The sequence below is a fragment of the Winslowiella arboricola genome (assembly GCF_025527015.1).
In the GTDB taxonomy this organism is placed as follows: Bacteria; Pseudomonadota; Gammaproteobacteria; order Enterobacterales; family Enterobacteriaceae; genus Erwinia; species Erwinia arboricola.
This window is the reverse complement of sequence record NZ_JAODIM010000043.1, coordinates 56063-286748: the sequence shown is the minus strand read 5'-3', so window position 1 is coordinate 286748 and position 230686 is coordinate 56063. Positions and strand designations below refer to the sequence as shown.

Genomic DNA, 230686 nt, shown 5'->3' with positions numbered 1-230686 from the left:
CAAAACCGCGTCCCTGTTCACCGGCGCGAGCGGCTTCCACCGCGGCGTTCAGCGCCAGAATATTGGTCTGGAAAGCGATACTGTTAATCACGTTGGTGATTTCAGCAATTTTCTGTGAACTGCCGGAAATACCCTGCATGGTTGTGACAACGTCACTTACCAGTTTTCCACCTTTGCTGGCGGTTACCGAAGCGCTGTCCGCCAGTACGCTGGCCTGACGTGCATTATCGGCGTTAAATTTCACCGTCGCTGTCAGCTGCTCCATGCTGGCAGCAGTCTCTTCCAGTGCTGCCGCCTGCTGCTCAGTACGGGAAGAGAGATCGTTGTTACCAGAGGAGATTTCAGTCGCGCCGCGCCAGATATTCTCGGTACCACCACGAATCGCGCCAACCGCATCGCGCAGGCTGCCCTGCATGGCATTAAGCAACGGCACCAGTTTACCCACACAGTTACGGCCGATATCGTGCACCGGCTGGCTGAGGTCACCCTCTGCAATGATGCGAAAGTGCTCACGAAGAATGCCAATTGGCCGCACCAGCATGGTCACCAGGTAACGATCGGTAAACAGCAGAATTAACAGACCGGCTATCACTGCCGCGATAATAATCACTTTCGTCATCTGGGTCAGATGGTCAACGGTGACCCGGGTAGCATCCAGCATATCCGAAGCCGCCAGATTAAACTTCTCCGCGCTGGCGCCAAATGCCCGGCTTAGTGGCGGCGTGACGTTACGGGACTGCTGACGATAGGCATCAAGCGTGGCCTGCTGCGCGCTCTGCATCTGCGGCACCACCCCCTGATCGAGCAATTTCTGCCAGTTTTCGGTGACATTATTCACCACTTCGGCACCCAGCGGACCCGGGGAGAGCTGCTTAAACTCGCTTAACAGCTTGCTCATATTATCCAGCGACTTTTGCGCCGCGGCCATTTCAGCCGGATCGGCGGCTGCGCCGCCCTGGCGTGCTTCGACAATCCGCGACAGGCGGGTGACAAAGCGGAAATATTGATCGTTACCCTTACTCAGCACAGTCATCTGATTAACGATATGACGATCGACCTCATTACCTTTTCCCAGGGCATCTAAAGAATAAACGCTGTAAAGACCGACACACAGCCATAACAAACAGAACAGGCCGAGGATCCATAACATCACCGCGCGTATGGTGAAATTTTTTAAAATGTTCATAACTGCTCCAAATCGGTTGATCACCGGTTATATCGCCATGGCTGTGCCAGGGTTCTTTACCGTTATCGGCAGTCAGACTGAAAGAATACAAATAATTAACACGATATTTTTTTTAGTTTAAAAACCGCACTTTATATATGGACGTTAACTAACCCTCTGCCAGGCCGACAGTTTTTGCTGATTTGGCGTACAGGAAAACATCATGCTGATTTATCAATTCAGCACGAAAGTAATAAAATATCGCGCCGGTCACAGCGCGCTTAAAGGAAAACCCGCGGATTCAGGTTAATTAAGCCGCACCAGAGTGCGCATCAGCAGCCTGAACACCTGCATTCTGCGCTTCATAAAGCGCTTTTCCACCCCAATCTGCGCCATTCCCTGATCACCGAAACGCATTGTGTAGTCAGCGCGAGGATGCCATGCGGGCCACGGCACTTCGCCATCGATTGTATCCGAGGATCCAGTAACGTCGCGGGCAAAATTCAGCCAGTACTCGCTGACACGCCAGGCAAACTGACGATCGTTATCCGTAAAGGGGCGATCCGTCAGATTCATATTGCTTAGCGTATCGAGCACATAGGGGACTTCATTACCGTGCCAGGTGCCGCTGGTATAAAGATCGCGGGCATTTTCCGACACATAATCGAAATAGTAACGCCAGCCGGGCGCCCCGGCCCGATGCTGCGCCATTACCGCAACATAGCCCATGGTGGTAAAGGCGATATCGCGCGCGACCTGTCGGCCCAGCACCGCATCGTCACGGGCGTCGTACAGCCATTTAATCAACCGCCAGGCAAATTTATGCTGCTGGCGGATGCGCGCGATGGTCGCGGCAGCATCAATGGCGAAGTACTCCAGCACGCTGGCTTCATCGCTGTTACTGCCAATCATCAGCGGATATTTATGCTGTCGCGCAGCGTTAAACACGCTGACTGACGACTGCGGCAACACCCGGTCGCCGGCAATCGCCACCGGGCCGTTGACCAGCGGAGAAGTGAGTGACCAGAAGCTGTCTGCGGGCAGCGCACGCAGCTGCTCTGCAGTAGCGTCTGGCAGGTTGAAATGGCGCGCCACCGCTTTACCGGTTTCCAGCGCTTTTTTGCGCGGTGTATCCGGTAACGAGTACGCACTCTGCACAATACCTTTGTGAAACAACCCCTCCGCCAGCGGCGAAGCAAATAGCGAAAGTACGCTGCGGCCGCCAGAGGATTCGCCCATGATGGTGACATTACGGCGGTCGCCGCCAAATACATGGATATTGCGCTGCACCCACTGCAGTGCGGCAATCTGGTCAAGCAGCGCAAAATTATTGATCTCCTCGCCATGCGTATACTCTGCGTCCAGCGCCGGATGAGCGAAAAAACCCAGGTGTCCCAGACGATAGTTCAGCGTCACCATCACCACGCCACGTGCAGCCAGCGGCGCACCGAGATACGGCGCCAGTCCCCCAGCGCCGATGGTATAGCCACCACCGTGGATCCACACCATAACCGGTAACGGATGGGAAGGCTGAATATCCGGCGTCCAGACATTCAGATAGAGACAATCCTCACTAAATTCTCCCGGTTCACCGCCGCCTATTGCCAGACATTCAGCGCGGTTTTGCCAGCTGGAACCTCCCCAGCTGACGGCATCACGCACCCGCTGCCAGGGCTGAACCGGTTGTGGCGCTTTCCAGCGTAACGGTCCGGTTGGCGGTGCAGCATAGGGGATCCCTTTAAAGACAAAAAGCTCGCCCTCCATGGTACCGCGCAGCTCTCCTTCAGCTGTCTTAATCCTTAACCGTTGCTCATTTTTCATTATTTTTTCCGTGACATCTTCAGCGCCCATTATTTGCAGGCCACGCTATATTGTCCACTCTCACCACGATTTTGCGGAGAAAACCGGTGGTTCGCGGAATTTACTGAACGATATAGTCAACTAAATTGAATTTGATAATGGTCATAAATTGGCTACATTCTGTGAAACCCTTCCGGGAACAGGAATAAAAAATGTTTAGTGCGATCAATAATGGATTTTCACGCATGGCGGATCATCCCGACTTTGGCAAACTGTTGCTGCGTCTGACCTTTGGCATTCTGCTGCTGTTCCATGGCGAAGCTAAAGTGCATAACGGCGTAGGCTGGATTGCTAACATGCTGACTGCACACGGTTTCCCGGGGTTTATCGCTTACGGTGCTTACATTGGGGAAATTGTTGCGCCAGTGATGGTGATTATCGGTTTGCTAACGCGCCCTGCGGCGTTTGTTATCGCGATTAATCTGCTGGTGGCAACCTTGCTGGTGAAAACAGGCGCTATCTGGTCACGCACTGATGTCGGTGCATGGGCTCTGGAAACAGAAGCGCTCTATTTCTTCGGTGGCGTGATTATCATGCTGCTTGGAGCCGGGAAATATACATTAATTCGTAACCCGCGCCTGCAATAGTTATTACTATAATCGTATCAAAGGGCCAGTGATTTGCTGGCCCTTTTTATTGTCTATAACAGACCACAGCGCTGCCTGCTTGCCTGCTCACGCTGCGCGTAAAGCTCAATTTCATCACGCACCGCCGTCCCTAATGCCTGCTCAAACTGCTCGCGGCTGGCGTGTCCCTGCGACCGTGCGTGCGTTTCGCTACCGAGGTTTGACTGAAAAATCCCGGCGGCGCTAACCGGCAGAAAATCTTCATAAATAATGGGTTCCGCGGCAAGCACACCAGCAGCGATTAGCTGCTCAATATCACTGGCCGGGGTAATCAGATGGTCCTGACCCTGAGCGCTACGCCGGTACTCAAACCACGCCAGCTGCTGCTGACGCAGAGTGGCTTCATCATCCGGGAAGGCGCTGAATACTGTCGCCAGATGCTGCTGATGCTGCTGGTTATCGGCACCGCTTCCGGCCTGAGTCAGCAGGCGGTCATACAGCTCACGTCCTTTACGGGTTAATGCCACGCCGCGCTGTTCAATCTCACCAAAGCGCGCGGTATGCGTGCCCTGCTGACCATCGCGGAAACGCACCGCTTCATCCAGCGCTTTAAAGCTGGTCTGCCGCAGCAGGATCGGTACCTGGCGCTGCGGTGGCCCCTCGATAATCGCTTTCGGCGTTATCCCCTGTTGCGGCATCAGCGCCTGCACGCGGTCAATATCCAGCGTGCGCGGCGTCAGGTGATTGATATGGCAGCCCGGGAAGCAGACCACATCAGCAACCAGCCGATGCTGCTGGCTAAGCGCCTGCCAGGTGGCGCTGTCTACGGTCGTTTGCTGATGCCAGCGAAAGGTTTCCAGCGCTTCGCTGACAAACTCTTCGGCCTGCCCCGCGGTAAAACCGCCCTGCTGCTGCTGCAACTCAACCAGCTGGCGGCAGCGTGGGGTAAAAATATCACGGGCGGCGAGGATTTCGCTGGCCTGCTGGCGCAGCGCCACATCGTCAATCAGTTCCAGACGCAGCAAGGAGGTAAACAGACGAAACGGATTACGACGCAAAGCAGCATCGTCGACCGGGCGGAAAGCCGTGGAGTGTACCGGCACGCCTGCCTGCGACAAGTCGTAATAACCCACCGGATACATTCCCATAATCGCAAACAGCTGGCGCAACATATTCAGCTCAGCGGCAGTACCAACGCGGATCGCGCCATGCCGTTCCACGCTAATACGATCCAGTTCATCTGCCTGCGCCAGACGTTGCGCCAGTTGCGGATCCTGCGTCAGAACCTGCTGGTTAACCTCAGCCACCAGCCGTAGCAACGTGCCATACTGCGGCACTTCCTGCTGATACATCGCCGACATCGCTTGTGAAAAATCTTCGCGAATACTGTCTGTGCTGACCCAATGCGCATCCATAGCTATCCTCCGCAGAAAAAGAACCTGCTGAAAATGTAAAGGATTGGCGACAGGATGGGAAAAATTGTGCGGAATTTGTGATCGGCCACCAGAAAGCGACTTACGGTTTCTGTGGCCCAGACCTCAATATTTACAGTGGCCGCTGATAACCATAAGCCGATTTTGCCAGCAGCATTACCGAGGTAAGCAGCGCCGGGATCGCCAGCAGCAAAAACACCTGGCTGAAACTCCAGCCCAGCGACAGCATCTCGGCGCCGGCAAAAGCGCTAAGTATCGCGCCAATGCGTCCCACACCGTGCATCCAGCTGGAACCCGTCGCACGCGCATGGGTCGGATAGTAGCTGGCGGAAAGCGCATTCATGCCGGTATTGGCACCGTTAAGACAGAAGCCGCTGCAGAAAGCGATACCGCTCAGCACCAGCGCATCAGCCGGCGCCAGCCCTATCGCTACGGTGGCGATGCCGCCGCAGCCATAGATCAGCGCCAGCGCACGATTGGCGTTGATCTTATCCATCAGCCAGCCGGCAAACAGTGAGCCGACGGTGCCACCCGCCTGGTACATAGCGGTAATCAGCGCCGCTTGTGTCACCGTCATGCCGATATCTTTAATCAGCGACGGCAACCAGCTGCCAATCAGGTACACAAGAAACAGCCCCATAAAATAGCTGCCCCATAACATCAGGCTGCCGGTCAGGTAGTTGCGCGACAGTACGGTGCGCACCGCCCCTTCACTCTGCCGGGCGCTGACCAGCTGAAACTGCTTATCGGCTGCGGTGCTGCCCGGATGCATTTTTTCGATAATCGTGCGGATCCGCGCGGCCGGAGCGCCACGGGTAATCAGAAAACGCACCGACTCCGGCAGATAACGCAGCAGCAGCGGCATCACCAGCAGAGGTAACAGCCCGCCCATCAGCAGTACCGAATGCCAGCCAAAACGTGGGATCAACCATGAAGCGGCAAAACCACCGGCTGCCGCGCCAAAGGTAAAACCGCAAAATACAACGGTGATAATAAATGAGCGTTTGCGCTCGGGGGAAAATTCCGCCACCAGCGTGCCAACATTGGGCATCGCCGCGCCCAGCCCTAAGCCGGTAAGGAAACGGAATAGCATCATCTGTTCGGCGTTTTGCGACAGCGCGGTGGCCAGCGTCCACAGTCCGAAGAAAAACACGCTGGTGATGATAATCGCCCGCCGGCCAAAACGATCCGCCAGCGGACCGGCAAACAGCGCACCAAGCGCCAGGCCGATTAACGCACTACTGATCACCAGCCCGAGCTGATGATTAGTGACACCCCAGGAGACTTTCAGCGCCGGAGCGATAAATCCCATCAGGGCGATATCCATGCCATCCAGCGCGACTACGATAAAGCAGAGCAGGATAATGCATTTTTGATAACCGCTTAGTGCCGCTGAATTAATAAGCTGACGAACGTCAATCGCCTCACTACTGCTCAAAGGTATCGCTCCCGGAAAACCCGAAACCTCCCTGTTTGACGTTCGCCACATCATTCGTCAGGTTTCATAAAAAAAGTGAGCGCTATAATAGCGGATCACAACTCCGCTGACCTGAGAAAATGCAGTTTAGTGAGAATTATTGCGTCAACCCCTGCTCCAGCCAGCGCAGCGAACAATAGCCATCGGCAGCCGAAGCATGTAAGGGGGAAGTCACCATCTGCTCATTAAAGATCTCCAGTGACCACGGCCCCTGATAGCCATGGTGGTGTAACTGCCGGGCAAAGTGTTGCAGATCAAAATCACCCTGCCCGGGGAAGCAGCGGTAATGCCGGCTCCAGGTGAGCACATCAAGATTAAGCTGTGGCGCATCGGCAAACTGCACAAAAGTGATCTTTTCAGCTGGTACCTGATGCAATTCGTCCAGCGAGTCACCACGCGACAGAATATGAAAACTGTCCAGCACGATGCCCAGATTCGGATGGTTAACGTGTTTTACCCGCTGCCACGCCTGCTGCCAGCGATTAATATGGCGGCCCCACGCCAGCGCTTCATAGCCAATCTCAACCTGAAAACTGGCGGCCAGTTCAGCCAGTGCATGCAGATCGTCAATCTGATGCTGACTGTCACTGCTGCAGCTTTCACTGACATTGCTGCATAGCAGTAACTTTTTACAATTCAGTTCCTGCATCAGCTCAAATTGCTGACGCGCGCGGATCAATTGATCGCTGCTTTCGCCTTCGTAATTACGAAACGGTTGCAGTAAGGCAATCTTCAAACCACTGGCGTCGACCCGCTGGCGTAACTGTCTGGCCGCACCGGGAAAGCCTGTCAGGTCAGGTTCAAACAGCTCAATACTGTCGAAACCCGCAGCAGCGATCTCCTCAAGTTTCTGCTCCAGTGTGCCGCTGATGGAAATAGTGGCGATACAACGCTGCATGCTGTTTTCTCCCTGCTTTAACAATGTATTGCTGTCAGTTATTAACTCTGCAGGCACCGGCGTCAAATACAGTAACCTGATGTAACGACTTCATTAACGGCGATATTTTGTGCAATTGCGGTAGATGTTAAATAAAATTTGCAATAAGGTTAACAGAATCCACTCGTCGCGCTTGCTTCAAATCTTCAGTCCTCACTAACCTGTGATATGGATAAAAATTACGTTTTTAATCAGCGCATTCGCTTGCGCCATTTACATACTTTTGTCGCCGTTGCCCAGCAAGGTACGCTGGGCCGTGCGGCAGAGACACTCAGCCTGAGCCAGCCGGCGTTATCAAAAACGTTGAATGAGCTTGAGGAGCTGGCGGGTGCCCGTCTGTTTGAACGCGGCAGACTCGGCGCCCAGCTGACCACAATGGGCGAGCAGTTTCTGACTCATGCGGTGAAAGTGCTGGATGCGCTCAATCACGCCGGCCAGTCTTTCACCAGCAATATGAGCGATGAACCGGTGGTACTGCGCATTGGCGCGCTGACCACTGCCGCGATGGGCATGCTGCCGTCGATTCTCGATCGTTTTCATCAGTTGCAGCCACAGGCCACCGTACAGGTGGCCACGCTGCATAACAATGTCCTGATTGCCGGCCTGAAAGCCGGTGAGTTTGATATTGGCATTGGCCGGATGGCTGATGCCGATATGATGACAGGATTAAGCTACGAACTGCTGTTCCTCGAATCACTACGGTTAGTGGTGCGTCCTGGTCACCCGCTGTTAAGTGACAACGTCACGTTATCCAGAGCCCTGCAATGGCCGGTAGTGATTTCGCCGGAGGGCACCGCCCCGCGCCGCATTGCCCAGGCGATGATGGATGAACAGGGCTGCACCCTGCCCGCCAACTGTATTGAAACCTCATCAACCTCGCTGGCGCGTCAGCTGGCGCAACGTTATAACTATGTCTGGTTTGTGCCATCCGGGGCGATCAAAGAAGATTTACTGCATAACTCACTGGCAGCGTTGCCGGTGGCTTCACACGGCCCGGGTGAACCGGTCGGCATTATGACCCGCTCCGGCAGTCAGCACTGCCTGAGTGCTGAAATCCTGCTGGCCACCATCCGTAAGTGCCACTCTGGCTAACGCTTTTTAACGGCTATGTTTGGCGTGCCTTTCACGATTATCGCTGCGCGCCTGTTCGCTTTTGCGCAGGCCGACATACAGCGCGCCGCTTCCGCCATGATAAGGCTGAGCGATGCAAAAGGTTTGCACATCGTCAAACTGCTGGAGCCAGCGGAACAGATAGCTGCGCACAATATTGGCGTGAGAGCGATCATCACGTCCTTTTCCATGGATAATCAACAGATTACGCAAATTATTTTTGCGTGCCTGCGACATAAAACTGAACAGTGACTGGCGGCACTGGCCCACCGGCTGACGCAGCAGATTCAGGCTGGCATCCAGCGGGTACTTACCCTGGCGCAGTTTATCCAGCACCCCTTGCTGAATGCCTTCGGCTTTATACTCCAGCGGTTGCGCCAGCGGAATAGCGTCGATAAACCCCTCGATAAGAAAATTGTTCTCTGCGTCAGGCGGCTGCTGACGTGGTGTTTTAATTTGCGGGGTTTTTAACCAGTGAACAGTGGCGCACTCTTTCAATGGTGTGACATCTTCCATGGCGTGTTTAAACAGATCGTTTTCGTCAGGGTTCATCGTCACTCCTTAAGCCGCGATATATGCATGGGTTGCAGAGCGGCAAAAAGAAAAAATAGTCGTTTTGTCCGGCGTGGACAAGCCTTTATTCATACAAAAAAGGCGATAAAAAAAGCCACTGATAAGTGGCCTGATTATTGATGGCAATCATTAACGCCGGGGTGGCCGCGCATTGACTGAAGCGGACCAGTCAAAGTCGTTGACCTCACTGGCCTTAAGATTTTTTTGCCGCGGTTTGCGTACCACTTTCGCCGGGGTAGCCTTCTCTTTCGCCAGACGCGCTTTCATCACCTGCTTCTTCGCTTCTTTGGTAAATTCTTTAAGCTGTTTATCACCGGGCGTGGTGCCTGATTTAGCGATCAGGTTTTTAACCTGCTGGTCAATAAGGATTTTTTCATTATCGGTAAACGCATCTATCGATATTTCCTTGTCATTTTTCATCATTCGGCTCCGCCTGAGGTCTCTTTAAACAGGTATGGCGCGGGTCCATACGGTTAATGCCGATCGAAATCACGCCAGAAAAGGCGCAGACTGGCAAATCTTAGTACTGTCGCTAACATAACTCTGATGCTGTTTCGTTGCCATGACTTCCCGCGACATTTAATAATGCTGGCCGTAGCGGCAACGGGGTCTGTGTTGCCAGAAAGGGGCAACATAGTGTATTCAACACTCGCCTGGAATGGATAACCGTTCGAATATCATGATGACATTACTGGAAGACACCATCAGTACGCCGCTGGGTCAGCTGATTATCGTCAGCGACGAGCAACAAAATTTGCGTGCTGTCGAATGGGAGGAGTTTGGCGCCCGGATGAATCGTCTGCTGCATATTCACTACGGTCCGCAGGGCTTTCGCCTGCGACAGCTGGAGAATGCCGGCGGCCTGAGCGCACAGTTAAGGCGCTATTTCGAAGGTGATTTATCGGTGATTAAGCAGCTGTCTGTCGCCACCAACGGTACTGAATTTCAGCGCTCGGTATGGAATCTGCTGCGTGAGATCCCCTGCGGCAGCGTACTGCGCTACGGCGAGCTGGCGGCGATGTTAGGCCGGGCGGGCGCAGCGCGTGCCGTCGGCGCGGCCAACGGTTCCAATCCGATTAGCGTGGTGGTGCCATGCCATCGGGTGATTGGCGCCAACGGCACCCTTACCGGTTATGCCGGTGGTGTATCACGTAAACAGTGGCTGTTGCAGCACGAAGGTTATCTGCGGGTGTAATTTTATCCGGCTAACACGGCGCGCGCGCTGGCTTCATCGGTCACCAGCCCGCTAATCCAGCCCCCTTTCAGCACCGCCGCAATCGCGCGATGTTTCTCTTTGCCGCCGGAAAAGGCAATGATATTGCGCGCGGTGCGGGGGGCCAGAGTGACGCTGGTTAAGCGCTCATCAAGCTCACTGCTGACGCGTTCACCATCTTCACCGATAAAGTGCCCCAGCATCTCCCCCACCACATGCTGCGCCTGCAGGGTGGCCACCTGCTCGCGGGTAATAAAGCCATCGGCATTAAGCGGACATCCGATATCAACATGACCAATACCGAGAAACATCACATCGGCCTGCTCCGCTTTTTCGGTGACCGTGCGGTAAATACGATGGTTGCACCACAGCGTACGATCGTCCGCGCTGTCGGCATACAGCGGCGCAGGCAAAATAAAATAGCGGCCCTGGGTTTTTTCCGCCATCCACAGCGGTACATCGTAGCGGGTACAGGAGCCGTCACTGGCGATAGCACCAATCAGCGACACACAGCTATGCTGTGGCCGATCAAATTCCGGTAATTCATCAATTGTCGCGCGCAGCATACGCCCGGAACCGACGGCGATAATCTGCGGCTCGCTCTGCTTCAGGGTTTGCGCCATCACTTCCGCACCCGCCACCGCTACCATCTGATAAATACCGGCATTATCCACGCCGTCCGACGGCACCACCTGACAAATGCGCAGGCCAAAACGCGCTTTAAGCTGCTCTGCCAGCGACATGCATTGCGCCACCGGATGGCTGATATTGACGCTGACCAGCCCCTGCTCGGTCGCCAGCGCCACCAGTCTCTGCGCCACCTGACGCGATACGCCAAGTTTTTCGGCAATATCCTGCTGCGTCTCTCCGGCAACGTAGTACATCCAGGCAGCGCGCGCCGCCTGATCCAGCTTCTTATCGTGCTTGCTCATTGCGCTTTCGGCCCTCGTTCTTCATGTTTCCAGCATACTCTGAATTTTTGCCCTCACTGCGGGCAATTGTTAGTTTTTGTGATCTGCCACGCAGACAGGCAGACAGAATTTGCCCAGGCTAACGGCAACTTCAGGCATAAGCTCACATATAGGGCATTTGCTCATTTCTTTATGCAACAGGCAGGAGAGAAAGATGACTCACACAAGCGCAAATATCTGGATGCATATCGGTGCCGGTTCCTTCCATCGTGCCCATCAGGCATGGTATCTGCATCGTCTGTTACAACAGGGAGACGATCGCTGGCATATCGCCCTCGGCAATATTCGCGATGACGCTTCAGCCCTGCTCAGCAGTCTGAGCGCCCAGCAGGGAGAATATACGCTGGAAACCGTCACCCCGGAAGGTGAACGCCGCTACGAAAAGATCACCTCAATCAAAAAGATACTGCCATGGGATGCTGAACTGAGCGCCCTGATTGCGCAAGGCAGCGATGCGGCCACCAAAGTGATCGCCTTTACCGTTACCGAAGGCGGCTATTACCTCGATCCTGACCATCAGCTGGATCCGCGCCATCCTGATATTCAGGCCGATATTAATGGCGGCGCGCGAACGCTGTATGGTGCGCTGACCCGTATTCTGCAGGCGCGTCTGGAGGCCCATGGCAATCCGGTCACCCTGCTTAACTGCGATAACCTGCGTCATAACGGCGAACGTTTCCGCCACGGTTTTCTCACCTTCCTGCGCCTGCGTGGCGAAACCCGTCTGCTGGAGTGGGTCACTGAACAGACCACGTCACCTAATACCATGGTGGACCGGATTACACCGCGGCCAACCGCCGATATCGCGCCGCGTGTGCTGGCAGAGACCGGCTTTAACGATGCCGTGCCGGTAATGGGCGAGGCCTTTATCCAGTGGGTGATCGAGGATGATTTTATTGCCGGGCGTCCGGCGCTGGAAAACGTTGACGTTGAACTGGTGACATCAGTATTGCCGTGGGAAGAGGCAAAAATCCGTATTCTAAATGCCAGCCACAGCTGCATCGCCTGGGCAGGCACCTTAATCGGCCAGTCATTTATTCATCAGAGTACCCAGACGCAGGCGATTAAGGAGATGGCATGGGAATATGTCACCCAGGACGTTATTCCGTCGCTGACCCCCAGCCCGCTGGATTTAGAAGCCTATCGCGATGTGGTGCTGGCACGCTTTGCCAACCCCTATATTCAGGATACCAACCAGCGCGTCGCCGCTGACGGTCTGTCGAAAATCCCCGGCTTTATCACCCCGACGCTGGTTGAAAGTTATCAGCGCGGTGATGTGCCTCGCGCCACCGCCGTATTACCGGCGTTGTTCTATCTGTTCCTGCAACGCTGGCATGATGGCGATCTGCCATACAGCTACCAGGATGGCGCACTTGATGAAAGCGCGCTGCATAGCATGCTGGCTTCCGACCAGCCGTTAGCCGCCTTCGCCGCCGATGCGGCGCTGTTTGGCCCGCTGGCAACGAAAGCCGAGTTTGCCACCCTGCTGCAACAGACTGTCAGCCGGTTGCAGCAGTGGGCTGCCCAGCCACAGCCGGTTAGCGAGTAAGGAGAAGATTATGTATCTGGGAATTGATGCCGGTACTTCGGAAATCAAAGGGCTGGTGATCGACAGCAACGGCGATACGCTCGCCAGCGCCGGTGCACCACTGACGGTACAGCGTCCGCATCCGCACTGGTCGGAACAGGATCCGGCGCAGTGGTGGCAGGCAACGCAGCAGGTGATCAGCCAGCTACGGCAAAAAATCGGCGCCAGCTGGCCGGAGATCCGCGCCATCGGCCTTTCCGGTCAGATGCACGGCGCGGTGCTGCTGGGCCAGCAGGATGAAGTGCTGCGCCCCTGTATTTTGTGGAATGACACGCGCAGCGCCGACGAGTGCCAGCAGCTGACCGCCGCGGCGCCAGATTTACACGCCGTTGCCGGTAATCTGGCGATGCCTGGTTTCACCGCGCCAAAACTGTTATGGCTGGCGCGCCATGAACCGGCGGTTTTCAACCGTATCGCCACGGTGTTGCTGCCGAAAGACTATCTGCGCTGGATGATGAGCGGAGAAAAGATCAGTGATATGTCGGACGCCGCTGGCACCCTGTGGCTGGATGTGGCGCAGCGGCAGTGGTCGGACAGCCTGCTGGCAGCCTGTGGTCTGACGGCAGAGCAGATGCCGCGCCTGGTGGAAGGATCGCAACCGGCAGGCAAATTGAAAGCCGATATCGCCCGCCAGTGGGGACTCAGTGATGAGGTGATTATTGCCGGTGGCGGCGGCGATAACGCCGCCAGTGCGGTCGGCATCGGGGCGGTGAATCCTGGCGATGCGTTTATTTCCCTTGGCACGTCCGGCGTGCTGTTTGCGGTCAATGATGGCTTTCGCCCTAATCCACAGTCAGCGGTACATGCCTTCTGTCACGCCCTGCCGAATCGCTGGCATCAGATGAGTGTGATGTTATCAGCCGCCAGTGCGTTGCGCTGGTTATGTGAGCTGCTGGGATGCAGCGAAACCACGCTGCTGGCCGATGTCTCTTCGCTGAGCCGCGCCGAACAACTGCGCGCGCCGCTGTTTCTGCCTTACCTCTCCGGTGAACGTACGCCACATAACGATCCGCAAGCCAGCGGCGCTTTTCATGGCTTAACCCATGGCAGCCAGCGTGCATCACTGGCCTATGCGGTACTGGAAGGTGTCAGCTTTGGTATGGCGGATGGCTTAAAAGTACTGAACGACGCCGGAACTAAACTGACCAGTTGCTCACTGATTGGCGGTGGCGCGCGGAGTCCATGGTGGGCGCAGCTGATGGCCGATGTGCTGAACTTGCCGATTATTACCCATCGCGGCGGCGAGGCCGGTGGCGCGCTGGGCGCAGCGCGTCTTGGCTGGCTGGCGGTTGGCGGCGACGAACAGCAGGTCTGTCAGAAACCGCCGCAGCTGCAGCGTTATCTGCCTGATGCCACCCGCCACCAACAGCTACAGCTACGCCTGCAACAGTTTCGTCAGCTCTATCAACAACAGCGCACGCTGCGCCAGTAGTCACTCTCTGCCGATCGCCACGGCGATCGGCCCACTGCCAGTCAGAGGATAATATTATGCAAGCAGATAAAAGCCTTTTCGGGCTGCCGAAATCGCTGTTCTGGGGTTATGTCGCTATCGCGGTGTTTATGAGCGGCGACGGCTTCGAAATGGCCTTTCTTTCCAAACACATTACCGATTTAGGTTTCTCTCCGTCCCAGTCGGCGCTGGTATTTACCCTGTATGGCGCGGCGGCGGCGCTGGCGGCATGGAGTTCCGGAGTGGTGGCGGAAATTATCACCCCGCAACGCGCGATGCGCATCGGCTTTATTCTCTGGGTAGTCATGCATGTGCTGTTCCTGACGCTGGGACTGGGCATGCGCAACTATCCACTGATGCTGCTGTTTTACGGCATTCGTGGTCTGGCCTATCCGCTGTTTATCTATTCGTTTGTGATGCTGGTGGTGCAGACGGTGCCAAAACATCAGCTGTCGTCTGCGATGGGCTGGTTCTGGGCGATGTACTCGGTAGGTATTGGCTGTATTGGCAGCTATCTGCCCAGTTTTACCATTCCGTTTATCGGTGAAACCGGTACGCTGTGGTTTGCTATTGCCTGGGTAGTGGCCGGCGGTCTGATGGCGATGGTTCTGCTGCGCAATGTCGGCGGTGAAAGCGAGAAAGCGCATCTTTCCACCCGTGAGAAGATGACCGAGTTATCGCGCGCAGTAACGATATTATTTACTAACCGCAATATTTTCCTCGCCTGTCTGATTCGTATCATTAATACGCTGTCGCTGTTTGGTTTTGCGGTGGTGATGCCAATGCTGTTTGTCGGACGCCTCGGTTTTTCCATGTCCGAGTGGTTGCAGATTTGGGCAGTGTTCTTCTTTGTCACCATCTTCACCAACGTGATGTGGGGCATTCTCGGTGAATATATCGGCTGGATCCGTCAGGTTCGCTGGTTTGGCTGCCTGGGTTGCGCCATCTCCAGCCTGGCGTTTTACTATCTGCCAGTGACCTTTGGTCATAACTACTGGATAGCGATGATTCCGGCGGTGATGCTGGGAATTACCGTCGCCGCCTTTGTACCAATGACTGCGGTGTTCCCGGTACTGGAACCGAAACATAAAGGCGCGGCGATTTCGATTTATAACCTGTCAGCGGGTCTGAGCAACTTCCTGGCCCCGGCCATCGCCTCACTGGTCTTGCCGTTCTTTGATGTGGTCGGGGTTGTCTGGACCTATACCGCGCTCTATCTGGTCGCCGGTATTTTGACCCTGATTATAAAAGTGGAACAACCGGCGCGTATCGGTAAAAATGCCAAAAACAGCAGTTACTCCGCGCCAGTTGCCGCAGAGAATAAGTCATAAAAGTCATCACTGACTGGCTTGCCACGGGGATGTCCGCAGTCAGGACATCCCTGATCTTTATGTGCCTAAAACTGCTCAGATGAGTTTCTTTCTGTAACAGAAAAATGTTAAAATTGACCTCAGTCAATTATCGTCTGAGCGTATATTATGATTCCAGAAAAACGCGTTATTCGTCGTATTCAATCTGGCGGCTGTGCGATCCACTGTCAGGATTGCAGCATCAGCCAGCTCTGTATTCCGTTTACCTTAAACGAACATGAGCTGGATCAGTTAGACAACATTATTGAGCGCAAAAAACCGATTCAGAAAGGCCAGACGCTGTTCAAAGCCGGTGATGAACTCAAATCCCTCTATGCCATCCGCTCCGGCACCATCAAGAGTTATACCATTACTGAGCAAGGTGATGAACAGATTACCGGCTTCCATCTGGCGGGTGATTTGGTTGGTTTTGACGCTATCAGTAGCGCACACCATCCGAGCTTTGCGCAGGCGCTGGAAACGGCAATGGTATGTGAAATCCCTTTCGAAACCCTTGATGATCTTTCCGGGAAAATGCCGAGTCTGCGTCAGCAGATGATGCGTTTAATGAGCGGCGAAATCAAAGGCGACCAGGATATGATCCTGCTGCTGTCGAAGAAAAATGCCGAAGAACGTCTGGCCGCTTTTATCTGGAATCTTTCACGTCGTTTCGGCCAGCGTGGTTTCTCGCAACGCGAATTTCGTCTGACCATGACGCGCGGTGATATCGGTAATTATCTTGGTCTGACCGTAGAAACCATCAGCCGTCTGCTGGGACGTTTCCAGAAAAGCGGAATGCTGGCGGTGAAGGGAAAATATATTACGATCGAAAATCATGAAATCCTCGCCGATCTGGCAGGCCACAGTCACTGATTATCCATTCTGTTTGCCGGGTCATAATTTGTTATTTTATTGATCCGGCAACAACTTTTTCGCTTTTTACCTGAGCGCTATTGGGCTATCTTTAAACAGACACCTCGTCGTGTATGGAGAACCCAGTATGGTTAAGTATCAAAACATTCTTGTGGCGATCGATCCTCAACAGGATGACCAGCCTGCGCTACGTCGGGCGGTGTACCTTAATCAGCGCATCGGCGGCAAAATCAAAGCCTTCCTGCCTATTTATGATTTCTCCTACGAAATGACCACCCTGCTGTCGCCTGATGAACGCACCAATATGCGTAAAGGCGTAATCAGCCAGCGTACTGAGTGGATCCGCGAACAGGCCCATGCTTATTTAGCAGCTGGCGTCGAGATAGAGATTAAAGTGGTATGGCACAATCGTCCGTTTGAGGCGATTATCCAGGAAGTCCTGAGCGGTAATCACGATCTGGTGTTGAAAATGGCGCATCAGCACGATCGTCTGGAAGCGGTGATTTTCACCCCTACCGACTGGCATCTGTTACGTAAATGTCCGTGTCCGGTATGGATGGTAAAAGATCAGCCGTGGCCCGAAGGCGGTAAGGCGCTGGTGGCAGTCAATCTTGCCAGCGAAGAGCCGCATCATGATTTACTCAATCAGAAACTGATTAAAGAGACGGTGGAACTGGCCGATATGGTCAATCACACTGAAGTCCATCTGGTTGGTGCTTATCCGATTACGCCAATCAATATCGCCATTGAACTGCCTGACTTTGACCCCAGCATCTACAACGATGCGATTCGCGGCCAGCATCTGGTCGCGATGAAAGCGCTGCGTCAAAAATTTTCCATGGATGAGAAGTTTACCCACGTTGAAAAGGGCTTACCGGAAGAAGTTATCCCCGAACTGGCAGAGCATCTGGATGCCGGTATCGTGGTGCTCGGTACTATCGGGCGTACCGGAATTTCAGCTGCGTTTCTTGGCAATACGGCAGAACAGGTGATTGACCACCTGCGCTGTGACCTGTTGGTGATTAAACCGGACGGTTTTACCACTCAGGTCGAGCTGGATGATGACGAAGATGACTGAGTAATAAAGGGCGGCGATAACGCCGCCCCTGCAAATCATTTAACCGTAGGGGCGGCGTTATCGCCGCCCTAATCCATTACAACGCTTTCAGAATCGCTTCCACACTGGCTTTCGCATCGCCAAACAGCATCTGCGTATTCTCTTTGAAGAACAGCGGATTCTGCACGCCAGCATAGCCGGTATTCATTGAACGCTTAAATACCACCACGTTCTGCGCTTTCCACACTTCCAGCACCGGCATACCGGCGATGGGACTGCGTGGATCTTCCAGCGCCGCCGGGTTTACGGTGTCGTTGGCGCCAATCACCAGCACGGTATCGGTATCGGCGAAATCGTCATTGATCTCATCCATTTCCAGCACCACGTCATAAGGCACACGCGCTTCGGCCAGTAATACGTTCATATGGCCAGGCAGACGACCGGCTACCGGGTGAATACCAAAACGGACTTTGATGCCGCGCGCGCGCAGCTTCTCAGTAATTTCCGCCACCGGATACTGTGCCTGCGCCACCGCCATGCCATAGCCCGGGGTGATGATCACCGATGAAGAGGCTTTCAGCATTTCTGCCGTCTCTTCCGCGCTCAGTTCGCGATGTTCACCCACTTCATCAGTTTCACCGGTTGAGCTGCTGTCAGTGCCAAAACCCCCGGCAATCACGCTGATAAACGAGCGATTCATTGCCTTACACATAATGTAGGAGAGGATGGCGCCCGAAGAACCGACCAGCGCACCGGTAACGATCAGCAAATCGTTGCTCAGCATAAAGCCCGCTGCCGCTGCTGCCCAACCGGAATAGGAGTTCAGCATGGAGACAACCACCGGCATATCCGCACCGCCGATGGACGCCACCAGATGCCAGCCAAACGCCAGCGCAATCACCGTCATCACCAGCAGCGCAAATGTCTGCACGCCAACGCTGTCAGAACGCACAAATATCAGCAACAGCACGAACGAAACGACCAGCGCCAGCAGATTCAGCTTATGGCGATGCGGCAGCATCAGCGGGCGCGAAGAGATCTTGCCACACAGTTTGCCAAACGCCACGATTGAACCGGTAAAGGTCACCGCACCGATAAAGATGCCGAGGAACACTTCGGTCAGATGGATATTTTCCATCACCGGCAGCAGTCCCGGCGCGTGATCGAGGTAGCTGTTAAACCCAACCAGCACCGCCGCCAGACCGACAAAGCTGTGCAGCACGGCGACCAGCTCTGGCATCTCGGTCATTTCGACCTTTTTCGCCAGACGAATACCAATCGCGCCGCCAATCACCATCGCCAGCAGGATCCAGCCAATATTGCCGGTATCCGGTCCGAAGATGGTGGCAATCAGCGCAATCGCCATACCACTCATACCAAAAAGATTACCTCGCTTTGAAGTCTCATGTTTTGAGAGACCCGCAAGGCTACAAATAAACAGAATTGCGGCAACAATGTATGCTGCAGTCACTAATCCGCCAGACATATTGTTAGCCCTTAGTTCTTACGGAACATTTTCAGCATGCGCTGAGTGACGGTGAATCCACCGAAGATATTGATGCTGGCAATCAGCACCGCCACAAATGACAGGAAGGTCACCCAGCCGCCGTGACCGATCTGCAGTACCGCGCCAATCACAATAATCCCGGAAATGGCGTTGGTTACTGACATCAGCGGCGTATGCAGTGCATGGCTGACATTCCATACTACGTAATAACCGACCACGCAGGAGAGCGCAAAGACGGTGAAGTGCGACAGAAACTCGGCTGGCGCGACGTTAGCCAGGCAGGCAAACAGCACGATAGCCAGCGCGATTAGCAGATATTTACGCAGCGGCGAAGCGGGTTTCTCCGGCTCTTTTGCCAGCGGTTTAGTCTCCGGCTGTGCGGCTTTCGGTGCCGCAGAGACCTGAATCGGTGGCGCTGGCCAGGTGACTTCACCCTCACGAATCACCGTCACCCCGCGCACCACCACATCGTCAAAGTCGACAACGATTTCGCCGTTTTTCTCTTTGCACAACAGTTTCAGCAGATTAACCAGGTTGGTGCCGTACAGTTGCGAAGACTGGGTCGGCAGACGGCTTGGCAGATCGGTATAACCGATAATCTTCACGCCGTTGGCCGTTGTGATTACGCTATCCGCCACCGTCAGTTCGCAGTTGCCGCCGGTTTGCGCCGCCAGGTCGACAACCACACTGCCAGGCTTCATGGCGGCAACCATTTCGCTGGTGATCAGTTTCGGCGCCGGACGGCCCGGGATCAGCGCGGTGGTGACAATAATATCCACTTCTTTCGCCTGAGCAGCGAACAGTTCCATCTCCGCCTTAATAAAGGCTTCCGACATCACTTTGGCATAACCATCGCCGCTACCCGCTTCCTCTTCAAAATCCAGTTCGAGGAATTCGGCGCCCATACTTTGCACCTGCTCTTTAACTTCAGGGCGGGTATCGAATGCACGGACGATGGCGCCTAAGCTGCCAGCGGCGCCAATCGCTGCCAGACCGGCGACACCTGCGCCGATCACCATCACTTTCGCCGGCGGTACTTTACCGGCGGCGGTGATCTGCCCGGTAAAGAAGCGGCCAAACTGGTGGGCTGCTTCAACAATCGCGCGGTAACCGGCGATATTGGCCATTGAGCTGAGCGCATCGAGGGATTGCGCACGCGAAATACGTGGCACCGCATCCATTGACATCACCGTCACCTGGCGCGCCGCCAGCTTCTCCAGCAGCGCCGGATTCTGCGCAGGCCAGATAAAGCTGATTAACGTGCTGCCTGCGCGGGTCAGTTCAATCTCTTCATCACCGGGTGCATTGACCTTCAGGACAATATCGGCTTGCCAGACGTTAACCGCATCAGTAATGCTTGCGCCTGCCTCAACGAAAGCCGCGTCATCAAAACTGGCCAGCTTACCTGCGCCGCTTTCGACCGCCACAGTAAAGCCGAGTTTTAACAGCTGCTCGACGGTTTTTGGCGTCGCAGCGACTCGCGCTTCATTGGGCAACCGCTCTTTCGGTACTCCAATTAACATAGTATTCCCTTTCATCGGTTATCCCCTCGGTCAGCACTATCGCCAGTGCTGACCTCGGATTCGAGATGGATGGTTTGATTTAACTTGCTACAGTCCTGTTGAACGCAGCCTGGGTGTTACAAACTGTTTATAACCTACTGAAAATATGTCTCTCGATCCAGACGCAGCGCGTAATAGCCGCCAGTTTCACACAAAAATTCAGAGGCAAGGGGCAAAAGCATTATATTGGCACTGAATTTAGCGGCGAAATACGCATAATATGCTATGCAAAATCGCTTCATTAGCTATTTGCTACCGATAAAATTCATTATTTAACAAAGTGTTAACTAATTAACTAATATCAATAACCGCCATAAGTGGTAAAGTGCGCCGAATTCGTCCTGTTTTCCGCTTAATCTGCGATAAGCTGCCAGTGACGCAATCTGGCGCAGAGAAATGGCATAAAATGCCTGAGACAGCAGCCATTATTACATGCAATAATCGACGGCTAATCTGTTACACATCAAGAGTCCAGCACGTTTTCGTACTCATTTTTTGCGTAAGGCGAAGGATTATTTTTATGAAGCTGAAGAACACCATTCTGGCGACCGCCCTGTTGTCTCTTACAACATTAACCGCGCACGCGGCACAGGAGCTCTCTCCGGAAAAAGCGGCCTCGTTGAAGCCATTTGAGCGTATCAATGTTTCTGGCCGTTTTAACGCCATTGGCGATGCCAGCGAAGCCGTGTCAAAACGCGCTGACGCAATGGGCGCCGCCTCTTATTATATTCAGGCTATCAATGATACTAACGGTAATGGCGGCAACTGGCGCGTCACCGCCGATCTGTATAAAGCGGATGCACCGGCGGCAGATAACAGCACCCAGTATCGCGTATTTAACGGCGTAAAAGAGCTGCCAAAACCTGAAGCTTATCAGCTGGAACCCTTTGACACTGTCTCTGTCAGCGGTTTCTACCGCAGTCAGCCAGACGTCAATGACGCGATCTCCAAAGCGGCCAAAGAGAAAGGCGCAGCCTCCTTCTTTATTGTCCGTCAGGTTGATACCAACAGCGGCGGTAACCAGTATATTACCGCCTATGTGTATAAAGCCGATGCAGCGAAACGTAAGGTGCAGAGTCCAAACCTGATCCCGGCGAACTCTGAAGCCGGTAAAGCCGCGCTGGCCGCCGGTGGCGCTGCAGCGAAAAACGTCGAGATCCCGGGCGTGGCCTCTTCTGAAACGCCAAGCAACAAGGTCGGACGTTTCTTCGAAACCCAGACCACTACCGGTCAGCGTTATACCGTCAAACTGCCGAATGGCACCGAGATTCAGGAAGTGAATAACATCACTGCCGCGCAGATGCAGCCATTTGACTCGGTGACCTTTACCGGTCATTTCAGCACCCCGACTGAAGTTTCACACGAAGTCGCACGTCGTGCCGCTGATAAAGGCGCGAAGTTCTACCATGTGACCCGCCAGTGGCAGAACCAGAGTGGTGGTAACCTTACCGTTACCGCTGACCTGTTTAAATAAGCTTAAATCAGGGCAGCAGCATGCTGCCCTGCTTGTTTCTGAATAATCCGTATCTCTTTTTGCATACTCAGTCATTGCACTCCGCCTGTCCTCTCCGTAAAATCGGCCGCCAGTTTTAGCGGTTTCGCTCGACAAAACCCGCATCGCATTGGGTAAAATTCGTTCGTTATCCTGTTCATTAGTTATTTATGCTGTAGTCAGGACGTTTTCTTGGATAAAAAATTAGGTCTTACCGCCCTCACCGCGCTGGTGCTCAGCTCTATGCTGGGTGCCGGGGTGTTTAGCCTGCCACAGAATATGGCCGCGGTTGCCAGCCCTGCGGCGCTGCTGATTGGCTGGCTGATTACCGGCGTTGGCATTTTACTGTTATCACTGGCGATGCTGCTGCTGACGCGCCTGAAGCCTGAACTGGATGGCGGCATTTTTACCTATGCACGCGCCGGGTTTGGCGAACTGGTGGGCTTCTGCTCCGCCTGGGGCTACTGGCTGTGTGCAGTGATTGCCAATGTCTCCTACCTGGTGATTGTCTTCTCGGCGTTAAGTTTCTTTACTGACTCGCCGGAACAGATAGTCTTTGGCGACGGCAATACCTGGCAGGCGGTGCTTGGCGCCTCCGTGCTGCTGTGGCTGGTGCACTGGCTGGTGCTGCGCGGCGTGCAGACGGCGGCGAGCATCAATCTGGTGGCGACACTGGGTAAACTGCTGCCGCTGGGGCTGTTTGTGCTGCTGGCGATTGCGGCTTTTAATCTTGATCGCTTTACCTTTGACTTTAGCGGCGTGGCGCTGGGCAAACCGGTGTGGGAGCAGGTAAAGCAGACCATGCTGATCACCCTGTGGGTGTTTATTGGTGTGGAAGGCGCAGTGGTGGTTTCGTCACGCGCGCGCAATAAGCAGGATGTAGGCCGCGCCACGCTGCTGGCGGTGATTGCCGCACTGATTGTCTATCTGCTGGTAACGCTGTTATCGCTGGGAATTGTGCCGCGCGCCGAGCTGGCGGAGATGCGTAATCCGTCAATGGCAGGCCTGATGACGCACTTAATCGGTTCCTGGGGCGACGTGGTGATTGCCATCGGGCTGATTGTCTCGGTCTGTGGCGCCTATCTTAGCTGGACCATTATGGCGGCGGAAGTGCCCTTTATCGCCGCACAACAAGGTGCTTTTCCGCGCTCGCTGAGTCAGCAGAATCACCGTGGCTCCCCTGCCGCCTCATTGTGGCTGACGAATGGCAGTGTTCAGCTGTGCCTGGTTCTGATCTGGCTGACCCATGCCGATTACAACACTCTGCTGACCATCGCATCAGAGATGATTCTGCTGCCCTATTTACTGGTCGGCGCTTACCTGCTGCAACTGGCGCGCAAACTTAACCGACCATCGGTGACGCTGGTGGCACTGGGAGCCTGCGCCTACGGTTTATGGCTGCTGTATGCTTCTGGCCCACTGCATTTACTGCTGTCGGTGGTGCTGTATGCGCCGGGCCTGCTGCTGTTTCTGTTTGCCCGCCGCGGTGGACGTGCACAGCAAGGCCTGAGCCGTATCGAATCTGGCTCGATTGTGCTGCTGATGCTGGCAGCTTGTCCGGCATTGTGGGTATTAATCAGATAGGGTTTAGTGGGCGGCCGTCAGAAAATGAATGCTGAGACGGTCGTCATGCTGAGTCAGGTCCAGAGGCTTACGATACTCTTGTTGAATGGTATCAAGCTGCTGTGTCGACAGTGGATAAGGTAATAAAATATCCAGCTGATCGATCTGCTGCTGTTCGGCAAGCGTAATCAGACGCGCAATATTAATCTCATCACTGACCTGTGTTGAAATGATTTGCAACGCTAATTCTTTCAGATGGTCTGCCGGTGCATGCTGTGCATTGCCAGGCTTACGCGTCACCATGCCGAAGATCGGCAGGACACCGTAGATGGCATCCACGAAGCTCCAGCGCTTTTTGCAGGAAGCGGAGAGAAAATCCATATAGTTGAAGCAGATGCGGTCACTGTACCCGGCTGACGCCAGCTCTTTTTCAGACACCCTCAATCTCCTCCAATGGAAAAATAAATGGTTTATGTATGAAACAACCATGCGAATATAATGGCATATTTTGCGCTGCCTGTACTATACATCTTGAGTTATTTAGCGCGGGATCATAATCCCGTGATAGTTGTTCGACACCACAAAGGATATGCTGCTGTCACCACAGACAGACGCACAGCATTATGAGCAAAATTGTATTCGTTGAAGATGACCACGACGTAGGCGAGCTGATTGCCGCTTATCTCGGGCGTCACGGGATTGATGTTATTGTCGAAAGCCGCGGCGACCGGGCTGAACAGGTGATTGCCGAAGCCGCGCCGGAACTGGTGATGCTGGATATTATGTTACCCGGTAAAGATGGTATGACGCTGTGTCGCGACCTGCGCGCCAGCTGGTCCGGCCCGATAGTGCTGCTGACCTCGCTCGACAGTGATATGAACCATATTCTCGCACTGGAGATGGGCGCCAATGACTATATCCTGAAAACCACCCCGCCAGCGGTGCTGCTGGCGCGTCTGCGTCTGCATCTGCGCCAGGCGGGAAGTAGCAGCGGCCGGGAAGAGATTGCTCCGGCGCAGTCAGGCCATAAAGCGCTGCGTTTTGGCTCGCTGTTTATCGATCCGGTTAACCGCCAGGTCGCCCTCTTCGAAGAAAATATCACCCTGTCGACCGCCGACTTCGACCTGCTCTGGGAGCTGGCGACCCATGCCGGACAGACACTTAATCGCGATGCGCTGCTGAAAACGTTACGCGGCGTCAGTTATGACGGTCTGGATCGCAGTATTGACGTAGCGATTTCACGCCTGCGTAAAAAGCTGCACGACAGCGCTACCGAGCCTTACCGGATCAAAACCATCCGTAATAAAGGCTATCTGTTTGCACCACACGCCTGGGAAAGTCACAGCGCATGAGAAAGCTATTTATCCAGTTCTACCTGCTGCTGTTCGTCTGTTTTCTGGTGATGGCGATGCTGGTCGGGCTGGTCTACAAATACACCGCCGAGCGCGCCGGTCGTCAGTCAATGGACGACCTGATGAAAAGTTCGCTCTATCTGATGCGCAGTGAGTTACGCGAGATCCCGCTGCGTGACTGGAATAAAACCATTAATAAGCTCGACCTGAATCTCTCTTTTAAACTGCATATTGAGCCGCTGAGTAAAATTAAGCTCGATGCACCAGCGATGCATCGCCTGCGCGCCGGTGAGATTATCGCGCTCGACGATGAATACACCTTTATGCAGCATATTCCGCGCAGCCACTATGTGCTGGTGGTCGGACCGATTCCTTATCTGTTCTTCCTGCATCAGATGCGCATTCTCGATATTGTGCTGCTGGCATTTATCGGCCTGTCGCTGGCGCTGCCGGTGTTTATCTGGATGCGCCCGCACTGGAAAGATATGCTGAAACTGGAGACCGCCGCGCAGCGCTTTGGTCAGGGGCATCTGAATGAGCGCATCCATTTTGACAGCGCCTCCAGTCTGATACGTCTTGGCGTGGCCTTTAACCAGATGGCCGACAATATCAACACGCTGGTAGCCAGTAAGAAACAGCTGATTGACGGTATCGCCCATGAGCTGCGCACGCCGCTGGTGCGCCTGCGCTACCGGCTGGAGATGAGCGATAATCTGACGCCAGCCGAGTCCAGCGCGCTTAACCGTGATATCGGCCAGCTGGAAGCCCTGATCGAAGAGCTGCTGACTTACGCCCGCCTCGACCGCCCGAAAGTCGACCTGACGCTGCGCCAGTTTGATCTGGCTGAATGGCTGCAGGAACGTCTCGACGATATTCGCCCGCTGCATCCTGAACACCGGATCACTCTTGATACGCCACAACGTGAAAACGTCGGCATCGCCGATGCACGACTGATGGAACGGGTGCTGGATAATCTGGTCAATAACGCGCTGCGCTATGCCGATAAACAGCTGCGCGTCGGGCTGTGGTTTGACGGCAATACCGCCTGTCTGCAGGTTGAAGATGATGGTCCGGGGATCCCGCTGGCCGAACGTCAGCGGGTATTTGAGCCTTTTGTGCGTCTCGATCCCAGCCGCGACCGCGCCACCGGTGGTTGCGGCTTAGGTCTGGCGATTGTCCATTCGATTGCCCAGGCATTGGGCGGTTTTGTGATTATCGACAGCAGTGCGCTTGGTGGTGCCAGCGTTCGCTTTTGCTGGCCGGTTGATTTACCCTTGCGGAAAACAGAGCCGGCATAATTTATCTCAAGGAGAGTTAACGTGACATCTGCTTATCAGCATCTGAGCAAAACCTTCCAGCGCCTGTCGCGCTTCGGCCACCTGTCAGCCATTGCGGGCTGGGACATGCAAACCATGATGCCCGCAGGCGGCAGCCAGGCGCGCGGTGAAGCGCTGGCGGAACTGAGCGTGCTGCAACACGAAATTCTGACCGCAAAACAGGTCGGCAGCTGGCTGGATCAGGCGGAACAGGAGTCGCTGAATGATGTAGAGGCGTCTGACCTGGCGGAAATGCGCCGTGCATGGCAGCAGGCTGCCCTGCTGCCGGCAGCGCTGGTCGAAGCCAAATCGATTGCGGGTTCGCGTTGCGAACACGCCTGGCGTCAGCAGCGTCCGGCCAATGACTGGCAGGGTTTCTCCGCCAATCTGAAAGAAGTGGTAAAACTCAGCCGCGAAGAAGCAGAGATCCGCGCGCAGGCCAACGGTTGCTCGCGTTATGACGCCCTGCTGGATGTGTTTGAACCGGGAATGACCAGCGCTAAACTGGATAAAACCTTTGGTGATTTAAAACAGTGGCTGCCGGACTTGTTGCAACGCATTGTGGAAAAACAGGCGCAGGAACAGGTTGATCGCCCCGCTGGCCCCTTTGCCATTGAAGCGCAACGCCAGCTTGGTCTGAGCATTATGCAGCAGCTGGGCTTTGATTTTAACGCCGGTCGCCTCGACGTCAGCGCCCACCCATTCTGCGGCGGCGTGCCACAGGATGTGCGCATCACCACCCGCTATAAACAAGATGAGTTCCTCAGCGCCATGATGGGCGTGATTCATGAAACCGGCCATGCCCGTTACGAGCAGAACTTGCCGAAACAGTGGCTCGGCCAGCCGGTGGCACATGCCCGTTCCACCGCCATCCACGAATCGCAGAGCCTGTTTTTTGAGATGCAGCTGGCGCGCAGTGCTGATTTCCTGCAGCTGATTCTGCCGCAGGTGATTGCACAGATGGGTGCGCAACCGGCGTTAAATAGCGCCAACTTTGTACGCCTTAACCAGCGGGTAAAACCGGGCTTTATTCGCGTCGATGCTGATGAAGTGAGTTATCCGGCACATGTGATCCTGCGTTATGAGATTGAGCGCGCGCTGATTGGCGGCGAGATTGAGGTCGACGATATTCCGGCCGTCTGGCAGGAGAAGATGCAGGCATATCTGGGGATTGATACCCGGGGTAATTACCGTGACGGCTGTATGCAGGATATTCACTGGACCGATGGCGCGTTTGGCTACTTCCCGACTTACACCCTGGGCGCGATGTATGCCGCCCAGTTGTTCCAGGCCGTAAAACGTGCGCTGCCGCAGGTTGAGAGCCAGATTCGCAGCGGTGATCTGCAGCCGATTTTCGACTGGTTACAGCAAAATATCTGGCAGCACGGCAGCCGTTTCAGCACTCAGCAGCTGATTACCCATGCCACCGGCGAAGATCTGAATCCGGCATATTTCCGTCAGCATCTGGAAAACCGTTATCTGAATAACTAACTACATGGCGGCGTTAACGCCGCCACTACGTTTTCCTGCGCTTTAAATTCAATATCTTACCTTTCGTACATTCGGTTACACGCCGATACCAAACACTCACGGAAACTCTCGTCCGGTTTACATATAGTACTTTCACCGGCCCCGCAGTGGGCTAATAGATGAAAATACATTCGAGGGTTTTACAATGAAAAAATTAGTTTCTCTGGTTGTTGCCGCTGCTATGGGTCTGTCTTCAGTTGCTTTCGCTGCTGAGACCACACCAGCTCCGGCTGCTGCGCCAGCAGCAACCACCGCAGCGCCAGCTAAAGTTGCTGCACACAAAACTGTGCATCACAAAAAACATAAAAAAGCCGCGGTGCAGAAAGCCCAGGCCGCGAAAAAAGCGCATAAAAAAGCCGCTAAAAAGCCTGTAGAACAGAAAGCCCAGGCAGCGAAAAAAGTGCACCACAAAAAAGCCACTAAGCCGGTTGCACAGAAAGCGCAGGCCGCAAAAAAATTGCACAAAAAAACCGCTAAGAAACCTGTAGCGCAGAAAGCGCAGGCGGCGAAAAAAGTGCACCACAAAAAAGTGGCCAAAAAAGCTGCTGCCACTCCAGCCGCATAATCACCGCGCGCTGTAGCACGCAAGGCATGACCTGACTATGACAAACACCCGGACTCTCCGGGTGTTTCTTTCCCGGAGTAGCGGAAATGGTGCGGCGCTATCTGTTCGAAATCATCCTGGCTGCGATGATTATCTGCGGTATCATTACCGCCAGCTTCTGGCTTTAAATGCTGTAGTCTACTGATATTCCGAATTAAACTCCCTTTATTGCTGCTCACCGTCTATAGTTAACGCTTAACGCGTAATTACCGCTATTTACATAGTTTTCGCCCTTCCTGAGAGTGATATGCGCATAACGGCTGTGTTGTTGATGGGATTGCTGTCACTGGCATTTTATTCCCATGCTGATGATGATTCGCTGAGCGAAGATGATGCTCAGACTCTGTTTTTTGGCCATGACGATCGTAAGCCAGTGGCTGCGACGACCGGTGTGCCGTGGGAAGCGATCGGCCAGCTGGAGACCGAAAGCGGCAACCTGTGCAGCGCCACCTTAATTTCAGCGCATCTGGCGCTGACCGCTGGCCATTGCCTGCTGGCGCCGCCCGGCAAGCTGGATAAGCCGGTGGCATTGCGTTTTATTGCCAGCAACGGTGACTGGCGCTATGAGATCCACGATATTGAGGCGCGGGTTGACCCGGAATTAGGCAATAAGTTGCAGGCTGATGGCGACGGCTGGATCGTTCCCCCGGCGGCGGCGCCTTATGATTACGGCCTGATCGTGCTGCGCAATCCGCCATCGGGGATTACACCCGTGCCGCTGTTTGCCGGTTCACGTTCTGAACTGACGGAGGCGTTGAAAACCGTGGATCGACGCGTCACGCAGGCCGGATACCCGGAAGATCACCTCGATACCCTCTACTCACACAGTGATTGTCTGGTAACCGGCTGGGCACAGCGTTCGGTGCTATCGCATCAGTGCGATACGCTGCCGGGCGATAGCGGTTCACCGCTGATGTTGAAAACCGATGATGGCTGGCAGCTGATTGCGGTACAGAGTTCAGCGCCAGCAGCGAAAGATCGCTACCGCGCCGATAACCGGGCGATTTCGGTTACTGCGTTCCGCGATCAACTGGAAAAGTTAGCGCTGTAAAAGCAACAGGCCACCCGTGGTGTGGCCTGTTAATTTACACCGCAATCTGCTCCATTGCCTGCAAAATGCGTTTATCGGAGATCGGATATGGCGTCCCCAGCTGTTGCGCAAAGTAGCTGACGCGCAGTTCCTCAATCATCCAGCGAATATCCTGCACCTCTTCATCATCACGACGCGTCGGCGGCAGTTTATGCAGCCAGCTCTGCCACGCTTTCTGCACCTGCTCCACTTTCAGCATACGTGCACGATCGCTGTGCGGATCCACTGGCAGCTTCTCCAGCCGACGTTCAATCGCCTGCAGGTAACGCAGCGTATCCGGCAGATGCTTCCAGCCGTTTTGCGTCACAAAGCCAGGATAGACCAGCCCACTCATCTGCGCTTTAATATCGGACAGCGCCAGTGCCAGCGCCATATCCACCCGCCCCTTCAGCCGCTTATTGATGGTAAACACCGAGGTCAGAATCTGTTCGACTACTTTGGCGATCTCCACCACGGTTTCATTCAGCTCCGCACGCACTTTGTCATGCAGCCGGGTAAAGTCCGCTTCCAGCCAGCTCGGACCGCCAGATTCGGCAATCAGCTTATCGACGCCGCAGGCGATACAGTCATCAATCAGATCCAGCACTTTGCCGTACGGATTAAAATAGAGACCCAGTTTGGCTTTGTTGGGCAGTTTTTCATGCAGATAACGGGTTGGCGACGGAATATTCAGCAGCAGCAACCGGCGCTGACCGCGCCACATCATCTTCTGTTGCTCATGCTGACTGTCAAACAGACGGATCGCCACACTGTCCTTCTCATCAACCAGCGCAGGCCAGGCTTTTACGCTGTAGTTGCCACGTTTCTGCTCAAAATGGTCCGGCAAATCGCCAAAGCTCCACAGGTGCAGTCCGCGCTGTTCCAGTCCGTCATCGGCCACCTGCGACAGCGTCTCCTGCACTTTACCTTTCAGCTCAGCACGCAGCGCGGTCAAATCTTTGCCTTCCTTTAACGGGCGATTGTTCTCATCAACAATGCGGAAGGTCATTTTCAGATGATCGGGCACCTGATCCCACTGCCAGGCATCACGTTCAATAGTGACGCCGGACATGCGGCGGAACTCGCGTTCCAGTGCATCGGGCAGTGGCGTCTCCAGCGGCGTGGCACGGCCGAGGAAGGCTTCAGCATAGTTGGGCGCCGGAACAAAGTTACGGCGTAACGGTTTCGGCAGTGATTTAATCAGCGCAATAATCAGCTCGCGACGCACACCGGGGATCTGCCACTCAAATCCGGCCTCTTCCACCTGATTCAGCAGCGGCAGCGGAATATGCACCGTGACACCATCGGCATCGGTGCCCGGCTCGAACTGATAGCTGAGACGTAACTTAAGATTGCCCTGATGCCAGAAGTTCGGGTAATCCAGCTTGCTGACATTGCCAGCCCCCTGTTTAATCAGCATCTCTTTAGCGAAATTCAGCAGTTCCGGCTTCTCTTTGCCAGCCGTTTTCCACCAGCTGTCAAAATGACGCGCGGACACCACCTCATGGCCGATACGCTGGTCATAGAAGCTGAACAGCGTCTCATCATCCACCAGAATGTCGCGGCGGCGTGATTTATGCTCCAGCTCCTCAATTTCGCTACGCAACTTCAGGTTGGCTTTGAAAAACGCATGGCGCGTCTGCCAGTCGCCTTCCACCAGCGCATGGCGGATAAACAGTTCGCGTGACAGCACTGCATCAATCTGGCCGTAATTAACCTTACGCGCCGCAACAATCGGCAGACCATACAACGTCACCTTCTCGGTTGCCATCACCGCGCCCTGACCTTTCTCCCAGTGCGGTTCGCTGTAGCTGCGTTTCAGCAGATGCTGGGCAATCGGTTCAATCCACTCCGGCTCGATACGCGCCGCAATGCGCCCCCACAAACGGCTGGTTTCCACCAGTTCCGCCACCATGGTCCATTTGGGTGGCTTCTTAAATAGCCCGGAACCGGGGAAGATCATAAAGCGCGCATTGCGTGCACCGGTAAATTCCTGCTTATCGGCATCTTTTTGCCCGATATGCGACAGTAAACCACTGAGTAATGCGACATGAACTTCGCGGAACTCTGCCGGCTCACTGTTTACCGGCAGTCCCAGTTCACGCACCACCTGGCGCAACTGCGTGTAGATATCCTGCCACTCACGCACGCGCAGATAATTAAGGAAATCGCTTTTACACAGGCGGCGGAAATGGCTGGATGACAGCGCTTTCTGCTGCTCCTGCAGGTAATTCCACAGATTCACAAACGCCAGGAAATCGGAATCTTTATCAGCAAAGCGGCGATGCTTCTCATCAGACGCCTGCTGCTTCTCTGCCGGACGTTCGCGCGGATCCTGAATCGACAGCGCAGCGGTGATAATCATTACCTCACGCACGCAGCCATACTGCTGCGCCGCCAGCACCATCCGCGCCAGACGCGGATCGACCGGCAGCTGCGCCAGCTGACGACCCGAGGCGGTGAGTTTGTAGCGTTGCCCCTCTTCCTGAGTGATTGCGCCCAGCTCTTCCAGCAGACGCACGCCATCCTGAATATTGCGTTTATCCGGCGCTTCAACAAACGGGAAAGCGGCGATATCGCCGAGGCCCAGCGCGGTCATCTGCAGGATCACCGATGCGAGGTTGGTGCGCAAAATCTCCGGGTCGGTAAATTCCGGCCGGTTATTAAAGTCCTCTTCCGCATACAGGCGGATGCAGATCCCTTCCGATACGCGGCCGCAACGACCTTTTCGCTGATTCGCTGATGCCTGCGAAATCGGTTCGATCGGCAGGCGCTGGACTTTGGTGCGGAAGCTGTAACGGCTGATACGCGCGGTGCCGGGGTCAATCACATATTTAATGCCAGGCACCGTCAGCGAGGTTTCCGCCACGTTGGTCGCCAGCACAATGCGGCGTCCTGGATGCGACTGGAACACGCGGTTCTGCTCGGCATTGGAGAGGCGCGCATACAGCGGCAGCACTTCGGTGTGCGGCAAATCGCGCTTAATCAGCGCATCAGCGGTATCACGGATTTCGCGCTCGCCGCTCATAAAGATCAAAATATCGCCGCGGCTCTCGTGGCCCAACTCATCTACCGCATCAAAAATCGCCTGTAACTGATCGCGTTCGCTGTCATCAATATCTTCGGAGACCGGACGATAGCGCAGCTCCACCGGATAAGTACGGCCAGAAACTTCGATAATTGGCGCGTTATTGAAATGACGGGAAAAGCGTTCGGGGTCGATGGTCGCCGAGGTGATAATCACTTTCAGATCCGGGCGACGCGGCAACAGCTCACGCAGATAACCCAGCAAAAAGTCGATATTCAGACTGCGTTCATGAGCTTCATCGATAATGATGGTGTCGTACTGCATCAGCAGACGATCCTGCTGGATCTCCGCCAGCAGAATACCGTCAGTCATCAGTTTAACCTGAGTGGTGTCGCCCACCTGGTCGTTAAAGCGCACTTTGTAGCCGACGCAGCCGCCGAGGCTGGTTTCCAGCTCTTCCGCAATACGGTTGGCGACGGTGCGCGCCGCCAGACGGCGCGGCTGAGTATGACCAATCAGCCCTTTGATGCCGCGTCCCAGCTCCATACAGATTTTCGGCAACTGGGTGGTTTTACCGGAACCGGTCTCACCGGCGACAATCACCACCTGGTGGTCGCGAATCGCCGCTGCAATATCCTGTTTTTTCTGACTAACCGGCAGATTTTGCGGAAAGGTGATTTTCGGCGTCGCTGCCTGGCGCTGAACGATACGCCGCTCAGCCTCAGCAATCTCTCTGCTCAGCTCTTCGGCTATCCCCTGTTGCGTATCAGGATTTTTCACCTTAGCGGCACCCTGCAAACGACGTTGTAAACGTTGGCGATCGCGCAGCATCAGGGCTTCCAGACGCGGATAAAGCGCCGCCAGCGGCGAAGTATGTGTATTTTCAGACATGTTGGTTCAGTACCCGTTTAACGCAGCAGCGGTGAGTTATCAGAGTAAGTGCTGCCGCTTCGCGCCAGCGTCGCTGGCGATAAAAAATTTGTCATTTGTGGCGCGCAGTTTAGCACAGCGCAATAAATGTGAGCGCGCTCTCTCGCTATGCTTGTTCAATATTTTCGAACATAGCTCTCGAAATATTGCGCTATCACTTACAGATAAATGGCCCTAAAGTGTAAACCATTGAGCGGACAGACTTCCGCGTTAACAGACAGGAAAAGATCATGAGCAAAGTATTAGTTCTTAAGTCCAGTATTCTCGCCGGTTACTCACAATCAAGCCAGCTGGCTGACTTCTATGTTGAGCAGGTTAAAGCTGCCAGCGCCGGTAATGAAGTTACCGTACGTGATCTGGCTGCTAACCCCATTCCGGTTCTGGATGGCGAGCTGGTTGGCGCGCTGCGTCCTTCTGATGCACCACTGACGCCACGTCAGCAGGAAGCGCTGGCGCTGTCCGACGAGCTGATTGCTGAACTGCAGGCTCATGATACCGTGGTTATCGCGGCGCCAATGTACAACTTCAACATCCCAACGCAGCTGAAAAACTATTTCGACCTGATTGCCCGTGCTGGCGTGACTTTCCGTTATACCGAAGCAGGCCCGGAAGGTCTGGTTAAAGGTAAGCGTGCGGTGATCCTGTCAAGCCGTGGCGGTATTCACAAAGATACCCCAACTGACCTGCTGACCCCGTATGTGAAGCTGTTCCTTGGCTTTATCGGTATCAGCGATGTGAACTTTGTGTTTGCTGAAGGTATTGCTTACGGTCCGGAAGTGGCCACTAAAGCGACCACCGATGCGCAGGATGCGATCAAACAGATCGTTGCCGCATAATCACTACAAGGGCGGCGGTCACGCCGCCCTGTATCAATTTTTCTTCAGCCACTGCCCGTTAATACCCCGCACATACTCCCCGGCGGCCGCGCGCTGCACCAGTTTTTCACCGGCGATCCGCGCCACTTCTGCCGTTGTCAGATTGTTACGGCTGGCCAGCTGCTGATAATGTTCGGCACGTCCCTGATTAATGCGCGCCACCAGCGCAAGGGTCTCGCTGTCCTGCTTAATTGGCGCAATATAACCACTCAGGGTTTCCCCTACGCGCCCCTGTTGCCGTGCTTCATCCAGCGATAACGCCCATGCTGACGGCGAAATTAATACGCCCAACAGCATCAGCCAGAGTAATCTCTTCATCTCCCGCTCCCGTCAGAACAGATCGCTTTGATTTTTCAGCAAGGTTTCCACATCCTTATCCACCTTGATATGAATTTCATGTTCGATCTTCACATTCATATTAATGGTAATCGGCTCTTTCGGCGCGGCCAGTTCGATACGCGGCACACATCCCGCCAGCAGCCCACACACCGGTAACCACACCAGCGCTTTAATTGTCAGTGTCATGACTGTTCTTTTCCTTTTGCGACGGCAAGGTGGCATTTTGCTCCACCCAGGATTGCAAGTTATCGCCAAAGCGCAAGCTGCGCCAGAGCTGAAACAGATTTTCGCGATGCGTGTAGTTAAGCGCCACACGCTGATTCTTATCCCGGAAGCGGCTGTTGCCATCCACTTGCGCGTTCATGGTCAGCTCGCCGAGATTATCGAGATTAATCGTCGCCCAGGAGCGCGAGATCTCCATATAGCGCAGCCAGTCCAGCGCCGCACCGGCTGCCATATTATTGCTGGAGATGGCATCAGCCATCTGTTTATCGAGCCGCAGCGTCAGGCTGCCGCTGTTGGCAATCCAGCCCTCTTTGATCAGCCACTGCGGGTGATTCAGCCACAGCGGTAAAGCGCCGTTAATCCGCCCGGACATGGCAATCTGCTTCGGTTTAATCGCGGTGACCAGCTCACTCAGACTGATATCGCGCAACCTGACGGTTGCCGCCTGATGCTGCGGCAGCGCCAGCTCTTCCAGCGTCAGCTTACCTCCCAGCAGATCAACGCTGACATTACTGAGCCGTAGCGGCTGCTTCTCGCTGTAAGGATAGCTGCCCTGCAGGTCGGCACTGATATTGCCAAGCGCAAACTGATTTTTTACCTCTTTGATGCGCAATGAAACCGGGCCATGCGCGCCAAAAAACCACTGATGGGCTTTGAGCCGGAACGGCAGCGAAAAATCGACGCCATTGATTTCGTTGTCCGGCATCCAGACGCTGCCATTATTCACCGACCAGTGTCCACCCGCCTCCAGCCCCTGATCGGCCGCGGCGGAAAACGCCACCTGCGCGCGCAGCATGCCAGACTGAATTTTCATTTTCAGATCCTGACTTAACAGCGGCTGAAATACCGTCAGTGACTGCTGCGGCCACCATGCCTGTCCGCGCAGGCGTGCGCCATCCCAGCGTCCATTCACCCGTAGCGGGCCGATAGCTTCAGCCTGCAAAGCGCCGTTAAACAGGAAGTCTGCCGGATCGCGTCCCTTTACCTGGAAATTCAGCGTCGAAGAGGGTAAATAGCCGCCCGAGGTCAAGGTGGTTTCACGCGCTGTCATCTGTAATTCGCCGTTAAACGCCGGATTTTCGGCCGAACGCTGCCAGCGCAGCGGCGCATTAAGCGTTAAGCGCGGCGATTTTACATTCACCATGCCATAACTCAGACGGTCAAAACCGGTCGATAAAGTATTCAGCTCAATGGTACTGTCCAGCCAGTTGCCGGTGCCCGCTACATCCCACTTCGCCTTCAGCGGCGCCATATACCCTTTGCCCCAGTAGCGCCAGTTCCAGCGCCCTTTATCCGGCCAGAAGTTGCTGGCGCGACCATCAAGATGCACAGTAAAGCGGCCCATACTGGGATCGTGCGCGTTAAGAATCGCCTGCAAACGGCCATCAATCCCGGCAGATGAAACTTTCACCCCAGCCAGTGGCCAGCGCGCTTCATCCACTTCCAGCGTCGACAGCAGACGGCCACGCATCCGCAGCAGCGCCCCCGGCTGCAGGGTAACCTGTGGATCGAGCAACGCTCCCTGAATCACCCCTGGCATGGTGGTGTAAAACTGCAATGCCTGAAGTTTACTGGCGCCGGTAAGCTGGAAAGGCAGCTGGCTGTTAAGCATATCCAGATGACCCGGGCCGACGCTCAGCACCACATTCCCTTTGCCGCCACGCCCGGAAGTCAGCACATTAAGCCGTGCACGAATTTCGGTGGCGGCCAGCCCCTGCTGCCACTGACTCAGCGTCAGCGCGATGCCGCCGGAAACTGGCTGCATCGCGTAAGGCCAGCGCCATTCACCCTGCCGGATCTCAATCTGCTGCGGCGTGATGGTCCATGGCAGGCTGAGCAACGGCGTGGCATCATCGGTCTGCCTGACCACCAGCTTGCCCTGCTGCTGTTGCCAGTTAAGTTGCAACTGTAGCGGCTGCGGCATGCCCTGCAAGGAGAGATCGCCATGCAACTCCCCGGCCTGCGGTACGCCGTCGGGAATAATCGGTAAGGTTAACTGTCCGGCCAGCGTCACCGGCTGCGACAGCGCCGGGTGATTGATGCTGAGCTGCTGAATATTCAGCTGTTGTCCCTGAAGCTGCGCACTGAGTCGCAGATTGTCGCCCTGATAGTGCAGCTGTTGCTGCTTTTGATCCAGCGACAGCTGCAACTTACCGGCATACTGCTGATAAGGCGTGATCACCAGCTGATTAATGGTCACATCGGCATCCGGCAGCATCTGCTGCCATTCGGCCAGCGAACGCGGCGCGGCGCTGCTTTCTCCCGCAGGCAGTTTGCTCAGGCAGGGAGGATTAAGCGCGAGGTTATCGGCGCCAAGCTGCCAGCGCTGGTGATGTCTGCTGAGAGTAACATTGCTGACTGACGCCAGTTCACAGTCGCCCGCCTGGTAGCGTACGCCAGGCAGCAACAGGCCGCCGTTGCGCCAGCGTGGATTGCCCTCCAGTGCGATGGAGGTATCTGCCGGCAGCCAGATGCCCGCCAGGCGAGGCAGCCACTGAGTGACAGAGAGCATCAGCCCGAGAAATAGCAGGATCAACGCCAGCAGCGCAGCACAGAAAATGTAAAAGCCCCGACTCATGGCACTGAATATCCGTTGTGTCCGTATCGATCGTAGAATAAATGATGGCACGTAACGGCTGTGTGGTGAAGTTTTTATCTATAAATCAATCTGTACCCGGCAGTTCAGCCATCCGCATCGCCCTGTTGTTTACTTCGGATAAAGAATAATGACTAATATGAGTTATCTGCGGAATAAAAATCAGCCCAAAAGCTTAATGACAGGAGCGTAACGATGAAACTTGCGGTGTACAGCACCAAGCAATATGACCGGAAATATCTGGAAAACGTCAACGAAAGCTATGGCTTTGAGCTGGAGTTTTTTGACTTCCTGTTAAATGAGCGCACAGCGAAAACTGCCATCGGCTGCGAAGCGGTATGTATCTTCGTTAATGATGACGGCAGCCGGGCGGTGCTGGAGGAGCTGGCTGAACTGGGCGTGAAATTTATTGCCCTGCGCTGCGCCGGTTTTAATAACGTTGATCTCGATGCGGCAAAAGAGCTGGGGATCCGCGTGGTGCGCGTGCCGGCCTACTCACCTGAAGCGGTTGCCGAACATGCCGTTGGCATGATGATGACTTTAAACCGTCGCATCCACCGCGCTTATCAACGTACGCGCGATGCCAATTTCTCGCTGGAAGGATTGATTGGTTTCAATATGCATGGCCGCACGGCGGGAGTGATCGGTACCGGCAAGATTGGTATCGCCGCCATGCGTATTCTGAAAGGTTTTGGTATGCGCCTGCTGGCGTTTGACCCTTATCCGAGTCCGCAGGCGCTGGAACTGGGCGCAGAATATGTTGATATTAAAACCCTGTTCCGCCAGTCGGACGTCATCAGCCTGCACTGCCCGCTGACGCCGGAAAATCATCATCTGCTGAATGCCAGCGCCTTTGAACAGATGAAGGATGGCGTGATGATTATCAACACCAGTCGTGGCGGTCTGATTGATTCACAGGCGGCAATTGACGCATTAAAACAGCAGAAAATTGGTTCGCTGGGGATGGATGTCTATGAGAATGAACGCGATCTGTTCTTTGAAGATAAATCCAATGATGTGATCCAGGATGACGTGTTCCGCCGTCTTTCAGCCTGTCATAACGTGCTGTTTACCGGCCATCAGGCGTTTCTGACCGCCGAAGCGCTGACCAGTATCTCACAAACTACGCTGGAGAATTTACGTCAGCTGGAGAAAGGCGACACCTGCTCCAATGAACTGACGACCTGATCCTGCCGCAGGGTCATCGCTGGTGACCCTGTTTCACCCGGTCAGAAACGGGCGCAGCTGCCGCTCATCAATGCATTTTCACCACAGCGACGGCCATTGGCCAGCTGGCACATCCCCACTGACGAACCATCAAGCTGACGCGAGAACGCCAGCGTACCCCCGGCATTGGCGCAATTTGACTCGGCCAGATCAGACATCGACACTCTGGCAGGAACGTGGGCGGCGGTTGCCTGTTGCGGCGGTTCATTGTCGCTATTGCTGCTGCATGCTGATAGCAGCAACGCAACGCCAGCCAGCAGAAAGGTCACTGCTTTCATAGATTGGGCTCCGGGACGATGTCAGGGAAAAAGCTTTGCCAGCATAAGCTACGTTTAACTATAGGTCGATACTTGTAATGATTTTTTACTTAAAAAATTTTTCAAAATTACAATAGCCGACTTTCCGAAAGAGCATCACGCCGGCAGTTCAGCACGCAGAGTGCGTTTTGCTGCTCTTTTTACGCAACAACCTGAAGTTGCCCGCCAGCTGTGGCATGATGTCAGGGATGCTGGCACGGATAGCCGGTTAAGAGGAAAGAACAGAGTCACTACAGAGTGGGCGACATGCATGTCGCTGCGATAACAAAGAAAACAGGAGAGAATCAATGAGTAGTAAAAGCCTGATGATCGTCGCTAAATTTGTTGCCCAGCCGGGGAAAGCCGACGAACTAAAAAAAGTGCTTAACGCTTGTGTTGCCCCAAGCCGCGCGGAAGCCGGTTGCATTCACTACGATCTCTACCGTAGCGTTGAAGATGGCAATGTGTTCCTGTTTCATGAAACCTGGCAGGATGAAGCAGCAATTGCGTTACACAATGAGCAGCCTCATTTTAAAAAACTGCTTGCCGGTAGCGAAGGCTTAATCAAACAGCCACCAGAAGTGATTATCCACTAAAGGCAGTTACCGCCAAAGACGCTGTGCGCGTGCTTTGGCGGCCGTTCACTTATTTCAGCAGGCGTGCACGGCAGGTTTTGCCTTTGATTTTGCCCTGTTGCAGCTGTCTCATCGCCTGACGTGCCGCGTCATGACGAATCGCCACATAGGCATGCGTGGCGGTGATATCGATTTTCCCCACCAGTTCCCCTGAAAGTCCCGCATCACCGGTCAGCGCGCCAAGAATATCGCCCGGACGGATTTTCGCTTTACGACCACCATCAATGCACAGCGTGGCCATTTCGGCATCCAGCGGTCGCACATCGACTGACTTCAGCGGCGCGCCCTGCTGCCAGTTCAGTTTCATCTGCAGATAATCTTCCAGCGCATGCGCGCGAACCATCTCATCCGGCGCAACGAAACTGACCGCTTTGCCCTGCTGTCCGGCGCGCGCGGTACGGCCGATACGGTGGACATGCACTTCCGGGTCGAACGACAGCTGATAGTTCACCACCATCGACAGCTCTTTAATATCCAGGCCACGCGCCGCAACGTCCGTTGCCACCAGCACGCGACAGCTGCCGTTGGCAAAGCGAATTAACACCTGATCACGGTCACGCTGTTCTAAATCACCGTGCAACGCCATGGCGCTGATCTGGCTGCTGTCCAGCGCCTGAGCAATATCATCACACTCGCGTTTGGTATTACAAAATACCACGCAGGATTTCGGCTGCTGCTGACTGAGCAGACCAATCAGCATCGTCAGTTTTTCGCGGTTACCGGCTTCAAAGAAATGTTGTTCAATTGACGGTAATTCGGACACATCACCGGTTTCAACGGTTAACGGATCACGCTGAATACGACCGCTGATCTGCGCAATGCCCTGCGGCCAGGTGGCGGAGAACAGCAGAGTCTGACGTTCTGAGGTGGTGTAACGGATAATGGTATCGATATCTTCGCGGAAACCCATCTCCAGCATACGGTCGGCTTCATCCAGCACCAGCGTATTCAGATTATCCAGCTTCAGGGTTTCGCGTTTCAGGTGATCCATAATTCGCCCCGGCGTCCCGACCACGACATGCGGAGCATGCAGCAGTGAATCGCGCTGCGCCGCCAGCGGCTGCCCGCCGCAAAGCGTCAGAATTTTAATATTCTGGGTGAAGCGCGCCAGGCGACGCAGCTCTTTTGTTACCTGATCCGCCAGTTCGCGCGTCGGACAGAGTACCAGCGACTGGGTGCTGTACTGCGACGCATCGATACGCTGCAACACACCAAGACCAAACGCGGCGGTTTTACCACTACCGGTTTTCGCTTGTGCACGCACGTCACGGCCTTCGAGGATGGCAGGCAGCGCGGCGGCCTGAATTGGCGTCATCGCCAGATAACCCATCTCTTCAAGGTTAGCGAGCTGGCTGGCGGGTAGTTGCGTCAGGGTAGAAAAAGCGGTCACGGAGAACTCTCTGCAAAAATCGGGCGGGTTTAATGGCGCGTAGTCTAGCAGAAAAGTCGTCTTTTCCTGCATTATTCCCATTCTGGGGAAGAAATCCTGTGGGGGTGATGGGTTAGTATAAGCGGAGCCAACGGAATACTTTTATCCAAACAATTCACTGTGAGTACCCAGGTTAATAAAAGTCAGCAGATTTTGTTGCTTATCGATTCGGTATACCAGTAAGAAATCTCCACCGACATGGAGTTCCCTGGAGCCACCCCACTCTGCGCCCTGCAATTCGTGGTCTGAGTATTCTGGTGGTATTTCTTTTCCAGAGAAAATAATCGCCATCACTTCTGCCATATCGTTCATATCACGCCGCCCCGCCTTATTATAGCGTTCCCATGATTTGGCAAAGGTTTTGGTATACTCAACTCTGCGAGGAAGTTTACTTCTCTTGCTGCTCATCTGCATTCAATCCCTTGAACATTGAGTCGATCGAGTCATAACGATGTTGGGCGCTTTCCTCTATTTCGCGAGCTTCCTGCAGCGCGATTTGCATTTTTGCAGAGGGGCGTTTTACTTCAAATGGTAATCCCTGAGAACGAACAACTTGCTCCAGAAACAGGCGTATGGCGCTGCTCACCGTCATGCCACAATCACGTAAAACATCGGTAGCGTCGTTTTTAAGCTCTTCGGAAATCCGCATTTTAATACTGGTTTGCATAATCATCACCTCATCACTTGTACGCACATTGTACCCACAAATAACCACATGGTCAAAAATCAGCCTTCGGCTTATATTCATCCGACTGACGCTTCTTGCAAAGCTCAGTGACAGCATCAGTTTGTTGTACTCTCCCTGCCAAAACCTTTTATGACCTGAAACCAACACAATTCGTACTAGCTTTCAGCTTCGCAATCCGTACCATACTCAGAATATTCGAGTGAGCAGTATGAATGTCACCCAAGGGAGACTCTCCAGTGATCTCCCTGCGGTGACCTTTCCAGACGTGAGCAATAAATAAATGTCAGAAAATCAAGACACTACCAAGAAAGAGCAGTATAACCTGAATAAACTGCAGAAACGCCTGCGCCGCAACGTTGGCGCGGCGATCGCTGATTTCAATATGATTGAAGATGGCGACCGCATTATGGTCTGCCTCTCTGGCGGCAAAGACAGCTATACCATGCTGGAGCTGTTAAGCAATTTGCAGAAAAGTGCGCCGGTCTCTTTTTCACTGATCGCGGTCAACCTTGATCAGAAACAGCCGGGCTTCCCGGCGCATATTCTGCCGCAATATCTTGAAGCGCTTGGCGTGGAATATAAGATCGTTAACGAAGATACTTACTCCATCGTTAAAGATAAGATCCCGGAAGGGAAAACCACTTGTTCTCTCTGCTCCCGTCTGCGCCGCGGTATTCTGTATCGCACCGCCACGGAGCTGGGGGCGACCAAAATTGCCCTTGGTCATCATCGCGACGATATTCTGCAAACCCTGTTTCTCAATATGTTTTACGGCGGCAAAATGAAAGGGATGCCACCGAAGCTGATGAGCGACGATGGCAAACAGATTGTGATCCGCCCGCTGGCTTACTGTCGAGAGAAAGATATCGAACGCTTTGCCATTGCGCGCGAATACCCCATTATTCCGTGTAACCTGTGCGGCTCGCAGCCCAATCTGCAACGTCAGGTCATTGGCGATATGTTGCGCGACTGGGATAAACGCTATCCGGGACGGCTTGAAACGATGTTCAGCGCCATGCAGGACATCGTTCCTTCACATATGGCGGATAACACGCTGTTTGACTTTAAAGGGATTAAACACGGCGCAGAAGTGGTGGATGGTGGCGATCTGGCTTTCGATCGTGAGTCATTGCCCACCCAGCCCATTGGCTGGCAACCCGATGAAGATGATGAGCAGCCGCTACAGCGACTGGATGTGTTAGAGATTAAATAATCCTGCCATAACGGGCGGCGAAAACGCCGCCTTTACTTAGGGGCGGCATTCTCGCCGCCCGTGCCAATGACATGCACTTTTATACATGCGGCGGCGGGTCAATAATCGGATGCGGGTCCGGCTCATCAGGCGGCGGATCGGGCATGGGTTGTGGGCGTGGAATCGGTTCGGGGATCGGTACCGGATCGACAGGCACCGGATCGGAAGCGTAAGGTTGTTCTGCATAATCGGTTGCGAACATGCTTTCCTCCTTTGTCAGACATGAAAGTTAAGCTTAGGTGGGATAGAGCGCGCTGGCAAACGGGCAAAAAAAAGCCGGCGAGTAGCCGGCGTCGTACGAATCAAATTGTGCTATGCAGTAATTCAAATAAAGGAAGTAAGACAATATGGAGCGCAACGCCCATCGCTTGACGTTGCATTCACCTGCGGAAGAGATTTTGCCGTGATAGCGCCGGTGATTTATTGATATCGATCAGCTTTATTGACACTTCTGCCCTCTTTTTCGTTCCTTTTCTTACAGCTTCACAACCATTTACGTCGTTTTAACCACCAGGCAACACCCAGTACCAGCACCACTAACATCAGACAAAAGATACTGAAACCAAAACGATAGTCGCCCCCGGGAATACCTCCAAGATTGACGCCAAACAGGCCGGTGAGAAATGTGGTCGGCAGAAACACCATTGCCAGCAGCGACATGGTGTAGGTACGGCGGTTCATCGCATCCGCCATCACCGTCGTGATTTCATCGGCCAGCACAGCGGTACGCGCCACGCTGGCATCTAAATCATCCAGTCCGCGCCCGAGCCGGTCAGAAATTTCCTGCATTCGGCGGCGTTCATTATCATCCATCCAGCCGAGGCGTTCACTGGCCAGTCGCGCATAAACATCACGCTGCGGCGCCATATAGCGACGCATAACAATAATTTGCTTACGGATCAGCGCCAGCTCACCGCGTGCCGGTACCCGCTGTTCAAGCAGCGCGTCTTCCAGTTCTATAATCTTGTCATGCAGTTCTTCAATAAATTCACTGCTGTGATCGGTTAATGCATCACACACATCCACCAGCCAGCTGCCGCCATCTACCGGACCATTACCATTTTGCAGATCGGTCAGCACTTCATCAATGGCATACACTTTGCGGCGGCGCGTCGAAACAATAATTTTATCGTTAATAAATACCCGTATCGCCACCAGCTGATCGGGACGCGACTCACTGTTCAGATTGACGCTGCGCAAGGTGATCATAAAGCCGTCACCCAGACGGCTTACCCGCGGACGCATGCTGTCGCCGGAGAGCGCAGCGCGCACCGTATCGGGGATCAGCGGCGTTGATGCCAGCCACTCGGCACTTTCACGATGCGTATAATTCAGGTGCAACCAGCAAGGACGTTCGCAGTTAATCACTTCGCTATCATCGATAGGAATCAGCCCGCCTTTGCCATCCAGCTGACAGGAGATAATCGCATCGGAAACCTGTAGCGCTTTGCCTTCAATAACGTTCACGTCTTGCCTCAGTCTGAATATAATCAATACGATACAGTCTAGCGCGCCGCCTGGCAGATGCAATCATCCCGCTACGTATAAGGGTGACAAAGCATGTCATTCTTAGCGGAAAAATCAGATCCCGGTCACGAATTTAACTGATAACCCGCTAAATTACTTGCCTGTAAAGGAGTGGTGATGAAAACTCAGGCCAGTTAAACAGGATTGTTACTGATTATCAGGCAAAACCTAAACCACGTGTTTCCGCCCTTCTGGCGCAGAGATTCGTGGTTTAGGTTTTTTTTTGGCCTGAACTCGATAACGCAAAGATAAATATCATAACCTCTGGCTTACTCGGGAGCTGACAGCATGAAATACGGAGATTTAGCGGAATCCATTCTGCAAGGTGTAGGCGGCAGGGAAAACATCAAATCGGTAATGCACTGTGCGACGCGTCTGCGCTTTAAACTCAAAGATCACGGCAAAGCAGACAGCGAAGGTCTGAAAAACAATCCCGGCGTGATTATGGTGGTGGAAAGCGGTGGTCAGTATCAGGTAGTGATTGGCAACCATGTTTCCGACGTTTACCAGGCCGTGGTCAGCCAGAGCGGCCTGGGTGAACAGACTGAAGAGGTGCCGGACAACAGTAAAGAGTCACTGCTTACCCGTTTTATCGATATCGTTTCCGGCATATTTATGCCGTATATTGGGGTGATGGCCGCCTCCGGGATTATGAAAGGTTTACTGGCCGTCGCGCTGGCTACCGGCGTACTCAGCGACAGCAGCGGCGGCTATAAAGCGCTGACTGCGGCCAGTGATGCGCTGTTTTACTTTTTACCCATCGCCCTCGGCTACAGCGCGGGTAAAAAATTCGGCGGCAGTCCGTTTATCTGCATGACCATCGGCGCGGCGCTGGTGCATCCGGTAATGCTGCAGGCATTTCAGGCGGAGCAAAGCGGTAATCAGGCGCTCGACTTTTTTGGCATTCCGCTGTTGCTGATCAATTACAGTTCATCGGTTATCCCGATTATTTTTGCCAGCTGGCTCTCCTGCCTGATTGAGCGCAATATCCACAGCCGTCTGCCCGGCGCAATCCGCAACTTCACTACCCCGCTGATCTGCCTTGCGGTAGTGGTTCCCATGACATTCCTGCTGATTGGCCCTGTCGCTACCTGGTTAAGCCAGCTGCTGGCGGATGGCTACCTGTTTGTCTATAGCCTTAACTCCGCGATTGCCGGTGCGCTGGCTGGCGCCTTCTGGCAGGTATGTGTGCTTTTCGGCCTGCACTGGGGACTGGTGCCGATTATGATCAACAACCTCAGCATGCTCGGCCAGGACACGCTGTTACCGCTGCTGATGCCAGCTATTTTCGGTCAGGCAGGCGCCACCCTCGGCGTCTTACTGAAAACCCGTGACGCTAAGATGAAAGGGATTGCGGCTTCCGCTTTCAGCGCCAGCCTGTTTGGCATTACTGAACCTGCGGTATATGGCGTTACGCTGCCCAAACGGCGTCCATTTATCTTCGGTTGTGTTGGCGGCGCCATCGGTGCAGCCATCCTCGGTTTCTTTCATACCACCGCTTTCTCCTTTGGCTTCCCGGGTCTCTTCACTTTTGCGCAGGTAATACCCAAAACCGGCTACGACGCTTCGGTTACCGCCGCCTTTGTCGGTGGGATTATCGCCTTTGCTTTTGCGGCGATTGCCACCCGTTTATTTGCGCCAATGAATGAGCCGGAAATCGTGACGCCTACCGTTGCCGCCCCGCTCGCTACGACCAATCCGGATTTACTCAGCAAAATCACCATCAGCAGCCCGATGAAGGGTGAATCGCTGCCGCTGGAACAGGTTAATGATGCAACCTTCGCCAGTGGCTTACTCGGTAAAGGCATCGCCATCAGACCGTCCCAGGGACGGGTTGTCTCACCGGTTAATGGCACGGTCTCCTCGCTGTTCCGCACTAAACACGCTATTGGCCTGGAAGATGAGAGTGGCGCTGAAGTGCTGATTCATGTCGGCATTGATACGGTAAAACTGGATGGTCTGCACTTCACTGCCCATGTGCAACAGGATGACCGCGTGAAAGTTGGCGACCTGCTGCTTGAATTCGATATCCCTGCCATTACCGCGGCAGGTTATGACCTCACCACCCCGGTGATTATCAGTAACAGCGATGACTATATCGACGTTTTAGCCGCCAGCCAGCAAAGCCAGGTGGCAGAAAACACCTCGCTGCTGACCCTGATTAAATAAACAAGGAGAAATACCGATGACTGCACGTTTCCCGCAACATTTCCTCTGGGGTGGCGCTGTCGCCGCTAACCAGGTTGAAGGCGCCTGGCAGGAAGACGGCAAAGGATTGTCGACCTCCGATCTACAGCCGCAGGGTATCTTTGGCGAACGCATTGAACGCCAGCCCGGTGACTTTGGCATCAAAGACGAGGCGATCGATTTTTATCACCGTTACCCGGAAGATATTAAGTTATTTGCCGAGATGGGCTTTACGGTATTACGGACATCCATCGCCTGGACACGTATTTTCCCCAATGGTGATGAGACGCAGCCGAATGAAGCCGGACTGGCATTCTATGACCGGCTGTTTGATGAAATGGCCAAATACAATATCACTCCGCTGGTCACCCTCTCCCACTATGAGATGCCGTATGGCCTGGTGAAAAATTATGGTGGCTGGGGCAATCGTCAGACCATCGACTTCTTTGTTAATTATGCGCGCAGCGTGTTTAGCCGTTATAAAGATAAAGTGAAGCACTGGCTGACCTTTAATGAGATCAATATGTCGCTGCATGCACCATTTACCGGTGTTGGTCTGCCGGAGGATAGCGATAAGCAGGCGATCTATCAGGCAATCCACCATCAGCTGGTTGGCAGCGCCCGCGCGGTAAAAGCCTGCCATGAAATCGTACCGGACGGCAAAATCGGCAATATGTTGCTGGGTGGCATGCTCTATCCGCTGACCTGCCGTCCGGCGGACGTGATGGAAACCCTGCAGCAGAACCGCGACTGGCTGTTCTTCGGCGACGTACAGGTGCGCGGATACTACCCGGCCTATATGACGCGCTTCTTTAAGGATCAGGGCATTAGCCTGGAAATTGAAGAGCAGGATAAGCGCGATCTGCAAAGCACCGTCGACTTTATCTCCTTCAGCTACTATATGACCGGCTGTGTGACGACCGATGAAGAACAGAATCAGAAAGCACGCGCTAATATCCTGAATATGGTGCCTAACCCGCATCTGGCGAGTTCTGAGTGGGGCTGGCAGATCGATCCGGAAGGTCTGCGCTACCTGATGAATGAGCTGTATGACCGCTATCAGAAGCCGCTGTTTATCGTTGAAAATGGTCTTGGCGCACGCGACACAGTGGAAGCCGACGGATCAATTAACGACGATTACCGCATTGACTACCTAAACGATCATCTGGTGCAGGTGCGTGAGGCGATTGAAGATGGCGTCGAAGTCTGGGGTTATACCTGCTGGGGGCCGATTGACCTGGTCAGTGCTTCAAAAGCGGAGTTCACCAAACGCTATGGCTTTATCCATGTTGATCGCGATGACAGCGGCAATGGCACCCTCACCCGTACGCGCAAGAAAAGCTTCTGGTGGTATCAGGAAGTGATTAACAGCCACGGTGCATCACTGAAATAATCCTCGCGGGTCAGCGGTGCTGGCCCGAAAATCTTACCTCAGGCTTCGTCGTGACCTTCCTGAATCGCCAGCGTCTCTTTGCGCACCCGTTCGATATGAATGGTCAGAAACATCCGCTCTTCACTTCCCAGCGCATAGGCATACTTCGTCATCACATGGCGATCGATTTTTTGCACGCAGAGATAAGCCTGCGGATAACGGTCGCGCACCACATCATGCAGTGATTCATCATCACTATAGACGCCGCGTTTCCCCAGCATCCGCTGAGAGAAAAATTTCAGATGGGTAACAAAACGGTTATAGCTAAGCGAATCGGTCTGATAATCAAGGCTCAGCTGATATTTAACAATATGCAGGATCTCCTGCATAAAACGGGTGATATGCATCACCTCAGGCATTTCACTGTTCAGCTGCGCATTGACCAGATGCAGTGCGATAAAACCAGCCTCGTCCTCCGGCAGGCTGACCTGAAGCCGTTTGGCAATAATCGTCAGCGCCTCCAGCCCCAGCGCGTACTCGCGCGGGTAGAGGCTGCGAATCTCCCATTGCAGCACATTACGCATCGGCAAGTTCTGCCGCTGCCGCTCCAGCGCAAAGTGGATATGATCGGTCAATGCAATCGCCAGGCTTTCGTGCAGTTCAGTGTTCAGGCGCTGTTTTGCCAGCGTGATAATGCATTCGCTGGCGATCACCACTTGCAGCGGGATCTCTGAAAGCAGTTCGCTTAATCGGCCAGTAAGATCATGGCTTTTCAGGGAAAAGACCTTTTCAATTAGCGCCGCATCAAGCTCATCGCCGGAACACTTTTTAAAGGCGATTCCGCGCCCCATCACCACCTGTTCCTGGCCCTGTTCGTCATGTACCAGCACAACATTATTATTTAATATTTTTGCTATTTTCATTTCCCGGCCTGAAAACAAAAAACCTGACCGCCAGAAAGGGAGACTTCCGGCTGATCAGGTTTTGCCTGCTGTATCGCAGTAACAATCCAATGCCATCACCTTAATCAATTATATGCTGGTCTCAAGCGCCACAGGGTGGAAGTGTGATATGGCTCGCGAATTGTCGCTGGTTGTAGCGGATGTGCTGGTGCCGGATACCCTCTTCGCTGCTGAATATTTAATAACACCTGTAGCATTAACGGCTAAGTGCTCAACCCCGGTATTCCGGGGCTGTGATTCGCTATCGTCTTAGTGCTGCAAAATATACATCTCGCGGCTATACGCGACATCTTCCGGGTTAGCAATCGGATAACCTTTCACCCATGGCTTAATCAGGCGACCATTGGTGTACTGATAAATTGGCGCAATCGGCACCTGCCCGGCAATCAGTTGCTCGGCCTGGTTGTAATCATCATTGCGCGCCACCTCGTTGCTCTCGTTACTGGCCTTTTCCAGTACGCTATCGTAACTGGCATCTTTAAAGCGCGCGATATTACCGCTATGACTGGATGTCAGCAGGCTGAGGAAAGTTGAAGGTTCATTGTAGTCGCCAACCCAGGAAGCACGGATAACATCGAAATTACCAGTGTTACGGCTGTCGATATAGGTTTTCCACTCCTGGTTTTGCAGCTTAACGTTAACGCCAAGATTCTTCTTCCACATTGACGCGACGGCAATCGCAATCTTCTGGTTATTTTCAGAGATGTTATACAGCAGAGTAAGATTAAGCGGTTTCGACGGACCATAACCCGCAGCTGCCAGCAGCGCTTTCGCCTGCGCGTTCAGCTCTTCCTGCGAATGCTGTTGCAGGATGCTGGCTTTCGGCTTAAAGCCAGCAGTTACGTCCGGCGTAAAGTGCCATGCCGGTTTTTCACCAGTGCCCAGTACTTTTTCGGCGATAATCTGGCGATCAATACTCCAGGAGAGCGCTTTACGAACGCGCACATCAGCGGTCGGCCCTTTCTGCGTATTAAATGCGTAATAGTAGGTGCCCAGCTGATCCGGCGTATAGACTTCATGCGGGATCTGTTTTTTCAGCAGCTGATAGAGGTTCTTCGGGAATGACTCAGTAATATCAATATCACCGGCGCGATAGCGTTTGGTGGCGCTGGACTCTTCGTTAATTGGCACAAAGGTCACTTGATTCAATACCGTGTGCGGGTTATCCCAGTAGTGTTTATTACGCACCAGCACCAGCTTTTCATTCACCACCCGATCCTTAAGTGTGTAAGCACCGTTGCCTGTCAGATTTCCCGGTTTGGTCCAGTCATTACCCAGCTTTTCAACCACCTTTTGCGGGGTCGGATAAAAAGCAAAATTGGCGGTCAGACTGACAAAGTAAGGCACCGGTTTATCCAGCGTCACCTTCAGGCGATAATCATCCAGCGCCGTGACGCCAAGTTTATCCGCAGGCATTTCGCCTTTGGTAATCGCTTTGGCGTTTTCAATACCGGCCAGGTCAGCAAACCAGGCAAATGATGAGGTGTTTTTCGGGTCGACCAGCCGACGCCAGCTGTAAACAAAATCATGGGCGGTAACCGGCTCGCCATTCGACCAGCGCGCATCTTTGCGCAGCGTAAAGGTCCAGGTTTTATTGTCATTACTTTGCCAGCTCAGCGCCACGCCCGGCACAATTTTGCCCTGCGCATCCTGACTGGTTAATCCTTCGAAAAGATCGCGAATCACCTGGATTTCCGGCAGTCCTACCGCTTTCACCGGATCAAGTGAGGCAGGTTCATCTTTAATATGACGCACAATCTCCTGCTTTGCGGCCAGCTCAGTACCGGCAGGAACGGTGGCGGCTGTCGCCGTGGAACAGGCGCTGGCAATCAGCAGCGCGCTCAGAGTAAAGCGAAACGATTTGGTCATAACCTACCCTTAAGCTGTCGATATTAATGTGCAAAAAAATGATGCGCCGGGTCGGACGCTATATCTGGCACTTTAGCGCAAATTGTTGATCGATAAATAGCTATTTTATAAAACGCCAATTTACGTTAGCTTTATTGAGAACATCTTCACAGGAGCGACACCATGTCCTTATTACACCCGCGTCCGCAACGCGGCATGCTGGATGCCACCATGAAAACCTACGGCACTTCACAACTGGGCGCGCCGCTGTTGTGGTTTCCGGCGCCGAATGCCGATGACGATAGCGGGCTGATTCTGGCGGGTACACATGGTGATGAAACCGCGGCGGTGGTGACCCTTTCCTGTGCGATGCGCACCTTGCAGGAACCGCACCGACGCCATCATGTCGTGCTGGCGGTCAACCCGGATGGTTGTCAGCTCGGCCTGCGCGCCAATGCGCGCGGTGTCGATCTGAATCGTAATTTTCCGGCGGCTAACTGGCAATCTGGCGATACGGTCTATCGCTGGAACAGCGCAGCCGATGAGCGTGATGTGCTGCTTTCTACCGGCGATTACCCGGCATCAGAAAGCGAAACCCGGGCACTGTGCGACCTGATCCATCAGTTGCAGCCGCCGTGGATTGTTACCTTCCACGAACCTTTAGCCTGCATTGAAGATCCGCACAGCAGCCTGCTGGGGCACTGGCTGGCAAAAAAAATGGCGCTGCCGCTGGTCACCAGTGTCGGCTACGCCACGCCCGGTTCTTTCGGCAGCTGGTGCGCCGATCTCGGCCTGCCCTGCATCACCGCTGAGCTGCCGCCCATTGCCGCCGATGAGGCAACGGAGAAATACCTGCACGCGATGGTCGACCTGCTTAGCTGGCAACCGTAAGATCGATACTGCCGCTGGTGAAATGCAGACCTGGCTCGACGTCTACCGCCAGCCAGGTTGGCCCGTCCAGATCGACAAAGCGCGCGCCGGGAACCAGCGGTAACGCGGCGCTAATCGCCCTTGAGGTACAGAGCATGCAACCGAGCATAATAGTGAAGCCCGCCGCCTTCGCCTGCTGCGCCAGCGCCAGCGCTTCAGTCAGGCCGCCGGTTTTATCCAGCTTGATATTGACCATCTCATAGCGATTCGCCAGTGCACTCAGGCTGTCACGCGTATGGCAGCTCTCATCTGCGCAAATCGGCAGCGGATGGATAAAGTTCTCCAGCGCCGCATCATCCTGCGCCGGTAATGGCTGCTCCAGCATTAACACCCCAAGATCGGCCAGCAGCTGGCAGCGTGACGCCAGCCCTTCACTTTTCCAGGATTCGTTAGCATCGACAATCAGCATCGCCTGCGGCACCGCCGCACGGATCGCCATCAGTCGTTCGGTGATCAGATGGTCATCAAGTTTAATCTTCAGCAAACGCGCACCGTTTTGCCACAACGCCAGCGCACTGCTGGCCATCGCCTCAGGCGTATCGATACTGACGGTTTGCGCCATGCTGACGTGATCTGGCCTGGTGGTGGCGGTCAGTTGCCATAGATTGCTGCCACTCTGGCGCGCCTGCAGATCCCACAGTGCGCTGTCGATGGCATTACGCGCGGCGCCGGCGGGCAGCAAAGTTTGCAGCTCGTCGCGCGTGACACCTCGCTCCAGCTGCGGCAATATCGCCGCAATCTGCGCCAGCACCGAGGCTTCTGTTTCACCATAGCGTGGATAAGGCGTGCATTCGCCAACGCCTTTCACCCCTTCTTCTTCCAGTTCCACCACCACCACGCCAGCTTCAGTGCGCGCGCCGCGGGCAATCACGAACGGAGTGTGTAACGGCCAGGCTTCCGGATATACTTTTACAGCTCTCATCCACGCTTCCTTTTGATTTCTTTTGCTTAGTTTTAGCCCATCAGCCACCGCAACGCTATCAGGCCAGGCAAAATATTCACCATGTGCCACGCTTAATGGTTCACCGCATGTCACATACATGCCATATAATTCAGTTCTCTTTCTCGCGTCAGTTCACCTTGGCTGGCCGACGTGTCAAACACATGTAAAAGGAACCACTATGTCTCAGACAGTCCATTTTCAGGGTAACCCGGTCGCGGTTGCTGGTCAGATTCCGGTACCAGGCCAGGCAGCAAAGCCATTCAGCCTCGTGGCCAAAAATCTTTCTGATGTTTCACTCTCTGACTACGCAGGCAAGCGTAAAGTCCTGAATATTTTCCCCAGCATTGATACCGGCGTCTGCGCTGCATCAGTGCGTAAGTTTAACCAACTGGCGGGCGAGCTGGATAATACGGTAGTGTTATGTATCTCTGCCGATCTGCCCTTTGCCCAGTCGCGCTTTTGCGGTTCAGATGGTTTAACCAACGTCGTCACCCTCTCTACTTTGCGTGGCGCGGAGTTTAAAGAAGATTACGGTGTGGCGATTGTTGATGGCCCGCTACAGGGTCTGGCTGCCCGTGCGGTGGTGGTGCTGGATGAGAAAGATCAGGTGCTGTACAGCCAGCTGGTGCCGGAAATCACCACTGAGCCAGATTACGATGCAGCGCTGGCGGCGCTGAAGTAACAAATTGGGCGAGGAATTCTCCCTCGCCCTGCTATTAACTCTCTTTTTTCTGACTCAGCCCGTACTCACGCAGTTTATTAGCGATGGCGGTATGGGACACGCCAAGACGTTTCGCCAGTTTACGCGTGCTGGGATAGGACAGATACAGACGCATCAACACCGAACGCTCAAAGCGGCTGGTGATTTCATCCAGTGACCCTTCAATCGCTTCATCTCCCAGCGACATCTCCAGCGCAAACTCCGGCAGAATAATATCCTGCGGGCGCAGTTCATAACCTTCCAGCTGGGTTAATGCCCGGTAGAGTGCATTTTTTAACTGACGCACATTGCCCGGCCAGTTATAGCGGGTTAAGAATGCATTCAGTTGTGGCGACAGGCGCGGACGTGCCACTCCCTGTTCATCGGCAAAGCGGGCAACAAACATCTCGGTCAGCGGCAGGATATCCTGCGGGCGATCGCGCAACGGCGGCAGATTGATGGTTAATACGTTCAGGCGATAAAACAGATCTTCGCGGAATTCGCCGCGATGCACCATTTCAGTCAGATTCTTCTGCGTGGCACAAATCACCCGCACATCGACATGCACCTCATGCTCTTCGCCGACCCGACGGAAAGTGCCATCGTTAAGAAAGCGCAGCAGTTTGGTCTGCATGCGCGGTGACATTTCGCCAATCTCATCCAGCAGCACCGAGCCGCCATTCGCCTGCTCAAAAAAGCCTTTTTTGCCTTCCAGCGCGTTAGGATAAGCACCCGCCGCATGGCCGAACAGTTCACTCTCGGCCACGTCATCCGGCAGCGAGGCGCAGTTCAGCGCGAGGAACGGTTTTTTGCCACGTGTACTGCGCAGATGACAGGCGCGCGCCAGCATATCTTTGCCGGTGCCGGTATCACCGACAATCAGCAGTGGTGCATCGAGCATCGCCAGCTTGCGCGCCTGCTCCACCACCTGACGCATTTTCGGGTTAACCGCGACCAGATGATCGAACTCCGTCTCATCATTAACCGTCAGATTTTGCAGCTGTTGTCCCATCCGTGCCGTGGACTTCAGCATAATCACTGCGCCCACCAGGCTGCTCTGCATCTCATTATCGGCGGCTGTCAGGATTGGCCGCGCCTCCATCAGAAAATCACGGCCCTGAATTACCACATGCTGGGTCTGCGGTTCAACGCGCTCACTCTCCAGCCAGCGGGCAAAATTAAAGCCGCTGATCAACGATCCGACGGTGTGGTTGCGGATTTTCTGTTCGTCGAGATCAAACAGGGTTTGCGCCGCCGGATTAGCCAGTTCCACCTTACTTCTCAGATCAATAGAAAAGACCGGTTCCGGCAGTGCCACCAGCAGTGCGCTCAGGGCGCGGTGTTCGCGCTCAGAAGGCATAAAGGAGACGGTACGCACATCGGTAACGCCGGGAATGCGGCGAATTTCAGCCATCAGATTACTGAACTGCTCAAATGCGACGGAAGAGAAGTTAAGATAAATACGACCAATAGTGGCGATTTCAATACCGCGCAGATCGATACTGCGTTCGACCAGCAAATCCAGCAGTTCGCGCGTCAGACCAAGTCGGTCCTGGCAAAAGACTTCCAAACGCATTGGGTTGGCCTTGTTCAATAATGGAAAAATGATTACTAATGATAATACGCCAACATACGCCAGGGCTGAAGCGATCTGTCATGAAAAGTTGACAGGCTGTGATGCGGGGCACCGTCAGCCCTGAGTTTTACTGCTGCCCTGAACTGTATCTTTAAGTTGACCAATTAACTCGCGGCGGAAATCACCCAGGCGCGGTTTATCATCTTCCAGCCACGGCAACGGACGACATAGCGCCATCGCTTTGATGCCCAGACGTGCGGTAAGTAGGCCGACACCGATACCCTGTGCGGCACGGGCAGAAAGACGTGCGGCGATATCCTGTGATATCCAGTCCATACCGACTTCACGCACCAGCTCTGAAGCGCCGGCAAATGCGATATTCAGCAGAACCAGGCGGAACAGGCGAAGACGGCTGAAGTAGCCCAGTTCAATGCCATAGATCGCCGCAATACGATTGACCAGTCGCAGATTACGCCAGGCGATAAATGCCATATCCACCAATGCCAGCGGACTGACAGCGATCATCAGGGTCGATTCCGCCGCCGAGCGACTGATTTCACGTCGCGCCTGACGATCCTGCACCGGCTGGACCAGTTGAGCATAGAGAGCGACAATTTCGCGGTCATTATGGGTTTCATGTAGCGACGCCTGCCAGCGTTGTAGCGCCGGATGCCCCTGATCCAGACCAGCCTGTCGCGCCAGCTTCTCGCAAAACTCGCGGCCTTTGCCCATGCCATGGCTGTGCAGCAGCTCGCGGCCAATATCGCGCTCTTCCGCGCGCTCACGCAATTTGTACAGGCGACGCCATTCGGTGGCCAGTGAACCCACCCCCGCCACCACAATCAGGCCACCGGCCGCGCCACCCGCCAGTGCCGCCCAGTCCTGGGTCAGCCAGGCGTTATGCATCCACTGCACACCCTGAGCCACCACACTGACGCCAGACAATCCCAGACCGGCGGTAACCAGTTTACGCCACAGGCTGCGTTTAGGGCGTAAAGCGGCTTCCACCGCGCGCTCACCCGCCCCCTCTTCCAGCGGCTCCGCGTCATCCGTTTGCAGCGCGATAAATTGCGCGCTCTCCTGCTGCGCAAAGGCTACCGCCGGTTTGATCAACGGCGCCGGTTCCGCTTCGAGGGGTTTGGCAAAATCTATACGTGGTTTAAGCGGGGTATTCATCGCAGTTTATCTCCCAGTAAAAATTCCAGCGCCGCATCCATGCGAATATGTGGCAACGGTCGGTCGACATCAATATTTTGCGGCCGGAACTGTTCAAAGTGAAAACCCTGCTGCTGCCAGAACGCATTGCCAGGCAGACGCGGCGGCACTTCGCCGGGATAAAAGGTTAATGGCGCATTATCCTGCAAACGGTGACCACGCAGCGCCGGGATTTTTTCGCCCTGATGATCGACCAGCCCGCTCTGCGTCGCCTGCACAGACGCCAGACCGACACAATCCATGGTAATACCTTCAAATGCGGCGTTCTGCCAGGCATCCTGAACCAGCTGCTGCAACAGTGACACCAGATTAGCGTGTTGATCGGCGGTAACGTGATCCGATTTAGTGGCGGCAAACAGCAGTTTATCGATTACCGGCGAAAACAGACGGCGGAACAGCGTGCGCTGACCGTAGTGAAAACTCTGCATCAGCTGAGTTAACGCCAGCCGCATATCGTTAAACGCCTGTGGCCCGCTGTTCAGCGGTTGCAGACAGTCTACCAGCACAATCTGCCGGTCAAATTTCAGGAAATAATTCTTATAGAAATCTTTGACCACATGCTGACAGTAGTAGTTAAAGCGCGCGCGTAACGTGCCAATATTGCTGTGCTTATCCGCCTGCGCCAGCTTCGACTCCCCGTCGGCATCGACATCCGGCCACGGGAAAAATTGCAGCGCCGGTGCGCCTGCCATATCGCCCGGCAGCACAAAACGTCCCGGCTGAATAAAGTGCAACCCCTGCTGCTTGCAGCGCAGCAGATATTCGGTCCACGCCTGCGCAATTTCCGCCAGACGGTTTTCGTCAGCGGGCGCCAGCGGATCCAGCCCGGCGCAAAGGTTGCGCCAGGATTGCGCCCATTCGGCGCGGTCGCCCTGCAGCAAACCGGTCATCTGCCGCGACCAGCTGAGATAATCCTGCGCCAGCATCGGCAGGTCGAGCAGCCACTCGCCCGGATAGTCGACAATTTCCAGATAGAGCGTTGACGTCTCTTTAAAGTGGCGCAACAGTGAGTCACGCGAGCGATAGCGCAGCGCCAGACGCATTTCACTGACACCGCGCGTCGGCGTCGGCCAGTTTGGCGGCGTGGCATACAGCTGCGACAGCCCTTCATCGTAGGTAAAACGCTGAATACCCAAATCGCGCTGCGGCACGCGCTTTACCCCCAGCAATCGATCCTCACGCACTGCCGAAAACATCGGCAGGCGTGCACCGGCATGAACATTCAGCAGTTGATTAACCATCGAGGTAATAAAAGCAGTTTTGCCGCTGCGACTCAGGCCGGTGACGGCAAGACGCAAATGGCGATCCACGCCACGATTCACCAGCGACATCAATTCATTTTGCAGTCGTTTCATTTGTCTCCTTGACGAAGCGCGCCGATACTTTGCGCATCACCCGCGCCAGAATCGGTTCCAGCGCCAGCGTCAGCAGAATGCGCAACGGGCGGCGAGCGACAGATTTTACTGCCCAACCGGCGATACCGCCCGGTCCATAAGTGACTGCATTAATAATGATAAATTTACCTGCCGATTTCAACGCGGGCGCAGCGTTACGGCGCAAAGTGTTTTGCCAGTCGCGCATTATGGGTTCTCCCGAAAGATTAACGAAGGGCCTGGTAACAGGCCCGCGCGGAATGAAATCAGAGCTGACTAAAGCGGCTACGCACGCTGAAGGTTTCGGAGGTGACATAGCGTTCCACCTCACGTAAGCGTCCTTCACCGGCTTGTAACTCATTGCTGAGATCGTTCAGCAACTGATGTGCAGTGGGCGCCTGTTCCTCGCCTTCAGCGCCGTACGGCATCGGGTCGAGGATCCAGCTAAGGATAAAATAGGCCACGATGGTGAACATAAACAGGCCGAAAAACAGCGACAACACCACAATAATCCGCACCAGACGTACCGGAATATCCAGATACTGGGCGATACCGGCGCAGACGCCTTTAAATTTACCCTGCTGTGGAATGCGCCATAATTTTTTTCCTTTAATGGATAATCCTGTCATGGCTGCCTCCAGTGGGGATGTTCTGCATCCAGAATCTCTTCCAGCGCCTGAATGCGCTCACGCATGCGCCGGGCATCCTGGGTTAGCTGCTGCAAACGCTGCATATCGTTTTGCGATAACTCAGCGCCGCTGTTCTGACGATTGCTGTAGTGCAGCCATAACCAGATCGGTGCCACAAACAGCACAAAAATTGTCAGTGGTATGGCAAGAAATAACGCGCTCATTCACTCTCCTTGACCTTGTCTGCCCGTGTAACGGGACGGTGATGATTCAGCGGGCATCGCGGTCGATGCCCGGCGGCGAACTTATTCGCTACGATTATTCATTTTGGCTTTTAACGCGTTGAGCTGCTCACTGATCTCATCACTGGCTTTCAGTTCTGCAAATTCCTGATCGAGCGTTTTCTTTTTGCCGAAACTGACGCTTTCCGCTTCTGCTTCCATATGGTCAATACGGCGTTCAAAGGATTCGAAGCGCGCCATCGCATCATCGATTTTTCCGCTATCCAGCTGACGACGCACATCACGTGACGATGAGGCGGCCTGATGACGCAGCGTCAGTGCCTGCTGGCGGGCGCGGGTTTCAGTGAGTTTTTTCTCCAGCTCACCGATTTCACCTTTCATACGATCCAGAGTCTCTTCCACCTGGCTCACTTCCTGCTTCAGGCTGGCGATCAGGTCGGTCAGCTTCTGTTTTTCAATCAGTGCAGCGCGCGCCAGATCATCTTTATCTTTACGCAGTGCCAGCTCCGCTTTTTCCTGCCACTCATTCTGCTGCGTCTCAGCCTGATCGATACGGCGAATCAGATGTTTCTTTTCCGCCAGCGCACGGGCAGAGTTGGAACGAACTTCCACCAGGGTGTCTTCCATCTCCTGAATCATCAGGCGCACCAGCTTCTGTGGATCTTCCGCTTTTTCCAGCAATGAATTGATGTTGGCGTTCACGATGTCGGCAAAACGAGAAAAAATACCCATAACTAAAATCCTCATTAATATTGTCTGTGTTGCGCCAGGCGCTGAACCTTCTCTGTAAAAGCTAATTCAAGAAGCGTGCCAGTTTATATGTGATTGATTTTCAATAAGTCGCCTGCTTTACATTGCTACAGGCTGCGCGTAAGGTGGTTTCAGACACTAACACCTGGTGAAATTCATCATGAGCGAACAAACAGAGAATCTGCTGGGCGAATCGAATAACTTTCTTGAAGTGCTGGAGCAAGTTTCACGGCTGGCGCCGCTAAATAAACCGGTGCTGGTTATCGGCGAACGTGGTACCGGCAAAGAGCTGATTGCCAGCCGCCTGCACTATCTGTCCGAGCGCTGGCAGGGACCCTTTATTTCGCTGAACTGTGCAGCACTGAATGAGAACCTGCTCGACTCTGAACTGTTCGGTCATGAAGCGGGCGCATTTACCGGCGCACAAAAACGCCACCTTGGTCGCTTTGAGCGCGCCGATGGCGGCACTCTGTTCCTTGACGAACTGGCCACGGCACCCATGCTGGTGCAGGAAAAATTACTGCGTGTAATTGAGTATGGTCAGCTGGAGCGCGTCGGCGGCAGCCAGCCACTACAGGTCAGTGTACGCCTGGTGTGCGCCACCAATGACGATCTGCCCGCGCTGGCGCTGGCCGGAAAATTCCGCGCGGACCTGCTGGATCGTCTGGCATTTGATGTGGTGCAGCTGCCGCCGCTGCGGGAAAGACTCAGTGATATTCTGGTGATGGCCGAGCATTTTGCCATTCAGATGTGTCGTGAACTGGGATTACCGCTGTTCCCCGGTTTCTCGCGCCGGGCGCAACAGATGCTGCTGGAATATCACTGGCCGGGTAATGTACGTGAACTGAAAAATGTGGTGGAGCGTTCGGTCTATCGTCACAGCACCATCGATGAGCCGCTGGATACCATTATTATTAACCCGTTCAGCCGTTCTGCGGCTGTCGCCCCCCCGCCAGAGCGCGGCGCGCCCTTCCCCGATCTGCCGCTGGATCTGCGTCACTGGCAAAACCAGCAGGAAAAAGCGCTGCTGGAGAAGAGCCTGCAACAGGCGCGCTTTAACCAGCGCCGCGCCGCGGAACTGCTGAGCGTCACTTATCACCAGCTGCGCGCAATGCTGAAAAAGCATGGGGTACGAGTAAGCGATGAGGAGAATGAATAATCTGGCGCTGAAGCAAAAAAAAGCCCGCGCAAGGCGGGCTGAAAATACTGGAAGCAATGTGAGCAATGTCGTGCTCTTCTTCGGTAGAGCCACCGTCGAAGCGCAGATGAATAGTAATCATTCTCAATACCATCTGTAAAGCACTTTGTTGAGAATTTTTCTCATTACCATAATGAGATCAGGTCTATTATTAGCCAGCTATCGATAACCCGCGGCGCATCAGGGCAATGAAATCGCCTGGAAAAGAGGCAGTTACCCTGGCAAACTTTGGGACAACGCGGATAGTGCGATACACTCAACGTATTGCCCGTGAACCCAACATACCCGATGCCAAAATTACTCTCCACCCTGCTCCTCGGACTTAGCGTGCTAAGCGCCTCTGCCTGGTCGGCAACGCCCGGTGATATTCGCCAGAGCGGCTTTGTCTATTGCGTCAGCGGCGTGATGAATACTTTTAACCCGCAGCTGGCGAGTAGCGGGCTGGCAGTGGACACGCTGGCGGCGCAGCTTTACGACCGCCTGCTGGATGTCGATCCCTATACCTACCGTTTAATTCCCGAGCTGGCTTCCAGCTGGGAAGTGCTGGATAACGGCGCCACCTACCGGTTCCATTTACGCCACAACGTCCCTTTTCAGACCACCAGCTGGTTTAAACCGACGCGTGCAATGAATGCCGATGATGTGGTGTTCAGCTTCGCACGTATGTTTGATCGTAAACATCCCTGGCACAATGTCAGCGGTGGCAACTATCCCTACTTCGACAGCCTGCAGTTCTCCGATGCGGTACAGAGCGTAAAAAAACTGGACAGTGATACGGTGGAAATTCGCCTTAACAGCCCGGATGCCTCTTTTCTCTGGCATCTGGCCACCCACTATGCGCCGGTACTGTCGGCGGAATATGCCGCGCAGCTGGATAAGATTAATCGCCAGGAGCTGATGGATCGCCAGCCGGTCGGCACCGGGCCGTTTATGCTGAATGAGTACCGTGCCGGTCAGTATATTCGTCTGGCGCGTAATCCGGATTACTGGAAAGGCGTACCGCGCATGCCGCAGGTAGTGGTGGATATGGGTGCGGGCGGGATGGGACGCCTGTCAAAACTGTTAACCGGCGAGTGCGATGTACTGGCTTATCCGGCCGCCAGCCAGCTGTCGATTCTGCGCGACGATCCCCGTTTACGTCTGACGCTGCGCCCGGGAATGAATATCGCCTATATGGCGTTTAATACTCGTAAACCGCCGCTGGATCGCCCGGAGGTGCGCCAGGCGCTGGCGCTGGCAATTAACAATGAGCGGCTGATGGAGTCGATTTATTACGGCACCGCCGAAACTGCCGCCTCTGTCTTACCGCGCGCCTCCTGGGCCTATGATAATGACGCGCGCGTCACTGAATACAATCCTGATAAAGCGCGTGAGCAGCTGAAAAAACTCGGTGTTGAAGATCTGCATCTGAAACTCTGGGTGCCTTCAGCCTCACAATCGTGGAATCCCAGCCCGTTAAAAACCGCCGAGCTGATTCAGGCCGATATGGCACAGATTGGCGTGCAGATCACGATTGTGCAGGTTGACGGCCGCTTCCAGGAAGCGCGGCTGATGGAGATGAATCACGATCTGACGCTGACCGGCTGGGCGACCGACAGTAACGACCCGGACAGTTTCTTCCGCCCGTTACTGAGTTGCGCCGCCATCAACTCGCAGACTAACTTTGCCCACTGGTGCAACCCGGCATTTGATGAAGTGCTGCATAAAGCGTTGCTGTCACAGCAGCTGGCGTCGCGTATCGACCGCTATGATGAAGCGCAGCGCATCCTGGCGCAGGAACTGCCGGTACTGCCGCTGGCGTCATCACTGCGTCTGCAAGCTTATCGCCATGATATTCAGGGGCTGGTGCTAAGCCCGTTTGGCAACGCCTCTTTTGCTGGCGTGCATCGTGATAACAGCGAGGAGCCGAAGCAATGATTATCTATACGCTGCGCCGCCTGGTGCTGCTGATTACTACGCTGTTTATGCTGACATTGGTGGGCTTCAGCCTCAGTTACTATACGCCCAATGCGCCGTTACAAGGCGCATCGCTGCTCGATGCGTGGCTATTCTGGTTTAAAGGCATTCTGCATCTCGATTTTGGCGTATCCAGTATCAACGGCCAGTCGATTAACCTGCAACTGCGTGAAGTGTTTCCCGCCACCATGGAACTCTGTTTGATGGCGTTTAGCCTGGCGCTGATGGTGGGTATTCCGCTCGGCATTATTGCCGGTGTAATGCGCAACAAGTGGCAGGACAAACTGATTAGCGCGCTGGCGCTGCTGGGCTTCTCAATGCCGGTATTCTGGCTGGCGCTGCTGCTGACGCTGTTTTTCTCGCTTAATCTCGGCTGGCTGCCGGTTTCCGGCCGTTTTGATCTGCTGTATGAAGTGAAAAACGTCACCGGTTTCGCGCTAATCGATGCCTGGCTTAGCGACTCGCCGTGGCGTCATGAAATGCTGGTGAGCGCAATCACCCATATGATCCTGCCGGTCACCGCACTGGCGGTGGCGCCAACCACCGAAGTCATTCGTCTGTTGCGCATCAGCACCAGCGACGTAATCGATAAAAATTATATTAAGGCCGCCGCCACCCGTGGTTTATCGCGCTTTACGGTTATTCGCCGCCATGTGCTGCATAACGCCCTGCCACCGGTGATCCCGCGCCTCGGTTTGCAGTTCGCCACCATGATGACGCTGGCAATGATTACTGAAATGGTATTCAGCTGGCCGGGCCTTGGCCGCTGGTTAATCAACGCCATCCGCCAGCAGGATTATGCGGCTATTTCCGCTGGCGTCATGGTGGTGGGCGCGCTGGTGATCACGGTAAACGTGCTGTCCGATATTCTGGGCGCCATCACCAATCCGCTAAAGCATAAAGAGTGGTATGCCCTGCGATAGATCGCATTAATCCGGGGCCTTTTTCGGGCGGCGAGAACGCCGCCCCTACAGATGCCCGCCATCTTTTTTTTCACTGCTCTGAACACATATGCATAATAAGCCCAGCATAATTAACCCGACGCCCACCAGTGCCCTGAAGTGAAAGGGCTCAGCGAAAGCAGGCAACAGAATCGCCAGTAACCAGACCAGAATGTAACTCAGGCTGAGTAACGGATAGGCGTGGCTGAGCGGCAGCCGACGTAATGCGAACAGCCAGCACAGCACAGAAAGTGCGTAGCTGGTTAATCCCCCCAGCAATAGCAGTACCGGCTGCGGTGATACGCTCCGCCATGCAGTGATAGCATCGAGCGACGGAAGATCAGTCATTGCCCGGCGCAGCATCAGCTGTGCTGCGGTAACCAGCAAGACACTGCACAGCGCCAGAAAATAGCCCTTCACAGGCTGCTCCCGATCACTGCCACACCCGTCACAATTAATAGCGTCCCCAGCCACTGCAGGTGAGACATTTTTTCATCCCACAGCACTCTGGCCGCAACCGCCACAAAGATAAAATTGATGCTCAGCATCGGATACGCCATGCTGACCGGCAGGCGTTGCAACACCAGTAACCACGTCGCCATGCCGCAGCCGAGAAAGCCAATGCCAGCCAGCATCCAGCCAATCAGAGCACTGCGCTTCAGCTGATGCGCTGCCTGTTTCTGGCATAGCTGACCAGCACAGGTCAGCAGGCTGGTCAGCAGCACCAGCAACAGGCTAATTTTCATGGTGCGGCACGGTATTGCAGCAGCAGCATCCGATCCGCGCGAGTGACCAGATCGGCAGGCGGCAAAGAGGTTGGCATTGGCTCTCCCCTGTCCAGCAGCAGTACCAGTGAAACCATTCCCTGTTGCCGATGTGTCGCCAGCCAGCGGGGGAACGCCTCTCTGCTGATATAACGTGACTGTGCATCCGGATAACTCAGTCCGTACTTCAGTTCCCCTTTATTGTCGTAGAACAGCATGTCGCTACGCTGCAGTGTCCAGGCAATGGCTGAGGCAATGCCGGGGTTATCAGCCAGAATGTAGCGGCTTTCCGCCAGATTATTGCTGATATTGCCAATAAAAACCTGCGGCTGTTTAGTGTTCTGCACGCTTTGCGGAATGGCAGAGCCTACACACAGTGCAAGAGCCAGCGGACAAAGCGCCGCCATTTGCCAACGTGAACCCGGCGACTTCAGGCTGACTATCCCGGCTAAAGCCCAGCCAGCGAATGAAACCGCCGCTAACGCCAGCGGCAACATTTCATGCCGCTGATAGAGGGGACGGACTCCCCACGGCGCCAGCACCACCAGTACTATAATCACGCACAGGCCACCGGCCAGGATATTTATCCACGCATTGATCCTGAGAATATTGCTGGCCTGCCTGGCCAGCCGATGTCCCTGCCAGGCCATCAGAATCGCCAGTGGTGCAAAACAGGGCAGGATATAGGTGGGAAGTTTGCCTTTGGCTACGCTAAAGAACAGTAACGGCATTACCACCCAGCAGAGCAGATACAAGCCGCCGGGGGTGTCGGACCGCGCCTGCCAGCCCCGACGCAACGCGCCCGGAAGCAGTGCCAGCCAGGGAAGAGTTCCTGCCAGCAGCACCGGAAGGTAGTACCAGAATGGCGCTTTATGCTGAGCATCCGACTCAGCGAAGCGCTGAATATGCTCAACCCAGAAAAAGTAGTGCCAGAAATCCGGCTGTTGCTGATGAATCGCCAGCACCCATGGCGCACTGACCAGTGCAGCGCTTACTATCGCCAGCGGGCCATAGATCACCAGTTCGCGCAAACGATGATGCCAGATAGCCCAGGGCGCAATCGCCAGTACCGGCACTGCCAGCGCCAGAAACCCCTTGGTCATAAAACCCATGCCGCAGGTTAACCCCAGCAGCAAATAACCCAGCACCCGCTGCTTGCCGGTTACCGCCTGAGCCGCGTACCAGTAACTGCACATTGCGGCGACCAGCCATAATGACAGCATCGGATCCAGCACCGAATAAGTGCCTACGCAGTAAACCAGCAGCGACGTCAGAAATATGATAGTGGCGGTCAACGCAACCGGCCGATCTGCACAGATATTACGCCCCAGCCAACAGACCAGCAGCGCGCTCATCAGGGTTGAAAACACCGAACCAATACGCACCGCAAAATTATTGTGTCCAAATAACCACTGCCCGATGCTGTTAAACCAGTAACCGGCAACCGGCTTCTCGAAATAACGCAGATCAAAGAAATGCGGCGTTATCCAGTTGCCGTTTTGTAACATCTCGCGGCTTACTTCCGCATAGCGCATTTCATCAGGTTGCCACAGGTGACGGAACTCCAGAGGAACCAGGTAATAGAGAATCAATAACGCAAGCAAGAAAAATACTTTGTTAGTGGTGGTCATTCCGTTTCCCCGTTAAGTATTTCACAACCCAGCCATCCTTCACGGCCCGCAATATGCCCGCGTACCACTTTGCCTTTGGGGAGCTGATTCATATCCTCCGGCAGCAGATTCCCCAGCGGACAAAACTGCAGCCCCTGTTGTTTACAGCGCTGAAGTAAATCTTCGAAGGCACTGAGCTGGCTGATGCCTTCCACTTCCGCATGAATGGTATACACCGGCGTGCCCGCATCTTGCTGCATGCGCGTCAGGATAAAATCATTGTAATCACTGGCTTTTACCGTCTGCCCCACCACCTCGTCCCAGCTCGGCAGAGTGACCGGAACCTGAACGGTGCCGGGCTGACCATTATTCAGCAGTGGCCGAAATGGCGATACTCCCCGGCAGTCGCTGTTATAGCGGAAACCAAAAGCCTGTTTAGCCTCGATCACCCTGCCGTCAGCGCGCCAGCCTGCTACCGCAGAGCAGATGACCGGCCTTTCAGTAATCTTTTCCAGTGCAGCTAAACCACGACCGATTTGCTCACTCAGTTTTTCTTTGGGCCAGACCCCGGCCCAGGTTTGCCAGGCATAGTGATCCCAGGCATGCAGCCCTACTTCATGACGTTCGGCGGTGGCGCGGATTATTTCGGCCAGCCCTTCGCCGATCGCTTTACCCGGCCAGGCAGTTCCGGCCAGCAGAATATCCCAGCCATACAGCGAGGCTGCGCGCGAGCGCAGCATTTTCCATAAAAATCGCGGTTTTATCAGGCGCCATAAATGGCGCCCCATATTGTCCGGCCCGACGCTAAAGAAAAATGTCGCCTGGATATTATGTCTGTTGAACAGATCCAGCAGCGCGGGAACCCCCTGCTGCGTACCGCGCCAGGTATCGACATCGACCCGCAGCCCGATTTTCTTCATAAAGCCTCGTCCTGAAGCTCAACGGTGCGCAGGAAGAAATCAAGGGTGTTTTCAATGGTGGTGTCCATCTCCACCGACGGGGTCCATTCCAGCAGGCGGCGGGCATTGCGGATAGAGGGTTTACGGTATTCGACATCCTGATAGCCTTTACCGTAGTAACTGCTGCTTTCCACCTCACGGAAACCGGCAAAAGGAGGGAAGTTTTTCCGCAGTGGATGGCGCTCAAAGCTGGCAAGCAGCCGCTCCGCCAGTTCTTTAATACTGGCTTCATTTTCCGGGTTGCCGATATTGATGATCTGCCCGTCACAGTTTTGCTGTTTATTTTCAATGATGCGAAACAGCGCCTCGACACCATCGCTGATATCGGTAAAGCAGCGTTTTTGCCTGCCGCCATCAATCAGTTTGATCGGCGATCCTTCCACCAGATTGAGAATAAGCTGGGTGATAGCGCGCGAACTGCCAATGCGAGCGGCATTAAGATTATCAAGACGCGGCCCCATCCAGTTGAAAGGACGAAACAGGGTAAAACGCAGCCCTTCTTTCTCGCCGTATGCCCAGATAACCCGGTCGAGAAGCTGCTTGGACACCGAGTAGATCCAGCGCTGTTTATTGATCGGTCCGACCACCAGATTCGAGCAGTCTTCGTCAAAGCTGGCGTCAGTACACATGCCATACACTTCCGACGTTGACGGGAAGATGATGCGTTTACCGTATTTCACGCAGTCGCGAACGATTTCCAGATTTTCTTCAAAATCCAGCTCAAACACCCGCAGCGGATTACGGGTGTATTCAATCGGCGTGGCGATCGCCACCAGCGGCAGAATCACATCACATTTCTTGATGTGATATTCGATCCACTCGGAGTGAATACTGATATCGCCCTCAACAAACTGAAAGCGCGGGTGCCCGACAAAACGGCTGATGGCATCAGAGCTGATATCCAGGCCAAAAACCTCAAAGTTATCATCCTGAAGCAAGCGTTCGGTCAGGTGATTGCCGATAAAACCGTTTACGCCAAGGATTAGCACGCGCGTGCGGCGTTTCAGCGCCGTCACCGGCTGAGAATAGAGCAGTGCGCCAGTGACCATACCGAGACTTTGCGCCAGCTGGCTGCCATTCATATACACGCCGTTATCTGCCTGGCCGGTCAGCACTTCCAGCGCGCCCTCTTCACAGGCAATCACAAAAGGATCGGCAGACAGCACGGTGCCGGGTTTAGCCTGCGCCAGGTCAGCTAACACCCGGCTTTTCCAGATAATAAATTTTGCGGCGCCGGCATAAGCAAATGCGCCAGGCCAGGGATCGGTAACAGCACGCACCAGATTGTGAATTTCCCACGCAGACAACGCCCAGTTGATGCGTCCGTCTTCCGGCGTGCGGCGGCGCACCACTGTCGCTTCCGCTTCATTCTGAGCCACGCCATCCACGCGTCCCTGCTTTATCGCTGGCAGGCTGGCGCGCAGCAGCTCAGCAGCGCAATCCAGTAGTTTCTGATGAAGCGTCATCGCATTATCTTCATCGGCTATTTTCACCGACTGCTGCGCTAAAATATCGCCGGCATCCGCGCATTGAGTCATGCGGTGCAGCGTCATGCCGGTCTCACGCTCACCGTTCACCAGCGCCCAGTTCAGCGGCGCCCTCCCACGGTATTTTGGCAAAAGGGAGCCGTGCAGGTTAAACGCGCCCAGTTTTGCGCTGTTCAGAATGCTGTCGCTCAGCAGATTACGGTAATAAAACGAAAACAGGATGTCCGCATCCATGGCCCTGATGCGATCGACCCACAGCGGGTGATTAACATCGTCAGGGGCATACACCGCGATGCCCTGCTCTGCCGCAATACGCGCCACCGAGCCGAAAAAGTGATTTTCTGCTGCCGAATCGGCATGGGTAAAAATGGCGCTGATGGAAAAGCCCGCCTGCAGCAGTGCCTGGATGCCCACACATCCCATATCGTGGTAAGCGAAAACGATGGTTTTCATTGCGCGGTTTCCTTTACTGAAGAGTCTTTTTGAGGATGAATAACACGTTGAATAAAATAGCGTGGTCGTGCACGTACATCGGTGTAGATGCGGCCGATGTATTCCCCCAGCAGCCCCATGCCAATAAACTGCGCGCCGACGAAAATAAACAGCACCGCAAACAGCACAAACACCCCATCACCGGCCCAGGCCGCGCCAAAAAACAGACGCAGCAGCACCAATGCCACCGAGAAGGCAAATCCGGCCAGCGCAATCAGGCTGCCGATCACGCTGAGCATGCGCAGCGGCGTGGTGGTCAGGCAGGTCACAAGGTCGTACATCAGGTTGATCAGTCGCATAAAGCTGTATTTTGAATTGCCGAATTCACGTTCCGCATGCATTACCGGCAGTTCTGTCGCGCGGCGCGCAAAGGTATTCGCCAGGATGGGTATAAAAGTGCTGCGTTCATGGCAGTTCAGCATGGCGTCAATAATGTGGCGGCGGTAAGCGCGCAGCATACAGCCATAATCCCCCATCGCTTTCCCGGTTACGCGCTGAATCAGGCGGTTAATGGTGCGTGAGGCGCGGCGGCGGAACCAGCTGTCCTGACGGTTCTGGCGCACAGTGCCCACCACGTCGTAGCCTTGCCGGGCAGCCGCCAACAGCCGCGGGATCTCTTCTGGCGGATTCTGCAAATCAGCATCAAGGGTGATAATCAGATCGCCACTGACATGACTGAATCCCGCCATAATCGCCGAGTGCTGACCATAATTGCGGTTCAGCAGCACCGCCACAATATGGCTTCCTGGCACTTCAGCCGCTGCCGAGATCATATCGGCAGAATCATCCTTGCTCCCGTCATCGACCAGCAGAATCTCATATTGCAGATTAAGCGTGCTGCAGACGCTGTTGGTGCGTCGAATCAGTTCTGGCAGGCTCTCCTGTTCGTTGTAGACCGGGATAACCACCGAAACCATACAAATATCTTTATATTCAGTCATTTAAACTCCAGCAATTTTACGCAGTGCGGCAATAACACGCTCAACGTCACTGTCTGTCATGTCAGGAAAGAGCGGAATCGAACAGATACGTTCGCTGTTCCATTCAGTAGCGGGCAGCGACAGGCCGGGATAGTGTTGCCGGTAATATTGATGGGTATGTGCTGCGCGGAAATGCAGGCCGGTGCCGATATCTTGCTGTTTAAGCGTCTGCATCAGCGCATCGCGCGAGATGCCGCAAGTAGCTTGATCAACACGAATGATAAACAGATGCCAGGCATGCTGATGTTGCCAGCCAGGCGCACTGAGTGGTGCAAAAGGGGTGTCCAGCAAACCCTGAAGATAGCGTTGTGCAATGGCCGTTCTGCGGGCATTAATCTGCGGCAGTCTTGCGAGCTGCACCAGCGCAATCGCCGCGCTGATATCCGGCAGATTGTATTTAAAGCCTGGGGTGATCACTTCAGCCTGCGGCTGGCGGCCCATGGCCTGCCGATCAAAGGCATCCACGCCAAGGCCGTGAAACTTCAGCATGCGAATGCGCTCAGCCAGACTGGCATCATCAGTGACAACCAGGCCTCCTTCCGCGCATGACATATTTTTAATCGCATGAAAGGAGAAGATCGCCGTACCCCGATCGCCTGTATGACGGCCTTTATAATACGTGCCAGCCGCATGAGCGGCGTCTTCGATAACAGGAATTGTATGACGCTCGCCTACTGACCTTATACCATCCAGGTCAGCTGGCGCCCCGGCATAATGCACCGGGATAATCGCCCGGGTGCGGGGAGTAATGGCGGCTTCAATTGCCTCTGGCGTCACCATCAGTGTGTCGCGGTCAACATCGATCATGACCGGCTTAGCGCCAAGCAGGGTGATAATATTAATTGTAGAAACCCATGTCAGTGATGGGGTAATCACTTCCTCGCCGGGTTGCAGATCGAGGGCCATAAGGGTGACATGCATACCGGCGGTGGCCGAACTTACCGCAATAGCATGCTGATTGCCGGTAAGCTGGCAAAATGCATGTTCAAGTTCGACACACTTCGGACCGGTGGTAATCCAGCCGGACTCAAACACCTCTTTTACTGCTGCCAGCTCCATCTCACCAAACGAAGGCCGGGAAAAGGGAAGGAAAGCCATGTAGTAGATTCCTTAATATATCGGACTGTCTGACGTTAGCAAATACACACTTTACAGCCCATCCTGATAATGATTTTAAATATAATTAATTCAACAATAAGGTTTTTCGTTTATGTTAAAACTTAGCTTGATAATTAGTTAATGCATGGCAATGCATAAGCAATTTTTATTTGTGCTTACAATAAATGATATCATGCCAATCTTAAATAAAAATTAAGCAAAGAAATTGAAAGACATAGACTAACCGCACAATCATTAAAAATAAAAAACAGATTGGATTCATGATGTTACAAAATAAATAACGATATAATGCAAAGCGCGCGTTATCTTAATCGTCTAATAATTTTAACTTCTCACTTCTTTTAACGGATTCTACGATGCCATTAAATAATCCCATAAACCAGTTTAATCGCAACAATAAAAAATAACAAAATAACCTGTTTAACGGGACGAGAATAGATTTAGCTGACTACGCGACACCTGTAAATAATGGCACTCTGCGCGTAATCGCCAGTGTTCTACGATCGAATTAAACTTATCTTTAATTCAAGCTGATATAATAAGGATCTTTAAGCTGGAAAATTATTATTAACTATTTTTTAGCCAACCGGCCAGCGAGTATGCCGTAGTGCTTACAGCGGCATGCGGCTGAGCTCTGCGCACCACCCTGCCTGCGTGGCCGTAACCTTCTGTAAACCATGCGTGAAATTGCTGCCGGCGTTTCCTTGCTTGTCACCGTGATATAGAAGGATAATCGCCTATGCTGAGTTATACGGGCTTATCATTCCAACGGTAACGGAAAAAAACCTGTTGTCGTCAGTAATCGAAATTCCGATGTTTAGTCCGTGGAAATCAGAACCGATCTCATTTTGACAAGCGACTTACACCAGACCAGCATTAAGTATGACAAAGAGCAGCATTGACGTAAGGCATTGATATGAATAAAATATTTACATTAAAATCAACCGTCCAGACTGGGTATCAAGTGATAACCTATGCCCGCAGATAACATCTACGCCGAAAAAAGGCTGCCCAGCCCGTTTCGCCACACCTGGCGTCTGTTTTATCGCGATACCACCGCGATGATCGGCTTTTACGGTTTTATCGCCCTTCTGCTGCTGTGCATCTTCGGCGGTCTGCTGGCACCTTACGGCCTCGATCAACAGTTTCTCGGCTATCAGTTACTGCCGCCATCGTGGTCACGCTATGGCGACGTTTCGTTCTTTCTCGGCACCGATGATTTAGGCCGTGATGTGTTAAGCCGTTTACTGCGCGGCGCGGCGCCTACTGTCGGCTCCGCTATTCTGGTGACGCTGTTTGCCGCCCTCTGCGCCATGGTGCTGGGCGTGCTGGCGGGACTAACTCATGGTCTGCGCTCGGCGGTAATGAATCACGTGCTCGACACGCTGCTATCGATCCCGTCACTGCTACTGGCAATTGTAGTGGTGGCATTTCTCGGCCCTCGCCTTGAACATGCCCTGCTGGCTGTATGGCTGGCGGTCTTGCCGCGGCTGGTGCGCGCCATTTACAGCGCGGTGCATGATGAGCTGGAGAAAGATTATGTGATCGCCGCCCGGCTTGATGGCGCCAGTAGTTTTAATATTCTCTGGCATACCATTCTGCCGAATATTTTATCGATCCTGGTGACAGAGTTTACCCGCGCATTGTCGATGGCGATCCTTGATGTGGCGGCGCTGGGCTTTCTTGATCTCGGTGCGCAGCTGCCCTCGCCGGAATGGGGCGCAATGCTGGGCGATGCGCTGGAGCTGATTTATGTTGCCCCCTGGACAGTGATGCTGCCCGGTGCGGCGATTATGATCAGCGTATTGATCGTTAACCTGCTGGGCGACGGCGTCCGCCGTGCCATTGAAGCGGGAGTGGAATAATGCCGTTACTCGATATTCGCAACCTGACGATTGAATTTATGACCGCCGACGGCCCGGTAAAAGCGGTCGATCGTGTCAGTATCACCCTTAGCGAAGGCGAAGTGCGCGGTCTGGTGGGCGAATCAGGCTCCGGTAAGAGCCTGATCGCCAAAGCGATTTGCGGCGTAACCAAAGATAACTGGCGCGTTACCGCTGACCGAATGCGCTTCGATGATATCGATCTGCTGCATCTTACGCCGCGCGAGCGTCGCCGGATTATTGGTCACAACGTTTCGATGATTTTTCAGGAGCCGCAATCCTGCCTTGATCCTTCGGAAAGTATTGGCCGCCAGATTATGCAGGCGATCCCCGGCTGGACTTACAAGGGCCGCTGGTATCAGCGCTTCCACTGGCGTCACCGCCGCGCGATTGAACTGCTGCACCGCGTCGGCATTAAAGATCATCGCGATATTATGCGCAGCTTCCCTTATGAGCTGACCGACGGCGAATGCCAGAAAGCGATGATTGCGATTGCGCTGGCCAACCAGCCGCGTCTGCTGATTGCCGATGAGCCGACCAATGCCATGGAACCGACCACCCAGGCGCAAATTTTCCGTCTGCTGTCGCGCCTGAATCAGAACAATAACACCACCATTTTGCTGATCAGCCACGACCTGCAGATGATGAGCCACTGGGCGGACCGGATTAACGTGATGTACTGTGGCCAGACGGTAGAAACCGCGCAGAGTGAAGATCTGATCTCCGCGCCGCACCACCCTTATACCCAGGCGCTGATCCGCGCGATGCCCGATTTTGGCCGCGCCCTGCCGCATAAAAGCCGCCTGAATACACTGCCGGGGGCGATTCCGTCGCTGGAACATCTGCCGATTGGCTGCCGCCTTGGCCCGCGTTGCCCCTATGCACAGAAGACCTGCATTGATACGCCACGGCTGACCGGTAATCGTTCGCATCTTTATGCCTGTCACTTCCCACTTAATATGGAGGGACAGTAATGGTTGAAACCCTGCTTGAAGTCCGCAATCTCAGCAAAACATATCGCTACCGTACCGGTCTGTTTCGTCGTCAGCATGTGGAGGCGGTTAAACATGTCAGTTTTACCCTGCGCGAAAAGCAGACGCTGGCGATTATTGGCGAGAACGGTTCGGGCAAATCGACACTGGCGAAGATGCTTAGCGGCATGATCGCGCCAAGTGAAGGCGAAATGCTGATTGACGATCATCCGCTGGAATACGGTGATTATGGCTATCGCAGCCAGCGTATTCGTATGATTTTTCAGGATCCGTCGACGTCACTTAACCCGCGCCAGCGCATCAGCCAGATTCTGGAATTGCCACTGCGGCTGAATACTGAACTGGATGCTGTGGAGCGTGAAAAGCGCATTATCGCCACCCTTCGCCAGGTCGGTCTGCTGCGCGACCATGCGGCTTACTATCCGCATATGCTGGCGCCGGGACAGAAACAGCGTATCGGTCTGGCACGCGCGCTGATCCTGCAACCCAAAGTGATTATCGCCGATGAAGCGCTGGCATCACTGGATATGTCGATGCGCTCACAGCTGATTAATCTGATGCTTGAATTGCAGGAAAAACACGGTATCTCTTATATTTATGTCACCCAGCATCTCGGTATGATGAAACATATCAGCGATATGGTGATGGTGATGCATCAGGGCGAAGTGGTGGAGCGCGGCAGTACCGCCGATGTGCTTGCCTGCCCGCTGAATGAGTTAACCAGACGCCTGATTACCAGCCATTTTGGCGAGGCATTAACCGCTGACGCCTGGCGGCGCGACCGTTAAACCGGCGGTGAGAACAGCGCCCCTGGGCTAGTGCAAAGACTCGTGCTAGAATGCCGGGTCGATTAACGTCGGTCGCTTATTTATTGTCCAAAAGCGGCCGCCAACAACAAATGACCATAAGGATTACAGCTATGGGTTTTCTTTCCGGTAAGCGCATTCTGGTTACTGGCGTTGCCAGTAAACTCTCTATCGCATACGGTATTGCGCACGCGATGCACAAACAGGGCGCTGAACTGGCTTTCACCTACCAAAACGACAAACTGAAAGGTCGTGTGGAGGAGTTTGCTAAAGAACTGGGCTCTGACATCGTTCTGCCATGTGACGTTGCTGAAGATGAGAGCATTACAGCGCTGTTTACTGAGCTGGCAAAAACCTGGCCAAAATTTGATGGATTTGTACACTCCATCGGCTTCGCACCGGCTGACCAGCTGGATGGCGACTATGTTAACGCGGTGACCCGCGAAGGCTTTAAAATCGCTCACGATATCAGCGCTTACAGCTTTGTGGCGATGGCGAAAGAGTGTCGTGCGATGCTGAACCCGAACTCTGCACTGCTGACCCTCTCATACCTGGGTGCTGAGCGTGCGATCCCTAACTACAATGTTATGGGTCTGGCGAAAGCCTCTCTGGAAGCTAACGTACGCTACATGGCGAACGCGATGGGCCCGGACAGCGTGCGTGTTAACGCTATCTCCGCCGGTCCAATCCGTACGCTGGCGGCTTCAGGCATTAAAGATTTCCGTAAAATGCTGGCGCACTGCGAAGCGGTTACGCCGATTCGCCGTACCGTGACCACTGAAGATGTCGGCAACTCTGCGGCCTTCCTGTGTTCCGATCTCTCCGCTGGTGTTACCGGTGAAGTTCTGCACGTTGACGGCGGTTTCAGCATCGCTGCCATGAACGAGCTGGAACTGAAGTAAGTCTGACGGGCGAGGCTTGCCTCGCCCTTCTCTGCGCGTCAATCCTCCCGCTGCTTATTCTGTTATACCCTAAATAATTGGAATTGCAGGAAGGCGGCAAGGCCGTGAATCTCCAGGCGCATAGATGACTATGTGACGGGAGTGAGCGGGTACAGCCAACGCACCTGCAATTTGAAGTATGACGGGTATATACCTTCCTGCTATTAATTATCACTTTTCATTCTTTCATTCGCAGGCCCTGTTACGTCAGGATAGCTAAGCCTTCCAGGCCCGGCGTATCTGGTTTTCCCCTTTTTATCGTCGAACGTCCGGGTCAGTTAACGTGAAAAAGGAATGACCATGGAACAACGCCGTTATCCCGGCAATAATCACTGGTATCACGAAACACAATCCAGTGTTTGTGCTGAACAGGAGTCGCCGCTGGTTCCCGAAGCTGCAGAAATTGAAGACCGTTTTTTACTGGGTCTGATGCAACAAGCGACAGGAGCGTTGCTAAAGACATTACAATCTCAACGTCCCGCCCTGCAGGCTTCACGCGACCTCAGCAAAATTCTGTTGCCTGATACGCTGAATACTTCGCTGACCCATACCCTGACGCTGTACGATCGTCTGTGCACCGCCCTGACAGTGGCGCAGGTCACCGGCGTACAGAGTCTGTGCAATCACTATGCGGCGCGCCTCAACCCGCTGCCGGGGCCAGACTCCTCACGTGAGAGCAACAACCGTCTGACGCAAATTACCCAATATTCCCGCCAGCTGGCGAGTGAGCCAACGCTGATTGACAGCGCGGCGCTGCGACGGCTGGAAGAAGTGGGTCTTACCGACCCCGATATTATTACCTTTAGTCAATTAATCGGTTTTGTCAGTTATCAGGCGCGCGTGGTCGCGGGTATTCAGGCGCTGATGGCGCTGCCGGTGCGCTGGATCCCGGGCATCACCACGCCTGCGGATGCGGATGCGGCGCGTTTTTCTGCGCCGCCACAGTGGCAACCGCAACTGCCGCCAGTAGAGCTGCGCTATGCCAGTGCGGAACAGCTGGAAGTGCTGACATACTGCCAGACGCAGCAGTCACTGGAACACAGCGCCTGGCTGTTTGCTCATGATGCGCGGGCGCTGTATGGCTGGTCGCAACTGCTGGCCAGCCTGCAACAACAGCAAACTGAACAGGATCGGCTGGCCGCAGCGGTAACCGCGCGGATTAACGGCAGCGTCAGCTGTTTTTATGATTATCAGGGAGAGTGGCGCGACGTGTTGATTGAAGGTATTGATGAGGCGCTGGCGGCCAGCAAAAGCCAGCCACAGGCACATGCAATAATCCAGGCTGCGGCACAACTGACCCGCTCGCCTGAGCGTTTCAGCGCGGCGCATCTGCAACCGCTGGAGGAAGCGGGCTTATCGTCAGCGGCGCAGTTCAGGCTGATTCAGAACGTGGCGTTTGCCAGCTGGAACAACCGTCTGATGCAGACACTCGGCAGCTGAGCCAGCTTACGGCTGGCGCTGCGGCGCTTCAATTAACCAGCGGCGCACTTCATCGAAAAAGTGCTGGGCCAGCGGCGTTGCCCGCCCGGGCTCAGCAATGACCACCGCCGCATGACGCGACATCGGTTCAATCAGCAGCTTACGCCGCTGTAACTCTGGCGTCATCCCAGGCAGCAGATGTCCGACCGGTGCAATCAGACATCCCAACCCCACCTGTACCGCCTGCAGTAGCTGAAAAATCGAGGTGGTTTCCAGCACCACGCGCAGCGTCAGGTCGGCGGCGCGGAAATGGCTGTCGATATAACGGCGGAAATAGCGTGTCGGTTCCGCCAGACACAAAGGTTGTGACGCCGCGTGTTCCAGCGTCAGCGCAGCATTATCTTCCGCCAGCTGCGGGAAAAAATGCGGATGGAACAGCAATTCGACACCATTATCCTGCAACGGCTCGGCCTGGAAATGCAGTTCACGCAACGTCGCCAGTTCAAAGAAACCGATGCCCACATCCACCGTATGACTGTTTAACGCCTCCAGCAGCTGATCGGCACTCAGCACCGCCACGCGATAATCCAGCTGCGGATAGCGGTCGCTGATCGCCTTTAGCATCAGCGGCAGCGAGATACTGCACTGCGGCACCACGCCAATCCGCAGCGTGCCATTGACACCGTGCTTCAGCGATTCGACTTCCAGCTTTAGCCCCTGATACACCGAGACAATTTCCCGCGCCCATGCCAGTACGCGCTCGCCTTCGGCGGTAAAACCGGCGAAATTATTGCTGCGATTAATCAGCGACAGCCCGAGTTCGCGTTCCAGGTTTTTCAGACGCATTGACAGCGTCGGCTGGCTGACAAAGCTGGCTTCAGCGGCGCGACCAAAATGGCGCTCGCGCTCAAGATTACACAGGTAGATAAGTTGTTTTATATCCATTTTTTCAACATGTTATCGGCAAAGAGCAAAAACCCACCGGATGGTGGGCTTATTGTACTGGCAGTGCATACTTCGAAATTATCGCCAGCCGGTGCTGATAGTGTTCAGGATCACCCCACAACCACTGCTCATAGTGACCAATATCATCATCAGTGAGAATATCTATCAGTTCACAGCTTATCATATCGTAAGCATAGAGTTTTAAACCATAAGCCAGCGCGTCATACATCCTCGCCTGCCAGAATGAGATTCCGTCGAGGGTCTGATTCATATCTGAAACAATGACGTCATATTTCTCAAGCAGATAATTAAGGAAGATGGCGCCCGCCAGATCATGCAGCTCCTTACGGTGCTTCGGCTTTTGCGTGCGCCAGACCAGCACTTGAGTGACCGGACGACAGTTCAGAAAACAATCTGGCTGAACGACAACACGATTATAGTAAGCAACATCTTCAGAGACATCGTTGATTAACGCCACTTCAAAATGCGCAAGACTGATTTTGCCTTTAAGCCGCCCGTCCACCCGAACGATACGATAGCCCGGTGACAGCGCCATTCCGGCGATAATGATTTCCTCGCCGTCAGCCAGCGCGGAATAGAGGGTGCGGTTATCCGCGCTTTCGTTCAGATGAGCGAAAACAGCGTTAACTTTGATGGCATTCACCAATCTGGTTGACATCGATGTCCCCTCACAAACCGCGTCCGATGGTATTGAATATTTATCAGACTATTATCGCTGATATGCGGGTGAGGATCCAATAGCCTGCTTATGACAGCAGAAACCTCGCGCAATAATTGTGCAGTCTGTTCAGGCTATGGTTTTGCTTACTACCCCTGTCCCTGCTGCGCGTGCTGCTCACGCCACTCGTTAACCATCTCCTTTGTCACTTCATTTTTATAACAAATTGGCGCCGCGCCGCCTTGCCTGCTCCAGGCGCTACGCTTACCGCATGAACTGCCGTTGCGCGCCTGATTAAACGGACAGGCACAACTGCCCGAATAGCTGGCAATCGAATCTTCAATAATTTGCTGTCGAATTTGTGAGTCTGATAAAGCACTGCTTTTTGCCGCCGCGACATCTGCGGCAAACAGAGTGAATGCCGCCACCAGGCCAAACAGAAGGGATTTTTTGTTCACTTAATTAACTCAGTAAGTCATCGGAAACACCAACTTAATCGCTTTCGGCAAGCGAAGATTTGATTAAAAACAACTCTGTAAGCAACTCCCCCTCCCTGGCGGAAGGGGGAGCGTTAACCCTTACCCGCGATACTCAATAATCGACAGCCCGCCGTTATAGTCGGTGCTGTAGATAATTCCCTGCGCATCAACAAACACATCACAGGACTGGATTACTTGTGGTCTGCCGGGACGGGTATCCATCATTTTTTCCGGCGCCGCAGGCACCAGCGCGCCGGTTTCCACCGGGCGGTACGGGTTACTGATATCGTAAGCGCGCACACCCGCATTCTGGTAAGTGGCAAAAATCAGCGTTGAGCTGATAAAGCTGCCGGGACGATTTTCATGCAAGTTATGCGGACCAAAATGCGCGCCTTTCGCCACATAATCCGTTTCGCCGGGCTGCGGGAAAGTGGCGATGCTGACCGGACTGGATGGTTCACGAATATCAAACAGCCAGATAAGCTTTTCGCCATCTTGCTGATTGTCCAGCACCGCCTCATCCAGCACCACCAGCAGATCGCGATCCGGCAGCGGCAATGCCGTATGGGTGCCGCCGCCAAACGGTGGACTCCAGTTGCGATGGCTGATTAGCTTCGGCTGAGTGCGATCTTTCACATCAAGAATAGTCAGACCGCCATCGCGCCAGCTGCCATAAGCGGTATCACCGCTGATAATCGCATGATGCAGTGCGTAGCGCTTACCTTCCGGCCAGTCGGCGGTTTCTCCGTCAGCCTGATTCATCCCCGGCAACCACCAGCGCCCCGCCACTTCCGGCTTACGTGGATCGGCAAGGTCGATAGTCAGAAAGATATAGTCGCTAAAACCGTCGATCAGCGCCGAAACATAGGCCCAGCGTCCGCCCACATACCAGATACGATGAATGCCAATGCCATTCAGTGACAGAAAGCCAATTTCACGCGGTTTATCCGGCGTCGAAATATCAAATACACGCAGCCCTGCACTCCAGCCACGATCGCTGATATCGCTAACCGTTTCGCCTACTGAACGGGTGTAATAGACTTTTTCATCCGCGAAACGCGTATCAGCAAACAGATCACGCGCGTTAATCACCAGCAGCAGATCGTCATGAGCCTGCAGATGTACATTCCAGGTACCCGGCGGCGCGGCAACATATCCCACGGTTTTCGGCTGCTTCGCATCGCGCACATCGACAATCGAATAACCCTGCGACACCATATGGCCAATATAAGCAAAGCCGCGATGCACCATCAGCTGTACGCCGTCCGGCCGGCCGCCCTGATCGCTGTGGCCGATGAGCCGCATATTGCGGCTGTAATCGGGACGCGGTAGTTCACTGCTCATAACCGCTCCTTATTTATTTTTTGCCTGCAGGGTGGCAAACCATGGCTGGATAAAATCTTCCGTCTGGCCCCAGCCCGGAATGATTTTGCCGAGACCCGCCACATTCACCGCGCCCGGCTGGCTGACCAGCAGCGCCTGCGGGATCACCGCCGCTTTAAAGTCGTAAGTGGCAGGTGTTGGCTCGCCAGCAATCTTATTGGCGATCAGACGCACATTGGTAGCGCCAATCAGTTTCGGATCCACCGCCACGCTCACCTTCCACGGGCTGCCCGCTTCACGCATCAGCTGCAAATCCTGGTTAGAGACATCAATACTGTAGAGTTTGATCTCAGTACGGCCATTCTCCTGCAACGCTTTATACGCGCCCTGGCTGAAGGCATCCCAGGTGCCCCAGATGGCATCAACTTTTCCCTTCGGGTATTTCGCCAGCACCGCGCCGACTTTATTGGCGGTGTCGCCCTGCACATCGGAGGATACCGCACCGATGGACTCCAGCTCATGGATCCCCGGGTTCTGCTTCAGCAGCGCCTGATAAGCCGCCTGACGACGTTCCATTGGCGGGAAACCCGCGACCCACAGCTTGATAATATTGGCCTTGCCATTGAAATCTTTAATCAGCTGGCCGACCGACATATTGGTCAGCGAAGCGTCGTCCTGCTGGGTAACGGTAACGCCGGGGATCGTGCCATTGACCGCAGTATCAAATACCGACACCGCAATTCCCGCTTCGGTGATCCGTTTCACCAGCTGTGTTGAGTAAGGATCGCGACCCTGTGAAAGAATAATGCCGTCATATTTCTGACTAATCGCCTGGTTAACAAAATCCTGGAAACGGGCGTCGTCACCGTTGCTGAGAAAAGTGCTGACCTTAAAGCCGAGTTTTTTACCCTCCTGAATCGCACCGGCGACAAATTGGGTGGTGTTATCATCGGAGCCGAGATTGCGAATCACCGCAATGCGGACGGGGCCGTTATGCCCGGCAATCGCCTGCGGAACCGGAGCCGGTGTGGCAGCAAAACCCGGCAACGCGCTGAAAAGTCCCAAAGCCAGTAAAGAGATCGAAAGTGTTTTCATTATCATCATTTCCTGTTGGCGGTAATCACGTCCCCCTGTGGACGCTGCTGATATCAATAATGAATTGATTCCACACATATTTCATAATGGTGAACCACTGGCAATGACCGAAAAAGCATAAGATAAAACTAAAAGTTATTAGCCATCTGGATGTCCATATATAACATCGGGTTAGTGAATTTATCTGACGACGCGCATTTTATCACCCGCGACAGCGCCGTCCTGACACCACATATAACAAGGACTTAACATGAGTAATACCGATATTCGCGTGGTTCCCGGTCCGGCTAACTACTATTCACACCCCGGTGCCCTGGCGCGACTCAATGACTTATACAGTGACGAGACACTGTCACGTGCGGTCTGGGTGTATGGCGAACGCGCCATCGCGGCGGCAACCCCTTTCCTTCCTGCGGCTTTTAACGCGCCAGGCGCTAAGCATCTGCTGTTTAAAGGCCACTGCAGCGAAGGCGATGTCGCGCAGCTGGCGGCAGATGCGGGCGCGGATCGCTCGGTGGTGATTGGCGTTGGCGGTGGCGCGCTGCTCGACAGTGCGAAAGCGCTGGCACGCAAGCTGGGCCTGCCGGTGGTGGCGATCCCGACCATCGCCGCGACCTGTGCTGCGTGGACGCCGCTGTCGGTCTGGTATAACGATGCCGGTCAGGCGCTGGGCTATGAAATTTTCAATGACGCTAACCATCTGGTGCTGGTGGAGCCGCAAATCCTGCTGGAAGCCCCGGCGGTATATCTGCTGGCTGGTATCGGCGATACGCTGGCGAAATGGTATGAAGCAGTGGTGCTGGCGCCAGAGCCGCAGGCGCTGCCGCTTACGGTACGTCTCGGACTGGATGCGGCCCTGACGATTCGTGATGTTCTGCTGGAGCACAGCGAAGCCGCGCTGGCGGATCAGCAGCGTGGCGTGCTGAGTCAGGCGTTTCGTGATGTGGTGGATGCGATTATTGCCGGCGGCGGTATGGTGGGTGGCCTTGGCGAGCGCTTTACCCGTATTGCTGCCGCCCATGCGGTACATAACGGCCTGACGGTGCTACCGCAGACCGACAAGTTCCTGCATGGTACCAAAGTGGCGTACGGCATTCTGGTGCAAAGCGCGCTGCTTGGTCAGGATGAAGTGCTGGCTCAGCTGATTGCCGCTTATCAGCGCTTCCATCTGCCGACCTCGCTGGCGCAGCTGGAAGTCGATATCAATGACCGTGAAGCACTGGATCGGGTAATTGCCCATACCCTCCGCCCGGCAGAATCGATACACTACCTGCCGGTAACCCTGACGGCAGACACCTTGCGCGCCGCGTTTGCAAAAGTGGAAGCCGCAGGTCGTCAGGTCTGATTTACCGTTTTAAATCCTTTTCAGTTACAGGAGTAACAATGAACCAGACAGCTACATTAAAAGCAGCACCACTGTCATGGGGTCATGGACCCGCTGTGTTTGAAATTTTCCTTGAACCCACCTGCCCGTTCTCGGTGCGCGCCTTTAACAAGCTGGATGCACTGCTGGCATTAGTGGGTGAAGATAAGGTGACGGTGAAAATTCGTCTGCAATCGCAACCCTGGCATCTGTTCTCTGGCGTAATTGTGCGCTGCATTCTGGCGGCATCGACCCTGCCGGAGGGCAAAGTGGCGGCACGCGCGGTACTGAAAGCGGTAGCCGATCATCGCGAAGAGTTCGAATTTACCGACCATGCCAGCGGCCCGAATATGGATGCCACACCACAGGAAATTATCGAACGGATTGAAAAATACAGTGGCGTTAAGCTGGATAAGGCCTTTGCCCGCCCCGAACTGCAAAGCGAAATTAAGTGGCACTGTAAATATGCCCGCCAGAACGGGGTTCACGTATCACCAACCTTTATCGTTAAAGGTCTGGTGCAGCCCGATCTTGGCAGTGGCGATGATATCAGCGTCTGGGCCAAACGTATTCTGGCTTAGTCTGCCCATCCACCGCACTCAGGCCATGCCGGGTGCGGTTTTCACTCCATGTATGTTCCGGGTATCCTGCCGCTTTCCACCTGACAATCATGATGGCTTTGTGAAAAGCGCGACAGAAATTAAGTCGTTTTTTATAAAAATTACTCAAGGTTTTTATTTAATATTTCCTGAACGCTTAATCAGGAACACCACTATGCAAATCTTAAACTTCTCACGCGCAGTGCTCTTCAATAGCAGCCGCGCGGCATATAAATTAGTACTGGAAAATCCAGAATATAGCTCATACGCTACCTTGATAATCCAGGCTAAGAACCTCAAAACTCAATACGAACTTAACTTCACTCACCTGAGTGTTAAGAAAAGAGCCAGCTTAATCAATAAAATACCAGGCTATACAAAATATCTGAAAAACATAGAATTCCTTAATTTTCAACGTAACTAATATGCATCCCCTGCTGTAACCACCACCGCACTCAGGCCACCCCGAGTGCAGTTTTCACTTCATTGGCGATTTTTTCCACCTGCGGGCCATAGATCACCTGGATATCATGATCGTTCACCCGATTAACGCCATTGGCGCCGGTGGTCATTAATGTCTGATCCACCACCTGTTGCATATCTTTTACCCGCACACGTAAACGGGTAAAGCAGCAGTCGACATCTTCAATATTGCCCTCGCCGCCCAGCCCGCTGATGATCACGTTAGTGCGCTCATTCGCGGCGACCGCAGGCGCGGTTTCCACCTCTTCGGACTCACGCCCCGGCGTTTCTACATTCATGCGCCGGATAATAAAGCGGAAGCTGTAGTAATAGACCGGCACATAGATCAGTCCCAGCAGGATACTCCACCACCACTGGGTTTTGCTGCCGCCAAGAATGCCAAAGACCACCAGATCGATGGCGCCGCCCTGAACATTGCCAATCATCAGATGCATCACTGACATCAGCATAAATGACAGCCCGCTCAGCAGCGCATGCAGGATATACAGCAGCGGCGAAACAAAGATAAAGCAAAACTCCAGCGGCTCAGTAATCCCGGTGGTAAACGAGGTTAAGGCCCCCGCCAGCACCAGCGCCTTAACGCGCTGCTTATGTTCCGGTCGTGCGCTGTGGTAGATCGCCAGCGCCGCCGCAGGCAGACCAAACATCATCACCGGAATTTTGCCCTGTGCCAGAAAACGCGTGGCGTCACGGATAGTGTCATCAGGGATCAGGCCAGGATGGGTCAGCGCGGCATTAAAGATATTCAGCGCGCCGACGATACTCTGATTATCGACATTAGCGATGCCGCCAATTGGGGTAAAACGCACGGTCTCATTCAGAATATGGTGTAAACCGGTAGGGATCAGCAGGCGTTCAAAAGTACCATACAGAAACGCGCCATACTGTCCGCTTTTGCCAATCAGCTCGCCAACCCAGGCAATGCCCGCACCAATGGTTGGCCAGAGGGTTGCCAGCAGCACCCCGACCAGCGGCAGCACTACCACGGTAACAATCGGCACAAAGCGGCGGCCGCCAAAAAAACTGATCGCCGTCGGCAGTTGCTGGGTATAAAAGCGATTATGAATCGCCACGGTGATTAATCCGGCAATCACCCCGCCCAGCACGCTCATGTTGTAGGTAAAGATGCCGAGCATATCGATATATTCCGCCGAGGTCATCATCGCGGCGGTCTGGTCCATACCGGACTTTTGCAGCGCTTCGGCGGTGGTAGTCGCGGCGGTCAGCCCTTTAGCCCCCAGCGTTGCGCTGACGCCGACATGCATGGCAATAAAACCGATGACCGCCGCAAACGCGGCGGTCGGCTTCTCGGCTTTCGCCAGGCCGATGGCGCTGGCGACCGCAAAGAATACCGGCAGATTGGCAAACAACGCCCCGGCGACTTTACGGATAAAACCGATAATCAGCTGTGGGACATGCAGTTGCGCAAAAGCGTCACCGGTGATCGCCGGGTTTTGCAATGCGGCGGCGACGCCAAGGAAGATCCCGGCGGCGGCAATCACCGAGATCGGCATCATCAGCGCCTTGCCGAAGGCGTGAACTTTACTGCCAAAATCTTTCATAACCAGCCCCTGTCTCATCCTGTGAAAGACTAATTATTAGTCAACAAATTGATAAGGGCAGGTAAAAGGGCCGCTCTTCCCCGGTAAAGCTTGAACGGCGTCACAGTTTTGCCTGTATGGCGATAAACAGTAGCTATCGCACCATTCAGCCAATCAATTAGACAAAGCTGGCGTGCAGTCGCAGACTTTGCGCCGAAAGCAGTAATAATTCATTAACAACTAAGAAACATTAAACCTGCAACTATTATGAAATTTAAATCAAAAATTAAGCCTTACCAGGCCGCTGCGGGCGGCTGGGGTTCACTGGAAGCCACCACCCGTTTTGTCTTCGACAGCAAACAAGTGCTGAAAAACATGCGCAACCTGATGCGTATGAATAAAGCGAAAGGCTTTGACTGCCCGGGCTGCGCCTGGGGCGATGACAATAAAAGTACCTTCAGTTTTTGTGAAAATGGCGCCAAAGCGGTGACATGGGAAGCCACGCGTCGCTTTATAGATGCGGAATTCTTTGCCGCGCACAGCGTTTCCGCGCTGTATCAGCAGAGTGACTACTTCCTCGAATATCAGGGACGCCTCACCGAGCCGTTGCGCTACAACCGCGCCACCGATCACTATGAACCGATCAGCTGGGACGATGCCTTTGCACTGATCGCCCGTCACCTGCATGACATGGATCATGTCAATCAGCTGGAGCTTTATACCTCCGGCCGCGCCAGTAACGAAGCCTCGTGGCTGTATCAGCTGTTTGGCCGCATGTTCGGCACCAATAACTTCCCTGACTGCTCCAATATGTGTCATGAAGCCAGTGGTACCGGTCTGAAGCGCAGCATTGGCGTCGGCAAAGGTACTATTCGTCTGGATGATTTCGATCAGGCGAATGCGATTTTTGTGTTTGGTCAGAACCCCGGCACCAACCACCCGCGTATGCTGCACAGCCTGCGCCACGCGGCGGATCACGGTGCGAAAATCGTCACCTTTAACACCCTGCGTGAACGTGGACTGGAGCGCTTTGCCGATCCACAAAAACCGCTGGAAGTGGTCACCTCCAAAGCCGGCACCATCAGTTCGACCTATTACCAGCCAAACCTCGGTGGTGATATGGCGGCAATCCGCGGCATGGTGAAAGTGCTGCAGGAAACCCATAATGCGCGTATTGCTGCGGGCGAAAAAGGTCTGTTTGACGACGCCTTTATCCAGGCCAATACCGAAGGCGTCGAAGCCTACCTCGCACAGGTCGCCGCCACCGAATGGCCGCAAATCGAACAGCAATCTGGCCTGACGGAGCAGCAAATCCGTGAAGCCGCGGCGATCTACCAGAGCGCGGAGCGGGTAATCTGCACCTGGGCGATGGGGATTACCCAGCATAAACACTCGGTCGATACCGTACGTGAAATCGTGAACCTGCAACTGCTGTTTGGCCAGCTCGGCAAACCGGGCGCCGGTCTCTGTCCGGTACGTGGTCACAGTAACGTGCAGGGCAACCGCACCATGGGTATCGATGAGAAGCCTACCAAAGCGTTTCTCGACAGCATGGCCAACCATTTTGGTTTCGAACCGCCACGCAATATCGGTCATAACACGGTAGAAGCGCTGGAAGCGATGCTGCGCGATGAGATCAAAGTGCTGATCGCGCTGGGCGGTAACCTTGCTGCTGCTGCGCCGGACAGTCCGCGTACTGAAGAGGCCCTCACCCGCTGTCAGCTGACGGTACAGATCAGTACCAAACTGAACCGCAGCCATCTGGTGCCGGGCCATGATGCACTGATTCTGCCGACGATTGGCCGTACTGAGCAGGATATTCAGGCCAGCGGTCCGCAGTTTATTACCGTTGAAGACTCCTTTAGCATGGTGCACGCCTCTGAAGGGGTGGGTAAGCCGATTGCCGATACGCAGCGTTCAGAAACCTGGATTGTTGCCGGTATCGCCAACGCGGTGCTGGGCAGTGAGAAACTCGACTGGCTGGAACTGGCGGGCAATTACGATAAGATCCGCGACCATATCGCCGCCACCATTCCGGGCTTTAAAGATTTTAATCAGCAGTGCGAAGCGCCAGGTGGTTTCTATCTTGGTAACGCCGCTGCTGAGCTGCGCTTTAATACCCTGCATAATAAGGCTCAGTTCAGCGCCGCACCACTGCCGGATTCACTGTTCCCGCAGCTGGGCGAAGTGAAAGTGCCATTTACCCTGCAGACCCTGCGTTCTCACGATCAGTACAACACCACGATCTACGGTCTTGATGACCGCTACCGTGGCGTTTACGGTCAGCGTGAAGTGCTGTTTATCCACCCGGATGATATGGCCGAACTGGGCCTGGCTGCGGGCGAAAATGTGGATATCGAAACGCTGTGGAACGATGGTATTACGCGTCGGGTCAGTGGCTTTAAGCTGGTGCCTTATGCCATTCCGCGTGGCAATCTGGCTGCCTACTACCCGGAAACCAATCCGCTGGTGCCGCTCTCCAGCTTTGGTGACGGCAGTGGTACGCCTACTTCAAAATCGGTACCGGTAAAAATATCGTTATCGCCAGTGGTCGCCAGTCAGCGTATCGCCTGACCCGCATTGTTGTTGCTTCTGTCGCAGGTCTGGTCCGCCAGGCCTGCGCTGAAAACCGCAATTCACCCTTGCCCGCAGACGGTTAATCGCGTAAAACTGTCAGCCGCTCTTAGGCCACGAAAATAACTTATTATGTTCCAGGATAACCCGCTGCTCGCGCAGCTGAAACAGAAGCTCCACTCCCAGACCCCACGTGTTGAGGGTGTGGTAAAAGGCACTGAAAAAGGATTCGGCTTTTTAGAAGTCGATGCACAGAAAAGCTATTTCATCCCGCCACCACAGATGAAAAAAGTGATGCATGGCGATCGGGTGATTGCCGTGGTGCAGACGGATAAAGAGCGTGAAATTGCCGAGCCGGAAAAACTGGTTGAGCCTTTTCTGACGCGTTTTGTTGGACGTGTACAGAAGAAAGACGATCGCTTATCCATTGTTCCCGATCATCCGCTGTTAAAAGATGCCATTCAGTGCCGTCCGGATCGTAGCGTTGAGCACGATTTTCAGGCTGGTGACTGGGCAGTAGCGGAAATGAAGCGCCATCCGCTGAAAGGCGATCGCGGTTTTTACGCCGAATTAACCCATTTTATTACCACTGCGGATGACCATCTGGCGCCGTGGTGGGTCACGCTGTCACGCCATAATCTGGAACGCGAAGCGCCGGAAGTGGTTGCACCGACCGAGATGCTCGACGAGCAGCTTGAGCGCGAAGATCTGACCGCGCTGGAGTTTGTCACTATCGACAGCGCCAGCACCGAAGATATGGATGACGCGCTGTATGTCAAAGAGAACGCTGACGGCTCGCTGCTGCTGACCATCGCCATCGCTGATCCTACCGCTTATGTGCCGGCAGGTAGCGAGCTGGATAAAATTGCCGCCGAACGCGCTTTCACCAACTATCTGCCAGGCTTTAATATCCCGATGCTGCCACGTCAGCTGTCGGATGATACCTGCTCGCTGCGCCCAAATGTACGTCGCCCGGTTCTCGCCTGCCGTGTGACTGTGGCTGCAGACGGCACCCTGTCTGATGACGTTCACTTCTTCGCCGCCTGGATCGAATCAAAAGCCAAACTGGTTTATGACAATGTCTCAGACTGGCTGGAAAACAGCGGCGAATGGCAGCCGGAGTCTGAGGCGATTGCCAGCCAGATCCGTCTGCTGCACCGTCTGTGCCTGGCGCGTAGCGAATGGCGTCAGAACCATGCGCTGGTATTTAAAGACCGTCCTGATTACCGCTTCCTGCTGGGTGAAAAAGGCGAAGTGCTGGATATCATTGCCGAGCCACGTCGTATTGCCAATCGCATTGTCGAAGAAGCGATGATCACCGCCAATATCTGTGCGGCGATAGTGCTGCGCGAGAAACTGGGCTTTGGCGTGTATAACGTCCACCTTGGCTTTGACAGCACCAATGCCGAGCAGGCAACGGCGATTCTGGCTGCCAATGGCGTGACCGCCGATCCCACGGCGATTATCACGCTGGAAGGTTTCCGTGCGCTGCGTCGCGAGCTGGATGCCTGTCCGACTCAGTTCCTCGACAGCCGTATTCGTCGTTTCCAGTCCTTCGCGGAAATCAGCACTGAACCAGGCCCGCACTTTGGTCTGGGTCTGGAGGCTTACGCCACCTGGACTTCACCGATTCGTAAGTACGGCGATATGATTAACCACCGCCTGCTGAAAGCGATCATCAAAGGTGAGACTACCGATCGTCCGGTGGATGAGCTGACGGTGAAAATGAGTGAACGTCGTCGTCTCAACCGTATGGCTGAGCGCGATGTCGGTGACTGGCTCTACTCACGCTACCTGCAGAAATCTGCCGGGACTGATACCCGCTTTAGCGCCGAGATTATCGATATCTCACGCGGCGGTATGCGTGTACGCCTGCTGGATATCGGCGCAGTGGCCTTTATCCCGGCGCCATTCCTGCATGCGGTGCGTGACGAAATGGTCTGTAGCCAGGAAAGCGGCACCGTGCAGATTAAAGGCGAAGTGGCTTATCGCGTTACCGACGTGATTGATGTCACCATCGCTGAAGTGCGTATGGAAACCCGCAGTGTGGTTGCCCGCCCGGTGGCATAAGCATAAATATCGCGGGATAACGCCTGTTATCCCGCAGTTTTCCCGCCCTTCTCAATCCCTTATTTTCTCAACAACTTATGACCATACAATCCGCTAAGATCGGCACGCGCAGCGTAAGACAGCGGGTAGTAAAAGAATAATCACGTTATCGCTTCATCCAGCACCAGATGGTCAGCAGCCAACTGGCGGTATTGCGCTGCACTCACCTGCGTTCCCGCTGGCTGTATTGCCAGCGCCCGCCGGATAAACGGCGTTACCGGTTTTCTGCGTGCGGTGGGATCCGGCACCGGCACCGCAGAGAGCAGATGACGGGTATAGGGATGGCCTGCCATGGCAAATACCGCCTGCCGCGGACCGATCTCCACAATTTTCCCCTGATACATCACCGCAACGCGATGACTGATGCGCTCCACCACCGCCAGATCATGGGAGATAAACAGTATGCTGATCCCCTTCTCTTGCTGTAAGCGCATCAATAAATTAATAATTTCCGCGCGCACCGTGACATCCAGCGCGGAAACCGACTCGTCGGCGATCAGCACACTGGGATTAAGCGCCAGCGCGCGCGCAATCGAAATACGCTGGCGCTGACCGCCAGAGAACTGATGCGGATAGCGATCGGCCATCGCTGGCTCCAGTCCGACACTTTTCAGCAATCCGGCGACCGCCTCAGCCGCCTGTTCAGAAGTGATCAGCCCATGGGCGATCATCGGTTCGGCCAGCGCACTGCCGATACGTAAACGCGGATTCAGACTATCGCCGGGATCCTGAAAGATCAGCTGTATCTGGCGACGTAGCTGCCCGAGCTGCTGGCTATCCGCCGCCAGCATATCGGTCTGGTTCAGCCAGACTTCGCCTGAGGTGGGTTGCGTCAGACGCATAATCGCGCGCGCCAGCGTCGATTTACCGCAGCCGGATTCGCCCACCAGCGCCAGCGTCTCTCCCGGCTGGATATCGAAAGAGACCTGCTCCACCGCATGCACATGGCCTTTAATCCGGCGTAGTAACCCGCTGCGTTGCGGAAAACGCTGCACCAGATTGCGCACCGACAGCACCGGTTTTCCGCGCCGCACGGTATCCGCCAGCGGTGGCGCGGTTTCTGCCGTCGCCTCGCCGATGGAAAATAGCTGTGGCAACCGGCTATCCGCCATATCGCCGAGGCGCGGAACAGAGGCCAGCAGGCGCTGTGTATAAGGGTGTTGCGGGCGCTGAAACAGGCTGACGGTATCGGCCATTTCCACCGCCTGCCCCTGATACATCACCAAAGTGCGATCCGCCACTTCAGCGACGACGCCCATATCATGGGTGATAAACAGCGCCGCCATACCATCTTCCTGTTGCAACGTCTTAATCAGTTGCAAAATCTCCGCCTGCACCGTGACATCCAGCGCGGTGGTAGGTTCGTCGGCAATCAGCAGCGCAGGCTGGCAGGCCAGCGCAATCGCAATCACCACCCGCTGCCGCATACCGCCGGAAAAACTGTGCGGATACGCCTTCAGGCGTGAAGCAGCAGCAGGGATTTGTACCCGATCGAGCAAACGTATCGCCTCCGCCTGCGCTGCAGCCTGATCCATCGCGCGATGCTTTCGCAGCACCTCGGTAATTTGTGTGCCAATGGTCAGCACCGGGTTCAGGCTGGACATCGGCTCCTGAAATATCATGCCGATTTCCCTGCCACGCACCTGCTGCATCTGACGTGAGGTCAGTGACAGCAGCGCTGCGCCGCGAAAGTTTATCTCGCCGCTGATACGGCTTTGACCGCGCGGCAGCAGCTGCATAATCGAGTAAGCCGTCACGCTTTTGCCCGAACCGGACTCACCCACCAGCGCCAGTGTCTCGCCGGGCATAATCGCAAAAGAGAGATCGCGCACTACCGGCCGCCATACACCCGCCGAGAGAAATTCGCTTTCAAGATGGCGCACATCAAGCACTGGAGAAGTCACAGGATTACGATGCCTCATGAAGGGGATTGATAATATCGCGTAAGGCGTCGCCAGTCAGATTGATGGCAACGATAAGGGTCAGCAATATCAGGCCCGGAAATAAACAGATCCAGTAGTCACCGGATAGCAGGTAATCAAAGCCATTGGCGATTAACAGACCCAGTGAAGGCTGCGTCACCGGCAGACCAATGCCCAGAAAGGAGAGCGTCGCTTCCAGCATAATCGCGTAAGCAATGCGCATGGTAGCGACCACAATCAGTGGCGGCAGGCAGTTCGGCAGCACATGACGCAACATAATCCGCCGACGACTGAACGCCATTGCCCGCGCCGCATCAATATAATTACGCTGGATCTGACCCAGCGCAGTCCCTCTGACGGTACGCGCGTAGTACGCCCACTGGGTGATCACCAGCGCCAGAATAATTTTGTCGGCGCCCTGCCCGAACAGCGTCAGCAGAATCAGCGCAATCAGGATCGGCGGAAAACTTAGCTGAATATCGACAATTCTCATCATCAGCGCATCAGTCCGCCCGCCGCACCAGGCGCTGATCATGCCGACAACGGTTCCCGCCGCCAGCGCCAGCAGACTGCTGACAACGCCAACCCATAAGCTGATGCGCGTGCCATACAGAATGGCGCTAAACAGATCGCGTCCCTGATCGTCAGTGCCCAGCCAGTAAGTCATCCCCGCCGCACTGACGCTGCCCGGTGCAAGGCGGCCGTCCATAATATCCAGCTGGGTCAGGTCATACGGATTCTGTGGGGCAATCAGCGGCGCCAGTAGCGCCAGCAGTGTTAACAGCAGCAGCACCACCATTGCGCTGCACGCCAGCGGATTACGCAGCAGGCTTAACAGGGTGCGCAGCCAGCCCGCTCGCGCGGCGCGTGGAATAGAAGAGGATGTTTCCGTCAGCTTCACTTGCGCTCTCCATCACGTACTCGTGGGTCAGTCAGTACATACAGCACATCGACCAGCAGATTAATCAGGCTGAACATCAAAACCGTCATCAGCAGATAAGCGAGGATTACCGGGCGGTCTAATAAGCCAATCGCATCAATAATCAGTTTGCCCATTCCCGGCCAGGCATAGATAGTTTCAGTCACTACCGCAAAAGCGATAATCGAACCCAGCTCCAGACCAATTACGGTGATTAACGGGATCAGTGTGTTTTTCAGCACATGGACAAACAGAATCCGGCTTTCCGACAAGCCTTTCGCCCGTGCAAAGCGCACATAGTCCTGCTGCAGACACTCGAGGGTGCCAGCACGCGTCAGGCGGATAACCAGCGAAATTTTAAACAGCGCCAGATTGAGCGCCGGTAACAGCAGATGTTGCCAGCCATCAAGCGTAAACAAACTGAGCGGCATGCCGAATAGCGGCGTCACCGTGCCGCGCCCGGATGCCGGTAGCCAGCCGAGTTTGACGCTGAATAACATAATCATCATCATGCCAATCCAGAAGGTCGGCAGACTGAAACCCAGCAGCGAAACGCCCATCACCGATTTTGCTGCCCAGCTGCGTGGTCGCACACCGGCCAGCACCCCGAGCGGAATACCTGCCAGCAACGCCAGCAGAAATGCCAGCAGCGCCAGTTCAAGGGTGGCGGGCATGCGCTGCATAATCAGTTGCAGCGCGGGCGTGTTGTAGACCCACGAGACCCCAAGGTCGCCATGTAGCGCATGGCTGATAAAGGTCAGATACTGCTGCCACACCGACCGATCAAGGCCAAATGACTGGATCACCGCCTCACGTTCAGCAGGCGTGGCATTGCTGCCCAGCAGCATATCGACCGGGTTTCCCACCAGCCATACGCCGCCAAACACCAGCAACGACATCACAAACAGCGTCAGTACTGTCTGCCCGATACGATTTAACAGGAAGATCAGCATCACTGCTCCTTCTCTGAGGATGCTGCATGCCCGTAATACGCCAGGGTGCGTTGCAGCAGCGCCAGAAAACCGGCTTCATCAATGCTGCGCATCACCGTGGCATTGGCGGGCAAATCCAGCTTGTGATAGAAGTCCGCCCAGCAGTAGCCTGCGGTGGCGCCACTGCTGGCGATCCCGACGGTGACCGGCTGGCCGCTAAACAGATCGGGTTGCAGTAACCAGGCGATTACCGTGGCATCATGAACCGGCCCGCCCTCACGGGCAAAACGCTGCGGGTCACTGCGATCAAAGGCTGTAAACAGACGGGCAATCGCCCGGCCAGGCTCACCGGCGTGCTGAGCTAACTGGTTGAGTTGCTGCGCGGTAAGCAGCGCCTGAAAAGTCATATCCAGCGGCATCATCACCAGCGGAATCTGACTGCTAAACACGCGCTGCGCAGCCTGTGGATCGGCATAGAGATTGAATTCCGCCCATGGCGTACGGTGCCCCATCGCGCTAAATGCGCCGCCCATTAAGACAATACGTTCAATGCCACGCGCCACTGCCGGAGAGTGGATCAGCGCCAGCGCCAGATTAGTTAACGGCCCCAGTGCGCAGAGTGTCAGTGGTTGCTGCTTTTCGGCAGCGGCCAGCGCGCTGCGCACAATAAAATCGACCGCATGTTCCGCTTGTGGCGCCACCACTGCGCTGTCGAGCAGCTGCGGGGGGAATGCGCCAATATGGGCGTATTTACCATAACGTTGCGGCCCGACCAGTGGTTCTGCCGCCCCGGCGAACAGTGGCACATCAAGACGCCCCGACAGCGCCAGGATACGCCCGGCATTCTGGCACACATCGTTTAGCGGCACATTGCCGGCAACGGTGGTGATACCAACAATCTCCAGTTGCGGGGAGGCTAACGCCAGCCACAGGGCGACCGCATCATCAACGCCGGGGTCGGTATCGATAATAATTCGTTGTGTCATATTAAATCCTGCGCATAACGCCCGAAGAGTTGACAAAACAGCGCGAAAACCCCTTCCGCATCGACCCCTGTCGCAATATCGACATTGGCGGCTTCACCACTTTTGCCAAACCAGTCCGCGGTGGTTCTGCCCAACGCCTGCTGGCTCTCCAGCTCGACAAAAACCCGGGCGCGCTCGGTGGTAAACAGCGCGGGCTGTAACAGCCAGGCAATCACCAGTGGGTCATGCAGCGGCCCGCCACGCGATCCATAACGACGGATGTCATTACGATCCCAGCTGGCCATCAGCGCCTGTAACTGCGGCCGGATACGTCCGGCGTGCTTTGTTAAGGTTGCGACTTTTTCCGGGGTCAGCATCACTTGATGAGTAACATCCAGCGGCAGCATGGTGATCGCCAGCGAGGAGGAAAACAGGATATGGGCAGCATGCGGATCGGCCAGCATATTGTATTCGGCGTACAGACTGCTATTGCCGCTTTCGCGACAGGCTCCGCCCATCAGTACCACGCGCTCAATGCCCGCCACGATATCCGGCGCCAGCCGCAGCGCGGTGGCGATATTGGTCAGTGGCCCCAGAGCGCATAACGTCAGCGGCTCCCCCTGCAACGCAGCCTGACGGCAGCGGGCGATAAGAAAGGTCACCGCATGTTGTGGTGCCGCCTGTTGCACGGGCGGCGGCAGCTCACAGGCGCCAAGCCCCCCCTCGCCATGAAAACGTCCGTGCAGCGGCTCACGCACCATTGGCTGCCAGCAGCCGCCATACACCGGGACATCACTCTCAGCCAGCTCGGTGATCTGCAAAGCATTACGCAGCGTTACCGCTAAGGGCCGGTTGCCGTTGACCACCGTGATCCCGAGGAGGGTTAACGCTGGCGAATGCAGCGCCGCCAGTAAGGCAATGGCGTCGTCAATGCCCGGGTCGCAATCAATAATCACGGCTTTCGCGGTCACAGCGCGCCCACTTTACGCAGTACATCGGCGATTTCCTGACGTGCTTCTTCAGAGAGCGGCTGTTGCGGCGGCAGCGGATCGCCAACCGCAAAACCCTGCAGGTTAAGTGCGGCTTTGATACAGGCTGCGATGGAGTATTTGGCGAAAATTTCATTCACCTGCCACAGCGGACGCTGCAAGGCCATCACCTGTTGCCAGTCGCCCTGTTGCGCGGCCTGCCATAACGCCAGACTCTGCTGCGGAATAATGCAGGCCGGACCGGCCATCCAGCCGACGCCGCCAATCAGCATCACGCAGGCCGGAATATGGGCGGACGCGGCAAATACTTTCATCCGCCCCGCCGTGCGTTCAATAATCGACAACAGCCGTCCGGTATTGGTCGAGGCATCTTTGATATAACCAATATTGGCGACATGGCTCAGGCGCTCGATAACCGGCAGAGAGAGATCGGAGCGCTGAAACTGCGGATTGGTATACAGCACCACCGGGTGCGGATCGGCTGCCTGCGCAATAGCGCGAAAATAGCGCTCAACGCCCTGCTCACTGACCGGAAAGTAAGCCTCCAGGATCGCTAAAATCCCGTCAGCGCCAGCCGCGATATACGCTTCAGTCTGCTGCACCGCATCACGGATAGTGGTCGCCGCCACCCCGGCAATCACCGGAACCCGCTTATTCGCCACCTTCACCACCGTAGTGACCACTTCAAGGCGCTGCTGGTTATTCAGATAGGCAAATTCACCGGTACTTCCCAGCGGCGTCAGCCCCTGTACACCGGAGGCGATTAAATGTTCAACCAGACGCGTCAGCGCCGCCGTATTAATGCTGCCATCCGCATTGACCGGCGAGACCAGATAGGGATAAACGCCAAACAGTTCAGTCATATTAATACCCCTCTCAGTGCTGATGGATAAAGTAAGGCAAGGTGAAACCGTCGGAGCGGCCGGGATAGCTGTAGCTGTTTTTCATCGCCCAGGTGTTGGCAAGGAAAATCAGCGGGATCACCCCCTGCTGGCTAATCGCCAGCTCCGCCGCCTGCTGCAATAGCTGTTCACGCTGCCGAGTGTCCAGCGTGGATCGCGCCTGATTTAACAGCCGGTCAAAAGTGGCATTGGTATAACGCCCGCGATTGCCCTGTCCCGCGCCGGGTCCCCAGGTTTCCAGTAAAGGACCAAGAATGCCGGAGGCTTCGCCGGTTTCAATGGCGGCGCCACCCATCACCAGGCTGAAATCACGTTTTGCCGCACGGGAGAAATAGACGCTGCCGGGCATGGTTTCCACGCTGGTTTTGATGCCGACGCGGCTGAACATCTGTCCAAGCGCCTGCGCCACCCGGGCGTCGTTAGGATAGCGATCGTTTGATGCCTGGAAGGTCAGGGTAAAGCCCTGCGGATAACCGGCATCAGTCAGCAGTTTTTTCGCCTGCGCCGGGTCATACGCGGCGGCGGGGATTCGCGGTGAATAGCCAAAATAGCCTTCCGGCACCAGCTGTGACGCGCTGCTGCCCTGCCCCTCGTACAGACGATCAATAATCGCCTGACGGTTAATCGCCAGCGACATCGCCTGGCGCACCTGTACTTTTTTCAGTGGATTGCCGCCCTGTGGCGCGCTGACAAACGGCGATTGATCGCGGTCCTGATCCGGATGCAGATACAGCAAGCGGTTACCCGCGACTGACACCGATGTCAGCTGCGGCTGGCGGGAGATATTGCGCTGGTCAGCGGAAGGGACGCTTTCGATAATATCGGCATCCCCCGCTAACAGCGCGGCGACACGCGCGCTGTTATTTTTGTACACCTTAAGCGTGACGCGCTCCCAGTCAGCTTTGCCGCCCCAGTAGTTATCGTTGCGTTGCAACACCACCTGATCATCCGGCGTCCAGGAGACAAATTTAAACGGCCCGGTTCCCGTCACCTGCTTACCGCTGTTCAGCACGTCCCCTGCGGTTTTCTCCAGGCTGGCGGGCAGAATGGCAATGCGGCTGAGATTATTCAGCAGCAGCGCAGCGGGATAATGGGTTTTTATCTCAACGGTCAGCGGATCAATCGCGCGCACACTGGCTATATCGGCGATATACGGCAGATAAGAGCTTGGACTATTTTTGCCTGCCAGCGGAATGCGCTGAATACTGGCAACCACATCTTTTGCCGTAAAGTCGCTGCCATCATGAAACTTAACCCCCTGCCTTAAATGAAAGCGCCAGGTGTTGGCATCCGGGGTATCCCATGCGGTGGCCAGTCCCGGCACGATATGCTGTTTTTCATCCTGGTTTACCAGCCCGTCAAACAACGAACGGGACAGCGCACCGTTGGCGCCGCCGACATAAAACTGTGGATCCACTGACGTCGCCAGCGCGGCCACGCCGACGGTTAATCCTTCCGCTCTGGCCGCGGAGGCGAAAACGGTCAGCCAGACGGCTGCAACGGCAACAGAAACCAGACTTTTTTTCATCGTTATAACTCCACCCTGTTACGTTATGCGCAAAAAGCATAAAAACACCATTCTTATTCCATAAGTACGATATAAGATGTGTTTGCTGAAAAAAAATAGTATTTAATATGTTTCATATAAACGAATGTTATGGGAGTTAACATCTGTGGCGCGCATTAATCCCCGGCAACTGGAAGCCTTCCATAAAGTGATGATGACCGGCGGCATTACCGAAGCGGCTAATGTTATGAATGTCACGCAACCTGCGGTCAGTCGCCTGATTAAAGACTTCGAGTTTGCGCTTGATTTAAGACTGTTTGAACGTGATGGCCGCAGGCTGGAGCCACGTGAGGAAGCGGTCCAGCTTTATAAGGAGGTCGAGCGTATTTTTCTCGGTATGGAGCATGTGGTCGCCACTGCCGATGGCATCCGCCAGGCGCGAAACCGCGTGCTGCGCATCGGGATGGTGCCGGGTCTGGCGCAGCTCTGTGCCGAAAAAATCGTGCCGGAGATGCTCAGTAACCACCCGGGTTTATCGCTGGTAATGGATGTTGAGAGCACCGCTTCGATTACCAATATGGTTCTCAGTCACCAGTATGATATCGGCCTGATCAGCGGCGCGAGCGGCATTAAAGCCCTGCGGGCGGAAAAGCTGCATATCTCGTCAGCGGTAGCGGTGATGGCGCAGGATCATCCGCTGGCCAGTTATCCGCATATCTCACTTGAGCATCTCAGCGGCTATCGCGCGCTGCTGCCCGGCAGACAGACGGTTTTGCGCGAAGCCCTGCAGCAGCTGATCGCCAGCCACGGCACGCCGTTAACCGAGGTGCTGGAAACCTCAATGAAACAGTGCTGCGATATGGCGGCCATTGGCGTCGGCGTTGGCATTGTCGATGCCATCACCGCGCAATATGCCAGCGATAAGTTACTGATCAAACCCTTTCTGCCGCCGGTTGCGGTGGGCTATTTTGCGATATTCCCACCGAAATCAGGCAAAGATGCGTTATGCAATGAGCTAATGAATGCACTGCGCCGCGAGCTTAATTACTTTTGATATTGGCTTTCTTAATAATATCTTTGCTCACCGTGTAAGTGGCATTGATCAGCCCGTCGACCTGCGCTGGGGTTTTATATTCCGCGGATACGCCAATCGCTTCCAGTGACTTAATCGTTTGCGGGTCACTTAATACCTGATTAAACGTATCACGCAATTTTGCCACCACCGGCGCCGGAGTTTTAGCTGGCGCCAGCGCAATAAACGAACCGGAGAATGCCCACTGCGGCCAGGTTTCAGTAATTGATGGCACACCTTTCAGGTCAGGCGCTTTATCCACACCGAAATACGCCAGCGGACGCAATTTACCACTTTTCACAAAGCCATTGGCCAGCGGATCGGAAACCACATCAATATGCCCTGCCACCGCATCCGCCAGCGCCGGCGCACTGCCTTTATACGGGATATGCAGCAGATCGGTGCCGCTGAGCATCCTAAAATATTCCATTGATATATTGCCCGGCGTGCCGTTGCCGGAGGTGCCATAGGTCAGCTCACCAGGATGTTGCTTTGCATAGTCAATCAGCTCCGCGACGCTATGAATCGGTAGCTTTGGATTAACGGCGATAACCGATCGTGATCCGCCGATATGCGCCAGCGGGGTGAAATCTTTAAACGGATCAAAGCTGACCGGCAATAATTGCGGCGCAATCGCCACATTACCGATCGATGCATTAAACAGCGTGTAGCCATCTGGTTTTGCATGCGCCACATAGCCCGCGCCCACCGTACCGGCTGCGCCGCCGCGGTTTTCCACCACCACCGGCTGCCCCAGTCTCTTCTCCAGCGCCTGCGCGATAATACGTCCGGCGCTGTCATTGGTGCCGCCAGGCGGATAAGGCACCACATAGGTTATCGCATGATCGGGATAATCGGCCGCCTGTACGCCTGCAGCGATAGCTGTCATCGACAGTAATAAGCTCTGTGTCAAAACTCTGGTTGTTTTTAGCATGGTGATTCCCGGTTTTTTAAAAAAAAGCAATTGCGCAAAATGCATGTCTATATGCGGAACAGGTATTTATCTTTGCGCCTCATTATAAATTATCATGATATGAAAGATTTATAATATGCAAATTACTCATAACGATGAGCACCAGATTAATAATGCGGTCGTTATTTTTATTTCGTGAGCACCTGCCATTACCAGGAGATTATCTATGTCAGCCCCTGTCCGCCAAATGCACCTGGGCCTGTTTGTTCATGCTGCGGGTCACCACTCTGCTGGCTGGCGCCTGCCAGATGCGGAGTTTGGCAGCCTGAACTTTCCGCTGATCCGCAAGTTAACGCTGATGGCCGAGCAAGCCTGTTTCGATATGGTTTTCTTTGGCGACAAAATGAGTACTTCGCCGCAAGATCATCCGTCAATTATTGTGCGTTTCGAACCCACCGCCCTGCTCGGCGCGCTCAGCAGCTGTACCAGTCATATCGGCCTCGCAGCGACGGCATCAACCACTTACAGCGAGCCTTACCAGATAGCGCGCCAGTTCGCTTCACTGGATCACCTTTCGCAGGGCAGAGTCGGCTGGAATGTGGTGACCAGTGCTTACGATATCGCACATAACTTCACTCGCAGCAGCCATCCGCCCCATGCCGAACGTTACCAGACCGCCGGCGAATTTATCGAAGTGGTGCGCGGACTGTGGGACAGCTGGGAAGATGATGCCCTGATTGGCGATAAAGTCAGCGGGCAATTTATGGACGGCAGCAAACTGCATACGCTGAATCATCAGGGCGATAACTACCAGATCGCCGGGCCGCTTAATATTACGCGCGGGCCGCAGGGCCATCCGGTGCTGATTCAGGCCGGATCATCCGATGCCGGCATCGCGCTGGCGGCGAGGATTGGCGAAGTGATCTTTACCGCCCAGCAGACGCTGGAGGGCAGCCGTGAGTTTACACAGCGGGTCAAATCGCTGGCGCAACAGCAGGGCCGACCAGCGGAGCACTGCCTGGTCATGCCGGGGGTGATGCCGGTACTGGGAGAAACCGACGAAGAAGCCTGGCAACTGCTGGAAACGCTGCAAAAATTCAGCAATCAGCAGGAGGCCTTTAAGTTACTGTCTGAGCGGCTGGGGCATGATATTTCCGCTTATCCATTAGATGAGCCGCTACCGGCGCTGCCGGAGAATGAACAGATGAAAAGCCGCGCACGCTTGCTGCTGGATCTCAGCCATAAGCAGGGGCGTACCCTGCGCGACTTGCTGAATCTGGTTTCCGCCGCCCGCGGCCACTGGCTGCTGGTCGGCAGCGCGGAAACGGTCGCCAGTGAGCTGATCGCCTGGTTTGAAGCCGGTGCGGCCGATGGCTTTAATATTATGCCGCCGTGGTTCCCGGGTGGACTGGAACAATTTATCAGCCAGGTGCTGCCGCTACTGCGCGCCAGAGGCTATTTCCGTCATCACTATGTGGCGGATACTCTCCGCGGTCATCTTGGATTACCGGTTCCGGCCAATCGTTACAGCGGAGAGCAGCAAGATGCACCTTACCCGCAATAAACCGGACCTCGCCGCCAGCCTGCTGTATATCGTCATTGGTGCGGCTTTTGCACTGATCGCCCTGCTCCACTATCCCCTTGGCAACCGTTCACATATGGGGCCAGGCTTTTTTCCGTTCTGGCTCGGTGTGCTGCTGGCCGCGATGGGCCTGCTGATGCTGGTGCGTAGCGCGCTGAAGCCGGTGACAGTAGCGTTCGAACGCTGGAACGGGTCAGGACTGGCCTGGATTATCGCCGCCATTGCGCTGTTTATCGTGACGCTGCCTTATCTCGGGCTGTTTATTGCGGTGCTGCTGCTGATCACCGTCTCCAGCCGGGCAGAAAAAACCCACAGCATCCGCGCTGCTCTGCTGCTGGGCGTGGTAGCCAGCCTGTTCAGTATGCTGATCTTTGTTAAGGGTCTCGGCCTGCTTCTGCCCTTGTGGCCCATCTTTCTGAGCTAAATCATGGAACTATTATCACATCTTCAGCTGGGCTTTGAGACAGCATTCACCCTGAATAATCTGCTTTATGCGTTTATCGGCTGCGTGCTGGGCACGCTGATTGGCGTATTACCCGGCCTCGGTCCGGTCGCCACTATCGCCATGCTGCTGCCTGTCACCTATGGTATGGAGCCGACGCCAGCATTAATTATGCTTTCCAGTATCTATTACGGTGCGCAGTATGGTGGCTCAACTACCGCGATTCTGGTTAACCTGCCCGGTGAATCCTCGTCGGTGGTAACGGCGCTGGATGGCTATCAGATGGCGCAGCAGGGGCGCGCCGGAGTAGCACTGGCGACTGCGGGTATCGGCTCCTTTTTTGCTGGTACCGTCTCAACGCTGATTGTCGCGATGTTTGCTGTACCACTGACCGCGCTGGCGCTGGATTTTGGCGCTGCCGACTACTTTTCGCTGATGGTGTTTGGCCTGGTTGCCGCGGTGATTATGGCTGCAGGATCGCTGACCAAAGCGCTGGGCATGATCATTATCGGCTTGCTGCTCGGCACGATCGGCACCGATGTGAATTCCGGCGTGGCGCGCTATACCTTTGGTCAGTTAAGCCTGTTCGAGGGGCTGGATTTTGTCTGTATCGCGATGGGGATTTTCGGGGTGGCGGAGATCGTAAAAAATCTCGAAAGCGGCGACGCCCGGGCGCAGGGCACCGCGCCGGTCAACACTTTATGGCCGCAGCGTGAGGATTTCCGCCGCATGTGGCCCGCGATTCTGCGCGGCACCGGCCTCGGCAGTCTGCTCGGTATTCTTCCTGGCGCTGGCGCTACCCTCGCCTCTTTTTCGGCTTACAGCCTCGAGAAAAAACTCTCGCGCCATCCTGAACAGTTTGGTCAGGGCGCTATCGAAGGGGTGGCCGGGCCGGAATCCGCCAATAACGCCGCCGCGCAGACCTCATTTATTCCGCTGCTGACGCTGGGTATTCCCTCCAGCGCCACCATGGCGATGATGGTGGCGGCGATGATGATCCACAATATTCAGCCCGGCCCGCAGGTAATGAGCGCCAACCCGACGTTATTCTGGGGATTGATCGCCTCAATGTGGTTAGGCAACCTGATTCTGGTGATTTTAAATCTGCCGCTGGTCGGCCTCTGGGCGCGTCTGCTGCGTATCCCTTACCGTATTCTCTATCCACTGATTCTGGTGTTCTGCTGTATCGGCGTATTTTCGCTTAACAGTTCTGTGGATGATATCTGGCAGATGGTGGTATTTGGTTTAGTGGGCTATTTACTGGGTAAGCTGAAGCTGGAAGCCGCGCCACTGCTGCTGGGATTTGTGCTCGGCCCGCTGCTGGAGGAGAATCTGCGCCGCGCCCTGCTGCTGTCGCGCGGGGATTTCAGCGTGTTTGTCACCCGTCCAATCTCGGCGACCCTGATCGGTGCCGCAGCAGTGCTGTTACTGCTGATGTTGCTGCCCAAACTGAACCGCTCGCGTGAAGAGGTGTTCCAGGAATGAATCCGCCTTCGTTTACCCGCGCATGGGTACGTCAGTGCGCCACCATGACTGACACTATTCCGCAAGATGTGCTTACCATCGCCCGGCACTGCCTGCTCGACTGGTTAAGTGTCTTGCATGCGGGCTGGTCTCATCGCGCAATCAGCCTGCTGGCCGCCGCCGCGCAGGAGACGGCGGCCAAACCGGTTGCCACCCTGCTGGGCAGTGGCCAGCGTACCTCGCTGTATGAAGCGGCGGCAATTAATGGCGCGGCAGCGCATATGCTCGATTTTGATGATGCGCATTTAGTTTCGCGCATCCATCCGTCGGCGCCGCTGTGGCCCGCGATTCTGGCGCTGGCCGAGCAACAAAACAGCGACGGTCAGGCAATGCTGCGCGCTTTTGTCACCGGTGTTGAAGCACAGTCCCGGCTGGCGGCGGTAATGGGGGAATCCCATTATCAGCTGGGCTGGCATAACACCGCCACACTGGGCACCTTCGGCGCTACGCTGGCGGCGGCGCAACTGTTGAAACTGGATGAAGATCAGACGGTCACGGCGATGGCAATTGCCGCCAGCCTCGCCGCCGGAGTGCGCGGCGCTTTTGGCTCGGATGTTAAACCGTTACAGGTGGGCAATGCCGCCAGTAATGGCATCAGAGCCGCAAAGCTGGCCGCCAGCGGTTACCAGGCGACAGAAGATGCGTTATCAGCCAGCCATGGCTTTCTTAACGCCAGCAGCCAGCAGCAGCAGTGGGAAATCGATCGGCAGCGCTGGCATAGCCGCCAGATTGTCTTTAAATATCACGCCTCATGTTATGGCACGCAGGCGCCGATCGAGGCAGCGTTGCAGGTGCAGTATCAGGACGACCGCCTGCCGGTGATTGTCGAGGTGGAGACGCAATATCTCTCGGTCTGCAATATCCGTCATCCCGCCACCGTCGCGCAGGCCAAATTCAGCATCGCGCATATGGTGGCAATGGCGTTACTGCGCCGCGATACGCTGACGGAACGCAGCCTTAGCGCCAGCCTGAACGATAGCGCGATTGTTGCCCTGCGAGACCGGGTAGAGGTCAGCGGCAACGATGCGTTAGCCAGAGCCAATGCACGCTTAGGATATGGCGCAGAGTGGCGGCAAATCGATCTCAGCCAGCCAGCAACTGACCTGATATTGCAGCAGGAAAAATTGCTGCAGAAGTCCAGCCGGTTGCTACACCCGCTGATGCCAGTGACGCATTATCAGCGGTTGCAGCAGGTGGCTTGCAGGCTCGAAGGTAGCAATCAGTTACACACCGTATTGCCGCAGTTGATGGGATTAACATGCGAAACAGATGAAACTGCATTAAAATAACTTACAAAACAATAAGTTATATATTATCGTTACAGTTTCCCTCTTGTGTATATTTATCACATAATCCCAAACCCCATACCCTTGTTTTCACTACGGCCATGATTAAAACGCCTGAGAGTTCACAGTTTTCCTGCGGTTAACTTTCTTAAACAAACAATTACATTACTTTTAACTTGTTGCTCACCCTGAGCCTTCCCTCTGGACCAACAAGGAGTTCTGTGATGAAAAACGTCAAGACCGGAATTATCTGGTTAGCGGTGGCGTTAATCGGTGCCTTTGCCTTCGGCATGCTGGCGCTCAGTCGCGGCGAACACGTCAATGCCGTCTGGCTGGTGGTGGCTTCGGTCGCCTGTTACAGCATCGCTTACCGTTTCTACAGCCTGTTTATCGCCCGCAATATTTTTGAACTGGATGACCGCCGCCGTACCCCTGCCGAACGCCATAATGACGGGCTGGACTATGTGCCAACCAATAAATGGGTGCTGTTCGGTCACCACTTTGCCGCTATCGCTGGCGCCGGGCCGCTGGTCGGCCCGATCCTGGCTGCCCAGATGGGCTTTTTACCGGGCACCATCTGGATTCTGGTTGGCGTCATGCTGGCGGGCGCGGTACAGGATTTCCTGATTCTGTTTATCTCCACCCGCCGCGATGGTCGCTCACTCGGTGAGATGGCCAGGCAGGAGCTGGGCGCTTTTGCCGGCGTGGTCACCATGCTTGGCGCGCTGGGCGTAATGATTATTATCCTTTCCGCGCTGGCGCTGGTAGTGGTAAAAGCGCTGGCAGACAGTCCATGGGGGCTGTTTACCATAGCCGCCACCATCCCGATCGCGCTGTTTATGGGCGTCTATATGCGCTTCCTGCGTCCGGGGAAAATTGCTGAAGTGTCGATTATCGGCTTTGTACTGATGATGGCGGCAATTATCTATGGCGGCGATATCGCCCAGCATCCCTACTGGGGCCCTTTCTTTACCCTGAAAGGCACCTCGCTGACCTGGGTGCTGGTGATTTACGGTTTTGTCGCCTCGGTATTGCCGGTGTGGCTGCTGCTGGCGCCGCGTGACTACCTCTCCACCTTCCTGAAAATCGGCGTGATTATCGGCCTCGCCATCGGCATTGTGTTCGCCATGCCGGAGATGAAGATGCCTGCGGTATCGCGTTTTATCGATGGCAGCGGCCCGGTGTTCTCCGGCGCGCTGTTTCCTTTCCTGTTTATTACTATCGCCTGCGGCGCCATCTCCGGCTTCCATGCGCTGGTCTCCAGCGGTACCACACCGAAACTGGTGGAGCGTGAAAGCCATATCCGCTTTATTGGCTACGGCGCGATGCTGATGGAGTCATTTGTGGCGATTATGGCGCTGATCTGCGCCTCGGTGATCGAGCCGGGGATCTATTTCGCCATGAACTCACCGGCGGCGCTGATTGGCACTACCGTGGAAAGCGCCTCGCAGATGATCAACAGCTGGGGCTTTGTGGTCACCCCGGAAATGCTGGCCGCCGTCGCCCGCGATGTTGGCGAACAGTCGGTGCTGTCACGCGCTGGCGGCGCGCCAACCTTTGCGGTAGGCATGGCGCATATTATTACCGAGGTATTTAACAGCCGGGCGATGATGGCCTTCTGGTATCACTTCGCTATTCTGTTTGAAGCGCTGTTTATTCTGACCGCGGTGGATGCCGGTACCCGCGCCTGTCGTTTTATGGTGCAGGATCTGGTTGGTACCGTGGTGCCTTCACTGGCAAATAACCGCTCGTGGCTGGGGAATATGGCCGGAACCTCCGTCGCCGTCGCCGCCTGGGGATTCTTTGTCTACCAGGGGGTGATCGATCCGCTGGGCGGCATCAATACCCTGTGGCCGCTGTTTGGTATTGGCAACCAGATGCTGGCCTCAATGGCACTGATCCTCGGTACGGTAGTGCTGTTTAAGATGAAGAAACAGCGTTATGTCTGGGTGACGATCATCCCTACCATCTGGCTGTTTATCACCTCAATGACCGCTGGCTGGCAGAAAATTTTCCATGAAAAACCGGCAATTGGTTTCCTTGCGCAGGCGAACAAGTTTTCGAAAGGGATTAACGAAGGCGTGGTGATCGCGCCGGCGAAAAGCGTCGCCGATATGCAGACCATCGTGCTGAGTAACCAGATTAACGCCGCACTGTGCGCCTTCTTTATGCTGGTGGCGGTTACCATGCTGATTTCCGCCATTTTTGTCATCCGCCGCGCGCTGCGCAGTGATAAACCCACCACCCATGAAGCTGAAATTTCACTGCGTAAGGAGGCCAGCCATGTCTGACGCCATTCATGCACGCCGGCCACTGACCGGCGTACCACAGCTGCGGCGCTGCCACCCGCTATGGATAGCAGAAAAGCCAGCGGAGCCGCTTTCCCTTCGGCTGATTTGCAAACGACTGGCGCAAAGTTTTCGTTTGATGGTCGGCGTGCAGGATTACCAGAATTACCTGCGCCATATGCAGGCGCAGCATCCTTTGACCGCAGCGATGAGTGAACGCGAATTCCATCGCTACTGTCTGGAGGCACGCTATCCCTCCAAAGGCGGCAAACTGGGGAAATGTCCGTGTTAGCTATGGCTTAAAACACATCGGTTAAGCGCGGTGAGAGACGGCAATGCAGCTTATGCTCACCGCTCTTATCATCCCGATCGCCCTCTTTCTTTTCACCGCTTTTAACCCGGCTGCGCACCATTGCAGCCGGGTTAATTTGCAGCTTAAAAAAATATATCTCGTTTGCAGCTTGTGCTTCTGCATATTGCCGAATACTGTTGCTAAAATAAGAAGATACTGCCTGCAGAGCACCCCCCGGGAGGACGTTGTTAATGACCGATGAACAAGGGCAAACGTTGCTCTATACCTTTTTTGGTACCTCCAGCCCTCACTGGCATCTCTCTGCTGATAGTGATGCACTTAACTTTGCCGAAGATGAAAATGCTGAAATCAATCTTGCCGTTTCCCTGGTGCCATCACAGGTCAGCCTGATACGTTGCATGACGGTGATTACCTCCAGCGTTAATCTCACTGTTTCCCTGCGCGGAACGATGGTGGCAATGCATCTGGTGGGACGCAAGGTGAATCAGTCGACATGGGCGGGCACCGCATCGGCATGGGGCGATACCTCATCGGTGGCGCGCGATTTAACACTGGGACTCTCGTTTGCTGAACAGGTGGTATCCGAAGCGAATTCAGTGATTGTGATCCTTGACCAGCAAGGCAATATTCAGCGCTTTAACCGTTTAAGTGAGGAGTACACCGGGCTGAAAGAGCAGGAAGTGATTGGCCGCAATGTGTTTCAGCTGTTTATGACCAAACAGGAAGCCATCGCTTCACGTCGTAATATCAGCGGTTTTTTTCGCAATGGCAGCTCATATGAAGTTGAGCGCTGGATCAAGACCAAAAAAGGGCAGCGGCTGTTTCTGTTCCGCAATAAATTTGTCCATAGCGGCAGCGGCAAAAACGAAATTTTCCTGATCTGTTCCGGTACCGATATCACCGAAGAGCGGCGCGCTCAGGAGCGTCTGCGCATTCTCGCCAATACCGATACCATTACCGGCCTGCCAAACCGCAATGCCATTAACCAGCTGATCAGTCAGTCGCTGGAACAGCGCAATGACAGCCAGCTTGGCGTGGTCTATCTTGACCTCGATAATTTTAAAAAGGTAAATGACGCGTACGGCCATATGTTTGGCGACCAGCTGCTACAGGCGGTATCACTGGCGATTCTCAGTTGCCTGGATAAAGATCAAACCCTCGGCCGCCTCGGCGGCGATGAGTTTATCGTGCAGGCGCAGAATAGCAGCCAGCAGGGGCTGGAAGCGATGTCGACGCGCATTATTGAACGTCTGCGACAGCCGTTCCGGGTTGGCCTGATTGAGGTGTATACCGGCTGTTCAATCGGCATTGCCATCGCTCCGCAGCATGGCGAAGACCGCGAAAGTCTGCTGCGTAATGCTGATACCGCGATGTATACAGCAAAAGAGTCCGGGCGCGGTAAATTCTGTATTTTCTCTGCCGAAATGAATCAGCGGGTATTTGAATATCTGTGGCTGGATACCAATCTGCGCAAAGCACTGGAGCATCAGCAGCTGGTTGTTCACTATCAGCCGAAAATTGGTAAAGATGGCAAGGTCAGCAGCGTCGAAGCCCTGGTGCGCTGGCAATCACCGGAGCGCGGGCTGGTGCCACCGGGTGATTTTATCTCCTATGCCGAAGAGTCAGGCCTGATTGTGCCGCTGGGACGCTGGGTGATGCTGTCGGTAGTGGCGCAAATTGTCGCCTGGCGTAAACAGGGCATTGATTTACGCGTGGCGGTCAATGTTTCTGCACGTCAGCTTATGGATCAAAGTATCTACTGCGACCTGCGTCAGGCGCTGCTGGAGAATAAGCTAAACGGCTGTCCGATAGATATTGAACTGACCGAAAGCTGCCTGATTGAGAATGAGCAGCAGGCGCTTAATCTGATGCAGCAGTTTCAGGATCTCGGTGCAGAAGTGCATCTGGATGATTTTGGCACCGGTTACTCCTCACTGTCCCAGCTGGCGCGGGTGCCAATCAACGCCATCAAGCTCGACCAGAGTTTTGTCCGTGGCGTCAATAATCAGGCGGTTTCTCAGTCGCTGGTGCGCGCTATTGTGGCGGTGGCGAAAGCGCTGGATTTGCAGGTGATTGCGGAAGGTATCGAAACCGCGGCTGAAGAGCAGTTTGTTATCGCCAGTGGCGTCGACCAGCGCCAGGGTTACTACTATGCGAAACCAATGCCCGTAAGCGAATTCGAACACTGGTTTGCCCATTATAAGGTTAAAAAATAATTAACCCGCTTTGCGCAGTTGTGAGCTGTGCCGATTTTGCAACTGCACCAGCCGTTCCATATACGCCAGGTCTTTCGGCTCCAGTGTAAAAGCAAAGTCGACCCAGTCCTCAGTGATATCCATCAGTTCAGCACGCGTCAGTTGTAATACCCGCTGACGCGCTTTAAGCATCGCCCTGACGCCGTTGAGTTTGGGTTTCAGCGTATCAATCAGGGTGCGGGTGGCGCGATAGGCGTCCCCGGGCTGGAACAGACGATCGACCAGACCACGCTGTTCAAACCATTCGGCGGTATGCGACTCCCCTTCGCAAATTAACTCCTCCGCCAGTTTCATCCCCGAGCGGCGCGCCACCAGCGAATAGCCTCCCATTCCCGGAAATAAATTAAAGGCAATTTCCGGGAAACCCATCCGCGCGTTATTTTGCGCGAGGATAAAATGATGGGCCAGTGCGGCTTCAAAGCCGCCGCCAAGCGCGCTGCCTTCAATCATCGCGATGGTTACCGCGCCGGTATCAAAACCTTTGGCAGCAGCATGGATGCAATCTACGCAGGCACGGGCATAAGAACGCAACGCTTCGCGCCGTCCATTCTTTATCGTTTCAACAAAGAAGCTTAAATCGCCACCCGCATTAAACATCGATGGCACCAGTGAGCCGGTCACCCAAAAATCAATCGGCAGACCGGAGCGCTGAGCGGCGTAACTCAGATTCATAATTTCTTCAATTAGTGCATGGTTAAAGCACGGTCTTGGCTCCGCCCTTAACAGCATCCACATCGTGCGGCGTTCCTCCTCATAGTAGGCAGCAAGTTGAGTGGTATGTCCGGCTTCGGTAAAAAGTCTGCATGTTGCTTGGTTAATTACTGTCATGGTCTGAACCCCTGATTATTTGATGCGTTATAGGCATATTCAGCGTAATCCAGAGTCAGGCCGCATTAAATGAGAGACTGATTTTTAAGATAAAATCCATTTTTTCTGCCAAACCGGGTGATCTGAAAAAGTAAAAAATAGTATTCTGTTGCCGCCTGCTGGCTGACCGAAAGTTGAGCGCACTTATCCCGCCCCGACCCGGTCAGCCGCAACATTATTGTTCTGTAACCCTGAATATTTTGTTTCTCCTGACACCGGTTCCGACATAAGACAGGTTATGCCGGACTCATCGGTACAGTGAAATATGTGGTTCCCGGTGCGATCAGCTAAATAAGCCATCCGTTAAAGGCGGCGCGATAACACATAACAGCTTATTTTCCCCCTGCGTGATCACCAGCCCATGACGGGTATCGCGCAGGACGTTCAGCGTATTTAGCGCTATTTTTTGCCATGCCTCACCGCCGCCAATTGGCTGATTTCTGACACCAATCGCTGTCCCCCAGCTGGTCACCACCATAGAGTGGCGCATCAAGGGTTTGTCGTCAGCTGCCTCGGGCTTTTCCATAAATATCAGGCGTGAACCTGGCGGCGCATTTAATAATTCCTGTTTGCTGCGTACCAGCTGAGAACCGATGGCAAGATAAAGCGCAAAATGATCTTCGCGCGTCTCTTTTTGTAGTCGATTAAAATTTTCGCGGTTCAGCATCCCGGCTTGTAAATAGAGCATCAGGACTTCCTCCCATGAGGCGTTGATACCCATCATCGCGCCAGGTTGTGAAATATACTGCTCCGCCAGAGTAATCACTTTAACCGCATCTTTATGTAATTCAGGCGTCACGACGGGTTTTACCGGTGGTATTTGCGACGAAGTCTGTATATGCAGACTATAGAGATGATCATCGTAAGCGAGTACAAAACCATAAGTGACATCCCTGACCCAGTTCGCGGTTTCCAGCCAGACAATTTCCCAGCCTTTGCCGCCACCGATAAGCTGATTATTGGCGCCAATGGCCTGTCCATCTTCCAGCTGCATCAGGGCATGTGACATGGGCGGTTTTCCTGGCCCGGCAGTCTGGTCAAGAAGGATTAATCGCGCACCGGGTTGTATACGCTTAAGTTGCGCAGCATCTTCAATACGTAATGCCCCTTCGCCAATAAAATAGCCGTAATTATCGCTGCGCGTCTCTTCCCTTAACTGCTGCGCTGCAGCAAAGTTAATCAGCTCATGGGTCAGTTGCAGCTCAATCACCGGTAACCAGAATTTTTCTGTCTCATTACTTAATGACAGGCGTGCATTAGCCTGCGCGGGAAATAAAGCATACTGATAGGCCAGATCCACCGTTTTTCGCCACTCAGGTTTGTCCTGAATTAACAGAGGGGTTACCGGCAACGGCCTGTCACGTATTGATTGTATAATTTCCGCCAGCGTTTCGTTCTGGCTGGCCGGGCTGATGACCATGGCGATAGCATCAGCCGGGAAAGTCGCGGGTAACAGGTTGTCGCTAACGGTGCTGGTGGCGCCAAGCTTACGGAGATCAATCCCCAGCAGCATCGGTACGCGGGCGCCCGCGCTACTTTGATTCAGCCATCGTGTATTTTTCTCCAGTCGCTCAATACGTTTTTGCATCAGCGTATTATTGCCGTGCCGTTTTTGCCGCAGCAGCTGCTGATCAATCGCCGGATTATAAAGAATACTGCTGACAGAGTGCCGCACGGCTGCGGTGATATTGTCTGGCGACCAGCTTTGCAGCTGATTATTCAGCAGCACATCACGTGGCGCTGCATAATTGGTTATGGTCACATTGCCATTATTGTCACTACTCACGCCCATTAATTCAGTGGCAACCACCCTTAAATTACGGTCAGGGAACGGCGTCGCAACCTTGCTGATATTTCTTCGCACCAGCAGATCAAACTCCTCTGCCAGCAGATCCACCCCGGCGATCGAACTGGTCGTATAAAGATAACTGAGGTTCAGGCTTAAGCTATCCAGATTCAGGATCTTCACATCCTCAAGGGATTCATCAGTCTGCATGGCATAGATATCCTGCAATACATTTGACTGGCGACGGTCGAGATTTTTTAAGACATCAGCGGTGATCGCCCGATGATACCAGCCAGGGCGAACCTTCAGATAGCGTTTAAGCATTTTGATACTGCCGCCGCGGCCGCCAATAAATGCCTGATACCAGTTTTGCGCCTGCGTCATATCATCAAACCATTTTACACCGACGGCTTTATTTTGATAACGTGGCGCCCGGTGTAATGAATTCAGCCAGGTATCTTCATCGGTAATAACATGTTCAATCCGATCAGGTGTAGCGTGGGAATCCAGACAGATATTTTCGGTTTCGCTATAGACAGAACCGATTTCTGGATCCGCAGATATAATGCGGATAAAATTGTGCGCACTGGGTTTTGGGTCAAGGTAATTATCCCAGCTCAACAGGGTGCCTATTTCCGTCCGGCGCCCACGACTGGTAAAGAAAACACGCAGATGTTCCAGGATGTTATCCCGATGGCTAAACAGTGAAACCAGATCTTTTTTTTCTTTAATCTGCAGTCTTATATAGTCCGGGAACTTTTCAATCTCATCTTTGATCAGTTCCACCGGGGCTGGTGCTTTGCTGTCGATATAAGGCAGTTCGTACGCATCACCCAGCGCAGGCGTCATCTCCGAAAAATCCATTGTACGCATCAAAATGTTTTTGTATGCGGCGAAAAAGCGCTTCGCATAATCTTCAATTTTAAGCGTAAAACTGCCTGGCAACTGATGATAAGGGATCGAGACCGCTTTTTTCCCCTGATGTATCATGCCGATAATCATTCTGGCGCCATGCTGGTTTAGCAGGTAACTGACCCCTTCAGCAGCGATGCTCAGTAAAGCTTGCATCAGCGCTTTATGTTGTTCCTGCCGTCGGTCGGCTATCCGCCACTGAACCAGACGGGGAAAAATAGTACAGGCCGTATTTAAAATCGCGCTGCTGCGCCAGCTGGAGATTTGCGCCAGCATTTTCGACGCCGTGCCGACGCCACCACTGGCCGAGGTAATCGCCACCGGAACAGAGAAGAAGCTGATTAACATACCAATAGTGTCAAACGTTTCAATTAATGTATTGATGCGATGTTCAGTATCGGTTAAGACCAGAAAATTCATATCTTTATTTAATCCTGCGGCTAAATTCAGCAGCAAATCTTTCTCCACCCATGGAGTTTTCAGCAGTTGCAGCACGCATTGATCTTCACTGGCCTTTAACCATGTTTTTCTGATAAAAGCTTTGCCATGAAATTGCACCTGGTAACGACCGGATGTATTAATAATTATACTGTCATCGTAGATGCCGGATTTGTTATGCGCCTTTTCCCTGCCATCGATGGGCAGGCTTTTTTCCAGTAATGCGAGTAACTCGTGCGCTTTTTTCTTTTCATAAAACGAAATTGCAGATAATCGGTCTATTTTCACCGTAAATATGCGATCGTCCCATAATGAGAGAATAATGCCGTTATCACTCTCGTTTTTTTCAACAGCGATAAACACCAGGTTATGCAAGCGATGACCAAACCAGCTTAGCTGATAAAACTCCCCTTTTTTGATGGCGTCCCGCAGTGAAGCAGCGGTGAAAGGGATGTTATTCGCTCTGTGCTGCTGCCAGACACGCTCCAGCGCATGATTAAACAGTGTCTCATATAAACTCAGCATGCCCTTTCTGATGTTGTTATCGGCAAATGCCTGCTGCAGCTCCTGCATAAACATGGCCTGCAAATTGATATCCAGTATCTCTTTTTTCAGGGCGTCATTCACACTCGCCGGAAATTCAATCAGCATACTTTCGGGGCGCACCGGCCCCCGTTTATAAGCATCGGTAAATATATCCTGCAAGGTCCAGTCCCCCCCGTCCTCATTTAACAGGGGTTGCAATGTGCCGTCATAGGTCGCATTAACCGGCATATGTTGCCTGTTCAGTACTGATGGCATTCGCAGGTAAATTTTTACTTTAGTGTCGGCTTTCAGCAGGTTTGGATCGGCGCCATACAGGGTGACAATCGTGCTGATTTTATGGCGGATCCAGTTCTGTGCATCCCAGATTGGCAGTCTGATCTGCCGGGTGATCGCGCCCATATTCTCCAGGCTTAAGCGCCCCAGCCCGACGCCTAACTGCCACGCAGCCCATTGGTTCTGCGGTTCGTCCCATGCCATTGGCGCTGTATCATTATAAGCTGGCCAGACTTTGCCACTGAGATGATGATGAATATCATCAGCTAAATGTTTACTCCAGCCAGGATGAAAATTAAGTAACAGTTGCGGATTATTCAGTTCTGCTTCATCCAGCAACTGCAATGCCTGTGCCAGCGGCACTTCACTATCCAGCACCTCCCGGGTGGCGCGCTGACGGACTTGTGAAATAACCACATCAGGATAGCGTTCAAGCTGGTCGGGATACTTAAAGCACAGCGATTCCATCAAGTCATCAACGCTTGTCTCCCCCCTGCTGGCATTCGCGGCTTCAGCCAGCTGGAGGGTCGTCGTGGCGGTGGTGAATTCTGCTGCTGACAGACCGGGGAGTGGCCATGCCGATGGTCGGTCTGCTTTACCGGGCGTGAGCAGCCAGCTCGCCACTGCCGACAGTGTGGAACTGAGCTGATAACCCCATCCCGATGCCGCCGGTTGCAGGATGTTGCTGACCGCCTGCAATTTTCTCGTCACAAACCCGCTTTGCGTTAGCTGTTGCTGCCCTCCTTTGATGACCAATGCAGCCAGTTGATCGTCACCGGGGGCGGCGGCACTGACTGGCAGCAGGGTTATCCTGTCATCAGGCCCGGCTAATAACTGTAACGCCTGCGGACGCGTCTGCGCCGGGATGGTTACTCCTTGCAATAGCATCGGCGCTTCACCACTATCCAGTTGCAAACGCGTGTACATCTCTCCGCGTTCACCCAGCACCAGTGAACGCGTCAGTTGCGCACCCTGCCCGGTGCTGGTGTTCAGTGACGAATTGCCGGGCTGCGGTGCGCAACTGACAACGATATCAACTGGCCGCGTCTGGAGTTTAAGCAACTCATAGCAACTTTCGATCTGCAGCTGTAATGCATGGTTTTGCTGTGCCGCCATATTGATCGCGCTATTAACCTGCCACTGATGCGCGGCCACCACTGCCAGCGCCGCAGCAGGTTCAGGCTGCGGTGCAATGGATTCTGCTGTATCGCCGGTCAGCGACAGGTGCTTCTCCAGCCAGGTATTTACCATTCCCCACAGTTGTTTGTCGCTTAACGCGCTGCGCAACGAATCCGCTGCTGGCTGAGCACCGTCCAGCCGCATCAGCCAGTGATGAAGCTGCATTTTCAGTTCGCTGCCCAGTGCATTGAGCACACCCTGCTGCTGGATTTGCCATAACAATTGTGTGGCCCACAGCGCCACAGGCAGCAACGGATGCAGACGGCTGAGTGAATTGAGCACAGCGGGCAACCGTAATAATTGTGGTAACAGCATCGCGATAATGTCTGTCTGCCGGTTCGCTGCCGCCTGACTGATTTCATCGACTAACAGGTTATACAGCGCCGGTCGGTTGCGTTCGATCCATGCAAGATTCAGCTGAGGAAGATTGAGTGCATAACTTGCCAGCTGCCGCAGCTGCTCGCTACTCAGTGCCGGCTCGATTATCGCTGGCAACCAGTATGCCGGATGCTGGGCGTCAGGCTGCATTAAATGGCTGGCGCTGGCGTCGCCCAGCCGCTGACGCAACGACTGGACAAACTCTGCGGCTGTCTGACAGCGAGTAAACGAGAGTTCACATGCCTGCCGCCATGCCTGCGCCTGGTCGGGGATCGGCGCAGCAAAAAGCCGGGTGGCGATATTAACCACGCGTTTTAATAATCCGGGATGGGTGTTATTGCTGGCCGCTGCCAGCTGTGGCGCAGCCAGTAAAAAGGTGTGATCGGTAAGCTGCTGATTTATTTCGTTCAATTTCATCATCCTTGAAGATAATCGGTATCCTATATGCGCAAAGCTCCGTTGCGCCATAATAAAGATAGTCGGAAATGGCGGTTCTTCCAGCCACGCATTTTCTCAACTGAGTATTCCGGCAGGATGTTGCTTTCCCGACTCACGGGCCGGGAAAGCATTAAATATGATTACTTAATTGCGGCATGCTGGCTGGAAGAGGCTTTCGCGGCTTTAACCCGTTTCGAGTACATCGCCGTCAGAATCGGCACCAGCACAGAGGTGACGATGACTGAGGTCGCCACCAGTGCAGTAGCGGCTGGTGCTACCGGCTTAAACTGCGGCACCATTTCAGCAATCAATACTGGCGTAGCAACCGCAGCGCCGGCGGAGCTGGACGCCGCAATACCGGCAGTGCCATCGCCACCGCCAATCAGGCGATCTGCCAGAATCAACGGAATGCCGGTAACCACAATCACCGCGATACCCAGCGCCACACCCAGCAGCCCGGTCTGGGCGATAACCGCCAGATTGATAGTGTTACCCAGAGCAAAGGCAAAGAATGGAATCAGGGTATGCACGGCTTTACTAAAGAACTCGCGCAATTCCGGGTCAAGGTTGCCCAGCGCAAAGCCCACCAGGAATGGCAGCACCGCGCCGACAAATACGTGCGGCTCAAAAGAGGCAATACCGGCAGTACCGAGGATCACCATGGTCATCAGCGGGCCTGACTCTAATGACATCAGCACAAAGGCGCCCGCCTCTTCTTTAGTGCCATACTGCTGCATAATCGAAGCATAGAGACCGCCATTGGTCATATCCATGGCAGCCACCAGCGCCAGAGTCGACAGTCCGGCCAGCATCCCCACTTCAAAGCCGTTTTCCGGGATCAGGCGTGAAGCAACCGCTGCCACAATCCACGCTACCGCGATTTTCGTCACTACCAGCGTACCCGATTTACGTAATACGGTGCCGGTCGCGCTAAGTTTTATCGACGCCCCCATACAGAAAAACCACACCGCAAGGATCGGCACGGTGCCGGTCATCAATCCGTTGGTGAACGATCCAAAGTATTTCCCGGAGTCTGGAGCGAAAGTATGGCAGACAGCGCCAATAAACAGCGGAATCAGCATCATTCCGCCGGGAATTTTGTCTATAGCTCTTTTAATTTGCATGTTGTTTTTTCACCTGCAAGGAGAAGTAAAAAAGATTGTTTGCATCTGCCCAGTGGGCGGGTGACAGCAACATAGCGTGAATAAAAAGGCAGAAAAGTGATCTCGTCGATATTTTTAAAACGTTATTTCATTTTTAAAGGAAGAGAGTTTCACTTTATTGATCTGACAGGGGTAAAATGCAGCCTCTGTCGGGTTTACAGACATGAAAAAAGGCAGCCTGATGACTTAATGTCAGTCACTTAAGGTATAAGAATTTGATTGGATTAATCAGAATGGTTTAGGGGGGGAATTCGCTACGGTGCAGATCATCGGCACGGGCGGCGAGAACGCCGCCCCTACATAAACCCATCAATTTGCTGTAGGGGCGACGTTCTCACCGCCCGTAAAAATCACCAATGTCAGACCGTTATTTCTGCCCGTACCAGGCATTGGCACCGTGCTTGCGCAGGTAATGTTTATCCAGTAGCGCCTGCTGCATTGGCGGTAGTTCGGGAGTCAGTTGCAGACTGAAAATGCCCATATAGGCCACCTCTTCCAGCACTACCGCACTGTGTACCGCATCACTGGCGTTTTTGCCCCAGGCAAAAGGTCCATGGGAGTTAACCAGTACCGCCGGAACTTCCAGTGGTGAAAGCTGGCGTTCACGCAGCGTCTCAATAATCACCTGCCCGGTTTCCCATTCGTAACGATCGATGATTTCGCTGTCATGCATCTTACGTGTGCAGGGAATATCGCCGTAAAAATCATCAGCATGAGTCGTGCCCCATGCCGGAATATCCCGGCCTGCCTGCGCCCAGATGGTGGCATGCCGTGAGTGGGTATGAACAATGCCACCAATTTCCGGCCAGGCAAGATAGAGCGCGCGGTGGGTAGCGGTATCCGAAGAGGGACGTTTGCTGCCCTCCACCACTTCGCCGCTCTCCAGCGCCACCACCACCATATCTTCTGCTGTCATCGCCTCGTAGCTGACACCGGAAGGCTTGATCACCAGCAGACCGCTGCTGCGATCGATTGCGCTAACGTTTCCCCAGGTAAAAGTCACCAGCCCGTAACGTGGCAGCGCAAGATTGGCTTCCAGCACCTGTTGTTTCAGTTGTTCCAGCATCGTAAAACTCTCCATTAACCACGTTACCATTATTCTGGTGGTGCAGTGCGTCACTGGCTATGGAGTGGATAGCTGTATAGGAGGGAGAAAGTGGCTGTCAGCGCCATTTTCTGATGTGAATTGAGATTTTTTACCCTGTCAGAAGCGCCGCTTATGGCTAAACTATCAGTATGCAATAGCCCACAAGGTGATAGTTACCTTGCTATATATTTTTCAGGGCGCATTTGCCTGCTGTCGCTGCAAAATAAGACCGTCAGTTATTAAGCTTTTTACTCGTCTGGATAGTAATAACAGGGCGCTTCATCGTGCTAAATATGCAGCCAGCGGACCTGAATACAGAGATCGCCAACTATACTGAAAGGGTTGCCTCTGTGAGTAACAATTAAGGAGAAGTCATTATGTCAATTAACGCCAAACGCATCACTGCTGCTGTGCTGGCCGCTACTCTGGTACTCTCTTTGAGCGCCTGTTCTAACTGGTCAAAGCGTGATCGTAATACAGCAATTGGCGCCGGTGCCGGTGCTATCGGTGGTTCAATCCTGACTAACGGTAGCGGTTTAGGCACCATTGGTGGCGCTGCGGTGGGTGGTATTATCGGTCATCAGGTCGGTAAATAACCCAAACCAGATTCTCATCATAAGAAAAAGCTCTGGCTCTACGCAGCGCATCTGGCTGGATCAAGGCCGCGATATCGCGGCCTTTTCACGACTATCCCCCCGCCAGCTTAACCTTCATCCCTTTTGCTTCCAGCAGACTTTTCAGCAAGTCACGCTTATCGCCCTGAATTTCAATAATGCCCTCTTTGACGGCACCGCCACAGCTGCACTTTTTCTTCAGCTCTGCCGCCAGTTTAGTCAGGGCTTCATCGTCGAGGTCAATACCGCTAATCAGACACACGCCTTTTCCCTTGCGCCCGCTGGTCTGGCGCTGAATGCGCACAATGCCGTCGCCTTTTGGCCGGACAACTTTTTCCTGCGGCTGCTCGATGCGTCCGCTGTCGGTCGAATAGACTAAGCGGCTGTTGTTATCATTCATTATGCCTCCTGCAACTCAGCAAGAATGGTCTGTAGCTTATGTGCCGGGTCGTCAGACTGAGTCAACGGACGACCAATCACCATATAGTCGACTCCGGCCTGCTGCGCCTGCTGTGGCGTCATAATCCGGCGCTGGTCATCGGCTGCGCTGCCAGCCGGACGGATCCCCGGCGTGACCAGTTTGAAATCCGCGCCGAATGCGTTTTTAAACCTGACCGCTTCCTGCGCCGAGCACACCACACCATCGAGGCCACAATCGCGCGTCAGGCTCGCCAGACGTTCAGCATGGTCTGCCGGAGAGAGGTCGATACCGATATCGCGCAAATCATCCGCATCCATGCTGGTAAGCACGGTAACGGCAATCAGTAATGGTGCATCTTTACCAAATGGCAGTAATGCTTCGCGCGCGGCATTCATCATCCGCGCCCCGCCGCTGGCGTGAACGTTAACCATCCAGACACCAAGGTCGGCAGCGGCAGCGACAGCATGGGCGGTGGTATTGGGGATATCGTGGAATTTCAGGTCGAGGAAGATGTCAAAACCGCACTGCTGTAAATCGCGCACCAGTTGCGGACCAAACAGCGTAAACATCTCTTTGCCGACTTTCAGGCGGCAGGACGCCGGGTTAAGGCGGTCTACAAAGTCCATGGCACGCTGGCGATCGGCATAATCCAGCGCCACCACAATTGGCGACCCGGTAACAGTGTGAGATGGTGACATGAGTATTCCCTCTGACAGTGAACGGTGGAGCACCAGCACGGCGCGACGGGCAAACGGCAAGCATTCTACATGCGCTCTCCTTCAGGCACCAGCGCAAAGCCGATATTAATTTTAAGTGCTTTCGCCCCTGCGAGGCGGGTTGATAGCACCTTGCTTAAGTGGCCACCAGAAACGTGATTATCATAGTATGTTGTAACTAAAATGAGGGTAAAAAAACTCCCGTTGCCGGGAATCCTGGTTACTGGCCATCAAGACCACGAATCGGTTTCACTGAAGACCAGGCGCGGCAGGAGGGACAGTGCCAGTAAAGCGCATGGGCGGTAAAGCCGCATTTATGGCAGCGGTAGCGCGGCTTGGTGCGAATCTGCTCGCCAACCATATCGCGCAGCACCATCAGACTCTCTTTCGCCCTGCCGTCTTCTGCTTCATGCAGGTGGAAATCCATCAGACGGTGGAATACGCGCATGGTGGGATGACGCTGCAGCTGACGGTTGATATACATCTGCGCCACTTCCGCCCCCTCATGCTGTTCGAGAATATCGGACAGATAGAGTTCCGCCAGCGCACCGGTGTTCTCTTCCACGCAGCGTCGCAGATAATCAGCCCACGCCTGCGGCTGATTAAGGTGCTGAAAACAGGTTTCCAGCATCTCCAGGGTTTCACTGACCAGCTCTTTATCCTGCTCAATGACCCGTTGCAGATGGTTAACCGCTTTGGCGTCTTCACCCTGCGCCATCAGAATACGTCCCATCATAATCGACACGCGCGCACTCTGACGGTCAGCCGCTTCGGCTTTTTTCAGCAGGTTCATGGCGCGATCGAGATCGTCGCTGCCCATCGCCTGTAACGCCAGTTCGCAATAGAAATGAGCGATTTCCATTTGCTGGCGATCTTTGCCCAGTTTTACCAGGCGCTCGGCGACATCAATGGCTTTTTGCCAGTCACTGGTTGCCTGATGAATCAGCAACAGTTGCTGCAGCGCGCCAATACGGAAGTCGGTCTCGTCAATCAGCTGAGCAAACATATCTTCGGCGCGGTCATACATCCCGGCGGCCATATAGTCACGGCCAAGCTGCTGCACCGCCAGCAAGCGCTGATCATAAGTGAGCGAGGCGCTCTCCATTAATGACTGGTGAATACGGATAGCGCGGTCGACTTCACCCCGTGAGCGAAACAAGTTGCCGAGGGTCAGGTGTGCTTCCACTGTTCCGCTGTCCTCTTTCAGCATATCGAGGAACAGGTCAACCGCTTTATCCTGCTGATTGGACAGCAGAAAGTTAACGCCAGCCACATAGTCACGTGACAGACGGCTTGCTTCCTGTTGCTTATCCTGTTGCGCACTGCGGCGCCCCATATACCAGCCGTAAGCGGCAGCAACAGGCAATAACAGAAACAGCAGTTCCAACATAAAAGATTATTCCTTGACGACAGGAACGCGTGACGTTGTCACGGTTGCATCTGTCTCGCCCAGCTGCTGCTGAAGACGTTTAAGCTTGCGTTGTGAATTGGCGAGAGCAACGCGGACACGCAGCCAGAAAAGGCCGCAAATCGCCCAGCCCAGTAAAAAGCCAACGGCAAAAAGCGTGGCCAGCAGCGTCGAAATACGATATTCACCTGCAGCCAGCAGGAAATTAAAAGGAACCACCTGGTCGTTGTGCGCACCTAACGTCACCGAGATGACGAAAACCACCAAAACCAGTAAAAAAATCAGCAAATATTTCACATTTCATCCCGTAATTTGGTGTTAACCAAAGAATTATGCCAAAAATCTCGCCCGGATGCTGCATGTAAAATGGCTTTAGCACTCCTGACGGCGAGGATTGCGCCTTCAGCCCCCACTTCATTGAACTGTTATGGGGGCGTGAGAGTCCATTTGCAATTGCGGCTACTCATCCTCGCGCTGGCGTATCTCCTGCTGCTCCTGCGGTGGCACCGTGAGCGGGCCGCAAACCCGTTGCGCCAGCCAGGTTGCCAGCGTCACCAGCAACCAGCTAATCAGCGTGGCAACCACCAGATCACGCGGCCAGTGCATTCCTAATAGCATACGGCTGCCCATCACCCCGCTCGCCCACAGCAGTAACAGCACCACGGTTTTGATATGGCGCCGTGGCCACAACAAACCGACGCCCAGTAGCGCCCAGCTGGCGGCAAACAGGGTATGGCCGGAAGGAAAGGCAAAACCAGTTTCAAACGCCCAGTGCTGTTTCAGCCATGCCGGCAGCTGGTTGTCATCCTGCAACAGCTGGGTCACCATTTTGCCGCGCGCCTTACGTTTCAGCTCATAAAAGGCGCTCTCATCCACACCATGGCTCTTTTCCAGCCACACCACATAGGGACGTGGCTCCTGCACCCGTTCTTTAATAAATGATTTGGTGTACTGGCCGGCAAGGATGGCGGCGACCATAATCACTAACAGAAAGATGGCCGGTTTCAGGCGAAAGCGCAGACACCACAAAAACCAGCCACACAGAATCACACTGGTGACCACACCCCACGGACTGGTCACGGTTTCGGTCATCCAGAACAGCACCCGCAGGCCAAAGCCTGCTGAACCAGGTTGCCACTGCCAGCCGGAAATCCACACCCCCAGCGGCATAATTAATAACAACAGCGCACCGAAGGCCGTGCGCTTAGCAATATCTAACATGATGCATCCTTGTGAAGAAGACGGTTCCGGCATAACTTCTTGCTTAAAATTAATAAGCTAACTATCAGGTTGCTTATCGTGCCTTTGTGCATTTAAATTAGCGCAATTCTGAGAATGAGCGTGACAATTATGGCAAAATAGTCACGTTTTCATGAATCATTTTGCCAGGGCCCGAACGTGACAGACGGGTCCGATACGATGTTTGCGGAGAGTCACATGCAGCTTAAACGGGTGGCAGAAGCCAAACTGCCAACGCCATGGGGAGATTTCCTGATGGTTGGTTTTGAAGAATTGGCAACCGGGCATGATCATCTTGCTCTGGTTTATGGCGATATTGCTAATAACGATCCAGTACTGGCGCGCGTTCATTCTGAGTGTCTGACCGGCGACGCACTGTTCAGTTTACGCTGCGACTGCGGTTTTCAGCTCGAAGCTGCGTTAAATACCATTGCCGAAACCGGACGCGGTATCCTGCTTTACCATCGCCAGGAAGGTCGTAATATCGGCCTGCTGAATAAAATTCGCGCTTATGCATTGCAGGACAAAGGCTACGATACTGTAGAAGCCAACCACCAGCTGGGTTTTGCCGCTGATGAACGTGACTTTACCCTGTGCGCCGATATGTTCAAATTGCTGGGGGTGAATGAAGTGCGTCTGCTGACCAATAACCCACGTAAAGTGGAGATCCTGAGTGAAGCGGGGATTAATATTGTTGAGCGCGTGCCACTGATTGTCGGACGCAATCCAAAAAATGCCCATTATCTCGATACCAAAGCGGCCAAAATGGGCCACTTGTTACCGAAAGAATAAGCTGTTAAGCCGGGCATGCACTGCCCGGCTCTGTTGCTAATCGCGCAACATATTGCGTATGACATAGTGCAGAATACCGTCATTGCGGTAGTAGGTCAGTTCATTACCGGTATCAATACGACAGCGGGTATCAATGAGCTGCTGGCTACCATCCGCCCGCGTCAGCCTCACCGCCACTGTGCCCCCCGCCTGCAACAGCGTCAGATTTTCCACATCAATTTGCTCATCACCGCTCAGGTTCAGCGTTTTACGCGTCATGCCCGGCGGGAACTCCAGCGGCAAAATTCCCATGCCAATCAGGTTAGAACGGTGAATACGCTCGAAGGATTCGGCAATCACCACGCGCACGCCAAGCAGGCGCGGGCCTTTCGCCGCCCAGTCGCGACTGGAACCGGAGCCATACTCTTTACCGGCAATCACCGCCAGCGGTACCCCTTCCTGCTGATACTGCATCGCGGCATCGTAGATATCCAGCGGCTCATCGCCCGGCACATGCCGCGTTACGCCACCTTCCACCCCCGGCACCATTTCATTGCGAATACGGATATTGGCGAAGGTGCCGCGCATCATCACTTCGTGGTTACCGCGGCGCGAGCCGTAGGAGTTAAAATCGCCGCGCTCAACGCCATGTTTTAACAGGTAGCGCCCTGCCGGACTCTCCGCTTTAATACTCCCCGCTGGCGAAATATGATCCGTGGTCACCGAATCGCCGAGGATCGCCAGAATACGCGCGCCTTTAATATCTTTTACTGCTTCAGGGTGTTTGCCCATCTCGTCGAAGAACGGAGAGAGGCGTATATAAGTGGAGTCGCCATCCCAGTCATAGGTGGCGGCTTCGCTGACTTTGATCTGCTGCCACTCCGGGGTGCCCTCAAATACTTCTGCATACTCCTTGCGGAACATATCCGTTGATACCTGCTGCACCGCTTCAGCGATCTCTTCCGGTGATGGCCAGATATCTTGCAGATACACCGGCTTACCGGTGAGATCTTCACCCAGCGGTTCGCTCTGCAGATTAATATTCATATTGCCGGCCAGCGCATAGGCCACCACCAGCGGTGGCGAGGCCAGCCAGTTGGTTTTTACATAAGGGTGGATGCGTCCTTCAAAATTACGGTTGCCGGAAAGCACTGCCGCAACGGTCAGGTCGCCCTGCTTAATCGCACGTTCAATCGCATCCGGCAGCGGACCGGAGTTACCAATACAGGTGGTACAGCCGTAACCCACAAGGTTAAATCCGAGCTTATCGAGATAAGGCGTCAGACGCGCCACCGCAAGATAATCGGAAACCACTTTCGACCCCGGCGCCAGCGAGGCTTTAACCCAGGGTTTACGATTCAGTCCCCGTTCCAGCGCTTTTTTCGCCAGCAGACCTGCCGCCATTAGCACGCTGGGGTTAGACGTGTTGGTACAGGAAGTGATCGCAGCGATCACCACCGCGCCATCTTTCAGCTCATACTGCTGACCGTTATCACGGTAACTGACTGCGGTATGCGGTTTAAGCGCCTGATTCACTTCCAGCTGATTACTCTGCTGAAAGGCCTGCGGCACATCACCGAGCGAAACGCGATCCTGCGGACGTTTTGGTCCGGCGAGACTCGCCTCAACCGTCGCCATATCCAGCGCCAGTGAACTGGTGAATACCGGCTCATCACCATGATGACGCCACATACCCTGATGTTTAGCATAGGCTTCAACCAGCGCTACCTGTTCGGTGCTGCGTCCGGTGAGTTTCATATAGCTAAGAGTAATGTCATCAATCGGGAAGAAGCCGCAGGTGGCGCCATATTCCGGCGCCATATTAGCGATAGTCGCACGATCCGCCAGCGGCAAATCGTCGAGGCCATCGCCATAGAATTCGACAAATTTCCCCACCACACCATGTTTACGCAGCATCTGCGTCACGGTCAGCACCAGATCGGTGGCGGTAATGCCAGGCTGGAGTTTACCGGTAAGCTTAAAACCAACCACATCAGGGATCAGCATCGATACCGGTTGTCCGAGCATCGCGGCTTCCGCCTCAATCCCACCCACACCCCAGCCCAGTACGCCCAGCGCGTTGATCATCGTGGTATGGGAATCGGTACCCACCAGGGTGTCGGGATAAGCGACCTCTTTGCCATCAAGTTGTTCATGCCAGATAGCTTTCCCCAGATACTCAAGGTTTACCTGATGGCAAATGCCGGTACCCGGCGGCACCACGCTGAATTTATTAAATGCTTTTTGCCCCCAGCGCAGAAAAACGTAGCGTTCATGGTTGCGTTCCATCTCCAGCCGTACGTTCTCTTCGAAGGCATCATCATCACCAAAACGGTCGACGGTGACCGAGTGGTCAATCACCAGATCAACTGGCGACAGGGGATTCACTTTCGCCACATTGCCGCCAAGACGTTTTACCGCTTCACGCATCGCCGCCAGATCGACCACCGCCGGTACGCCGGTAAAATCCTGCATCAGTACGCGTGCCGGACGATAGGCAATTTCGCGATCGGCATGGGCGTTTTTCAGCCAGCCCACCAGCGCCTGAATATCTTCGGTAGTAACGGAATCGCCATCCTGCCAGCGCAGCAGGTTTTCCAGCAGCACTTTCATTGATTTGGGTAAGCGGGAGAGATCACCAAGCTGTTGCGCGGCGCGCGGGAGACTATAAAAATGGTAGCGCTGGCCATCGACGTCCAGTGTGTCCTGGCTGATTTCGCGTAGGGTTAACGACATAACTCCTCCTTATCATTATCTGGCAACAAAAACCCGAGTGATTACAGGGTTAGTATTAAAGATAGTATAAACAGGCGTTAACGTTTTGATAACAACACGAAATGACAACAGAAGTAAGAACCATAGAAACTAAAACGCCCCAGTGAAATTAATCACCGGGGCGCATCTTTAACATTTAATGCAATTTTATTGCATTATTACCCACGCGACGCTCGCCCAAATAGCCAGTGAAAACGCGAAAGTAGTAAGCCAGGATACAGGTGCAATATTCATTATTAACTCGCTAAGACCGGCGTCCGGTCAGTCGGGTGTACAACATAAATCAAATTGCGGTTGGCTAATTTGATTTCACCGTTTTAGTGCAAAGGGCTGTAAGCAGCCCGAGCCGAAAGTGAGGCTCTGAATTGGGTAAAGCTATTTGAATTATGATGTCAGCCACGAGGGGTGATGCTGATAATTGCTGTTATTTACTTTTTTTATCGTCGATCATGGATTCAATAAAGCTGCGTTGCAGGCTGCTAAGACTCCAGGAGTCCGGGATGCAGACGTCTTCATCGGTTTTATGATTGCTTTTGCAATAACCGGATTTCATATCACGTACTTGTTGAGGCTTGCGTATCAGTGCCTGTTCAAACATGATTTAACCCTCACTAGCTCCAAATCAACCATGCTACAACAACCCAAAACAGTGCTGAAGCGGCAAATACCGTCAACCATGCAAGACGGCGAGTATAACTACGACGTTCATGTTTGGTCGCTTTCTCCCGAATCACGGGCTGTACAGTTAATCTAGTAGCCATAGTTTTTGATAATCACTCTCATTAGAAACGATTGTTAACACCAATCAAGATTTAGGACGAATCCTAAACAGTTTGTTTCTCAAAATCCAGTTATTTTTACTGCGCCCATCGATTAACACTATTTATCAAAACAAAACCAGGTGATAAGCGAAATTAAAGTTACGCACGAAATTAAAATATAACTTTAACTCAAATATTTCCCGAATAATTCGAGATTAGTTCCATATTTTAATGGAGTCTTTAACTTACCTCCTTTCCTGATATGGCTCTGTATTCTCTCGATAACTGGAGTATGGGAATTATCCTGGCAGCACGCAAAGTTCGCCATTGAAAAGTGTGTACTGTTTCGCATTTAGAAGGAAACAATAGGAAAACATGTGATACATGTTTCATTTACAGAAAAATAGTAACTGCCGTTTATCTTACTGACAGTTAGTCGTACCAATGGTTATAAAAAAAGGCCGCTTAGCGGCCAATTCGACGGATTGAACAATCGCAGCGGCTATTTCGCCGGCAGCTTGATGTCCTTAAACATTGCTTCGATATCTTCATTGGAGCGCAGCGCAACCGCAGTATCCACCACGTCACGCGTCAGGTGCGGCGCAAAACGCTGAATAAAATCATACATATAGCTGCGTAAGAAGGTACTGCGGCGGAAGCCAATCTTGGTGGTGCTGTAGGTGAAAATATCGGTCGCTTCAATACGCACCAGGTCCGGATCGGAGACCGGATCAACCGCCATGCTGGCAATCACCCCTACTCCCAGCCCTAAACGAACATAGGTTTTAATCACGTCAGCATCTGTGGCCGTAAACACGATACGTGGCGTCAAACCCGCGCGGTTAAAGGCGGTGTCCAGCTCGGAGCGACCAGTGAAGCCGAAGGTGTAGGTGACTAATGGATATTCTGCAAGTTCTTCGATTGAAACTTTCGTTTTACCCGCTAATGGATGATCGGGTGTCACAACGATAGCGCGGTTCCAGTGATAGCACGGTAGCATAATTAAATCGTCGTATAAATGCAGCGCTTCAGTGGCGATGGCAAAGTCAGCATTGCCTTTCGATACCGCTTCCGCAATCTGCGTCGGCGATCCCTGATGCATATGCAGTGATACACGCGGGTAGCGCTCAATAAAACCTTTAATCACACCCGGCAATGCATAACGCGCCTGCGTATGGGTAGTGGCAACGTACAGTGAGCCTTTATCTGGCCAGGTATGCTCACCGGCGACCGCCTTAATCGCATCAACCTTGGACAGCACTTCACGCGCGATGCGGATAATCTCCTCACCGGCAGGCGTTACCTGCGTCAGATGTTTACCGCTGCGGGCAAAAATCTGAATACCCAGCTCGTCCTCCAGCATTCTGACCTGTTTACTGATACCAGGCTGAGAGGTATAGAGCCCTTCGGCGGTTGAAGAGACATTAAGGTTGTGGTTAACCACTTCAACGATATAACGCAGCTGCTGCAATTTCATTGTTCGATTCCATCCAGGGTTAAGCAACACGCCGAATACCTGCGAAGACCGCAGCAGTGTGTGTTTACGCGGTGGAGATCGCTGAGGTTGACGTTTAAATGCACTAAGAGTGGGGGTAAATCTGTTTCTATAACAACTATATCATTTTTTATAAATATGTATAGCGTTTCGATATAAGGCTGGGTTTATAGCAGGGGTGATGCCAGGAATAAAGGGTCTTGTAGGGGAGCCGTTATCGGCTCCCCTATCAATTACTTCTTCTTCGTCACCTGCCATTTGCCATCAACAAAGAACGCGGACCAGCCAGTGGCTTTGCCCTCTTTCTCTGAACTGACATACTGCTGCTTGGTTTTGCGACTGAAGCGCACCACGGTAGCGTTGCCTTCGTCATCGGCTTCCGGCGCATCGGCCAGATAGCTCAGTTTCTCCGGCAGACGATCTTTAAAGCGTTTCAGCTCAGAGACCAACGGCGCCCGCGTTTCACGTGATTTCGGGAAGGTATTCGCGGCAAGGAATACACCGGCGGCGCCATCACGCAATACAAAGTAAGCGTCGGATTTGTCACACTGCAGTTCAGGTAACGGCACCGGATCTTCTTTCGGTGGCGCAACATCACCATTACGCAGGATCTTACGGGTATTTTTGCAGTCGTCATTGGTGCAGGCCATGTATTTACCAAAACGCCCCATTTTCAGGTGCATTTCAGAACCACATTTCTCACACTCAACAATCGGGCCGTCATAGCCCTTGATGCGGAACTCACCCTGCTCGATTTCATAACCGTCGCAACCCGGGTTATTACCACATACGTGCAGCTTGCGCTGGTTATCAATCAGATAGCTGTCCATCGCGGTGCCACACTTCTGGCAACGATGACGGGCACGCAGGGCGTTAGTCTCCGCATCATCCCCTTCCAGAATATTAAGAACTTCATTTTCCGGAATCAGGTTGATGGTCTGCTTACAGCGCTCTTTCGGCGGCAAAGCGTAACCGGAACAGCCAAGGAATACACCGGTACTGGCGGTACGAATCCCCATCTGGCGGCTACAGGTCGGACAGTCGATGGTGGTCAGCACCATCTGGTTTGGCTGCATGCCGCCCTCTTCAGGATCTTTCTCTGCCTGTTCGAGCTGCTGGCTGAATTCACCAAAGAACTTATCCAGTACGCCTTTCCACTGCGCTTCATTGTTTGCCACTTCGTCGAGGCTGCTTTCCATATGCGCGGTGAAGTCGTAGTTCATCAGCTCACGGAAGTTAGACTCTAAACGGTCGGTAACAATCTCACCCATTTTTTCCGCGTAGAAACGACGGCTTTCAACGCGGACATAGCCACGATCCTGAATGGTGGAGATAATCGAAGCATAGGTCGATGGACGGCCAATACCGCGTTTTTCCAGCTCACGCACCAGCGAAGCTTCACTGAAACGCGCAGGCGGTTTGGTAAAGTGCTGGCTGGGTTTCAGCTGTTGCAGACTAAGCTCTTCGCCGACATTCACTGGCGGCAGGGTACGATCTTCATCGCCCTTACGCAGTGCTGGCATCACTTTGGTCCAGCCATCGAAACGCAGCGTACGGCCTTTCGCCTTCAGTTTGAAATCACCAGCGGTCACGGTCAGTGTGGTGGAATCATACTGCGCAGGCATCATCTGACAGGCGACAAACTGGCGCCAGATCAACTGATACAGTTTCTGCGCATCGGCTTCCATATCTTTCAGCTGTTCGGCCTGCACATTAACATCAGAAGGACGAATCGCTTCGTGCGCTTCCTGTGAATTGTCTTTGCTGGCGTAGGTGAGCGCATCTTTCGGCAAATATTTCGCGCCGAAACTCTCTTTCACATAATCACGCACCATCGCCACCGCATCCTGACTCAGGTTGGTGGAGTCGGTACGCATGTAAGTGATGTGACCCGCTTCATACAGGCGCTGCGCCATCATCATCGTCTTCTTAACGCCGAAGCCCAGACGGGTGCTCGCCGCCTGCTGCAGCGTCGAGGTTATATAAGGTGCGCCCGGCTTGCTGCTGGTTGGCTTGTCTTCGCGGTCAGAAACCACATAACGCGCTTTTTCCAGCAGGCTGACGGCGGCGTGGGTCTGCTCACCTTTTACCGGACGGAACGGCTTATCACCCTGATGGGTGACCTGCATGGGCAGATCGCTGCCTTTCGGCGTAGTCAGATCGGCATCCAGTTCCCAGTACTCTTCCGGAACAAAGGCTTTAATCTCGCGCTCACGCTCCACGACCAGACGTACCGCAACCGACTGTACGCGGCCAGCAGAGAGTCCACGGGCGATCTTTTTCCACAACAATGGCGAGACCATATAGCCCACCACGCGGTCCATAAAGCGGCGCGCCTGCTGGGCGTTAACACGATCGATATTCAGCTCGCCCGGTTTTTCGAACGCCTGTTGAATCGCATTTTTAGTAATTTCGTTAAATACCACGCGGCTGTAGCGTGATTCATCGCCACCGATCACTTCCCGCAGGTGCCAGGCAATGGCTTCCCCTTCGCGGTCAAGGTCCGTTGCGAGATAGATATGGTCAGCATTCTCAGCTAACGATTTCAGCTCGGCGACCACTTTCTCTTTGCCGGGCAAAATCTGATAATCGGCTTCCCAACCATGATAAGGGTCGACGCCCATACGGCTTACTAATGCCGCTTTTTCGTCCTTCTTAACCTTTTTCTTGGGGGCTTTACTGGTTGTAGAGTCAGCGCTCTTTTTAACTGTTGAACCACTGGTCGGCAAATCGCGTATATGACCGACGCTGGATTTAACCACGTAGTCATTACCGAGATATTTATTGATTGTTTTGGCCTTTGCCGGGGACTCAACTATTACGAGAGCTTTACCCATATTTACCTTTACCTAATGAAAACTTCCGAATGTAGTGGCGGCGCTTATCGGGACATTTGCAGCGCGATAATGATATTGCAGCGGTACCGGCTGATTTCAACCCTGTGATGCCAGACTGCATATTACCGTAAATGCGTCACTCCAACCTGCTGATTAACGACATCTTTTAACTTAACACTCGCATCTGCTGGTTCATCAATAAACCCTGTTTTACGCCCGGAACCAGAAACGCCCACACTGTACCTGATAAAATCTGATACGCAACTTAATTAGCATCTCAGGCAAGTTTATGCCAGTCAGTGGCCATTTTTCCGTCCGTCAAAATCGCTCACAGGGTTTGCCGATTTCGTTTGCAGGCAAGTAATATAGAAGGAAATCACGATTTGTAAAAAGGAGATTAAAATATGTACGCTGACACACAGCCAATTGATGCTGCGGCCCTGCTGGTAAAAGCCAATGCGCTGATTGTGGAACATGAGAACTATTTCGCTGGCATGGAAGCTACCGGCGTCGAACAGAGTGGCAATATTCTGGTATTCCGCGGTAACTATTTTCTCGATGAACAAGGCTTGCCGACCAGCAAAAGTACCACGGTATTTAACGTATTTAAATTTCTGGCGCTGCAACTCTCTGCGCAGTATCACCTGAAGGAAGAGTAAGGCCCGGCGAACCGGGCCTTAGTGATTACAGCAGTGGTTTCTCACCGCGCTGCCAGAACTTTAACAGCAGACGCTCAGCGCTGGCTGCAGCGCTGCTGGTAAAGCGATCCATCATGCGTTTACGTCGTACGTAACGTACGGCGATCACTTCAAATTTATCCATCTCGGCAATAATCAGATCATCGCTGGTGCCGATAGTGTCAATCAGGCCTTTTTCCAGCGCCTGGCTACCGAACCAGTGCTCTCCGGTTGCGACCTGATCGATATCCAGTGACGGACGCATATCATGGACAAACTGCTTAAACAGCAGATGAGTTTCATTCAGGTCTTCGCGAAATTTCTCACGTCCCTGATCGGTGTTTTCACCAAACAGCGTCAGTGTGCGTTTATATTCTCCGGCGGTGTGCAGTTCGACATCAATATCGTTGCGTTTTAGCAGACGATTAAAGTTTGGGATCTGCGCCACTACGCCAATCGAGCCAATAATTGAGAAAGGCGCCGCCACGATGCGATCGGCCACACAGGCCATCATATAGCCGCCGCTGGCCGCCACTTTATCCACCGCCACCGTCAGACGAATGCCCTGCTGACGCAAACGCTGCAGCTGCGATGACGCAAGACCATAACCGTGCACCACACCGCCCGGACTTTCCAGCCGTAGCAGCACTTCGTCACTGGCGCTGGCCACCGCCATCACCGCCGAAATCTCTTCACGCAGTGAAGCCACTTCACCGGCATCCATACTGCCTTTGAAATCCAGCACCCACAGCGTGGATTTGCCGCTGTCACTTTTCAGGCCCTGCTTCGCACGCTGTTTAGCGACCTTCGCTTCCTGTTTATCCTGTTTCTTACGCGACTTATGCCACAGCTTCTGATCGTGATGCTTCATCTTCGCCAGCATCATGTCATCTTTCATCTCGCGGTATTGATCGCCAAGATGAGTGACTTTTAACTGTCCACTTTGCGCGCGTTTACGCTGTGCCAGATTGACAAAAATGATCGCAATCGCCGCAATCGCCACCACCACCGTCACTGTTTTGGCTAAAAACAATCCATAATATGAGAGTAATTCCACTCAATCCGCCTTGATTTACATAGCATTAGGGGCCAGCCCTTAGTTTAGCTGACTGGATGCGCTTCGTCGCCTGATTCAGTGTGCAACAGCCCGAATTGCCCCCTGTCAGCATTGTACTCACTGCTTTTTTCAGGCATAAAACACTTTATTCAGGACGAGCCACTATTATTGCCAGAGCTATTTATGCCAGAGGAACATGCTGTGCACTATCAACCAAAAAGCGATCTGCTTAACCATCGAATTATTCTGGTCACCGGCGCCAGCGACGGCATTGGCCGCGAAGCAGCGCTGACCTACGCGCGCTACGGCGCTGAACTGGTGCTGCTGGGCCGTAATGCACAAAAACTGCAGCAAGTCAGTGACGAAGTGAATGCGCTGGGCAAAGGTTCGGCCCGCTGGTTTACGCTGGATATGGAGCAGGCGACGCCGGAGAGCTGCCAGCAGCTGGCAGAGGCGGTCAGCGAGCACTATCCGCGTCTGGACGGGGTGCTGCATAACGCCGGAGTGCTGGGCGATATTGTGCCGCTGGAACAGCTACAACCGGCGGTCTGGCAGCAGGTGATGCAGGTGAATGTCGATGCCACCTTCTTCCTGACCCAGGCGCTGTTGCCGCTACTGCTGAAATCCGACAGTGGTTCGCTGGTGTTTACCAGTTCCAGCGTTGGCCGTACTGGTCGTGCCGGCTGGGGAGCTTACGCGGTATCAAAATTCGCGACCGAGGGCATGATGCAGGTGCTGGCCGATGAGTATGACAGTCGCCATCTGCGCGTTAACTGCATTAATCCCGGCGGCACCCGTACCAAAATGCGCGCCAGCGCCTTCCCGCAGGAAGATGCCGCGAAGCTGAAAACGCCGGCGGATATTATGCCGCTCTACCTTTATTTAATGGGTGATGACAGCCGCCGTAAAACCGGCGTCAGTTATGATGCGCAGCCAGGCCGCAAAGTGGGAGCCGCAGAATAATGGCTGCTGAAGATCGTCATCAGCAGCGCCAGCAGCGTCTGAAAGAGCAGGTCGATGCGCGCGTTGCCACCGCCACCACGTCGCGCGGCATTCTGATGGTGTTTACCGGCAATGGCAAAGGTAAAACCACGGCGGCGTTTGGCACCGCTACGCGTGCAGTCGGCCACGGAAAGCGCGTTGGTGTGATCCAGTTTATTAAAGGCGAGTGGCCGAATGGCGAGCGTAATTTACTGGAACCTTTTGGTGTCGAATTTCAGGTGATGGCCACCGGCTTTACCTGGGATACGCAGAATCGGGAAACCGATACTGCTGCCTGTTTACAGGTCTGGCAGCATGGCAAGCGGATGTTGCAGGATGAAACGCTGGATTTAGTGATTTTTGATGAGCTGACTTATATGGTCAGTTTTGATTATCTGCCATTGGACGAGGTGCTGACCGCCCTGCAACAGCGACCTGCGCATCAAAGCGTGATCATCACCGGGCGTGGTTGTCATCGTGAGATTCTGGAACGGGCGGATACGGTTAGCGAAATGCGACCGGTTAAACATGCGTTTGATGCCGGCATTCAGGCACAGCAAGGGATTGACTGGTAGGTATCTGAAGCCTTGTAGGGGAGCCGTTTTCGGCTCCCGCCTCGACACGGGCGGCGAGAACGCCGCCCCTACAGGTTTTGTAGGGGAGCCGTTCTCGGCTCCCGTCGTAATACGGGCGGAAATTGCGATTAACCCTGACGGCGTCTGCCGGTGGGTTTGGCCGCTTTACCGGCTGAACGACGGTTACTGGTATTGCTCACCTGAGTATGACGTTTCACCGCACGACGAATCTGATTCGCTTTGGTGCGACGACGGTCTTTCTCTACCGCAACTTTGGTGACGGTTTCTGCTGGCAGACCCACCAGTTCACGTAAGTAGTTGGTCGGTTGCAGCTCCAGCTCGGTCCAGCCACCACGAGGCAGGCCTTTCGGCAGATTGATATCGCCGTAGCGCACACGGATCAGACGACTTACCTGCACGCCCACCGCTTCCCACAGACGACGCACTTCGCGGTTACGTCCTTCGGTCAGGGTGACGTTATACCACTGGTTAATCCCTTCACCGCCGCCAAACTTAATGGTTTTAAATGCCGCCGGGCCATCTTCCAGTTGCACGCCACGGCTCAGCAGACGAATTTTATCTTCATCAACTTCACCAAATACGCGTACAGCGTATTCGCGTTCAACTTCCTGGCTTGGATGCATCAGGCGGTTGGCGAGTTCACCATCAGTGGTGAACAGCAACAGACCACAGGTATTCACATCCAGACGACCGACCGCAATCCAGCGCGCTCCGCGCAGTTTAGGCAGACGGTCAAACACGGTTGGACGCCCTTCCGGGTCATTGCGGGTACAAAGTTCGCCTTCCGGCTTATAGTAAGCCAGTACACGACAAACTTCGGTGGCAGACTCATTAATTGAAACGATATGTCCGTCAATACGAATCTTCAGCGCTTTATCGAGTTCGACGCGGTCGCCAAGGGTCGCCAGCTTGCCTTCGACGCTGACGCGTCCGGCGGAGATCATGGTTTCGATTTCGCGACGTGAACCGTGTCCGGCACGTGCTAATACTTTTTGTAACTTTTCGCTCATAGAGCAGCCTCACTGTCGCCTTCACAGGCGTCATGGTATTCTTTAAAAACAATAAGTTAAGGTTAGAAAACCCTAACCACATAATTCTTCGCATATTTTTTTAACTGCAGCCGGCCATATCAGCCATCACACTGCATCATGCGGGGTCGCGTATATTACACTAATTTTAGCGTAAATGATTCTTCTGGTTTAATTCGAATTTAAGCAGGCGCTAAAGGTGTTCAACAGACCCATTCAGCGCGGCTATGTGGCGGGATGCTTAAACTTAAAAACTAATCATAAAGCCAGCGCCCTGCTCTGGCGGACTCAATCAACATGCCGATGGTGAAATCCGGCACTACAGATGCTTCGGGTTTAACGAAAGGATTAAGCATCTGGCTCAACGAAGGATCAGGGGAGTAGTATGTGGTGATTGCAAAGCCGCCTCTGTCGACAGTAAAGATGGCGAAGAAATCCTCCATTAACGCCAGTGCCTCGTCTTCATCCAGCCGCAAATCGGCGTCGATATCGGTTTCAGGCCGCAAAACGCTGTTGTTAAGCAGCCAGACACCATCATGCTGCGTAATTAATGCATAGATACGCTGTTCCAGGTCAGTTGCCATTAAGCTTATCCTCGTCGCTGGCTACTTTTAATCAAGCTTCACTTACCATAACTATGCACTGACTGCGCCACAGGGTGCGAACACCTGACGGGCCTGAGAGATGCGAAAAGCCGTAACACAAAATGGCAGCATCCATTGATAATCATTAACGATTATAGCAGCCGTTTAAGCGGTCGCAGGCCGCCGCGCGTCGCCGAAGCCTGATAGCAGAGCAGTTAATTAAGACCGCCGTCTTGCAAACGATTCGTATTTAACGTGTTAAAAAGATGAAAATCTAGTGTTGCAAACTGCATTTTCACGTAAAAGTGGTTGTTAGAGCTGGTTAAAATTGATATTTAATTATTTTATGCTGTTTTAATGGCAATAAACCAATGAATAAATATAGTTAACAGCCATTAGACAGAATAACCGGATCTCAGATTGGCTTAATTCATGGATATTATGATTATTTCAGCAGCCTTTTATATATTAGTTTTCCTGACATCAGAACTTGTGTAGAATTTAATCATGTTAATGCTTCAGGTAAAAACGAAAGCGTTAATAAAACTAATATTTAAATAAAAAAATAAGCAATACAGTAAAACGTAATTTTTTTGTAAGAGATTTACCCAAAACGTGTCAGGCATGTACCTGACATTAATAGCGCTGAATAAAACAGTGCAAAATTTGCATATCACGAGTCTTCACCAGGGATTTCCGATATGCACAAAAACGAAGTGAAACATCATGAAAATACTGACTATTATGCCAGCATTAGCCGCGCTATTGCTGACAGGATGCTCTGTAGGGAAATATGAGTATAGCAGCGAAGCACTGAAGCGCGTTGATATGAGTTTTACCGGCGTCCCTACCGTTCTTGGCCTCGGCACGCTCGGCACCAGTATCCCCATCACTCCTGAGTACAGTCTTACGGCCGCACACGTGGCGAAGTTTGCCGTGCAACGTGTTAAGGCTTACCATCCTTACTGTGACCTTGCGATTATTTATCATAAAAATGACATAAAAGAGTTGCCTAAATTCCGCAGCAGCGGCGTTGGCGACCCGGTAAAAATGTATGGCTTCAGTTTTATTTCCGCTATGCCAGTTGAATCGAAAGGCATTAACCTCGCCCGCACCGGCATTCGCAATGAATGGAATAAACGCCCCTGCGTCGCAATGGCATCAAATGCCGGCGTAGTTAAAGGGATGTCTGGCGGCGCCGTTTATAACAGCGATGACAGTATCGGCGGCGTTATTGTTGGCTTTACTTCTTCAATAAAAAATAAACGCAGTGGTAAAGAAATTCTCAAGGATGTGTCGTTATATATCCCTTATACCGACTTTAAGGATTGGCTGGCTAAATCAACGTCGTAAGGAAACGCAATAATTGGGGCCGCACGCAATATGCGGCCCGCGCAGTTTTTTTTCAGGCGTGGTTTTTACAGGAAAGGCGTGACATCGCCGACCCCTTCACGCATCACTTCCGGCACACTTTCGGTGAGATCGATAACCGTGGTTGGCTGCTGCCCCAAAAAGCCGCCATGAATAATTAAATCCACCACTTTGCCAATACTGTCCTGAATCTCTTCCGGATCCGACTCGGTGAAATCATTGCCTGGCAGCATCAGTGATGTCGACATCATCGGCTCATTCAGCGCTTCAAGCAGCGCCAGCGCAATCGGATTAGACGGCACACGCAGCCCAATCGTTTTACGCTTGTCGTTCATTAAACGACGCGGCACCTCTTTGGTCGCCTTCAGAATAAACGTGTAATTGCCCGGCGTATTATTTTTGATCAGGCGGAACGCGGTGTTATCAACGTGCGCATAGGTGGAGAGCTCAGAGAGATCGCGGCACATCAGCGTAAAATTATGCTGACCATCCAGCTGACGAATCCGGCAAATTCGCTCCAGCGCACTTTTGTCTTCGAGCTTACACCCCAGCGCGTAGCCGGAATCGGTCGGATAGACAATCACACTGCCTTTGTTCAGCATTTCAACCGCCTGCTTAATCAGGCGCGGTTGTGGGTTTTCCGGATGAATATAGAAAAATTGACTCATAACAGACCTCTTGTCGCCCCTGATGTCCGGGAATATTACTGCGCGATATCCGGGTAACGTGTCCAGATGGCCTCAACGCCACCGGGTAACCACAGTTTTTTTCCCAATTCGATCCACGGACAGGGCTGATGAAAATCGGAGCCTTGCGATGCTGCCAGCTGATAATCCCGCGCATACTGCGCCAGCTGACTACGTTCCTGAGGTGGTTGTTGACACTGCGCCACTTCCATCGCGTCGCCGCCAGATTCAGCAAAATGGGCCATCAACCGTTTTAGCCACTTGGCCGATAAGCCGTAGCGTCCCGGATGAGCCAGCACCGCACGACCACCAGAATGATGAATCGCATCAATAGCTTGTTCTATTGTACACCACTGAGGCGGCGCGTAACCGGTTTTGCCACGCGCCAGGTAATTTTTAAAAATCTGCGCCATATTGGCGCCCTTACCCTGCTCGATCAGGTATCGGGCGAAATGGCCGCGGGTAATCGCCCCCCCGTCGGCCAGACGCAGCGCGCCTTCCAGCGCACCGGGGATTTGGGCTTTTTCCAGTCGTTCCGCCATTAGCCGGGCGCGCGCCATGCGGCAATCGCTCTGCCCTTGCAAAAACGCCGTCAGTTGCGGATGGTGAATATCAATGCCAAGGCCGACAATATGAATTTCATGGTTCTCCCACAGCGTCGACACCTCGACCCCGGCAATAAGCTGTAGCGCCAGCTGATGCTGCGCAATGGCGGCACGCGCATCTTCTATACCGCCGACCGTATCGTGATCGGTGATCGCCAGCACGCCAACCCGCATCTCAGTTGCACGCAGTACCAGTGCCTCTGGGGTGAGAAGTCCATCAGAAGCGCGCGTGTGGCTGTGAAGATCGTAAAGGGGGAAGTTACTGAGGGGCGTTACGGCAGTCAAAAGTGCTCCGGTTACGTAAGAGAGTAAGACGACATGATAACGGGAATTTATCTGCGGGGGAAAAAGAGTATTGACATTTTTCCTCCGAACCAGTTAACTAGTACACAAGTTCACGCGCACAAAGGATCTGACATGAAGGGTTTAATCATAAAGAGTGTAATCATGAATATGCCTGGCTGGTGGCGCACTTCTTCCTGAAGGGCGACGTCGTCATGCACATTTTGAACCCGTGCAGATCCCGAGCCCGCTAAAAGCGGGCTTTTTTTTTGAGTGACAGATTAGAGAAAATATCATGCCATCTGCCAAACCTACCCTGAAGTTAATTACCGGCAATGCGCCTTACCGCGAAGATCCGGCCGCAGTGTTCCATCAGCTGTGCGGCGCACGCCCGGCGACCCTGCTGCTTGAATCCGCAGATATAGACAGTAAACGTAATCTGAAAAGCCTGCTGATCGTCGACAGCGCTCTGCGCATTACGGCGCTGGATAAAACCGTCACCATTCAGGCGCTGTCCGAAAATGGCCGTGCGCTGCTGCCGCTGCTGGATGCCGCCCTGCCTGCCAGTGTCGATAACCAGATTCGTCCCGACGGTCGCCTGCTGACTTTCGCAGAAGTCGATCAGTTGCAGGATGAGGACTCACGTCTGCAATCGCTGTCAGTGTTTGATGCGCTGCGCCTGCTCCCGACGCTGGTTAGCACCCCGGAAGAAGAGCGTGAAGCGATGCTGCTTGGCGGTCTGTTTGCTTATGACCTGGTGGCCGGTTTTGAACAGCTGCCCGCGCTGGATAATCAACAACGCTGTCCTGATTACTGTTTCTATCTGGCCGAGACGCTGCTGGTGATTGACCACCAGACCCAGACCTCACGTCTGCAGGCCAGCCTGTTTACCCCTTCGACTGCCGAATTCCAGCGTTTACAGAGCCGTATCGAACAGCTGCATGGCCAGATGCTGCAGCCAGCCCCGGCGCTGCCGGTGCAGTCAGTGGAAAATATGGCGCTGAGCTGCAACCAGAGCGATGAAGAGTACTGCGCAATAGTGCGCCAGATGCAGGAAGCGATTCGCGTTGGTGAGATTTTCCAGGTGGTGCCGTCACGTCGCTTCTCGCTGCCTTGTCCGTCGCCGCTGGCAGCCTATGACACGCTGAAAAACAGCAACCCAAGCCCGTATATGTTCTTTATGCAGGATCAGGATTTCGCGCTGTTTGGCGCCTCGCCGGAAAGCTCGCTGAAATATAACGCCAGCGATCGTCAGATTGAGATCTACCCGATTGCCGGCACCCGCCCACGCGGTCGTCACGCCGATGGTTCACTGGATCGCGATCTCGACAGCCGTATCGAACTGGAGATGCGCACCGACCATAAAGAACTGGCGGAGCATCTGATGCTGGTTGACCTGGCGCGTAATGACCTGGCGCGCATCTGCGAACCCGGCAGCCGCTATGTCGCTGACTTAACCAAAGTTGACCGCTACTCGTTTGTGATGCATCTGGTTTCACGTGTGGTAGGCAAACTGCGCGGCGACCTTGATGTGCTGCACGCCTATCGCGCCTGTATGAATATGGGCACCCTGAGCGGGGCGCCAAAAGTGCGCGCCATGCAGCTGATTGCTGGCGCCGAAGGCACCCGTCGCGGCAGCTACGGCGGCGCGGTGGGTTACTTCACCGCCAGCGGTGATCTGGATACCTGTATTGTGATTCGTTCAGCTTACGTGGAAGACGGCGTGGCAACGGTTCAGGCAGGCGCCGGCGTGGTGCTGGATTCCAATCCACAAGCCGAAGCCGATGAAAGCCGCAATAAAGCCCGCGCGGTACTGCGCGCGATCGCTACCGCTCATCATTGCACGGAGATTTTCTGATGGCCGATATCCTGCTGCTCGACAATATCGATTCCTTTACTTACAACCTCGTCGACCAGTTACGCGCCTTTGGCCATAACGTGGTGATTTACCGTAACAATATGCCAGCAGACATTCTGATTGAACGTCTGCAGGGCATGCAGAATCCAGTGCTGATGCTGTCACCTGGTCCTGGCACGCCAGCCGAAGCGGGCTGTATGCCGGAGCTGTTGCAGCGTCTGCGCGGCAAACTGCCAATAATCGGCATCTGCCTTGGTCATCAGGCGATTGTCGAAACCTGGGGCGGTCATGTCGGTCAGGCGGGTGAGATCCTGCACGGTAAAGCCTCGTCGATTAGCCATGACGGTGAAGCGATGTTTGCCGGGCTGAGCAATCCGTTGCCGGTCGCGCGCTATCACTCACTGGTTGGCAGCAACATCCCGGACGAATTAACGATTAACGCCACCTTTAACGGCATGGTAATGGCAGTGCGTCATGACGCCGATCGCGTCTGCGGCTTCCAGTTCCATCCGGAATCCATTCTTACCTCTCAGGGCGCACATCTGCTTGAGCAGACCCTGGCCTGGGCGCTGGCGTAATCTAAGGAGAATCAGATGCAAAATATTCTGGAAAAACTATATCAGGCGCATACCCTGAGCCAGGCCGAAAGCCACCAGCTGTTTTCCGCTATTATTACCGGCCAGCTTGAACCGACGCAGCTGGCAGCGGCGCTAATTGCAATGAAAGTACGCGGCGAACGCCCGGAAGAGATTGCCGGCGCCGCCAGCGCGCTGCTGGAAGATGCCAAACCCTTCCCTCGCCCGGATTATGCGTTTGCCGATATTGTCGGTACCGGCGGCGACGGCAGTAACAGCATTAATATCTCCACCACCAGCGCCTTTGTCGCCGCCAGTTGTGGGCTGAAAGTAGCGAAACATGGTAACCGCAGCGTCTCAAGCAAATCGGGATCCTCCGATCTGCTGGCCGCTTTCGGCATCAGCCTTGATTTGCCCGCCGATAAAGCGCGCCAGGCACTGGACGATCTCAATGTCTGTTTCCTGTTTGCGCCGCAGTATCACACCGGGTTTCGCCACGCGATGCCGGTGCGTCAGCAGCTGAAAACCCGCACGCTGTTTAATGTGCTGGGGCCGCTGATCAACCCGGCGCGTCCACCGCTGGCGGTGATTGGCGTGTACAGCGCGGAGCTGGTGCTGCCGATTGCGCAGACCCTGAAAGTGCTGGGCTATCAGCGCGCAGCAGTAGTTCACGGCGGTGGTATGGATGAAGTGGCGCTGCACAGCGCAACCCATATTGCTGAACTGCGTGATGGCGAAATCACCAGCTACCAGCTGACGCCGGAAGACTTTGGCTTAAGCTTCCATCCGAAAGAAGCGCTGGCCGGCGGTACACCGGAAGAAAATCGTGACATTCTGACGCGATTGCTCCAGGGTAATGGCGAGCGCGCCCATGAAGAGGCGGTTGCGGTTAACGTCGCGATGCTATTAAAAGTCTTCGGACATGAAGATTTACGTGAAAATGCCCAGCGCGCCCTGCAGGCCATACGCAGTGGCCAGGCCTGGGAACGCGTCGTCGCACTGGCAGCAAGAGGATAATCATGCAGGATACCGTACTTAAAAAAATTGTTCAGGACAAAGCGATCTGGCTGGAAGCGCGGAAAGCGCAGCAGCCTCTGGCCAGTTTCCAGAATGAGGTCACGCCGGCCAGCCGCAGCTTTTATCATGCACTGCAGGGAACCCGCACGGTGTTTATCCTTGAGTGTAAAAAAGCCTCGCCGTCGAAAGGGGTGATCCGTGAAGATTTCGACCCGGCGACCATTGCCGGTGTCTATAAACAGTATGCTTCAGCGGTGTCAGTACTGACCGATGAGAAATATTTCCATGGCAGTTTCGATTTTCTGCCAATTGTCAGCGCCGCCATCACGCAGCCAGTGTTGTGCAAAGACTTTATTATCGACCCGTATCAGATCTACCTGGCGCGTCACTACCAGGGCGATGCCATCTTGCTGATGCTCTCGGTACTGGATGATGAGCAGTATCGTCAGCTGGCGGCCGTCGCCCACAGCCTGAATATGGGTGTACTGACCGAAGTCAGTAATGAAGAAGAGCTCGAGCGCGCCATTGCGCTGGAAGCAAAAGTGGTAGGCATTAATAACCGCGATCTGCGCGATCTGTCGATTGACCTCAATCGCACCCGTCAGCTGGCTCCACGGCTGGCGCCGGGTGTGACGGTGATCAGCGAATCCGGTATCAGCACTTATGCACAGGTGCGTGAGTTAAGTCGCTTTGCCAATGGCTTCCTGATTGGCTCAGCGCTGATGTCGGAAGATAACCTCGACACAGCCGTGCGCCGGGTACTGCTGGGCGATAATAAAGTCTGTGGTTTAACCCGGCCAGAAGATGCGCAGGCGGCCAGTGAAGCTGGCGCGATATTTGGCGGGCTGATTTTCGCCGCCGGTTCTCCGCGCCAGATTGATATTACCCAGGCGCGCACCGTTATCGCCGCTGCGCCATTAAAGTATGTTGGCGTGTTCCGCAATACGGCCATCAGTGACGTTGTCACTACGGCACAAGCCCTGTCGCTGCATGCCGTACAGCTGCATGGCGATGAAGATCAGGCATTTGTCGATGCGCTGCGTCAGCAGCTTCCGGCCAGCGTGCAGATCTGGAAAGCCTTCAGCGTTAAACAGAGCCTGCCCGCACGCGACTGGCAAAACGTCGACCGCTATCTGCTGGATAACGGCAATGGCGGCAGCGGCCAGCGTTTCGACTGGTCATTGCTCGCCGGTGAGCAGTTGAATAATGTCCTGCTGGCCGGTGGTTTAGGCGCGGATAACTGTGTCGCCGCCGCGCAGCTGGGCTGTGCCGGTCTTGACTTTAACTCCGGCGTAGAGAGTGCGCCGGGAGTGAAAGACAGCGCAAAAATCGCCGCCGTTTTCCAGACGTTAAAAGCTTACTAATTGTCGGAGCCGGGTGCGCCCGGCGGCCCTCTCAACTGAGAAAAGAGACATCCTATGACGTTACTGAACCCCTACTTTGGCGAATTTGGCGGCATGTATGTGCCGCAGATTCTGATGCCAGCGCTACGCCAGCTGGAAGAAGCGTTTGTCAGCGCGCAGCGCGACCCGGAATTTCAGGCGCAGTTTACTGACCTGCTGAAAAACTATGCCGGTCGCCCGACGGCCCTGACGTTGTGCCAGAACCTGACCAAAGGCAGCAAAACCCGTCTGTATCTGAAGCGCGAAGATCTGCTGCACGGCGGCGCGCACAAAACCAATCAGGTATTGGGTCAGGCGCTGCTGGCTAAGCGCATGGGTAAAACCGAGATTATCGCCGAAACCGGCGCCGGTCAGCATGGCGTGGCGTCAGCGCTGGCCAGTGCCCTGCTTGGTCTGAAGTGCCGCATCTATATGGGCGCCAAAGATATCGAACGTCAGTCACCGAATGTGTTCCGTATGCGCTTAATGGGCGCGGAAGTGATTCCGGTGCACAGCGGTTCATCAACGCTGAAAGATGCCTGTAACGAAGCGTTGCGTGACTGGTCTGGCAGCTACGAAAACTCCCACTATATGCTGGGTACAGCGGCGGGCCCGCATCCGTACCCGACGATTGTGCGCGAATTCCAGCGCATGATCGGCGAAGAGACTAAAGCGCAGATTCTTGAGCGTGAAGGTCGCCTGCCGGATGCGGTAGTGGCATGTGTCGGCGGCGGCTCCAATGCCATCGGTATGTTTGCCGATTTTATTGATGATGCTTCGGTTGGCCTGATCGGTGTGGAACCGGCGGGTCACGGTATCGAAACTGGCGAGCACGGCGCGCCCCTGAAACATGGCCGTGTCGGTATCTACTTCGGTATGAAAGCGCCAATGATGCAGACCGAAGATGGTCAGATTGAAGAGTCCTACTCCATCTCTGCTGGCCTCGACTTCCCGTCAGTCGGCCCACAGCATGCGTATCTCAACAGCATTGGCCGCGCCGAATATGTCTCGATTACCGATGACGAAGCAATGGAAGCCTTTAAAGAGCTGTGCCGCGCCGAAGGCATTATCCCGGCGCTGGAGTCTTCTCATGCCCTCGCTTATGCGCTGAAAATGGTGCGTGATAACCCGGAAAAAGAGCAGCTGCTGGTGGTTAATCTTTCCGGTCGCGGCGATAAAGATATTTTCACCGTCCATGACATTCTGAAAGCGAAGGGAGAGATTTGATGGAACGTTATCAGCAGTTATTCACACGTCTGGACGCAGCCAGAGAAGGCGCTTTTGTGCCTTTTGTCACCCTCGGCGATCCGACGCCAGAACTGTCACTGAAAATTATCGATACCCTGGTGGACGCTGGCGCTGATGCGCTGGAGCTTGGCATCCCCTTTTCCGATCCGCTGGCCGATGGCCCAACCATTCAGGGTGCCAATCTGCGGGCATTTGCAGCGGGCGTCACCCCTGCCCAGTGTTTTGAACTGCTGGCGACCATTCGCCAGAAATACCCGACTTTGCCGATTGGTTTGCTGATGTACGCCAATCTGGTATTTTCCGGCGGTATTGATAACTTTTATGCGCGTTGCGCCGCAGCGGGCGTTGATTCGGTGCTGGTTGCCGACGTGCCGATTGAAGAGTCAGCGCCTTTCCGTCAGGCGGCATTGCGCCATAATATCGCGCCAATCTTTATCTGCCCGCCGAACGCCAGTGACGATCTGCTACGCGAAATCGCCTCCCACGGTCGCGGTTATACCTACCTGCTGTCGCGTGCCGGTGTCACCGGTGCCGAAAAGCGCGCCAGTTTGCCGCTGCAACATCTGGTCGACAAATTACGTGAATACCATGCCGCACCGCCGCTGCAGGGCTTTGGTATTTCGGAGCCATCGCAGGTTAAAGAAGCCATTGCTGCTGGCGCAGCTGGCGCGATTTCCGGTTCGGCGATTGTTAAAATCATCGAAAAAAACCAGGCAAATCCGGATGCGCTGCTGGCCGAATTACACAGTTTTGTCAGCAAACTGAAGGCTGCCAGCCGTTAATCTCTGCACAAAATGCCTTATTAATCTGATAAGGCATTATTTTTTATTTCTCCGGTATTCAATCCCCGTCAGGCTTATTAAACCGCCCCGCTTCAGTGCAAATCGCTAAATACCGCCACGCTTGTGATAAGCAAAAAAGCACCTACATTTATTAACATCATCCCCATAAAGAGAGTTGTTCTGAGGTATTATCATGATTAGCTCATGGTGTGAAACGATGATGCGCTGGATAAGTGTGTGCGTGCTGTTGTTTATTGCCACTGTTGCCTGGTCCGCAGATAATGCCCTGTTTTCCGCGCCGCAAAACAGGCTTGATCCGGACAATTATCGCTTTGCTGATCTGCCGTCAACCCAGTCTGTTACGATTATGCGCGCCCGGGCAGCCATTCTGGCGGACGATGCCCAGGATATAGCGCTGGAAGTTAAACCAGATGAAATATTAATTGCGCATAAAACAGCGTTTACACAGGACAGCGCTGGTCTGGCCATCTGGCAGGGTGCCATTAAGGCTTCGGTTAATCCCTCCCCCGATGACGCATTGATAAACCAGGTTATTCTGGTCAGGAACGGTGACAATATTACCGGCGCCATCCATTATAACGGCGAGCTGTATCAGATATTTCCGCTGGGCGAAGGTAACCACGCAATTATTAAAACCGACAGCGATCGTTTACCCTGGAGAGAAGATGATACCGTTGAAGCCTCAGCCAACAGCAGCATTCCTCCACCAGCCACATCATCCGATCAGGGAGAATTAATTAAGATCCGTGTTATGGTCGCCACCACTAATCAGGCTCGCGCCAGAGTCAATGATATTCCGGCGCTGGTAGCGCTGGCGATTAACGATGCAAATCAGGGCTATAAAAATAGCGATATCCATATTGAGCTTGAAAATGCCGGTATCCTCAATGTTGATTACGATGAGCAAGGGCTGAACAGCGATATGCTGACGCAGGTGCGTAATCCACAGGACGCGAAGTTAGGCGCTATCGTGCATGCTTTTCGCGAGCAGCATCTCGCCGATGTGGTGGTGCTACTTAGCAACGATTTTAAATCCAGTTGTGGTATCGCCTACGTCCATGCCATTAAACAGTCGGCGTTTGGCGTTGTGGCGTGGAGTTGCATTAGCGATCATATCTTCGCTCATGAGATAGGCCATAACCTGAGCGCCACCCATAATCCGGAACATGGCAATAATGCCCTTTTTGCTTACGGGCACGGTTACCGCCAAACTGCCCAGATGCCGCGATGGCGTACCATTATGTCCTATCCCTGCACCCCTGCATGCCCGTTAATCAATCTCTGGTCTACTCCCAATAAGCAGCACCTTAATCTGATTGCTGGTAGCGCAACCACCAACGATAACGCCAGACTGCTGAATGAACGCCGGCAAACGGTGGCTAATTTTTATCCGCCATTTACCCACTGGACCCAGGTGGGTGAATTACTGTCGCAGGCTGAATTGCCGGCACGGCAATTTTTTGAGGTTCAGCTGAAAGACACGTCAGGCAATCAGGTGTTGTCGGGCTTTGATTTCCCTGCCAGCAAAACCGGTCAGTGGGAATGGCCAATGTACCTTGCCGGAGATATTAACCGTCATTTTCCGGCGAATGTGGTGCGTGCTGGTGAAATGAACAGCAATGGTGATATTCAGATCGTAAACTGGTCGGGCTACAGAAATAAGCTGTGGTTGTATAATGCGCTGGTCAATAAACAGTATTTGCAGATAACACGTCGTACTCATGCGCTGATAAACGGTGAGAACTGGTTCTCCATCGGTCAGCTTTTCGGTGAAAACCCGGCGATACCCGGCACAATAAAACAGGCGGTGCTGCGCAATATCCTTAGCGGCGAGGAACTGGCGCGGGTTTCATTGCCCATTACCGCGCAGAATGAAGATAAATACAGCTGGCCATCACAGCTGGCGCAGGCGATCAATACCGCCACGCCAGGTAAAATGCAGGCAGGCGAAATGCGTAGCGACGGCTCTGTTCATCACGTTCCCTCCAGTTCTTACCGCAATCTTATCTGGGTTCCACTGGCGCAACGGCTGCAATTGGCCTTTAGTGTGGATACTATTACCCCCGAGCCAGAACCAGTAATACCAGTGCCGGAGCCTGAACCTGTGGTGCCGCCACCTGAACCCGAGGTTCCGCCATCGCCTGAACCTGTAACACCTCCACCTGAGCCAGTAAAGCCACCGCCAGAACCGGTGACGCCTCCACCGGCGCAATATGAATACCGTTATCCCGATCAGATGAACAAATATGCTGAAGGGACGCGGGTGCTGGGCAGCGACAACCATATTTACCGCTGCAAACCGTTCCCATACAGTGGCTGGTGCCGGATCTATTCGCCGTCGGCAAATCACTATCAGCCAGGGGTAGGCTCAAACTGGCGGGATGCCTGGACCCGGGTGGATTAATGGGCTGGTTCGGGAGTGGCTTATTAGCTGATAAGACACTCTTTCCTTTCTCTTTTTTACGCTTTGACATTGGTAAATCTGGCGGTTGTGGCCCACAATCATTAAGGCTTCCGTTATTGGTAACGGAAATATCCATTGATGGTGACAGGGAGATAAACAATGAAGTTATTTAAAGTCGTCAGCGGTGCGATTATCGCTGCGGTGGTTGCATTAGCTGTAAGCGCCTGTGCGCCAACATCAACTAAAGAAGGAACCGGCGGCTATCTTGATGACACCGTAGTTACAACCAAGGTGAAAGCTGAGCTACTGGGTGATAAATCGCTGAAATCGACCGAGATTAATGTCGAAACCTTTAAAGGTCGCGTACAACTAAGCGGCTTTGTCTCCTCACCACAGGCAGCCAATCGCGCCGTGCAGGTAACCCGCAGCGTGCCGGGCGTCAAATCTGTGGTTAACAATATGCAGATTAAATAGTACTAACTCTGAGATATCTGTGATGGCCGGGCAATGCCCGGCCATTTTTTTGCTGCAAATCACAGCTGGTTATAACACCCACTAATTTTCATTGACTCTCAACTCCACGGTGGGCACTATACCCACAAGTCAACGAAATGGAGGGTTGATGAGCAGTGCAGAGTTATTAAAACGACTAATTGCTGATGGATGGGTTAAACAGCGGCAGACAGGGAGTCATATTACGCTGAATAAACCGGGAGTAATCAAAGTCATTACCGTCCCCCACCCCAGAAAGGATTCTTCAAAAGGGGGTGTCCGACAAGCTCAGGAAATTTCTGGTCTTAGATTGTTATAACCGGTGCGACGGGAGCCGCACCTTCTCTGCAAGGGTCATCACCTGAACCTGATGAGGTATATATGATTTATCCGCTGTTTATTTTTAAAACTGATAGTGGCACCTGGGATGGCTACTTCCCCGATGTCGAGGGGTGTTTCTTTGCGGGTGATAGTTTCGAAGATGCCATATACGATGCTGAATCCGCCTTCGGCCAGCATATGGAAGTGTTAACGGAACAAGGGGGGCATGTACCTGCACCTCGTGATCCGGCGGATTATCTCGGTGATCCACGGCTGAGCGAAGATGCCGGTTTCTTAGCCCTGGTGGAGATTGATCCGACAAAATACGAAACTAAGGCCGTTAAATTCAATCTCACCATGCCAGGTAATCTGATTACGGCGATAGACCGTTTTATTGCGCAGAACGGGCATTACAAAAACCGCTCCGCCTTTCTTTCCACTCTCGCCCGCAGAGAGATAGCGCGCGGCTGACCAGCAGGGCCACCGTTAAAGGCGGCGGCCCTGCCTGAATACAACCTCAGAAACGATATCCCAGACCAAAGAAGAACACCCACGGGTCGATACGGGTATTAATGTTCTGCTGTTCCCCGTTGGCTTTAAATTTCACTTCGGTATCGATATCCATATACCAGACTGACATATTGATCAGCCAGTCATCATCAACTTTATAATCCAGCCCCACCTGTCCCGCCATGCCCCAGGAATCCTTAACGCTCAGATCGCTGAGACCCGCATCGCGTCCGGTCTGATTGAAATCGGCATCATAAAAAGTGGTGTAGTTAATACCGGCACCAAGATAGGGACGTACTTTGCTGCTGCTGTCGAAGAAATACCACTGCGCCATTAGCGTGGGCGGCAGTTGTTTGACCGTCGCCAGATTGCCGGTGGCGGCAAGGCCGACTTTATGGCGGAAAGGCGTCGCCGCCAGCAGCTCAACACCGATATTATCGGTTGCCATCCAGGTAAAGGTCAGGCCAAGCTGGGTATTGTTATCCACGCTAAATGAACCCATGCCCAGCACATTATCCGAACCTTCCGTTGGACGTACCGTTGCGGAACCGGCACGCATAAAGAAGTCTCCCGCCTGATGCGCACTTGCCACCACTGGCAGCACCGCTGCCAGAGCCAGAACTACCGTTGCCAACTTCATACCCACTCCTTTTTTATTAATTTGCGCGCCTGCCGGCTGTTTTGCGCCGGCTCGTTTCTGCTTCGTGAGACATATTTACACCGAATATCACAAAGATCATGCGAATCAATTCTTTTAAACTTCTTAAAAAACAATGGATTGATTTGGATCAAACTTTTGGGATCCCACGCACGGAAATAGCCATTGAACAAACTCCGACAAGCGGATATTTTGCTCACTTGTGCCAGTGGATTTTGGTTCGAAACCTCAGGAGGGGTGGGCGATCAAATGAGCGATACTCTTAATCCGTGCGTAACCTGTGGCGCCTGCTGCGCTTATTTCCGTGTCTCTTTTTACTGGGCCGAAGCCGATGATGGCGGCGGCCACGTTCCGGTCGCGCTCACCGAGCCGGTAACCCCTTTTTTGCGCGCCATGTCTGGCACCAACAGTAAATCCCCCCGTTGCAGCGCACTGCGGGGAGAGGTTGGCGGCTGTGTCACTTGCACCATTTATGAAAGCCGGCCAACCCCCTGCCGGGAGTTTCCGATGTCCGGTGAAAATGGCCAACCCAATGATGCCTGTGACCGTGCACGGGCAAAATACGGCCTGCCGCCACTTTTTCAGCCGTCATTACCAGCAATAACCGAAAGTTATGTAAGTCAGGGTGCCAGCTTACTGTCAGACCATGTACAATCGCCGGGTCTATAAATTTGGTTTACCCAAGGAGAGTACATGTCTATCACGGCGGGTTCGTTATACCGTGACACGGGAAATTTTTTACGCCATCAGCTGATTACCATTGTATTGATGGCGTTGCTGACCTCATTTATTACGGTAATGATCGGCCACGCGTTAACGCCAGGCGCCGATCAACTGTCAATACTGGGCGAAGGCGACAGCGGTAGCGCCACCACCCTGTTTGAGATGGTGCAGAGTATGACGCCAGAGCAACAGCAGGTGTTATTACGCGCCTCGGCTGCAGGTACTTTCGCCTCGCTGGTGGGCAATGTGTTGCTGTTAGGCGGCATGTTGTGTCTGATCCCGATGGTATCGTCCGGGCAACGTGTCAGCGCCCTGCGCGCCATTGGCGCCTCCGCCCCGCTGTTGCCACGCCTGCTGCTGCTGACCTTCCTGGTCACCCTGGTGGTTCAGCTTGGCTTTATGGTGGTGGTAGTGCCCGGGGTGATGCTGGCGATCCTGCTGGCGCTGGCGCCGATTATTATGGTGACCGATAAAAGCGGCGTGTTTGCCTCCATGCGCACCAGCGTGCGTCTGGTGTGGAGCCAGATGAAACTGGTCGCGCCGGCGGTGATCCTATGGTTGCTGGCGAAGGTGCTGCTGATGTTGCTGGCGGCGTCATTTACCATTCTGCCGGCCAATGTTGCATCAGTGGTATTTAATGCGATCAGCAATCTGGTTTCAGCCATATTGATTATTTATTTGTCGCGTTTATATATGCTGTTACGTTAATGATAAAGGCATGCCCTGCCCGGGCATGCCAGATCGGTGATTTGGAAACCTTTATGAAGCAGTTACTCGATTTTCTCCCGCTGGTTGTTTTCTTTGTCTTCTATAAGCTTTACGACATTTTTGTCGCATCGGGCGCGCTGATTGTCGCTACCGGCCTGGCGCTGGTGGTCAGCTGGGTGCTATATCGTAAGCTGGAGAAGATGACCATTTTCACCTTTGTGCTGGTCGCGGTGTTTGGCACCCTGACACTGGTGTTTCATAACGATGAGTTTATTAAGTGGAAAGTCACCGTTATCTACAGCCTGTTCGCGATTGCCCTGCTGTTCAGCCATTTCTGGATGCAGAAACCGTTGATCCAGAGCATGCTGGGTAAAGAGATTCAGTTGCCGGAGTTCGCCTGGCGCAAACTGAATATTGCCTGGGCGCTGTTTTTCCTGCTGTGTGGACTGGCAAATATTTATGTCGCTTTTTGGCTGTCGCAGGAGTTTTGGGTTAACTTTAAAGTATTCGGCCTTACCGGTTTAACGCTGCTGTTTACCCTGCTCAGCGGCGTTTATATTTACCGTCTGATGCCACAGGAACAAAAATAATCATTCTGTGCCCGGCTGTTCAGCCGGGTAATTTTGCGCCATCTGGCCATATTTTATAAGAAGCGAAGCAATGGACGACAAACCGAAATCCCCGCAGGGCGAAGTTGTGCTGCGTACGCTAGCTATGCCCGCGGATACCAATGCGAATGGCGATATCTTTGGCGGCTGGATCATGTCACAGATGGATATGGGTGGTGCCATTCTGGCGAAAGAGATTGCCGAAGGCCGCGTAGTTACCGTGCGCGTTGATGGTATGACCTTTCTTAAGCCGGTGGCGGTGGGTGATGTGGTGTGCTGTTATGCGCGCTGTATGCGTACCGGCACCAGCTCGATTACCATTAATGTTGAAGTGTGGGTGAAAAAGGTCTCTTCAGAACCGATTGGTCAGCGCTACCGCGCCACCGAAGCGGTATTTATCTATGTCGCGGTAGATCCTGAGGGCAAAGCGCGACCTTTGCCGCCGGGTAAAAGCAACTTTACCTGGGACAGCGAAGCATAAAAAAACAGGGCGGAAATATCCGCCCTGTTTTTTTAATGTCGCCCGAACTATTCAAGGCTGGCGCCGCCATCAATGCGGAAAACAATATTCATGGTGATATTGCTGCCCGGCTTACCACTTTCATAACGCCATTTCTTCATCGCCTGCTTCACCTCACGCTCGAACATATTGCGCGGCTCCGCCGAGAGAATGCGAATATTATCCACCTGACCGCTGCCGTCGACATCAAACTGCACGCGTACCTTGCCTTCGACACGCAGCGCAAAGGCTCGTGCCGGATAGGCCGGTTTGCCCACATTCAGGGCGCGAGGTCCGGTGGCAACCGCTTTAGAAGGGGCTTCTGACAGCTTCGGCGCGGTAGACGGTTTTGCCGCTTCCTTTGGCGCCTCTTTGTCAACCGGAGCGGCCTGACGCGGCTGCGTTTTCGGCTTCACCTCTTTCGGCTTCACCACCTCTTTTTTCACCGGTTTCGGCTTTGGCTTCGGTTCTGGTTTCGGCTTGGGAATCGGCACCGGCTCAGGTTTGGGTGGTTCCGGCTCAGGTTCTGGCTCAGGTTCTGGCTCAGCAACGGGTTGCGGCGCAGGCGTGGGTTCTGGTTGCACTTCAGGCGCAACCATCGTCACGCTAATCGGCTGGGACGCTTTGGGTACATCGATAACCTGGTGAAAAGAGGCATAAAGCAAACCCGCGATTACTGAGCCATGTAGCACCACAGAGAGCAGCAGCGGCAATGGCGAAGGTCGGGGTAAATTTGTCATTAGCGTCGTCATAGTTAATCAGCTATTTTGATGAAGCGACAATAGTAAATGCAAATAGCAATCAATTTCAATAAGCACGCCGGTTTAAGCCGGAGAAAAGTGTAAATTCGTCGCTCACTGATCAGAACGGTCACATATCTCTTCCTGTCGTGCATGTCATCATCGCCAGCAGAATCTACCGCGCTAAGCCATGAAAAGCCGATTGTTATAAATGCAGCCGGGCCACAGGACTATCTTTTAAACCCAGGTCGCTAAAAAGCAATTATGCGGCCTCCCCTGCCATTATCAGCAAGGAAACTCTATCTATGAGCAGCATAAAGACAAATTCATCGTCGGGTGAGCGCGTTTATGTATGAGTTCCGGGAAGTTTATTTGCCAGTTCAAAGCATTCCGGCTGATTCTGCCAGCTTACCCGGCATGACTCAGACCACTCAGGTTGCCGGGGCCATAAGCGAAGTCACGCAGTCAACGGCAACCCTCGCTTCGTTCAGATCCGGCAGAGACGCTTCGGACAGCGCCCCCCTGCCACCGGATCTTCAAGGCTGCAACCCCATGCAGGGTCTCGTTATGTCGCAGACAGAGCTCAATTTATTACTGGAAGAGCGGAGCAGCAGACATCAGTTGCTGCCCCACCAGCAACCGCCATTTATGCAGGCGGCTTCCACCGCAATTGTTGCCAATGTGGAAAGGGATGAGTGGTTTTTCGGCGACCCTGCTGCTGCAGACTCTGACGAGTCCAGCAGCGATATCTCCGGCATCAGGACAATCGCTGGCCCCGGCGGCGTCACCAGTCAGTCCGGAAGAAAGCGAACGGCGGATATACGGGATGACCCGACACAATATTATCAGCACTTTCGCTGGCGACATCCACAGCCGGCGGCAGCGACCAGCCTTCTCCCGCCTGATAACAATGCAAGCTCAGAACAGGTAGCAACAACCCCGAGCGGGTCAGCCACGCACGCCTTGCAGGCCGGCTATCCTGAATTGATGCTTAAGGACAGGTTCTTGCATTGGGTCCGCAAATTTAAGGAGTACTATATCGGAAATTCGGCCCTCGACTGCTGTATATCCCTGTTCAATCAGCCAGGCATGCCACGCGGTGCTTCTTGTGCATTAATGCAGGAGGTTATACGCAAGGTATTAGAAATCGAGGGTATCAGTTCATCCCCCAATTCCTCTACTATCAGAATTGCAGTAATGGCAACGCGGGAGGTTAATTATCTGCCTGAAACCGCAAGGGTGCTGGAGCAGCTGCGAGAAATGGCTCCGGGATATCAGGGCTACAATTTAGAATCGCTGATAGTGGCATTGCTGAACAAACTTGCCACCAAAAAACCTGTGGCTGGATGTGTGCTGTTTTCGATTTTATATGATTTTTACCGGCGCTATAACGCGGGTCTGAAGGGCTATGAGTTTATTAATACCCTCCTGAAGGGTAAAGCGCCGTCGATTGACACCGTCAGATTTGCTGTGAAAGTTCAGGGGATAACAGTCAGTCAGACACTCCTTGACTGGCTAAGGCCACACTTATTAACCGCGCCAGATTATAACCCCATCAAACTCACCGGGGACAAAATAAAAGCGATTTTTGCTCATAAAGATGCCCCCGGCGATCTGAATGAAAGAACATTTTATGAGGCGCAACGGCAGATTTTAAAGGGAAATGCACTCGGAAGCCGGTTCGTTTTTAATATATTAGTCCCGGATGCTCAGCATAAGCGGCCACCACCGTTATCTAAAACAGAACTAAGAAAACAAGCTGAAGCAGGTATCGGTCTCCATCCGCAGGCTGAAGCACTGATTGAGCAGGCTAACTGGTCAACGCTGCCCGGCACCAATGAGAAGAAGCTGATCTCCTTACTGCTGTTTTTGCAGGAACATAGTGTAAAACTGGAATCCAAACAACTGTATATAGCCTTGTGGTCTGAACTGGGTAATCAGACGCCAAGCTATAATTCCATAGCCAAGATCCATTCCCGTTTCAACGCGAAGGTGCCCGAACAGGTATTCAAATGGGTGAAGCACAACTTAACGTCATTGCAGGGTTTTGAGGCAAAAGAGATCGCCAGAAAGCTGTTTGAACGGGAACCAAAGCCTCATGGCGTGAGCGCTTCCAGCATTTACAAAGCCCTGCTTAAGCTGTTGCGCGACAAGGAACCGGGCTTCAGCCTTGACAGAATGCCGGGGATTGATTACGTCTATCAGTTAGATAAAGACTATCAACCGGCAAGAGCACGGACAGCAGCAGCCGACGTATTCAGGCGACTGCCGTCGCCTGCCTCTGGCAAAGATCCGCTGAACAACCCTTAACGCATATTTAGGTTTCAATTGCACTCTGCCTGACGATGACTTAACGTAAACGCCGAATCTCAATGACCCGACAGGAGTTCTGAACGTGCTCTATGTAATTTACGCTGAAGATAATGCTGACTCTCTGGAAAAACGTACCGCCGTGCGCCCTGCTCACCTGGCACGTCTGCAACTGCTTCGTGATGAAGGTCGCCTGATTGTTGCCGGTCCAATGCCAGCAGTAGACAGTAATGATCCTGGCGTTGCAGGATTCAGCGGGTCGACGGTAATCGCCGAATTTCCCTCACTGGAAGCTGCGCAATCCTGGGCAGAAGATGACCCCTATATTGCCGCGGGTGTATATAAGCAGGTAGCGGTTAAACCGTTTAAACGCGTGTTTTAAGCACGCAACCTGAGCGGGGCCAGCTGCTGGCCCCCATTGCCATTATCGTTATTGCGTAATAAATAGCAGAGAACGACGCTGCTGCTGGCTGACCTGATGTCGAAATGAGTGCATACGACCATAGCGACGGGACTGCCCTTCTAACCAGCGTGCTCTGCGACGCTGTGTCTGACGCAACATCCGCCACCGTGCGACTTCGTTTCTGCTTCGTCTCATCTCACCCTCATCGGTCAATAAAAACACGCGCAGTAGTATAGTCCTTTGTTGCGCCTGGCCTGCTCCGATGTGTTAAACGTTGAAAATGTCGCGACAGGGTTTCGCCCGCAGTCATCTGCACGTAAACTCCCTGAACCATGAGCGTGAACAGGACTTCCACTTAATGACCACTTTTTACACCTTAATCAGTTGGCTGCTGTTATTTGGCTACTGGTTACTGATTGCCGGTGTGACGCTGCGTATTCTGATGAAACGCCGGGCGGTGCCGTCGGCGATGGCCTGGCTGTTAGTCATCTTTATCCTGCCGCTAGTCGGTATTATTGCTTATCTCTCGTTTGGCGAGCTGCACCTGGGTAAGCGACGTGCGGAGCGTGCGCGGACGATGTGGCCATCTACGGCACGCTGGCTGAACGATCTGAAAGTCTGCAAACATATTTTTGCCACCGAAAACAGCGACGTTGCGCGCTCACTGTTTCAGCTGTGTGAGAACCGCCAGGGTATCGCCGGGGTGAAAGGCAATCAGCTCCAGCTGTTAACCACCTCTGAAGACACGATGAAAGCGCTAATCCGCGATATCCAGTTAGCGCGCCACAATATTGAGATGGTGTTCTATATCTGGCAACCCGGCGGTATGGCTGATGAAGTGGCGGAATCGCTGATGGCCGCCTCGCGTCGCGGCGTACACTGCCGTCTGATGCTGGATTCCGCAGGCAGCGTCGCATTCTTCCGCAGCCCGTGGGCGGCGATGATGCGCAATGCCGGTATTGATGTGGTTGAGGCGTTAAAAGTCAGCCTGTTACGTGTGTTCCTGCGCCGAATGGATCTGCGTCAGCATCGCAAAGTCGTGCTGATCGATAACTATATTGCCTATACCGGCAGTATGAATCTGGTGGATCCGCGTTACTTTAAGCAGGATGCCGGGGTTGGCCAGTGGGTCGACCTGATGGCGCGTATGGAAGGTCCGGTGTCGACGACCCTCGGTATTATCTACTCCTGCGACTGGGAAATTGAGACCGGTAAGCGTATTTTGCCGCCGCCGCCGGATGATAACATTATGCCTTTCGAGCAGGAGAGCGGTCATACCATCCAGGCTATCGCTTCCGGCCCGGGTTTCCCGGAAGATATGATCCACCAGGCGCTGTTAACAGCGGTCTATTCGGCGCGTTCGCAACTGATTATGACCACCCCTTACTTTGTGCCAAGCGACGATTTACTGCATGCCATCTGTACTGCGGCGCACCGCGGGGTGGACGTCAGCCTGATTGTGCCACGCCATAATGACTCGATGCTGGTTGGCTGGGCCAGCCGCGCCTTCTTTGCCGAGCTGCTGGAAGCCGGGGTGAAGATTTATCAGTTTGAAGGCGGCCTGCTGCATACCAAGAGTGTGCTGGTCGATGGGCAGCTGAGTCTGGTCGGCACCGTCAACCTTGATATGCGCAGTTTATGGCTGAATTTTGAAATTACGCTGGTGATTGACGACGACGGTTTTGGCAGTGATTTAGCCTGTGTTCAGGATGATTATATCGCGCGCTCACGTCTGGTCGACGCCAAACGTTGGTCGCGTCGTGCCTGGTGGCAACGTATCGTTGAACGACTGTTTTACTTCTTCAGTCCGTTGCTGTAAAACGTGCGAAACTGCAATGTGCCCGCAGGGCAAATGGGATCAATCATGGATTTAAATAACCGCCTTACCGAAGACGAAACCCTCGAACAGGCTTACGATATTTTTCTTGAGCTGGCTGGCGATAACCTCGATCCGGCCGATATTCTGATCTTCAATCTGCAGTTTGAAGAGCGCGGCGGCGCTGAGCTGCATGATCCGGCCGAAGACTGGGCGGAACATGTGGATTTCGATCTGAACCCGGACTTCTTCTCCGAAGTGGTGATTGGTTTAGGTGATGCAGATGGTGAGCCGATCAACGATATCTTTGCGCGCGTGCTGCTGTGTCGCGAAAAAGACCATAAGCTGTGTCATATCTTGTGGCGTGAATAATTTAAAAAAACTAACCATATGTTTTATAATAACTTTTATAGCCATGCACCCTAAAATGTTCCGGTCATGATTTTAAAAATTATTTAAAAAAAATTTTTAAGGCTGCCTTTAAAAGGCGGCCTTATGAGCTATTTTACTGAGCCACCATAGCACTGATATTGTTTTGTGATGCTTCCGTTCAATAATTGTCCAAACCCATTACGTTGTCCTTCAGTCCTCGCATGTGGGGTAAGTTCCTCTGCACTTTCATAACCCCACTTACTACAGACACGAGTAGCAATGCCCACTGCATCACTCCATCTTGCTTTACTACCATCATCCATTAAAGGCAGATTTTGTGAGTTAACGAATCCAACTGTCACCACTCCGCCAGCACGATCAGCATTAACAACTTCTACTGGTTTGCCTGTAGACGTGGCACAGCTAGCCAAAATCATTACTACCCCAAAAAGTGAGAACGCTTTTTTCATTTTTTTCAACCCATAGTTTTAACTGCTGCAGTAGATAAATGTCATTCAACTTTATTAAACTATGAATTTAAAAAATTAGGAACATTCTTAATGGTTTTTTTTTAGAACCGGCCTGCATCCCTTAATAAATTAAGTGTTAACGGCAGCGCGGCTTTAGTATAGCGTTCTTTTGCCATGCGCTGTGCCCGCTGCAATTCCCGCTGCCGCCTGTTTTTACGTCGAAACACCCAGTGCCCGGCTGACGCCGCAGTGCGCTACCACATTCGAGCTGAGCCATAGCGTCTCCATTTTCCTGCTGTGACTGGCGTAAAGCCAAGAAGCGCTCGAACCTGCACAGGCTGCCGCAGGTGCCGAAATTAATAAATTTCATGGCCTGCACCCGCCTAGCGACGAAATGGTTGTGGACGCTGCCAGGTAAAATCAGCAGCGGCCAGTGCATCAGCGGCGCGACGTTTGCTGGCACATGCGCGTGTTGTTTTACGTTGCACGGCACGGCGTGCGGCACTTTGGGTTGGATTATCGCATCCGGCTAAAGAGACTTCGTCTAACGTTCGGTCCGCTGCTCTTAGAGCATTTTTTAAAGCAGCTTCTGCATAGAGCATATGTTTCGCTGAAGTCATGGGGCGTTCTCCTGAAATTGGTTGCCGGTTTAGCGGCTTGCCGGCTGCCGTCGCGGAGCCCTGTTTCGCTGCAGGGGTACCGCTCTGTCTCCCTCGAGGGATTTTTCAAACGGCCCATAAGGACCGCTATTAATTGGCTGGTTATGCTGCAGCGCCGACTGTTACGGCATCCGTGGCCAATGCATGCCAGTCCTGCCACGTGACAGCACGCATGGCTACGCTGTTCGTCTGGAACATATTCACCAGCGTAGTGGCCCCGCTGCCGTCTAATGCGTTCTGAGTACCGGCATCTACCATTTGTACGGATGCCGACTTGCCGCTATCTGAGGTTGTGGTTGGCTCAGACAGAACCAGGCGACGAGCATTAATAGCCACCAGCTGACCATTGAGGTCGGCCGATGTGACGTGTAGCGCGACACCAAGACGTGCGAGGCTGCTACCGATATCGCTCAACTGCTCAAAAAACGTAGTTGCGGAAGTCGGATCCATAACCAGCACGGTGCCCCGCAGTGCGTTCTTTTCAGCGTGTGCGGCGAGAACACCTGCGACCGTGTTGGTTGCGGCTTGTGTAGCTCCCACCAGCAGCCCCTGCGGGCGAGCCTGCGTTGCTGTGCCGGTATCCAGCATGCTTTTGTCTAACTGGAGGGTGGTAGAATCAGCGAGGGTTTGCGCTAAAGCATCGTTGCTTGCAGCCGTTGTCAGACGTGCCGTCTCGTCACTTACAACAGCGATCGCGCTGATTTTCCGCGGTTGCAGACGGTCTGCGGCCTGATTATTCAGTCGGGTAACCGGCGTCTGCTGGCCCTCTGCGACCCACGATGCGCCAACGGCAGCGATGCCTGTTACCAGAGTGCCCACTGGCTGTACAGATGCACCCGCCGTGATTAATGCAGGTACCAAACTCTCTGCAACTAATGCGGCCGCGAGGTTCACTGCTACCGGATCAGCACCCTGTGGCGGTAAATCGCCGGTACTGGATGCGCCCACCAAAGCTTTTTGCACAAAAATCTGCACTGACTTATCGTGGGCCAGCGCGATATCGGCGTCTGAAACAGAGTTCTGAGCCAGGAATTTTAATCCGCGGATACCCGCTTGGGCGCGCATTGCTACATCAGCTTTCATAGTTTTATTGCCTCTTGTTCAGCAGCCGTCCGCGCGGTTTACACTGCTTAGGTTGTGGTGCTGGCGCGACGCACCAGCATTAAAAAATCAATCGTCCCAACTCACGCCGAGTTCTTTTAAAACCCGTCGAGCTTCTGCTTCTTCCGGATCGGATGTGTTCTGCGCGCCGCCGTCATCGTCAACGGTCAATCCACCGGTGGCCAGACGCTTGCCGCCAGCAATTACATGGTTCTTCAATCGAGCGGCCACAAACGGCAGCAGTACCTGTGCGGCGCGGAACTGCAGATCAGTGCACACCACGCTCCCGGCCATAACGGCGGCAATAAAGAGCGCCGGATTTTTTGGGAGTTCTTCGGCAACCGTAATAGCCGGCGTCACTTTCTCCCGGGTGGTGCGTGGCTTTTTTGTGCCTCCAGACTGCTTATCGATCTGATTTTTAGCCAACGTGGCTGTCTTTCCTGTCAATGCAGCTACCCGCGCGAGCACATCCGGATTTCTTGCCATCTGAGGCCCTTTTATCGCCGCGGTGGAAGTGCTGTACCCTGCTGCGATAGCTGCATCTACCGCTGACGCACCCTTTGCCAGCGCCTGGCATAACAGTTCACGTTTTTGATGAGCGGTAGCCATTTAAAACCTCGTTATTGCACTAAAAACACGGTGAAACTTTGGGCCAAGATTCGCGAAAATAACTCGCGCTGAGGGTGAGGGTGGTTTCTGGAGTTTGATCCGCTTGAGTTCACCACCACCCCCGGCCCCTCTGGGCATCAAGCCGAGGGGTATCCAGCCGCATCCATCAGACGCCGCAGCGCCTGCCACAGCACGTCTCGCGACGTCGTTGCAGGCAGTCTCATCAGCGCCGGCAGCAGTAGCCGATGTGCCTTAAGACTGGCCACACCATCACTACAGGCATCGCGCTGCATCACACGGTTGCGAAGCTCTAGTACCGCCAAGCGGCCTGTCAGCGCAAACTTGCCCTGAAATTCGGGCTGTTGAGACAACAGCGCTTCCTCGAAACGCTCAGCGCCCCATTCACGCGCCTGCACCCAACTGAAGCCTGCCGGTGTCTCAGCACGCTCCTGCAGCTCTTCGAGTGACGGCGACGCGGCCTTGATCACGACTGCTGCTCCAGTTTATCCAGCCGCTCTTCGATACGAGTGATGCGGCTACTCAGGTCGCCCAGCAATTCAAGCAGTTCGCCGTCGTCATCGATGCTCTTGGCACGTACCGCATCGGCCATGACCAAGACCAGGTCAACCATGTTGCCGTGACTCACCGGGTCGGCAGCATTACGCCCCATCGACGCCAGCAGTTGATCTCTATTGCCCATCGGTCGAACCCCTCTTGAGTACGTTAATCGCATGCCGTAATAGGAGGGCGTGCGCCTCATCCATCTCCATGCCGTGCATCCGGGATAGTGCCCAAGCATCACGGTCAGCGGCTTCTGTAAACTTATGAGCCATAATGATGGCCGTTTGGTCCGTCAGCGTAAGCGCTCGCTGGTGGGCCTGCGCCTCTGTTAACCCAGTAGCAACATAGAGCTGTTGGTAATTAGCAGTCTGCTTGCCCGCCCACAGCAGAGCTGCACGGCGAACACCACGTTCCAGCAATTCACGTTGCGCCATGTTACTCATGCCGCTGCATCCGGACGCAGGGCTGCACGCAGTGTGGCGTGTACCTGCTCGAGCGCTAACGGTGACAGAGCAGCCTGTGGCATTGAGGCATGCGCCTGTGCTTCGCCAATAAGCAATTCGTAACCGTCCGAACCATATGTCGCCTCACCAGTGGACAGACGCGCTTCCAGCACTTTTAACCCGAGATCGAAAACTTCGCGGCCAAGGGCGTGATGTGTCGGAGCAAAGCCACCAACCATGCACGCGATTTGCGCGCCAAGTTCGGACAGCTTTTCCTGCTGTGCGCGAGTGAGATTTAAATGTGGTTGTCGCATCGGTGCCTGCCTGCTTGGTGGTCAGAATCGGTTAATTCATGCGCTAACGATATGCCCGAAGGATCCTGCAGTCAATAAAAATAAGCTTGAAAATCAATAATATATAGGTCAACCCTATTATAGGTTTGACGCATTTTAGGTAGGGCTATAAATCGGAACGCCGAGGATTATCTGATTACGTAAACGCTTTGAATGAGGGATGCGCTAACGATCCACCAGCGCGAAAAGCTTGGGTCTGCCGTGGCTGGTGGCTGATTTAAATGGCCGATTACCTGTAATGCCGTTTACCAGCGACGGGAGGATACGTTGCGTACGCAGCTGTACGTTAAGTAACGCAACGTGACGCTAGAAATGGTCCAAATCCGTTCTGCATGGTCCAGTGGTTGCACGATCGCAAGGCCTTGCCGTTGCTGGATTTCTTTGATTTTGGGCCAAATCGTGCGAGATGGTCCAGCCATCCGAGCAAAAGAAAGCCCCAAGCCGCTGATTAATATATATATATTATAAAATATATATTTATAGAGGGGCCAGTTTTAGCACGACGTGGACGGCAGATCCCTATCCATGGGGGTGTCTACTGGCACGATCTGGACCATTTTCTATAAGTAGTTAATTTTAAATTAAAAAAATTCGTGCTAACTGTGGACCATTTGGCACGAAAGTGGACCATTTTATATTTCCAAATGTTTCAGCATTAACTGCGGGTAATCACCTCCATACGGATAATTGCAAAAAAAAAGCGCCACATGGGCGCTTTGGATTTTTAACGGTTGAGTCGGATAGTCTTTAGTCGGGCACCGTCCGTATCTCCGCCGATGACCCCAGCGACCACGAGTTGCCGAAGAACATCGTTGATCGCCGAAGTTGTCTGACGCGAACCGCCCGGACCTGCAGAACGAAAAGGCGATATGTTTCGCAGCCGGCGAACGGCTTCACTTGCTGGGAATGCAAAGCCAGGCTGCTTACCCAGGAAGGCCAGCACCGCGTCTTTCTCGGCGTTGTCGCCGCCCATAAGGCCCCTAGATAGTAAAAGGCGCTCTTTCACGTCCAGTAGCTTCCCCGAAAGCAGGATGCCCAGCTCGATATCATCCAGCCCGATATCAGTTGGCACATCGTCGCATGCCAGCAAGTGGCGTGCAGCATGCAGCACGGCGCTGATTTTTGTGGCCACCACTGGCGCATTTAGCGCGCTAAGCTGGATTTCCTCGCTCGAGAAGCGCTGCCCCGGCAATACCAGGGGTTCAAGTAAGTACGTAAAGTCGTCCAGCAGTTCGTTACCAGCGCCGCACACTTTCAGGGTGTGGAGACGCTTTAAACCACGTTCTGCCGGTAACCGAGCGAGAAGGCGATCCCCCATCTTTTCCCATGCTGCAGGATCGCAGTACCGGCTTTCTGCAGTTGGCCTTTTGCGGAATCCAACGTTGGTACTTTCCTCCAGCAGTTGCACCGTCCCTCTCACGGTAACGCCGGCATTGAGGACGGTATCAATGGCGCCTTCTTGCGCAAATACAGTCATGGCACCGTGGGCGTTCCCGGAGAATCCTTTGCGCGTAACGCGGCTGGAACAGACATAGCCGCCTTCAAAGCCTTGCGTCAGGAAGCTGGGCGGCTCGCCGGTTGAGCCTTCATGTTTACGGCGAAAGAGTGTGTCCAGCATCGTCTGCTCGTCTGTCTGAACGGCAAAGAACCCCTCAGTTGCTCGTAGCACGTGCTCTTCCACCGATTCGGCGGTCGCGTCGCTGACGAACGGACGGAATAACTTATCGCGCGCCGCATTAACCACTATGTCATCGTCGCTATTAATAATTTCTTCTTTCAGCGCGGCATTACGATTGATCAGTGCGCCGAATAGCGCTTCTGCGAACGCGCTGATTACCGCTGATTTCCTTGCGCCCGGAGGCTGCGCTGCGACAGCATAGAGCCCAGTGGGTAAAACGGATGCGCCTGGTCGCTTACAATTAAACGCCATCCCTGTGGCACTGGAAAGCATACTCAGTCCCACCAGCGTGGTGCTATCCAGGACAACCTGCCGGGATGACGCCACCTGCTGGATAAACGTGGCGATCGGGTGATCTTTGATGATTTCGAAGATGCTGCCGGGCTGGTGCTCAAGGGCGGCCAGCCAAATATCTTCCGCCCTTAACTCCTGCAGATACTTATTAGTATCTTTCTGTTCGGCGATTTTCTTTGCATTTTGGCGAAGTTTGATGCTTTTAACTGCGTCTGAAATGTCATGAACGTTGCAATCGGCGCGTTCATCTTTTAAACTATTCTGTAAAGCGTGAGGGTTTTTCATCGTTAAATACTCATGTTTTTTGTTCTGTGAAAGCTTCGCAATTGCGCCGCGAAGAATTAGAAAAGCCCCGACTGTTTGCCGCAGTTCGGGGCTTTCGCGTTTTTGATATCTCATCTGCTTGCCGCCGTCTGCGCCTGCAGCTCGGCGATCTTGGCCACCAGCTCATCCTCTCTGAATTTAATACGGCCGCCGACCTTAATAGGTGCGGGGAAGCATGCCGGCGAACTGTAGAACTGCCAGCGACTGCAGCTCAAAGCCCGGCAGGCTTCTGCCAGGCTTACTAACTTTGGTAGTGCCATATCCTGATACCTCTCTGTAGGAAACTGTCGTAACAAAATACACGACTACATAGCCAGGGATCAATATAAATTATTGATAAATATAAGGTTGACCTATATTTCCAGTTGTATGTGTAGACACTACTCTTGGATGAAAAAGTGATACCAATCAAACTTCATGCATCGATAAAAAATGCATATTGATCAGTTGATTGTAAAAGAGAATATTGAGTTACCTGCCGCATGTTGCGCCAGGATAAGGAGATACCTCATGGGATATTACGTAATCAAAAAAGGCCAACCGTCGCTGTTTGACCAGAAATATTACTTCGTTCTAAAAGCGGATAATCATGAAGTGATTGCAACCAGCGAGATGTATTCATCAAAACAAGCCGCTCAAAACGGCATTGCATCCGTACAAAAGAATGGTAGTTCCACAGTTATTCGAGATGAAACTTGATTAAAATTATCTAAGGGCTAATTTTAGCCCTTTTTAATCTATTGGTCAGGGCATTAAATGTCCTGCAAAGCAGCATATTTGTCAGGGCTGCGCGTTCTGGTAGAGATCCCAGCGATTACCGTAAATGTCCTCAAACACCACGACCATTCCGTATTCCTCCTCGCGCGGCTCCTGGCAGAAGTGGACGCCTTTTTCTTTCATGGCGTTGTAATCGCGCCAGAAGTCGTCGGTTTGCAGGAACAGAAATACCCGCCCGCCGCACTGATTCCCGACAAAGCCCTCCTGCCGCTCGTTTGAAGCGCGGGCCAGGAGAAGATTACAGTCGCTCTCCGGGTTCGGCGTCACCACAACCCAGCGCTTACCCGGCTGCGGCGTGTCCTCAACCAGAGTAAAGCCCAGCTTATCGGTGTAGTACTCAATCGCGCGGTCGTAGTCGTCGACCACGATCGCCACGTATCCCATGCATCGCTTTTGCGTTCTCATTTCTGCTCCGTCAGGTTTCAGGCACAACAGCCCGGACACTCTCTTTTAACATAGAAGAGCTTCCCTGCAATCTCCTGGCACTATTTTATAACTCAAGGTCATTTCTTCGGTGAGCTATACTATTGTTTTGATATACCACTCTTAGATGTTCTCTCGAATCTATACGGCATATTTTTGACTTGTGGAAAATCAACTTTTCAATATATTCCTGCCGCTACTCCGTGGCATTTTTAATGAACTGAGCAAGTTGATCTTCACGGAAGCGAATTGATTTTCCGAACTTCAGAGGTTTTGGAAAACCTGGGATATGACGCAGTGTTTTATAATAAACATCGCGTGTAACAGAAAGACGTGCAACGACGTCAGGTAAAGATAAAAGGGTTGGCGTTGACATAGTTATGTATTCCTCGGTATTGGATGGGGATACAATAACGAATGATAAAAATCATGTAAATGCATGTTTTTTATAGTAAATTAGGGTTGACCTATATTAATAAGTCAACCATATTTAAAAAATCAAATAATATCAGATGTTAATTTTACATTATTAGCAGATTGCAAAATTAAGCTTTAGCCATTAAAGATTAGTGTCAACCCAATTTTGCCATTCATCCCAACCCGTGCGCACTCTCTGTTTAAATGCTTCCGGCTGATAAATTGAGAATGATTTACTTGTACCGACAGGTGCATGCCCAATCATCAAATCAGCTATGAAGGGATCAACAGCCTGCCCTGCAAAATGTGCGAAACTTCTGCGTAAGTCATGACAAGTAAAGTTATTTTCTAGGACGGGTCTGTAACGTTCACAACGCTGTGAGACGGTGGCGGCACCCACAGACCCGAAAACAAGTTCACCTTCAATTTGCCGCCACCGATTCCTCTCAAGTATTTTTTTAAGTTGGGTCGTCAAAGGTATTGCACGTTCAACCTTTGTTTTAGTTCGTTCAGCCGGTAACGTCCAAACGCCGTCCTTTATTTCACTAAAACGGCATCCGATAGCCTCAGATTTCCTGGCCCCGGTAAGCATTGTCCAAGCAATAATCTGATCGACAGGATCCCAGCTGTCAGAGCAAATTCGCCATAATTCCTTAAACTGACTTTTTTCAAGAATATTAAAACGTTTTGGGCTGATTACGCTCTGCGCCTTCTTCCGACCGAAGATCACCCCCGCAGTCGGGAGGATAATTGGCTGAATACCATAATGAACATTCGCATAAGCCATCATTGCCTTCACTGTTTGCAAATACCGAACTGTACTCACAGTTATGCCCATTTGTTTAGCGTGGTGAACTACCATAGGTTGTTTGAGACTAGTGAGAGATGCTTTACCGATTGCAGAGTTTGATACATGAACACGCCAAATTGATTTCAACGTCTTTTTTGTGCTTTCCGCAACATCGTGTTGATTAACGAATTCAATGAACAGAGCGTCCATAGATTTCGGTAAATCAGGAGCATTGTCCGGCACGAATCCAGCGTTGATACGTTGCCACATCCCCGTAGCCCAGGATCTAGCATCTTCGAGAGAATAGCGAGGGAAAGTGCCTAGAGTTAAGTCGCTGCCGTTAGAAATGAAGCGCCAACTTTTCGATAGTGCACCGGAACTTGTGACTCTGCAGACAAGGTAAAGGCCCTTTAGACCTTGATTACTTACGCGGGATTTTTTGAACTTTTTACCATCATCTGGTTTGAATTTTAATGCATCAGTTTTGGAGTTTATCATGGCTTAACGTGTACCCTTTTACCCGATCCTGTACCCAAAGCAGGTACATACAGGTGCTTATTAAGATACGTAGATAAATACACGAAACCCAGGCGCGACGCCACCTAGTGGCTTTATACAATGCGAGTAAATACTAATCAATACGGAGAAAAATTGTTTGGCGTGAATAACCGTCACGGGCGGCGAGAACGCCGCCCCTACGTTTTTTTGTAGGGGAGCCGTTTTCGGCTCCCTTTTTATTACAGTGGATCCACCTTCAGACAGGAGACCGCATGGCGGAAACTGCCTTCCAGTAATGGCCGGGTTTTCGCGCACTCGGGTCCGGCAATCGGACAGCGGGTACGGAATACGCAACCGGATGGCGGATTAATCGGCGAAGGCAACTCCCCCTCCAGCAGCTGAATCACTTTCTGCTTTTCCAGATCGGGATCGGGAATCGGCACTGCCGACATCAGCGCTTTGGTATAAGGGTGCTGTGGATTGCTGTAGACATTGTCATAGGTGCCCAGTTCTACCGCATGACCCAGATACATCACCAGTACACGATCCGAGATATGCTTGACCACCGCCAGGTCGTGGGCGATAAAGATCAGTGACAGCCCCATTTCCCGCTGCAGTTTCTGCAACAGATTGACCACCTGCGCCTGAATCGACACATCCAGCGCGGAGACCGGTTCATCACAGATAATCAGCTTCGGCTCAAGGATCAGCGCACGTGCAATACCAATACGCTGACACTGACCGCCGGAGAACTCGTGCGGATAACGGTTAATCAGGTTCGGCAACAAACCGACCTTTAGCATCATCGCTTTAACTTTATCTTTGACTTCCTGACGCGCCATTTTCGGATGGTAGGTGCGCAGCGGCTCGGCAATAATTTCACCGATCGTCATACGTGGGTTCAGCGAGGCCAGTGGATCCTGGAAAATCATCTGGATATCGCTGCGCGCTTTGCGCCACTCTTCCGCGCTCTGCCCCAGCAAATCGCGGCCTAACCAGGCCACGCGCCCTTCAGTGGCTTTTACCAGGCCGATAATCGCGCGCGCCAGCGTCGACTTACCGCAGCCGGATTCACCTACCACGCCGAGGGTTTCCCCCTCATACAGTCGCAGGCTGACGCCATCAACCGCTTTCAGGGTTTTCGGCGGCTGCCAGAACCACTGCTTGCCATCTTTAATCTCGAAATGCACCTTAAGATCGGCGATCTCCAGCAGCACTTTTTTCTCAGCGACCACGCTCATACTAACTCCTCCACCGGCTTAAAGCAGGCACGTAACCGCCCCTGACCAAAGGCTTCCAGCGGCGGTGCGCTGGAACAGATATCCATTGCGTGCGGACAACGCGGCTGGAACGGACAGCCCTGTGGCAAACGCAGCAGGTTCGGAGGATTTCCCGGAATGGTGGTCAGCGTCTCGGTAGCAAGCGCATCCAGACGCGGCACCGCATTCAGCAGACCGATGGAGTACGGATGGGCCGGTTGATAGAACACATCGCGCGCCTGACCATACTCCATGGTACGACCAGCATACATCACCAGCACCTTATTACAGATACCGGCCACTACGCCAAGATCGTGGGTGATCATAATAATCGCGGTATTAAACTCGCGCTTCAGCTCATTCAGCAGGGTCATAATCTGTGCCTGAACCGTCACATCCAGCGCGGTCGTCGGTTCATCAGCAATCAGCAGTTTCGGACGGCACAATAGCGCCATGGCGATCATTACGCGCTGACGCATGCCACCGGAAAACTCATGGGGATACATCTTCATCCGTTTGCGCGCTTCCGGCATCTTCACCGCGTCAAGCATACGCACCGACTCTTCAAACGCCTGGCTGCTGCTCATCCCTTTATGCAGCTGCAATACTTCCATCAGTTGCTCGCCCACTTTCATATAGGGATTTAGCGAGGTCATCGGATCCTGAAAAATCATCGCAATCTGCTCGGCACGCAGTTTATTAAGCTGCTTCTCCGGCAGATTAAGGATCTCTTTACCATTAAACAGCGCCGAACCGCCAATGCGGCCATTGCTGGCCAGCAACCCCATCAGGGCAAAGGCAGTCTGCGATTTTCCGGAACCGGACTCGCCCACAATCCCCAGCGTTTCACCGGCGCTAAGGCTGAAGTTAAGATCGTTCACCGCTGTGACATCACCATCTGGCGTCCCAAAAGTGACGCGCAGATCTTTGACATCCAGTAGTGCTGCGCTTCCCGCAGTGGTCGCCATTGCTGGCTGTGTTTCAATAATACTCATCGGGAAACTCCTTAACGATCTTTCGGGTCGAGGGCGTCACGCAAACCATCGCCAATAAAGTTAAAACAGAACAACGTCACAACCAGAAAGCCCGCAGGAAACAGCAACAGCCAGGGTGACACTTCCATCGAGTTGGCGCCGTCGCTCAGCAACGCGCCCCAGCTGCTCAGAGGCTCCTGAGTGCCGAGACCGAGGAAGCTAAGAAAGGATTCAAACAGGATCATGCTGGGAACCAGCAGCGAGGCGTACACCACCACCACACCCAGAACATTGGGCACGATATGGCGTACCACGATATTAAAGGTAGAGACACCACCAACCTGTGCCGCTTCGATAAACTCTTTGCGCTTCAGGCTCAGGGTCTGGCCACGCACAATACGCGCCATATCCAGCCAGGAAACCATGCCGATAGCGACAAAGATCAGCAGGATATTCTGACCAAAAAAGGTCACCAGCAGAATCACAAAGAACATAAACGGGAAGGAGTTAAGGATTTCCAGCAGACGCATCATCACCGAGTCGGTTTTACCGCCAAGATAACCGGCCAGCGAGCCATAAAGCGTGCCGACCAGCACCGCCACCAGCGCGGCGGCGATACCGACCATCAGCGAGATACGTCCACCAATGGCGACGCGCACCAGCAGATCGCGGCCTGATGAGTCGGTACCAAAATAGTGACCTGAGGTCATATCCGGTGTCGCTGACATCATTGCCCAGTCGGTATCATCGTAGGTGAACGATGACAAGATCGGCGCCAGGATGACAAACAGCGCGATTAACAGCAACACAAACAGGCTGGTTAATGCGGCGCGGTTATGAATAAAACGACGGCGTGCATCCTGCCATAAACTGCGCCCTTCCACTTCCAGCTTTTCACTGAATGTATCAAGAGCTTCGCTATTTTTCTTACTTACAAACATGGCGAGCCCCGTAATCAATAACGAATTTTTGGATCGATAACGGCATACAGCACGTCAACGATCGCATTAAACAGAATGGTTAACGCACCGACCAGAATGGTCAGACTTAACACCAGCGAGTAGTCGCGGTTCAGCGCGCCGTTAACAAACAGCTGGCCAATACCCGGCAGACCATAAATCGTTTCGATCACCATTGAACCGGTAATAATGCCGACAAACGCCGGACCAAGATAAGAGAGAACCGGCAGCAGCGCGGGTTTCAGCGCATGGCGCAGCACGATGCGGTGCATCGGCAGTCCTTTGGCGCGCGCGGTGCGGATAAAGTTGGAGTGCAGCACTTCAATCATCGAACCACGGGTAATACGCGCGATACTGGCAATATAGGCCAGTGACAGCGCCACCATCGGCAGGATCATAAATTTCAATGCCCCGCCGTTCCAGCCACCGCCCGGCAGCCACTTCAGCATAATGGCGAACACCATCACCAGCAGCGGCGCGACGACAAAACTGGGGATCACCACTCCGGTCATGGCGATGCCCATCACCGTATAGTCCCATTTGGTATTCTGATTCAGCGCAGCGATGACCCCGGCGCTGACACCCAGCACCAGCGCAAAAATAAACGCAGCGGCACCAAGTTTGGCGGAAACCGGGAATGAACCGGCGACCAAATCGTTAACGGAATAGTCTTTGTATTTAAACGACGGACCGAAGTCACCATGCGCCAGTTGCTTCAGATAGCTGAAATATTGCGTCATGATTGGATCGTTTAAGTGATATTTGGCTTCAATATTGGCCATCACTTCTGGTGCCAGCGTGCGCTCACCGGTGAAAGGACTGCCCGGTGCTAAACGCATCATAAAGAAGGAAATCGTGATAAGAATAAATAACGTCGGAATCGCTTCCAGACAACGACGTAATATGAACTTTAACATTGCCCGTACCTACCTGGCTGTTACTACAGTATCAACGCAGTGACCGTAAAGTCCGGTCACTGTAAGCTATTCCACTGATAAATCAGGAAATATAATTAAATATGGGCGGACAAGCCGCCCCAAAAAAAATTAATGTTTAATGATGTACAGATTTTTGTCGTAGACGTTATCCTGCGGATCTTTGCCGGTATAACCGCCCACGTACTGTTTCACCAGACGGGCATTAACGTAGTAATAGACCGGTACAATCACCGAGTCTTTATCGAGGATCTTCTCAGCTTCGGCGTAGAGTTCACTGCGTTTCTCTTCGTCCGGCGCCTGCAATGCAGCGGCGATCGCTTTGTCGTAATCCGCGCTCTTATAGTGTGAGGTGTTGTTGCTGCTGTCAGACAGCATAGTGTTCAGGAAGGTGGTCGGTTCGTTATAGTCAGGTCGGTTCGTTATAGTCAGCACACCAGCCAGCACGTGCCACATCAAAGGTGCCCTGATGACGGGTATCGAGGAAGGTTTTCCATTCCTGGTTCTGCAACTTAACGTTCACCCCGAGGTTTTTCTTCCAGATAGAAGCCGCGGCGATCGCCAGTTTTTTATGCAGATCGGAAGTGTTATACAGCAGATCAAAGGTCAGCGGTTTGTCGGCGGTAAAGCCGGCTGCTGCCAGCAGTTTCTTCGCTTCTTCGTTACGTTTTTCCTGTGACCAGCTAAACCACTCTGGTGGCGTCAGCTTGATGCCATCGGTATACGGCGGGGTGTAGCTGTAGGCCGGCAGATCGCCCTGGTTTTTCACCTTGTTGACGATAATGTCACGATCGATACCCAGTTTCAGCGCCGCACGTACACGTGGATCGTTAAACGGTGGTTTCTGGTTGTTAATTTCGTAGTAGTAGGTGCAGAGATACGGGTCAACGTGTACCTCTTTCGGGATCTCTTTTTTCAGCTTCTGGAACAGTTCGATCGGCATATTGTTATAGGTCATATCGCTGCCGCCGCTGCGATAGCGGTTAACGTCGGTCACTTCAGAAGAGATTGGCAGGAAGGTCACTTTGTCCAGTTTGGTCGCAGCGTTATCCCAGTAATCAGGGTTACGCTCCAGCACGATACGTTCGTTAACCACCCACTCTTTCAGTTTAAATGCGCCGTTACCGACCCAGTTTTCCGGCTGCGTCCACTTCTCACCAAATTTATCAACCGCAGGTTTATACACTGGCGACATTGACGGGTGAATCAGCAGCTTGAAGAAGTAAGGCACTGGCTCAGACAGCGTCACTTCAAGGGTATTGGCATCAATCGCTTTCACACCCAGCTCGGTGGGTTTTTTCTTACCGGCGATAATGTCATCGATATTGGCCAGATGACCATACTGCAGATAGCTGGCATAAGGCGATGCGGTATTCGGATCGGCCAGACGCTGCCAGCTATAGACGAAATCTTGCGCGGTCACCGGCTCGCCGTTTGACCATTTGGCATTTTTACGCAGGTGGAATGTCCACACCTTGCTGTCTTTATTGTCCCAGCTTTCAGCCACGCCAGGGATTGGATGGCCCTGCTCATCACTGATAATCAAACCTTCAAGCAGATCGCGGCTGACGTTGGATTCCGGCACACCTTCAATTTTGTGCGGATCGAGTGATTGCAGTTCTGCGCCGTTGCCTTTAACCAGCTCTTGTTTAGCGGCTAATTCAACGCCTGCCGGCAAGGTTGCCGCCAGCGCGCCATTGGCGCTCAACGCTGCCATCACCCCAAGGGCGATCAGGCTTTTTTTCGTGATGTTGGTCATACTCTGAATACTCCAGTTATTATCATTGCTGATGCAGTGCGCTTTCAGCGATCCCCCGTTACCCGGGTAAACCACTAAGGAGCCTGGAACGGCAAACTCCTCAGCAGCGTTGTGTTGATTCCTGACGGGATCAACCATCGTTCGCTGCGCCCGGGCTGTATCGCCCGGTGCGCGGCAAATTAATGTTTCGTGATGTAGTAATACTGTAAGTCAGTCAGATCCTGCGGATCGCGACCGGTATAGCCGCCCACCCAGGGTTTCACCAGACGCACACTGACGCGGTAGTAAACCGGGATAATCGCCGAGTCACGATCCAGCTGGCTCTCAGCGCGCTGATACAGCGAGCTACGTGTCTTATCGTCAGGCGCGCTCAACGACTGCGCCATCAGGTCATCAAAGGATTTGCTTTTATAAAATGCGGTATTGGTCGATGAATCACTCAGCAGCATATTGAGGAAGGTTGACGGCTCGTTGTAGTCCGAGCACCAGGTGGCGCGCACCACGTCATACTGCGCGTTATGCCTGGTTGCCAGCAACGTTTTCCACTCCTGGTTTTGCAGGGTTACATCGGCGCCGAGATTCTTGTTCCACATCGAAGCCGCTGCAATCGCCTGCTTTTTATTCTGATCGGAAGTGTTATACAGCAGGGTAAATTTCAGCGGTTTGCTGGCGCTGTAGCCAGCCTGTTCCAGCAGCGTTTTCGCCTGGGCGTTACGCTGCGCCTGCGTCAGGGTAAACCACTCCGGCGGCGAGAAGCGCGCACCTGCGGTGAAAGGCGGCGTCAGGCCATAAGCCGGGATCTGTCCCTGCCCCATTATTTTGTCGGCGATAATTTCACGATCGAGCGTTAATTTCAGCGCGGTACGCACGCGCGCATCGGTGAAAGGTGCACGCTGGTTATTAATTTCGTAATAGAAGGTGCAGAGATAAGGACTGACGTGCAGCTGCTCACCCAGTTCTTTTTTCAGCATCGGATAGAGCTCTGGCGGAATCGCACTGTTGGTGATATCGATTTCCCCGCTGCGGAAGCGATTAACATCGCTGGTTTCCGAAGCAATCGGTAAAAAGGTGCCCTGCTCAATCACGGTCTGGCGGTTATTCCAGTAAGTGGGATTGCGCTTCAGCACAATCTTCTCATTCACTACCCAGCTGGCAAGGTTGTAAGCGCCGTTGCCGACAAAGTGCTCAGGACGGGTCCACCGATCGCCAAAGGTTTCTATCGCGTGGCGATTGACCGGTTTCATTGCGGTATGCGCCAGCATCGCCAGCAGATAAGGCACAGGCTGACTGAGCGTCACCTGCAAGCGGTGATCATCAAGCGCTTTGACGCCCAGCGCGGTGGCGGGTTTTTTACCACTGATAATCTCATCGACATTGGCGATATGCGCATACTGCACATAGCTGGCATAGGGTGAAGCGGTTTTCGGGTCAACCAGACGTTGCCAGCTATAAACAAAATCCTGCGCCGTGACCGGCTCTCCGTTGCTCCAGCGGGCATCTTTACGCAACCAGAAGGTCCAGACTTTGCCCTCGCTGTTTTCCCAGCGCGCGGCGACGCCCGGCACCAGCTGACCATAATTGTCACTGGATACCAGCCCTTCCAGCAAATTAAGTAACACATTGCTTTCCGGCACACCTTCCGTTTTATGCGGATCCAGTGATGCCACTTCGCTGCCATTATTAATCACAATCGCTTGTTCGGGCGCCAGCTCCGTCCCCGGAGGAACGGTGGCGCCGGTTGCGGAAGCTGTCAGACCCGATAACAGGATAAATAGCGGCGCGTTAGTCAATTTCATAAAACTGTTACTTATCCTTATTGGTGGATCTGCATGCCACTTGCGCTGCGTGCTAAGCAGTAGTGCAAACGTAATGAGAATGAATCCTGATTATCTGGCGCAAGCCTGAATCAGAAGGAAACTTACCGCATTAATAATTAGCTATTAAGTTATAAGCAAAATTCATTCTCATTTTGCAAACAGGGCCGTTTTTTTTCACATTGCGTCGGAAATTAGCAGAAGGCGGTATGATGCGCCAAAGCAAAATAGTGAAAATGTTAACTAATTCTCTTTTATCACGTTAACAATCAGCACAAAAGTGTTATTTATTAACCAAAAATAAGCCATAAAACATTATAGATCAGCACGTTACAACTGAAATCCGCTTTTTAAATGTTGATAAAATAATTTACTTGCGCACAAAATGCACAAACAATCAGAAATTATGACCAGTTCAGCACAATATGCTGGATTAAAGCGACAATTATTCGCAACAAAACCAGCAAATATCATTTCATCGCCAGACAATTGTGTGAGAAAAGTAACAGCCAGCAGGCTGTGTTCGGTAATCGGCTCAGATGGTAGAAATTAACCTTATCTCAGCTTTCATTGAATAAGAGAAATGAATAATTGCACTATGCTTGTGCATTATTTTCACAAGATGCACTGTTATGAGGCACAAACAGAGCGATGGATAAAAAATAAGCGCATATTGTGCGCTTATTTTTGCAGATAGCAGGGAGAAAAAGATTAGCTGACTAAGCCAGGGAACAGCGCTTTGATACCGGTAACAACAAATTCAATTCCCAGAGCCATCAGCAATAATCCCATAATACGGGTTATCACATTAATTCCGGTCTGGCCTAACAGACGCACCATTAATGGCGCGGCACGAAACAGCAGCCAGCAACAGGCAGCAAATAGCGCAATCGCCAGGCTGAAGCCAAGCAAATTTTGCCAGTTGTGATAGCGGGTGCTCCAGACGATGGTCGAACTGATCGCACCCGGCCCGGCCATAAGCGGCAGCGCCAGGGGTACCACGCCAATACTCTCGCGGATAGCGGTTTCCGATTTCTCCTGCTTGTTCTGCTTATCCTCACCCAGCTTGCCGCTGATCATCGACATCGCAATAGTCACCACCAGAATGCCACCGGCAATGCGGAACGAGTCAATGGAGATACCAAATATATGCAGGATGGCATCGCCGAGAAACAATGAGGTCCACAAAATAATCGCCACCGCCAGATTGGCAGTCAGATTGGTTTTATTACGTTCAGCTACCGGCTGATAGCTGGTCATGCTGATAAACACCGGAATAATCCCCACGGGATTGACCAGCGCAAACAGCCCGACAAAAAATTTAATATAGCCGGATAAATCAAGAATTGCGGGGTTCACTCAGCGCTCCAGACCTGAGCCAATTTCAGCCGCCTAATCTAATGGAAAAGTGTGGTGGATTCCAGCGAACAGCGCAGCATAACAGTCTCGATTTAAACCAAAAGCCAGCATAACGCACCAGTATTCAGCATTCTGAGCAGTTGCATGATTTGGCGGAAGGTTGAGCTGACTGGGAAAGATTAAATTCTTTGCGCCTGATCAAACTTTAATCAGTGCTGAATGGAGTCAGCTTGCATAAATCTTGATGCAGATCATGAAATCCTGCCCACCACAGGGGTAAGCTCAGTGACATTAAGAAAGTAAAGTAAGCAAGTGCCAGAAGCGTAACATCAGACAGCAGAAGCAGCAAAACTCTTTTAGTAAATGAACATGATTTACAAGGGTATTTTGGCAAACTGACTTCGTAATCCCACGACAGTTTGCCGCCCTCTGACTATACTCCGTAGTCGAAGTTTGTTTACTAAAAAAGTTTAACTTCCATCAGGAGATGCATTATGGCCGTTACCAATATCGCTGAACTTAACGCACTGGTAGAACGCGTTAAAAAAGCCCAGCGTGAATACGCCAACTTCACTCAAGAACAAGTAGACAAAATCTTCCGCGCTGCCGCTCTGGCGGCTGCCGATGCCCGAATCCCGCTGGCCAAAATGGCTGTCGCGGAATCCGGCATGGGTATTGTGGAAGATAAAGTAATCAAAAACCACTTCGCATCTGAATATATTTACAACGCTTATAAAGACGAAAAAACCTGTGGCATCCTCGAAACCGATGAAACCTACGGCACCATTACCATCGCCGAACCCACTGGTATTATCTGCGGGATTGTCCCGACCACCAACCCAACGTCAACCGCGATTTTTAAAGCTTTAATCAGCCTGAAAACCCGTAACGGCATTATTTTCTCGCCACATCCACGGGCGAAAGACGCTACCAATAAAGCCGCCGATATTGTATTGCAGGCGGCGATTGCCGCCGGTGCGCCAAAAGATATTATCGGCTGGATTGATGTCCCGTCAGTCGAACTCTCTAACCAGCTGATGCATCACCCGGATATCAACCTGATCCTTGCGACCGGTGGTCCGGGCATGGTTAAAGCCGCCTACAGTTCCGGCAAACCTGCAATTGGCGTTGGCGCCGGTAATACGCCGGTGGTTATTGATGAAACCGCCGATATCAAACGTGCCGTCGCTTCTATCCTGATGTCAAAAACCTTCGATAACGGCGTGATCTGCGCCTCTGAACAATCCGTTATCGTAGTGGATTCCGTCTATGAAGCAGTACGTGAGCGCTTTGCCAGCCACGGCGCCTATATGTTGCAGGGCAAAGAGCTGAAAGCAGTGCAGGATATCCTGCTGAAGAACGGTGCGCTGAATGCCGCCATCGTCGGTCAGGCAGCGGTGAAAATTGCCGAAATCGCCGGTATTACGGTACCGGCGCATACCAAAATTCTGATCGGTGAAGTGAAACTGGTTGATGAGTCCGAGCCTTTTGCGCACGAAAAACTCTCCCCTACCCTTGCCATGTACCGCGCCAAAGATTTTGCAGATGCCATCAGCAAGGCGGAAAAACTGGTCGCCATGGGCGGCATCGGTCACACCTCCTGTCTGTATACCGACCAGGATAACGAGCGTGAACGCGTCAACTTCTTTGGCGACAAGATGAAAACCGCACGTATCCTGATCAATACCCCGGCTTCACAGGGGGGTATCGGCGATCTGTATAACTTTAAACTGGCGCCGTCGCTGACGCTGGGTTGCGGCTCCTGGGGCGGTAACTCCATTTCTGAAAACGTCGGACCTAAACATCTGATCAACAAGAAAACCGTGGCCAAGCGAGCAGAGAATATGTTGTGGCATAAACTTCCGAAGTCTATTTACTTCCGTCGTGGTTCACTGCCTGTCGCCCTGCAGGAAGTGGCGACCGATGGGGCCAGACGCGCCTTTATCGTCACCGACCGTTACCTGTTTAACAACGGTTATGCCGACCAGATTATCAATGTGATGAAAGCACACGGTGTCGAAACTGAAGTGTTCTTTGAAGTGGAAGCGGATCCCACCCTCAGCGTGGTGCGTAAAGGCGCCGAGCAGATGCACTCATTTAAACCAGATGTGATTATCGCACTGGGCGGTGGCTCACCAATGGATGCGGCGAAAATCATGTGGGTGATGTATGAGCATCCGGAAACCGCCTTTGAAGAGCTGGCGCTGCGCTTTATGGATATCCGTAAACGCATCTATAAGTTCCCGAAAATGGGTGTGAAAGCGAAAATGATCGCGATTACCACCACCTCCGGTACCGGTTCTGAAGTCACCCCGTTTGCGGTGGTGACCGATGATGCCACAGGTCAGAAATATCCGCTGGCAGATTACGCGCTGACCCCGGATATGGCGATTGTCGATGCCAACCTCGTGATGAATATGCCGAAATCACTGTGCGCCTTCGGTGGTCTGGATGCGGTCACCCACTCACTGGAAGCCTACGTTTCCGTGCTGGCCAACGAGTACTCTGACGGCCAGGCGTTGCAGGCGCTGAAACTGTTGCAACACAACCTGCCAGCCAGTTACCGCGAAGGGGCGAAAAACCCGGTCGCCCGTGAACGTGTACATAATGCCGCCACCATTGCCGGTATCGCTTTTGCCAACGCCTTCCTCGGGGTCTGTCACTCCATGGCGCATAAACTGGGTTCCGAGTTCCACATTCCGCACGGCCTGGCGAACTCGCTGCTGATTTGTAACGTTATTCGCTATAACGCCAATGACAACCCGACCAAGCAGACCGCCTTCAGTCAGTATGACCGCCCACAGGCGCGCCGTCGTTATGCCGAGATCGCCGACCACTTAGGTTTAAGCGCTGCGGGTGACCGCACCGCGCAGAAAATTGAAAAGCTGCTGGCCTGGCTGGAAGAGATGAAAGCTGAACTGGGCATTCCAAAATCTATCCGCGAAGCCGGCGTGCAGGAAGCTGACTTCCTCGCAAAAGTCGACAAACTGGCTGACGATGCGTTTGATGACCAGTGTACCGGAGCAAACCCACGTTATCCGCTGATTGCTGAACTGAAACAGATTATGCTGGACAGTTTCTACGGTCGTGATTTTGTCGAACCTTTCGCGAATGTTGCAGAAGCTGTGAAAGCACAACCGGTGAAAAGTGAAAAGGTTGAGAAAAAAGTAAAAAGCTAAGCGCTGAATAAGCTGTAAAAAAACCCGCTCCGGCGGGTTTTTATCATGGATAATCACTAAGCAATTATTTCCACAGCTAAATGTGCAGGACAACCGTTTGCGCCGATTTAAGCTGGCGTGAGCAACAGTTTATTGAGCCGGGGTGCGGTCGCCATATATTGCGCTATGAGCACCGCTATACAACGCTTCTTTATAGTGCTTACGACAGACTGAGACGTAGCGTTCATTCCCGCCAATCACCACCTGCTCACCCTCTTTATATGGCGCGCCATGACTGTCGAGGCGTAATACCATACTGGCTTTGCGACCACAGTGGCAGATTGTTTTTAGTTCAACCAGCTTATCCGACCAGGCCAATAAATACTGACTGCCGCTAAACAATTCACCACGAAAATCTGTACGTAATCCATAACAGAGTACAGGTATATCGAGATTGTCGACCACATCAGAAAGTTCTTTAACCTGTTCTCGTGTAAGAAATTGGCTTTCATCCACCAGCACGCAATGCACGGTCTGCTGTTGATGTTCTGCGCTAATTTCCTGCAACAGTGAAGTGTGGTTATTATAAAGTTTTGCTGGAGATGAAAGACCAATACGCGAGCTGACTTTCGCCACGCCAAAGCGGTTGTCGATCTCAGCGGTATAGATCAGCGTGCGCATCCCTCTTTCATGATAATTATAAGAAGACTGTAACAGCGCAGTGGATTTGCCAGCGTTCATCGCCGAATAATAAAAATAAAGCTGAGCCATCAGGCCGAACTCCATGCTTGAAAGGTTACCCGTGTATGTCACGGATTGTATCACAGTATCACGCAATATTGCGGCACCGGCATCTCAGCGCCGCCTGATGACCCTCTGCGGCAGCTTAATTTTACCCCTGCTGTTTAAAGCAACAATCTTCCGTCATGGAAAGCGCATTTAACGGTAAAAAAGCAATATAGAAAGCGTTAATATCGCCGGACTTTTCTCTATTTTAGTTTGCTGTCAGCGGTTCTGTAAGGCCATTCTTAGCTTTTCACCCTCACTATTTGGCTTAACGACAGTAGCAAAACCCTACCTGGCGCACAGTTATGGTGCTTTATTTTTTATCAGATGGCATATTTCTGCATCAATGGGGTTTAAATTTTTGCTAATAGCGTTATGCTAATCCCACTTTAAATAGTTATTTTGAGTTTCTTACAAAATTAACTATTGCAGTTCCTATTTACGGCCTCTATTATTATCAGGCAGAACATTTCTCCCACCCAATATAATGTCGAGAGTTAGGACAATGAGCGAAGCACTTAAAATTCTGAACAACATCCGCACTCTGCGTGCCCAAGCCAGAGAATGCACCCTTGAGACTCTGGAAGAGATGCTGGAAAAACTGGAAGTCGTCGTTAACGAACGTCGCGATGAAGATTCTCAGGCTCAGGCCGAGATTGAAGAACGTACCAAAAAACTGCAGCAATATCGTGAGATGCTGATTGCTGACGGTATCGACCCTAATGAATTGCTGCAGACTATGGCTGCAACTAAAGCTGCGGGCAAAGCAAAACGCGCTGCGCGTCCGGCTAAATATTCATACATCGATGAGAATGGCGAATCCAAAACCTGGACTGGCCAGGGTCGTACTCCGGCCGTGATCAAAAAAGCTATCGAAGAGCAGGGAAAACAGCTGGATGATTTCCTGCTGTAATAGCTGTTCAGGGTGCTTCCCAAATAACCCCATTTGATAAAAATGGGGTTTTTTATTTTCGCCTTTATTGAACATTTGTGACGCCAGGTTGCACAAAAAACAAAGGAAGCCAATGGCTTCCTTTTTTGTTATCTGCAGTAACACCTGTGTTGTTACTGATTACACCTTGTAGAACGCCCTGTACCACGCTACAAAGCGTTTAATCCCCTCTTCCACACCAGTACGCGGCTTAAAGCCAATAACGTCGTACAGCGCTTGTGTGTCCGCACTGGTCTCCAGCACATCACCTGGCTGCATTGGCAGCATGTTTTTATTAGCGGTCATGCCCAGCGCATTTTCCAGCGCCTCAATGTAGGCCATCAGCGTAACAGGATTGCTGTTGCCGATATTATATACACGGTATGGCGCCGAGCTGGTGGCTGGCGAACCCGTTTCTACCGTCCAGTTTTCATCTTTTACCGGCACGATATCCTGCAGGCGAATAATCGACTCCGCAATATCGTCAATATAAGTAAAATCGCGACGCATTTCGCCATGGTTATAAACATCGATACTCTCGCCCGCAATAATAGCGCGGGTGAACTTGAACAATGCCATATCGGGGCGTCCCCAGGGACCATATACGGTAAAGAAGCGTAACCCGGTGGTAGGAATTCCGTACAGATGGGAATAGGTATGCGACATCAGCTCATTGGCTTTTTTGGTCGCTGCATAAAGTGAAACCGGATGATCAACCGAATCATCGGTCGAGAATGGCATTTTTCTGTTTAGTCCATACACCGAGCTGGAAGAGGCATATAACAAATGCTCAATGTTATGGTGACGACAACCTTCCAGCACATTTAAATGACCGACTAAATTGGCGTCAGCATAGGCATGGGGATTATCGATGGAATAACGTACGCCTGCCTGCGCCGCCAAATGAATCACGCGCTGGAAACCCTGTTCGGCGAATAATTGCGCCATGCCCTGACGATCGGCAAGATCGCAGGCGACAAATAAGAATTCAGGTTGAGATTTAAGCAGTTCGAGGCGGGCAATTTTGAGATTTACATCGTAGTAATCATTCAGGTTGTCGATTCCGACAACCTGGTGACCGGCTAACAACAACCGTTGGCTAACGTGAAAACCAATGAAGCCTGCTGCGCCGGTGACCAGATATTTCATACATTCCTCGTTAATTATGCAATTTCAATAGACGCTCCGCGGCCGATTGCATAATAAACAAAACCGCGCTTGCTGACTCTTTCTGGATCATACAGGTTACGACCATCAAAAATCACGGGTTCTTTTAAGGCATTTTTAATCACATCAAAGTCTGGCGCGCGGAAGTTTTTCCACTCTGTACAAATGACCAGACCATCAGCGCCCTGCAATGCTGCTTCTTTGGTGCCCATCAGCTTCAGATCGGCACGATGGCCGTAAATACGCTGAGCTTCGTCCATCGCTTCAGGATCGAAAGCCTGAACGGTGGCGCCCGCCTGCCATAATGTTTCCATCAGCACGCGCGCAGAAGCTTCACGCATATCATCGGTATTCGGCTTAAACGACAGCCCCCACAGAGCGAAGGTTTTGCCCTGCAGATTGTCACCAAAGTGGCGCTTAATAAAGGTCGGCAGTTTATTTTTCTGCGCGTCATTAACCTCTTCCACCGCCTGCAACAGACGTGGCGTGTAGCCAATTGACTCAGAAGTACGGATCAGCGCCTGCACATCTTTCGGGAAGCAGGAACCGCCGTAGCCGCAGCCAGGGTAGATAAAGTGATAGCCGATACGCGGATCGGAACCAATACCCTGACGCACTTTCTCAATATCCGCACCCAGAAGTTCCGCCAGGTTAGACATCTCATTCATAAAGCTGATTTTGGTTGCCAGCATACAGTTCGCGGCATACTTGGTCAGCTCGGCGCTGCGGATATCCATCAGGATCATACGATCGTGATTACGGTTAAACGGCTCGTAAAGTTCACGCAGCAGTTCCACCACATCCTCATTATCGGTACCGACAACGATACGCTCAGGACGCATACAGTCATTGACCGCTGCACCCTCTTTCAGAAACTCAGGGTTGGAAACCACATCGAAACTGATGTTGTGGTCACGCGCCTGTAAGGTTTCCGCCATTACCGCACGGACACGGTCAGCGGTGCCTACCGGTACCGTTGATTTGTCGATAACGACTTTGTGCTCGTTCATATGTTGCGCAATGGTGCGCGCCACAGCGGTAACATATTTCAGATCCGCTGAGCCATCTTCGTCTGGCGGCGTTCCGACTGCAATAAATTGCATTACGCCGTGATTAACGCCCTCTTCGGCGTTCGTGCTGAACTTCAGCCGACCGGCTTCGTAGTTCTGCATGACGAGGGGTGTCAGACCTGGTTCAAAGATCGGAATGATTCCTTTCTTAAGGTTTTCTACTTTGTTCTCGTCGACATCGATACAAAGAACGTCATGTCCGACTTCGGCCAGTACCGCAGCCTGAACCAGACCAACATAGCCGATACCAAATACGGTGACTTTCATTGATTTATCCCGCTTTAAAATGAATTACTTTTTATTACCGACGGTGCTTTCCAGCCACTGTTTGAAATCGCTGCCCAGTGATTCATGACGCACACCGTATTCAACGAAAGCCTGCATGTAGCCAAGCTTGTTACCACAGTCATGGCTGACGCCTTTCAGGTGATACGCTTCTACCGTCTGTTTTTCCATCAGCATAGCGATGGAGTCAGTCAGCTGAACTTCACCACCAGCGCCCGGAGGGGTTTTGGCCAGCAGCGGCCAGATATCCGCAGAGAGGACATAACGACCCACAACAGCCAGATTAGATGGCGCTTCCGCTGCTTTAGGCTTCTCAACCACACCGACCATCGGTGCGCTTTCGCCAGGGTTCAGTTCGCGACCTTCACAATCCACCACACCGTAAGCGGTCACATCAGCCACCGGCTCAACCATAATCTGGCTGAAACCTGTTTCATCGTAACGCTTCACCATATCGGCCAGGTTTTCGGTGCTCAGATCAGATTCATACTCATCAATGATAACGTCTGGCAGGATCACCACAAACGGCTCGTCGCCAACCAGTGGCAGTGCGCACATCACCGCGTGGCCGAGGCCTTTGGCAATACCCTGACGTACCTGCATGATGGTGACATGAGGTGGGCAGATAGACTGAATTTCGTCCAGCAGCTGGCGCTTAACGCGTTTTTCCAGCATTGATTCCAGCTCGAAACTGGTATCAAAATGGTTCTCGATGGCATTTTTGGAAGAGTGCGTGACCAGCACAATTTCATTGATTCCTGCTGCGATACACTCGTTAACGACATACTGAATTAACGGCTTATCAACCAAAGGCAGCATCTCTTTAGGAATAGCTTTGGTGGCTGGCAGCATACGCGTCCCCAGCCCTGCTACAGGGATTACCGCTTTTTTTACTTTAGACTTATAGGCAGACATCAAGATACCTCTCTTTAGGCCGTTCAAGTTATTACTTGATATGTCGATTTAAAAAACGAAAGTGAGTATATCAGTTCAGAGACGCAGGATTTATCCTGGTTAACCAAATTCCAGTTAAATTAAGACTATTACCCAAGTGTAAAGCTTATAGCTGGCGCTGTCGTCGGCGTGGTAAACAATAATATTATCTGTTTATTATTCAGTCGACAGCATCAGCCGAAGCCTGCCACCCGCGCCCCACACCTGACATTGCCATGCGTCGCAGCGCTGGCTTATTTGATTAAGATGTGTGCTGCCAAGCGTTCCCAGCGGTACACCATTATTTAACTGAATTTGATGGGTGTTAATGTTCAGCGTGGCATTCAGTCCGGCAGAGACGAGGATCAAATTTTTCAGGCCTTGATGATAATAGCCGACCAATAATGGAAATTGACCGTTCAGATTAGCCTGACGCAATAACAGATTCACCTGTTTTAACAAGCCACCTAATTCCGGCAAGCGCGGCCCCTGCCCGGATAACTGTTCCTGGAGTAAACCATTAAACAGCGCACGTAATAAAAGCGCAGCCAGCACGCCATTATCTCCGGCACGGGTCACATCCAGACAGTAAAAGGCGAGATCTTTTTCCGACAACGCGGCAATGTCCAGCACCAGGCCGGGCTGTTCCGCCATGGTTAACTGGCGGTAATTAATCCGGCAATTGGCGATAACCTGCTGTACCGGCGGCTGCAACTCTTTAAGCAGTTTAGCTGCCGCAGAAGGATCGCGCACCAGCGCATCCCAGTCCTGAAACAGCTGCTCATCCTCTTCCACTTTCGAAGTGAACATCGACGGATAGAGACACTCATATACCGCCTCGCGCAGCCGTTCGAGATCCCTGACCGGTTTCAGCAGCACATCCTGCACGCCAAGACGCAGCACATGGGCGATATCGGACATATTCTCGGTAGCAGAGACAATAAGAATCGGTAAGGTATTACCGCGGGCACGCAGATGCTCTACCAGCCGAATCCCATTCATACGCGGCATATCCAGATCGCATATCATCATATCGGGCGTCTGGTGTTGCAGAGCATCCAGTGCTTCAAGTCCATCGCCAACGGCGACCGTCGTCGCGCCCAAAGCCTGAAGGAAGTTTTCCAGCAGGGTACGGAAAACCAGCTCATCTTCAACGATGAGTATCTGCTTTCCGATTAATGGTTTTTCCATTGCTCCCCCTTGTGCGCCAGATAATTCAATAGTGGTTCATAAAACGCACTTATGCCTGTCAGAATTGCCTGAAGTCACCATCACTGGCGGTGACAGGCTTGATTACCTGTTTCGAACAAGCGGTAAAAGCTCATCCATTTTTTTTTCGACGGCCAGTTTGCCTGCCGCTATCGCTTCTTCAGCACGATGAAAATCGAGCGTCGATATCTGCGGGCAAAAAGGTTGAATAAGTACATCAGGTGGATCGCCCGCCATGCGGTTGCGCTTAACCCGGTTCTCTAACACCTGGATGGAGGTGGTCATAATTTCCATCGCCCCCGGCGTCTGGTTGATGCGGCGGGTGGCCATTTTTGACAACTGCTGACGCAGTTTACCGCCCCAGCTGGTGACTGGCTCGCTCTCCTGCTCCGCGCTTTGCGGCGTAACCGACAGCAAATCCTGCTGCATCAGGTGCGCATCATGTTGTAAATCGACGGCAATAACAATGTCGGCGCCTAATGCGCGCGTTAGCGAAATTGGCACCGGATTCACCACGGCCCCATCCACCAGCCAGTAGCCATTGTAACCGACGGGCGCCAGTAAACCCGGCATGCTGCAGGACGCGCGAACGGCCTGATGAAGATCACCTTCCGTCAGCCAAAGCTCACGGCCGGTGCTGAGATTGGTTGCCACCGCACCAAAACGCATTTTACACTGTTCGATATCTTCATGCGTGATCAGCCGACGGACGTGGTTAAACACCCGTTCACCGCGCAGCAGGCCGCCGCGACGCCATGAGAAATCCATCAACCGGATAACATCCCAGTAGCTGAATGAGCGGACCCACTTTTCCATCACCGGCAGACGTTCGCTGGCATAGGCGGCGCCAACCAGCGCGCCGACGGAACAACCGGCAACGATATCCACCTTAATGCCTGCGCGCTCAAGCGCATTGATCACGCCGATATGGGCCCATCCTTTGGCGGCGCCCGAACCCAGCGCCAGTCCAATTTTTACCTGTCTCATTCAACCTCTGGCGATAACTCTACGTGCAAATGGCTAACCGCTTGCAGCTCGGTTAACATAACGCTTGTTTTTAATTGTCTGACAACCCGGAGTCCATGTGACTGAAAAGTGTCCGTGCTGTAGCGGAGTGCAGTATAGCCTATGTTGCGAGCCGTGGCTGAATGGGTCTGCATTTCCGCCCACCGCCGAAAAATTAATGCGCTCACGCTATACCGCCTATGTTAAACAGAATGCGGCTTATCTGGTAGCTACATGGCACAGTAGTGCCCGGCACCCACAATTGCAAAGTGTGCTTGAAGAAAGTTTTGCCAACACCCGCTGGCTCAGCCTGAATGTTACTGCTCAACAGGCGGGTAAAGATGACAATGAAGCCTTTGTCACTTTTTTCGCACGTTATACTGAGAATCAGCGCACATCGGCTATCTATGAACGCTCACGCTTTCTTCGGGACGATCAACGCTGGTACTATATCGACGGAATCGCACCGCAGGTGGGTCGAAACGATCGCTGCCCCTGCGGCTCCGACAAAAAATACAAAAAATGTTGCGGCCAATAAAGAAGTAGTGCCGTTTAGATTTGAAACACATGCTCGACAGGATCGATAACGAAATGCAAGCGCAAACTCTGCAACGAAAAGTTTTACGTACCATTTGCCCTGATGCGAAAGGGCTGATCGCTAAAATCACCAATATTTGTTACAAGCACGAGCTGAATATCGTGCAGAACAATGAATTTGTTGATCATCGCACCGGACGCTTCTTTATGCGCACCGAGCTGGAAGGGATCTTTAACGATAATACCCTGCTGGCCGATCTCGACAGTGCTTTGCCACAAGGCTCGGTACGCGAGCTTGGCGCTGCCGGTCGTCGTCGTGTGGTGATTCTGGTCACCAAAGAGGCGCACTGCCTCGGCGATCTGCTGATGAAAAGCATTTATGGCGGTCTGGACGTAGAAATCGCGGCGGTAATTGGTAACCATGAAACGCTGCGCACGCTGGTGGAGCGTTTTGATATTCCCTTCGTCCTTGTCAGCCACGAAGGCATGACGCGCGAACAGCACGATAATAATATGGCAGCGGAGATCGATCGCTATCAGCCGGATTATGTGGTGCTGGCCAAATATATGCGTGTGCTGACCCCGGCGTTTGTGCAGCGTTACCCGAACCAGATTATCAATATCCACCACTCTTTCCTGCCGGCCTTTATCGGCGCACGCCCTTATCACCAGGCGTATGAGCGTGGCGTGAAGATTATCGGCGCTACCGCGCACTACGTGAACGACAATCTGGATGAAGGCCCGATCATTATGCAGGACGTGATTCATGTCGATCACAATTACACTGCGGAAGATATGATGCGCGCCGGTCGCGATGTGGAAAAAAATGTGCTGAGCCGTGCGCTGTATAAAGTGCTGGCGCAACGCGTATTTGTGTACGGCAACCGCACTATTATTCTGTAATAGTCATCCCGGGATGCTGTTTTGTGCAGCAAAGCAGCATCCCGGGTAAAAAAACGGCAAACGATAAAATTTCCGTTATCCAGTGCTTTACAGCCACGTTTCATTTGATATGATGCGCCCCGCTTACGAGCAACGTGTTTCAGGCCAGTGGTGGGGTTCCCGAGCGGCCAAAGGGAGCAGACTGTAAATCTGCCGTCATCGACTTCGAAGGTTCGAATCCTTCCCCCACCACCATTTGCATTGTGCAGCATGTAAATGATATCCCGCTAGTCTCATTTACCCGTTGGGGAAGGATGAGAAGCTTCGACCTCGGAGGTTCGAGTCGAGCGCCAGCGAGACAACGCCGCTTGCGGCGGTAATCCTTCCCGCGCAGTGGGCAGGTACTTTACCTCCGGTCGGTAATCCTTCCCGCACAGTGGGCAGGTATTATCCCTCTGAAACCAAACTTATAATACGCTTCCCCTGGTGGGGTTCCCGAGCGGCCAAAGGGAGCAGACTGTAAATCTGCCGTCATCGACTTCGAAGGTTCGAATCCTTCCCCCACCACCATATCGACCAACGCTTTTCACCAGCCGTAATGACATACCCTGCCCAAATCTGCTACCATCCGGCCATCTTTTCCTACGCGAAACGGCAACTGAAATGAAATTTGTTTCTTTTAATATCAATGGGCTGCGCGCACGCCCGCATCAGCTCGAAGCGATTATCGAACAGCACCAGCCAGATGTTATCGGCCTGCAGGAAACCAAAGTCCATGATGATATGTTCCCGCTGGAAGATGTCAGCAAGCTGGGATACAACGTCTTTTATCACGGCCAGAAAGGCCATTATGGCGTGGCGCTGCTGACGAAAGAGCCGCCGGTTATGGTGCGCCGCGGTTTCCCTGGGGATGATGAAGATGCACAACGCCGTCTGATTATGGCGGAACTGGCGACACCGATGGGCAATCTGACAGTAATCAATGGCTATTTCCCGCAGGGCGAAAGCCGCGACCATCCGACCAAATTCCCGGCGAAAGATAAGTTCTACCGTGACCTGCAAAATTATCTTGAGCAGAATCTGCAGCCGGCAAGCCCGGTGCTGATTATGGGCGATATGAATATCAGCTCAACCGATCTGGATATCGGTATTGGCGAAGATAACCGCAAGCGCTGGCTGCGCACCGGCAAATGCTCGTTCCTGCCGGAAGAGCGCGAGTGGATGGATCGTCTGATGAACTGGGGGCTGGTGGATACCTGGCGCGCGCAGAACCGGGAAACCAGCGACCGTTTCTCATGGTTTGACTACCGTTCAAAAGGCTTTGACGACAATCGCGGGCTGCGTATCGATCTGGTGCTGGCGAGTAAACCGCTTGCCGATCGCTGCATCGCGACCGGCATTGATTATGATATTCGCAGCATGGAGAAGCCGTCTGACCATGCGCCGATCTGGGCGCAGTTCAAACTGTAATGCCATACACGCTGGCCGCTGCGGCGGTCAGCGTGACTGTTTGATGATTTGCCAGATCAGATTATTGGTTCCCAGCGACGCTTTATCGCGCGCGCATTGCAACAACACCCCTTCCTGTTTGATCACCGACCCTTCACTGTAGTTCTGATTGCCATAAGTGCAGCAGCGCGCACAGGGCTGGTTTTGCTGATTATTGCTGCCCTGGGTCCACACCTCGGGCGGCAGATCCACCACCACATCGGTATTGCCGCCGGCACGCGAATGGTTTGATCCATACTCCTGCGACTGCCCCTGCGCCAGTGCGGCGCTGCTCAGCAGCCAGCCAGCACACAATACTACGGCTGATAATTTCATTATCCGGTTTCCTTTGCCTTTGCCGACTTACGCGGCGGTTTTTTGCTTTTGCTGCTGTTCGCGGCAGGCAGACCGCGGAAAGCATGAGCGGCAGGTTGTTGACGTGCCTGGTTAATCAGATTGTAGAGTGTTTCCACCAGCGGATGCATAAATCCCTGGTAGCTGCACTGCTTCTCACTGATTTTCGTCAGCGTCGATTCCCACTGTGCGGTCATATCCGGTCTGGCGGCCATCTCCGGTAACGAGTGAATCAACGCCCGTCCGGCTTCGCTGGAGTGGATATAGCGGCCTTTCTTATACAGAAAGGTGCGTCTGAACAGCAGCTCAATAATTCCGGCGCGTGTCGCCTCCGTCCCTAAACCATCGGTCGCACGGAGGATTTTCTTTAGATCTTTATCCTGAACAAAGCGCGCAATGCCGGTCATCGCCGAAAGCAGCGTGGCATCAGTAAAAGGTCGCGGCGGCTGAGTCTGCTTCTCCACCACTTCACCGCGTTCACACAGCAGCTCATCGCCCTTCGCCACTACCGGCAGCGGCGTGCCATCATTCTCTTCGTCGCGCTCCTTGCTGCCCAGCAATGCCCGCCAGCCTGCTTCCGCCAGAAAACGGGCTTTGGCGATAAATTTTCCGCCTGCAATATCCAGATCGATCACACATTTACGATAAACCGCATCCGGGCAGAACTGCATCAGATACTGCCGCGCCACCAGGCCATAAATATTGGCTTCATTCTCGCTAAGCCGGGTCTGGCTGCTGCGTGCGGTAGGAATAATCGCGTGGTGAGCATCAACTTTTTTATCGTCCCAGCAGCGATTTTTACGGTCGGTGTCAAAATCCGCTGGCGGCGTTAAGTCAGGCTGATGAGCATTGATGGCGTTAAGTACCGCATGGCGGCCGGCAAAGTGCTCATCCGGCAGATAGCGGCTATCAGAACGCGGGTAAGTGATCAGCTTATGGGTCTCGTACAGCTTCTGACAGGTATCAAGCACCGTCTGCGCGCTAAGGCCAAACCGGCGCGCGGCTTCGATCTGCAGGCTGGAGAGTGAAAACGGCAGCGGCGCGGTGTCATTCTCGCGCTTATCCTGGTACTGCGTGACGATGGCCGGTTGCCCGCCAATCCGCGCGACAACATGGTCTGCCAGCGGACGATGCAGTAACCGCCCCTCTTCATCCTGATACGGTTCGCAGGAGTCACTGGGTTGCCACAGCGCGACAAAACGCTCCTCTTTTGGCGTAACGATATGCGCTTTGACTTCAAAAAAGTCCTTCGCGACAAAGTTTTCAATCTCTTCATCGCGACGCACCACCAGCCCCAGTACCGGCGTCTGCACACGGCCAACCGACAGTACGCCGTCATAGCCAGCATTACGTCCCAGCAGGGTGTAGGCGCGCGTCATATTAATGCCGTACAGCCAGTCGGCTCGTGAACGGGCCAGCGCCGACACGCACAACGGAATAAATTCACGGTTTTCGCGCAGGCGGCTCACCGCCCGCTCTACCGCTGACGGGTTCAGATCGTTAATCAGGCAGCGCTGCACTTTTTCGCGCTTTTCAGCGGGCAGTTCCAGATAGTCGAGCACTTCATCAACCAGCAGTTGCCCTTCGCGATCCGGGTCACCGGCATGAATCACTTCGCTGGCCTGTGCCAGCAGACCTTTAATCACATTCAGTTGTTTGGCGACCGAAGGACGCGGCTGTAACTGCCACTTTTCCGGCACTATCGGTAAATCAGCCAGAGACCAGCGCGCAAAACGGCTGTTATAGCTATCAGGCTGCGCCTGCTCCAGCAGGTGCCCGACGCACCAGGTGACCATCTGATCATTGCCACAGGCAATAAAACCATCACCACGACGATGTGGCTTAGGCAACACGTCGGCGATAGCACGAGCAAGGCTCGGTTTTTCGGCAATAAACAGGCGCATTATTTCGTCTTAACCCTTTGCTTCACGGTTGAATCCGACGATGCACGGGAGTCGCCATGCCAGCTGATTATTCATAAGTCACTCCATCGTCGCATCATCGCCGCTATGTTAGCCTGTTCAACCGGCAGTGATAAGCTTATCGTCACTGTCCACGGCTTAATCGCTCATAATGCCGACGAAATGCAGGGTTGCTCACAACCCTGCATGCAGCAATGCAAAAAGTCACTCAGAAATAACTGACAAATGGCGCGCTATCCGGGGGAACCACGGTAGTGGAAGATTTTAACTGCGGGGTGCCGAGATAGAGAAAACCGACAATCGCGTCCTGCTCACGGCAGTTAAACGCATCGCGTACCGCCGCGTGCTCAGTCCAGGCACCGCTGCGCCAGATGCCATTAAAGCCCTGCGCTACGGCGGCCATCTGCATCGCCATTACCGCACAACCTGCGGACACCACCTGCTCCCAGCGCGGCACTTTCGTATCGTTTTCACAATGGGCTACCACGGTGATAATCATCGGCGCACGGAACGGTGCCTGCTGCGCTTTATTGATCGCTTTATCATCCAGTTGATCATCACGAGCCGCTTTTTCCAGCAACTCACTGAAACGCTGACGTCCTTCGTGCTCAATCACAATAAAACGCCATGGCTGTAGCGTGCCATGATCCGGCGCACGCATCGCCGCACGCAGTATATTCTCTAACGCCTCTCCCGCCGGAGCGGGTTCTGCCAGGCGTGATGCCGAGCGGCGGTTAAGCAGTAAATCCAGAGCATCCATTAACGCCTCCTGATAATGAGTAGCATTTACGACAGTGCAAACTAGCACAGGCTGACCTTTTGTTACAGCATAGTGCTTTTTCCTGCTGACAATTGGGCTGCCGCTCTTTAGGATGAGCCCATCCCCCCGCCAGCCGACCGCTTTCGGGTATTACTCTGCGAATATGGAGATGACATGCGCACTTTGTGGCGAATTATCGCTGGTTTTTTTAAATGGACATGGCGTGTAGTGAACTTTGTCCGTGAATTCATTCTTAACCTGTTTTTGCTTTGTTTAATTGTGATTTGTGCAGGCATCTGGTTCCAGATAAACAGCGCAAGTTCTCCGACTGAAGTGCCACGCGGCGCACTGAAAGTGGATCTGTCCGGTGTGGTGGTGGATAAACCGTCGGTCAGCAACCGTCTGAGTAAACTGGGTCGCCAGCTACTTGGCGCCAGCAGCGACCGTCTGAAAGAAAACTCGCTGTTTGATGTGGTGAATGCCATTCGTCAGGCGAAAGATGATAAGAATATTACCGGCATGGTGCTGGATCTGCGCGACTTCGCCGGCGGCGACCAGCCGTCGCTGCAGTATATCGGTAAAGCGCTGCGCGAATTCCGCGACAGTGGCAAACCCATCTACGCCACCGGCAACAGCTACAGCCAGGGACAGTACTACCTCGCCAGCTTTGCCAATACCGTCTATCTCTCTTCGCAGGGCACCGTTGATCTGCATGGCTTTGCCACCAACACGCTTTACTACAAAACGCTGCTGGATAAGCTGAAAGTGACCTCGCATGTATTCCGTGTCGGTACTTACAAATCAGCGGTTGAACCTTTCCTGCGTGATGATATGTCGCCAGCAGCACGCGATGCGGACAGTCGCTGGATTGGTGAACTGTGGCAAAATTATCTGAATACCATTGCGGCTAACCGCCAGATCACGCCGCAACAGCTATTCCCTGGCGCGCAGGGCGTGCTGGATGGCCTGAAGAAAGTGGGTGGTGATACAGCGCAATATGCCAAAGATAACAAGCTGGTCGATGAGCTGGCGTCGCGTGCGGCGGTTGATCTGCAGCTGGCGAAAAAGTTCGGCTACAACAAGCAGGAGCATGATTACAACAATATCAGCATCTATGACTATCCGCTGAAGGACAGCACCACCAGCGATGGCAATATTGCGGTAGTGATGGCGAACGGTGCGATTATGGATGGCGAAGAGGCACCGGGCTCCGTTGGCGGTGATACCACCGCGAAACAGATTCGTGAAGCGCGTCTCGACCCGAAAATCAAAGCGATTGTACTGCGCGTAAACAGTCCGGGTGGCAGCGTCAGCGCTTCCGAAGTGATTCGTGAAGAGCTGGCCGCCGCACGTGATGCCGGTAAACCCGTGGTGGTATCAATGGGCGGGATGGCCGCTTCCGGCGGTTACTGGATCTCAACGCCAGCCAGCTATATCGTCGCCAGCCCAACCACGCTGACCGGCTCGATTGGTATCTTTGGTGTGATTAATACCGTGGAAAACTCTCTTGATGCGATTGGTGTGCATACCGATGGCGTGGCAACCTCACCGCTGGCGGATATTGCGTCGACCAAAGCACTGCCAGACGAAGTGCAGCAGCTGATGCAGCTGAGCATTGAGAACGGCTATAAAAACTTCCTCGGTCTGGTGGCGAAATCGCGTAATAAAACCCCGGAACAGATTGACCAGATTGCCCAAGGGCACGTCTGGACCGGCAGCGATGCCAAATCCAATGGTCTGGTGGATGCACTCGGCGATTTCGACGACGCAGTCGCCAAAGCGGCGGAGCTGGCGAAACTGAAAGATTATCAGCTGCAATGGTCACAGGATGAACCGACGCTGTTTGACGCCCTGCTCAGCCAGATGGATGTTTCGATCCGCGCCTCACTGCCGGAAGCGCTGAAGGCGTATCTGCCTGCGCCTGTGGCCGATGTGATGGCGGATATGCAGAAACAGCCGGGCTTGTTCGACGATCTGAACGATCCACAAAACCGTTATGCACTCTGCCTGACCTGCGGCGACGTGCGTTAATCTGTGCGGGCGGCGCGAACGCTGCCCCTGTGCTGGTCTGTTGCAGGGGCGGCGTTCTCGCCGCCCTTTTTGAGTGACGAATTGAGTCTATTTATGCAAAAAAAATCTATCTATGTTGCCTACACTGGCGGCACCATCGGTATGCAACGTTCTGAACAAGGCTATATTCCGGTATCCGGCCATCTGCAAACCCAGCTGGCGAATATGCCCGAGTTTCACCGTCCTGAGATGCCTGACTTCACCATCCATGAATACGCGCCATTAATGGATTCCTCGGATATGACCCCGGAGGACTGGCAATCGATCGCGGAAGACATCGAGAGAAACTACGATAACTACGATGGCTTTGTGATCCTGCATGGTACCGACACCATGGCTTTCACCGCTTCCGCCCTCTCCTTTATGCTGGAGAATCTGGCGAAACCGGTAATTGTGACCGGATCGCAAATCCCGCTGGCCGAGCTGCGTTCCGATGGCCAGCAAAACCTGCTGAATGCGCTGTTTGTCGCGGCAAACTATCCCATTAATGAAGTCACCCTGTTCTTTAATAACACCCTGTTTCGCGGCAACCGCACCACCAAAGCCCATGCCGATGGCTTTAACGCCTTTGCTTCGCCAAACCTGGCGCCGCTGCTGGAGGCCGGGATCCATATTCGCCGTCTGAATACGCCATCAGCCCCGCAGGGCAACGGCCCGCTGATTGTCCATCCGACCTCACCTCAGCCGATTGGCGTGGTCACTATCTATCCGGGCATTTCCGCCGAGGTAGTGCGTAACTTCCTGCGTCAGCCGGTAAAAGCGCTGATATTGCGTTCCTATGGCGTTGGTAATGCGCCGCAAAATGCCGAATTTATTAACGAACTGAAAGATGCGGCCGCGCGCGGCATAGTGGTAGTTAATCTGACACAGTGCATGTCCGGCAAGGTCAATATGGGCGGCTACGCGACCGGCAATGCGCTGGCCCATGCGGGCGTGATTAGCGGCTTTGACCTGACGGTGGAAGCGGCGCTGACCAAACTGCATTTTCTGCTGAGCCAGAACCTCTCCAGCGCCGAAGTGCGCCAGCAGATGCAAACCAATCTGCGCGGTGAGTTAACCCTTTAAAATAATGAGAACCTGATGAAACGAGCTTTATTGCTGATCGATCTGCAGAATGACTTTTGTCCCGGCGGTGCACTGGCGGTCAATGACGGCGATGCCACCATTGCCGTCGCCAATCGCCTTGCCGCTGAGTTTCGCCAGCGTGGCGATACGGTGATCGCTTCACAGGACTGGCATCCGGCCGATCATGGCAGCTTCGCCTCGGTTGCCGCTCAGCCCGCTTTTACCGAGGGTGTGCTGAATGAACTGCCACAGACCTGGTGGCCGGATCACTGCATCCAGGGGAGTGCAGGAGCAGAATTTCATCCGCAGCTGGATGTATCGCTGATCCAGGGCGTATTTCATAAAGGCCAGGATGCGGCTATCGATAGCTACAGTGCGTTTTTTGATAATGGCTATCGCCGCAAAACTGCGCTGGACAAGTGGCTGTCGCGACGTGAGATTCAGTCACTGCTGATTATTGGTCTGGCGACCGACTACTGCGTGAAATTCAGCGTGCTGGATGCACTGAAGCTGGGGTATCAGGTTGAGGTGCTGCGCGAAGGCTGTCGTGGTGTCAATCTGCAACCCGACGCCAGTGAGCAGGCATTTGCCGCTATGGCCGCCGCAGGCGCAATTATCCTTTAAAAACGATCACGGGCTGAAAACATCAGCCCGTGTTATCGCTGCTTATTGCAGATTAATGCGCGTCACTTCCGCGCTGATACCAAACTCTTCTTTCAGCTGCTGCTTGGTTTTGGTAACAATCTGTCCGTCCTGACCAATGCTCATATGCTGCGGCTGGTCGTTATACTTCGCCTGCCACAACAGCACCAGTTGCAGACAGTTCTCTTTCTGCTCCGGCGTCAGCGCCACGCCATCCGCCCACTTACCGATTTCAACCGCAGTCGCCAGCCGCTGATAGACATCCGGCGTCATCGCGGCGATTATCTCGTTAAGATCTTTTTGCATCACTTCAGCCTTTGGTTTGCTTGCCGTCATCATCGGTAAAGCTGAGTGAGGCAGAGTTGACACAATAGCGCTCGCCGCCGGGTTGCGGACCATCAGGGAAAACATGTCCCAGATGCGCATCACAGCTGCCACAGCGAATTTCAATACGCTGCATACCGTGGGTATTATCATCCAGATAGCGGATAGCATCGTCACTGTACGGCTGATAGAAACTCGGCCAGCCGCAACCGGAATCGTACTTGGTTTCGGATAAAAACAGCGGCGCGCTACACACCAGGCAGTGATAAATACCTTCGTCTTTGTTGTGCAGCAGTGCGCCGGAATATGGTGGTTCAGTACCGCGTTGCTGCGTAACATAGCGCTGCATCTCGGTCAGTTCAGTTTCGGGTGTGATAGAATGTGTTGGTTCTTTAGCCATTTTGGTCATCTCTGGCAGTGTTATTCTGAAAACTTCAGCTAGTATTCTAACAAACACTTAACAACTTCAGGTGATTTTTTCGTGCCTGACAGGGTCATCATTCGAGACGTGGTTAAAAGTGTGACTCAGATCACCCTTCGAAACTAACATCCCTTTAGATTCAGGGATCGTGCCCCAATATACAGAGCTATGTGTCGTCGCGGAGTCGGTTTTGCATCGCATAATTCCTGCTCACTGGTTTGATTTGTCGCAACAATTGACACGATTCCGCTTGACGCCTGGTATGGTTTTTGTAATTTTACAGCCAACCTTTTATTCACTAATAACAGCTGGTGGAATATATGACTATCAAAGTAGGTATCAACGGTTTTGGCCGTATCGGTCGCATTGTTTTCCGTGCCGCTCAGGAACGTTCTGACATAGAAATCGTTGCAATCAACGATCTGCTCGACGCAGAGTACATGGCTTACATGCTGAAATATGACTCTACTCACGGCCGCTTTAACGGCACTGTTGAAGTCAAAGACGGCCATCTGGTTGTTAACGGCAAAACCATCCGTGTTACCGCTGAACGTGATCCAGCTAACCTGAAGTGGAAAGAAGCCGGTGTTAAGGTAGTGGCTGAAGCAACTGGCATCTTCCTGACCGAAGAAACTGCACGTAAACATATCGAAGCAGGCGCTGAGAAAGTTGTGCTGACCGGTCCATCTAAAGATGACACCCCAATGTTTGTGATGGGTGTAAACCATAAGTCATACGCTGGCCAGGATATCGTTTCTAACGCATCCTGTACCACCAACTGCCTGGCGCCACTGGCTAAAGTGATCAACGATAAATTTGGTATCGTTGAAGCGCTGATGACCACTGTTCACGCCACTACTGCTACCCAGAAAACCGTTGATGGCCCGTCTCATAAAGACTGGCGCGGCGGCCGCGGCGCATCTCAGAATATCATCCCTTCTTCTACCGGTGCGGCTAAAGCGGTAGGTAAAGTGATCCCTGAGCTGAACGGCAAACTGACCGGTATGGCGTTCCGTGTACCAACCCCTAACGTTTCTGTGGTTGACCTGACTGCACGTCTGGCTAAACCAGCCTCTTACAAAGAAATTTGTGCGGCGATTAAAGCGGCTGCTGAAGGCGAAATGAAAGGCGTTCTGGGTTATACCGAAGATGAAGTGGTTTCTACCGATTTCAACGGCGAAACCCTGACTTCCATCTTTGATGCGAAGGCCGGTATTGCCCTGAGCGACACCTTTGTGAAACTGGTTTCCTGGTACGATAACGAAACTGGCTACTCTAACAAGGTGCTGGATCTGATTGCTCACATCTCTAAAAAATAAGTGATGATGAACAACTGATTATGAAGGGCGACTGAGGTCGCCCTTTTTTATCGTCGGAATCTTAATTAAACAGGATTCATTATGAGCGAAAAACTTTTTACCCTGCCTGTTGTTAATCAAATCACGCCTTATCTTTCCCTGCGTCAGATCGACCAGCTGCCGGTTATTGTGATCAGTCATCCGAAAGTGCGTGCCGCGATTACATTGCAGGGCGCCCAGCTGATCGCCTGGCAGCCGAGCGGCGAGAAACCGGTGATTTGGCTTAGCGAGAAAACCCCGTTCACCCCCGGTAAAGCGATTCGTGGCGGCGTGCCGATCTGCTGGCCCTGGTTCGGTCCGGCTGGCGAACCTGCCCATGGCTTTGCCCGTAACCTGCCATGGACGCTGTCGGCGCATGATGAGAATGAAGATGGCGTGATACTGACGCTGGTGCTGGAGAGCGACGAGCAGACTAAAAAGCTGTGGCCGCATGATTTCACCCTGTTCGCCCGCTTCCGCCTCGGCGAGCGCTGTGAAATAGAGCTGGAAGCCCATGGCGATTATGAAGCCACTGCGGCGCTGCACAGCTACTTTGCGGTTGAAGATATTGCCGGTGTTGAAGTCAGCGGACTGGGCAAACAGTTTATTGATAAAGTGAATAATGGTGTGACGGGCGAAGCGGAAAATGGCAAGCAACGTTACCCGTCACGCGTCGATCGCATTCACACACAGCCGGAAGATTGCAGTCTGATTGATGACAGCGCGGGCAATCGCGTGATTGAAGTCTATCATCACTATCAAAGTGACGTTGTCACCTGGAACCCGGGCGCAGAACTGTCCTGCAGCATGGCGGATATGGCTAACGACGGTTATAAAACCTTTGTCTGTGTGGAGACGGCGCATATCAGTCAGCCGATGAAGAGTGCCGGAGAAAAGCCTGCGCGTCTCGGCACGACCCTGCGTCTGCGCAAAAAAGGTTGATTAACGGGCGGCGATAACGCTGCCCCTACATCAATTGAACGTAGGGGCGGCGTTATCGCCGCCCGGGTTACGGATTTGCATCTAATGCAATGACGGCGTTACCGCCGCCCGGAGTTCTCGCACAATTTTTTACACCACATCCAGTGGCATCTTCCCGCCCGGCGGCGGAAACTGCTGATTAATCGCTGCCAGTTCTTCACTGCTAAAGCGAATATCCAGCGCCGCGGCATTTTCCTGCACATGCGTCACCGAACTGGCTTTGGGGATCGCAATCACCCCGTCCTTGCGGATTACCCATGCCAGCAGAAGCTGAGCAACAGTGATGCCCTTTTGTTGTGCAAGTTGTTGCAGCATGGCGTTGCCAAACAGATCGCGACGCAGACGTCCGGCCTGCGCCAGCGGACAGTATGCCATTACCGGGATCTGCCGTTGCTGACACTCGGGCAATACAGCATATTCGATACCGCGCGAAGCCAGATGATACAGCACCTGATTGGTGGCGCAGGCACTGCCGCCCGCTTCCTGCCATAGCTCCTGCAAATCATCGATATCAAAATTCGATACGCCCCACTGGCGGATTTTTCCCTGCTGTTGCAGTTTTTCCATCGCGCGAATGGTCTCTTCCAGCGGCACACTGCCGCGCCAGTGCAGCAGATAGAGATCAAGGTGATCCGTCTGCAACCGGCGCAGGCTGCGTTCGCAGGCGTCAATCGCATCCACTTCGCCGGCATTCCACGGATAAACTTTTGACACCAGCCATGCGCTGTCGCGTCGTCCCTGCAATGCTTCGCCCACCACTTGTTCCGCGCCGCCGTCAGCATACATTTCTGCGGTATCGATCAGTTTCAGGCCGCACTCTAATCCGGCCTGCAACGCCGCGATTTCGTTTTTTCGCTGGCCGGGATCTTCACCCATATACCAGCTGCCCTGACCAATAGCGGGCAAGGTGATTGCCTGCGGGAAAGTCACTGTATTACTCATGATTTTCTCCTTGCACCAAAATAATGCACGCGATCAAACAAAGGGGCAAACCGTGCCCCTTTGTTGTGCAGCGCTTGTCGCTAGAAGCTATAGCTTAAACCGGTCCAGACCATCGCCTGGGAACTTTTATCCACCATCGGGCTGTCTTTGATTTCATCGCCAAGGCGGGTATAGCGACCGACCAGGCTGGCGCGCCAGTTCTGGTTCACTTTATAATCGAAACTCAGCTCAACGTAGGGACTCCAGCTATCATCAGGATCGTAGCTGTTCAGGCCACTGCGCGCTGACTCCGAGCCAGAGATGCCGTAGTAATAACGGTTCTGGTTCGCGCTGTTCCACAGCACACCGAGGCCTGGCGTTACGCTTAAGTCGTCGCCAAACTTGAAGGGATAGAGGTAAGTGAGATCCCAGATAATACCGTTACTGTTGTTCAGCACGTCGCCCACCAGTGTGGTGCGCACAATGCCCCACTCGGCAGTGTGACGGTAAGAGGCGCCAGCCATAACGGTCATGCGGCGTTTATTCAGCGCTTTCATATCGCCGTCATCACTGTCATCAGGATCGTAGTTCTGCGGTGAGCCAAGAACGGTCAGCGACAGCTGGTCCTGCTGGTCTTTCCACAGGTAATAACCGGCGGACAGAGTGCGGAAGTAGAAGTTCTCACCTTCATAATTAATGATCGGCACCGGATAGTAACGATCCTGACCACTTTTATATGGACTTTCTGAGTAAATAACTGACATTCCCAGACTTAGCGGGTCAGCATTGACAGAAAAAGCGGTAAAACAACAAGGTAAAAGCAGAGCAAGCGCGCTAACTTTGAAATGGTTCACAATTTATTCATTCCATAAATATAACAATCAGGCTACACAGTGTAACCACTGACAGGCGTGCTGTTGAGAAATTTACATATTCGGTAGCACTTAGAATCAATTTAATCCGCAATGCCTGCGCAAAGATTGTCATTGCTTATTTACAATTTTCTCTCAGCCCGCGTCTGCCGGGGGATTTGCGTTAGAAGGATTCTGACTTTGTTATTGAAATTTCATCAAAAACTATAGAGGGCTGAGGAAAAATCTTAAATGCCTTCTACAGTTAAAAGTAAGACGCTAAATTGAAGCGAGCAGAGTAACCATAAGAATTGTGTATCCCGATAAAAAAACGTCAGGTTGGCATAAGGGTTGCTGTACTCACATTAGAGAATATCTTCCGGGAGCAACCAGATCTTTTTTTAAGCTCCTTTTACCTGTGCTAAAAACGAAAGGACGGGCATCGCTATGAATATATTCGATCACTATCGTCAGCGTTATGAAGCAGCCAAGGACGAAGAGTTCACACTGCAGGAATTTCTTGCTATTGCAAAGCAGGATCGCAGTGCATACGTTAACGCGGCAGAACGACTGTTAATGGCTATCGGAGAGCCAACAATGGTTGATACTGCTCTGGAGCCACGCCTTTCCCGCCTGTTTTCCAATCGCGTCGTGGCACGTTATCCGGCCTTTGAAGAGTTTTATGGTATGGAGGAAGCGATTGAACAGATCGTCTCCTACCTGAAACATGCGGCGCAAGGGCTTGAGGAGAAGAAACAGATTCTGTACCTGCTGGGTCCAGTCGGTGGCGGTAAGTCGTCGCTGGCCGAGCGGCTGAAATCATTAATGCAACGTGTACCCATTTACGTTCTGAGTGCGGATGGCGAACGCAGCCCGGTAAACGATCACCCGTTGTGTCTGTTTAATCCACAGGAAGACGCCAATATCCTGGAAAAAGAGTACGGCGTGCCGCGCCGCTACCTCGGTACCATTATGTCGCCGTGGGCCGCGAAACGCCTGCATGACTTTGGCGGCGATATTACCCGCTTTAAAGTGGTTAAAGTGTGGCCGTCGATTCTGGAACAGCTGGCGATTGCCAAAACTGAGCCAGGCGATGAGAACAATCAGGATATCTCAGCGCTGGTAGGTAAAGTGGATATCCGCAAACTGGAAAACCATGCGCAGAACGATCCTGATGCTTACGGTTACTCTGGCGCACTCTGCCGCGCGAACCAGGGGATTATGGAATTCGTCGAGATGTTTAAAGCACCGATTAAAGTGCTGCATCCGCTGCTGACCGCCACCCAGGAAGGTAACTATAACGGTACTGAAGGGATCTCCGCCCTGCCGTTTAACGGTATTATCCTCGCGCACTCCAACGAATCTGAGTGGGTGCAGTTCCGAAACAACAAAAACAATGAGGCGTTCCTTGACCGTGTTTATATTGTCAAAGTGCCTTACTGCCTGCGGGTTTCGGAAGAGATTAAAATCTACGAGAAACTGCTTAATCACAGTGAGCTGACCCATGCGCCTTGCGCGCCGGGCACGCTGGAAACGCTGGCCCGTTTCTCCATTCTGTCGCGCCTGAAAGAGCCGGAAAACTCCAGCACCTATTCAAAAATGCGCGTTTATGATGGTGAAAGCCTGAAAGATACCGATCCGAAAGCGAAATCCTATCAGGAGTATCGTGATTACGGTGGCGTTGATGAAGGGATGAACGGCCTGTCGACCCGCTTTGCCTTTAAGATCCTTTCACGGGTATTTAACTTCGACCATGTGGAAGTGGCAGCCAACCCGGTACACCTGTTCTACGTTTTGGAGCAGCAGATTGAGCGCGAGCAGTTCCCACAAGATCTGGCGGAGAAATATCTTGAGCATCTGAAAGGCTATCTGATTCCGAAATACGCCGAGTTTATCGGTAAAGAAATTCAGACTGCTTACCTCGAATCCTATTCCGAGTATGGCCAGAATATTTTTGACCGCTATGTCACTTACGCTGACTTCTGGATTCAGGATCAGGAGTACCGCGACCCGGATACCGGTCAGCTGTTTGACCGTGAATCGCTGAATGCGGAACTGGAGAAAATCGAGAAGCCTGCCGGTATCAGTAACCCGAAAGACTTCCGTAATGAGATCGTCAACTTTGTGTTGCGCGCCCGTGCGCACAATAATGGCCGCAATCCTAACTGGACCAGTTACGAAAAACTGCGCACGGTTATCGAGAAGAAAATGTTCTCGAATACCGAAGAGTTGCTGCCGGTGATTTCATTTAATGCCAAAACGTCCACGGATGAACAGAAGAAACACGACGATTTTGTTGACCGCATGATGGAGAAAGGATACACCCGTAAGCAGGTACGCCTGCTGTGTGAATGGTATCTGCGTGTGCGTAAATCGTCTTAACTTGACTGCCATGTAAGCACAGAACACGCAAGGATGCGAAATCGGAAAGGTCGGGCTCACCGCCCGACCAGCTTGCAATGTTGTGTGGGGGAACTATGGCCTATTTTATCGATCGGCGACTTAACGGCAAAAACAAGAGCGCGGTTAACCGCCAGCGCTTCTTGCGCCGCTACAAGTCGCAAATCAAGCAGTCGATCTCCGAGGCCATCAACAAGCGTTCGGTTACCGACGTTGAAAGCGGTGAATCCGTCTCCATCCCGGTGGATGACATCCATGAACCTATTTTTCATCAGGGGCGCGGCGGCCATCGCCATCGTGTTCATCCCGGTAACGACCATTTTGTACAAAATGACCGTGTGGAACGTCCACAGGGCGGCGGTGGCGGCGGCAGTGGCCAGGGTAACGCCAGTCAGGACGGTGAAGGTAGCGACGAGTTTGTCTTTCAGATTTCTAAAGATGAATACCTTGATCTGTTGTTTGAAGATCTCGCCCTGCCCAACTTGCGCAAAAACCAGCATCGTCAGTTAAATGAGTATAAAACCCATCGGGCGGGTTATACCGCTAATGGGGTTCCGGCCAATATCAGCGTGGTTCGCTCCCTGCAGAACTCACTGGCGCGTCGCACCGCGATGACTGCCGGTAAGCGGCGGATGGTAACGGAACTGGAAGAAACACTGGCAACGGTGGAAAAAGCCGAACCTGCCCAGCTGCTGGAAGAGGAGCGTCTGCGTAAAGAGATCGCTGAATTGCGTGCGCGCATTGCCCGCGTGCCATTTATTGACACCTTTGATCTGCGCTATAAAAACTTTGAGAAACGTCCGGAACCTTCCAGCCAGGCGGTGATGTTCTGCCTGATGGACGTTTCCGGCTCGATGGATCAGGCCACTAAAGATATGGCCAAGCGTTTTTATATCCTGCTCTATCTGTTCCTGAGCCGGACCTATAAAAATGTCGAGGTGGTCTATATCCGTCACCACACTCAGGCAAAAGAGGTGGATGAACAGGAGTTCTTCTACTCACAGGAGACCGGCGGCACCATTGTTTCCAGTGCGCTGAAGCTGATGGATGAAGTGGTAAAAGAGCGTTATGACCCGGCGCAGTGGAATATCTACGCGGCGCAGGCTTCCGATGGTGATAACTGGGCGGATGATTCACCGTTATGTCATGACATTCTGGCGAAAAATATTCTGCCGGTAGTGCGTTACTACAGCTATATCGAAATCACCCGACGTGCGCACCAGACGTTGTGGCGCGAATATGAACATCTGCAAGCCAATTTTGGCAACTTTGCCATTCAGCATATTCGTGAGCCGGAAGATATTTACCCGGTATTCCGCGAACTGTTCCATAAGCAGGCCGAAGAGAGTTACTAAAGTTAAGCGCAGTGATGATAACAACCAGCCCTTCGCGGCTGGTTTTTTATTGGCTGCGTGGTGACTTAATGCAACAAGTTACGCGATTAACTACCTAATAAACATAGATATTTTTCTTGATCAGGCTTTTTGATTGGGATATTTTATCAGCATCAAAGGACGCCTGGAGGGCATGATGGAAAGTTACGGCATAGAGGGATTTAAGGGAACAGTCGCCGCTATTTTATCGGCGCCAGGGGAGGTATGCAGGAGCAGAACAGAATATGACAACTTCATATGGTTCTTATGCTTATAAAATTTCACCTGATTTGATGGGTGAAATTTTACCGTTTAACCATGTTCAGATACCGCACAGGAATGGTGGAGGTGGCAGCATGTCAGAGCGATTAGATCGTCTCGAAAAGAAAGTGGACACAATAGAGTCAAATCTCTCAAGCCTTAATGAAACTGTTATTCGGCTTGAGGCGAAAGTGGACCGCAATGCAGACAGGTTTGAAACCGCCTTAAAGCAACAAGGTGAAAAGTTTGAAACCGCGCTGGGGCATTTAAGCGAAAGATTTGACACCAAAATTGAGTATTTAAGCGAAAGATTTGACACCAAAATTGAGTATTTAATCGAAAGATTTGACACCAAACTGGAACGGCAAGGTGAAAGATTTGAAGCCGCGCTGGCGCTTCAATCAAGCAAGCTTTCATCAGCGCTGGAACTTCAGTCACAAAAGCTTACCGCAGCCATTGAAAAGCAGGGTATTGCCATTGAAAAACAGGGATTTGCTTTTGACAGCAAACTCAAAGAGCAGAAAATCTCGATCATTTTGTGGGTGCTGGGCGTACCGGGTCTGCTATTTGGCCTCTATCAGCTTTTTGAACGACTCACACCGCTGTAAAAACCTCATAAAGCCAGATCCCCCCGCTGGCTTTCGCCTTTCCTGCCTTCTGATACCGCAATCCCTCTAATAAGCCACACTATTTATCCGCTGGCGGCCGTTTGATCGTCGCGAAAATCTGATATTTTGTTCTGCGCATCTCATTTTCCCGGTGTAAAACATCGCACTATGAATAGCTTTTGACATTTGTCGCCACGTTTAACACACTGTAAAAATACCCACCATTATCAGGAGACCCGCCCATTGGAAGCCAGCGCGATTTACAGTCTATTTATCATCGGTTCCGTGCTGGTCGCGTCGAGCATTCTGTTAAGTTCATTCTCCTCAAGACTTGGCATTCCGATACTGGTGATCTTCCTTGCGCTTGGCATGCTGGCGGGTGTCGACGGCATTGGCGGTATTGCATTTGATAACTATCCGGCGGCTTACCTCGTTTCCAACCTCGCGCTGGCGATAATTCTGCTGGATGGCGGCATGCGCACCCAGGCCAGCTCGTTTAAGGTGGCGTTAGGCCCGGCGCTGTCGCTGGCCACCGTGGGCGTATTAATTACCGCCGGATTAACCGGCGTTGTCGCCGCCTGGCTGTTTCATCTCGATTTGATGCAGGGTTTTCTGGTCGGGGCGATTATCGGCTCAACCGACGCCGCCGCGGTGTTTTCCCTGCTGGGGGGCAAAGGGCTGAATGAGCGTGTCAGCGCCACGCTGGAGATCGAATCCGGCAGTAACGACCCGATGGCCGTGTTTCTGACCATCACCTTAATTGAGATGATCCAGCTGGGACAAACCGGCCTCAGCTGGATGTTTGTGGTACATCTGATTCAGCAGTTCGGATTAGGCATTGTGTTGGGGCTCGGCGGCGGCTGGGCGCTCCAGCAGCTGGTGAATCGCATTGCGCTGGCCAACGGTCTCTATCCTCTGCTGGCAGTCAGTGGCGGCATCCTGGTGTTTGCTCTGACCACGGTGCTGGAAGGCAGCGGCATTCTCGCGGTCTATCTGTGTGGTTTTGTGCTGGGCAACCGGCCGATTCGTAACCGCCACGGTATTTTGCAGACCTTTGACGGCATGGCATGGCTCAGCCAGATTGGCATGTTTCTGGTGCTTGGCCTGCTGGTTACCCCTTCTGATTTGTGGCATATCGCCATTCCGGCGATGATCCTGTCATTGTGGCTGATCCTGGTGGCGCGCCCGCTGTCAATTCTGGTCGGTCTGCTGCCGTTCCGCGGCTTTAATATCCGTGAACGTTTCTTTATCAGCTGGGTTGGCCTGCGTGGCGCAGTGCCGATTATTCTGGCGGTGTTCCCGATGATGGCTGGCCTGGAGAACGCCAGACTGTTCTTTAATATTGCCTTTTTCGTGGTGCTGGTCTCCCTGATGGTGCAGGGAACCTCACTCGGTTTTGCCGCCCGCAAAGCGCGCGTGGTGGTGCCGCCAACTGGCGTGCCAATTAACCGCGTCGGACTTGATATCCACCCGGAAAATCCGTGGGAGCAGTTTGTTTATCAGCTGAGTGCCGATAAATGGTGTGTCGGCGCGGCGTTGCGCGATCTGCAAATGCCGCGCGAAACCCGTATAGCCGCCCTGTTTCGCCAGAATCAATTGCTGCATCCCACCGGCAACACCCGCCTGCGTGAAGGCGATGTGCTCTGTGTGATTGGCCGTGAGCGCGATCTGCCTGCCCTCGGTAAACTGTTCAGCCAGTCGCCGCCGGTTTCCCTCGATCAGCGCTTCTTCGGCGACTTTATCCTTGAAGCGGACGCCCGTTTACGCGATGTCTCACAAATCTATGGTCTGGAACTGGATCAGGAGATTGACGATCAGCAGACTCTCGGTCAGCTTATTCTTGGCATGATTGGTGGCGCACCGGTGGTAGGCGACCAGGTGGAATGGAAAGAACTGGTATGGACGGTAGCGGAAAAAGAAGATAATCATGTGATCAAAATTGGCGTACGTGTCCCTGAAGACAAGGAATAATCCGAAAGCAAATCGCTCGATTTTCTCCCCTGAGCGACTACGCTTAATATTCACGTCTTTCCTGATGGGAGAAGTAAAATGGGTCATGTACTGAAAATTGGTCGCTACGAGATTATCGATGCTGAAATGGATACCGAAAATCTGGACACCGTCAGCATCCCCTGCCAGACCAATCCCGGCCTCAGCTACCAACTGGACGGTTGGGACACGGAAACCAGCGTTCCCGCGTGGATTGACGGCAACCCGGTGGACCTCGATGTCGGTCATTATGACAAGCAGCAGGACCGCTGGGTACTGAAGAAACCAGCCTGATCCCCCCTCTGCCGCCCTGATAATATTATGGCGGCATTTTTCTGTCAGAATCAATTTCTGCCATAAAGTCAATCTGCTGAATTGCGGCGATAATATTTATATGCGGCCATTTAATTAGACTGCTGTCTATTTCTTTTAAGACTATTACCCTATTAACTAATTAAGCTTAATCCTGCATACTGATGGTCACCACTTTAATGAAAGTGAACTAAATCACTGCAGGAAATTTCCTCAGTCGGCCAGACTCGCCGCAAATATCATGCAATTAACTATCACTATCCGGATCCTGAAGAGTCTGAATGTTCAGGATAGCCCTTACTCGGAATAAGAGAATCGCTATTATGGAAGATATGAATATCATCAACCATAGCCGTCGTCATAACGATGGCGCGCAGAAGATGCCGGCAACCAGCTATGGTTTTTCACGCCGCTCTTCGCAATTGATGAAACGTACCTTTGATGTGCTGGTTGCTTCACTGTTGCTGCTGTTCCTCGCCCCGGCGCTGCTGGTGCTGTGGTGGATGGCATCGCGTGACGGCGGCAACGCTATTTTTCGCCAGCAGCGCATCGGCCAGAACGGCAAGCTCTTTAACTGTTTTAAATTTCGTACCATGGTGCCGGATGCAGAGCAGCGCCTGACGCTGCTGCTGGCGACCAGTGAACAGGCGCGCCGCGACTGGGAAGATGATTTCCGTCTGGAGCAGGATCCTCGCGTGACGGAGAACGGACAGTTCCTGCGCAGCACCAGTCTTGATAAGCTGCCGCAGCTGTGGAATGTGTTGCGCGGTGACATGAGTCTGGTCGGCCCGCGTCCGGTAATGGAAGTGGAACTGGAACGCTATGCCAGCCAGGCGAACTACTATCTGGTGGCCAAACCGGGGATTACCGGCCTGTGGCAGGTGAGCGGACGTAAAGGCAATGATTACGCCACCCGCGCCCATTTTGATGCGTTATACGTCAGCAACTGGAACTTCTGGTCCGACAGCCGCATCCTGTGCAAGTCCGCCAGCGAGTTAGTCCGCGGTAAAGATATCCAGTAACCACGCTGATGTTAATGCACGTTGCAACAATGTGCATTAACATCACCGCCATCGCACCAATTAACAAAAAATTCCCCTTTTCTTTTCTGTAAGTTAACTCTACCCTGTGCGGCTTGTTGTTATCGGATGCCGCGCCCTGTTATGCAAAAATTCACTCTGCTTCTGCTGAGCCTCGTTCTGCTGGCTCCGCTGGGCATCGATCTTTATCTGCCTACCCTGCCACAAATTGCCGACGGCTTAGCCACTCCGGTGAGTAATATCCAGACCACTATCCCGCTGTTTCTGCTGGTGATGGGACTGGGTCAAATCGTTGCCGGCCCGCTGGTGGATAACTTTGGCCGTAAGCCAATCGCCATTATTGGCCTGCTGCTGTATATCACCGGCAGCGTGGTTGGCGCGATGGCGATTAACTGGCCAATGTTCCTGGTGGCACGCCTGATTCAGGGTATTGCCGTCTGCTGCACCGCGGTGGTGGCCTTTAGCGGCGTACGTGACCGTCTTGATGGCGAAGACGCCGCACGCGCCTACGGCTTTCTGAACGGCGCGCTGAATATCGTGCCGGCGCTGGCACCAATGCTGGGTGGTTTTCTTGCTGATGCGTTTGGCTGGCGCGCACCCTTCTGGTTTTTGGCCAGCTATGCGCTGTTTATCGGCGTGATTGTGTTGCTGTTCCTGCCGGAAACCCGTCCGGCCGATACTCAGCCGGTAAAAGGTCTGCCGCTGCGCCAGTACTGGCAGATCTTCAGACAGCCCCGGTTCCTCGCATTTGCCTTTGCTAACGCCGGCGCGCTGGGTATGGTGCTGACCTATGTTTCTCTGGCGCCGCAGGTGCTGATGACCGAGGGCAAGCTCAGCGCGCTGCAGTTCTCCATCGCCTTTGGCACCAACGGTTTCTGGATTATGCTGGTCAGTGTGCTGGTCAATAAAATAATCCGTAAACTTGGCCGTCCGATCTGTCTGGCAATTGGCAGTATCACCATGATCGTGGGCGCCATTACACTGTATGGCGGCGTTCTGCTGCTGCCTGCCGCATGGCAGACGCACTGGGCGCTGTATATGATACCGGTAGGTATCTCTGTGGCAGGTCTGGCATTTACCGTTGGCCCGGCCACCAGCTATGCGCTGGAACCTTATCAGCAGCAGGCAGGCGTTGCCTCCGCGCTGGCTGGTTTTATCCAGATGGCCGGTGGTTCATCCGCAGGATTATTAATGATGGCGTTGCCGCTAAGCGAGAAAACGGCGCTGGCCTTGATGATGCTGGCAGGCGCGATACTGGCATTCACCGCATGGCGTTGCAGTAAAACAGTGCGCGGCCGCATCACCGCGCTCTGAAGGTTTAACGAATTTCTACCGGTACACGTGGGGCGAGCGCACACATCAGCTCATACCCCACCGTACCGGCGGCACTGGCGACATCATCGATTTTTACGCTGTTGCCCCACAGCTCCACTTTGCTACCGATACCCGCCTGATGGCAGGGCGTCAGATCGACCATAATCATATCCATTGAAATCGCCCCCAGCGTCTGCGTCAGCACCCCATCCACCATCACTGGCGTGCCGGTTGGCGCATGGCGCGGATAGCCGTCAGCATAGCCACAGGCGACCACACCAATACGTTGTGCGGCCTGCGCGCGATATCTGGCACCGTAGCCGACGCAATCATCGGTTTGCAGGTTCTGCACCGCAATAATTTCGCTGGTGAGGGTCATCACCGGTTGTAAACCACTGCTGGCAATGTCCTGCCACTGTCCGCTGGGTGATGCACCATACAGCACGATACCGGGACGCACCCAGTCGAAGTGAGTCTGGGAATGCCACAGCGTCGCCGCGGAGTTGGCCAGCGAACGGCGACAGTTCAGCCCTTCCGCCGCGCGCTCCACGCGTTGCAGCGGTGCCACAATTCCTTCAGCCTTTTCCGCTTCGGCGAAATGCGCCATTAAGGTCATCTCGCCAACATTATCCAGCGAACGCAGCTTTTGCCAGGCGTTGTAAACCTGATCGGGCTGGAAGCCAAGACGGTTCATCCCGCTGTTCATTTTCAGGTAAATATCGAGCGGTGCGGACAGCTTAGCGTTAGCAATCGCCTGAATCTGCCAGTTACTGTGGACACTGGTGGTTAAGCGATAGCGATCGAGGATCGCCAGCTCATCACTGTGAAAGAATCCTTCCAGTAACAGGATCGGTTTCTTCCAGCCGCGCTCACGCAGCAGAATCGCCTCTTCCAGATTAAGCAACGCGAAGCCGTCAGTTTCTGACAAACTCTGCCAGACCCGGTCAATACCGTGGCCATAGGCATTCGCCTTGACCACTGACCAGACGCGGGACTCAGGTGCAGCCTGACGAACAATCGCCAGGTTTTGTCGCAACGCGGCAGTATCAATGGTTGCGACAATCGGACGTGACATAACCTCTCCTTGTAAAACCTTAACGCGTGACGTCAGCACTGTGTAACGGCGTGCTGTTGGGGGCGGAAAAACCCGGCAGGTAACGCAGTACCGACAGATCATCAGCGGCGATGGCCGGGGTTTGTGCGGAAATAATATCAGAAAGTAGCTGGCCTGAACCGCATGCCATGGTCCATCCGAGCGTTCCGTGACCAGTATTGAGGAAAAGATTTTTCAACGGCGTACGGCCGACAATTGGCGTGCCATCCGGCGTCATCGGACGCAGGCCGCTCCAGAAGCTGGCTTGCTCAATATGGCCGCCGGTGGGATAGAGATCGCGCACCACCATTTCCAGCGTTTCCCGACGCGCAGGCAGCAGCCGGTTGTTATAGCCGACGATCTCCGCCATGCCGCCGACGCGGATACGGTTATCAAAACGGGTAATCGCCACTTTATAGCTTTCGTCGAGCACCGTGGAAACCGGCGCACCCGCGGGGTCTCGGATGGGAATCGTCAGCGAGTAGCCTTTCAGCGGATAGACCGGAATATCGAGGATATTGTGCAGCAGCGAAGTGGAGTAAGATCCAAACGCCACCACATAGGCATCGGCTTTAATCACCTCCTCGCCGCACTTCACGCCATAAATATGGTTACCGTCGCGCAGCAGATGATCCACCGGCGTATTAAAGCGGAAGGTGACACCGGCCGCCGCGGCCATTTCCGCCAGTCGCTGGGTAAACAGCTGACAGTCGCCGGTTTCATCATTGGGCAAGCGCAGACCGCCGGTCAGTTTATGACTGGTGGCGGCTAGCGCCGGTTCGACACTGGCCAGCTCGCTGGCTTCCAGTAGCTGGTAAGGCACGCCCGCCTGCTGCAATACCGCGATATCTTTGGCTGCGCTCTCATACTGCTGTGCGGTACGGAACAGCTGCAGCGTGCCGCCCTGCCGTCCTTCATAGGCAATACCGGTCTGATCGCGCAGCGTTTTCAGGCAGTCGCGGCTATATTCAGCAATGCGCACCATCCGGCTTTTATTCTGCTGATAATGGCGCATATCGCAGTTACGCAGCATCTGCCACATCCACTGCAGCTGAAAGCTGCTGCCATCAAGCCGGATAGCCAGCGGTGCGTGGCGCTGAAACATCCATTTTACCGCCTTAAGCGGCACGCCTGGCGCCGCCCAGGGGGCCGCATAACCTGGCGAGATCTGTCCGGCATTTCCGGCGCTGGTTTCCAGCGCGGGCCCGGGCTGACGGTCAATTACCGTGACCTCATGTCCCGCCTGCGCCAGATACCAGGCACTGGCGACACCCACCACCCCACTTCCAAGAATGACAACTCGCATAACCACTCCACGGCAGTTAACAAAAGAACAATATACTGTTTTAACAGTCTGGTTTCGGATGAAGATACCAGCAACCAGAAGCCTGTTGCGGTGAACTATTTCACATCTTTTTTACCTTATGAGTAACTAAAAACAAGATGAGCGGTTCAGTTTGGAGGAAAATATTGCTATGCGGCGCTTTGCAGCAGCAAATTATAACAAACCCGCATAATCCGCGACTTACCAGCAGAAATGAAATAGCTCATATAAAACCCTTATAAACAGTATATTATTCTGGTTAACCATCAATTAATCGCATCTTTCAATATTTGAAAATTCTTTTTTGCCGCGCACTCTATTTTCTGCCGAATATTTCGTTTGTGTTCCTGTTTCGGATGGGTGACAGTGAACTATCATTGAAGTATTCGCTCAGATTTTCGGGCTTTCTTTGTCGGAACCGGCAAGCAGGAAAACTCAGATCACCATGAATCGGTATTTAGTGCTGATTCAAATAAGAGGGGTGCGCTATGACGACTATTTTTGACGATGCGATCAAGCACAATAAACGACTCAGTGATGGTCCTGACTGGACCTTTGAACTGCTTGATAGCTACCTGGAAGAGATCGACCGCGTCGCAAAACTCTACCGGCTCGAGACTTACCCGCACCAGATCGAGATCATTACCTCCGAGCAGATGATGGATGCCTACTCCAGCGTTGGTATGCCGATCAACTATGCCCACTGGTCATTTGGTAAGAAATTTATCGAGACCGAACAGCGCTACAAACATGGTCAGCAAGGGCTGGCGTATGAAATCGTCATTAACTCCAATCCCTGTATCGCCTACCTGATGGAAGAGAATACGATTACCATGCAGGCGCTGGTGATGGCGCATGCCTGCTACGGCCATAACTCATTCTTTAAGAATAACTATCTGTTCCGCAGCTGGACCGATGCCAGTTCGATTGTCGATTATCTGCTGTTTGCCCGTAGTTATATCGCCAGGTGCGAAGAGCGCTATGGTGTTGAAGAGGTAGAACGGCTGCTCGACTCCTGCCATGCGCTGATGAACTACGGCGTGGATCGCTATAAACGTCCGCAAAAAATTTCGTTGCAGGAAGAGAAAGCCCGTCAGCAGAGCCGTGAAGAGTATCTGCAAAGCCAGGTGAATACCCTGTGGCGCACGCTGCCACGACGCGATAAAGAGGAAGTGCAGGCAGAAGCGATTCGCTACCCTTCTGAACCGCAGGAAAATCTGCTGTATTTTATGGAGAAGAATGCGCCGCTGCTGGAGTCCTGGCAACGTGAAGTGCTGCGCATTGTGCGTAAAGTCAGCCAGTACTTCTATCCGCAGAAACAGACTCAGGTGATGAACGAGGGCTGGGCCACCTTCTGGCACTACACCATTCTTAATCACCTGTATGACGAGGGGAAAGTCTCCGAGCGCTTTATGCTGGAGTTTTTACACAGCCATACCAACGTGGTCTATCAGCCGCCGTATAACAGCCAGTGGTATAGCGGAATTAACCCTTATGCCCTTGGCTTTGCCATGTTCCAGGATATCAAGCGGATCTGTGAGTCGCCGACAGAAGAGGATCGCTACTGGTTCCCGGATATCGCCGGTAAAGACTGGCTCGAGACGCTGCATTTCGCCATGCGTGAATTTAAAGATGAGAGCTTTATCAGCCAGTTCCTGTCGCCGAAAGTGATGCGCGACTTCCGCTTGTTTACCGTACTGGACGACGATCGCAATAATTTCCTCGAGATCGCCGCCATTCACGATGAAGCCGGTTACCGCGCCATCCGTCAGCAGCTTTCCGCGCAATATAATCTGAGCAATCTGGAACCGAATATTCAGGTGTACAACGTAGACCTGCGTGGCGACCGTTCGCTAACCCTGCGCTATGTGCCGCAGGAACGCGCGCCGCTGGATAAGAGCCGTCGTGAAGTGCTGAAACATGTGCATCGCCTGTGGGGCTTTGATATTCATCTTGAGCAGCAGAATGAAGATGGCAGCGTGGAGTTACTTGATCGCATTCCACCACGCCCGACCGTGCTGTAACGCCAGTATCAAAACGGGAGCCGATAACGGCTCCCCTACAGTTTTTCAGCAGCTTATTTGGCCTTTTATCAACGACGCTGCTGATGTGCTAAATCGGCTGGCATGGTTTTCTGCATGCTGTGCCAGATCTCACCGCTCTGACGACCATAGTCACGTACCGCATCGACAATCAGATCAAACTGCTGCTTCTGGCTAATCACCATCAACTGCTGATAGAAATTCTGCGCCAGCTTACGCGCTTCGGGATTGGAGAAATAGTAACGTCCGACGCGGGTATATAACCCTTTCAGGCCATTCAGAATCAGACCATATATCGGATTGCCGGAGGCAAAAGCCAGCCCGCGGAAGATATTATAATCCAGCTCGGTATAAGCTTCGGCGTGATCTTCCACGTGATTGGCGGTATCCAGCACCTCCTGCGCTTTATCCGCATGATGGCGGATCGCGCGGCGAATAAAGATCGAGGAGATATTGGTGCGTACCGACAGTAAATTATCAATCAGCTGTGGGACACTGTCATGATCGAGCCGCGCCAGGGTCTCCAGAATATTCAGTCCGGAAGTTTCCCAGAAATTATTTACCCGGGTCGGTTTGCCGTGTTGAATAGTTAACCAGCCATCGCGCGCCAGGCGCTGAAGCACTTCACGCAGCGTAGTGCGGGTGACGCCGATTAATTCAGAAAGCTCACGTTCTGCGGGCAAAATGGAGCCGGGGGGAAAACGACTATTCCAGATGCTTTCAATAATATACTCTTCAGCGAAACCCGCTGGGCTCTGCGCCTTAATGACCATAGCAATTTTTCTCGTAGCTTTCATATACCGCAAAAAATTCAGCTCATCATACCAGAGCCCCCTGGCGGGACATAGCCTGTAAGAGGCTGAAAAAGCGATCGCGGCGAGAAAATAACAAAATTAACCTCTCCGTCAGCTCAATAATCATATTGCCTGCTGTGCTCTGCCGCTTTACCCTCAGTTTATATTCAAATGACATAACAAAAAATAAGGCTGGGATCACCGTTGGATATTTCGCATACCGCCGCGATGACGCGCAATTTTCTCGGGCAGTCGCCCGTCTGGTACAAAATAACCCTGTTGGCTTTTCTGCTGGTAAACCCGCTGCTGTTCTTTTTTGTCAGCCCGTTTCTGGCCGGCTGGCTGCTGGTGGCGGAATTTATTTTTACCCTCGCCATGGCATTGAAATGCTACCCGTTGCTGCCGGGAGGGCTGCTGGCGCTGGAAGCGATCGCCATCGGTATGGCCAGCGCCGAACAGGTCAAACAGCAGCTGGCAGACAATCTGGACGTGCTACTGCTGCTGATCTTTATGGTGGCGGGTATCCACTTTATGAAGCAGTTACTGCTGCTGATCTTTACTAAATTACTGCTGAGCATTCGTTCGAAGGTGTTACTCGGGCTGGCGTTCTGCATGGCGGCGGCTTTTCTCTCCGCGTTTCTTGATGCGCTGACGGTTGTGGCGGTAGTGATCTCCGTGGCCAGCGGGTTTTATGCGATTTATCATCGGGTGATCTCACAGGGAAATGAAGAATATCATCATGATGACAGTGATATCGCCGAACTGGAGCATCGTCAGACGCTGGAAAAATTCCGATCTTTCCTGCGCAGTCTGATGATGCAGGCCGGCGTCGGTACTGCGCTCGGTGGCGTAATGACGATGGTCGGCGAGCCGCAAAACCTGATTATCGCCAAGGCCGCCGGCTGGAATTTTAGCGAGTTTTTCCTGCGTATGGCGCCGGTAACCGTACCGGTATTGATTTGCGGCATTCTCACCTCGCTGCTGGTAGAGCGTTTTAAACTGTTTGGCTATGGCGAACCGCTGCCGGCTGCAGTGCGTGACATTCTGCTGGATTACGATCGCCAGTCTGGCGCCAGACGCACGCGTCAGGAGAGCGTACGCTTATGGCTGCAGGCGCTGATTGGCATCTGGCTGATTGTGGCGCTGGCATTGCATCTGGCGGAAGTAGGTCTGATTGGCCTGTCAGTGATTATTCTGGCCACTTCACTCTGTGGCGTTACGGATGAACATGCCATCGGCAAAGCCTTCACCGATGCGCTGCCGTTTACTGCTCTGCTGGCGGTATTTTTCGCCATTGTGGCGGTGATTGTTGAGCAGCAGCTGTTCAGTCCGCTGATTAATTTTGTGTTGCAGGCCGAGCCCGCCTCGCAGCTTAGCTGGTTCTATGTTTTTAACGGCCTGCTGTCATCGATTTCCGACAATGTGTTTGTCGGCTCGGTATATATCAGTGAGGCGAAAAATGCCTGGAGCAGTGGCGCTATCACTCTTGATCAGTTTGAGCTGCTGGCGGTAGCGACCAATACCGGCACCAATCTGCCGTCAGTTGCCACGCCAAACGGCCAGGCGGCGTTTCTGTTTCTGCTGACCTCGGCGCTGGCGCCGCTGATTCGCCTCTCTTATGGCCGCATGGTGTGGATGGCGCTACCCTTTACGGTAGTCTTGTCGCTGGTTGGGCTGATTTGTATTATGTACAGTCTGGAACCGCTGACTGGCTGGTTTACGCAGCAGGGCTGGCTCAGCCTGCCGCATCCCTGAGGCGGATATCTGACGGTTGCTTAATTTAAGTCATTTATCTGACTAATTTTTTCGCTGCTGAGGCTGGCAGCGAATCGCTTTTGGTTTACACTGCGCTTTCAAGGTTTCTTGCATGGAAAGACTATGTTGCGATATTTAAATCAATGCTCCAGAGGACGCGGTGCCTGGTTATTAATGGCCCTAATCGCTTTCGCCCTGGAAATGGTAGCGCTCTGGTTCCAGCACGGAATGATGCTCAAACCTTGCGTGATGTGCATTTATGAACGTTGCGCGTTGTGGGGCATTGTTGCGGCAGGCATCGTCGGCGCGATTGCCCCGAAAAGTCCGCTGCGGCTGCTGGCGATTGCTGGCTGGATTTACAGTGCGTGGGAAGGTGTGCAGTTAGCTTACCAGCACACCATGATTCAGCTGCATCCGAATCCGTTTGTCACCTGTGATTTTGCCGCGCGCTTCCCGAGCTGGCTGCCGCTGGATAAATGGCTGCCGTCGATGTTTGTCGCCAGCGGTGATTGCGCTGAGAATCAGTGGTCTTTCCTGACCTTAAGCATGCCGCAATGGCTGGTGATTATTTTTGCTGCGTTTCTGCTGGTGGCGGTACTGGTGCTGATCGCCCAGCCGTTTAAACCTAAACGTCGCGATCTGTTTTCACGCTAAGCGATGAAACGGGAGCCGATAACGGCTCCCCTGCCACCTCTTATCTCGCCGCCCATATTACTGCGCCCACAGCGGGCGATTGAGAATATGCTCTTCCCAGTCCACCACTTCGCTCTCGCGCACCGCGATATGACGCACGGAGATTCTTGCCGCATGCATCGCTGCTTTCGAACCGCTGCGTAACGGATGCCATACCGGCAGTGACTTGCCTTCGGCCAGCAGGCGATAGGCACAGCTTGGCGGCAGCCAGGAGAAAGTCGGTAAATTGTCGCGTGTCAGCTTGATGCAATCCTCTTCATACTCGAAGCGACGCTCATAGTTACGACACTGGCAGGTTTTGATATTCAGCTGGTTACAGGCGACATTGGTGAAATAGATTTCATCGGTATCTTCGTCCCGCAACTTATTCAGACAACACTGGCCACAACCATCACACAAGGATTCCCATTCCTTATCGGTCATTTGCTCAAGCGACTTTTGCTGCCAGAAAGGGGTATCTGTCATGGTTCTGTCCTGTTTTGATGAAAGCCCGCACCTTATAAACAGTTCGGGCTTCAGATGCAACCTTTACAGTACGCGTGTCGACACGCCGTGGCCGCCGAGCGACAACTCCAGTGTATCGCCGGACGCCATCGGACCAACACCTTCAGGCGTGCCGGTAATCACCACATCGCCAGCGCGCAGGGTAAAGTACTGACTCATATAGGCAATCAGCGGCAGAATTTTGGTGATCATATCGGAGGTATTGCCGTGCTGACGCACTTCGCCATTGACCACCAGCTTCAGTTCGCTGTTCTGCGGATCGCCGTCAAATTCGCTGGCCGGGATAAAACCGGACAACGGACAGGAGTTATCAAAGCCTTTCGATTTTTCCCATGGCTGACCGGCTTTCTTCAGGCCCGCCTGCACGTCACGCAGGGTTAAATCAAGGGCGATACCGTAACCGGCAATCGCTTTCGCCACATGCTCTTCGGTCGCCTGCTTTAGCGTGGAGCCAATCAGCACCGCAAGTTCTACTTCGTGATGCACTGAGCCAAAGGCTTTCGGGATCGAGATTGGCTGGCGCAAATCGCAGAGTGCGGTTTCCGGTTTGATAAACACCACCGGCTCTTCCGGCGTCGCGCTGCCCATCTCTTTAATATGTTTGGCATAGTTGCTGCCGACACAAACCACTTTGCTAACCGGAAAATCTAACAGTGCGCCCTGCCAGTTACGATGCTGATACATGCTTTTCCCCTGCTTACTGTTGAGTGGCAACGCCAGCAGCCGCTGGCGTTAGTCAGTTAATCACTTACTGCCCGATAGCATCAGCCATTTTGCCAATACTGACAGCGAAATAATAAGATCGATTCCAGTGCATTATTGTGCGGAAATTGTCATAAACCATAAATGCGCGCCCCTCCATATCATCCGGCAGGATGATCCAGGCACGCTGAGCATTGTCCGGCAGCGCCACGCTGTTAGTCATGCGGATGCCGAGCTTCTGCCATTCACCGACGCTTTTCGCCTGCGTATCCTTCAGACCGGCCTGCTCTTTGACGAAGTCCACCGGCAACACAACTTCACGCCCCCAGCCTTCGCCATCGCGCCAGCCCTCTTTGGCAAGGTAGTTGGCGGTCGAGGCAAACACATCATCAATATTGTTCCAGATATCGATTTTGCCGTCGCCATCAGCATCGGCGCCGTAACGCAGATAAGAGCTTGGCATAAACTGATTCTGGCCCATGGCACCAGCCCAGGAGCCTTTCATCTCTGCGGCGGAGATATGGCCTTGCTGGACAATATTCAGGGCAGCGATCAGCTCTTTGGTAAACAGCGCTTCGCGTCGTCCTTCAAACGCCAGCGTCGCCAGCGCCGAAATCACATCTTCGCGGCCCTGAATATTGCCAAAGTTACTCTCCATCGCCCAGAGCGCCACGATATATTGCGCGGGTACGCCATAGCGCTGACTGACTGACGCCAGCTGACTGTGATAGCGCTGCGCGTTTTCACGCGCCTGAGTGATTTTCGCGGCAGTGATGGTGCGCGCCAGATAGTCATCCAGCGTGACTTTTTTCTCCAGTTGATTGCGATCTGATTTAATCACCCGATCAACAAAATGCACATTGGCAAAAGCGCTATCCAGCGTGCTCTGATTAATTCCCTGCGCACGCGCCTGCGCTTTTAATTTATCAACATACGCCGGAAACTCAGCCGGGTTGCGTCCCTGTTCGGCCAGGGTAGTGGCAGGCTTCGGCTGAGCAGCGGCGGGCAACGGCGCAGCGCTGTTTTTACTGGCACATCCGGTGAGTAAAAGCGCGAGGGTAAGAGCACTGAGGGCTGTCTGCTTCATGCGGGCATCCTTTTTAATCGGGTTTATCCGCCGCAAATATTAATCTGTATCGTTGACAGAAGGCGGCGGAGATATTTACAGAGGATTCTTAATTCACCTCATTTACTATTTTCCAGGTGCATTTTCAGCAGACTTTCGAGGGGGGGTGGCAGCTGTAAATAATAGCCCTGCTCTTTTATAGCCTGCGCGACTTTCTCAAGGTCGGCATTAACCAGTTTCTTACTGCCATCAAGTGGTAACAGCATCGCCAGCTGCGGCTTGCCAAAACCGCGCAGCAGTTCTGCGGGCACGCGCGAGAAATCGTCCTTTTTTTCTACATAAAGATAAGTCTGGTCGCGCTGCGGGCTTCGATAGATCACACAAAACATATTTTTTACTCGAATTAACTGGGATGGTGGCTTGCCTGAATATAGCAGTAACTATAACATGCTTGCAGTACTTCGGAATATTGTCCCGCTTTGATTAAGTGATGATAAAATTAAGCTTAATTATGTCGGGTGAAACACAACAGGACTGAGTCAGGACAGATGTCGCAAACGCCAATCGAGTTAAAGGGCAGTAGTTTCACACTGTCTGTTGTTCATTTACACCACACTCAACCCGAGGTGGTTCGCCAGGCGCTTCAGGACAAAATTGACCAGGCTCCAGCCTTTCTGAAAAACGCGCCCGTGGTGCTCAATGTTGCAACGCTTTCCGGTGAGGTTAACTGGAAACAGATGCAGCAGGCGGTGATCTCAACAGGTTTGCGCATAATCGGTGTCAGCGGCTGTAAAGATGAAAGCCTGAAGCGCATGATTACGCGCGCCGGTTTACCGGTTCTGGCCGAAGGCAAAGAACAGAAGAAGGCGGCAGAAGCCGCGCCGCTGATCCAGGCGGTGCAACCGCTGGAAAATCTGGTAGCAAAAACCCGTGTCGTTAATACGCCGGTTCGCTCCGGACAGCAGATTTATGCGCGCAACGCTGACCTGATTGTCACTAACAGCGTGAGCGCCGGCGCTGAACTGGTCGCTGATGGCAATATCCACATTTACGGTATGATGCGTGGACGCGCGCTTGCCGGCGCCAGCGGCGACCGTGAGTGCCAGATTTTTTGTACCAGTTTGTCTGCGGAACTGGTGTCAATTGCCGGTGAATACTGGATGATGGATCAAATTCCCGCTGAATTTTTTGGCAAAGCTTCGCGCCTCTGCCTGAAAGAAGGCGCGATAACGATACAGACATTAAATTAGGCCTGTTTTTACGGCGTCAGCAGCGATGTACGGCGCGTAAAAAGCCTGTTGGAATAGACTCAGCCCCTTTGTTAAGGAATTAATCAATATGGCACGCATTATTGTAGTTACATCGGGTAAAGGGGGCGTTGGTAAGACCACGTCAAGCGCGGCCATCGCTACTGGTCTGGCGCAGAAAGGCAAAAAAACCGTGGTAATCGATTTCGATATCGGTCTGCGTAACCTTGACCTGATTATGGGCTGTGAACGCCGTGTAGTGTATGACTTCGTCAATGTAATTCAGGGCGATGCCACGCTGAACCAGGCGCTGATTAAAGATAAGCGCACGGAAAATCTGTTTATCCTGCCAGCTTCGCAGACCCGTGATAAAGATGCGCTGACCCGCGAAGGTGTGGAAAAAGTGCTGAATGACCTGGATGCCATGTCATTTGACTTTATCGTCTGTGACTCACCGGCGGGCATTGAAACCGGCGCGCTGATGGCGCTCTACTTCGCCGACGAAGCGATTATTACCACTAACCCGGAAGTCTCTTCAGTTCGTGACTCTGACCGTATTCTCGGCATTATCGCCTCGAAATCGCGTCGTGCAGAAAACAGTCAGGATCCGATTAAAGAACATCTGTTGTTAACCCGTTACAACCCGGGCCGCGTAAACCGTGGTGATATGCTGAGCATGGAAGATGTGCTGGAAATTCTGCGCATTCCACTGGTTGGTGTAATCCCGGAAGATCAGTCCGTACTGCGTGCGTCCAACCAGGGCGAACCGGTGATTCTTGATGGCGAGTCCGATGCGGGCAAAGCCTATGCCGATGCCGTAGACCGTTTACTCGGCGAAGAACGTCCCTTCCGCTTCATTGAAGAAGAGAAGAAGGGTTTCCTGAAACGCCTGTTCGGGGGATAAACCATGGCCTTACTCGATTTCTTTTTATCCCGTAAAAAGAGCACAGCAAATATAGCCAAGGAACGGCTGCAAATCATCGTGGCAGAGCGCAGAAGGGGCGACAGTGAGCCTCACTATCTGCCGCAGTTGAAACGCGACATACTGGAAGTGATCTGCAGATATGTAAAAATTGATCCGGAGATGGTGACCGTGCAGCTGGATCAAAAAGGGGATGACATTTCGATTCTGGAGCTGAACGTTACGCTACCGGAAGTGGAAGAACCCACCAAATGAGGGTTGGTTACGCCTGAATTTCCCCTGCGCTGCAGCAGGGGAAATCGTTTTATGGCGAGTTAATATTCCGCCAGCAGCTTGTTGATGCCCTCTTCCATCAGTTCACCACGCCAGCCTGCCAGCAGTTCCGGCAAGCGCTCACGCGGTTTGATACGCCAGTGCCAGCTTAATAACTGGTTGATCTGCCGGCGTGATGCCAGCAATTCCTGACTTAATCCTGAGCTTTCACTTACTTCCTGCACCAGCGCCTTCAGCGCTTTAAACGCCTGTTTGTAGTTCGGCTGATCGATAATATTACTCAGAGGCTCCGGTAATTCCTCTTCCGGCAGCGCATTGGCCTGCTCAACAAAGCTGACCAGGGTTTTGCCATGGAAACGGATTTCGTGACCATTTAAGCCGAGATGATCCAGCTCGCCAAGCGAACCCGGCATAAAGCGCGCTACTTTCCACAGGTTCTCTTCGCGTACCACAAAGTTAACTGCCATATCTTTTTCACGCGCCAGCTCCAGACGCCACGCCGCCATCAGCCGCAGGGCCGCCAGCTGACGCGGGCGCAACTGCCAGGCATTGGTGATCTCGCGCCAGGCATCTTCTGGTAACAGAATATCGCTACGGCGCTGGCACAGCAGCTGACACTCGCTAAGCGCCGCAGCCATCTGCCCTGCTGCTTCGGTTTCTGCCACCAGCTTATGGGCGATCGGCAACAGATAGAAGACATCGGCGGCAGCGTATTCACACTGACGCTCACTTAACGGGCGCGCCATCCAGTCGGTACGCGACTCACTTTTATCGAGGGCAATGCCGGTAAAGGATTCGACAATAGTGGCAAAGCCACAGGAGAGCGGACGTCCGCTAAAGGCCGCCAGGATTTGTGTATCAATCATCGGGTCTGGCATCACGCCAAACTCGTTGATAAACACTTCCAGATCTTCACTACCGGCATGCAGAAATTTGATCACCTGCTGGTCACTGAGCAGCGCTTCAAATGGCGTCCAGTCACTAATCGCCAGCGGATCGATGAGCGAGACACGTTCACCGTCATACAGCTGGATTAAACCTAAACGTGGATAGTAGGTGCGCGTACGGACAAACTCAGTATCCAGCGCCAGCGCAGGAAACTGACGCGCCGCCTGGCAAACCTCGGCCAGCGCGTCGTCGGAAGTGATTAATGTGTAATTCAAATTATTTTCTCTCGCTGCCTGCAAATTCACCAGGCAGTGTTCAGGTGTTGACAGCAATAAAAACGCCGGACTCACCGGCGTTTTGTAATCTTAGTGCAGTGCCCAGGTTGCGTTATCCGCCGCTTTTCGCCGCCTTAATCGCTTCATCACGCAGCTCGCGACGCAGGATTTTCCCCACATTGCTTTTAGGCAGTTCGTCACGAAACTCGACAATTTTCGGCACTTTATAGCCGGTTAACAGGCGACGACAGTGCGCAATCAGCTCATCTTTAGTCAGTGAATCATCCTTTTTCACTATGCAGACCTTTACCGCTTCACCGGACAGATCGCTCGGCACGCCAATGGCGGCCGCTTCACGCACCTTCGCATGCTGCATCAGCACATCTTCGATCTCATTCGGATAAACATTGAAACCGGAGACCAGAATCATATCCTTTTTACGATCGACAATCCGCAGAAAGCCTTCATGATCAACGGTAACAATATCGCCGCTGTGAAGCCATCCATTTTTTAATACTTCATCAGTGGCCTGCGGGTGCTGCCAGTAACCGAGCATCACCTGTGGTCCTTTAATGCACAGTTCGCCAGGCTCCCCTTCAACCACGTCATTACCGGCGTCATCGACCAGTTTGATATCAGTTGAAGGCACCGGCAAGCCAATGCTGCCATTATGGCAGGTAATATCGTAAGGATTAACCGACACCAGCGGTGAGCATTCGGTCAGGCCGTAGCCCTCGAGCAGATAGTGGCCAGTCAGCTTCTCCCAGCGCTCAGCCACCGCTTTCTGCACCGACATACCGCCACCGGCCGACAGGCGCAATGAAGAGAAGTCCAGCCGGTTAAAATCTTTATCATTCAGCAACGCATTAAACAGCGTATTCACCCCGGTGATGGCGGTAAACGGATATTTGCCCAGCTCTTTAACCAGCCCCGGAATATCGCGTGGATTGGTGATCAGCAGATTGCGTCCGCCCAGCTCGACAAACAGTAAGCAGTTCACCGTCAATGCAAAGATATGGTAGAGCGGCAACGCGGTGACCACCGTTTCGTTACCGTCCTGCAGCAGTGAGCCATAAGTCGCTTTGGTCTGCTCAAGGTTAGCCTGCATATTGCGATGGGTCAGCATCGCCCCTTTCGCCACCCCGGTGGTGCCGCCGGTATATTGCAGGAACGCCAGATCCTCATTAATCACATCCGGCCTGACATATTGCAGGCGATACCCCTGATGCATGGCGCTGCGAAAAGAGATGGCGTGTGGCAGGTTATATTTCGGCACCAGCCGCTTGATATATTTGACCACAAAATTAACCAGCGTGGCTTTGGCTGGCGACAGCTGGTCGCCGAGCCGCGTCAGGATCACATGTTTCACCTGCGTCTTTTCGACCACTTTTTCCAGCGTATGCGCGAAGTTGGACACCAGCACAATGGCGCTGGCGCCGCTGTCATTCAGCTGATGTTCCAGTTCACGCGGGGTATACAGCGGGTTGACGTTAACCACGATCATGCCGGCGCGCAGCACGCCGAACAGCGCAATCGGATACTGCAACAGATTGGGCATCATCAGTGCGACTCTGTCGCCCTTTTTCAGTCCCAGCCCTTCCTGCAGATAAGCGGCGAAGGCGCGGCTGCGCTCTTCCAGCTTACGGAAGGTCATCACCTGACCCATATTGATAAATGCCGGCTGATCGGCGTAACGTTTTGCCGCTTGCTCAAACAGATCAACTAAAGATGTGTAACGGTCAGCATCAATTTCAGCCGGGACATCGGCCGGGTAACGGTTAAGCCAAACTTTCTTCAAGGATTCGCCTCGGAAATCATATTTCATTGTCATAGCAGCCTCACCGTCACGCCCTGTTAACAATATTTTAACTCAGCGTACCAGTTTGCTAATTACTCTGTGACAGGCTTGCGAAGTCCATCACTAAATTTCTCATTCCAGTGAGAAAAAAACAAAACGGCCCGATCGCAGTATGTCGCGACCGGGCCGCAAAAATGGGTGAATACCGGGTGACTACTTTACTACTGGTTACTCTGTGAGGATAGTCTGTACCTGTCCGGGGCTGTTATTGTACCAACCTCCCCACGGTCCTGGTCCCCAGTAACCGCCATGGCGACCACGAGGTGGGCCATACCAGATCCAGGGATCAATCGGCTGCGGCGGCATCACGACCTGTTGCGTCAGGTGCCAGCGCTGATAACCGGTCACATTCACCACCACAAAATTATACGCAGCCTGACCAATCTCACCTTTTTCAGTGCCTTTGATTGGTCCGACGACGGTAACCATCTGGTTATTCAGATCGACCGGATCGATAAAGCCATTAACGTCAGCAAAAATACGCCCCACGGAAGCCGCGCCGAGAATCGGTCGCGCAGAGCTGTCCAGCGGTTGAGTGGCGATTTCAAGGCGCGTACGGCCGGTCAGATTGGTGACTTTCACCACCTTGCCGCCAAAACGCGACTCCTGGCCGACATATAACTGCGGCGCATTCATCACGCGCAGTAAATCCTGTTGGGGGACGGGTGAGGTTCCTTTCACCGAATCGGGGATGGACACACAGCCGGAAAGTAAAACAGTTGCCAGCAGCAACAGGCTGGCCGGGCTAATAAAACGTTTACGCATAATTAACTCTCCCTGATACTGTTTTTTTAGACTGCCGTTCGGCTGATAAGTTGCCAGTTACTGACGTCCGGGCAATTTTTTCCATGTCACTTCATTGCGCAGGTAGGTCGGCTCAGCATGCTCAACCGCCACGCTGTCGCCATTTGTCAGCGCCAGTGCAGCCAGCGGTAACATATCTTCAGCAGCGGGCAATTCCACAGCGGTTGCGATTAAGTTTAGTCCACTTTGCGCCGCCAGCTCCGGCCACGCCTGCCAGCCGGTGCCAACCGTGGCCCATGTGCCATCGAGCAGCGCCATACGCGCCAGCGCCGCTTCCGGTTTCAGCACCGCTTCGCTGCCCTCGCCCAGCCAGTTGCCCAGCTCATCGCGCTGATACTCCGCCCAGTAGACTTCGCCCATCCGCGCATCAATCGCTGCCAGCACGCGGGTAGCGCCGGTCAGTCGCCAGGCGCCCTGCGCCATGGTAGCCAGCGTCGAGACGCCAATCAGCGGTAAATCGGCGCCCAGCGCCAGACCCTGCGCAATACCGATACCGATGCGTACGCCGGTAAAACTGCCCGGTCCGCGGCCATAGGCCAGCGCATCCAGCTGGGTTAATGCCAGCTGATTAGCGGACAGCACCTGTTCAACCATCGGCAGAATACGCTGCGTATGTTCACGCGGACAGAGTTCAAAGCGGGCATCAATAGTGTCATTATTTAACAGCGCAACTGAACAGGCTTCAGTGGCCGTATCAATGGCTAAAATTCGCGTGGACATAGCAACCTCAGGCGGGATCAACATTTTTTCGGCGGCATCTTAGCACAAGGCGGCAGGAATTACTGCGTTGATGCCACAGTAAGAAATTCCACCGCGCGTTGCAAATCGCGGGTGCGCGGCGTCGGCGGCAGGCTGTTCAGGAACACCGCCCCATAAGGTCGCATCACCAGACGGTTATCGCAAATTACCAGCACGCCACGGTCGTCAACGTCACGAATCAGACGACCAACACCCTGTTTCAGAGTGATAACCGCATCCGGCAATTGCACATCATCAAATGGCTCACCGCCGCGCAGCTTACAATCTTCCATGCGCGCTTTTAGTAGTGGATCGTCCGGCGAGGTAAACGGCAGTTTATCAATGATCACCAGCGACAGCGCATCACCGCGCACGTCCACCCCTTCCCAGAAGCTGCTGGTAGCCACCAGCAGGGCGTTACCGGCAGCGACAAACTGTTTCAGCAGCTGGCCTTTGCTGGTCTCTCCCTGCAACAATACCGGCAGCTTTAGCGAGGCGCGGAATTCAGCAGCCAGGTCGCGCATCATCTGATGCGAGGTACAGAGGAAGAAGCAGCGGCCATTGTTGGCTTCAATCAGCGGCAGCAGCATACGCGCCAGCTGGCGCGCGCCACCGGGCTGATTCGGCGACGGCAGGTTGCGCGGCACACACAGCAGCGCCTGGCTGGCAAAATCGAACGGGCTGTTAAGGATCAGCGCTTCTGCGTTGCCGACGCCAAGGCGTTCAACAAAGTGATCCATTTTTTCGTTTACCGCCAGCGTGGCTGAGGTAAAGATCCATGCCGCCGGACGTTCATCCATCACTTCGCGGAAACGTTCAGACACCGACAGCGGCGTCAGCGCCAGCACAAAGTGGCGCGAGTTACACTCATACCAGTAGCTGAAACCTGGCTGGGAAATATCTTTTAAGCGCTTCAGGCGGTTGCGATACAGCGCCGCGCGCTCAAAGGCCGCATCCAGCAATGCCGAACGGCCCAGCGACATTTTCGCCACGTCATAGCACAGCTCCAGCGCATCATCGAGCAGCGTCAGGGCGCGCTGAATATGGGTATCGCTTAAAACTTCACGCAGATTGCCGCGATAGCCAGGATCGCCGAGCGCCAGACGAAAATCCTGCGCACACTGCGCGAGCCGGTCCGCTGACTTCTGTAATTGCTGGGCATCCCGCACTTCAGTGCGGTAGGCAATAGTAATATCTTTCGCCAGATCGATTAACTGGCGGCTGGAGAGTTGCTGACCAAAATACTGGCTGGCGATATCGGGCACCTGATGGGCTTCATCGAAAATCATCACATCGGCTTCCGGGATCAGCTCGGCGAAGCCACTCTCTTTGACCACCATATCGGCGAGAAACAGATGATGGTTAACCACCACCACATCGGCATCCATCGCACGGCGACGCGCTTTTACCACAAAGCAGTCTTTATACAGCGGACAGTCGCTGCCCAGGCAGTTATCGTTGGTACTGGTGACCAGTGGCCAGATGGTGCTGTCTTCCGC

At 53.4% G+C, this 230686-nt stretch carries 209 protein-coding genes, 2 tRNA genes, 2 pseudogenes and 1 other annotated feature (2 of these 214 cut by a window edge); of the genes and pseudogenes, 95 read left to right on the top strand and 118 right to left on the bottom strand.

The window, feature by feature from the left end:
* Together N5923_RS18910 and N5923_RS18905 are read right to left on the bottom strand one after the other, a co-directional pair.
* Positions 1 to 1186, bottom strand: the 5' portion of a protein-coding gene (locus tag N5923_RS18910) for a methyl-accepting chemotaxis protein (RefSeq protein WP_267144827.1). Its footprint begins 485 nt before the window's first position; only the first 1186 of its 1671 coding nucleotides appear in the window; the start codon lies at positions 1184 to 1186; the stop codon falls past the left edge of the window.
* A 285-nt stretch (positions 1187 to 1471) separates the two neighbouring features.
* The gene (locus N5923_RS18905) at positions 1472 to 2986 is read right to left on the bottom strand and encodes a carboxylesterase/lipase family protein (protein ID WP_267144828.1); all 1515 of its coding nucleotides are present in this window, start codon (positions 2984 to 2986) and stop codon (positions 1472 to 1474) included.
* 191 nt (positions 2987 to 3177) lie between these two features.
* On the opposite strand from N5923_RS18905, the gene N5923_RS18900 reads away from it, so the two are divergent.
* A complete protein-coding gene (locus N5923_RS18900; protein ID WP_267144829.1) occupies positions 3178 to 3612 on the top strand; it encodes a DoxX family protein in 435 nt (144 codons plus the stop codon).
* 53 nt (positions 3613 to 3665) lie between these two features.
* Here N5923_RS18900 and hglS read toward each other — a convergent pair whose 3' ends face one another.
* The 3 genes from hglS to N5923_RS18885 form a co-directional block, all read right to left on the bottom strand.
* On the bottom strand, positions 3666 to 5006 hold the full coding sequence (gene hglS / locus N5923_RS18895) for a 2-oxoadipate dioxygenase/decarboxylase HglS (RefSeq protein WP_267144830.1): 1341 nt from the start codon (positions 5004 to 5006) through the stop codon (positions 3666 to 3668).
* Positions 5007 to 5136: 130 nt separating this feature from the next.
* Positions 5137 to 6462: an MFS transporter gene (locus N5923_RS18890; protein ID WP_267144831.1), complete on the bottom strand. Its 1326-nt coding sequence runs from the start codon at positions 6460 to 6462 to the stop codon at positions 5137 to 5139.
* Positions 6463 to 6598: 136 nt separating this feature from the next.
* The gene (locus N5923_RS18885; protein WP_267144832.1) at positions 6599 to 7399 is read right to left on the bottom strand and encodes a sugar phosphate isomerase/epimerase family protein; all 801 of its coding nucleotides are present in this window, start codon (positions 7397 to 7399) and stop codon (positions 6599 to 6601) included.
* A gap of 207 nt (positions 7400 to 7606) precedes the next feature.
* Between N5923_RS18885 and N5923_RS18880 the strand changes: the two genes are divergently transcribed.
* On the top strand, positions 7607 to 8530 hold the full coding sequence (locus tag N5923_RS18880; protein WP_267144833.1) for a LysR substrate-binding domain-containing protein: 924 nt from the start codon (positions 7607 to 7609) through the stop codon (positions 8528 to 8530).
* A gap of 6 nt (positions 8531 to 8536) precedes the next feature.
* On the opposite strand, the gene smrA is transcribed toward N5923_RS18880, so the two are convergent.
* Complete coding sequence (gene smrA, locus N5923_RS18875) at positions 8537 to 9100, bottom strand: DNA endonuclease SmrA (RefSeq protein ID WP_267144834.1); 564 nt, start codon at positions 9098 to 9100, stop codon at positions 8537 to 8539.
* Positions 9101 to 9250: 150 nt separating this feature from the next.
* Positions 9251 to 9541 (bottom strand): DUF3811 domain-containing protein, encoded by a 291-nt coding sequence (gene yjbD / locus N5923_RS18870; RefSeq protein WP_267145257.1) that lies wholly within the window; start codon positions 9539 to 9541, stop codon positions 9251 to 9253.
* 259 nt (positions 9542 to 9800) lie between these two features.
* Here yjbD and ogt point away from each other — a divergent pair, with 259 nt between their 5' ends.
* Positions 9801 to 10316 (top strand): methylated-DNA--[protein]-cysteine S-methyltransferase, encoded by a 516-nt coding sequence (gene ogt / locus N5923_RS18865; RefSeq protein WP_267144836.1) that lies wholly within the window; start codon positions 9801 to 9803, stop codon positions 10314 to 10316.
* A gap of 2 nt (positions 10317 to 10318) precedes the next feature.
* Here ogt and N5923_RS18860 read toward each other — a convergent pair whose 3' ends face one another.
* Complete coding sequence (locus N5923_RS18860) at positions 10319 to 11266, bottom strand: sugar-binding transcriptional regulator (protein WP_267144837.1); 948 nt, start codon at positions 11264 to 11266, stop codon at positions 10319 to 10321.
* 193 nt (positions 11267 to 11459) lie between these two features.
* Here N5923_RS18860 and dalD point away from each other — a divergent pair, with 193 nt between their 5' ends.
* From dalD to uspE, 5 genes are all read left to right on the top strand, one after another.
* The gene (dalD, locus tag N5923_RS18855) at positions 11460 to 12854 is read left to right on the top strand and encodes a D-arabinitol 4-dehydrogenase (protein WP_267144838.1); all 1395 of its coding nucleotides are present in this window, start codon (positions 11460 to 11462) and stop codon (positions 12852 to 12854) included.
* A gap of 10 nt (positions 12855 to 12864) precedes the next feature.
* Complete coding sequence (gene xylB / locus N5923_RS18850; protein ID WP_267144839.1) at positions 12865 to 14325, top strand: xylulokinase; 1461 nt, start codon at positions 12865 to 12867, stop codon at positions 14323 to 14325.
* A 56-nt stretch (positions 14326 to 14381) separates the two neighbouring features.
* Positions 14382 to 15674 carry an MFS transporter gene (locus tag N5923_RS18845; RefSeq protein WP_267144840.1) on the top strand — a complete coding sequence of 431 codons (1293 nt, stop codon included), beginning with the start codon at positions 14382 to 14384 and terminating at the stop codon, positions 15672 to 15674.
* Between the two features lie 147 nt (positions 15675 to 15821).
* Positions 15822 to 16565, top strand: coding sequence for a fumarate/nitrate reduction transcriptional regulator Fnr (fnr, locus tag N5923_RS18840; RefSeq protein WP_017800003.1), 744 nt, complete (start codon positions 15822 to 15824; stop codon positions 16563 to 16565).
* Between the two features lie 127 nt (positions 16566 to 16692).
* Positions 16693 to 17643, top strand: a complete 951-nt coding sequence (uspE, locus tag N5923_RS18835) for a universal stress protein UspE (protein WP_267144841.1) — start codon at positions 16693 to 16695, stop codon at positions 17641 to 17643.
* 76 nt (positions 17644 to 17719) lie between these two features.
* On the opposite strand, the gene pntB is transcribed toward uspE, so the two are convergent.
* Both pntB and pntA read right to left on the bottom strand, forming a co-directional pair.
* Complete coding sequence (gene pntB, locus N5923_RS18830) at positions 17720 to 19108, bottom strand: Re/Si-specific NAD(P)(+) transhydrogenase subunit beta (protein WP_267144842.1); 1389 nt, start codon at positions 19106 to 19108, stop codon at positions 17720 to 17722.
* A gap of 11 nt (positions 19109 to 19119) precedes the next feature.
* Complete coding sequence (pntA, locus tag N5923_RS18825) at positions 19120 to 20652, bottom strand: Re/Si-specific NAD(P)(+) transhydrogenase subunit alpha (RefSeq protein WP_267144843.1); 1533 nt, start codon at positions 20650 to 20652, stop codon at positions 19120 to 19122.
* A gap of 559 nt (positions 20653 to 21211) precedes the next feature.
* On the opposite strand from pntA, the gene ydgH reads away from it, so the two are divergent.
* Positions 21212 to 22165 carry a DUF1471 family protein YdgH gene (gene ydgH, locus N5923_RS18820; RefSeq protein WP_267144844.1) on the top strand — a complete coding sequence of 318 codons (954 nt, stop codon included), beginning with the start codon at positions 21212 to 21214 and terminating at the stop codon, positions 22163 to 22165.
* Between the two features lie 210 nt (positions 22166 to 22375).
* Entirely contained in the window at positions 22376 to 23767 is a 1392-nt protein-coding gene (locus tag N5923_RS18815) for an amino acid permease (RefSeq protein WP_267144845.1), read from the top strand.
* A gap of 3 nt (positions 23768 to 23770) precedes the next feature.
* On the opposite strand, the gene N5923_RS18810 is transcribed toward N5923_RS18815, so the two are convergent.
* Positions 23771 to 24235, bottom strand: a complete 465-nt coding sequence (locus N5923_RS18810) for a hypothetical protein (RefSeq protein ID WP_407704495.1) — start codon at positions 24233 to 24235, stop codon at positions 23771 to 23773.
* A 134-nt stretch (positions 24236 to 24369) separates the two neighbouring features.
* Between N5923_RS18810 and rstA the strand changes: the two genes are divergently transcribed.
* From rstA to N5923_RS18785, 6 genes are all read left to right on the top strand, one after another.
* Positions 24370 to 25098, top strand: coding sequence for a two-component system response regulator RstA (rstA, locus tag N5923_RS18805; protein WP_267144847.1), 729 nt, complete (start codon positions 24370 to 24372; stop codon positions 25096 to 25098).
* A complete protein-coding gene (gene rstB / locus N5923_RS18800; RefSeq protein WP_267144848.1) occupies positions 25095 to 26396 on the top strand; it encodes a two-component system sensor histidine kinase RstB in 1302 nt (433 codons plus the stop codon). Before rstA ends, rstB begins: the two co-directional genes overlap by 4 nt.
* A 21-nt stretch (positions 26397 to 26417) precedes the next feature.
* On the top strand, positions 26418 to 27905 hold the full coding sequence (locus N5923_RS18795) for a carboxypeptidase M32 (protein WP_267144849.1): 1488 nt from the start codon (positions 26418 to 26420) through the stop codon (positions 27903 to 27905).
* 184 nt (positions 27906 to 28089) lie between these two features.
* The gene (asr, locus tag N5923_RS18790; RefSeq protein WP_267144850.1) at positions 28090 to 28509 is read left to right on the top strand and encodes an acid resistance repetitive basic protein Asr; all 420 of its coding nucleotides are present in this window, start codon (positions 28090 to 28092) and stop codon (positions 28507 to 28509) included.
* An 86-nt stretch (positions 28510 to 28595) separates the two neighbouring features.
* Complete coding sequence (ydgU, locus tag N5923_RS24880; RefSeq protein WP_456119823.1) at positions 28596 to 28676, top strand: small membrane protein YdgU; 81 nt, start codon at positions 28596 to 28598, stop codon at positions 28674 to 28676.
* Positions 28677 to 28795: 119 nt separating this feature from the next.
* Complete coding sequence (locus N5923_RS18785; RefSeq protein WP_267144851.1) at positions 28796 to 29599, top strand: trypsin-like serine peptidase; 804 nt, start codon at positions 28796 to 28798, stop codon at positions 29597 to 29599.
* Between the two features lie 34 nt (positions 29600 to 29633).
* Here the strand turns inward: N5923_RS18785 and hrpA are convergent, their stop codons facing one another.
* Positions 29634 to 33536, bottom strand: coding sequence for an ATP-dependent RNA helicase HrpA (gene hrpA, locus N5923_RS18780; protein WP_267144852.1), 3903 nt, complete (start codon positions 33534 to 33536; stop codon positions 29634 to 29636).
* 269 nt (positions 33537 to 33805) lie between these two features.
* Between hrpA and azoR the strand changes: the two genes are divergently transcribed.
* Positions 33806 to 34411: an FMN-dependent NADH-azoreductase gene (azoR, locus tag N5923_RS18775; RefSeq protein ID WP_267144853.1), complete on the top strand. Its 606-nt coding sequence runs from the start codon at positions 33806 to 33808 to the stop codon at positions 34409 to 34411.
* Between the two features lie 33 nt (positions 34412 to 34444).
* On the opposite strand, the gene N5923_RS18770 is transcribed toward azoR, so the two are convergent.
* The 3 genes from N5923_RS18770 to N5923_RS18760 are packed head-to-tail and all read right to left on the bottom strand — an operon-like array spanning position 34445 to position 37592.
* A complete protein-coding gene (locus N5923_RS18770) occupies positions 34445 to 34768 on the bottom strand; it encodes a YdbL family protein (RefSeq protein WP_267144854.1) in 324 nt (107 codons plus the stop codon).
* A 12-nt stretch (positions 34769 to 34780) separates the two neighbouring features.
* Positions 34781 to 34975, bottom strand: a complete 195-nt coding sequence (locus N5923_RS18765; RefSeq protein ID WP_267144855.1) for a YnbE family lipoprotein — start codon at positions 34973 to 34975, stop codon at positions 34781 to 34783.
* A complete protein-coding gene (locus tag N5923_RS18760; RefSeq protein ID WP_267144856.1) occupies positions 34959 to 37592 on the bottom strand; it encodes a YdbH family protein in 2634 nt (877 codons plus the stop codon). Before N5923_RS18760 ends, N5923_RS18765 begins: the two co-directional genes overlap by 17 nt.
* Positions 37593 to 37805: 213 nt before the next feature.
* On the opposite strand from N5923_RS18760, the gene N5923_RS18755 reads away from it, so the two are divergent.
* Positions 37806 to 38798: a 2-hydroxyacid dehydrogenase gene (locus N5923_RS18755; RefSeq protein WP_267144857.1), complete on the top strand. Its 993-nt coding sequence runs from the start codon at positions 37806 to 37808 to the stop codon at positions 38796 to 38798.
* A gap of 41 nt (positions 38799 to 38839) precedes the next feature.
* Here N5923_RS18755 and N5923_RS18750 read toward each other — a convergent pair whose 3' ends face one another.
* Positions 38840 to 39115 carry a putative hemolysin gene (locus N5923_RS18750; protein WP_267144858.1) on the bottom strand — a complete coding sequence of 92 codons (276 nt, stop codon included), beginning with the start codon at positions 39113 to 39115 and terminating at the stop codon, positions 38840 to 38842.
* A gap of 326 nt (positions 39116 to 39441) precedes the next feature.
* Between N5923_RS18750 and N5923_RS18745 the strand changes: the two genes are divergently transcribed.
* Positions 39442 to 39729, top strand: a complete 288-nt coding sequence (locus N5923_RS18745) for a putative quinol monooxygenase (RefSeq protein WP_267144859.1) — start codon at positions 39442 to 39444, stop codon at positions 39727 to 39729.
* 49 nt (positions 39730 to 39778) lie between these two features.
* Here N5923_RS18745 and dbpA read toward each other — a convergent pair whose 3' ends face one another.
* The 3 genes from dbpA to N5923_RS18730 all read right to left on the bottom strand — a co-directional run bounded on the left by dbpA (position 39779) and on the right by N5923_RS18730 (position 41864).
* The gene (gene dbpA / locus N5923_RS18740; RefSeq protein ID WP_267144860.1) at positions 39779 to 41158 is read right to left on the bottom strand and encodes an ATP-dependent RNA helicase DbpA; all 1380 of its coding nucleotides are present in this window, start codon (positions 41156 to 41158) and stop codon (positions 39779 to 39781) included.
* A gap of 141 nt (positions 41159 to 41299) precedes the next feature.
* Positions 41300 to 41605 (bottom strand): type II toxin-antitoxin system YafQ family toxin, encoded by a 306-nt coding sequence (locus N5923_RS18735; RefSeq protein WP_267144861.1) that lies wholly within the window; start codon positions 41603 to 41605, stop codon positions 41300 to 41302.
* Positions 41586 to 41864 (bottom strand): type II toxin-antitoxin system RelB/DinJ family antitoxin, encoded by a 279-nt coding sequence (locus tag N5923_RS18730; RefSeq protein ID WP_267144862.1) that lies wholly within the window; start codon positions 41862 to 41864, stop codon positions 41586 to 41588. The genes N5923_RS18735 and N5923_RS18730 overlap by 20 nt, the downstream gene beginning before the upstream one ends.
* A gap of 301 nt (positions 41865 to 42165) precedes the next feature.
* On the opposite strand from N5923_RS18730, the gene ttcA reads away from it, so the two are divergent.
* Positions 42166 to 43098 (top strand): tRNA 2-thiocytidine(32) synthetase TtcA, encoded by a 933-nt coding sequence (ttcA, locus tag N5923_RS18725; RefSeq protein ID WP_267144863.1) that lies wholly within the window; start codon positions 42166 to 42168, stop codon positions 43096 to 43098.
* A 79-nt stretch (positions 43099 to 43177) separates the two neighbouring features.
* On the opposite strand, the gene ynaL is transcribed toward ttcA, so the two are convergent.
* Together ynaL and zntB are read right to left on the bottom strand one after the other, a co-directional pair.
* Entirely contained in the window at positions 43178 to 43339 is a 162-nt protein-coding gene (gene ynaL / locus N5923_RS18720) for a proline-rich small protein YnaL (protein ID WP_017799977.1), read from the bottom strand.
* 281 nt (positions 43340 to 43620) lie between these two features.
* Positions 43621 to 44604 (bottom strand): zinc transporter ZntB, encoded by a 984-nt coding sequence (gene zntB / locus N5923_RS18715; protein ID WP_267144864.1) that lies wholly within the window; start codon positions 44602 to 44604, stop codon positions 43621 to 43623.
* Positions 44605 to 44952: 348 nt separating this feature from the next.
* On the opposite strand from zntB, the gene bglF reads away from it, so the two are divergent.
* Together bglF and N5923_RS18705 are read left to right on the top strand one after the other, a co-directional pair.
* The gene (gene bglF, locus N5923_RS18710; RefSeq protein ID WP_267144865.1) at positions 44953 to 46833 is read left to right on the top strand and encodes a PTS beta-glucoside transporter subunit IIABC; all 1881 of its coding nucleotides are present in this window, start codon (positions 44953 to 44955) and stop codon (positions 46831 to 46833) included.
* Positions 46834 to 46849: 16 nt separating this feature from the next.
* Entirely contained in the window at positions 46850 to 48244 is a 1395-nt protein-coding gene (locus N5923_RS18705) for a glycoside hydrolase family 1 protein (protein ID WP_267144866.1), read from the top strand.
* A gap of 38 nt (positions 48245 to 48282) precedes the next feature.
* Here N5923_RS18705 and licT read toward each other — a convergent pair whose 3' ends face one another.
* The gene (licT, locus tag N5923_RS18700) at positions 48283 to 49146 is read right to left on the bottom strand and encodes a BglG family transcription antiterminator LicT (RefSeq protein ID WP_267144867.1); all 864 of its coding nucleotides are present in this window, start codon (positions 49144 to 49146) and stop codon (positions 48283 to 48285) included.
* 288 nt (positions 49147 to 49434) lie between these two features.
* Entirely contained in the window at positions 49435 to 51054 is a 1620-nt protein-coding gene (locus N5923_RS18695) for a peptide ABC transporter substrate-binding protein (protein WP_267144868.1), read from the bottom strand.
* Between the two features lie 162 nt (positions 51055 to 51216).
* On the opposite strand from N5923_RS18695, the gene mpaA reads away from it, so the two are divergent.
* Positions 51217 to 51924, top strand: a complete 708-nt coding sequence (mpaA, locus tag N5923_RS18690) for a murein tripeptide amidase MpaA (protein ID WP_267144869.1) — start codon at positions 51217 to 51219, stop codon at positions 51922 to 51924.
* On the opposite strand, the gene ycjG is transcribed toward mpaA, so the two are convergent.
* Positions 51908 to 52885: an L-Ala-D/L-Glu epimerase gene (ycjG, locus tag N5923_RS18685; protein WP_267144870.1), complete on the bottom strand. Its 978-nt coding sequence runs from the start codon at positions 52883 to 52885 to the stop codon at positions 51908 to 51910. The two genes, mpaA and ycjG, sit on opposite strands and share 17 nt — an antisense overlap.
* Positions 52886 to 53084: 199 nt before the next feature.
* On the opposite strand from ycjG, the gene tpx reads away from it, so the two are divergent.
* Positions 53085 to 53588 carry a thiol peroxidase gene (gene tpx, locus N5923_RS18680; RefSeq protein ID WP_267144871.1) on the top strand — a complete coding sequence of 168 codons (504 nt, stop codon included), beginning with the start codon at positions 53085 to 53087 and terminating at the stop codon, positions 53586 to 53588.
* A 34-nt stretch (positions 53589 to 53622) separates the two neighbouring features.
* Here the strand turns inward: tpx and tyrR are convergent, their stop codons facing one another.
* From tyrR to pspA, 7 genes are all read right to left on the bottom strand, one after another.
* On the bottom strand, positions 53623 to 55182 hold the full coding sequence (tyrR, locus tag N5923_RS18675) for a transcriptional regulator TyrR (RefSeq protein ID WP_267144872.1): 1560 nt from the start codon (positions 55180 to 55182) through the stop codon (positions 53623 to 53625).
* Positions 55183 to 55296: 114 nt separating this feature from the next.
* On the bottom strand, positions 55297 to 56358 hold the full coding sequence (locus N5923_RS18670; protein ID WP_267144873.1) for a YcjF family protein: 1062 nt from the start codon (positions 56356 to 56358) through the stop codon (positions 55297 to 55299).
* The gene (locus tag N5923_RS18665) at positions 56355 to 57752 is read right to left on the bottom strand and encodes a YcjX family GTP-binding protein (protein ID WP_267144874.1); all 1398 of its coding nucleotides are present in this window, start codon (positions 57750 to 57752) and stop codon (positions 56355 to 56357) included. The genes N5923_RS18670 and N5923_RS18665 overlap by 4 nt, the downstream gene beginning before the upstream one ends.
* The gene (gene pspD / locus N5923_RS18660) at positions 57733 to 57978 is read right to left on the bottom strand and encodes a phage shock protein PspD (protein ID WP_017799965.1); all 246 of its coding nucleotides are present in this window, start codon (positions 57976 to 57978) and stop codon (positions 57733 to 57735) included. The genes N5923_RS18665 and pspD overlap by 20 nt, the downstream gene beginning before the upstream one ends.
* A gap of 58 nt (positions 57979 to 58036) precedes the next feature.
* A complete protein-coding gene (pspC, locus tag N5923_RS18655) occupies positions 58037 to 58399 on the bottom strand; it encodes an envelope stress response membrane protein PspC (RefSeq protein WP_267144875.1) in 363 nt (120 codons plus the stop codon).
* Complete coding sequence (gene pspB / locus N5923_RS18650; protein ID WP_017799963.1) at positions 58396 to 58623, bottom strand: envelope stress response membrane protein PspB; 228 nt, start codon at positions 58621 to 58623, stop codon at positions 58396 to 58398. Before pspB ends, pspC begins: the two co-directional genes overlap by 4 nt.
* Positions 58624 to 58704: 81 nt before the next feature.
* Entirely contained in the window at positions 58705 to 59373 is a 669-nt protein-coding gene (gene pspA, locus N5923_RS18645) for a phage shock protein PspA (protein ID WP_267144876.1), read from the bottom strand.
* Between the two features lie 178 nt (positions 59374 to 59551).
* On the opposite strand from pspA, the gene pspF reads away from it, so the two are divergent.
* The 4 genes from pspF (at position 59552) to sapB (ending at position 63468) form a co-directional block, all read left to right on the top strand.
* Positions 59552 to 60550, top strand: a complete 999-nt coding sequence (gene pspF, locus N5923_RS18640) for a phage shock protein operon transcriptional activator (protein ID WP_267144877.1) — start codon at positions 59552 to 59554, stop codon at positions 60548 to 60550.
* The gene (locus N5923_RS18635; protein ID WP_267144878.1) at positions 60543 to 60689 is read left to right on the top strand and encodes a hypothetical protein; all 147 of its coding nucleotides are present in this window, start codon (positions 60543 to 60545) and stop codon (positions 60687 to 60689) included. Before pspF ends, N5923_RS18635 begins: the two co-directional genes overlap by 8 nt.
* A gap of 188 nt (positions 60690 to 60877) precedes the next feature.
* Positions 60878 to 62506 carry an ABC transporter substrate-binding protein SapA gene (sapA, locus tag N5923_RS18630; protein WP_267145129.1) on the top strand — a complete coding sequence of 543 codons (1629 nt, stop codon included), beginning with the start codon at positions 60878 to 60880 and terminating at the stop codon, positions 62504 to 62506.
* Positions 62503 to 63468 carry a putrescine export ABC transporter permease SapB gene (gene sapB / locus N5923_RS18625; protein WP_267144879.1) on the top strand — a complete coding sequence of 322 codons (966 nt, stop codon included), beginning with the start codon at positions 62503 to 62505 and terminating at the stop codon, positions 63466 to 63468. Before sapA ends, sapB begins: the two co-directional genes overlap by 4 nt.
* A gap of 45 nt (positions 63469 to 63513) precedes the next feature.
* On the opposite strand, the gene arnF is transcribed toward sapB, so the two are convergent.
* Genes arnF through arnB form a run of 7 tightly spaced genes read right to left on the bottom strand, consistent with a single transcriptional unit; the run spans position 63514 to position 70876 of the window.
* Positions 63514 to 63906: a 4-amino-4-deoxy-L-arabinose-phosphoundecaprenol flippase subunit ArnF gene (arnF, locus tag N5923_RS18620; RefSeq protein WP_267144880.1), complete on the bottom strand. Its 393-nt coding sequence runs from the start codon at positions 63904 to 63906 to the stop codon at positions 63514 to 63516.
* Positions 63903 to 64232, bottom strand: a complete 330-nt coding sequence (arnE, locus tag N5923_RS18615; RefSeq protein WP_267144881.1) for a 4-amino-4-deoxy-L-arabinose-phosphoundecaprenol flippase subunit ArnE — start codon at positions 64230 to 64232, stop codon at positions 63903 to 63905. The genes arnF and arnE overlap by 4 nt, the downstream gene beginning before the upstream one ends.
* Positions 64229 to 65881 carry a lipid IV(A) 4-amino-4-deoxy-L-arabinosyltransferase gene (gene arnT, locus N5923_RS18610; RefSeq protein ID WP_267144882.1) on the bottom strand — a complete coding sequence of 551 codons (1653 nt, stop codon included), beginning with the start codon at positions 65879 to 65881 and terminating at the stop codon, positions 64229 to 64231. Before arnT ends, arnE begins: the two co-directional genes overlap by 4 nt.
* On the bottom strand, positions 65878 to 66780 hold the full coding sequence (gene arnD / locus N5923_RS18605) for a 4-deoxy-4-formamido-L-arabinose-phosphoundecaprenol deformylase (protein ID WP_267144883.1): 903 nt from the start codon (positions 66778 to 66780) through the stop codon (positions 65878 to 65880). Before arnD ends, arnT begins: the two co-directional genes overlap by 4 nt.
* Entirely contained in the window at positions 66777 to 68759 is a 1983-nt protein-coding gene (arnA, locus tag N5923_RS18600; RefSeq protein ID WP_267144884.1) for a bifunctional UDP-4-amino-4-deoxy-L-arabinose formyltransferase/UDP-glucuronic acid oxidase ArnA, read from the bottom strand. The genes arnD and arnA overlap by 4 nt, the downstream gene beginning before the upstream one ends.
* Positions 68756 to 69739, bottom strand: a complete 984-nt coding sequence (gene arnC / locus N5923_RS18595) for an undecaprenyl-phosphate 4-deoxy-4-formamido-L-arabinose transferase (protein WP_267144885.1) — start codon at positions 69737 to 69739, stop codon at positions 68756 to 68758. Before arnC ends, arnA begins: the two co-directional genes overlap by 4 nt.
* Positions 69740 to 70876, bottom strand: a complete 1137-nt coding sequence (gene arnB / locus N5923_RS18590; RefSeq protein WP_267144886.1) for a UDP-4-amino-4-deoxy-L-arabinose aminotransferase — start codon at positions 70874 to 70876, stop codon at positions 69740 to 69742.
* 995 nt (positions 70877 to 71871) lie between these two features.
* Here arnB and sapC point away from each other — a divergent pair.
* The 5 genes from sapC (at position 71872) to N5923_RS18565 (ending at position 76959) form a co-directional block, all read left to right on the top strand.
* Positions 71872 to 72762, top strand: coding sequence for a putrescine export ABC transporter permease SapC (sapC, locus tag N5923_RS18585; RefSeq protein ID WP_267144887.1), 891 nt, complete (start codon positions 71872 to 71874; stop codon positions 72760 to 72762).
* Positions 72762 to 73754 carry a putrescine export ABC transporter ATP-binding protein SapD gene (gene sapD, locus N5923_RS18580; protein WP_267144888.1) on the top strand — a complete coding sequence of 331 codons (993 nt, stop codon included), beginning with the start codon at positions 72762 to 72764 and terminating at the stop codon, positions 73752 to 73754. The genes sapC and sapD overlap by 1 nt, the downstream gene beginning before the upstream one ends.
* Positions 73754 to 74560 carry a putrescine export ABC transporter ATP-binding protein SapF gene (gene sapF / locus N5923_RS18575; protein ID WP_267144889.1) on the top strand — a complete coding sequence of 269 codons (807 nt, stop codon included), beginning with the start codon at positions 73754 to 73756 and terminating at the stop codon, positions 74558 to 74560. The genes sapD and sapF overlap by 1 nt, the downstream gene beginning before the upstream one ends.
* A gap of 131 nt (positions 74561 to 74691) precedes the next feature.
* Entirely contained in the window at positions 74692 to 75480 is a 789-nt protein-coding gene (gene fabI, locus N5923_RS18570; protein ID WP_017799932.1) for an enoyl-ACP reductase FabI, read from the top strand.
* Between the two features lie 339 nt (positions 75481 to 75819).
* Positions 75820 to 76959: a CMD domain-containing protein gene (locus N5923_RS18565; RefSeq protein ID WP_267144890.1), complete on the top strand. Its 1140-nt coding sequence runs from the start codon at positions 75820 to 75822 to the stop codon at positions 76957 to 76959.
* Between the two features lie 6 nt (positions 76960 to 76965).
* On the opposite strand, the gene N5923_RS18560 is transcribed toward N5923_RS18565, so the two are convergent.
* From N5923_RS18560 to N5923_RS18540, 5 genes are all read right to left on the bottom strand, one after another.
* The gene (locus N5923_RS18560) at positions 76966 to 77883 is read right to left on the bottom strand and encodes a LysR family transcriptional regulator (protein WP_267144891.1); all 918 of its coding nucleotides are present in this window, start codon (positions 77881 to 77883) and stop codon (positions 76966 to 76968) included.
* A gap of 49 nt (positions 77884 to 77932) precedes the next feature.
* Complete coding sequence (locus tag N5923_RS18555) at positions 77933 to 78562, bottom strand: hypothetical protein (RefSeq protein ID WP_267144892.1); 630 nt, start codon at positions 78560 to 78562, stop codon at positions 77933 to 77935.
* Between the two features lie 149 nt (positions 78563 to 78711).
* Positions 78712 to 79020, bottom strand: coding sequence for a hypothetical protein (locus tag N5923_RS18550; RefSeq protein ID WP_407704493.1), 309 nt, complete (start codon positions 79018 to 79020; stop codon positions 78712 to 78714).
* A 120-nt stretch (positions 79021 to 79140) separates the two neighbouring features.
* Positions 79141 to 80385, bottom strand: coding sequence for an LVIVD repeat-containing protein (locus N5923_RS18545; protein WP_267144893.1), 1245 nt, complete (start codon positions 80383 to 80385; stop codon positions 79141 to 79143).
* A 9-nt stretch (positions 80386 to 80394) separates the two neighbouring features.
* On the bottom strand, positions 80395 to 81459 hold the full coding sequence (locus N5923_RS18540) for a sugar ABC transporter substrate-binding protein (protein WP_267144894.1): 1065 nt from the start codon (positions 81457 to 81459) through the stop codon (positions 80395 to 80397).
* A 250-nt stretch (positions 81460 to 81709) separates the two neighbouring features.
* Here N5923_RS18540 and N5923_RS18535 point away from each other — a divergent pair, with 250 nt between their 5' ends.
* Genes N5923_RS18535 through N5923_RS18525 form a run of 3 tightly spaced genes read left to right on the top strand, consistent with a single transcriptional unit; the run spans position 81710 to position 83845 of the window.
* Positions 81710 to 82804, top strand: a complete 1095-nt coding sequence (locus tag N5923_RS18535) for an oxidoreductase (RefSeq protein ID WP_267144895.1) — start codon at positions 81710 to 81712, stop codon at positions 82802 to 82804.
* Positions 82805 to 82842: 38 nt separating this feature from the next.
* The gene (locus N5923_RS18530; protein WP_267144896.1) at positions 82843 to 83403 is read left to right on the top strand and encodes a DsbA family protein; all 561 of its coding nucleotides are present in this window, start codon (positions 82843 to 82845) and stop codon (positions 83401 to 83403) included.
* Positions 83354 to 83845: a hypothetical protein gene (locus N5923_RS18525; protein WP_267145279.1), complete on the top strand. Its 492-nt coding sequence runs from the start codon at positions 83354 to 83356 to the stop codon at positions 83843 to 83845. The genes N5923_RS18530 and N5923_RS18525 overlap by 50 nt, the downstream gene beginning before the upstream one ends.
* A 31-nt stretch (positions 83846 to 83876) precedes the next feature.
* Here N5923_RS18525 and N5923_RS18520 read toward each other — a convergent pair whose 3' ends face one another.
* Complete coding sequence (locus tag N5923_RS18520) at positions 83877 to 85466, bottom strand: PTS transporter subunit EIIC (RefSeq protein WP_267144897.1); 1590 nt, start codon at positions 85464 to 85466, stop codon at positions 83877 to 83879.
* Positions 85467 to 85712: 246 nt separating this feature from the next.
* Between N5923_RS18520 and N5923_RS18515 the strand changes: the two genes are divergently transcribed.
* Positions 85713 to 88019: an FdhF/YdeP family oxidoreductase gene (locus N5923_RS18515; RefSeq protein ID WP_267144898.1), complete on the top strand. Its 2307-nt coding sequence runs from the start codon at positions 85713 to 85715 to the stop codon at positions 88017 to 88019.
* A gap of 132 nt (positions 88020 to 88151) precedes the next feature.
* Positions 88152 to 90089, top strand: coding sequence for an exoribonuclease II (locus tag N5923_RS18510; RefSeq protein WP_267144899.1), 1938 nt, complete (start codon positions 88152 to 88154; stop codon positions 90087 to 90089).
* A gap of 140 nt (positions 90090 to 90229) precedes the next feature.
* On the opposite strand, the gene N5923_RS18505 is transcribed toward N5923_RS18510, so the two are convergent.
* Genes N5923_RS18505 through N5923_RS18475 form a run of 7 tightly spaced genes read right to left on the bottom strand, consistent with a single transcriptional unit; the run spans position 90230 to position 98285 of the window.
* Positions 90230 to 92032: an ABC transporter ATP-binding protein gene (locus tag N5923_RS18505; RefSeq protein ID WP_267144900.1), complete on the bottom strand. Its 1803-nt coding sequence runs from the start codon at positions 92030 to 92032 to the stop codon at positions 90230 to 90232.
* Positions 92033 to 92036: 4 nt separating this feature from the next.
* Positions 92037 to 92888 (bottom strand): ABC transporter permease, encoded by an 852-nt coding sequence (locus N5923_RS18500; protein ID WP_407704536.1) that lies wholly within the window; start codon positions 92886 to 92888, stop codon positions 92037 to 92039.
* 59 nt (positions 92889 to 92947) lie between these two features.
* Positions 92948 to 93922 carry an ABC transporter permease gene (locus tag N5923_RS18495; protein WP_267144902.1) on the bottom strand — a complete coding sequence of 325 codons (975 nt, stop codon included), beginning with the start codon at positions 93920 to 93922 and terminating at the stop codon, positions 92948 to 92950.
* Entirely contained in the window at positions 93922 to 94887 is a 966-nt protein-coding gene (locus N5923_RS18490) for a nucleoside hydrolase (protein ID WP_267144903.1), read from the bottom strand. Before N5923_RS18490 ends, N5923_RS18495 begins: the two co-directional genes overlap by 1 nt.
* Positions 94884 to 95837, bottom strand: coding sequence for a nucleoside hydrolase (locus N5923_RS18485; RefSeq protein WP_267144904.1), 954 nt, complete (start codon positions 95835 to 95837; stop codon positions 94884 to 94886). The genes N5923_RS18490 and N5923_RS18485 overlap by 4 nt, the downstream gene beginning before the upstream one ends.
* On the bottom strand, positions 95834 to 96718 hold the full coding sequence (locus tag N5923_RS18480; RefSeq protein ID WP_267144905.1) for a dihydrodipicolinate synthase family protein: 885 nt from the start codon (positions 96716 to 96718) through the stop codon (positions 95834 to 95836). Before N5923_RS18480 ends, N5923_RS18485 begins: the two co-directional genes overlap by 4 nt.
* Before the next feature lie 13 nt (positions 96719 to 96731).
* The gene (locus N5923_RS18475; RefSeq protein ID WP_267144906.1) at positions 96732 to 98285 is read right to left on the bottom strand and encodes an ABC transporter substrate-binding protein; all 1554 of its coding nucleotides are present in this window, start codon (positions 98283 to 98285) and stop codon (positions 96732 to 96734) included.
* 145 nt (positions 98286 to 98430) lie between these two features.
* Between N5923_RS18475 and N5923_RS18470 the strand changes: the two genes are divergently transcribed.
* Positions 98431 to 99318, top strand: a complete 888-nt coding sequence (locus N5923_RS18470) for a LysR family transcriptional regulator (protein WP_267144907.1) — start codon at positions 98431 to 98433, stop codon at positions 99316 to 99318.
* Here N5923_RS18470 and N5923_RS18465 read toward each other — a convergent pair.
* On the bottom strand, positions 99305 to 100270 hold the full coding sequence (locus tag N5923_RS18465; protein WP_267144908.1) for a Bug family tripartite tricarboxylate transporter substrate binding protein: 966 nt from the start codon (positions 100268 to 100270) through the stop codon (positions 99305 to 99307). The two genes, N5923_RS18470 and N5923_RS18465, sit on opposite strands and share 14 nt — an antisense overlap.
* A gap of 205 nt (positions 100271 to 100475) precedes the next feature.
* Between N5923_RS18465 and N5923_RS18460 the strand changes: the two genes are divergently transcribed.
* The 7 genes from N5923_RS18460 to pdeR all read left to right on the top strand — a co-directional run bounded on the left by N5923_RS18460 (position 100476) and on the right by pdeR (position 109900).
* The gene (locus tag N5923_RS18460; RefSeq protein ID WP_267144909.1) at positions 100476 to 101813 is read left to right on the top strand and encodes an LLM class flavin-dependent oxidoreductase; all 1338 of its coding nucleotides are present in this window, start codon (positions 100476 to 100478) and stop codon (positions 101811 to 101813) included.
* Positions 101794 to 102255, top strand: a complete 462-nt coding sequence (locus tag N5923_RS18455) for a tripartite tricarboxylate transporter TctB family protein (protein WP_267144910.1) — start codon at positions 101794 to 101796, stop codon at positions 102253 to 102255. The genes N5923_RS18460 and N5923_RS18455 overlap by 20 nt, the downstream gene beginning before the upstream one ends.
* A 3-nt stretch (positions 102256 to 102258) precedes the next feature.
* Positions 102259 to 103758 carry a tripartite tricarboxylate transporter permease gene (locus tag N5923_RS18450; RefSeq protein WP_267144911.1) on the top strand — a complete coding sequence of 500 codons (1500 nt, stop codon included), beginning with the start codon at positions 102259 to 102261 and terminating at the stop codon, positions 103756 to 103758.
* The gene (locus N5923_RS18445) at positions 103755 to 105086 is read left to right on the top strand and encodes an MmgE/PrpD family protein (protein ID WP_267144912.1); all 1332 of its coding nucleotides are present in this window, start codon (positions 103755 to 103757) and stop codon (positions 105084 to 105086) included. The genes N5923_RS18450 and N5923_RS18445 overlap by 4 nt, the downstream gene beginning before the upstream one ends.
* Before the next feature lie 221 nt (positions 105087 to 105307).
* Positions 105308 to 107374: a carbon starvation CstA family protein gene (locus N5923_RS18440; RefSeq protein ID WP_267144913.1), complete on the top strand. Its 2067-nt coding sequence runs from the start codon at positions 105308 to 105310 to the stop codon at positions 107372 to 107374.
* Entirely contained in the window at positions 107367 to 107663 is a 297-nt protein-coding gene (locus tag N5923_RS18435; RefSeq protein WP_267144914.1) for a YbdD/YjiX family protein, read from the top strand. Before N5923_RS18440 ends, N5923_RS18435 begins: the two co-directional genes overlap by 8 nt.
* Positions 107664 to 107914: 251 nt before the next feature.
* A complete protein-coding gene (gene pdeR / locus N5923_RS18430) occupies positions 107915 to 109900 on the top strand; it encodes a cyclic di-GMP phosphodiesterase (protein ID WP_267144915.1) in 1986 nt (661 codons plus the stop codon).
* Here pdeR and N5923_RS18425 read toward each other — a convergent pair whose 3' ends face one another.
* From N5923_RS18425 to araD, 4 genes are all read right to left on the bottom strand, one after another.
* Entirely contained in the window at positions 109901 to 110767 is an 867-nt protein-coding gene (locus N5923_RS18425) for a crotonase/enoyl-CoA hydratase family protein (RefSeq protein WP_267144916.1), read from the bottom strand.
* Positions 110768 to 111089: 322 nt separating this feature from the next.
* Positions 111090 to 116729 carry a hypothetical protein gene (locus N5923_RS18420; RefSeq protein WP_267144917.1) on the bottom strand — a complete coding sequence of 1880 codons (5640 nt, stop codon included), beginning with the start codon at positions 116727 to 116729 and terminating at the stop codon, positions 111090 to 111092.
* A 167-nt stretch (positions 116730 to 116896) separates the two neighbouring features.
* Complete coding sequence (kdgT, locus tag N5923_RS18415) at positions 116897 to 117880, bottom strand: 2-keto-3-deoxygluconate transporter (protein WP_267144918.1); 984 nt, start codon at positions 117878 to 117880, stop codon at positions 116897 to 116899.
* Positions 117881 to 118286: 406 nt separating this feature from the next.
* Entirely contained in the window at positions 118287 to 118985 is a 699-nt protein-coding gene (gene araD / locus N5923_RS18410; protein ID WP_267144919.1) for an L-ribulose-5-phosphate 4-epimerase, read from the bottom strand.
* A 398-nt stretch (positions 118986 to 119383) separates the two neighbouring features.
* On the opposite strand from araD, the gene osmB reads away from it, so the two are divergent.
* Complete coding sequence (gene osmB / locus N5923_RS18405) at positions 119384 to 119602, top strand: osmotically-inducible lipoprotein OsmB (protein ID WP_017799911.1); 219 nt, start codon at positions 119384 to 119386, stop codon at positions 119600 to 119602.
* Between the two features lie 91 nt (positions 119603 to 119693).
* Here the strand turns inward: osmB and yciH are convergent, their stop codons facing one another.
* The 5 genes from yciH to pgpB form a co-directional block, all read right to left on the bottom strand.
* The gene (gene yciH, locus N5923_RS18400; RefSeq protein WP_267144920.1) at positions 119694 to 120020 is read right to left on the bottom strand and encodes a stress response translation initiation inhibitor YciH; all 327 of its coding nucleotides are present in this window, start codon (positions 120018 to 120020) and stop codon (positions 119694 to 119696) included.
* Positions 120020 to 120739, bottom strand: coding sequence for an orotidine-5'-phosphate decarboxylase (pyrF, locus tag N5923_RS18395; RefSeq protein WP_267144921.1), 720 nt, complete (start codon positions 120737 to 120739; stop codon positions 120020 to 120022). The genes yciH and pyrF overlap by 1 nt, the downstream gene beginning before the upstream one ends.
* A gap of 238 nt (positions 120740 to 120977) precedes the next feature.
* Positions 120978 to 122147: a lipopolysaccharide assembly protein LapB gene (lapB, locus tag N5923_RS18390; RefSeq protein WP_267144922.1), complete on the bottom strand. Its 1170-nt coding sequence runs from the start codon at positions 122145 to 122147 to the stop codon at positions 120978 to 120980.
* Between the two features lie 6 nt (positions 122148 to 122153).
* The gene (locus N5923_RS18385) at positions 122154 to 122462 is read right to left on the bottom strand and encodes a LapA family protein (protein WP_267144923.1); all 309 of its coding nucleotides are present in this window, start codon (positions 122460 to 122462) and stop codon (positions 122154 to 122156) included.
* Between the two features lie 162 nt (positions 122463 to 122624).
* Positions 122625 to 123386, bottom strand: coding sequence for a phosphatidylglycerophosphatase B (gene pgpB, locus N5923_RS18380; protein ID WP_267144924.1), 762 nt, complete (start codon positions 123384 to 123386; stop codon positions 122625 to 122627).
* 216 nt (positions 123387 to 123602) lie between these two features.
* Between pgpB and ribA the strand changes: the two genes are divergently transcribed.
* Positions 123603 to 124196 carry a GTP cyclohydrolase II gene (gene ribA / locus N5923_RS18375; RefSeq protein ID WP_017799905.1) on the top strand — a complete coding sequence of 198 codons (594 nt, stop codon included), beginning with the start codon at positions 123603 to 123605 and terminating at the stop codon, positions 124194 to 124196.
* A gap of 36 nt (positions 124197 to 124232) precedes the next feature.
* On the opposite strand, the gene acnA is transcribed toward ribA, so the two are convergent.
* The 5 genes from acnA to topA all read right to left on the bottom strand — a co-directional run bounded on the left by acnA (position 124233) and on the right by topA (position 132043).
* Complete coding sequence (acnA, locus tag N5923_RS18370; protein WP_267144925.1) at positions 124233 to 126911, bottom strand: aconitate hydratase AcnA; 2679 nt, start codon at positions 126909 to 126911, stop codon at positions 124233 to 124235.
* A gap of 463 nt (positions 126912 to 127374) precedes the next feature.
* Positions 127375 to 127548 (bottom strand): hypothetical protein, encoded by a 174-nt coding sequence (locus tag N5923_RS18365; protein WP_267144926.1) that lies wholly within the window; start codon positions 127546 to 127548, stop codon positions 127375 to 127377.
* 13 nt (positions 127549 to 127561) lie between these two features.
* The gene (locus tag N5923_RS18360) at positions 127562 to 127711 is read right to left on the bottom strand and encodes a YmiA family putative membrane protein (RefSeq protein ID WP_267144927.1); all 150 of its coding nucleotides are present in this window, start codon (positions 127709 to 127711) and stop codon (positions 127562 to 127564) included.
* Between the two features lie 502 nt (positions 127712 to 128213).
* The gene (gene cysB / locus N5923_RS18355) at positions 128214 to 129188 is read right to left on the bottom strand and encodes an HTH-type transcriptional regulator CysB (protein ID WP_017799902.1); all 975 of its coding nucleotides are present in this window, start codon (positions 129186 to 129188) and stop codon (positions 128214 to 128216) included.
* Positions 129189 to 129439: 251 nt separating this feature from the next.
* Positions 129440 to 132043 (bottom strand): type I DNA topoisomerase, encoded by a 2604-nt coding sequence (topA, locus tag N5923_RS18350; RefSeq protein WP_267144928.1) that lies wholly within the window; start codon positions 132041 to 132043, stop codon positions 129440 to 129442.
* Positions 132044 to 132447: 404 nt separating this feature from the next.
* On the opposite strand from topA, the gene N5923_RS18345 reads away from it, so the two are divergent.
* Positions 132448 to 132702, top strand: coding sequence for a DUF2498 family protein (locus tag N5923_RS18345; RefSeq protein WP_267144929.1), 255 nt, complete (start codon positions 132448 to 132450; stop codon positions 132700 to 132702).
* A gap of 25 nt (positions 132703 to 132727) precedes the next feature.
* Here N5923_RS18345 and sohB read toward each other — a convergent pair whose 3' ends face one another.
* Positions 132728 to 133777 (bottom strand): protease SohB, encoded by a 1050-nt coding sequence (gene sohB / locus N5923_RS18340; RefSeq protein WP_267144930.1) that lies wholly within the window; start codon positions 133775 to 133777, stop codon positions 132728 to 132730.
* Between the two features lie 201 nt (positions 133778 to 133978).
* Here sohB and N5923_RS18335 point away from each other — a divergent pair, with 201 nt between their 5' ends.
* Together N5923_RS18335 and cobO are read left to right on the top strand one after the other, a co-directional pair.
* Positions 133979 to 134740 carry a YciK family oxidoreductase gene (locus N5923_RS18335; RefSeq protein WP_267144931.1) on the top strand — a complete coding sequence of 254 codons (762 nt, stop codon included), beginning with the start codon at positions 133979 to 133981 and terminating at the stop codon, positions 134738 to 134740.
* Entirely contained in the window at positions 134740 to 135333 is a 594-nt protein-coding gene (gene cobO, locus N5923_RS18330) for a cob(I)yrinic acid a,c-diamide adenosyltransferase (protein ID WP_267144932.1), read from the top strand. Before N5923_RS18335 ends, cobO begins: the two co-directional genes overlap by 1 nt.
* Positions 135334 to 135461: 128 nt before the next feature.
* On the opposite strand, the gene rluB is transcribed toward cobO, so the two are convergent.
* A complete protein-coding gene (rluB, locus tag N5923_RS18325) occupies positions 135462 to 136364 on the bottom strand; it encodes a 23S rRNA pseudouridine(2605) synthase RluB (RefSeq protein WP_267144933.1) in 903 nt (300 codons plus the stop codon).
* A gap of 272 nt (positions 136365 to 136636) precedes the next feature.
* Positions 136637 to 136966 (bottom strand): DUF1493 family protein, encoded by a 330-nt coding sequence (locus N5923_RS18320; protein ID WP_267144934.1) that lies wholly within the window; start codon positions 136964 to 136966, stop codon positions 136637 to 136639.
* 726 nt (positions 136967 to 137692) lie between these two features.
* On the opposite strand from N5923_RS18320, the gene N5923_RS18315 reads away from it, so the two are divergent.
* A complete protein-coding gene (locus N5923_RS18315; protein ID WP_267144935.1) occupies positions 137693 to 138319 on the top strand; it encodes a serine protease in 627 nt (208 codons plus the stop codon).
* Between the two features lie 65 nt (positions 138320 to 138384).
* On the opposite strand, the gene N5923_RS18310 is transcribed toward N5923_RS18315, so the two are convergent.
* Complete coding sequence (locus N5923_RS18310; protein WP_267144936.1) at positions 138385 to 139005, bottom strand: L-threonylcarbamoyladenylate synthase; 621 nt, start codon at positions 139003 to 139005, stop codon at positions 138385 to 138387.
* Positions 139006 to 139040: 35 nt separating this feature from the next.
* The gene (gene rnm, locus N5923_RS18305; protein WP_267144937.1) at positions 139041 to 139913 is read right to left on the bottom strand and encodes an RNase RNM; all 873 of its coding nucleotides are present in this window, start codon (positions 139911 to 139913) and stop codon (positions 139041 to 139043) included.
* A 171-nt stretch (positions 139914 to 140084) separates the two neighbouring features.
* Positions 140085 to 140180: a sequence feature (Trp leader region), on the top strand.
* Between the two features lie 25 nt (positions 140181 to 140205).
* Here rnm and N5923_RS18300 point away from each other — a divergent pair.
* The 9 genes and pseudogenes from N5923_RS18300 to N5923_RS18260 all read left to right on the top strand — a co-directional run bounded on the left by N5923_RS18300 (position 140206) and on the right by N5923_RS18260 (position 150481).
* Entirely contained in the window at positions 140206 to 141768 is a 1563-nt protein-coding gene (locus N5923_RS18300; RefSeq protein WP_267144938.1) for an anthranilate synthase component 1, read from the top strand.
* Positions 141768 to 143360, top strand: a pseudogene (gene trpD, locus N5923_RS18295) (bifunctional anthranilate synthase glutamate amidotransferase component TrpG/anthranilate phosphoribosyltransferase TrpD). Before N5923_RS18300 ends, trpD begins: the two are co-directional and overlap by 1 nt.
* Before the next feature lie 2 nt (positions 143361 to 143362).
* Complete coding sequence (gene trpCF / locus N5923_RS18290) at positions 143363 to 144724, top strand: bifunctional indole-3-glycerol-phosphate synthase TrpC/phosphoribosylanthranilate isomerase TrpF (RefSeq protein WP_267144939.1); 1362 nt, start codon at positions 143363 to 143365, stop codon at positions 144722 to 144724.
* Between the two features lie 54 nt (positions 144725 to 144778).
* Positions 144779 to 145969 carry a tryptophan synthase subunit beta gene (gene trpB, locus N5923_RS18285; RefSeq protein ID WP_267144940.1) on the top strand — a complete coding sequence of 397 codons (1191 nt, stop codon included), beginning with the start codon at positions 144779 to 144781 and terminating at the stop codon, positions 145967 to 145969.
* Positions 145969 to 146772, top strand: a complete 804-nt coding sequence (gene trpA / locus N5923_RS18280; RefSeq protein WP_267144941.1) for a tryptophan synthase subunit alpha — start codon at positions 145969 to 145971, stop codon at positions 146770 to 146772. Before trpB ends, trpA begins: the two co-directional genes overlap by 1 nt.
* A gap of 193 nt (positions 146773 to 146965) precedes the next feature.
* The gene (locus N5923_RS18275; protein WP_267144942.1) at positions 146966 to 149197 is read left to right on the top strand and encodes a M12 family metallo-peptidase; all 2232 of its coding nucleotides are present in this window, start codon (positions 146966 to 146968) and stop codon (positions 149195 to 149197) included.
* 159 nt (positions 149198 to 149356) lie between these two features.
* The gene (locus tag N5923_RS18270) at positions 149357 to 149671 is read left to right on the top strand and encodes a BON domain-containing protein (RefSeq protein ID WP_267144943.1); all 315 of its coding nucleotides are present in this window, start codon (positions 149357 to 149359) and stop codon (positions 149669 to 149671) included.
* Between the two features lie 148 nt (positions 149672 to 149819).
* A complete protein-coding gene (locus tag N5923_RS18265; protein WP_267144944.1) occupies positions 149820 to 150008 on the top strand; it encodes a type II toxin-antitoxin system HicA family toxin in 189 nt (62 codons plus the stop codon).
* Positions 150009 to 150070: 62 nt separating this feature from the next.
* Positions 150071 to 150481, top strand: a complete 411-nt coding sequence (locus N5923_RS18260) for a type II toxin-antitoxin system HicB family antitoxin (protein ID WP_267144945.1) — start codon at positions 150071 to 150073, stop codon at positions 150479 to 150481.
* Positions 150482 to 150527: 46 nt separating this feature from the next.
* On the opposite strand, the gene ompW is transcribed toward N5923_RS18260, so the two are convergent.
* Positions 150528 to 151160 (bottom strand): outer membrane protein OmpW, encoded by a 633-nt coding sequence (gene ompW / locus N5923_RS18255; protein WP_267144946.1) that lies wholly within the window; start codon positions 151158 to 151160, stop codon positions 150528 to 150530.
* Between the two features lie 267 nt (positions 151161 to 151427).
* On the opposite strand from ompW, the gene N5923_RS18250 reads away from it, so the two are divergent.
* The 4 genes from N5923_RS18250 (at position 151428) to yciA (ending at position 153698) form a co-directional block, all read left to right on the top strand.
* Positions 151428 to 151847, top strand: a complete 420-nt coding sequence (locus tag N5923_RS18250; protein WP_267144947.1) for a YkgJ family cysteine cluster protein — start codon at positions 151428 to 151430, stop codon at positions 151845 to 151847.
* 24 nt (positions 151848 to 151871) lie between these two features.
* Positions 151872 to 152609, top strand: coding sequence for a YciC family protein (locus tag N5923_RS18245; protein WP_267144948.1), 738 nt, complete (start codon positions 151872 to 151874; stop codon positions 152607 to 152609).
* A 53-nt stretch (positions 152610 to 152662) separates the two neighbouring features.
* A complete protein-coding gene (locus N5923_RS18240) occupies positions 152663 to 153199 on the top strand; it encodes a septation protein A (protein WP_267144949.1) in 537 nt (178 codons plus the stop codon).
* Between the two features lie 70 nt (positions 153200 to 153269).
* Positions 153270 to 153698 carry an acyl-CoA thioester hydrolase YciA gene (gene yciA / locus N5923_RS18235; protein WP_267144950.1) on the top strand — a complete coding sequence of 143 codons (429 nt, stop codon included), beginning with the start codon at positions 153270 to 153272 and terminating at the stop codon, positions 153696 to 153698.
* A 47-nt stretch (positions 153699 to 153745) separates the two neighbouring features.
* Here yciA and tonB read toward each other — a convergent pair whose 3' ends face one another.
* A complete protein-coding gene (gene tonB, locus N5923_RS18230) occupies positions 153746 to 154468 on the bottom strand; it encodes a TonB system transport protein TonB (RefSeq protein WP_267144951.1) in 723 nt (240 codons plus the stop codon).
* Positions 154469 to 155023: 555 nt separating this feature from the next.
* On the opposite strand from tonB, the gene N5923_RS18225 reads away from it, so the two are divergent.
* Both N5923_RS18225 and N5923_RS18220 read left to right on the top strand, forming a co-directional pair.
* Positions 155024 to 156766 (top strand): hypothetical protein, encoded by a 1743-nt coding sequence (locus tag N5923_RS18225; RefSeq protein ID WP_267144952.1) that lies wholly within the window; start codon positions 155024 to 155026, stop codon positions 156764 to 156766.
* An 85-nt stretch (positions 156767 to 156851) separates the two neighbouring features.
* Entirely contained in the window at positions 156852 to 157148 is a 297-nt protein-coding gene (locus tag N5923_RS18220; protein ID WP_267144953.1) for a YciI family protein, read from the top strand.
* 48 nt (positions 157149 to 157196) lie between these two features.
* Here N5923_RS18220 and N5923_RS18215 read toward each other — a convergent pair whose 3' ends face one another.
* A complete protein-coding gene (locus tag N5923_RS18215) occupies positions 157197 to 157364 on the bottom strand; it encodes a YciY family protein (protein WP_267144954.1) in 168 nt (55 codons plus the stop codon).
* Between the two features lie 163 nt (positions 157365 to 157527).
* Here N5923_RS18215 and cls point away from each other — a divergent pair, with 163 nt between their 5' ends.
* Together cls and N5923_RS18205 are read left to right on the top strand one after the other, a co-directional pair.
* Positions 157528 to 158988, top strand: coding sequence for a cardiolipin synthase (gene cls, locus N5923_RS18210; protein WP_267144955.1), 1461 nt, complete (start codon positions 157528 to 157530; stop codon positions 158986 to 158988).
* Positions 158989 to 159033: 45 nt separating this feature from the next.
* Positions 159034 to 159357: an HI1450 family dsDNA-mimic protein gene (locus N5923_RS18205; RefSeq protein WP_017799866.1), complete on the top strand. Its 324-nt coding sequence runs from the start codon at positions 159034 to 159036 to the stop codon at positions 159355 to 159357.
* A 128-nt stretch (positions 159358 to 159485) separates the two neighbouring features.
* Here the strand turns inward: N5923_RS18205 and yecR are convergent, their stop codons facing one another.
* The 9 genes from yecR to N5923_RS18160 all read right to left on the bottom strand — a co-directional run bounded on the left by yecR (position 159486) and on the right by N5923_RS18160 (position 165924).
* A complete protein-coding gene (gene yecR, locus N5923_RS18200) occupies positions 159486 to 159827 on the bottom strand; it encodes a YecR family lipoprotein (protein WP_267144956.1) in 342 nt (113 codons plus the stop codon).
* A 383-nt stretch (positions 159828 to 160210) separates the two neighbouring features.
* Positions 160211 to 160447 carry a hypothetical protein gene (locus tag N5923_RS18195; RefSeq protein WP_267144957.1) on the bottom strand — a complete coding sequence of 79 codons (237 nt, stop codon included), beginning with the start codon at positions 160445 to 160447 and terminating at the stop codon, positions 160211 to 160213.
* Between the two features lie 141 nt (positions 160448 to 160588).
* Positions 160589 to 161569 (bottom strand): phage major capsid family protein, encoded by a 981-nt coding sequence (locus tag N5923_RS18190; protein ID WP_267144958.1) that lies wholly within the window; start codon positions 161567 to 161569, stop codon positions 160589 to 160591.
* Positions 161570 to 161656: 87 nt separating this feature from the next.
* Positions 161657 to 162196 (bottom strand): hypothetical protein, encoded by a 540-nt coding sequence (locus tag N5923_RS18185; RefSeq protein WP_267144959.1) that lies wholly within the window; start codon positions 162194 to 162196, stop codon positions 161657 to 161659.
* Positions 162197 to 162333: 137 nt separating this feature from the next.
* Positions 162334 to 162684, bottom strand: a complete 351-nt coding sequence (locus tag N5923_RS18180) for a hypothetical protein (RefSeq protein ID WP_267144960.1) — start codon at positions 162682 to 162684, stop codon at positions 162334 to 162336.
* The gene (locus tag N5923_RS18175) at positions 162681 to 162896 is read right to left on the bottom strand and encodes a hypothetical protein (RefSeq protein ID WP_267144961.1); all 216 of its coding nucleotides are present in this window, start codon (positions 162894 to 162896) and stop codon (positions 162681 to 162683) included. Before N5923_RS18175 ends, N5923_RS18180 begins: the two co-directional genes overlap by 4 nt.
* Complete coding sequence (locus N5923_RS18170; RefSeq protein ID WP_267145256.1) at positions 162886 to 163191, bottom strand: hypothetical protein; 306 nt, start codon at positions 163189 to 163191, stop codon at positions 162886 to 162888. The genes N5923_RS18175 and N5923_RS18170 overlap by 11 nt, the downstream gene beginning before the upstream one ends.
* Before the next feature lie 5 nt (positions 163192 to 163196).
* Positions 163197 to 163514, bottom strand: a complete 318-nt coding sequence (locus N5923_RS18165) for a hypothetical protein (RefSeq protein WP_267144963.1) — start codon at positions 163512 to 163514, stop codon at positions 163197 to 163199.
* A gap of 763 nt (positions 163515 to 164277) precedes the next feature.
* Positions 164278 to 165924 carry a DUF3987 domain-containing protein gene (locus tag N5923_RS18160; protein ID WP_267144964.1) on the bottom strand — a complete coding sequence of 549 codons (1647 nt, stop codon included), beginning with the start codon at positions 165922 to 165924 and terminating at the stop codon, positions 164278 to 164280.
* A 435-nt stretch (positions 165925 to 166359) separates the two neighbouring features.
* Here N5923_RS18160 and N5923_RS18155 point away from each other — a divergent pair, with 435 nt between their 5' ends.
* Entirely contained in the window at positions 166360 to 166548 is a 189-nt protein-coding gene (locus N5923_RS18155; RefSeq protein WP_267144965.1) for a YegP family protein, read from the top strand.
* Between the two features lie 81 nt (positions 166549 to 166629).
* Here the strand turns inward: N5923_RS18155 and N5923_RS18150 are convergent, their stop codons facing one another.
* From N5923_RS18150 to N5923_RS18105, 10 genes and pseudogenes are all read right to left on the bottom strand, one after another.
* Entirely contained in the window at positions 166630 to 167031 is a 402-nt protein-coding gene (locus tag N5923_RS18150; protein WP_267144966.1) for a VOC family protein, read from the bottom strand.
* Positions 167032 to 167245: 214 nt separating this feature from the next.
* Positions 167246 to 167425 (bottom strand): hypothetical protein, encoded by a 180-nt coding sequence (locus tag N5923_RS18145; protein WP_176428136.1) that lies wholly within the window; start codon positions 167423 to 167425, stop codon positions 167246 to 167248.
* Between the two features lie 183 nt (positions 167426 to 167608).
* Entirely contained in the window at positions 167609 to 168754 is a 1146-nt protein-coding gene (locus tag N5923_RS18140) for a tyrosine-type recombinase/integrase (protein WP_267144967.1), read from the bottom strand.
* 239 nt (positions 168755 to 168993) lie between these two features.
* A complete protein-coding gene (gene oppF, locus N5923_RS18135; RefSeq protein WP_267144968.1) occupies positions 168994 to 169995 on the bottom strand; it encodes a murein tripeptide/oligopeptide ABC transporter ATP binding protein OppF in 1002 nt (333 codons plus the stop codon).
* On the bottom strand, positions 169992 to 171008 hold the full coding sequence (gene oppD, locus N5923_RS18130; RefSeq protein ID WP_267144969.1) for an ABC transporter ATP-binding protein: 1017 nt from the start codon (positions 171006 to 171008) through the stop codon (positions 169992 to 169994). Before oppD ends, oppF begins: the two co-directional genes overlap by 4 nt.
* Before the next feature lie 11 nt (positions 171009 to 171019).
* Positions 171020 to 171928 (bottom strand): oligopeptide ABC transporter permease OppC, encoded by a 909-nt coding sequence (gene oppC / locus N5923_RS18125; protein WP_267144970.1) that lies wholly within the window; start codon positions 171926 to 171928, stop codon positions 171020 to 171022.
* A gap of 14 nt (positions 171929 to 171942) precedes the next feature.
* Positions 171943 to 172863, bottom strand: coding sequence for an oligopeptide ABC transporter permease OppB (gene oppB, locus N5923_RS18120; protein ID WP_267144971.1), 921 nt, complete (start codon positions 172861 to 172863; stop codon positions 171943 to 171945).
* 129 nt (positions 172864 to 172992) lie between these two features.
* A pseudogene (gene oppA / locus N5923_RS18115) lies at positions 172993 to 174640 on the bottom strand (oligopeptide ABC transporter substrate-binding protein OppA).
* Between the two features lie 179 nt (positions 174641 to 174819).
* Complete coding sequence (locus tag N5923_RS18110) at positions 174820 to 176436, bottom strand: ABC transporter substrate-binding protein (protein WP_267144973.1); 1617 nt, start codon at positions 176434 to 176436, stop codon at positions 174820 to 174822.
* Between the two features lie 729 nt (positions 176437 to 177165).
* Positions 177166 to 177813 (bottom strand): YchE family NAAT transporter, encoded by a 648-nt coding sequence (locus N5923_RS18105; protein WP_267144974.1) that lies wholly within the window; start codon positions 177811 to 177813, stop codon positions 177166 to 177168.
* Between the two features lie 494 nt (positions 177814 to 178307).
* Here N5923_RS18105 and adhE point away from each other — a divergent pair, with 494 nt between their 5' ends.
* Positions 178308 to 180992 carry a bifunctional acetaldehyde-CoA/alcohol dehydrogenase gene (gene adhE, locus N5923_RS18100; protein WP_267144975.1) on the top strand — a complete coding sequence of 895 codons (2685 nt, stop codon included), beginning with the start codon at positions 178308 to 178310 and terminating at the stop codon, positions 180990 to 180992.
* A gap of 129 nt (positions 180993 to 181121) precedes the next feature.
* On the opposite strand, the gene tdk is transcribed toward adhE, so the two are convergent.
* Positions 181122 to 181742 carry a thymidine kinase gene (tdk, locus tag N5923_RS18095; protein WP_267144976.1) on the bottom strand — a complete coding sequence of 207 codons (621 nt, stop codon included), beginning with the start codon at positions 181740 to 181742 and terminating at the stop codon, positions 181122 to 181124.
* A 520-nt stretch (positions 181743 to 182262) separates the two neighbouring features.
* Between tdk and hns the strand changes: the two genes are divergently transcribed.
* The gene (gene hns, locus N5923_RS18090) at positions 182263 to 182670 is read left to right on the top strand and encodes a histone-like nucleoid-structuring protein H-NS (protein ID WP_017799856.1); all 408 of its coding nucleotides are present in this window, start codon (positions 182263 to 182265) and stop codon (positions 182668 to 182670) included.
* 159 nt (positions 182671 to 182829) lie between these two features.
* Here the strand turns inward: hns and N5923_RS18085 are convergent, their stop codons facing one another.
* From N5923_RS18085 to rssA, 5 genes are all read right to left on the bottom strand, one after another.
* Positions 182830 to 183837, bottom strand: a complete 1008-nt coding sequence (locus tag N5923_RS18085) for an NAD-dependent epimerase (protein WP_267144978.1) — start codon at positions 183835 to 183837, stop codon at positions 182830 to 182832.
* A 14-nt stretch (positions 183838 to 183851) separates the two neighbouring features.
* Positions 183852 to 185192 (bottom strand): UDP-glucose dehydrogenase family protein, encoded by a 1341-nt coding sequence (locus N5923_RS18080; RefSeq protein WP_267144979.1) that lies wholly within the window; start codon positions 185190 to 185192, stop codon positions 183852 to 183854.
* A gap of 24 nt (positions 185193 to 185216) precedes the next feature.
* Positions 185217 to 186125 (bottom strand): UTP--glucose-1-phosphate uridylyltransferase GalU, encoded by a 909-nt coding sequence (galU, locus tag N5923_RS18075; protein WP_267144980.1) that lies wholly within the window; start codon positions 186123 to 186125, stop codon positions 185217 to 185219.
* Positions 186126 to 186320: 195 nt separating this feature from the next.
* Positions 186321 to 187334, bottom strand: coding sequence for a two-component system response regulator RssB (rssB, locus tag N5923_RS18070; protein WP_267144981.1), 1014 nt, complete (start codon positions 187332 to 187334; stop codon positions 186321 to 186323).
* 102 nt (positions 187335 to 187436) lie between these two features.
* Positions 187437 to 188339: a patatin-like phospholipase RssA gene (rssA, locus tag N5923_RS18065; protein WP_267144982.1), complete on the bottom strand. Its 903-nt coding sequence runs from the start codon at positions 188337 to 188339 to the stop codon at positions 187437 to 187439.
* A gap of 97 nt (positions 188340 to 188436) precedes the next feature.
* Here rssA and N5923_RS18060 point away from each other — a divergent pair, with 97 nt between their 5' ends.
* The 5 genes from N5923_RS18060 (at position 188437) to xthA (ending at position 191246) form a co-directional block, all read left to right on the top strand.
* Positions 188437 to 188895 (top strand): YchJ family protein, encoded by a 459-nt coding sequence (locus tag N5923_RS18060; protein WP_267144983.1) that lies wholly within the window; start codon positions 188437 to 188439, stop codon positions 188893 to 188895.
* Between the two features lie 53 nt (positions 188896 to 188948).
* Complete coding sequence (gene purU, locus N5923_RS18055) at positions 188949 to 189797, top strand: formyltetrahydrofolate deformylase (RefSeq protein WP_017799849.1); 849 nt, start codon at positions 188949 to 188951, stop codon at positions 189795 to 189797.
* Positions 189798 to 189946: 149 nt separating this feature from the next.
* Positions 189947 to 190031: transfer RNA gene (locus N5923_RS18050), tRNA-Tyr, on the top strand.
* A 230-nt stretch (positions 190032 to 190261) separates the two neighbouring features.
* Positions 190262 to 190346, top strand: a tRNA-Tyr gene (locus tag N5923_RS18045).
* A 93-nt stretch (positions 190347 to 190439) separates the two neighbouring features.
* Positions 190440 to 191246 carry an exodeoxyribonuclease III gene (gene xthA, locus N5923_RS18040; protein WP_267144984.1) on the top strand — a complete coding sequence of 269 codons (807 nt, stop codon included), beginning with the start codon at positions 190440 to 190442 and terminating at the stop codon, positions 191244 to 191246.
* Between the two features lie 27 nt (positions 191247 to 191273).
* Here xthA and N5923_RS18035 read toward each other — a convergent pair whose 3' ends face one another.
* The 3 genes from N5923_RS18035 to N5923_RS18025 all read right to left on the bottom strand — a co-directional run bounded on the left by N5923_RS18035 (position 191274) and on the right by N5923_RS18025 (position 194300).
* Complete coding sequence (locus tag N5923_RS18035) at positions 191274 to 191600, bottom strand: DUF1496 domain-containing protein (RefSeq protein WP_267144985.1); 327 nt, start codon at positions 191598 to 191600, stop codon at positions 191274 to 191276.
* Positions 191600 to 193522 (bottom strand): DNA topoisomerase III, encoded by a 1923-nt coding sequence (locus N5923_RS18030; RefSeq protein ID WP_267144986.1) that lies wholly within the window; start codon positions 193520 to 193522, stop codon positions 191600 to 191602. The genes N5923_RS18035 and N5923_RS18030 overlap by 1 nt, the downstream gene beginning before the upstream one ends.
* A gap of 226 nt (positions 193523 to 193748) precedes the next feature.
* Positions 193749 to 194300: an NAD(P)H nitroreductase gene (locus N5923_RS18025; RefSeq protein WP_267144987.1), complete on the bottom strand. Its 552-nt coding sequence runs from the start codon at positions 194298 to 194300 to the stop codon at positions 193749 to 193751.
* A 174-nt stretch (positions 194301 to 194474) separates the two neighbouring features.
* On the opposite strand from N5923_RS18025, the gene sppA reads away from it, so the two are divergent.
* The 3 genes from sppA (at position 194475) to pncA (ending at position 198059) form a co-directional block, all read left to right on the top strand.
* Positions 194475 to 196331: a signal peptide peptidase SppA gene (gene sppA, locus N5923_RS18020; protein WP_267144988.1), complete on the top strand. Its 1857-nt coding sequence runs from the start codon at positions 194475 to 194477 to the stop codon at positions 196329 to 196331.
* 93 nt (positions 196332 to 196424) lie between these two features.
* Positions 196425 to 197435 carry an asparaginase gene (ansA, locus tag N5923_RS18015; protein WP_267144989.1) on the top strand — a complete coding sequence of 337 codons (1011 nt, stop codon included), beginning with the start codon at positions 196425 to 196427 and terminating at the stop codon, positions 197433 to 197435.
* Between the two features lie 15 nt (positions 197436 to 197450).
* Positions 197451 to 198059 (top strand): bifunctional nicotinamidase/pyrazinamidase, encoded by a 609-nt coding sequence (gene pncA, locus N5923_RS18010; protein WP_267144990.1) that lies wholly within the window; start codon positions 197451 to 197453, stop codon positions 198057 to 198059.
* 42 nt (positions 198060 to 198101) lie between these two features.
* Here the strand turns inward: pncA and N5923_RS18005 are convergent, their stop codons facing one another.
* Both N5923_RS18005 and msrB read right to left on the bottom strand, forming a co-directional pair.
* Entirely contained in the window at positions 198102 to 198383 is a 282-nt protein-coding gene (locus N5923_RS18005; protein ID WP_267144991.1) for a YeaC family protein, read from the bottom strand.
* A 4-nt stretch (positions 198384 to 198387) separates the two neighbouring features.
* Positions 198388 to 198801 carry a peptide-methionine (R)-S-oxide reductase MsrB gene (gene msrB, locus N5923_RS18000; RefSeq protein ID WP_267144992.1) on the bottom strand — a complete coding sequence of 138 codons (414 nt, stop codon included), beginning with the start codon at positions 198799 to 198801 and terminating at the stop codon, positions 198388 to 198390.
* A gap of 341 nt (positions 198802 to 199142) precedes the next feature.
* Here msrB and gapA point away from each other — a divergent pair, with 341 nt between their 5' ends.
* Positions 199143 to 200141 (top strand): glyceraldehyde-3-phosphate dehydrogenase, encoded by a 999-nt coding sequence (gene gapA / locus N5923_RS17995; protein WP_267144993.1) that lies wholly within the window; start codon positions 199143 to 199145, stop codon positions 200139 to 200141.
* An 81-nt stretch (positions 200142 to 200222) separates the two neighbouring features.
* Positions 200223 to 201101, top strand: coding sequence for a D-hexose-6-phosphate mutarotase (locus N5923_RS17990; RefSeq protein WP_267144994.1), 879 nt, complete (start codon positions 200223 to 200225; stop codon positions 201099 to 201101).
* Positions 201102 to 201230: 129 nt separating this feature from the next.
* Here the strand turns inward: N5923_RS17990 and N5923_RS17985 are convergent, their stop codons facing one another.
* Positions 201231 to 202082: an aldo/keto reductase gene (locus N5923_RS17985; RefSeq protein ID WP_267144995.1), complete on the bottom strand. Its 852-nt coding sequence runs from the start codon at positions 202080 to 202082 to the stop codon at positions 201231 to 201233.
* An 80-nt stretch (positions 202083 to 202162) separates the two neighbouring features.
* The gene (locus N5923_RS17980) at positions 202163 to 202915 is read right to left on the bottom strand and encodes a MipA/OmpV family protein (RefSeq protein ID WP_267144996.1); all 753 of its coding nucleotides are present in this window, start codon (positions 202913 to 202915) and stop codon (positions 202163 to 202165) included.
* A 444-nt stretch (positions 202916 to 203359) separates the two neighbouring features.
* Between N5923_RS17980 and yeaG the strand changes: the two genes are divergently transcribed.
* The 7 genes from yeaG (at position 203360) to N5923_RS17945 (ending at position 212209) form a co-directional block, all read left to right on the top strand.
* Complete coding sequence (yeaG, locus tag N5923_RS17975) at positions 203360 to 205294, top strand: protein kinase YeaG (RefSeq protein WP_017799835.1); 1935 nt, start codon at positions 203360 to 203362, stop codon at positions 205292 to 205294.
* A 95-nt stretch (positions 205295 to 205389) separates the two neighbouring features.
* Positions 205390 to 206667, top strand: coding sequence for a YeaH/YhbH family protein (locus N5923_RS17970; RefSeq protein ID WP_267144997.1), 1278 nt, complete (start codon positions 205390 to 205392; stop codon positions 206665 to 206667).
* Positions 206668 to 206930: 263 nt separating this feature from the next.
* Positions 206931 to 207554 carry a hypothetical protein gene (locus N5923_RS17965; RefSeq protein ID WP_267144998.1) on the top strand — a complete coding sequence of 208 codons (624 nt, stop codon included), beginning with the start codon at positions 206931 to 206933 and terminating at the stop codon, positions 207552 to 207554.
* A gap of 243 nt (positions 207555 to 207797) precedes the next feature.
* Positions 207798 to 209525 carry a potassium/proton antiporter gene (locus N5923_RS17960; RefSeq protein WP_267144999.1) on the top strand — a complete coding sequence of 576 codons (1728 nt, stop codon included), beginning with the start codon at positions 207798 to 207800 and terminating at the stop codon, positions 209523 to 209525.
* A gap of 78 nt (positions 209526 to 209603) precedes the next feature.
* Positions 209604 to 209837, top strand: coding sequence for a DUF1480 family protein (locus tag N5923_RS17955; protein ID WP_267145000.1), 234 nt, complete (start codon positions 209604 to 209606; stop codon positions 209835 to 209837).
* A 341-nt stretch (positions 209838 to 210178) separates the two neighbouring features.
* Positions 210179 to 210877 (top strand): sugar transferase, encoded by a 699-nt coding sequence (locus N5923_RS17950; protein WP_267145255.1) that lies wholly within the window; start codon positions 210179 to 210181, stop codon positions 210875 to 210877.
* A gap of 141 nt (positions 210878 to 211018) precedes the next feature.
* Positions 211019 to 212209, top strand: coding sequence for a multidrug effflux MFS transporter (locus N5923_RS17945; RefSeq protein ID WP_267145002.1), 1191 nt, complete (start codon positions 211019 to 211021; stop codon positions 212207 to 212209).
* 4 nt (positions 212210 to 212213) lie between these two features.
* On the opposite strand, the gene dadX is transcribed toward N5923_RS17945, so the two are convergent.
* Both dadX and N5923_RS17935 read right to left on the bottom strand, forming a co-directional pair.
* Positions 212214 to 213284, bottom strand: coding sequence for a catabolic alanine racemase DadX (gene dadX / locus N5923_RS17940; RefSeq protein ID WP_267145003.1), 1071 nt, complete (start codon positions 213282 to 213284; stop codon positions 212214 to 212216).
* Positions 213285 to 213303: 19 nt separating this feature from the next.
* Complete coding sequence (locus N5923_RS17935) at positions 213304 to 214608, bottom strand: D-amino acid dehydrogenase (RefSeq protein ID WP_267145004.1); 1305 nt, start codon at positions 214606 to 214608, stop codon at positions 213304 to 213306.
* A gap of 506 nt (positions 214609 to 215114) precedes the next feature.
* On the opposite strand from N5923_RS17935, the gene N5923_RS17930 reads away from it, so the two are divergent.
* Positions 215115 to 216650: a SpoVR family protein gene (locus N5923_RS17930; protein ID WP_267145005.1), complete on the top strand. Its 1536-nt coding sequence runs from the start codon at positions 215115 to 215117 to the stop codon at positions 216648 to 216650.
* Positions 216651 to 216718: 68 nt separating this feature from the next.
* Here the strand turns inward: N5923_RS17930 and fadR are convergent, their stop codons facing one another.
* On the bottom strand, positions 216719 to 217441 hold the full coding sequence (gene fadR / locus N5923_RS17925; RefSeq protein ID WP_026111530.1) for a fatty acid metabolism transcriptional regulator FadR: 723 nt from the start codon (positions 217439 to 217441) through the stop codon (positions 216719 to 216721).
* Positions 217442 to 217666: 225 nt separating this feature from the next.
* On the opposite strand from fadR, the gene nhaB reads away from it, so the two are divergent.
* Both nhaB and dsbB read left to right on the top strand, forming a co-directional pair.
* Complete coding sequence (gene nhaB / locus N5923_RS17920) at positions 217667 to 219217, top strand: sodium/proton antiporter NhaB (protein WP_267145006.1); 1551 nt, start codon at positions 217667 to 217669, stop codon at positions 219215 to 219217.
* Positions 219218 to 219340: 123 nt separating this feature from the next.
* The gene (dsbB, locus tag N5923_RS17915) at positions 219341 to 219871 is read left to right on the top strand and encodes a disulfide bond formation protein DsbB (RefSeq protein WP_267145007.1); all 531 of its coding nucleotides are present in this window, start codon (positions 219341 to 219343) and stop codon (positions 219869 to 219871) included.
* A 57-nt stretch (positions 219872 to 219928) separates the two neighbouring features.
* Here the strand turns inward: dsbB and N5923_RS17910 are convergent, their stop codons facing one another.
* The 4 genes from N5923_RS17910 to N5923_RS17895 form a co-directional block, all read right to left on the bottom strand.
* A complete protein-coding gene (locus tag N5923_RS17910) occupies positions 219929 to 220375 on the bottom strand; it encodes a YcgN family cysteine cluster protein (RefSeq protein WP_267145008.1) in 447 nt (148 codons plus the stop codon).
* Between the two features lie 63 nt (positions 220376 to 220438).
* On the bottom strand, positions 220439 to 221098 hold the full coding sequence (locus tag N5923_RS17905) for a fumarylacetoacetate hydrolase family protein (protein ID WP_267145009.1): 660 nt from the start codon (positions 221096 to 221098) through the stop codon (positions 220439 to 220441).
* Positions 221099 to 221162: 64 nt separating this feature from the next.
* Positions 221163 to 222203: a lytic murein transglycosylase gene (locus tag N5923_RS17900; RefSeq protein ID WP_267145010.1), complete on the bottom strand. Its 1041-nt coding sequence runs from the start codon at positions 222201 to 222203 to the stop codon at positions 221163 to 221165.
* A gap of 98 nt (positions 222204 to 222301) precedes the next feature.
* Positions 222302 to 222571 (bottom strand): YcgL domain-containing protein, encoded by a 270-nt coding sequence (locus N5923_RS17895; RefSeq protein ID WP_267145011.1) that lies wholly within the window; start codon positions 222569 to 222571, stop codon positions 222302 to 222304.
* A 159-nt stretch (positions 222572 to 222730) separates the two neighbouring features.
* Here N5923_RS17895 and minC point away from each other — a divergent pair, with 159 nt between their 5' ends.
* The 3 genes from minC (at position 222731) to minE (ending at position 224606) form a co-directional block, all read left to right on the top strand.
* Positions 222731 to 223432, top strand: coding sequence for a septum site-determining protein MinC (minC, locus tag N5923_RS17890; RefSeq protein ID WP_209499427.1), 702 nt, complete (start codon positions 222731 to 222733; stop codon positions 223430 to 223432).
* A gap of 88 nt (positions 223433 to 223520) precedes the next feature.
* Positions 223521 to 224333, top strand: a complete 813-nt coding sequence (minD, locus tag N5923_RS17885; protein WP_267145012.1) for a septum site-determining protein MinD — start codon at positions 223521 to 223523, stop codon at positions 224331 to 224333.
* 3 nt (positions 224334 to 224336) lie between these two features.
* Positions 224337 to 224606 carry a cell division topological specificity factor MinE gene (gene minE / locus N5923_RS17880; protein WP_017799816.1) on the top strand — a complete coding sequence of 90 codons (270 nt, stop codon included), beginning with the start codon at positions 224337 to 224339 and terminating at the stop codon, positions 224604 to 224606.
* Positions 224607 to 224665: 59 nt separating this feature from the next.
* On the opposite strand, the gene rnd is transcribed toward minE, so the two are convergent.
* From rnd to N5923_RS17855, 5 genes are all read right to left on the bottom strand, one after another.
* Entirely contained in the window at positions 224666 to 225787 is a 1122-nt protein-coding gene (gene rnd / locus N5923_RS17875) for a ribonuclease D (RefSeq protein ID WP_267145013.1), read from the bottom strand.
* A 112-nt stretch (positions 225788 to 225899) separates the two neighbouring features.
* Positions 225900 to 227585, bottom strand: coding sequence for a long-chain-fatty-acid--CoA ligase FadD (fadD, locus tag N5923_RS17870; protein WP_267145014.1), 1686 nt, complete (start codon positions 227583 to 227585; stop codon positions 225900 to 225902).
* A gap of 228 nt (positions 227586 to 227813) precedes the next feature.
* Complete coding sequence (locus N5923_RS17865; RefSeq protein ID WP_267145015.1) at positions 227814 to 228410, bottom strand: Slp family lipoprotein; 597 nt, start codon at positions 228408 to 228410, stop codon at positions 227814 to 227816.
* Positions 228411 to 228467: 57 nt separating this feature from the next.
* On the bottom strand, positions 228468 to 229169 hold the full coding sequence (tsaB, locus tag N5923_RS17860; protein WP_267145016.1) for a tRNA (adenosine(37)-N6)-threonylcarbamoyltransferase complex dimerization subunit type 1 TsaB: 702 nt from the start codon (positions 229167 to 229169) through the stop codon (positions 228468 to 228470).
* A 59-nt stretch (positions 229170 to 229228) separates the two neighbouring features.
* Positions 229229 to 230686, bottom strand: the 3' portion of a protein-coding gene (locus N5923_RS17855) for an ATP-dependent DNA helicase (RefSeq protein ID WP_267145017.1). 453 nt of this gene lie beyond the right edge of the window; only the last 1458 of its 1911 coding nucleotides appear in the window; its start codon lies off the right edge, out of view; its stop codon occupies positions 229229 to 229231.

Excerpts from the sequence above, each read along its gene's own strand:
- N5923_RS18905 (WP_267144828.1), bottom strand. The coding sequence starts at position 2,986 with ATGAAAAATGAGCAACGGTTAAGGATTAAGACAGCTGAAGGAGAGCTG.
- N5923_RS18900 (WP_267144829.1), top strand. The coding sequence starts at position 3,178 with ATGTTTAGTGCGATCAATAATGGATTTTCACGCATGGCGGATCATCCC.
- hglS (WP_267144830.1), bottom strand. The coding sequence starts at position 5,006 with ATGGATGCGCATTGGGTCAGCACAGACAGTATTCGCGAAGATTTTTCA.
- N5923_RS18885 (WP_267144832.1), bottom strand. The coding sequence starts at position 7,399 with ATGCAGCGTTGTATCGCCACTATTTCCATCAGCGGCACACTGGAGCAG.
- N5923_RS18880 (WP_267144833.1), top strand. The coding sequence starts at position 7,607 with ATGGATAAAAATTACGTTTTTAATCAGCGCATTCGCTTGCGCCATTTA.
- smrA (WP_267144834.1), bottom strand. The coding sequence starts at position 9,100 with ATGAACCCTGACGAAAACGATCTGTTTAAACACGCCATGGAAGATGTC.
- yjbD (WP_267145257.1), bottom strand. The coding sequence starts at position 9,541 with ATGAAAAATGACAAGGAAATATCGATAGATGCGTTTACCGATAATGAA.
- ogt (WP_267144836.1), top strand. The coding sequence starts at position 9,801 with ATGATGACATTACTGGAAGACACCATCAGTACGCCGCTGGGTCAGCTG.
- N5923_RS18860 (WP_267144837.1), bottom strand. The coding sequence starts at position 11,266 with ATGAGCAAGCACGATAAGAAGCTGGATCAGGCGGCGCGCGCTGCCTGG.
- dalD (WP_267144838.1), top strand. The coding sequence starts at position 11,460 with ATGACTCACACAAGCGCAAATATCTGGATGCATATCGGTGCCGGTTCC.
- xylB (WP_267144839.1), top strand. The coding sequence starts at position 12,865 with ATGTATCTGGGAATTGATGCCGGTACTTCGGAAATCAAAGGGCTGGTG.
- N5923_RS18845 (WP_267144840.1), top strand. The coding sequence starts at position 14,382 with ATGCAAGCAGATAAAAGCCTTTTCGGGCTGCCGAAATCGCTGTTCTGG.
- fnr (WP_017800003.1), top strand. The coding sequence starts at position 15,822 with ATGATTCCAGAAAAACGCGTTATTCGTCGTATTCAATCTGGCGGCTGT.
- uspE (WP_267144841.1), top strand. The coding sequence starts at position 16,693 with ATGGTTAAGTATCAAAACATTCTTGTGGCGATCGATCCTCAACAGGAT.
- pntB (WP_267144842.1), bottom strand. The coding sequence starts at position 19,108 with ATGTCTGGCGGATTAGTGACTGCAGCATACATTGTTGCCGCAATTCTG.
- pntA (WP_267144843.1), bottom strand. The coding sequence starts at position 20,652 with ATGTTAATTGGAGTACCGAAAGAGCGGTTGCCCAATGAAGCGCGAGTC.
- ydgH (WP_267144844.1), top strand. The coding sequence starts at position 21,212 with ATGAAGCTGAAGAACACCATTCTGGCGACCGCCCTGTTGTCTCTTACA.
- N5923_RS18810 (WP_407704495.1), bottom strand. The coding sequence starts at position 24,235 with ATGGTTGTTTCATACATAAACCATTTATTTTTCCATTGGAGGAGATTG.
- rstA (WP_267144847.1), top strand. The coding sequence starts at position 24,370 with ATGAGCAAAATTGTATTCGTTGAAGATGACCACGACGTAGGCGAGCTG.
- rstB (WP_267144848.1), top strand. The coding sequence starts at position 25,095 with ATGAGAAAGCTATTTATCCAGTTCTACCTGCTGCTGTTCGTCTGTTTT.
- asr (WP_267144850.1), top strand. The coding sequence starts at position 28,090 with ATGAAAAAATTAGTTTCTCTGGTTGTTGCCGCTGCTATGGGTCTGTCT.
- ydgU (WP_456119823.1), top strand. The coding sequence starts at position 28,596 with ATGGTGCGGCGCTATCTGTTCGAAATCATCCTGGCTGCGATGATTATC.
- N5923_RS18785 (WP_267144851.1), top strand. The coding sequence starts at position 28,796 with ATGCGCATAACGGCTGTGTTGTTGATGGGATTGCTGTCACTGGCATTT.
- hrpA (WP_267144852.1), bottom strand. The coding sequence starts at position 33,536 with ATGTCTGAAAATACACATACTTCGCCGCTGGCGGCGCTTTATCCGCGT.
- azoR (WP_267144853.1), top strand. The coding sequence starts at position 33,806 with ATGAGCAAAGTATTAGTTCTTAAGTCCAGTATTCTCGCCGGTTACTCA.
- N5923_RS18770 (WP_267144854.1), bottom strand. The coding sequence starts at position 34,768 with ATGAAGAGATTACTCTGGCTGATGCTGTTGGGCGTATTAATTTCGCCG.
- N5923_RS18765 (WP_267144855.1), bottom strand. The coding sequence starts at position 34,975 with ATGACACTGACAATTAAAGCGCTGGTGTGGTTACCGGTGTGTGGGCTG.
- N5923_RS18760 (WP_267144856.1), bottom strand. The coding sequence starts at position 37,592 with ATGAGTCGGGGCTTTTACATTTTCTGTGCTGCGCTGCTGGCGTTGATC.
- N5923_RS18755 (WP_267144857.1), top strand. The coding sequence starts at position 37,806 with ATGAAACTTGCGGTGTACAGCACCAAGCAATATGACCGGAAATATCTG.
- N5923_RS18750 (WP_267144858.1), bottom strand. The coding sequence starts at position 39,115 with ATGAAAGCAGTGACCTTTCTGCTGGCTGGCGTTGCGTTGCTGCTATCA.
- N5923_RS18745 (WP_267144859.1), top strand. The coding sequence starts at position 39,442 with ATGAGTAGTAAAAGCCTGATGATCGTCGCTAAATTTGTTGCCCAGCCG.
- N5923_RS18735 (WP_267144861.1), bottom strand. The coding sequence starts at position 41,605 with ATGAGCAGCAAGAGAAGTAAACTTCCTCGCAGAGTTGAGTATACCAAA.
- N5923_RS18730 (WP_267144862.1), bottom strand. The coding sequence starts at position 41,864 with ATGCAAACCAGTATTAAAATGCGGATTTCCGAAGAGCTTAAAAACGAC.
- ttcA (WP_267144863.1), top strand. The coding sequence starts at position 42,166 with ATGTCAGAAAATCAAGACACTACCAAGAAAGAGCAGTATAACCTGAAT.
- ynaL (WP_017799977.1), bottom strand. The coding sequence starts at position 43,339 with ATGTTCGCAACCGATTATGCAGAACAACCTTACGCTTCCGATCCGGTG.
- bglF (WP_267144865.1), top strand. The coding sequence starts at position 44,953 with ATGAAATACGGAGATTTAGCGGAATCCATTCTGCAAGGTGTAGGCGGC.
- N5923_RS18705 (WP_267144866.1), top strand. The coding sequence starts at position 46,850 with ATGACTGCACGTTTCCCGCAACATTTCCTCTGGGGTGGCGCTGTCGCC.
- licT (WP_267144867.1), bottom strand. The coding sequence starts at position 49,146 with ATGAAAATAGCAAAAATATTAAATAATAATGTTGTGCTGGTACATGAC.
- N5923_RS18695 (WP_267144868.1), bottom strand. The coding sequence starts at position 51,054 with ATGACCAAATCGTTTCGCTTTACTCTGAGCGCGCTGCTGATTGCCAGC.
- mpaA (WP_267144869.1), top strand. The coding sequence starts at position 51,217 with ATGTCCTTATTACACCCGCGTCCGCAACGCGGCATGCTGGATGCCACC.
- ycjG (WP_267144870.1), bottom strand. The coding sequence starts at position 52,885 with ATGAGAGCTGTAAAAGTATATCCGGAAGCCTGGCCGTTACACACTCCG.
- tpx (WP_267144871.1), top strand. The coding sequence starts at position 53,085 with ATGTCTCAGACAGTCCATTTTCAGGGTAACCCGGTCGCGGTTGCTGGT.
- tyrR (WP_267144872.1), bottom strand. The coding sequence starts at position 55,182 with ATGCGTTTGGAAGTCTTTTGCCAGGACCGACTTGGTCTGACGCGCGAA.
- N5923_RS18670 (WP_267144873.1), bottom strand. The coding sequence starts at position 56,358 with ATGAATACCCCGCTTAAACCACGTATAGATTTTGCCAAACCCCTCGAA.
- N5923_RS18665 (WP_267144874.1), bottom strand. The coding sequence starts at position 57,752 with ATGAAACGACTGCAAAATGAATTGATGTCGCTGGTGAATCGTGGCGTG.
- pspD (WP_017799965.1), bottom strand. The coding sequence starts at position 57,978 with ATGCGCGACTGGCAAAACACTTTGCGCCGTAACGCTGCGCCCGCGTTG.
- pspC (WP_267144875.1), bottom strand. The coding sequence starts at position 58,399 with ATGACAGGATTATCCATTAAAGGAAAAAAATTATGGCGCATTCCACAG.
- pspB (WP_017799963.1), bottom strand. The coding sequence starts at position 58,623 with ATGAGCGCGTTATTTCTTGCCATACCACTGACAATTTTTGTGCTGTTT.
- pspA (WP_267144876.1), bottom strand. The coding sequence starts at position 59,373 with ATGGGTATTTTTTCTCGTTTTGCCGACATCGTGAACGCCAACATCAAT.
- pspF (WP_267144877.1), top strand. The coding sequence starts at position 59,552 with ATGAGCGAACAAACAGAGAATCTGCTGGGCGAATCGAATAACTTTCTT.
- N5923_RS18635 (WP_267144878.1), top strand. The coding sequence starts at position 60,543 with ATGAATAATCTGGCGCTGAAGCAAAAAAAAGCCCGCGCAAGGCGGGCT.
- sapA (WP_267145129.1), top strand. The coding sequence starts at position 60,878 with ATGCCAAAATTACTCTCCACCCTGCTCCTCGGACTTAGCGTGCTAAGC.
- sapB (WP_267144879.1), top strand. The coding sequence starts at position 62,503 with ATGATTATCTATACGCTGCGCCGCCTGGTGCTGCTGATTACTACGCTG.
- arnE (WP_267144881.1), bottom strand. The coding sequence starts at position 64,232 with ATGAAAATTAGCCTGTTGCTGGTGCTGCTGACCAGCCTGCTGACCTGT.
- arnT (WP_267144882.1), bottom strand. The coding sequence starts at position 65,881 with ATGACCACCACTAACAAAGTATTTTTCTTGCTTGCGTTATTGATTCTC.
- arnD (WP_267144883.1), bottom strand. The coding sequence starts at position 66,780 with ATGAAGAAAATCGGGCTGCGGGTCGATGTCGATACCTGGCGCGGTACG.
- arnA (WP_267144884.1), bottom strand. The coding sequence starts at position 68,759 with ATGAAAACCATCGTTTTCGCTTACCACGATATGGGATGTGTGGGCATC.
- arnC (WP_267144885.1), bottom strand. The coding sequence starts at position 69,739 with ATGACTGAATATAAAGATATTTGTATGGTTTCGGTGGTTATCCCGGTC.
- arnB (WP_267144886.1), bottom strand. The coding sequence starts at position 70,876 with ATGGCTTTCCTTCCCTTTTCCCGGCCTTCGTTTGGTGAGATGGAGCTG.
- sapC (WP_267144887.1), top strand. The coding sequence starts at position 71,872 with ATGCCCGCAGATAACATCTACGCCGAAAAAAGGCTGCCCAGCCCGTTT.
- sapD (WP_267144888.1), top strand. The coding sequence starts at position 72,762 with ATGCCGTTACTCGATATTCGCAACCTGACGATTGAATTTATGACCGCC.
- sapF (WP_267144889.1), top strand. The coding sequence starts at position 73,754 with ATGGTTGAAACCCTGCTTGAAGTCCGCAATCTCAGCAAAACATATCGC.
- fabI (WP_017799932.1), top strand. The coding sequence starts at position 74,692 with ATGGGTTTTCTTTCCGGTAAGCGCATTCTGGTTACTGGCGTTGCCAGT.
- N5923_RS18565 (WP_267144890.1), top strand. The coding sequence starts at position 75,820 with ATGGAACAACGCCGTTATCCCGGCAATAATCACTGGTATCACGAAACA.
- N5923_RS18560 (WP_267144891.1), bottom strand. The coding sequence starts at position 77,883 with ATGGATATAAAACAACTTATCTACCTGTGTAATCTTGAGCGCGAGCGC.
- N5923_RS18555 (WP_267144892.1), bottom strand. The coding sequence starts at position 78,562 with ATGTCAACCAGATTGGTGAATGCCATCAAAGTTAACGCTGTTTTCGCT.
- N5923_RS18545 (WP_267144893.1), bottom strand. The coding sequence starts at position 80,385 with ATGAGCAGTGAACTACCGCGTCCCGATTACAGCCGCAATATGCGGCTC.
- N5923_RS18540 (WP_267144894.1), bottom strand. The coding sequence starts at position 81,459 with ATGAAAACACTTTCGATCTCTTTACTGGCTTTGGGACTTTTCAGCGCG.
- N5923_RS18535 (WP_267144895.1), top strand. The coding sequence starts at position 81,710 with ATGAGTAATACCGATATTCGCGTGGTTCCCGGTCCGGCTAACTACTAT.
- N5923_RS18530 (WP_267144896.1), top strand. The coding sequence starts at position 82,843 with ATGAACCAGACAGCTACATTAAAAGCAGCACCACTGTCATGGGGTCAT.
- N5923_RS18520 (WP_267144897.1), bottom strand. The coding sequence starts at position 85,466 with ATGAAAGATTTTGGCAGTAAAGTTCACGCCTTCGGCAAGGCGCTGATG.
- N5923_RS18515 (WP_267144898.1), top strand. The coding sequence starts at position 85,713 with ATGAAATTTAAATCAAAAATTAAGCCTTACCAGGCCGCTGCGGGCGGC.
- N5923_RS18510 (WP_267144899.1), top strand. The coding sequence starts at position 88,152 with ATGTTCCAGGATAACCCGCTGCTCGCGCAGCTGAAACAGAAGCTCCAC.
- N5923_RS18495 (WP_267144902.1), bottom strand. The coding sequence starts at position 93,922 with ATGCTGATCTTCCTGTTAAATCGTATCGGGCAGACAGTACTGACGCTG.
- N5923_RS18490 (WP_267144903.1), bottom strand. The coding sequence starts at position 94,887 with ATGACACAACGAATTATTATCGATACCGACCCCGGCGTTGATGATGCG.
- N5923_RS18480 (WP_267144905.1), bottom strand. The coding sequence starts at position 96,718 with ATGACTGAACTGTTTGGCGTTTATCCCTATCTGGTCTCGCCGGTCAAT.
- N5923_RS18475 (WP_267144906.1), bottom strand. The coding sequence starts at position 98,285 with ATGAAAAAAAGTCTGGTTTCTGTTGCCGTTGCAGCCGTCTGGCTGACC.
- N5923_RS18465 (WP_267144908.1), bottom strand. The coding sequence starts at position 100,270 with ATGCTAAAAACAACCAGAGTTTTGACACAGAGCTTATTACTGTCGATG.
- N5923_RS18460 (WP_267144909.1), top strand. The coding sequence starts at position 100,476 with ATGTCAGCCCCTGTCCGCCAAATGCACCTGGGCCTGTTTGTTCATGCT.
- N5923_RS18455 (WP_267144910.1), top strand. The coding sequence starts at position 101,794 with ATGCACCTTACCCGCAATAAACCGGACCTCGCCGCCAGCCTGCTGTAT.
- N5923_RS18450 (WP_267144911.1), top strand. The coding sequence starts at position 102,259 with ATGGAACTATTATCACATCTTCAGCTGGGCTTTGAGACAGCATTCACC.
- N5923_RS18445 (WP_267144912.1), top strand. The coding sequence starts at position 103,755 with ATGAATCCGCCTTCGTTTACCCGCGCATGGGTACGTCAGTGCGCCACC.
- N5923_RS18440 (WP_267144913.1), top strand. The coding sequence starts at position 105,308 with ATGAAAAACGTCAAGACCGGAATTATCTGGTTAGCGGTGGCGTTAATC.
- N5923_RS18435 (WP_267144914.1), top strand. The coding sequence starts at position 107,367 with ATGTCTGACGCCATTCATGCACGCCGGCCACTGACCGGCGTACCACAG.
- pdeR (WP_267144915.1), top strand. The coding sequence starts at position 107,915 with ATGACCGATGAACAAGGGCAAACGTTGCTCTATACCTTTTTTGGTACC.
- N5923_RS18425 (WP_267144916.1), bottom strand. The coding sequence starts at position 110,767 with ATGACAGTAATTAACCAAGCAACATGCAGACTTTTTACCGAAGCCGGA.
- kdgT (WP_267144918.1), bottom strand. The coding sequence starts at position 117,880 with ATGCAAATTAAAAGAGCTATAGACAAAATTCCCGGCGGAATGATGCTG.
- araD (WP_267144919.1), bottom strand. The coding sequence starts at position 118,985 with ATGCTGGAACAACTGAAACAACAGGTGCTGGAAGCCAATCTTGCGCTG.
- osmB (WP_017799911.1), top strand. The coding sequence starts at position 119,384 with ATGTCAATTAACGCCAAACGCATCACTGCTGCTGTGCTGGCCGCTACT.
- yciH (WP_267144920.1), bottom strand. The coding sequence starts at position 120,020 with ATGAATGATAACAACAGCCGCTTAGTCTATTCGACCGACAGCGGACGC.
- pyrF (WP_267144921.1), bottom strand. The coding sequence starts at position 120,739 with ATGTCACCATCTCACACTGTTACCGGGTCGCCAATTGTGGTGGCGCTG.
- lapB (WP_267144922.1), bottom strand. The coding sequence starts at position 122,147 with ATGTTGGAACTGCTGTTTCTGTTATTGCCTGTTGCTGCCGCTTACGGC.
- pgpB (WP_267144924.1), bottom strand. The coding sequence starts at position 123,386 with ATGTTAGATATTGCTAAGCGCACGGCCTTCGGTGCGCTGTTGTTATTA.
- ribA (WP_017799905.1), top strand. The coding sequence starts at position 123,603 with ATGCAGCTTAAACGGGTGGCAGAAGCCAAACTGCCAACGCCATGGGGA.
- acnA (WP_267144925.1), bottom strand. The coding sequence starts at position 126,911 with ATGTCGTTAACCCTACGCGAAATCAGCCAGGACACACTGGACGTCGAT.
- N5923_RS18365 (WP_267144926.1), bottom strand. The coding sequence starts at position 127,548 with ATGTTTGAACAGGCACTGATACGCAAGCCTCAACAAGTACGTGATATG.
- N5923_RS18360 (WP_267144927.1), bottom strand. The coding sequence starts at position 127,711 with ATGGCTACTAGATTAACTGTACAGCCCGTGATTCGGGAGAAAGCGACC.
- cysB (WP_017799902.1), bottom strand. The coding sequence starts at position 129,188 with ATGAAATTGCAGCAGCTGCGTTATATCGTTGAAGTGGTTAACCACAAC.
- topA (WP_267144928.1), bottom strand. The coding sequence starts at position 132,043 with ATGGGTAAAGCTCTCGTAATAGTTGAGTCCCCGGCAAAGGCCAAAACA.
- N5923_RS18345 (WP_267144929.1), top strand. The coding sequence starts at position 132,448 with ATGTACGCTGACACACAGCCAATTGATGCTGCGGCCCTGCTGGTAAAA.
- cobO (WP_267144932.1), top strand. The coding sequence starts at position 134,740 with ATGGCTGCTGAAGATCGTCATCAGCAGCGCCAGCAGCGTCTGAAAGAG.
- rluB (WP_267144933.1), bottom strand. The coding sequence starts at position 136,364 with ATGAGCGAAAAGTTACAAAAAGTATTAGCACGTGCCGGACACGGTTCA.
- N5923_RS18320 (WP_267144934.1), bottom strand. The coding sequence starts at position 136,966 with ATGGCAACTGACCTGGAACAGCGTATCTATGCATTAATTACGCAGCAT.
- N5923_RS18315 (WP_267144935.1), top strand. The coding sequence starts at position 137,693 with ATGAAAATACTGACTATTATGCCAGCATTAGCCGCGCTATTGCTGACA.
- N5923_RS18310 (WP_267144936.1), bottom strand. The coding sequence starts at position 139,005 with ATGAGTCAATTTTTCTATATTCATCCGGAAAACCCACAACCGCGCCTG.
- N5923_RS18300 (WP_267144938.1), top strand. The coding sequence starts at position 140,206 with ATGCCATCTGCCAAACCTACCCTGAAGTTAATTACCGGCAATGCGCCT.
- trpCF (WP_267144939.1), top strand. The coding sequence starts at position 143,363 with ATGCAGGATACCGTACTTAAAAAAATTGTTCAGGACAAAGCGATCTGG.
- trpB (WP_267144940.1), top strand. The coding sequence starts at position 144,779 with ATGACGTTACTGAACCCCTACTTTGGCGAATTTGGCGGCATGTATGTG.
- trpA (WP_267144941.1), top strand. The coding sequence starts at position 145,969 with ATGGAACGTTATCAGCAGTTATTCACACGTCTGGACGCAGCCAGAGAA.
- N5923_RS18275 (WP_267144942.1), top strand. The coding sequence starts at position 146,966 with ATGATTAGCTCATGGTGTGAAACGATGATGCGCTGGATAAGTGTGTGC.
- N5923_RS18270 (WP_267144943.1), top strand. The coding sequence starts at position 149,357 with ATGAAGTTATTTAAAGTCGTCAGCGGTGCGATTATCGCTGCGGTGGTT.
- N5923_RS18265 (WP_267144944.1), top strand. The coding sequence starts at position 149,820 with ATGAGCAGTGCAGAGTTATTAAAACGACTAATTGCTGATGGATGGGTT.
- N5923_RS18260 (WP_267144945.1), top strand. The coding sequence starts at position 150,071 with ATGATTTATCCGCTGTTTATTTTTAAAACTGATAGTGGCACCTGGGAT.
- ompW (WP_267144946.1), bottom strand. The coding sequence starts at position 151,160 with ATGAAGTTGGCAACGGTAGTTCTGGCTCTGGCAGCGGTGCTGCCAGTG.
- N5923_RS18250 (WP_267144947.1), top strand. The coding sequence starts at position 151,428 with ATGAGCGATACTCTTAATCCGTGCGTAACCTGTGGCGCCTGCTGCGCT.
- N5923_RS18245 (WP_267144948.1), top strand. The coding sequence starts at position 151,872 with ATGTCTATCACGGCGGGTTCGTTATACCGTGACACGGGAAATTTTTTA.
- N5923_RS18240 (WP_267144949.1), top strand. The coding sequence starts at position 152,663 with ATGAAGCAGTTACTCGATTTTCTCCCGCTGGTTGTTTTCTTTGTCTTC.
- yciA (WP_267144950.1), top strand. The coding sequence starts at position 153,270 with ATGGACGACAAACCGAAATCCCCGCAGGGCGAAGTTGTGCTGCGTACG.
- tonB (WP_267144951.1), bottom strand. The coding sequence starts at position 154,468 with ATGACGACGCTAATGACAAATTTACCCCGACCTTCGCCATTGCCGCTG.
- N5923_RS18225 (WP_267144952.1), top strand. The coding sequence starts at position 155,024 with ATGTCGCAGACAGAGCTCAATTTATTACTGGAAGAGCGGAGCAGCAGA.
- N5923_RS18215 (WP_267144954.1), bottom strand. The coding sequence starts at position 157,364 with ATGAGACGAAGCAGAAACGAAGTCGCACGGTGGCGGATGTTGCGTCAG.
- cls (WP_267144955.1), top strand. The coding sequence starts at position 157,528 with ATGACCACTTTTTACACCTTAATCAGTTGGCTGCTGTTATTTGGCTAC.
- N5923_RS18205 (WP_017799866.1), top strand. The coding sequence starts at position 159,034 with ATGGATTTAAATAACCGCCTTACCGAAGACGAAACCCTCGAACAGGCT.
- yecR (WP_267144956.1), bottom strand. The coding sequence starts at position 159,827 with ATGAAAAAAGCGTTCTCACTTTTTGGGGTAGTAATGATTTTGGCTAGC.
- N5923_RS18195 (WP_267144957.1), bottom strand. The coding sequence starts at position 160,447 with ATGACTTCAGCGAAACATATGCTCTATGCAGAAGCTGCTTTAAAAAAT.
- N5923_RS18190 (WP_267144958.1), bottom strand. The coding sequence starts at position 161,569 with ATGAAAGCTGATGTAGCAATGCGCGCCCAAGCGGGTATCCGCGGATTA.
- N5923_RS18185 (WP_267144959.1), bottom strand. The coding sequence starts at position 162,196 with ATGGCTACCGCTCATCAAAAACGTGAACTGTTATGCCAGGCGCTGGCA.
- N5923_RS18175 (WP_267144961.1), bottom strand. The coding sequence starts at position 162,896 with ATGGGCAATAGAGATCAACTGCTGGCGTCGATGGGGCGTAATGCTGCC.
- N5923_RS18170 (WP_267145256.1), bottom strand. The coding sequence starts at position 163,191 with ATGGCGCAACGTGAATTGCTGGAACGTGGTGTTCGCCGTGCAGCTCTG.
- N5923_RS18165 (WP_267144963.1), bottom strand. The coding sequence starts at position 163,514 with ATGCGACAACCACATTTAAATCTCACTCGCGCACAGCAGGAAAAGCTG.
- N5923_RS18160 (WP_267144964.1), bottom strand. The coding sequence starts at position 165,924 with ATGAGATATCAAAAACGCGAAAGCCCCGAACTGCGGCAAACAGTCGGG.
- N5923_RS18155 (WP_267144965.1), top strand. The coding sequence starts at position 166,360 with ATGGGATATTACGTAATCAAAAAAGGCCAACCGTCGCTGTTTGACCAG.
- N5923_RS18150 (WP_267144966.1), bottom strand. The coding sequence starts at position 167,031 with ATGAGAACGCAAAAGCGATGCATGGGATACGTGGCGATCGTGGTCGAC.
- N5923_RS18145 (WP_176428136.1), bottom strand. The coding sequence starts at position 167,425 with ATGTCAACGCCAACCCTTTTATCTTTACCTGACGTCGTTGCACGTCTT.
- N5923_RS18140 (WP_267144967.1), bottom strand. The coding sequence starts at position 168,754 with ATGATAAACTCCAAAACTGATGCATTAAAATTCAAACCAGATGATGGT.
- oppF (WP_267144968.1), bottom strand. The coding sequence starts at position 169,995 with ATGAGCGTGGTCGCTGAGAAAAAAGTGCTGCTGGAGATCGCCGATCTT.
- oppD (WP_267144969.1), bottom strand. The coding sequence starts at position 171,008 with ATGAGTATTATTGAAACACAGCCAGCAATGGCGACCACTGCGGGAAGC.
- oppC (WP_267144970.1), bottom strand. The coding sequence starts at position 171,928 with ATGTTTGTAAGTAAGAAAAATAGCGAAGCTCTTGATACATTCAGTGAA.
- oppB (WP_267144971.1), bottom strand. The coding sequence starts at position 172,863 with ATGTTAAAGTTCATATTACGTCGTTGTCTGGAAGCGATTCCGACGTTA.
- N5923_RS18110 (WP_267144973.1), bottom strand. The coding sequence starts at position 176,436 with ATGAAATTGACTAACGCGCCGCTATTTATCCTGTTATCGGGTCTGACA.
- adhE (WP_267144975.1), top strand. The coding sequence starts at position 178,308 with ATGGCCGTTACCAATATCGCTGAACTTAACGCACTGGTAGAACGCGTT.
- tdk (WP_267144976.1), bottom strand. The coding sequence starts at position 181,742 with ATGGCTCAGCTTTATTTTTATTATTCGGCGATGAACGCTGGCAAATCC.
- hns (WP_017799856.1), top strand. The coding sequence starts at position 182,263 with ATGAGCGAAGCACTTAAAATTCTGAACAACATCCGCACTCTGCGTGCC.
- N5923_RS18085 (WP_267144978.1), bottom strand. The coding sequence starts at position 183,837 with ATGAAATATCTGGTCACCGGCGCAGCAGGCTTCATTGGTTTTCACGTT.
- N5923_RS18080 (WP_267144979.1), bottom strand. The coding sequence starts at position 185,192 with ATGAAAGTCACCGTATTTGGTATCGGCTATGTTGGTCTGGTTCAGGCT.
- galU (WP_267144980.1), bottom strand. The coding sequence starts at position 186,125 with ATGTCTGCCTATAAGTCTAAAGTAAAAAAAGCGGTAATCCCTGTAGCA.
- rssB (WP_267144981.1), bottom strand. The coding sequence starts at position 187,334 with ATGGAAAAACCATTAATCGGAAAGCAGATACTCATCGTTGAAGATGAG.
- rssA (WP_267144982.1), bottom strand. The coding sequence starts at position 188,339 with ATGAGACAGGTAAAAATTGGACTGGCGCTGGGTTCGGGCGCCGCCAAA.
- purU (WP_017799849.1), top strand. The coding sequence starts at position 188,949 with ATGCAAGCGCAAACTCTGCAACGAAAAGTTTTACGTACCATTTGCCCT.
- xthA (WP_267144984.1), top strand. The coding sequence starts at position 190,440 with ATGAAATTTGTTTCTTTTAATATCAATGGGCTGCGCGCACGCCCGCAT.
- N5923_RS18035 (WP_267144985.1), bottom strand. The coding sequence starts at position 191,600 with ATGAAATTATCAGCCGTAGTATTGTGTGCTGGCTGGCTGCTGAGCAGC.
- N5923_RS18030 (WP_267144986.1), bottom strand. The coding sequence starts at position 193,522 with ATGCGCCTGTTTATTGCCGAAAAACCGAGCCTTGCTCGTGCTATCGCC.
- N5923_RS18025 (WP_267144987.1), bottom strand. The coding sequence starts at position 194,300 with ATGGATGCTCTGGATTTACTGCTTAACCGCCGCTCGGCATCACGCCTG.
- sppA (WP_267144988.1), top strand. The coding sequence starts at position 194,475 with ATGCGCACTTTGTGGCGAATTATCGCTGGTTTTTTTAAATGGACATGG.
- ansA (WP_267144989.1), top strand. The coding sequence starts at position 196,425 with ATGCAAAAAAAATCTATCTATGTTGCCTACACTGGCGGCACCATCGGT.
- pncA (WP_267144990.1), top strand. The coding sequence starts at position 197,451 with ATGAAACGAGCTTTATTGCTGATCGATCTGCAGAATGACTTTTGTCCC.
- N5923_RS18005 (WP_267144991.1), bottom strand. The coding sequence starts at position 198,383 with ATGCAAAAAGATCTTAACGAGATAATCGCCGCGATGACGCCGGATGTC.
- msrB (WP_267144992.1), bottom strand. The coding sequence starts at position 198,801 with ATGGCTAAAGAACCAACACATTCTATCACACCCGAAACTGAACTGACC.
- gapA (WP_267144993.1), top strand. The coding sequence starts at position 199,143 with ATGACTATCAAAGTAGGTATCAACGGTTTTGGCCGTATCGGTCGCATT.
- N5923_RS17990 (WP_267144994.1), top strand. The coding sequence starts at position 200,223 with ATGAGCGAAAAACTTTTTACCCTGCCTGTTGTTAATCAAATCACGCCT.
- N5923_RS17985 (WP_267144995.1), bottom strand. The coding sequence starts at position 202,082 with ATGAGTAATACAGTGACTTTCCCGCAGGCAATCACCTTGCCCGCTATT.
- yeaG (WP_017799835.1), top strand. The coding sequence starts at position 203,360 with ATGAATATATTCGATCACTATCGTCAGCGTTATGAAGCAGCCAAGGAC.
- N5923_RS17970 (WP_267144997.1), top strand. The coding sequence starts at position 205,390 with ATGGCCTATTTTATCGATCGGCGACTTAACGGCAAAAACAAGAGCGCG.
- N5923_RS17965 (WP_267144998.1), top strand. The coding sequence starts at position 206,931 with ATGACAACTTCATATGGTTCTTATGCTTATAAAATTTCACCTGATTTG.
- N5923_RS17955 (WP_267145000.1), top strand. The coding sequence starts at position 209,604 with ATGGGTCATGTACTGAAAATTGGTCGCTACGAGATTATCGATGCTGAA.
- N5923_RS17950 (WP_267145255.1), top strand. The coding sequence starts at position 210,179 with ATGGAAGATATGAATATCATCAACCATAGCCGTCGTCATAACGATGGC.
- N5923_RS17945 (WP_267145002.1), top strand. The coding sequence starts at position 211,019 with ATGCAAAAATTCACTCTGCTTCTGCTGAGCCTCGTTCTGCTGGCTCCG.
- dadX (WP_267145003.1), bottom strand. The coding sequence starts at position 213,284 with ATGTCACGTCCGATTGTCGCAACCATTGATACTGCCGCGTTGCGACAA.
- N5923_RS17935 (WP_267145004.1), bottom strand. The coding sequence starts at position 214,608 with ATGCGAGTTGTCATTCTTGGAAGTGGGGTGGTGGGTGTCGCCAGTGCC.
- N5923_RS17930 (WP_267145005.1), top strand. The coding sequence starts at position 215,115 with ATGACGACTATTTTTGACGATGCGATCAAGCACAATAAACGACTCAGT.
- fadR (WP_026111530.1), bottom strand. The coding sequence starts at position 217,441 with ATGGTCATTAAGGCGCAGAGCCCAGCGGGTTTCGCTGAAGAGTATATT.
- dsbB (WP_267145007.1), top strand. The coding sequence starts at position 219,341 with ATGTTGCGATATTTAAATCAATGCTCCAGAGGACGCGGTGCCTGGTTA.
- N5923_RS17910 (WP_267145008.1), bottom strand. The coding sequence starts at position 220,375 with ATGACAGATACCCCTTTCTGGCAGCAAAAGTCGCTTGAGCAAATGACC.
- N5923_RS17905 (WP_267145009.1), bottom strand. The coding sequence starts at position 221,098 with ATGTATCAGCATCGTAACTGGCAGGGCGCACTGTTAGATTTTCCGGTT.
- N5923_RS17900 (WP_267145010.1), bottom strand. The coding sequence starts at position 222,203 with ATGAAGCAGACAGCCCTCAGTGCTCTTACCCTCGCGCTTTTACTCACC.
- N5923_RS17895 (WP_267145011.1), bottom strand. The coding sequence starts at position 222,571 with ATGTTTTGTGTGATCTATCGAAGCCCGCAGCGCGACCAGACTTATCTT.
- minC (WP_209499427.1), top strand. The coding sequence starts at position 222,731 with ATGTCGCAAACGCCAATCGAGTTAAAGGGCAGTAGTTTCACACTGTCT.
- minD (WP_267145012.1), top strand. The coding sequence starts at position 223,521 with ATGGCACGCATTATTGTAGTTACATCGGGTAAAGGGGGCGTTGGTAAG.
- minE (WP_017799816.1), top strand. The coding sequence starts at position 224,337 with ATGGCCTTACTCGATTTCTTTTTATCCCGTAAAAAGAGCACAGCAAAT.
- N5923_RS17865 (WP_267145015.1), bottom strand. The coding sequence starts at position 228,410 with ATGCGTAAACGTTTTATTAGCCCGGCCAGCCTGTTGCTGCTGGCAACT.
- tsaB (WP_267145016.1), bottom strand. The coding sequence starts at position 229,169 with ATGTCCACGCGAATTTTAGCCATTGATACGGCCACTGAAGCCTGTTCA.